Raw genomic sequence first — 223,256 nt, forward strand, 5'->3', positions numbered from 1 at the left:
CGCGACGGGGAACCGGCGAGCATCCGCGGCTGGCGCAGCTTCGTCGGCATCCCTGTCGGCTTCGCCTCCGTCGACGTGCATGTCGGCGACAGCACGCATCGGGTGGTCGCCGACCGCGGTGGCGTCATCGACACCGTCATCCGCGCCGATCTCGAGCCGGGCTGGCAGACCTTCACGATCACCGTCGAGGGGCAGGAGCCCATCGAGGCCCGGGCCTTCATCGTCGCGGAGACCACCCGGTTCGGCGTCGTCTCGGACGTCGACGACACCGTCATGGTCACCGCGCTCCCCCGCCCCTTCATCGCCTTCTGGAACTCGTTCGTCGTCGACGAGCACGCACGCATTCCTGTGCCGGGGATGGCGGTTCTGCTCGATCAGCTTCTCCGGCAGCACCCCGGTGCCCCCATGATCTATCTCTCCACCGGCGCCTGGAACGTCGCGCCCACCCTGTCACGGTTCCTCGGTCGGCACCTCTTCCCCGCAGGCTCGCTGCTGCTGACCGACTGGGGTCCTACGCATGATCGCTGGTTCCGCAGCGGCCGTGAGCACAAGCTCACGAACCTCCGTCGGCTGGCGACCGAGTTCCCGGACGTCAAATGGCTGCTGATCGGCGACGACGGCCAGCACGACGAGGCCATCTACACGCAGTTCCAGGAGGAGTACCCGGATTCCGTCGCGGGTGTCGCGATCCGACGGCTGCTGCCCGCGGAGGCGGTGCTCGCCGGCGGTCGCGCCGAGATGGAATCGCATGACGCTGACGAGGCTCCTTGGGTGAGTGCAGAGGACGGCGCCGGCCTCCGCGACCAGCTCGGCGATGCCGGCATCCTGCATTGACATGATCCTCACCCGTGACGAGTGGCTCCGGCGCGAGGACGCGCATCGGGAGCGGGCCGACGGGCTGACCGCCTCGCACCGAGACCGTGTGGCGCGCGGCGAGAAGCACCCGGTGTGGGACTTCCTCTTCACCTACTACGGCTATAAGCCCGCGCAGCTGCGCCGCTGGCACCCCGGAGCGGGTGTGGAGCTGGCGGACGCGTCCGAGCGAGTGACATGGCGCTGGTACTCCCCCGGGATGTCACCTGGCGGCGCGATCCCCGACGCCCAGCGCTTCGCCGCCGAGAAGCCGGAGCTCGCTCGCCTCGTCTCGCTGATGCTGCGCCGTACCGGCTCCCGTCCCGGGCAGTTCGGCTGCTTCGGCCTGCACGAGTGGGCGATGGTCTATCGCGCCGCAGAGCATCGGCATGCCGTCCCCCTGCGGCTCGGGCAGGAGGGCACGGACGCGGTGGTCGAGGATCACGATCTCCGCTGCACGCACTTCGACGCCTTCCGGTTCTTCACTCCGGAGGCGGTGCCTCGCAACCGGGCGGCGTTGACGAGAGAGGATCAGCCGCTCCTCGAACAGCCCGGCTGTCTGCACGCCGGCATGGACCTGTACAAGTGGGCGATGAAACTCGGCCCGCTGATCCCCGGCGAACTGCTGCTGGACACGTTCGAGCTGGCGCGCGACATCCGGCTGCTCGACATGCAGGCCGCCCCCTACGACCTGTCGGCGTGGGACGTCGAACCGGTACGCATCGAGACGCCGGAGGGCAAGGCCGAGTACGTCCGGCGCCAGCGCGGTTTCGCGGACCGCGGCGCCGCCCTCCGCGCCTCCCTCCTCACCGCCTGGCTCGGCCCGGACGAGCGCGCCGCAGCCTGAGCGTCAGCGGGCAGTGCAGTCCCCACAGACGGCCCACGACGACGACGCTGCGGCGAGCTCCAGACGCAGGGTGAGCACACGGGTCGCCGCGTCCTCCAGACGCTCGGCGGGGAGCGTCCCGGCGTCGACGGCCGCGGCGATCCCCGCGGCCATCTCGGTCGCGGTCTGCGCCGTGGACCCCGCGATCATGAGCACGAGGTCGTTGCCGGCCGCGACCGCGGCGACGCCGTTCGCGACGGGGTCGGCGTATGCCGGATCCCCCGAGGACAGCAGCATGCCGAGGTCGTCCGTCACGGCCACACCCTCGAAGCCGAGCTCCTCCCGCGCGATGCGATGCCACTCCGCGGAGAGCGACGCCGGACGGGAGTCCACGGCGGTGAACGCGAGATGGCCGTACATGAGCAACGAGGCGCCGGCTTCGATGCCGGCGGCGAACGGGACGCCGTCCCCTTCACGCCACGCCGCCTTCGTCATTCCGGTGCTCGGGATCGCCTGATGGGAGTCTCCCGGCGCCGCTCCATGCCCGGGGAAGTGCTTGAGCGTGGACGCGACGAAGTGCTCCTGGGCCGCGGTCGCCGCCGCGGTGCGGTCGGCGGCACTCTCCGGATCGGTGCCGAGGGCACGCCCGAAGATGAACGAGCCGCGGTCCGCCGGGACGTCGGCGACGGTGCCGAAGTCGACGGTGATCCCGGCGCGGGCGACGAGCGCGCCGCGGGCCGCGAAGGCCGCCGAGGTCTCGGCGACCGGACGGCTCTTCAGGGTCGTCGACGCTGGGAAGGCGTCCCAGGGCAGTCGCGAGACGATGCCGCCCTCCTGGTCCACGGCGATCAGCGGCGGGAGGGCCGGGTCGATCGTCAGCGCGGCCGTCAGTGCGCGGAGTTCTTCCTCCGTCGCCGGGATGTTCCCACCCATGAGGATGAAGCCTCCGAGCCCCGACTTCATGTAGTCGCGTAGCGCCGCCGGATCGGTCCCGCCGATGTGTCCCATCACGATGGATGACGCCTGATCCGCCGTGCTCATGTCCGCGACGAGGGCGGCGGCCTGCTCCCGGATCGCGTCAGGTTCTGCAGCCTGCACCGACACCGCCTCGGCAGCCGGCTCCGGGCTGGACTGTGCAGCCGCCGACACCCAGGCACCTCCCGTGAGGGCGAGCAGGACGAGTGCGGCGCCTACGCCTCGCCGCACCCGTGACCAGCCCCGGTTCATCGCTCTCAGCGCGCGAGCGCCTCGGCGATCGGCACCGAGGTCTCCTCGTCGCCGTTGCCGAAGCGGATGGTGCGCCCGATCGTGCCCGGATCCTCCAGGGTCGCGACGATGACCGCCGCGACGTCGGCGCGGGAGACCTCGCCGCGCCCTTCCGGGTCGATGCGGATGCGTCCGGTCGGGTCGTCGAAGGTCAGCGTGCCAGGGCCGAGGATGGTCCCGTCGAGGCCGGAAGCGCGGAGGTGCTCGTCTGCGGCCCACTTCGCATCGGCGTACGGGAAGAAGGAGTCGTCCTCCGGCACGCCGTGATCGGCCGTGGAGCCGATCCACGACACCATGACGTAGCGTCGCATACCCGCGCGCTCCGCCGCGTCCATGGTCCGCTCCGCCGCGTCCCGGTCGACGGCGTAGGTGCGCTCGGGGCTCCCGCCCCCGGCACCGGCCGACCACACCACCGCGTCGTGCCCGCGGATGATCTCGGTGAGGGCGTCGACGTCCATGGTCTCGATGTCGGCGACGAGAGCGATCGCGCCGCTCTCCTCCACCTCGGACACGTGATCGGGGTTCCGGATCACCCCCGTGACCTCGTGACCGCGGGCCACGAGGAGCGGGGCGAGCAGCAGGGCGATGCGGCCGTGGCCGCCGAAGACGAGGATGCGCGACATGTCTTCACCCTACGCGCCCTCGCCGACGTCAGTCCGGGATCTGCGAACTGTCGATGACGAAGGCCTGCGGATGCGAGGGCAGGTATCGGACGACCACCGGTGCCCCACTCGGGAGCCACGCGTCACGGTCCGGGTACACGGCCGGAGTGAAGAAGTCGCTCTCCAGCGTGTATTCGGTGCCGTCCGCGGCCGTGAACGTCACCCAGTCCCCGTCCACCGTGCCGGTGGTGGGACGACCGTTCTCGAAGATGTACGCGCGGGTCACCGGGACACCGGTCAGGCTCAGGATGCCGATGATGAGGGAGCCGAGCATCACGAAGGCCAGGACGCGGAAGAACACGCGGACCACGGAGCCGCCGATGCTGCCGCGGGATCGCGTGCCCGCCGGAACAAGCCCTTCCCGCTCGCGGACAGCCCGCAGCGAGCCGCCTCCGGTCGTTCCCCGCGCGGACACCGCGAACAGCCCGAGGATCGAGAACGCCGCGATGAAGACCATCGCGTAGCCGTGTGCGGCCGGGAAGTTCACGAGCCACATCAGCGTGTCGAGGGGGTTCATCGTGCCGGCTCCTTCTCGATGGTGACGGCGACCGTGTGCAGATCCTCACGCCGGTAGAACGCCCAGATCGGTGCTCCCACCTGCAGGCGCGATACGGCCTGCGGGTAGACGAACACGGTGGTGTCGGCCTCCCACGGCTCTGCTCCTTCGGGGGCCACGAGCACCTTCAGCGCGAGCTCGCTCTGCCCCTCGCGGCGCCGTCCGGTCGGACGCACCTCGACGACGGACGCTGGCACCTGGGTCCCCGTCGTACGAGCGCGGACCTGGGACGGGTCGATGAGGCCGCGGTCGATGCGCCACTGCAGCATCGCCTCTCGGACGCTCGGGTCGCTGAGGTCAGCGAGCTCGACGGTGTCGGGGTCGTCCACGTTGTAGCGGACGGGGACGGGCTGCCCCACCTGCAGCGCTCCGACGTCACCGGCGTCGAGCAGCATGCGCAGCTGTCCGATGAAGTCGTCGCCGACGCTGGGGCTGACCCGGATGAAGAGGTCGTACTGGGGCACGTCGTTCACGGTCACGCCGGTGCGCGACATCTCGACGACGGTGCCGACGCCGATCTGCGCCGGCCCGCGGACCTTCTTGCGCCGCGCCAGACCCGACATCGATCCGCCGAAGGTGAGCAGCAGGCCCCAGGCGACGCCGATCACGATCGGTCCGCCCAGGCCGTCATCGCTCGCGAAGGGGAGGATCGACTCGCGCTGGTTCACACCGAACAGGCCTTCCCCCACCCACACCACGAGCCACGCGGAGAGCAGCAGCCAGACGACGGTCAGGATGATGCGCAGCATGCCTCCCAGCGTATCCACAGGAGGCGCCGGACGACGAAACGGTCACGAGGAGACCGCGGCGCCCTCCTTCGCGAGCGCGCGGACGACGCCGGTCGCAGCCGCTCGCCCCGCTCTGTTCGCGCCGATGGTGCTCGCGGACGGGCCGTAGCCGACGAGCTGCACCCGGGGATCCGCGACGGCCGTCGTGCCGCGGCCGCCGCGGTCGAGCTGGATCCCGCCCGCGGCACTGCGCAGGTGGAGCGGGGCGAGGTGGCCGATGGCCGGCCGGAACCCCGTCGCCCACAGGATCACGTCGACGCGCTCGAACGCTCCGTCGGACCAGCGCACGCCGTCGGGCTCGATGCGCTGGAAGAGCGGTCGACGGTCGGCGTACGCACCGAGGCGCTCCGCTTCCCTCTCTTGCGGTCGGAGCATGAGCCCCGTGACGCTGACCACGCTCTCCGGGGGCAGGCCGGCCGCCACGCGCTTCTCGACGAGCGCGACCGCGGCGGCACCGGCCTCCGGCGTGAAGTCGTCGTCCCGCCAGACGGGCGGGCGTCGGGTGACCCACAGCGTCTCGGTGAGAGGAGCGAGGGCACCGAGGAACTGCACGGCGGATGCACCGCCGCCCACGACCAGCACCCGCTTGCCGAGGAAGTGCTCAGGGCCGGGGTAGTCGACGGTGTGGAACTGCTCCCCGAGGAACGTCTCCATCCCCGGATAATGCGGGATGAAGGGTTGCGTCCAGGTGCCCGTCGCGTTGACGAGAGTGCGGGTGCGCCACTCCCCCTCGTCGGCCTCGACGACCAGGACGCCCTCGTCGTCATCGACCCGGCGGACGTGCACCGGCCGCAGCACCGGAAGATCATGGGCCTTCTCGTACGCGGCGAAGTACTCCGGCACCGCGATGTTCGCCCGGCGCTCGTCCCGCGGCGGCGCGCTGTCTCCCGGGAGCTCGGCGACCCCGTGCACGTCGCGCATCGTGAGGGCGTCCCACCGGTGCTGCCAGGCTCCCCCGGCCCGCGCATCGGCGTCCAGCACGACGTGCTCGATCCCGCGGCGACGCAGGTGAAACGACGCGGACAGCCCGGCCTGGCCGGCGCCGATCACGATGCTGTCGAGAGTGCTCACGATGGATCGAACGCCGTCGCTCCTCCGGATGTTCCTCGCGCCCCGACGCGCCCGGGCAGCCCGCGCCGATTGGTGCGGATGCGGATTCGTGTAGTAGTGTTTTCACGTTGCCCGGAGCACTCCGGAGCAGCGTCTGGGCCTGTGGCGCAGCTGGTAGCGCACCTGCATGGCATGCAGGGGGTCAGGGGTTCGAGTCCCCTCAGGTCCACGAATAACCCTCGGTTCGCCGGGGGTTTTCGTGTTTCTGGAGCCAGTGGCATCTCGCGATGTCAGGCCCTCGCGCCGCATTCCGTCGCGCGACACCGTCGCCGCTTCGCCCCCGTGATCCTCGGGATTCTCGCCGTCGTCGCGCTCGGGATCGGCGGGGTGGTCGCGTGGCGTCTCTTCGCCCCCACCCCGTCGGACTACGAGGGCCTCGACGCCACCGACCGGGAGATGCTCACCCAGTTGTCGGAGGAGTACGACGTCACGGCGGCACATCCGGCGGAGATCTGGACGGACGTCTACCGGTATGAGGAGCAACCGCTGGTGCTGCTGCGCACGGTCGGGGAGAAGAGCTCCTTCTGGTCGCACGCGATCCTCGTCAACAATGAGCGGCGTCACGGACACCTCCGGCATGACGAAGATCGACGTTCCCGGGGCCACTCACCTCGATGACGTCCGCATCAGCCGGACGTTCGGTGTCGGGGATGGGATGCTGTACGCCCCCTCGAACTTCGGTGTGATCGAGGTGGATGGCGACGATGTCCTCGCGTTCAAGTACAACCAGGCGATGCTCGACACCGAGACCACGACGTCGCAGGGTTTCGCGCGCTTCTCCCTGCACGAGAACTTCCACGTCACGAAACAGGGGATCGATCCCGAGGCGCCCGGCGCCTGGCCGTGGGAGGCCGGCGGCACGATTCCGGACTACCCGCATACGGCGGCGCAGTACGAGTTGCTGCGCGTGGAGGCGCGGATCTTCGACCGGGTCGAGACCGAGACCGATCCGCAGGTGCTGGCCGCCCTCGCGTCCGACCTCGCCGCTGTGCGCATGGCCCGCTATACGACGTGGCCGACTCTGGAGTTGGAGATCGAGCTGGAGGCCATCGAGGGGACCGCGACCTACGTCGAGCGGGCTTTCGACAGAGCACGAGGCCTCACTCCCGTTCAGAACACCTTCACCGACGGTCTCGAAGCACTGATCGAGGATCCGGATCAGCAGGCTGTCCTGGAACGCGACTATTCGTACTTCACGGGTGCCCAGCTCGGGCTGCTTCTCGACCACATCGCCCCGGACTGGAAGACGCAGCTCGAGCCCGCTCCCACCGGGTCGGCGTCGACTCCTTTCGCGACGCTGCAGCGCGTGACCGGCGTCCGCACGGCACCCGACGAGGCACAGCTCCGCACGATTGTGGACCGCTACCTCCCCTAGCCCCCTCAGGCTTTCGCGCGACAACAGGCCTCGACGGGAGGGGACGCCTGTTGCTGCGCGAATGCCTGAGACAATGCGGGCCGGCCGGTTCACTCGAGGGCCCCCGACAGGCGACAGAGCCTGTACTCGATGACGACTCCTGACCATCGAGTCCCCCGATCACCGCCCCCGCTGCGTGGGAGACATCCGAGATGGCCCAGGGCTCATAGGAATCACATCGACGGCACAAAGGATCATCAACGGTCGCGTTCCTAGCCTGGGGCCATGAACACGACATCCTCTCCCGCACAGAAACGCCTCGCCTGGCTCTCCGGCCTCGTCCTCGCGGGCGGCCTCGTCTTGAGCGGCTGCGCGGCCGCCACGACCGCCGAACCGACGACCTCTGCTTCGTCGTCCGCCTCGGCTTCCGCCGCCGCGTCGACGGAAGCCGGAACGACCGCGGGGACGATCGCCGACACGTCCGCCGCTGCCGCGGCCTTCCTCGCGACGCTGACCGACGAACAGAAGGAGACCGTTCTCTACGACTTCGACGACGAGACGAAGACGACGTCGTGGTCGAACTTCCCGGTGACCTTCGTGCAGCGGGCCGGTCTGAACCTCACCGACCTGACCGAGGAGCAGCGGACCGCGGCGCTCGCCGTGCTGGAGGCTCTCCTCAGCGACGAGGCCTACGCCACCGTGACCGGGATCATGGGCGGCGACGAGTACCTCGCCGAGAACAGCAGCAGCACCGAGGAGTCCCTCGGGCAGTACTACATCGCCTTCTTCGGCGATCCGACAGCGACCGACGGCGCCTTCGAGGTGCAGTTCGGCGGGCACCACCTCGGGATCAACGCCACGCTCGACGGCAGCACCGACGCGATCACCTTCGCGCCCACGCACCTCGGCGTCCAGCCCGCCGTCTACACGAACGAGGACGGCGAGGAGGTGCAGCCGTTCGACGGCATCTACACGGACGCCTTCGCGTTCTTCGACAGCCTCACCGCCGACCAGCAGGCCACCCTGACCTCCGGCGATGTGAGCATGTGCGCACCGGGCGACACCTGCGATTTCGCCACCGGCGCGGGCCTGTCCGGAGCCGACCTCTCCGACGAGCAGCGGGACCTGCTTCTCCAGCTCATCGCGAACTGGGCCGGGATGAGCGACGAGGAGACCACGGCCTCCACGCTGGCCGAGATCGAGCAGACACTGGATGACACCGTGATCGCCTGGTCCGGGGCGACGACGTACGACATGAGCACCGGAGACGGCATCGACTTCTCCATCTCCGGGCCGAAGGTCTACGTCGCGTTCCAGGCGCAGCAGGGCTTCGCGGGCGCCGACGTCGAGGGCGTGACGACGTCGGGCTGGGGTCACGTGCACACTATCTACCGCGACCCGACGAACGACTACGCGAACAGCGTCACCCAGCAGGCCGCGTCCGGCATGAGCGGCGGCCCGGGTGGCGGGAGCACACCTCCCGCTTCCTGACCGCGGAGCAGGCCCGTAGTCCCCCGTGCTGCCATGCGTCAACCGCCTCGTCTGCGTCGGCGGCCCGGCGTAGAAAGGCATCCGACGAAAGGAGACGACATGTCCAACACGACTCCCCCGATCCCGCCTCTCCCGCCGATCGCCGATGGCGACGCGGAGGACGTCCCGACGCGCGAGGTCGACGGCGAAGAGGTTCTCGACGAGGACGCCGACGACGCTCAGATCGACAGCGCGGAGGCCGACCGCGCCGCTGTCGTCGGCGACGACGACTGACCGGTAAAGCACGAAAGGGCACCCCGCACGGCGGGGGGTGCCCTTTTCTTGCGTTCTCGCAGCTCAGGTGGCCAGCAGCGGCGGGCGAGAGGGGATCGCGATGGGTCGCGTGGCCCGGCTGGCACCCTGCATCCGCTCGACCTCCTCCAACACCTCGAACGCCGTGCCGTAGCGGATCGCCAGCGGAAGATCGCGCAGCCACGTGACCTCGACCTCGGTATCGGCGAGCTCATAGACGCAGGCGACGACATGCCGCGGGTCGTTCTGGGGATAGCGCAGGTCGTTGATCACCCACTCCGACGGCGTGATGCGGTGAAGCACGAAACGGGGATCAGGAACTTCTGACATCAGTCGGCCCTCCAGGACTCTCTGATGACGAGCCTCTGATACCCCGCGGGGGAAGGGAAGGGCCTTGACACCCTCTCGCTGAGGTGCAGGAGAATGGAAGGATCGACTCGTTCAGCCCTGCGGACGCACCGTGAGATCCGTGAGGTGCGCGTCCCGCGGGAGGTCCAGCGCCGCGAGGATCGTCGTCGCCACGGCTTCCGGTGTGATGAACCGGGCTGCGTCGTACTCCTGACCCTCCTGCTGGTGCACGCGTTCCTGCATGGGCGTCGCCGTGCGCCCTGGATAGACCGATGTCACCCGGAGGCCGTGCTCGGCTTCCTCCTGCCGGAGCGCATCCGCGAGGGCGCGCAGACCGTGCTTCGAGGCCGCGTACGCCGACCACCCAGGGCTCGCCCGGAGTCCGGCTCCGGAGTTCACGAACACCACATGACCCCGCGAGACGCGGAGGACGGGCAGCAGGAGCCGCGTGAGCTCCGCCGGGGCGACGAGATTGACGGCGAGCTGCTGGTCCCAGAGCGCCGGAGTGAGATCTCCCACCGTTCCGAGGTCGACGACCCCGGCCGCGTGCACCAGGGAATCGATGCGATCGGGCAGGCTCTGCTTCGAGAGCGCCCAGGAGAGGCGTCCCGGCTGCGCGAGGTCGCCGACCAGCGCCGAGACCCCTGGCAGCTGCTCGGCGATCTGCCGTGCTCGTCCCGCATCGCGCGCGAGCACCACGACGTCGTCGCCACGCTCCACGAGTCGTCGGGCGAGGACCTCGCCGATCCCCGAGCCCGCACCGGTCAGCAGGTGCGTGGCCATGTCAGGCGTTGTCAGCCGAGGTCTCGGCGACCTCGAGCGGGATCACCGGGCAGTCCTTCCACAGACGCTCCAGGCCGTAGTAGACCCGCTCCTCCTGGTGGAAGACGTGGACGATGAGGTCGCCGAAGTCCAGCAGCACCCACCGTGCCTCGGCTCGCCCCTCCCGGCGCACGCGCTTGTGCCCGGACTCGACGAGACGGTCCTCGATCTCGTCGGCGATGGCGGCGACGTTCCGCTCGCTGTTGCCGGTCACGAGCAGGAAGATGTCGACGAGCGGGAGCGGTTCGGAGACGTTCAGCGCGACGAGATCCTCACCCCCCTTGGCCACGGCGGCTTCAGCGGCGATGCGCAGCATCTCTTCGGCGGTTTCGGGTGATTGCATCAGAAGACGTTTCCTGTGAAGGCGATGACCAGGGCCGTGCCCAGACCCAGCGCGAGGGCGCCCGCGACGATGGCGGCGATCAGCATCAGCCGGTTGCCCTTCTCGGGTGCCGGCGGACGGATCACCTCGCCGGCGGGCTTGATGGTGCTGACGGCGGAACTCGCCGCGATCGGAGTGGGGGAAGACGCGGGCGGCAGCTCGCCGTCGATGAGGACGGCGTCGACCTCTTTGCCGTCCGTCGTTCCGTGGGCGTGGCCCTGCGAGCCGAGCCCCTTCGGCAGCTCGTACGACCCCGTGACGAGGATCTCGCCGGTGGAGGCGACCGGACCGGAGAGAGAGCCCTCGCCGGGGGACGGGGTGAAGATCAGCGCGTTCGGGGCCGAGTGCTGGGTGCCCCCGGAGTCGTTCGAGGTGAGCAGCTCATCGAAGGAGGGGCGGAAGGGTGCCTGCTCGGCGGGCGTCTCGTCCTGCAGCACGCCCTGGCCGAAGGTCGGACTGACCGTCGGACGCTCGCCCTGGTCGACATCCTCCTCGGCGTCCTCGTCGAGGAGGTCCTCCCCCTCGGCGGTGTCCTCCTGGCTGACACCGAGTGCGACCGCGGGATCCTCAGGCTCGGACTCCGGCGTCTGCGCGTGCTCGTCGGCGAGTGGCACCTCTCCGACCGTGTCGGCGGCCTGGGCCGCACTGACGGGCTCCGCGACGACCTCGTCGTTATCGATGTCGTCGTCGCCGGAGGCATCCGGCTGCACCGCCGGCTCTTCCAGCGCCTCCTGCTCCGGCGCGCCGGCGGCGGGAACCGGGACGGTCTTGATCTTCTCCTGCTCCCGCGCCTGACGCCGGGTGAGCGGCGCGGCCTCAGGATCGACAGGAGTGCCGGCGACCGGGGCGGGCGGGATGACCACGGGCTCGGCGGCACGCGGCAACGGCTGCGAGGGAGCCGCGGCTTCCGCGGCGGCGTTGGCCTGCTCCTCGCTGATGATCGGGGTGGATCCCGTCAACCGGATCTCCCGCAGCTGCTTCCGCGTCAGCGGACCTCGCTGATCCGATGTGCTCATGCCTTGCTCCGATACAGATGATGCTTCGCGATGTACTGGACGACCCCGTCGGGGACGAGGTACCAGACCGGTTGATCGTCGCGGACGCGGTCTCGACAGTCCGTCGACGATATGGACAGCGCCGGCACCTCGAGCTGGCTGACGTCGTCGCTCGGGAGGCCGTCGATGCTCAGAACGTGTCCTGGGCGGGAGACCGCGACGAAGTGGGCCAGTTCCCACAATTCATCATGGTCTCTCCAACTGAGAATTTGCGCCACGGCGTCCGCCCCGCTGATGAAGAACAGCTCGGCGTCCGGGCGCTGCTCCTTGAGGTCGCGGAGCGTGTCGATCGTGTACGTCGGACCCGCGCGGTCGATGTCCACGCGGCTCACCGTGAACTGCGGGTTGGAGGCCGTTGCGATGACCGTCATCAGATAGCGATGCTCACTCGGCGTGACGTCGGCCTTCTGCCAGGGACGACCCGTCGGGACGAACACCACCTCGTCGAGATCGAACGAGTGCGCGACCTCGCTGGCGGCGACCAGATGGCCGTGATGGATCGGATCGAAAGTCCCGCCCATCACGCCGATGCGCGGTGCGCGCGTGGTCGCGGTGCTCATGAGGGCCTAGTGGCCGTGTCCCGCCTCGTGGTCCTTGCCGTGCTTCGCCGCCCAGGCCTCCGCCTTCGCCGAGTGGCGGTTCGCGACGTTCTTGTACGACAGCGTCACGAGACCGAGAGCGGCGAACACGATCGCGGCGATGGCTCCGAAGATCACCGTGTCGAGAGCCACGTTGCCGTGGTGCTCGGTCTCTGCGGCGGCCATCGCGATCTGTGCGACGAGGTTCATCCTGACTCCGTTCGTGGCGTGCTGTCTCGGGGGTCCTGTGGGGATACAGCGTCCCCCAGTCTAGCCCTCACCCGCGGGTCTGACCTGTCCCACGCGCGAGCCATTTCGTACTGGTCAGCTCGGAGAGCCCCATCGGACCCCGCGCATGCAGCTTCTGCGTCGAGATCCCCACCTCGGCGCCGAAGCCGAACTCGGCCCCGTCCGTGAACCGCGTGGAGGCGTTCACCATCACCACGGCGGAGTCCACCTCGGCCAGGAACCGCTCCGCGCTGCGGGAGTCGGTGGTGACGATGGACTCCGTGTGCCCCGTGCTGTAGCGCCGGATGTGGTCGAGAGCGTCGTCGAGGCTGTCGACGACCTTCATCGCGACGTCCAGGCTCAGGTACTCGGTCGCCCAGTCCTCCTCGGTCGCCGGAATGATGTTGGCCACGAGTCCTGCGACCACGTCGTCGCCGTGGATCGCCACCCCCTCACTCATGAGCGCGCTCGCGACGAGCGGGATCAGCCGCGGGGCGGCCTGTCGGTGGACGAGAACGGTCTCGACCGCGTTGCACACGCTCGGGCGCTGCACCTTGGCGTTCACGACGATGTCGGACGCCCAGTCGTCCGGGGCGCTCTCGTCGAGCAGGATGTGCACGTTCCCGGCGCCCGTCTCGATGACAGGCACCGTCGACTCCGTCACGACGGTCTCGATGAGACCGGCGCTGCCGCGGGGCACGAGCACGTCGATGAAGCCGCGGCCGTGCATGAGTGCCTTCGCCCCGTCGCGGCCGAAGTCGTCGACGGTCTGGATCGCCTCCGGCGTCACGCCCGCGGTACCGAGGGCGGAGCGCATCACGTCGACGAGCACCGTGTTCGAATCGCGTGCGGCGCTGCCTCCGCGCAGGACGACCGCATTGCCCGAGCGCAGGGCGAGGGCGGCGATGTCGACGGTGACGTTGGGTCGCGCCTCATAGATGGCCCCGACCACGCCGAACGGCACGCGCACCTGTTCGAGAGCCACGCCGTTCGGCATCCGGTGCCCACCGACCACGCGACCCACCGGGTCGGGCAGAGCCGCCACATCGCGGACGGCGGCTGCGAGGGCGGAGACCCTCTTCTCGTCCAGACGGAGGCGGTCGACGAGGGATTCGCCGATGCCGTCCTCACGACCGCGCTCGACATCCCGCTGGTTCGCCTCGATGATCCGGGCGGCATCCGCCTCGAGGGCGACGGCGATGGCTTCGAGTGCCCGCGCCTTGTCGTCGCTCGTGAGGGCGGCGGTCGCTCGCGAGGCCTCCTTGGCCCGCTCCAGGCGCGTCTGAGGGGTGAGGTCGGTCATCCGCCCAGTCTAGGAGGTGGCGGGCTCGAACCAGGTCCCGATGTGGGCGCCCGCCAGGGCCTGGGAGACGAGGTCAGCACTGGTGACCAAGACCCCGATGCCCGAGGCCGCCGCGAGTCGGGCGGCGGAGACCTTCGTAGCCGCTCCCCCGGTGCCGACGCTGTTGACGACCGTGGCGCCGAACTCCAGCCCGGAGAGGTCCGCGTCCGGAGTGACGACGTCGATGGGCTCGGCGGCGGGGTCGCTCGGCGGCCGCGTGTACAGCGACTCGATGTCGCTGAGGAGGATGAGGGCGTCGGCCTCGATGAGCTGCGCGACGAGAGCGCCCAGCCTGTCATTGTCGCCGAACCGGATCTCCTGCGTCGCGACCGTGTCGTTCTCGTTCACGATCGGAAGGGTTCGCAGCCCCAGCAGGCGCTCCATGGCCCGCCGTGCGTTCGAGCGCGACGTCGGGTTCTCGAGGTCTCCGGTGGTGAGCAGCACCTGACCGGCGACGATGTCGAAGGGGCGCAGTGCCTCCTGGTACCGGTAGACGAGGATGTTCTGCCCGACCGCGGCCGCGGCCTGTTGCGTGGCGAGGTCGGTGGGCCGCGCGTCCAGGCGGAGGAAGGGGATGCCGGAGGCGATCGCTCCCGACGACACGAGCACGACCTCGGCTCCGCGGGCATGCGCCGCGGCCAGCGCCTCGACGAGCACCGGGATGCGCCAGGACGACTCGCCGCTGATGGAGGACGAGCCCACCTTCACGACGATCCGCGTCGCCGTCGCGAGGTCGGCGCGCGTGCGTGCGGTCACGCCTCGTCCTCGCGGTACGTGGCGAGCCGCTCCGCCTCCAGCTCGGCGCGCGCCTGCGCCTTCGCGTCCATGCGCTCGTAGTACTGCTCGCGCCGCTCGGACGTGGTGCGGCGGGCATTCGGCGCCAGACGCGGGTCGGTGCCGCGGGGTGCCGTCATGAGCTCGGCCGCGGAGCTCATCGTCGGCTCCCAGTCGAAGACGATGCTGTCGCCCTCGCCGATCACGACCGTCGAACCCTGCACGGCGCCGAGACGGAAGAGCTCGTCCTCGACGCCCAGCTTCTCCAGACGGTCGGCGAGGTAGCCCACGGCCTCCTCGTTCTGGAAGTCGGTTTGTTGCACCCAGCGCACCGGCTTCTCGCCCAGGATGCGATAGATGTTGCCATAGGTGCCGCCCTCGACCCGGATGGTGAACGGCTTCACCGAGCCCTTCGGGCGGATGACGACGCGCTCGCGCGGCGCCTCGACCGCGGTCTCCTTGCGGTGCTGCTCGACCAGCTCGCCGAGAGCCAGCGTGAGGGGGCGCAGCCCCTCGTGCGAGACCGTGGAGATCTCGAACACCCGGAAACCGCGAGCCTCCAGGTCGGGCCGCACGAGATCGGCGAGGTCACGCGCCTCCGGCACGTCGACCTTGTTCAACGCCACGAACTGCGGGCGCTCCAGCAGAGGAGTCTGGCCCTCCGGCACCTCGTACGCGGCCAGCTCGGCGAGGATGACGTCGAGGTCGGAGATGGGGTCGCGGTTCGGCTCCAGCGTCGCGCAGTCGAGCACGTGCAGCAGGGCGGAGCAGCGCTCCACGTGCCGCAGGAACTCGAGTCCGAGCCCGCGGCCCTCGCTGGCGCCCTCGATGAGGCCGGGCACATCCGCGACGGTGTAGCGGAAGTCCTCCACCTGGACCACGCCGAGGTTCGGGTGCAGCGTCGTGAAGGGGTAGTCGGCGATCTTGGGTCGTGCGGCCGAGATCGCGCCGATGAGGCTCGACTTGCCCGCGGACGGGTAGCCGACGAGCGCCACGTCGGCGACGGTCTTGAGCTCGAGGACGACGTCGCCCTCGAAGCCCGGGGTGCCGAGCAGAGCGAACCCCGGAGCCTTGCGCTTGGGGGTCGCCAGGGCCGCGTTGCCCAGTCCGCCCTGACCGCCCGCAGCCACGACGAAGCGCTCCCCCGGCTCGATCATGTCGATCAGGACGTCGCCGTTCGGGTTCTTGACCACGGTGCCGACCGGGACGGGGAGCTCCAGGGTCTCGCCGTCGAAGCCGGAGCGGTGGTCGCCCATGCCCGGTCCGCCGTTGCCCGACGAGCGGTGCGGCGAGTGGTGGTACGACAGCAGCGTGCCGGTCTGCGTGTCGGCGACGAGCACGATGTCGCCGCCGTCGCCGCCGTTGCCGCCGTCCGGACCGCCGAGGGGCTTGAACTTCTCCCGGTGCACGGAGACGCAGCCGTTGCCGCCTTTGCCTGCACGCAGGTGCAGTGTGACGGTGTCGACGAACGTGACCATGTGCGAGTCCTTCGGTTGCTCAGGGTGCCTGACGGCAGATACACGGACGGGGCGAGCCGAAGCCCGCCCCGAACCGGATGTTTAGCGTGGTGCTGTGATCACTCAGCAGCAGCGACGATGTTGACGACCTTGCGGCCGCCCTTCGCGCCGAACTCGACCGCACCGGCGGCCAGAGCGAACAGCGTGTCGTCGCCACCACGGCCGACGTTGGCGCCGGGGTGGAAGTGGGTGCCGCGCTGGCGGACGATGATCTCGCCGGCGAGGACCTGCTGACCGCCGAAGCGCTTCACGCCGAGGCGCTGTGCGTTGGAGTCACGACCGTTACGGGTGGAGCTTGCGCCCTTTTTGTGTGCCATGTCCTGGTCTCCTCGGTCTTACTTGATGCCGGTGATCTTGACGCGCGTGAGCTCCTGGCGGTGGCCCTGACGCTTCTTGTAGCCGGTCTTGTTCTTGTACTTCTGGATGACGATCTTCGGGCCGCGGAGGTTGCCGACGACCTCAGCCGTGACGGTGACCTTCGCCAGCGCGTCGGCGTCGGTGGTCACCGTGGAGCCGTCGACGAGCAGCACGGCGGGCAGCTGGATCTTGTCGCCCTGGGCAGCCTGAACACGGTCGAGCTGAACGATGGTGCCGACCTCGACCTTCTCCTGCCGGCCACCGGCGCGCACTACTGCGTAAACCACTTCATACCTGTTTCGTTGGGGAGCACGCGGCTCCGAGAATCTCACGGGAAGACTGTTGCTTGCATGCGTCGCTGGTACGACGGGCGCGAATGCAAGACTCTCCGCTTCGGCCGTCGAGGACGACGCGGCATGCGCACCAAGGGACTACTTTACCGGATGCCGGCTGACCTCGCAAAGTGAGCCGGGCGACGGGGCCGGCCGTAGGCTGACGGAGTGACCGTACTCGTCGACGACCCCCGCTGGCCCGCCCACGGACGCCTGTGGGCGCACCTGGTCAGCGACGACAACCTCGACGAGCTGCACGCGTTCGCCCGCGCGCACGGCATCCCCGCCCGGGCCTTCGACCTCGACCACTACGACGTCCCGGAGGACGCCGTCCCCCGGCTCATCGCCGGCGGTGCACAGCACGTCTCCGGCAAGGAGCTCGTCCGGCGCCTGATCGCCTCAGGCCTCCGGGTCCGCGGACGCGACCGGCGGCACTGAGGCCTCCGAGTTCACGGACACGGGCGTGCCGGAGAGCGCGGCGGTGGTGACCCGACGCCGTCCACGGCCCTGACCCGGCGCTTTGGGCTCCGGAAGCGCGTCCAGCACCGAGTCGAGCAGCTCCTCGGTCGGGGTCTTCGGCCCCTTGCGGTCGCCGCGCTTCTTCCGGGCCTTCTTCGGGCGCTCGGATGCGGGCGCCGGAGCGGACTCGACGACCGGCACCTCGGCGGCCGGTTCACCGGCCGGCGCAATGGTGGAGGCAGCGATCTGCGCGAGGGCGGACTTCGCCCCCTCGGTGATGGCGTGGGTCACAGGCGGTGCGGCGGGCGCGGGGTGATTGTTGCCACCGCCGTTGCCGTTGCCGTTCCCGCGCTGCCGGCGTCCGCCGTTGCCGTTACCGCCGTTGCTGTTGCCGTTGCCGTTCGCGCGGTGCTTCACGACCGGGTCGTGGTGCACGATCACGCCGCGGCCGGCGCAGACCTCGCACGCCTCGCTGAAGGTCTCCAGCAGGCCGAGCCCCAGCTTCTTGCGCGTCATCTGCACGAGCCCGAGCGAGGTGACCTCGGCGACCTGGTGCTTGGTCCGGTCGCGGCTCAGGCATTCGATCAGGCGCCGAAGCACGAGATCGCGGTTGGACTCCAAGACCATGTCGATGAAGTCGACGACGATGATGCCGCCGATGTCGCGCAAGCGGAGCTGGCGGACGATCTCCTCCGCGGCCTCGAGGTTGTTCTTGGTGACGGTCTCCTCGAGGTTTCCGCCCGAGCCGACGAACTTGCCGGTGTTGACGTCGACGACCGTCATGGCCTCGGTGCGGTCGATCACGAGCGAGCCGCCGGAGGGCAGCCACACCTTGCGGTCCAGCGCCTTCTCGATCTGCTCGGTGATGCGGAACGCGTCGAACGGGTCGACGTCGTCCTCATAGGCCTCGACGCGCTCGAGCAGGTCGGGCGCGACGCTCTCCAGGTACGCCCGGATCGTGCGCTGCGACTCCTCGCCCTGGATGAGCATCTTCGTGAAGTCCTCGTTGAAGACGTCACGGACGATCTTCACGAGCAGGTCGGGCTCGGCGTGCAGGAGCGCCGGCGCCTGCTGGCTCTCGACCTGCTTCTGGATGTGCTCCCACTGCGAGGTGAGGCGCTGCACGTCGCGGGTCAGCTGCTCCTCGGTGGCGCCCTCGGCCGCCGTGCGGACGATCACGCCGGACGACTCCGGCAGCACCTCCTTGAGGATGCGCTTGAGACGCGCGCGCTCGTTGTCGGGCAGCTTGCGGCTGATGCCGTTCATCGAGCCGCCGGGCACGTACACGAGGTAGCGGCCGGGCAGCGAGATCTGGCTCGTGAGGCGGGCACCCTTGTGGCCCACCGGGTCCTTGGTGACCTGCACGAGCACGCGATCGCCGGGCTTCAGCGCCAGTTCGATGCGACGGGGCTGGTTGCCGGTCTCGACGCCGTCCCAGTCCACCTCGCCCGAGTAGAGCACGGCGTTGCGGCCGCGACCGATGTCGACGAACGCGGCCTCCATGCTGGGAAGCACGTTCTGCACGCGACCGAGGTAGACGTTGCCGATCAGCGAGGCGTCCTGGTTGCGGGCGACGTAGTGCTCCACGAGCACGCCGTCCTCCAGGACTCCGATCTGCGTGCGGCCGTTCTTGGAGCGCACGACCATCTTGCGGTCGACCGACTCGCGACGCGCGAGGAACTCGGCCTCGGTCACGACCGGACGACGACGACCGGCGTCACGGCCGTCACGACGCCGCTGCTTCTTGGCTTCGAGCCTGGTCGAACCCTTGATCGCCTTCGGCTCGGTGATGTACTCGACGACGCGCTGGCGCTGGCGCGGCTCTTCACGCTGGTCATCGCCCTCGGATCCGCCACGGCGACGGCGCCCGCGGCGCCCTCCCCCGGACTCCTCCTGGTCGCGCTCCGGCGCACGGTCGTCACGACCGGGGCGGGCAGGGAGCGGGACGATCTCCGGTGCATAGAAGTGCAGCTGGGTCGACACCTGCGACACGAAGACCTCGGGCAGCAGTCCGAGCGACACGGCGGTGACGGCCGCGGGCTTCTCCGGCTCGGCCGGGGCCTCGGGCTCAGCCGGAGCCTCGAACTTTGCGGGAGCCTCAGGCTCAGCCGGAGCCTCAGTCTCGGCGGGGGCCTCGGGCTCGGCAGGAGCCTCGGGCTCGGCAGGAGCCTCGGGCTCTGCGGGAGCTTCGGACTCGGCAGGAGCCTCGGGCTCGGCAGGGGCCTCGGGCTCGGCGGCGGCGTCGGACTCCGCAGGGACGTCCTCGGACGGAGCCTGCGCCGCGGAGGTGTCGCTCTCCGCCTCGACGTCTGTGGCGTCGGTGGGCGCCGTCAGCGGCTCCGCGGCATCAGCCGGGGCGTCGAGGGCGGGGGCGTTGTTGTCATTGTTCTCATCGGCCATCTCTGGCGTGCTCCCTGGCACGGTCCACTGCGTGTCCCGTGAAATCTCATGCGGCACCCGCGGGTGCCGCGAACTCAATCGGCCTGCGACCGGCTCATGGCTCTGGTCGCGTGGGGCATGGGCCCCGAAGTCTGCTCGACGCGTGTCGCGGCAACGCCGTTCATCGCATCACAGGTCATTATCGCACCAAGTCGGTCCGATCGCGGCATCCCGTCGGTCCCCGCCCGTTTTCTCCGGGCGGTTCTCGCCCTTTCCATAGCCGTCACTGGGATAATCCTGAGCATGAGCGAGCAGCGCACCCGCCCCGTCGTCTATGCCGTGTGGTTGATCATCGCGAGCGTCATCGGCTGGTACGCCGCCTTCCAGCTCACGGTCGAGAAGTTCGCGCTGCTGGAGAACCCGCAGGAAGCGCTCGGGTGTGACCTCAGCCCGTTCATCCAGTGCAGCACCAACCTGCAGTCGTGGCAGGGCTCGGTCTTCGGCTTCCCGAACCCGATCATCGGCCTCACGGGCTGGATGGCGCCGCTCGTCGTCGGTGTCGCGATCCTCGCCGGCGCACGCTTCCCCCGATGGTTCTGGGCAGCGTTCGGGGTCGGCATCACCTTCGCGTTCGGCCTCGTGTGCTGGCTGATCGCGCAGAGCCTCTACGACCTCTTCGTGCTCTGCCCCTGGTGCATGGTCACCTGGGCGGTGACGATCCCCACCTTCTTCGCCACCATGGTCCACCTGGCCCGCAACGGCACGTTCACGAGCAATGCGAAGGTCCGCGCGGGCGCCGACAAGCTCATGCCGTGGGTGCCGCTGGCGACCGTCGTCGCCTATGCGCTGATCATCTTCCTCGCGCAGCTGCAGGGCCTCGACTTCCTCGGCGAGATGGCGAAGATCCTCTTCTGATCTCTCCATGAGAACGACGAAGCCCGTCCGCCATTCCGGCGGACGGGCTTCGTCGTGAGGATCGGGGTCAGTCGAACCAGATGCCCAGCTCGCGAGTGGCCGACTCGGGGCTGTCCGAGCCGTGCACGAGGTTCTGCTGCACCTTGAGGCCCCAGTCGCGACCGAAGTCACCACGGATGGTGCCCGGCGCGGCGGTCGTGGGGTCGGTCGTGCCGGCGAGGGAGCGGAAGCCCTCGATGACGCGGTTGCCCGCGAGGCGGATCGCCACGGAGGGACCGGACATCATGAACTCGAGAAGGGGCTCGTAGAACGGCTTGCCCTCGTGCTCGGCGTAGTGCGCGGCGAGGAGGTCGCGGTCGGGCTCGACGAGGCGGATGTCGACGAGGGCGTATCCCTTCGCCTCGATGCGGGCGAGGATCGTGCCGGTGAGGCCGCGGGCGACACCGTCCGGCTTGACGAGGACGAGGGTTTCTTCGGTGGCCATGTCATTCACTCTCTGTGTCTGCGTTCTGCGCGGTCGGAGCCCCGCTCGGGCGTCGTGCGTCCAGGCGGGCCCCCATGATGGTCGCATACGCCCACATGCCGCCGAAAATCAGGACGACGAGAAGCACCGCGGGGACGGCGATGGCCGACAGCGCGACCACGATCTGCACGATCCATCCGGCGGGGATCGCCCAGGGCTTCGTGATCATGCCCGCGATGACGACGCAGGCCACGGCCACGACGGCACCGCCCACGATCCCCCACCACTGCTCGATGCCGGCGGGCAGAGCCTTCAAGCCGAAGATGGTGAGACCGACGAGGAAGACGACGATCGCCTCGAAGCCGAGCACCACCGGGGCGAGCTTCTGCACGAGGGTGCGCGGGGCGCGCGGTCGACGCGGGGCGGCGGCGGCACTCATGCGCGCCACCCCGACTTCCAGTCCTCCTCCTCGGAGAGCGCGATCGCCTCACCCGCGAGCACGACGGAGCCGGCGATGACCACGGCCCGACGATCCGACGAGGCCGCCCATTCCCGGGCCGCGTCCGCGGCGTCGGCGAGCGACGGGTGCACGGTGGCGCGCTGTCCGGCCTGTTCGACGAGGTCCGCGATGAGGTCGGCATCGCTGGCGCGGTCCGACTCCGGCGCGGTCGCGAAGACGTGCGCAGCGGCCGGTGCGAGCCGCGCGACGATCCCCGCCGCGTCCTTGTCCGCGAGGACGCCGAGCACGAGGCCCCACTCGTCGAAGTCGAAGCTGTCGTCGAGCGCCTGGGCGAGCGCCGCGGCCCCGTGCGGGTTGTGCGCGGCGTCGACGATGACGGTGGGGGCGATGCCGAGGAGCTGCAGCCGGCCGGGAGACGTGCTGCCCTGGAGTCCGTCGGAGATCACGCCGCCGGCGATCGCCTGACCGGCGCCGCCGATGAGCGACTCGACGGCGGCGACGGCCAGGGCGGCGTTGTGACCCTGGTGCGCGCCGTACAGCGGCAGGTACTCCTCCTCGTACTGCCCCGCGAGGCCCCGGATGGTGAGGAGTTGGCCGCCGACCGCGAGCTTCTGCTCGGCGAGCCCGAAGTCCTCGCCTTCGAAGGCGATGGTGGCATGACGCTCCGCGGCCACACGGCGCAGCACCTCGGCGGCCTCGGCGGGCTGCTGGGCGGAGACGACGGCGGCGCCCTCCTTGATGATGCCGGCCTTGACCCGGGCGATCTCGGCGATCGTGCTCCCCAGGCGGTCCGCGTGGTCGATGTCGATCGGAGCGAACACCGCCACGTCGCCGTCGGCGGTGTTCGTGGAGTCCCACTCGCCACCCATGCCGACCTCGAGGACGAGCACGTCGACGGGCGCGTCGGCGACCGCGACGAAGGCGAGGACCGTGAGCAGCTCGAAGAACGTCAGCGGGGCCTCCCCCGCCGCCTCGAGCTCGGCGTCGACGATCCCCACGAACGGTTCGATCTCGTCCCAGGCATCGGCGACGGCCTCGTCGGCGATCGGCTCGCCGTCGATCATGATGCGCTCGGTGAAGCGCTCCAGGTGCGGACTCGTGAACAGGCCGGTGCGCAGATCATGGGCGCGCAGCAGGCTCTCGATCATCCGCGCGGTCGACGTCTTGCCGTTGGTGCCGGTGATGTGGATGACGCGGTAGGTGCGCTGCGGATCGTCGAGGTACTCGAGGATCCGCGCCGTCCGCTCCTTGCGCGGCTGCACCCAGCGTTCCCCGGCACGGCTCAGCAGCGTCTCGTAGACGGCGTCGGCCCGGTCTCTCGCACTCATGCGCCCACCTTCTCCAGGTTCGTGTCGATCGTGACGAGGAGCGGCGCCTTCCCGGCCCCGAGGGCCTTCGCCCCGCTCCGATGCACGCCGTCTCCGGGGCTGGTGACCTCGTCGACGAGCCGGTCGAGGTCGTCGGTCGGCTGCACGGCGAACGCCACGGCGAGCGTCTCGGCGGCGATGAGGTCGGCATGGGTCTCCAGCGCCGCCGCCTCCGCGGGGGCGGCGTTGAGGGCCAGCACGATCCGGTCGCTGACGTCGAGTCCCGCATTCTTGCGCGCCTCCTGCACGACGCGGATGGCGTCGCGGGCGATGCCCTCCGCCTCCAGCTCCGGCGTCGTGTCGGTGTCGAGAAGGACGAAGCCGCCGGACGGGACGATGGCCAGGGCCTCCCCCTCGGGGCGACCCGTGGTCTCGAGGACGAGGTCGTACTCAGCGGGCTCCAGAGCGATGCCGCCGGCGGTCACGACGCCGTCGGTCTCGGACCAGTCACCCGAGCGCGCGGCCTGGATGGCCTTCTGCACGTCCTTGCCGAGGCGCGGACCCGCAGCGCGGGCGTTCACGCTCAGCCGGTGGCTGATGCCGTACTCCCCCGCCGCCTCGTCGGTCAGCGGGACGAGCTCGACGGTCTTCACGTTGAGCTCCTCGCGGAGGATGTCCTCGAACTGGCCGAGGTCGGCCGCGAGCGGAGAGACCACCGTGAGCCGTGCGAGCGGCAGCCGCACGCGCAGCTTCTCCTTCTTGCGCAGCGCGTTACCGACGCTCGACAGCTCACGGACGGCATCCATGGCGTCGCGGATCTCGTCGGCGGCGGGGAACTGATCCGCATCGGGCCAGTCCTGCAGGTGCACGCTGCGCCCGCCGGTGAGGCCCTGCCACACGCGCTCGCTGATGAGCGGGACGAGCGGCGCGGCCACGCGGCACAGGGTCTCCAGCACCGTGTAGAGCGTGTCGAAGGCCTCGCGGCTCTTCGGGTCGTCCGTCACGCCCACCCAGAACCGGTCCCGCGAGCGGCGGATGTACCAGTTCGTCAGCACCTCGGCGAAGTCACGCAGTCGCGCGGACGCGGTGGTCGAGTCCAGACCTTCCAGATCGGCCCGGACCTCGCGAACGAGGTCGCCCAGCCGCGCGAGGATGTACCGGTCGAGGACGTCGGTCGAGTCGGTGCGCCACGACGCCTCGTACCCGCCTCCCTGGGTCGCGGAGCCTGCTCCTCCCTGGGCTGCTGAGCCTGCTCCTCCCTGGGTTGCCGAGCCTGCTCCTCCCTGGGCTGCTGAGCCTGTCGAAGCATTCGCATACGTCGCGAAGAAGTACCACGAGTTCCACAGCGGCAGCAGGAATTCGCGCACGCCGGACCGGATGCCCTCCTCGGTGACGATGAGGTTGCCTCCGCGGAGCACTGCGCTGGACATCAGGAACCAGCGCATCGCGTCGGACCCGTCGCGGTCCAGCACCTCCGACACGTCCGGATAGTTCCGCAGCGACTTCGACATCTTGTAGCCGTCGCTGCCGAGCACGATGCCGTGGCAGCTGACGCCCGTGAACGCCGGGCGGTTGAACAGCGCCGTCGAGAGCACGTGCATGACGTAGAACCAGCCGCGGGTCTGGCCGATGTACTCCACGATGAAGTCCGCCGGGGAGTGCGAGTCGAACCACTCCTGGTTCTCGAACGGATAGTGCACCTGGGCGTAGGGCATCGAGCCGGAGTCGAACCACACGTCGAAGACGTCGCCGATGCGCCGCATCGTGCTCTTGCCCGTGGGGTCGTCCGGGTTCGGCCTGGTCAGATCGTCGATGTAGGGGCGGTGCAGATCCACCTCGCCCTCGGGATTCCGCGGCAGCGTGCCGAAGTCGCGCTCCAGCTCCTCCAGCGAGCCGTAGGCGTCGACGCGTGGGTACTCCGGGTCGTCGCTCTTCCAGATCGGGATGGGCGAGCCCCAGTAGCGGTTGCGGCTGATCGACCAGTCGCGGGCGCCCTCGAGCCACTTGCCGAACTGCCCCTCCTTCACGTTCTCCGGCACCCAGGTGATCTGCTCGTTGTTCGCGAGGAGGTCGTCCTTGATGTCGGTGACCCGGATGAACCAGCTCGACACGGCCTTGTAGATGAGAGGGTTCCGGCAGCGCCAGCAGTGCGGGTAGGAGTGCTCGTAGCTCTGCAGCCGGACCAGGCGGCCGTTGTCCCGGATGATCCGCACGAGCGGGGTGTTCGCGTCCATCCACAGCTCGCCCGCGACATCCGTGACGTTCGGGAGGAAGCGCCCGCCGTCGTCGAGCGACAGGATCGTCGGGATGCCCGCGGCGCCGGCGACGCGCTGGTCGTCCTCACCGTAGGCCGGTGCCTGGTGGACGATGCCGGTGCCGTCGGTGGTGGTCACATAGTCGTCGACGAGGATGCGCCAGGCGTTCCCCGTGCCGTAGGTCTCCTCGTCCGCGTAGTAGTCGAACAGGCGGTCGTAGGTGACGTCGGCCAGCTCCGCACCGCGCAGCGTGGCGTCGACCGCGGCGAGCGCGTCCTCCGGGCTCTCGTAACCGAGATCCTTGGCGTATCCGCCGAGCAGGTCCTTCGCGAGCAGGTAGCGGTGTGCGGAGGCCTCGACCGCGAGCTGGTCGGCCGAGGGAGCGGCGCGGCCCTGGTGCACGTCGGAGGCGCCGGCGGGACCGGCGGGCAGCACCACGTACTCGATGTCCGGCCCCACGGCGAGCGCGAGGTTGGTCGGCAGGGTCCACGGGGTCGTCGTCCAGGCGAGGGCGCGCACGCCGGTGAGGCCCAGCGCCTCGGCCTTCGCGCCGGTGAGCGGGAAGGTGACGGTGACCGACGGGTCCTGTCGCATCTGGTAGACGTCGTCGTCCATGCGCAGCTCGTGGGCGGACAGCGGCGTCTCATCGCGCCAGCAGTACGGGAGGACGCGGTAGCCCTCGTAAGCGAGCCCCTTGTCGTACAGGGTCTTGAAGGCCCAGAGCACGCTCTCCATGTAGCCGAGGTCGAGCGTCTTGTAGCCGCGCTCGAAGTCCACCCACCGGGCCTGGCGGGTGACGTAGTCCTCCCACTCCCGCGTGTACTTCAGGACCGAGGAGCGCGCCTTCTCGTTGAAGACGTCGATCCCCATCTCCTCGATCTCGCTCTTCTCGGTGATCCCGAGCTGCTTCATCGCCTCGAGCTCGGCCGGGAGCCCGTGGGTGTCCCATCCGAAGACGCGGTCGACCTTGTGCCCGATCATCGTCTGGAAGCGCGGGAACACGTCCTTGGCGTAGCCCGTGAGCAGGTGGCCGTAGTGCGGCAGACCGTTCGCGAAGGGAGGGCCGTCGTAGAACACCCACTCGGGAGCGCCTTCGCGCTGCTCGATGGAGGCGCGGAAGGTGTCGTCGGTCTTCCAAAAGTCGAGCACCTCCTCCTCGATCTGCGGGAAGCGGGGGCTCGGCGCCACAGTGGTGGCCTGGTCGGCAGCGGGGCCGAAGGAGGAGCGCGGGTAGGTCATGGTCTCTCGCAGTGGTCGTCGTGGCGGATGCTGCTGCGAGGACGATCCTCGCGGACCGCGGTACCACCTCGCGTGCCCCTGCGTCCCCTCGACAAGCTCAGAGACCCACGGACCACTCTCACTGCGGCTGTGACGGGCCTGCCCCGCTCGGTTCTACTGAGTCCGTCGCCGGACCGTTCTTCCGAGAGCTCCCCGGTGATGGCCGGATCGATGCTCGTGTGCCCATTGTACGCGTGCTCCTCCTCCCGCGGATTCTCTTCCACGTCGCAGGTTCTGGAGACATCCCTGCGACCCGGAGTGGGATCTGCGACATCACGCCGTGCGAGCACGATGCAGTCCCTGGGCGACGGCCCGCATGAGGAGGTCCTGCACCGCGGGCCACTCGTCCATCACCTGGTGATAGCCCAGACGGATGACGTGGTAGCCGCGCAGCTTCAGCTCCGCATCGTGACGGTTGTCCTGGTCGCGCTGGGCTCCGACATGGGTGCCGCCGTCGATCTGCAGCACGAGCCGCTCGCCGATCAGGGCGTCCACCCGATGCCCGGCGATCCACGTCTGGAAGCGCAGCGGCAGCCGGAGCCAGCGCAGTCGCACGCGCAGGTAGGTCTCGAGCCCCGCATCCGCGAACGGCAGCGCCTCGGCCAGGAGCCGCCGCGCGCGCGGTCCCCAGCGGAGTCGGAGCAGCCTCTCTCGATCGACGAGCCCCTTGTTCAATGCCGACTCCCAGGTCGCGAGCGCCTGTTCGTACGGCTCGCACGTGGACACCAGGCTCAGCACATTCTCGATCGGGTCCTCCAGCGCATCGGGGTGTCGCGGGACCAGAGGCCGAGCCCAGTGCACGCGGGCCTCCGGCGGCTTCCCGCCCCGGCTGCCCGGGCTGGCGGCGAGGTGAAGGCGCGGTCTCTCGTCGTGCACCCAGATGCCCAGCCGCCGCGCCTGCGTCACGCACGTCAGCAGAACACCGTGCTGCGCCGCGGTCACCCGACGCGGATCGGCACCGGGCAGCGCCACCCACCCGACTCGCACCCGCTGGATCACCCGCTCCGCGACCGCCGTCTCGAGGTCGTACCGGCTGACCCCGCGATCCCGGAGCCTCTCGACCCGTGCGACTCCGTCGACCTCGCGCATCGCCTGCAGCAGCCGTGCCCGCCTCATCCCGTTCATGCTCTCGATGCTGCTCCCCACCCCCTCCCTCGTTCCCTGTCTCGGCCAACTCCTCCCACCCTCTGTGCACAACTCCCCCACTCCCTCTCCTGTGCAGCCCGAGTCCTTCTCCTCCGTACCCCACCCGATGTCGCAGATTCACGCGCACGTCGGAGGAACCTGCCGAGGGCCTGCGACGCGGCGCAGATCAGCGAGCTCCCGCAGGCAGAGTCCCGGAGCCACGGAGCCGAGGTGGGCCGGGGTGAGGTCGCAGATCGGGACTCCTGTCGCAGGGGCTGCGAGGGAGAGTGCGAGTCAGTGAGGATCTGCGAGCTGGGAGCCGGAGCAGGGAGGAGCGAGGGTGTCGGAGGGAGGACATAGCCTCGGAGGATGCCGAACTCCCCGACCGCGCCCCGTGTGTCCGCGCCCGACCTGCCGCCCGTGCTGGAGCCGCGTGAAGCCGCGCGCCGGGCTGACCTCCTCGCCGCCGCGCTGGAGCTCACCGGCACCGTCGACCTCGCGTACGCCACGCTCGAGCAGTGCGCGGTGCAGGCCGACGCCGACAGCATCGACCTCACCGGGGCCACGCTCCTCGACGTCGACCTGCCCGAGCCGCGCATCGCGTCGCTCCGGCTGCGGAACGCGAGCATCCGTCGACTCCGGATCACGGGCGGCCGCATCGGGACCCTCGACCTCGGCGACGCCCGCGTGGCCGAGCTCGAGCTTCGGGACGTGCGCATCGACTACCTGAACCTGGGCGCCGCCCGCGCCGAAGACGTCGACGTTGTGGGATGCGCCGTCCGCACGATCGACATCCCGCAGGCCGAACTGATGCGTGTCCGGTTCCAGGCCACGCGCAGCGACGAGGTCGACCCCCGGGGCCTGCGCGCGAAGGACGTGGACCTCCGCGGCCTCGACGCGCTCTCCTACCTCGACGTCCAGAGCCTGCGGGGCACCACCCTCTCGTCGGTGCAGGTGCAGCAACTCGCGCCCGTGATGGCGGCCGGGCTCGGGATCACCGTCACGGACTGACGGGGCCGCTCGCCGCGAGCAGCTCCCGGGTGAACGGATGCTGCGGCGCCGCGAACACCGCCGCCGTGGGCCCCTGCTCGACGATCCGGCCGTCCTGCATGACCAGGACGTCGTCCGCGACGGCGCCGACGACGTCGAGGTCGTGGGAGACGAACACCATTGTGAGCCGCCGCTCCTCCTGCACCCGCGCGAGGAGCCGGAGCACCCGCTCCCGTACCGACGGGTCGAGAGCGGAGACGGGCTCGTCCAGCACCAGCACGTCCGGGTCCGCCGCGAGAGCCCGCGCCAGGGCCGCCCGCTGCCGCTGCCCGCCTGACAGCGCCGCCGGTCGTCGTTCCACGACGCTCTCGTCGAGCCCGACCTCCGCGAGCAGCGCCGCGACCCGCATCCGACGCGCGCCGCGCGGCACCCCTCCCGCCTCCAGAGCCTCCTCCAGGGACCGCCCGACCGTCCACCGCGGGTCGAAGGCGCCGAGCGGGTTCTGGTGCACGAGCTGCACCCGTGGTGCCCCGGTCCACCGCAGCACTCCGGTGTCCGGCCTCTCGACGCCCACCAGCATCCGGGCGAGGGTCGTCTTGCCCGATCCGGATTCGCCGACGATGCCGAGCGTCCGCCCGGCGGGCACCGTGAACGACGCATCGACGACCGCGGGGACCCCGCCGAACGTCTTGGACACGTCGTCGGCGACCACCACGGCCTCCGAGGACGCCGCACGCTCCTCCCGCGGCTCGTGCATCGTCGCCGCGAGGAGCTGCCGGGTGTACGGGTGGCGAGGGGCGGCCAGTACCTCCGCGACCGGGCCGGACTCCACGATCCGGCCGTCCTTCATCACCAGCACCCGATCCGCCACTCGCCGCACCGCCGCGAAGTCGTGACTGATAAAGACCACGGCGGTGCCGTCGTCGGCGATCTCCCGCAGGAGCACGAGGATCCGGGCCTGCACAGTCGCGTCTAGAGCCGTGGTGGGCTCATCCGCGACGAGCACCGCGGGGCTCCCGGCCAGCGCCGAGGCGATGAGCGCGCGCTGCCGCAATCCTCCGGAGAGCTCCTGCGGACGCTGCCGTGCACGGCGGTCGGGGTCGGGCATCCACACCCGTCCGAGAAGCTCCCGCACCCGCGCAGCGAGGGCCGCGCGCCCGCGCACGAGGCGGTGCAGCCGCAGCGGCTCGGCGATCTCGTCCGCGATCCGTCGCAACGGGTCCAGGGATACGAGGGCGTCCTGCGACACGAGGCCGATCCCGGTTCCCCGGAGCCGCCGCCAGCCGCGCTCGGTCAGCGCGGCGGCATCCACCCCGTCGATGCGGAGCCGGTCGACGGCGACGTCGGCCGTCGACGGCGTGAGGCCGAGCAGAGCGCGAGCTGAGAGCGACTTCCCCGCCCCCGACTCCCCCACGATCGCCAGGCACTCGCCGGCATCCACCGCGAACGAGACGTCCTCCACGACGGGAGTCCCCGCGAAGGCGATCCGCAGCCCCTCGACCTCCAGCGCCGCACTCATGCGTCCCTCCCCTCCGCCCGAGCCCGGAGGATCCGACCGATCACCGTCGCGCACACCACCGTCAGCGTGATCGCGAGACCGGGGAAGACCGACACCCACCACGCCTGCCCGAGCACGTTGCGACCGCCGGCGAGCATGAGGCCCCACTCCGGAGTCGGCTCGGACGGCCCCAGGCCCAGGAAGCTCAGTCCGGCGGCGGCGAGGATGCTCGACCCGATGCCGATGGTCGCCAGCACGCTCAGCGATCCCAGCACTCCCGGGATCACGTGCCGGCGGAACGCCCGCAGCGGCGGCACGCCGAGGATGCGGGCGGCCTCGACGTGCTCCGCCACGCGGAGCGTCCGGGTCTGCACGCGGGCGAGCCGCACGTACACGGGTGCGGCCGCCAGCGTCACCGCGATGGCGATGTTCACCGGGCCCGGTCCCAGCACGGCCACCACGACGAGCGCCACCAGGAACTCCGGGAACGCCATGAGCACGTCGTTGACGCGCATGAGCGTGATGTCCACGCCCCGCGGCGACATGCCGGCGAGCGCCCCCACCAGCAGGCCGGCGGCGAGGGCGATGGCGGTGGCGAGAAGTCCGATCCCGACCGAGCGCCCCGCGCCGAACACCACGCGGGAGTACACGTCGCGGCCGCTCTGATCGGTGCCGAAGAGGTGCTCGGCACTCGGCGGCAGCAGAGCGGCCCGCACCTCGGTCTGCAGCGGATCGTGCGTGGCGAGCAGCCCCGGCCAGAGGGCGGCGACGGCGACCACGACCAGCACGACCGCGGCGGAGCCCAGCAGGAACCGCTGCCCCCGACTCATCGGACGACTCCCGGTCGGGAGGAGGCGGCGACGCGGGGGTCGATCAGCGGATGCACGAGCTCCACCACCACGTTGATGACGACGAAGACGAGAGCGCTCAGCAGGATGATCCCGGTGAGGACGGGGAGATCCCGGTCGTTGATGGCGGCGAGAGTGACCCGCCCCAGGCCGGGCCGGGCGAACACGGTCTCGACGAGAACCGCGCCCCCGAGGACCGAGCCGGTGAGATAGGCCGCGAGGGTGACCGCCGACGCGGCGCCGTGCCGCACCCCGTGCCGCAGCGTGAACCAGGTCGGCCCGGCGCCCCGCGCGCGGACCGTCTCCGCGAACGGCATCCGCTCCGCCTGCATCAACCCGTCGCGCAGCACCTGGCTGAGCAGCGCCGCGACCGGGAGGGCGAGCGTGATCGCCGGCAGGACGATGGTCGCCGGATTGCGGGTGCCCGAGACGGGGAACCACCCCAGTCCGAACGCGAAGACGCTGAGCAGCAGCAGCCCGATCCAGAACACCGGCGAGGAGAGCACCACGAGCTCGACGCCGGCGGCGACGGTACGCCCGACACGGCCCCGCACGAAGACCGCGACCGCGAGGGCGAGGACGACGGCGATCCCCAGCGCCAGGGCCGAGAGCTGCACGGTCGCGCCGAGCTGCCGTCCGATGACCTCGGTCACCGGCAGCCGCAGCTGGTACGACTCGCCGAGGTCGCCGCGGGCGAGCTGCCCGATGAAGCCGACGTACTGCTCCAGCGGCGGACGGTCGAGCCCGAGATCGGCGCGGATGCCGTCCTTGACGACCTCGCTCACCTGCGCCTGCGGCCCCAGCATCACCGAGACCGGGTCGCCGGGGATCACCCGGAAGGCCAGGAACGCGACCGTCGCGGCGCCCCACAGCACGATGACCACCGAGGCGACGAGCCCGAGGGCACGGCCGAGCACCGCCTTCACGGTTCGATCACTCCGCCCGCTCCCTCGAAACGACGGCCGCCGGATGTCAGCCGAGGCTCACATCGTAGAAGAGCGGCCGCCCGTAGAGGTCGTAGTCCAGACCCTGCACACGTTCGCCGACCGCCGTGATCGCCGAGGGGCTGTAGAGCGGGACGATGGCCGTGTACTCCGCGTTCCACTGCTGCAGCTGCGTGTAGAGCTCGTTGCGGGCGTCCTGATCACTCGACGCGACGGCCTCTTCCAGGAGCGCGTCGATCTCCGGATCGCTCACCTGCGAGGCGTTCTGGAAGCCGTCGGTGTGCAGGTGCGCACGGAGGAAGTCGGCGTCCACGCCCGAGAAGCCCCAGTCGGTGAGGTCGAACGTCTTCGGCTCGTACTGGGCGTTGTAGGCGCCGGGCTCCAGCTCCTCGCGCTGCACCTCGAAGCCGATGGCCTTGAGGTCCGACTGGATCGCGTTGGCCAGCGCCGCGCGGTCGTCCGGGACCGGGGTCCAGGCGATCCACCGCACGGACAGGCGCTCGCCGTCCTTCATGCGGATGCCGTCGGCGTCGCGCTCCGTCCACCCGGCCTCGTCGAGCAGGGCGTTCGCGGCGTCCTGATCGAACGGCCAGGAGTCCTCCAGCGACGCGTCGTAGCCCGGGGTCGTGCTGCCGAGGATGCTCCATGCCCTCGGGAACTGCCCGAAGTAGATCTCCTCGACCGCCGCGTCGACGTCGATGCCGCGGGCGAACGCCTGCCGCACCTTCTCGTCGGCGAAGACGCCGTACTTCTCGTTCAGGTAGAGCGAGTAGGGCAGTCCGGGGTACTCCACCGAGTCGACCGTGACGTCGGCGTCGTCCAGACCGGCGACCTGGTTCGGCGGGATGTTGCTGGCGAGGTCGGCCTCCCCGCTCTCGATCACTCCGGTACGCACCGACGCCTCCGGCTGGATCTGCACGCGCAGCGTCTCGAACGCCGGCGCCTTCGCCTCGTGCGGACCCCAGGCGTAGTCGTCGTTGCGCGTGTAGACGATCTCCTGGTCTGCGGTGTACTCGGTGAGCACGAAGGGTCCGGTGCCGACCGTGACGTCGGGGCCGCCCGCCTTGAGCTTGTCGGCCGACTCGGCCAGCACTGCCGGCGAGTAGAAGCCGAGCTGCGGGGTGCTGGCCGCCTGCAGGAACGGCGCATACGGCTGCGTGAACGAGACCTTCACCGTGTGGTCGTCGACGACCTCGGTGCCGTCGTAGAAGTCCGCACCGAGCATGCTCCCCGCCTGAGCCGAGGCGGTCTCCGGGTCGACGATCCGGTCGAAGTTCGCCTTGACGGCCTCCGCGTCGAACGGCTCGCCGTCGGTGAAGGTCACATCGTCGCGCAGCGTGAACGTGTACTCCGTGCTGTCCGGCGAGACGTCCCAGCTCTTCGCGAGCCACGGGCTGAACGTGCCGTCGTCCTCCTGGAAGACCAGGGAGTCGAGCACCGCCCGCTGCACCATGCCGGAGACGTCGAGCTGGCTCACCTGCGGGTCCATGTGCCCGGCGGACAGGTTCGCGCCCTCGATCGACCACACGAGCTCACCGCCGTCGCTCTCCGTGGACGGGCCGGCGCACGCGCTCAGCACCAGGGCGGTGGCGGCGGCGAGCGCAGCGAGGGGCAGGAGGCGACGCACAGGGGTGGCGGGCATGAGGATTCCTCAGAACGGACGGGTCGGGATGTCTCCATCCTAGGGCGGTTTTTTGGACCCGGTCGATCTGTGCCGTCCCGGGATCAGGGGGACGGCAGGATGATCCGGTGTCGCTCTGCGGCCCCGGCCCCTTCCCCCGCGACACGTGTCCGCCCTGGCGCGACGACCGCCGCGCTCACCCCCTGCACGCGAGGCTCCGGCAGCCCGACCAGCCGCACGTCGACGAGGAGGTCGCCGCGGTTCCCCGCGATCCGCCAGCGCAGCTCGGCCTCCGTCGCCGCGGCCACCACGCGATCCGGGAGCGGGGCCTGCTCTGCGCGGAATCCGCCGATCTCCTGGACCTGTGCCGCCAGCCGGGCATCGCGGACGTCGGCCGGGATGTCGTCGAGCACATGGTCGGCGAGGAACGGGTACGTGGCGGCAGGCCGTCCGGAGCGGATCGCGGCATCGAGAGCGTGCGCGGCGGCGACCGTCTCCGCCCACGGGTGCAGGACCGCGGAGGGGGCGTCCGTCTGTTCGAGCAGCTGCTGGAGCGCGGCGCCTGCGATCCGCCGGGCGCCGAACTCGTCGGAGTTCCCGAAGGCCACGACGCCGATGCCGGTGGCGGCATGCCAGCGCATGTGCGCCGAGAATCCGGGAAGGCCGCCGGAGTGCTGCACGACCCGCCCGAACCGCCGATCGTCTTCGACGAAGAGGCCGTAGCCGTAGCCAGCCCCCGCGAGATCGCGCCCGTCGAACATCGCCGACGGCACCGGGATGGGGGTGCGGGCCTGCTGCAGTTCCCGTCGCGACGCCGGAGCCAGCACGGCGGGCGCCAGCGGGTCGTCGGTGAAGGCCGAGCCGAGGAACCACATCCATCTCGCGATGTCGTCGACGGTGCTGAACATGCTGCCGATGCAGCCGAGTGCCCCGGACCCCACGAACGGCTCGGGGCGGAACGTGGCGCCGTCGTCGAACGTCCGGAACCCGCCGGCCAGCGTCTCGGGCGCGTAGCCGTCCGCCCCGTGCCCCGTCCGGCGCAGTCCGAGGGGCTCGAGCAGGGTCTCCCGGATGACGTCCTCCACGGCCCGCCCCGTCACCGCTTCCACGACGCGGCCGAGCAGCGACTGGCCGAGGTTGGAGTACTGGTAGACGGTTCCCGGCGCGGCCGCGAGCCGCACCCCACCCGCGAAGAGCGCCGCGATCTCCGCGCGGGAGGCGCCGAGATGGCGGTCCACCCAGGCGTTGTCCTCCCCCAGACCGGACCGGTTGGAGAGCAGCAAGTCGCCGGTGACCTCGACGTCGGCGCCCCGATACTGCAGCCGGACCTCCGGCAGGTAGGTGCGGATCGGCGCGTGGAGGTCGAGCAGGCCGCGGTCGCGCAACGAGAGCACGGTGGCGGCCAGGAAGCTCTTGGACATCGACGCGATGCGGAAGACGGTGTCCCGCGTCGTCGGGGCCTCATCGGCGCGGGGATGGCCGTGGGTGAGCACTGCGCGGACGCTTCCCCGTTCGGCCACCGCGGCGATGGCGGCCGGGGCGGCACGACGCGCGCGCTCGTCCAGGCCGTGGCGGAGTGCCTCCGCGGCGGTCTCCTCCGTGACGAGGAGATCCGCATCCTTCCCGGTCATGCGGGGACCCCGGCGCGCACCTCGTCGGCGAAGGCCTCGATGAGCGCGCGGCTGGCCGCGGTGTTGTGATCGTGCACGCGCTCGGCGGCGGCGATGAGGGCGGGAAGCGAGCGTCCCTCTCCCCGCAGTGCCGCGTCGTCCCAACGGGCGAGGTCGGCCGCGGACGCCTCGGGATGGAACTGCACGCCCCGCACCCGAGCCCCCAGCCGGAAGGCCTGGTTCTCGACGGCGGCGCTCGTCGCCAGCAGCACCGCCGCGGATGGCAGCCGCGTGATCATGTCCTGATGGTTCTCGATCATCGGAGCCTCATCGCCGAGGGCCGCGAACAGGGCGTCGGCACGTCCCGCCGCGGTGGGGCGGATGGAGGTCGCGCCGCGTTCGATGGGTCCGGTCTTCTCGGCGACCTCGCCGCCGGCCACGTGGGCGAGCAGCTGACCGCCCAGGCAGATACCGAGGGTGGGGAGGTCACGGTCGATGGCCTCCGCGGCGAGCGCGCGCTCGGCGGCGAGCCACGGCGCGCGGTCATCGTCGTCCGGCATGAGCCCGCCGCCCAGCATGACGAGTCCGGCGTAGCCGTCCAGGGAGGTGGGCAGCGGCTGCTCGGCTCCCACGATCTCGTCGACGTCGATCGCCTTCTCCCGCAGCCAGGTGCCGAGGCGGCGCGGGCCGGAGCTCGCGGAGTTGACGATCACGAGGACGCGCGGGGTCACAGCGCCCCCTCCCGGATCGTCGTGTCGACCGCCGGAGCGAGCGCGGCCGCGGCGGGCTCTCCTGCACTGCCCGCGAGAAAGGCCTCGTGGTCGGGGTCCGACGCCTCCAGCACCCGGAGGACGTTCTCGTGCGCCAGGGCCCGGGTGTCCTCCTCCGACCAGCCTCGACGCCGCAGCTCGGCGAACAGCGCCGGGTACCCCGAGACATCGCCGAGACCGTCCGGCATCGCATCGGAGCCGTCGTAGTCGGCGCCGATCCCGACCGCATGTGCGCCGGCCACGCGACGCACGTGGTCCAGGTGATCGGCGACGTCCGCGACGCCGACGCGCGGCGCCTCTCCTTCTCCCCCGGCTTCCCACCAGTCGCGGCGGCCCTGCGAGACGAACGTGGGGACGAACGGCACCATCACGACGCCGCCCTGCGCGCCGATCGCGGCGAGCACGTCGTCCGGCACGTTGCGGGGGTGGTCGCACAGGGCGAAAGCGCCGGAGTGGCTGACCATCACCGGGCGGGTCGTGATCTCCAGAGCATGCCGCATGGTCGTCGGAGCGACGTGCGAGAGGTCGACGAGCACACCGATGCGGTTCATCTCGCGCACGACCTCGCGTCCGAAGTCCGTCAGGCCGCCGTGGCGCGCCTCGTCGGTCGCGGAGTCCGCCCAGGCGATCGTCCGCGACCAGGTGAGCGTCAGGTACCGCGCGCCGAGACGCGCGAACTGCCGCAGCACGGCCAGCGATCCGCCGAGCTGGTCGCCGCCCTCGATGCCGATGAGCGAGGCGATCCGCCCCTCCGCCATTGCCGCACGCACGTCGGCCGCCGTCCGAGCGATCGCGAAGCGCTGCGGGTGGGCGTCGACGAGGCGGTGCACGAAGTCGATCTGCTCGAGCGTGGCCACCACCTGCTCCGCCCCCTCCAGCACGGGATCGACCCAGACCGACCAGAACTGGCCGGCGACCCCGCCCGCGGTCAGCCGCGGCAGATCGGTCTGCGTGGCCGTCACCGGGCCGGAGAGCTCCGCGACCCGGTAGCCGAGCAGCGTCCTGCTCGCCCAGGCGAGGTCGTTGTGGCCGTCGATCACCCGATCGATCGGCAGGTCCGCGTCGACCATCTCAGTCCTCTCGTCCATCCAGCACCGCGTTCATCCGCGCGGTAAGCACCGGGTCCACGGCGCGCGCGACACCGTCCAGCTCCCGCACGGGCACCGCACCGCGGGTGCTGGAGCAGAGCCAGAGGGCGTCCGCCCGCTCCAGATCGTCCCGCATCATCGGACCGACGCGGGAGGGCACCTCGGCGAGTCCCGCGAAGACGTCGGCCTGGGTCGTCCCGGGGAGCACCCCGTGCTCGGACGGTGGCGTGACCAGCGTCCCGTCGAGCCGCGCGATCAGCGTCGACCGCGGCCCTTCGAGGACGAACCCGTCGGCGCTGACGAAGACGACATCGTCCGCACCTCGGCTCCGTGCCTCCCGCAGGGCCGCCTGGTTCACGGCGTACGCGAGGGACTTCGCTCCCTGCAGCAGCCAAGGCGCGGTCTCCATGACGTCGTGCCGGTACCCGCGGTCGAGCACCACCGCGGAGACGCCCCGCGCGCGGACGGCCTCCGGGTCCTCTGCCGCGAAGCCGAGCACCCACCCCGTCGGTCCGGCCGGGTCGATCTCGTCCCCGCGGGTCATCGCGAACTTGATCGAGGCGATCTCCCCGTCGCGGAGCACTCCGGGGCGGGAGACCTCGGCGGCCGCGCGGCGCACCGCCCGCGCCCACAGCTCTCGGCCTGGCGCGGGCAGCCCCAGGAGCTGCGCCGAACGCTCCAGCCGCGCGAGATGCGCCTCCAGCGCCTGCGGCCTGTCCCCGCGCACCACGGCGGTCTCGAACACGCCGTCGCCGCGGGTGACGCCGAGGTCGGTCGCCCGGATGATCGGCTCCCGTGGATCGACGGGGTGGATCCCGTCCTCCGCGGCCTCGGCGGCGGGATCGAGCCGGTACAGCAGCAGTGCACGCATGGGATTCCGCTCTCGCAGGTTCGGGGTGGGTCAGCCCACGGTCAGGACGGCCTCGGGGGCCTCGGCCGCGGAGGAGTCGAAGACGCGGGACGCGTCGCGGGCGATGCGCTCGGCGAGTACCTCGTGTCCGATGCCCGGTCCGGTGGGGACCGTCACGCGACCGGCGACGGCGGTCACCGGAGGCGCGATGATGTCGGACTCGTAGTACTTGTCCGATCCCGACACGTCCGACGGCAGCAGGAAGCCGGGCAGGGACGACAGCGCGACGTTCGCAGCTCGCCCGACGCCGAACTCGTGCATCCCGCCGCACCACACGGGGATGCCCGCGTCCTGCGCAACGTCGTGCGCGGCGCGGGCGACGGTGAGCCCGCCCATCCGCGACACCTTGATGTTGAGGACCCGCCCTGCACCCAACCGGATCATGGTCCGCAGGTCGCCGAGGTCGACGACCGACTCGTCCAGGCACACGTCCGTGTCGAGCCGCGCCTGCAGATCGGCGTGGGCCACGAGATCCCGCGGCGCGAAGGGCTGCTCGATCATGGTCAGCGCCTCGCGATCCAGGCGCGCGAACACCGCGGCCGCCCGCTCGTCATCGGCGTAGGCGCCGTTCGCGTCCACGTGGAGATCGAGGTCGGGGTAGGCGCCGCGCACCGCACGCACCGGCTCGACATCCCATCCCGGAGCGATCTTGAGCTTGACGCGGGGGTAGCCGGCGGCGCGCTGCAGCTCCACCTGCGCGAGCAGCTCGTCGATCGACGGCTCGATGCCCAACGACACCCCCGCGACGACCTCGTCGCGCGTCCCGCCCAGGGCCGCGGCGAGCGCGACCCCCCGCCGCCGGGAGGCCAGGTCCCACACCGCACCGGAGAACCCGGCCTTCGCGAACTCGTGCCCGCGGACACGCGCCCACGACGCCTCCAGCTCCGCCGGCTCCTCCCCCTCGGCACGGAGCAGCGCGGGCACGAGGTACCGCGTGGCGATCTCCCACGCGGTGACCGTGGTCTCCGCACCGTAGAACGGATCGCTCGGGGACGCGATCTCCCCCCAGCCCGTCCGGCCGTCGGCATCGGTGACCTCGACGAGCACATGTTCGATGCCGGATTTGCGGTGCGAGCTCGTCTCGAAGCTGTGACGCAGCGGCTGGCGCAGGGCGAACAGCCGGACGCGGACGACCCTCACGCCTCCTCCTCGGGGCGGGACCGCGCGGTCTCGGGGCCGTAGAGACCCAGGCGGGCCACCAGCCGGTCGCGTTCGGCCAGCCGCCGACGCGCTCCCTTCGCGCTCGCCGTGGTGAGCGCGCTCAGCAGGTGGCACACCGCCGCAACCGGGGTCGGGGAGTCGGCGTATGACGCCGATCCGGTGCGCACCCGGATGAGCGAGGTCGCGATCGATGCGAGCGGGGCGTCCTCGCTGTCCGTGATGACGACGAGCTGACCCCCGGCTTCATGGAAGAGCCGCCCGAGCCGCACCGTCTCCTCGCGGTAGCGCCGCAGGGAGAACGCGATGAGCACGTCGCTGGCCCGCACGTCCGTGAGCACGGTGAGCGGCTGCAGCGCGTGCCCGTCGACGAGGAACACGTTCGACAGCGTCGCCGAGAGATCCGCGTTGAGCAGCTGCGCGTACGCCGCCGCCTTGCCCTCGCCGGCCACGTACCGTCGTCGGGCGCCGAGCAGCAACGCGGCGGCCTGCGGCACCTGGGCCGAGCGGCTGAGCTCCTCGAAGGTCTGGGCGAGGGTGCGCTGCTCGGTCTCGATGATCCGCGCCTGGATGCTCTCGGCGGAGAGGTTGGTGCGGATGCGCTCGCCGTAGCGGTCTCGCGGAGAGACGAGGTCGCGATCCTCCTGGTCGTGGTCGTGGTCGTTCATGCCGTGCCCTCCCGAGATGTCGCGCGGTAGACCGCCGTGTCGTCGTCGAGGCGCGTGGCCCCGACGAGGACGTCCCCGCGGCAGAATGCCGCGGTCATCGTCCGCTCCAGATCCCGCCGGAGCGCCGCGCGCTCCTCGGCGTCGAGGGCGCCGGGTCGCGTCGGGATCGCGATCCAGGTGCCGCCGTCCGCCGCCACGGCTCGCCCCCAGTCGTCCGGCCCGAGCACGGGCGGGACGGGAAGCGACCGACGGGCCGGGCGATCGGCGACGTCCAGGTCCCACGAGACCACCAGACGGTCGGTATCGGGACGGGCGTAGTAGTCGCGCTCGTAGGCGATGCCGACGGCCCCGAGAGAGCTCAGGTTGAAGTGCGCGTTGCGTGACAGCAGCGGATCGAACGTCCACCGCATCGTCCGCTGCCCCCAGCGCAGGGCCACGGCACGCTGCGCGAGCTTGAGCGCCTGGCCGACGCCGCGTCCCTGGTGCGCGGCATCGACGGCGGCCGCCTGCGAGTAGTGGAAAGACGCGCCGGTGGTGTCACAGCCGGCGAACCCGTAGGCGAACCCGATCAGCTCTCCGTCGTCGGCGAAGGCGCCGACCGCGGAACCGCCGTTGCGGGCGAGGGCGGTGAGCAGGTTGGCGTTGAGGGCGTACTCGTTCTCCGTGTATGCGAAGACGCGGGCGTACAGCGCGGCGGCCTCACGGAACTCGGTGTACCGGGTGAGTTCGCGGCAGCCGTGGGCGACACCGGCGGCCACCGAAGAATGAGGCACGATACGTTTCCTAAGATCGAGGATTCCTGCTGCTTTGAGCGATGCTATCGGCGGGTTGCGGGGCGATCAAGGGGCAAGATACGGTTCGTAACCGTGACGACTCTCTCGGCAGTGCGCGACGGGGACCATCCTTCCGACGACATCATCGCACTCGTGCGCGAACTCGTGCTGATCGAGACGCCGAGCCGCGACACGGAGGCGAGCGCCCGCATCGCCGACCTGCTGTCCGCCTGGTTCGCCGGCGTCGGCGGCAGCGTCCAGCGGATCCCGCACGAGCTCGGGACGGATCTCGTCATCGACGTCCCCGGTACCGGAGACCCGGTTCTCCTCATCGGCCACACCGATACCGTGTGGCCGGTCGGCACCCTGGCGGACGACCTGCCGTGGACCGAGGACGGGGATGTCGTGCGCGGCCCCGGCGCCTACGACATGAAGGCCGGCATCGTGGTGATGCTCGAGGCCCTGCGGCACCTGCAGTCCGTGCCGCTCGAACAGCGGCGCGCCGTGCGGATCGTGCTCGTCGCGGACGAGGAGATCGGCTCCCCCGTCTCGGGCCCCCTGCTCGCGGAACGGGCCAGGGGCGCGTCCTGCGCCATCGGATTCGAGTCCCCGCATCCCGACGGCGCCCTCAAGGTCGGCCGCCGCGGCAGTGCCCGGGTGCGCATCGCCGTCACCGGCCGCGCGGCCCACGCCGCACTCGATCCCGAGCACGGCGTCTCGGCGATCGACGAGCTCGTGGACCAGCTCCTCCTGGCCCGCGCGATCGTGGCCGACCCGGAGCTTCCGAGTCCGGTGCTGTGCAACGTCGGCGTCATCGACGGCGGCGCGAGGACCAACGTGGTGCCGGCGCACGCGGCGGCCGAGATCGGCCTCCGCTTCCGAGACCCGGACAGCGAGCAGCGCGTCCTCACCGCCCTCCAGGAACTGGCGCCGGTGCGCCCCGGCGCCCGCCTCGAGGTCGCCGTGCTGAGCGCCCGGCCCGCCTGGCAGGCCTCGGCGGAGGACACCGACCTCCTCGCCCGGATCGCCGCGGCCGGCGCCGCACTCGGCCAGCACGTCGACGGCCGCCCCGCGGCCGGCGCGGGCGACACGAACCTCCTCGGCGGAAAGGGTCTGCCGACCGTCGACGGCTTCGGCCCCCGGGGCGGCGGTGCGCATGCGCTGGACGAGCACTTCCTGCGCTCCTCCCTGCACGAACGCATCGCGCTCCTGCGTGCCGTGCTCACCGTCCCGGCGGAGTGACGATACGATTCCGGTTCGCGTGCCCGACCCGAACCGGCCCGAGATACGTTCCGGATGTCCGCGTCGAGAAGTCATCCTTCGCTCCCGTCATTCCGATGCGCGCATCCTGGCATCCGCGTGTTTCCGCTGTGTTACACCCGCTCGACGGCCGGCGATCTTTCGGATCCGCGCGATTTTTCTTGCGCGATACGCATCGAATGTCTTGACCACAGGGCCGTCTTCCGCTTGCATGGTCAGCACCGACCCGGCTTCACTGTGGATCCGGGCGGCGCCCGAAGGGACCTTCCATGCGTCTTGCCCCCCGCTCCAGAACCGTGCGAAGTCTGACCGCCGCCGCGATCGCCTCCGCGCTCCTCCTCGCCGCTCCGGTCGGTGCCGCTCAGGCGCAGTCCGTCAGCGCCGCCACCGAATCCCCGGCCTCCGACACGACGCTCCGGATCGCCACCTCCGGGTTCGTGGACACGTTCAACCCGTTCATCTCGATCTACCTGACGCCGACGAACATCATCCGGTACGTCTACGAGTCGCTCGTGCAGAACGACGCCGAGGACGGCTCGCCCACGAAGGGCCTCGCCGACAGCTGGGAGGCGACCGACGGTGGTCAGACGTGGACCTTCACCCTCCAGGACGACCTCGTCTGGTCGGACGGCGAGCCCATCACCTCCGCCGATGTGAAGTACACGTACGACCAGATGATGACGGTGCCCGCCCTCGGCACCGCCAACGGCAACCTCGTCTCCAACTTCGACACCGTCGAGACCCCCGACGACAAGACCGTCGTGATCACCCTGAAGACCCCGCAGGCCCCGAACCCCGGCTCGGAGATCCCGATCGTCCCGAAGCACATCTGGGAGGAGGTCGACGACCCGACGACCTTCACCAACGACGCCGACGTGGTCGGCTCCGGCCCGTTCGTCCTCGACAGCTACTCGGCCAACCAGTCCATCGTGCTGAAGGCGAACGAGAACTTCTGGCGGGGCGCCCCCAAGATCGACGCGATCCAGTACGTGTACTACACGAACTCGGACGCCCAGGTGCAGGCGCTCAAGGCGGGCGACGTCGACCTCGTCACGGGCCTCACCCCCACCCAGTTCTCGGCACTCGACGGCGTCGACGGCATCACCACGCACTCCGGTGAGGGCCGCCGCTACCATTCGATCAGCATCAACGTCGGTCAGCAGACCCGCGACAACGTGCCCTACGGCACCGGCAACGCCGCGCTGAAGGAGCTCGAGGTGCGCCAGGCCATCCGTCTCGGCACCGACACGGCCACCCTCCTCGACAAGGTCCTGGACGGCGAGGGCACGCTCGCGACGAGCTTCATCCCGGCGTCCTTCCCGAAGTGGCACCTGTCGGACGACGACGACGTGATCGTGGGCTTCGACCCCGAGGCCGCGCAGGCGAAGCTCGACGAGGCGGGCTGGGTCCCCGGCGCGGACGGCATCCGCGAGAAGGACGGCCAGCGCCTGAGCCTGCGCCTGCTGACGGACGCGGACGACGCGAACGAGCAGTCCATCTCCGACTTCTTCGTCCCGTGGATGAAGGACATCGGCATCGAGATCACGGTCGAGTCCACCGACTCCGACACGATCAGCGCGAAGGCCACCTCCGGCGACTACGACCTGTACTTCAGCGGCTGGTCGGTCAACCCCGACCCCGACTACCAGCTGGGCATCAATACCTGCATGAACCTGCCGACCGCGACCGACGGCACCGGCGGCACCACGCAGGACGGGTACTGCAACCCGGAGTTCGACGAGATGTACGCCGCGCAGCGCTCCGAGATCGACGCGGAGAAGCGCCAGGAGATCGTGCACGACATGCTCGCGCTGAACTACACCGACACCGCGCAGGTCGCCACCTGGTACGCCAACTCGCTGGAGGCCTACCGCTCCGACCGCTTCACGGGCTTCACGCTGCAGCCGAAGGACGGCGGCATCATCGCCAACCAGGCCGGTTACTGGGGCTACCTCACCGTCGAGCCCGTCGAGGGCGCGACCGCCGGCGGCACCGGCACGAACACCGGACTCCTCATCGGAGGCATCGTCGTGGGGGTGGTCATCATCGGAGGGCTCATCTTCTTCCTGATCCGTCGCCGCAACATCGCCGACGTCGAATGAGTCCGGCGAGACGCCGCGGGTGGCGGGCCTCCGCCCCCGCGGCGTCTCCCGGTCCGCTGTAAGGAGACCCCCATGTCCAACGCGGTACCCCCGTCCACCTCCGCCATCGCGACGAGCGCCGCGGCCGAGGAGCAGCCGAAGGGCGTCGGCGCCCTCCGCTACTTCCTGGTCAAGCTCGGCGGCGCGGCCATCAGCCTGGCGATGGTGATCCTCCTCGGATTCTTCGCCTTCAAGATCCTGCCGGGCGATCCGGTCGCCTCGATCGCCCGCGAGCGCGGGATGAGCGCCGAGCAGGCAGACCAGCTGCGCGAGCAGCTCGGTCTGAACAAGCCCCTGTGGCAGCAGTTCATCGACTACCTCGGCAACGTCTTCACCCTGAACTTCGGCACGAGCTACGTCTACCGCACGTCGGTGTCCGACCTCATCGGCCAGTACTTCTGGAACACGATCCTCCTCACCGGCACGGCGGCGATCATCGCGATCGCCCTCGGCCTCTGGCTCGGGCAGAAGGCGGCCTGGAAGCACGGCTCCACCTTCGACCGCATCGTCTCCGGCACGTCGCTCGTGTTCTGGTCGGTGCCGACCTTCTGGCTGGCCCTGCTGCTCCTGATGGTCTTCGGCGGCACGCTGCACTGGTTCCCGACCGGAGGCATGGTCTCCCCCAACCCGCCCACCGATCCGGTCGGCGCGGTCCTGGACGTGATCTCGCACATGGTGCTCCCGGTGATCACGATGGTCGCGGTCGTGTACGCGCAGTACCTCATGGTGATGCGCAGCTCGCTCCTCGAGGAGATGGGCGCCGACTACCTCACCACCGCTCGGGCCAAGGGCCTCCGAGAGGACCTCGTCCGCCGTCGGCACGCCGTTCCCAACGCCCTGCTGCCGACCGTCACCCTCGTCTTCATGCACATCGGCGGTCTCATCGCCGGGGCCGTCACGGTGGAGACGGTGTTCTCCTGGCCCGGGCTCGGGAAGCTCACCTTCGAGGCCATCTCCGGCCCCGACCTCCCGCTCCTGCAGGGCACCTTCGTGGTGTTCTCCACGATCATCATCGCGATGAACCTCATCGCGGACCTCATCTACCGGCAGCTCGACCCGAGGGTGAGGCGCGCATGACCACGGCAACCCCGACCATCCGTTCCCCCCGCGCCCTGGCGTGGCACCGCCGCGGCACCGCCTTCGTCGACTTCTGCCGGCAGTTCGCCCAGCACCGGGCGGGCATGGTGGGCCTCGTCTTCCTCGTGATCGTGGCCCTCATCGCGATCTTCGCCCCCGTGATCGCCCCCGCCAGCATGCTCGACGTCACGAAGCTTGTCGACGTGCAGCGCTTCGCCCCGCCGTCCTGGGAGCATCCCCTCGGCACCGACCATCAGGGTCGCGAGATCTGGGTCCGCATGGTGTGGGGCGCCCGGGTGTCCCTGCTCGTCGGCCTCGCCGCCACGGCGATGTCGATGATCATCGGCACCCTCGTCGGCCTCTCGGCGGGCCACTTCACCGGCTTCTTCGGGGGGCTGATGATGCGCATCATCGACTTCTTCCTCGTGCTGCCGTCGCTGATCCTCGCGATCGTGCTCTCGTCAGTGCTGAGCCGTGGCGTCTGGACGATCATCATCGCGATCGGCCTGACCTCCTGGGCCGGCACCGCCCGCGTCGTCCGCGCGCAGACCCTGTCCGTCGAATCGCGCGACTACATCGAACGCTCACGGGCCCTCGGTGCCGGGCACTGGCACATCATCATGAAGCACCTCCTCCCCGGGGTGCTGCCGCTCGTGCTCGCCAACACGACGCTCACCGTCGGCTCGGCGATCATCTCCGAATCCACCCTGGCGTTCCTCGGCCTCGGCGACACCACCCTGCAGTCGTGGGGCTCGATCCTGAAGAACGCGATGGACGTCTCCGCGGCGACCAGCGGCTACTGGTGGTACGTGCTCGTGCCGGGCATCGCCATCGTCCTCGTCGTGCTGTCGTTCACCTTGATGGGCCGCGCCGTCGAGAACATCACCAACCCGACGCTGAGGAGCCGCTGAGATGCCCGACCTGATCTTCGACGACGTCTCCATCACGTACCGCACCTCGGGGCGGTCGGGTCGGGACGAGGTGGCGGCCGTGCGCAACGTCTCGCTCACCCTCCCCGCCGGGCAGACGCTCGGCATCGCCGGCGAGTCCGGCTCCGGCAAGTCCACTCTCGCCATGAGCGTCCTGCGGCTCCTGCCGCGCAACGCCCGGCTCAGCGGCCGCGTGCTGCTCGGCGACCAGGACGTCGCCACGTTGTCCTTCGGGCAGCTGCGCGCCGTACGCTGGGCGCAGACGTCCATCGTGTTCCAGGGTGCGATGCACTCGCTCAACCCGGTCCGCACGGTGGGCTGGCAACTCCTGGAGGCGCTGGAGCTGCACGCCTCCGATCGATGGAAGGGCGAGAAGGCGCGCAAGGAGCGGGTGCGGGAGCTGCTCGACATCGTCGACCTGCCGCAGCAGAAGAGCGAGTCGTATCCGCACGAGCTCTCCGGCGGCCAGAAGCAGCGCGTCATGATCGCGATGGCCCTCGCCTGCGATCCCGAGGTCATCATCGCGGACGAGCCGACCACCGCGCTCGACGTGATCGTGCAGAAACAGATCCTCGACATGATCTCCCGTCTCGTGGCGGAGCGCGGCATCTCGATGCTCATGATCAGCCACGACCTCTCGGTGCTCGCCACGGCGTGCGACCGGATCGCCATCATGCGCGACGGGGAGCTCGTCGAGGTCGGCGAGAGCTACGCGGTCTGCACCACCCCGCAGGAGGCGTACACCCGCCAGCTCGCCGACGCCTTCCCCACGATCGGCGACCCGGCCTCCCGGATGGCCCCGGTGACCCGGCACGGCCGCGATGCGGACGACGTGCCGGAGATCATCCACGGCGACGAGGTGCTGCTGGAGGCCCGCGGAGTCAACGTCACCTACCGCTCCGGCGGGCGCCCCGTGCATGCGGTCCGCGACGTCGACCTCTCGGTGCGCAAAGGCGAGATCGTCGCGCTCGTCGGCCAGTCCGGCTCCGGCAAGTCGACCCTCGCCCGCGCACTCATGGGACTCCAGCCAGCCGACCCCGGGTCGCAGATCCTCTTCGACGGCGCACCGATCCCGTCGAAAGGACGCGACCTCGCGCGGTTCCGCTCGCAGGTGCAGCTCGTGCTGCAGGATCCGTGGGCGGCTTTGAACCCGAAGCACAGCGTGTACGAGTCCGTCGCCGAGGGGCTGCGTGTGCAGCGCTTCCCCGGCGACGAGCGCGAGCGGGTGGCGCAGAGCCTCGCCGATGCGGAGCTCACCCCGCCGGAGCGCTATTTCGGCGCCATCCCGCAGGAGCTCAGCGGCGGGCAGCGGCAGCGCGTCGTGATCGCCGGAGCGCTCGCCGTGCAGCCGCAGCTGCTCATCGCCGACGAACCCGTCGCCTCGCTCGACGCGTCAGTGCGCGGAGAGATCCTCGGCCTCCTGCTGGAGCTGCGTCGCCGCCTCGGGCTCTCGGCCCTCGTCATCACGCATGACCTCGGCCTGGCCTGGAACATCGCCCACACGGTCGCGGTGATGTACCACGGGCAGATCGTCGAGCACGGGCCCACCGAAGAGGTGCTGCTGAACCCGCAGCACGAGTACACCCGGCACCTGCTGTCCGCGGCGCCGCGCATCGAGGAGAAGACGGCATGAGCACCCTGACGGAGGCGGCGGTGTCGCCGTATCTCGACACGGCTCCCCTGCAGCCCGGAGACACGGTGGCGATCGTCTCGCCATCCGGTCCCGGCAACGAGGAGAACACGCAGCGCGCCGTCGGCTACTACGAGTCCTGGGGCCTGAAGGTCCGCGTGGGGTCGCACGTCCTCACGCCCCACCCGCGCGCGTCGTACCTCGCGGGGCCTGACGACCTCCGCCGCGCCGACCTCGTCGACGCCTGGCTCGATCCGGACGTGGACGCCGTCGTCACGGCACGCGGCGGCTACGGGGCCCTGCGCCTCCTCGACGGCATCGACTGGGCCGACATGCGCCGAGGGGCGCTGCGCAAGGACGGACGGCCGAAGCTGCTCACGGGCTCGTCCGACGTGACGGCGCTGCACGAGACGTGGCGTGCGCATCTCGACGTCGCGACGCTCTTCTGCCCGATGGCGGGCAACAACGTCTTCCGCGACTCGGAGCAGGTGCGCGACGACGTACAGCGCTGGCTCTTCGAACCCTGGCGCGGGCGGGAGCTCATCGGTCCGAAGACCGAGATCATGACGCCGGGTCGCGCCGAGGGACGCTTCACGGGCGGCAACCTCAGTCTGCTCGCCGCCGGACTCGGCGCCCCGGAGGCGGACGTCCCCGCCCCCGGCATCCTTTTCCTGGAGGACATCACGGAGGAGCCGTACCGCCTCGACAGCTTCGTCACGCAGCTCCGGCGCGCGGGCCGTCTCGCGCAGGCGACGGGCATCGTGCTCGGCTCCTGGCACGAGTGCGGCGACCTCGACCTCGTCCACGCGCTCATGCGGGACGAATTCCAGGACGCCGGCGTCCCCGTGCTGTGGGAGCAGGGCTTCGGCCACGACCCGCACGCCCTCACCATCCCGCTCGGTGTGGATGGGGTGCTGGACGCGACCGGCGACGAGCCCCGCCTCACGGTGGGACGGCCATGATCGCCCTTCCGCCCCTCGACCCCCGCGTCACCTGGTCGATCCGGCTCGTCGACGCCGGCAGCGGCGAGACCCTGGCCGAGCACGAGCCGCACACCCAGTGCGAGACCGCGAGCATCGGCAAGATCTTCCTGCTCCTCGAGGTCGCTCGGCGGCTGGAAACGGGCGCGCTCGCCGAGGACGACCGGATCGCGGTCCCGGACGAGCACCGCGTCGAGGACTCCGGGCTGCTGTACCGCATGCACGATCAGCGCATCACGGTCCACGACGCGGCGCTCCTCGTCGGGGCGGTGAGCGACAACCTCGCCACGAACGCCCTGATCCACCTCTGCGGTCTGGAGGAGGTGCGGGCCGTCGCCCCGGCGCTCGGGTACCGCGACACGGCGCTGCACGACTACATCCGCAACGAGCGCACCCCCGACCTGCCCTGGACCCCGTCGTTCGGCACGGCGGCCGAGCTATCCGACGTGATGCGCCGGCTCGGCGCCGGCGAGGCGTTCTCCCCCGCGGTGAGCGCCCGGGTGCTGGACTGGCTCGCCGCCGACACCGACACGTCGATGACCGCCGACGCCTTCCTGCTCGACCCCCTCGCCCACGTCGAGGCCGAGTATCAGGGCATGGTGCTGCGTCACAAGACCGGCAGCGTGAGCTTCGCCCGCGTCGACGTCGGACTGCTGCGGGGCCCGAGGGCCGCCGTCGCGTATGCGGTGGCGGCGAACTGGAAGGACTCCGCGGCCGACCTCCGCGCGCCCGTGCTCGACGACATGCGCGCCGTCGGCGAGCTCATCCGTGCGCACGTGACCGAGCGTGCACGGGACGAGGAGGACGTATGAGCGCGATCGACGTGGAGCTCCCCGACGAGAACGGCACCGTGTGGTCTGTCCTCGTCCAGGACATCGACTCGGGCGAGGTGCTGCTGCGCCATGACCCGGAGACGGTGTTGGACACGGCGAGCGTCGGCAAGATCTTCCTCCTGCACCGCCTCCTCGCCGAGGTGGACGCCGGTACGCGGACTCTCGACGAGCGCGTGACCCGACGGCCGGTCGAGGCGATCGAGGACTCCGGCCTCTGGTACCTGCTGCAGGCGTCCGAGCTGTCGTTGTACGACGTGGCCGCGCTCATCGGGGCCGTGAGCGACAACGCCGCGACCAACACGCTGGGCCGCGTCATCGGCATCCCGACCGTGCAGGAGCACACCCGCGCGCTCGGCTACACCGCCTCGGCCCTCGACGACATCGTGCGGTGGCCGATCCCGCCCGGGGCCCCGAAGACGCTGTCGCACGCCAACGCCGCGGAGCTCGTGCTCTTCATGTCGCGCCTGGCCGACGGGACCGATCTCTCCCCCGCCTCGGCCGACACGCTGCGCCGCTGGCTGGGCGCGGGCATGGACCTGTCGATGGTCGCGTCGGCGTTCGACCTCGATCCGCTCGCGCACTGGGGCTTCGATCGCGGCGTCTGGCTGCTGAACAAGACCGGCACGATCTCCCGCGTCCGCGCCGACACCGGGATCGTCATGTCCCCCACCCGCCGGATCGCCTACGCCGTCTTGGCGAACTGGGACCGGGGCGCCGACGGGCGCGGCCCCGTGCTGGCCGCCATGCGCCGCATCGGCGAGGGTATCCACGCCGCGCTCGCCGACTGACCTCAGTTCACAACTCAGGACATCCGGCGGCGGTCGGTACGACGCGCCGCTCCCGCGGCGCCGCCGACCCGGTTTCTCCTGAGTTGTGAACGCGGGTCAGACGACCCCGGCGCGAGCCAGGCATTCCTGCACCCGATCGATCGGTACCGCGTGCGCCGTCCGCCCCTCGGGGCCCACCGTCGTCTCCGCCGCGAGCACCGAGTTGACCAGGGCCTCCTCGACCGCGTCCATCGTCGCGGCGAAGAGCGGCGAGAGCTCGTCGTCCGCGGCCGGACCGCCGTCCGCCTGGTCGTGCACCGAGAAGGCGATCGCGTAGTCGCCGCTGCCCTGCGCATAGTCGGCGCCGACACCGCGCATCGCGAACACGGCCCGGTTGGCCACGCGGCCGAGCTGCCGCCCGTCGACGGGCGCGTCCGTCGCGACGACGATCATGCAGGAATTGCCGACGGGCTGTGCCGGAGCATCGGCGAGGAGTTCCTCCGCGGGCAGCGGGACGCCGGCGATCCGCAGCGTGCCGCTGAAGTTCGTCTGCACGAGCGCCCCCACGGTGCGCGGGCGCCCCGTGACCTCGACCAGCCGCGATGCCGTGCCGATGCCGCCCTTGTACCCGAGGGCGACGGTCCCGGCCCCGGCCCCCACGCCTCCCTCCGCGACCGCACCCGGAGCCGCCGTCGCCAGGGCCGCCGTCACCTGCTCCTCTCCGACGGCTCGGCGACGGATGTCGGAGAGGAATCCGTCGTTCGTCTCGCCCACCACCGGGTTCAACGTGGTCGTCCGTGCGTGCGCCGGCGTCGCCAGCAGGTGCCCGAGCAGCGCATCCGCGACGCGGAACACGGACAGCGTCGAGGTCAGCAGGATCGGCGTCTCCAGCGCGCCGAGCTCCCGGAGCTGCGTGGCGCCGACGAGTTTGCCGTAGCCGTTGCCCACGGAGAGGTTCGCGGGAAGGCTGCGGCGCTCGGCGGTGAGGGCGTCGGGGACGATCGCCGTCACGCCCGTGTGCAGACCGTCGCCGTGCAGCGTGGCGTGCCCCACCCGCACACCGCGGACGTCGGTGATCGCGTTCTCCGCGCCGCGCGGGAAGGCTCCGGACGGCACGCCGAGGTCGGCGAGACGGGGACGGGAGGACGAGGACGACGGCGGTGTCATGCTCCGATCCTTCCAGCGTCGAGGGGGCCGGCCGCAGCGCCGCGCCGGACGCTCCCCCGGGTCGAGCGCCCCGCCCGTGCGCTCGGTAGACTGGGCGGCACCACCCACACTCAGGCACGCTCACACAGTGCCGCATACATCGCTCGAGGAGACCTCCATGTCCGCCATTCCCGACAAGCCCGCACTCGAAGGTCTCGAAGCGAAGTGGGACGCCGCCTGGGCGGAGCAGGGCACATACCTGTTCGACCGTCTGCGCGCCGCCGAGCTCGGTCGTGAGGGCGTCTACTCGATCGACACCCCGCCGCCCACCGCCTCCGGGAGCCTCCACATCGGTCACGTGTTCTCCTACACGCACACCGACGTCAAGGCCCGGTACGAGCGCATGCGCGGCAAGACCGTGTTCTACCCGATGGGCTGGGACGACAACGGTCTGCCCACCGAGCGCCGCGTGCAGAACTACTACGGCGTGCGCTGCGACCCCTCGCTCCCCTACGACGCCGACTTCACCCCGCCGTTCGAGGGCGGCGACAACAAGTCGAGCCGGGCGGCCGACCAGCAGCCGATCAGCCGTCGCAACTTCATCGAGCTGTGCGAGCGCCTCACGATCGAGGACGAGAAGCAGTTCGAGGCGCTGTTCCGTCAGCTCGGACTGAGCGTGGACTGGACGCAGACGTACCGCACCATCTCCGACGACACGATCCGGCAGAGCCAGCTCGCCTTCCTCCGCAACATCGAGCGCGGCGAGGCGTACCAGGCTCTCGCGCCGACGCTGTGGGACATCGACTTCCGTTCCGCGATCGCGCAGGCCGAGCTCGAGGACCGCGACCAGCAGGCCGCGTACCACACGATCGAGTTCCCCTTCGCGGACGGCTCCGGCTCCATCGCGATCGACACCACCCGCCCGGAGCTCCTCCCCGCGTGCATCGCGATCGTGACTCACCCCGAGGGGCCGCACAAGCACCTCATCGGCACCAAGGTCCGCACGCCCTACTTCGGCGCCGAGATCGAGATCCACGGTCACCACCTCGCCCAGCCCGACAAGGGCACGGGCGCGGCGATGGTCTGCACCTTCGGCGACGTGACGGACATCATCTGGTGGCGCGAGCTGCGCACCGCCGCCGGCGAACCCCTGCCGAACATGACGACGATCGGCCTCGACGGCCGTTTCCTCGCCGAGGCCCCTTCGATCGTGGCCGACGCCGACGCCCGCGCCTGGTACGCGGAGAACGTGGCGGGCAAGACCGTCTTCAGCGCCCGCAAGGCGATCGTGGAGAAGCTGCAGGAGACCGGCGACATGACCGCCGTCGGCAAGCCCTTCCAGCACGCCGTGAAGTTCTTCGAGAAGGGTGACCGCCCGCTCGAGATCGTCTCGACCCGGCAGTGGTACATCCGCAACGGCGCCCGCGACGGCGAGCTGCGCGATCAGCTCCTCGCGCATGGTACCGAGCTGGCGTGGCACCCCGACTTCATGCGGGTCCGCTACGAGAACTGGGTCGGCGGCCTCACCGGCGACTGGCTCGTGTCCCGGCAGCGGTTCTTCGGCGTGCCGATCCCGCTCTGGTATGCGCTGGACGAGAACGGCGAGCGCGACTACGACCGCGTGCTCACCCCGGACGCGGCCGCGCTGCCCATCGACCCGACCACGGATGTGCCGGCCGGCTACACCGAGACCCAGCGCGGCGTGCCGGGCGGGTTCGACGCCGAGGCCGACATCCTCGACACGTGGGCGACCTCGTCGCTGACCCCGCAGCTCGCGGGCGGCTGGCAGCGGGACGAGGAGCTGTGGCAGCTCACCGCTCCGTTCGATCTGCGCCCGCAGGGACAGGACATCATCCGCACCTGGCTCTTCTCGACCATGCTGCGCTCCACGCTCGAAGACGGCCGCGCCCCGTGGAAGAACGCCGCCATCTCCGGCTTCATCGTCGACCCCGACCGCAAGAAGATGTCGAAGTCGAAGGGCAACGTGGTCACCCCGGCCGACGTGCTCGACGCCCACGGTTCGGACGCGGTGCGGTACTGGGCGGCGTCGAGCCGCCTCGGCATGGACGCGGCCTTCGACCCGCAGAACCCGACCCAGGTGAAGATCGGCCGGCGTCTCGCGATCAAGGTGCTCAACGCCGCCAAGTTCGTGCTGTCGTTCCCGGTGCCCGAGGGCGCGCAGGTGACCCACGCGCTCGACGCCTCGATGCTCACGGCACTCGACGGCGTGGTGGCCGAGGCGACCGCGGCCTTCGACCGGTATGACGCGGCGCGGGCGCTGGAGCTGACCGAGGCGTTCTTCTGGACGTTCTGCGACGACTACCTGGAGCTCGTGAAGGAGCGCGCCTACAACCAGAACGACGTGGGCCAGGCCTCGGCCGCCCTCGCGCTGCGTCTGGCGCTGTCCACGCTGCTCCGGCTGCTCGCACCGGTGCTCTCCTTCGCCACCGAGGAGGCCTGGTCGTGGTTCGAGGAAGGCTCCGTGCACACCGCCGCGTGGCCCGAGAAGCTCGGCATCGAGGGCGACCCGGCCGTGCTGGCCGCCGCGAGCGAGGCGCTCATCGGCATCCGACGCGCGAAGACCGAGGCGAAGGCATCGCAGAAGACCCCGGTCTCCCGTGCCGCCATCGCCGCTCCCGCCGCGAAGGTCGAGGCCCTGCGCGCCGCGGCGGACGACCTCCGCGCGGTCGGCCGCATCGCCGAGCTCGAGATCACCGAGGCGGAGGAGTTCGCGGTCATCGCGATCGAGCTCGCCCCGGTCGAGGCCTCCTGATGCAGCTCGGCACGCGATGGGCTACGGGTGCCCAGCCGCCGGCGTCCGTCCCCGAGGCGCTGCGTCCCGCCATCGCCGAGGTCGAGTCCCAGGGCCTCACCGGGCACTGGACCCTCACCTGGCTCGAGGGCCGCGCGATCGCGGAGCTCGACGCCGGCTGGGAGGTCCTCCAGACCCCCTCCGGCGACGTCGTCGCCCGCCCCTTCTGATCGCCGAGACCCCGCTTCATCGTCGAGACCCCCTCCGTCCCGCGCGGGAAGGAGGGGGTCTCGCCGCGTACCCGGGGTCTCGGGTCAGCGGCGCGGGGCTCCGAGCTGCGCGAGGAGATGATCCACGGCATGCGGGTCGTGGCGGCGGGCCTGCTGTTCGCGGAGGAGGTCGAGGGCGAGGGTCCGACGCTGGGCGCGCCGCTCGATCCGGTGCTCGACCCCGGCGGTGACCCGGTCGGCGAGGCGCAGCAGGCCGCGCTCCGTCCGTGTGGGACTGACGAGGCGCAGGGTCGCGGCGGTCATGATGCCTCCGTCGTCTCGCCCGCACCGGCGAGGGCCTCCCGCGGCGACGTCGGCAGGTCGAACAGCTCGGCCCGCACGGAGACCCGTCGGACGTCGGGCCCGGTCTGACCCCGATAGCGTTCGATGGCCTGCTCGATGAGATCCTCGATCTCCTGCCGCAGCGCCATGGCCTGCGCCGGCGTGACGTCGAGGTGCGTCGTGATGGTGATGCCGACGTCGCGCCACCCCTCGGGAACGTCCGACTCCGGGCGGTTGAGGTACTGCATCAAGGTCTCGTGCCGGAGCCGGAAGAACTCCGACGTGACGATCTGCGCCGCGGCACGGTTGGCCGGCGACATCTGCTCGTCCGGGCCCGGCACATCGATGCGTCCCTTCGGACGCTCCCACCATCGCTCCCGTGCCGTACCACGGCCTTCCACCTCGCGGATGAGGTCGTGGGCCGCGAGAGCGCGGAGGTGATAGCTGGTGGATCCCGAGGTCTCCCCCACGAGGGCTGCGAGAGAGCTGGCCGTCTGGGGACCACGAGAGGCGAGCAGATCGAAGATCTTGACCCGCAGCGGATGCGCGAGCGCTTTGAGCGCCCCTGCATCCAGCGTCCGTACCTGCGTCTCGTTCGTCATGATGCAAAGATACGCTTGCAAACAACTCTTTGCAAGCGTTTCTTTGCATCCAGTCAACCTACGGTATCCCGGGCCGCGACGAAGGCCGCCACGCAGCGCTCCACCTGGTCGGGCGTGTGCGCTGCGGAGAGCTGCACCCGGATGCGCGCCTTGCCCCGCGGCACGACCGGGAAGCTGAACGCCGTCACGTAGACACCCTGGTCCTGCATCGCCGCGGCGATCCGGGCGGTGAGGGCGGCGTCGCCGAACATGACCGGGACGATCGGATGCTCGCCCGGAAGCAGGTCGAAGCCCTCCTCCGCCATCCGAGCGCGGAACAGGGCCGCGTTGTCGCGGAGCCGCGCCCGGAGGTCGGCCGACCCCTCGACCAGGTCGAGCGCGGTCAGCGTTCCGGCCACGATGGCCGGAGCGAGGGTGTTCGAGAACAGGTACGGACGGGAGCGCTGACGCAACAACGCGACGATCTCCGCGTGGGAGGCGACGTACCCGCCGGAGGCGCCGCCCAGTGCCTTGCCGAACGTGCCGGTGTAGATGTCCACGCGATCCGCGACGCCGCACAGCTCGGGGGTTCCGCGCCCGTTGTCGCCGACGAAGCCGACCGCGTGCGAGTCGTCAACGAAGACGAGGGCGTCGTAGCGCTCCGCGAGGTCGCAGATCTCGGCCAGCGGCGCGATGTAGCCGTCCATCGAGAAGACACCGTCGGTCACGATCACGCGGAACCGGGCATCGGCGGCCGCCCGCAGCTGCTCCTCCAGATCCGCCATGTCGCGATTGCGGTAGCGGAGCCGGCGCGCCTTGGACAGCCGGATCCCGTCGATGATGGACGCGTGGTTCAACTCGTCCGAGATGATCGCGTCCTCGACGGAGAACAGCGTCTCGAAGACACCGCCGTTCGCGTCGAAGCAGGAGGAGTAGAGGATCGCGTCATCGGTGCCGAGGAAGTCCGCGAGCCGACGCTCCAGTTCGAGGTGCTGCTCCTGCGTGCCGCAGATGAAGCGGACGCTCGCGAGCCCGTACCCCCACTCGTCCAGGGCCGTCCGGGCCGCAGCGAGGATGCGCGGGTCGTCGGCCAGCCCCAGGTAGTTGTTGGCGCAGAAGTTGAGCACCTCGGCGCCGTCGGCCGTGATCTCCGCCCGCTGCGGTCCGTGGATGCCGCGCTCGTGCTTGGTGAGCCCCGCCTCCTCGATTCCCGCCAGCTCCTGCGCCACATGGTCCTTGAAGGTCGCGTACATCACAGCTCCGTCCAGTCGAGGATGATCTTGCCCGTGCCGGCGGACTCCGCCGCCGCGAATCCGCGCTCCCAGTCGCGCGCCGGTACGACCTCGGCGATCACCCGACCGATCGCTTCGCGCAACGTCGCACTGGTCTGCAGCATCGCCCCCATGGCGTTCCATGTCTCGAACATCTCCCGGCCGTAGATCCCGGTGATCGTGAGCATGTGCGTGACGAGCTTGCCCCAGTCGATGTCGAATCCGGTCGACGGCAGCCCGAGCATGGCGATGCGTCCTCCGTGGTTCATGTTGTCGATCATCGCCGGGAGCGCCGACGCCGCGCCGCTCATCTCGAAGCCGATGTCGAAACCCTCGCGCATGCCGAGCGCCCGCTGCGCGTCGCGGATCTCCTGGCGGGAGACGTCGACGACCTCGTCGGCTCCCATCCCGCGCGCCATCTCCAGGCGCGGCGCGCTCACATCGGTCCCGACGATGAAGCGGGCGCCCGCATGCCGGGCGACGGCGATCGCCATCAGGCCGATCGGACCGCACCCGGTGACGAGCACGTCCTCACCGACGAGCGGGAAGCGGAGGGCGGTGTGCACGGCGTTGCCGAGCGGGTCGAAGATCGCGCCGAGCTCCGGGGTGACCTCGGCGTGGTGGACCCACACGTTCGTCGCCGGCAGCGAGAGGTACTCGGCGAAGGCGCCGTCGCGCTGCAGCCCGAGTCCGATCGTGCGGATGCACATCTGCCGCCGTCCGGCACGGCAGTTCCGGCAGGTGCCGCAGACGATGTGTCCCTCGCCGGAGACCCGGTCGCCGACCGCGATGTCGTGGACAAGCGGCCCGACCTCGACGACTTCCCCGTAGAACTCGTGTCCCGGGATGAGGGGAGCGGCGATCGCGGAGGCCGCCCAATCGTCCCAGCGCCGGATGTGCAGATCGGTTCCGCAGATGCCGGTGCGGAGGACGCGGATGACGACCTCGCCGGGGCCTGCCATCGGGTCGGGGCGTTCCACGAGCGCGAGGCCGGCGCCGGGTTCCTCCTTGAACAGAGCTCTCATGCTCCGATCTCATCGCATCCGACGGTGTAGATCAATCGGCAGATTCTGCACTGTCTGTGTAGCCTGCACTAAACTTTTCGCGTGGAACTCCATCAGCTCCAGATCCTCCGCGAACTCGGGGCCCTGGGAAGTATGACCGCCGTCGCCGAGGCCCTCCGGGTCACCCCGTCCGCCGTCTCGCAGCAGCTCACCGCGCTGCAGCGCTCCTTCCCGGCACCGCTCACCCGCCGCCAGGGCCGCACGCTCGTGCTGACGTCCGCCGGCGAGATCCTCGCGGCGGCCGGGGCTGAGGCCATCGACGCGATGGCCGCGGCGCGCCACGCGCTGGATGACTTCGAGGGCGCGGCGACGGGAGAGGTGAGCATCAGCGGCTTCCACAGCGTCGGTCAGGCGCTCTTCGGCCCGCTCGTCCGGGAGTTGTCCGGGATGGAGCACGCCCCGACCGTGCGCCTCACGGATGAAGACGTCGCACAGAGCGAGTTCCCCGGACTCACCGCGCGGTACGACCTCGTCCTCGCCCATCGGATGGAGCATTCCGCGCCGTGGCCGACCGAGGGTGTCCGCGCCGTGGGTCTCGTCCGGGAACCCCTGGACGTCGCCGTCGCCGCCGACCACCCTCTCGCCGATCGCCGCAGCCTCTCGCCGGACGAGATCGCCGACGAGCAGTGGGTGACGAGCCGTGTGGGATACTCCCCTGACGACGTGCTCCGCGCCGTCGCCGCCGTCGCCCGCCGCCCGGTCGAGGTCCGGCACCGCATCAACGACTACGGTGCGGTGTCGGCGGTGGTCGCGGCCGGCGGCGTTCTGGGGATGCTCCCGCGATTCACCTCGCGCAGCGTCGACGATCACGACATCGCGCGCATCCCCCTCCGAGGCGTGAGCACGCACCGCATGATCGACGTCCTCGCACGGCCGGAGAACCTGCGCCGCCGCTCCGTGCGCGTCGTCCTCGATGCCCTGCGACAGGTGATGACCCGTCTGAGCGCGGAGCGCTCCGGCGACGGCGGTGGCTAGGCTCGGAGGATGAGCGACGCCATGAACCCGCTGCTGCAGCCGTCGACCTTCCCCTTCGGGCTCCCGGACTATCGGGCCATCCGTCCGGAGCACTACCTCCCCGCCTTCCGGGCCGGGTTCGCGGAGCAGCTCGCCGAGGTCGCGAACATCACCCGTGTGCGGTCGATGCCGACGTTCGAGAACACCCTCGAGGCGCTGGAGAGGTCCGGCGCGCTCCTCGACCGGGTGGCGCACGCGTTCTACACGGTGAGCTCCGCCGATGCCACGCCGGAGATCCAGGCGATCGACGAGGAGCTCGCGCCGCTCATGGCCGCCCACCAGGATGCGATCACGCTCGATGCGGCGCTCTACGCGCGCGTGGCCCACGTGTATGAGCAACGCGACACCCTCGACCTCGATCCTGAGCAGCGCTACCTCGTGGAGCGCTACCACCGCGAGATGACGCATGCCGGCGCCGCGCTCGACGACGAGGCGAAGGCGCAGCTCACGGCTCTGAACCAGAAGCTGTCCGTGCTCACGAACACCTTCGAGCGGAATCTGCTGAGCGATACGAACGACCTCGCCGTGGTCTTCGACGCCGCCGCCGAACTGGAGGGCCTCAGCGCCGGCGAGCTGTCCGCCGCCGCACGCGCCGCGGCCGACCGCGGGCTCGACGGCCGCTTCCTCCTCACCCTGCCGCTGTTCACCGGCCATCCGGCCCTCGCACGGCTGGCGGTGCGGGAATCCCGTCGCCGGATCATGGCGGCGTCGCGCGCGCGGGGTTCGCGCGACAACGGCAACGACAACCGCCCCGTACTGCGCGAGATCGTGCGCCTCCGCGCCGAGCGCGCGCGCCTCCTCGGCTACGTCTCGCATGCCGCGTACGTCACCGCCGACGAGACGGCGGGCTCCCCCGAGGCCGTCGAGCGGATGCTGCGCCGATTGTCCGCGCCGTCCGCGCGTAACGCCCGCACCGAACGGGACGCGCTCCAGGCGATCGTCGACGAGACCGAACCGGACCCCTTCCCCGTGGAAGCCCACGACTGGGCGTTCTACACCGAGCGCGTGCGCACCGCCCGCTACGCCATCGACACCGCCGCCCTGCGCCCCTGGTTCGAGGCGGAGCGCGTGCTGCAGGACGGCGTGTTCTTCGCGGCGAACCGCCTGTACGGGGTGACCTTCCACGAACGGCACGACCTCGCTGCCTACCACCCGCAGGCCCGCGTCTTCGAGGTGCGCAACGCCGACGACTCCCCACTCGGGCTCTACGTGCTCGACCTCTACACCCGCGACTCCAAGCGCGGCGGCGCCTGGATGAACGCGATCGTCAGCCAGTCCCGTCTGCGCGGCAGCGCCCCGGTCGTGGTCAACAACCTCAACGTCCCGCAGCCCGGGGACGGCGAGCCCACGTTGCTGACGCTCGACGAGGTGACGACGCTGTTCCACGAGTTCGGGCACGCTCTGCACGGCCTGTTCGCCACGGTGACCTACCCGCACTTCGCCGGGACCAACGTGTTCCGCGACTTCGTCGAGTTCCCGAGCCAGGTGAACGAGATGTGGATCCTCTGGCCCGAGGTCCTCGACCACTACGCCCGGCACCATGAGACCAGCGAGCCGCTGGATCCCGCCATCGTGGCGCGGCTGCGGGACACCGCGACCTTCGACCAGGGCCACGCGACCAGCGAGTACCTGGCCGCGGCGTGGCTGGATCAGGCGTGGCACCGGCTCTCCGTCGACGACGCAGTGGACGATGTCGCCGACTTCGAGGCGGCCGCACTGGCGGACATCGGCCTCGACGATCCCGCCGTCCCGACCCGGTACTCCTCCACCTACTTCGCCCACGTCTTCTCCGGCGGCTACAGCGCCGGGTACTACTCGTACATCTGGAGTGAGGTGCTCGACGCCGACACCGTGGAGTGGTTCCGGGAGAACGGCGGCCTCACCCGCACCAATGGAGACCGCTTCCGCGACCGGCTGCTCGGCGTCGGCGGCTCAAAGGACCCGCTGGCCGCCTACCGCGACTTCCGCGGTCGAGACGCCGAGATCGAGCCGCTCCTGAAACGCCGTGGACTCGATTCCTGAGTCGTGAGACCCTGAGCGCATGGACGCATTTCCCGACGCTCCCTTCGGCCCCGCAGACACCCTGGAGCTGGACGCCGTCCCCCTGGCCGTCATCCGCCACGAGGGCATCCGGATCGCCGACCTTCGCGATGCCTTCGACTCCGGATACGCGGCGATCGGTGCCGCCTTCGCTGCGGGCACCCTGATTCCGGCCGGCCCGGCGCTCGCGATCTACCACGGCGATCCGATGGGCGTGTTCGACCTGGAGCTCGGCTTCCCCGTGCAGGCCCCACCGTCCGACCCGATCGCCACGGGCGACGGAACTGCCATCATCGCCTCGACCCTGCCGACCGGGCGGGCCGTCGCGAGCAGCGTCTTCGGTTCGTATGACGGTCTCGGTGCCGGGTGGGCCGGGCTGGTCGCGCGCGCCGCGGAGGCGGGGCTGCACCCGCGCGGCGTCTGGATCGAGGTCTACGTCTCGGACCCCGGTGTCGATCCCGACGAGCTCCGCACGGACCTGCTCATGCCCGTGGCCTGAGCAGGCGTTCAGGTCCTATCGCCGGAGTCGGTCCATCGCCTTGTACCAGGTGAGCTGGTGGTAGCTCTGGGTGAGTTGCTCCCCCGCCAGGTCCAGCGGCAGGGACCGCACGACGACGGCCTCGTGCTCATCCAGGGACTGCTCAGTGACGCGTATGCAACCGAGAGCGAGGAAGTGATGGACCTTGTTCGTGTGCGTTCCGAAGTTCGCCCAGGTCGCGCCGAGGGCCACCAACTCGTCGGCGACGCACCCGGTCTCCTCCCGGAGTTCGCGCGTAGCCGCGTCTTCCGGACGCTCGCCGGGCTCCGCTCCCCCGCCGATCGTGCCCAACGCGAGGACTCCCGCTCCGTGGCGGTACTCCTCGACCACGATCGCTGCGCCATCGCGATCGACGGCGAGGACGGAGACCCAGTCGCCGTACTCGAGGACGTAGTACGGCGCTATCCGGCGGCCGTGCTCGTCGACACACTCATCCGCGTGCACCCTGATCCACCGATCAGCGACGAGCGTCGTCCGCGCGACGGTCGTCCACGGAACGGGGTCAGCGCCCATGGCTCAGGCGCTCTTGCGCTTGCGCTCCATCACGATGGTGGGCGGGGCGCCCTCGTCGACGGCGGCACGGGTGATGATCACCTTCGCGACGTCTTCGGCAGAGGGGATCTCGAACATCACCGGACCGAGCACGTCCTCCAGAATGGCTCGGAGTCCACGGGCCCCGGTCTTGCGCTCGACGGCGAGGTCGGCGATCGACCGCAGCGCGTCCTCCTCGAACTCCAGCTGGACGCCGTCGAGCTCGAACATGCGCTGATACTGCTTCACGAGGGCGTTGCGCGGACCGGTGAGGATGTCGATGAGGGCGGCCTGGTCGAGCGGTGAGACGTTCGTCACGACGGGCAGACGACCGATGAACTCCGGGATGAGACCGAACTTGTGGAGGTCTTCCGGGAGCACCTCGCTGAACAGGTCGAGGTCTTTGCCCTTGTCGTGCAGCGGAGCACCGAAGCCGACACCGTGCTTGCCGACGCGCGCCGAGACGATGTCCTCCAGCCCGGCGAAGGCCCCGGCCACGATGAAGAGCACGTTCGAGGTGTCGATCTGCAGGAACTCCTGGTGCGGATGCTTGCGACCACCCTGCGGCGGCACCGAGGCGACCGTGCCCTCGATGATCTTCAGCAGCGCCTGCTGCACGCCCTCGCCCGACACATCGCGGGTGATCGACGGGTTCTCGGCCTTGCGGGCGATCTTGTCGACCTCGTCGATGTAGATGATGCCCTGCTCGGCGCGCTTCACGTCGTAGTCGGCGGCCTGGATGAGCTTGAGGAGGATGTTCTCGACGTCTTCGCCGACGTAGCCCGCCTCGGTCAGTGCCGTCGCGTCGGCGACGGCGAACGGCACGTTGAGGCGCTTGGCGAGCGTCTGCGCCAGGTAGGTCTTGCCGCAGCCTGTGGGCCCGATCAGCAGGATGTTGCTCTTGGCGATCTCGACCTCTTCGGCCTTCTGCTCAGCAGGCTGCAGGGTGCCGTGAGCGCGCACGCGCTTGTAGTGGTTGTAGACGGCGACGGACAGCGCACGCTTCGCGGGCTCCTGTCCGACGACGTATTCCTCGAGGAACGTGAAGATCTCGCGGGGCTTCGGCAGCTCGAACTCGGCGACCCCCTCGGCGGACGACTCCGCCATGCGCTCTTCGATGATCTCGTTGCAGAGCTCGACGCACTCGTCGCAGATGTACACGCCGGGTCCGGCGATGAGCTGCTGCACCTGCTTCTGGCTCTTTCCGCAGAAAGAGCACTTGAACAGGTCAGCGCTTTCACCGATGCGGGCCATGCGCGTCCTCCTCGGGGGGATCAGGATCGTTCTTCGAGCCTAACCGCTGCATACGACACCGGGCCGCATTGGCGACGAGTCGTTCGGCGGGTCCGACGGACGACGGTGCCTCCACCGTCATTCCGCGGGGAGGCAGCCGCCGTCCATGATGTATCCCCCGACATCGATCCGGACGCCGTCCGGACGCACCTCTCCGAAGACGCAGCCGCCCTCGGGACCGTCGGCCCCGAACGCCACCGCGCGCGCATCCCCCCGGGCGACGTGATGGACGAGGCCGACCTCGCGCAAGGCGTCCTCGACGGCGGTCACCGAGATCGTGCCCTCCGTGCGCAGCGCTTCGAGACGCACACGGAGGTCCGCCACCGGCTGCTCGGCGGCCGCCTGCGCCTCGGCCGACGTCTCCATGCGCTCACGATGCCGGTCGTTCTGGTCCATCGCGTGTTCCGGGTCGTACGGCGCACACTCCGGCGGAAGCTCGGCGCCGTCCACCTGCGGGCAGGCGACGGTGGGAGTCACCGTCGGCGTCGGCTCTCCTGCGGCGACGTCGGCCGGCGCCGCAGCGCAGCCGCCGAGAAGCAGGATCGCCGCCAGCACGAGCGTCACTCGCCCGGGGCGGGCGCGGACGCCGGAGATCGCCATCATGCCGCCATGAAACCACAGCACCGGCGTCACGCGCACGCTGCTCGAACGACGAGGGCCCCGCCGCGCGATGCGCGACGGGGCCCTCGGTCATCGTGACGTGTCGTCAGACCATGCTCTTGGTGTGCCAGACCGTCTTGACCTCGGTGAACGCGGCGATCCGCTCCGGCGAGGCGACCACGTCGCCGGGGGCGAGCACGCGCTTCAGCGTCTCCGCCGCGGCGATCTGCATGTCGACCCACTCCAGCGCGCCCGCGCCGGCGAGGTCGAGGGCGTTCACATCCTGGTGCGAGGCGAGCCACGGCGCGATCTCCGCCGGCGAACCGGTGAGCACGTTCACCACGCCGCCGGGAACGTCGCTGGTCGCGAGCACCTCGGCGAGACTGATCGCGGAGAGCGGGTACTGCTCGCTCGCGACCACGACGACGGTGTTCCCGGCGACGAGGGCCGGGGCGACGACCGAGACCAGGCCGAGCAGCGCCGAGTCCTGCGGCGCCACGATGGCGACCACACCGGTGGGCTCGGGCACCGAGATGTTGAAGTACGGACCGGAGACGGGGTTCGCGTTGCCCGCCACCTGGGCGTACTTGTCGCACCAGCCGGCGTACCAGACCCAGAGATCGATCGCCTCGTCGACCTGCGCCGTGGCCGCCGAGGACGGGATGCCCTCCTGCGCCACGATCTCGTCGACGAACTGTGCCCGACGTCCCTCGAGCACCTCGGCCACGCGGTAGAGCACCTGGCCGCGGTTGTAGGCCGTCGCCCCCGACCAGCCCTTCACGGCGGCGCGCGCGGCGACGACCGCATCCCGGGCGTCCTTGCGGGAGGCCTTGGCGGCGTTGGCGAGGAAGGCGCCCTTGCGGGAGACGACCTCGTACGTGCGTCCGGACTCGCTGCGGGGGAAGGCCCCGCCGATGGCGAGCTTGTAGGTCTTCGGAACGGTCAGTCGCTTGCTCATGCTGCGGCTCCCTTGAGGTAGGCGGTGAGGCCCTGGCGACCGCCCTCGCGGCCGTACCCGGACTCCTTGTAGCCGCCGAACGGGCTCGACGGGTCGAAACGGTTGAACGTGTTCGCCCACACGACGCCCGCACGCAGCCGATCGGCGACGGCGAGGATGCGCGAGCCCTTGTCGGACCAGATGCCGGCGGAGAGACCGTACGGGGTGTTGTTGGCCTTGGCGATCGCCTCGGCGGGCGTCCGGAAGGTGAGGACCGACAGCACCGGGCCGAAGACCTCATCGCGGGCGATGCGGTGCGAGGCCTCGACGCCGGTGAAGATCGTCGGAGCGAACCAGAAGCCCTGCTCCGGGATCGCGCAGTCGGCGGTCCAGCGCTCAGCGCCCTCGGCCTCGCCGATGTCGCTGAGCTCGCGGATGCGGGCGAGCTGCGCGGCGGAGTTGATCGCGCCGATGTCGGTGTTCTTGTCGAGCGGGTCACCGAGACGCAGCGTCGACAGCCGGTTCTTCAGCCGGTCGACGACCTCGTCGTGGATCGACTCCTGCACCAGCAGGCGGCTGCCCGCGCAGCACACGTGGCCCTGGTTGAAGAAGATGCCGTTGACGATACCTTCGACGGCCTGATCGATCGGCGCGTCGTCGAACACGATGTTCGCAGCTTTGCCGCCCAGCTCCAGCGTCAGCTTCTTGTTCGTCCCTGCCACGGCGCGGGCGATGTCGCGACCCACACCCGTCGAGCCGGTGAAGGCGACCTTGTCGACGTCCGGATGGCGGACGAGGGCGGCACCGGTCGCCCCGGCTCCGGTGACGATGTTCACCACACCGGCGGGAAGATCTGCCTGCTGCAGGATCTCGGCGAAGATCAGCGCCGTCAGAGGCGTGGTCTCGGCCGGCTTGAGCACGACCGTGTTGCCGGCCGCCAGCGCGGGCGCGAGCTTCCACGCGAGCATCAGCAGCGGGAAGTTCCACGGGATGACCTGCCCGGCGACGCCCAGCGCACGCGGGTTCGCACCCAGACCGGCGTAGTCGAGCTTGTCTGCCCAGCCCGCGTAGTAGAAGAACCAGGACGCGACGAGGGGCACGTCCACGTCGCGGCTCTCCTTGATCGGCTTGCCGTTGTCGAGGCTCTCGGCGACGGCCAACTCGCGGGCGCGCTCCTGCACGAGGCGGGCGATGCGGAACAGGTACTTGCCCCGGTCGCGGCCGCTCATCCGCGACCAGACCTTGTCGTAGGCGCGACGGGCCGCGGCGACCGCGCGGTCGATGTCCGCGTCGTCGGCGGAGGCGATCTCGGCGATCTCCTTCTCCGTCGCCGGGGAGATGGTGCGGAAGGGGGTGCCGGAGCCGTCGACGAACTCGCCGTCGATGAACAGCCCGTAGCTGTCCTTGAGGTTCAGCACCGCCGTGGACTCCGGAGCCGGAGCGTATTCCAGGAAGTTCATTTCAATCCCTTGGGTTGCTGCCCTTCGACCGGCTCAGGGACCGGCCGAAGAAGTCAGTCGATCGTGACGTAGTCGGGGCCGGAGTAGTGGCCGGTGGTGAGCTTCTGGCGCTGCAGGAGCACATCGTTGAGCAGGCTCGAGGCGCCGAAGCGGAACAGGTGCGGCTGGAGCCACTCCTCCCCCACGGTCTCGGCGACGGTGACGAGGTACTTGACCGCGTCCTTGGACGAGCGGATGCCGCCGGCGGGCTTCACGCCGATGCGCTCCCCCGTCCCGCGATACCAGTCGCGCACCGTCTCCAGCATGAGCAGCGTGGTCGGCAGCGTCGCCGCCGGCTGCACCTTGCCCGTCGAGGTCTTGATGAAGTCGCCGCCGGCGAGGATGCCGAGCCAGGAGGCGCGCTTGATGTTGTCGTACGTGTTCAGCTCGCCGGTCTCGAGGATCACCTTGAGCGAGGCGTACGAGCCGTCCTCACGGCGGCACGCCTCCTTGACCTGAGCGATCTGGTCGAACACAAACCCATAGCGCCCGGACAGGAACGCGCCGCGGTCGATGACCATGTCGATCTCGTCCGCGCCCGCGGCCACCGCTTCCGCGGTGTCGGCGAGCTTGATCGCGAGGGAGGACCGGCCGCTCGGGAAGGCGGTGGCCACCGCGGCGACCGAGATGAGGCCGTCGTCGGGGTCGCCGTGCAGGCTGCCGAGAGCCTCGACCGCTCCGGCGACCATGTCGCCGTAGACGCAGACCGCGGCGACGCGGGGCGTCGAGGGGTCGGCGGCGTCGGGGTTCTTCGCCTTGGCGACGAGCGAACGGACCTTGCCGGGGGTGTCCGCCCCCTCCAGGGTGGTCAGGTCGATCAGCTTGATGATCGTGTCGAGGGCCCATGCCTTCGACGTCGTCTTGATGGAGCGGGTGCCGAGGCCGACAGCGCGCTGCTCCAGCCCGACGGCGTCCACACCGGGGAGGCCGTGCAGGAAGCGACGGAGGGTCGCGTCATCCGGCTCACCGCCGAGGACGTCCACCGCCGTCCTGCGGCTGAGTTCTGTCGTCGTCACTGTTCCTCCAACAATGCTCGTGCTGTGGTCTCATCGGTCACCAGGACCCCGCACAGGCCGCTGGTCACGACCGTGCGCGCGATGTCGTGCTTGGCGGGGCCCGCCGTCACGAAGATGGCCCGCGCGGCGCCACGCAGGCGGTCGAGCGAGACGCCGACCGTGCGGGCGTCCAGCTGCGGGTCGACGATGTTGCCCTCGGCGTCGACGTAGCGCCCGAGGACGTCGCCGACGGCACCGCGGCGCGCCAGCTCCTCCACATCGGCGGCCGTGAGATAGCCGTTCTCGACGTGGGCGGAGGTCGCATCGCACGGTCCGGCGGTGAACAGGAACGCCTGAGCGTCCGCAGCCTCCTCCAGCACGGCCGCGACGGTGCGGTCGCCTTCGATGGCCTGCTTCGTCTCGACGTGCTCCAGGATCGCGGGGCTCGGCAGCAGCGAGACCTGGCCGGACGCTCGCTGGGCGATGGTCACCGCGAGTCCCGCGGCCCCTCCTGAGCGCCGATTGAGGCTGACACCGCCGTTGAGCTGCACGACGGTGACGCCGTTCGCCCAGCCGTCGGGCAGGGCCTCGGCCACGGCGCGGAGGGTCTTGCCCCAGCTCACCCCGAGCGTGCGCGGAACCGGACGAAGGGCGGTCAGGAAGTCGGCGGCTGCTTGAGCGACGCGCTCCAGCGTGCCCTCGTCGCCCTCCGGCGAGGGGACGACCACGGCGTCGGTGAGCCCGAACCGCTCCACGAGCTCGCGCTCGAGGCCGAGCCGACGGGCGCGCGGGTGGACGATCTCGATGCGGACGATGCCGCGCTGCCGCGCCTGCGTGAGGAGGCGCCCGACCTTCCACCGGGAGATCTTCAGGAGGCCACCGATCTCGTCCTGCGTCTTGTCCTCGTCGTAGTACAGCTCGGCGACCCGGACCATGAGCAGATCTTCTTCCACGGTGTCCTCCTTCCTCCTCCAGGGTAAAGCGGATTCAGCGTTCGCGCACCCATCTGCTCATATGCGCAGGCGCGCCGTCTTCCCGCGCACATCCGCCGGAGACGCGAGAAGGACGCCCGTCGATCCGACGGGCGTCCTTCTCTGCGGATGCGGACTACGCGCGCTTGCGCGAGGTGAGCACCTGGTCGACGATGCCGTACTCCAGCGCCTCGTTGGCCGAGAGGATCTTGTCGCGATCGATGTCGCGGTTGACCTGCTCGACCGGCTTGCCGGTGTGACGGGCCATGGTCTCCTCGAGCCAGGTGCGCATGCGGAGAATCTCCGCCGCCTGGATCTCGATGTCGGAGGCCTGACCGTGCCCGGCCTCCCCCATCGCCGGCTGGTGCATCAGCACGCGGGCGTTCGGCAGCGCGAGACGCTTGCCGGGAGCGCCCGCCGCGAGCAGCACGGAGGCAGCCGAGGCCGCCTGGCCGAGCACGACGGTCTGGATCTGCGGCGCGACGTACTGCATCGTGTCGTAGATCGCCGTCATCGCGGTGAACGAGCCACCGGGCGAGTTGATGTACATGGTGATGTCGCGCTCGGAGTCCTGGCTCTCCAGGACGAGGAGCTGTGCCATGACGTCGTCGGCCGAGGCGTCGTCGACCTGCACGCCGAGGAAGATCACGCGGTCCTCGAACAGCTTGTTGTACGGGTCCTGGCGCTTGAAGCCGTAGGCGGTGCGCTCCTCGAACTGCGGCAGCACATACCGGCTGGAGGGCAGGTTTCCGGCGGACTGGAACGTGGGTGTGTACATGGTGTCCTCTCGAATCCTTACTCGACGCCCGTGCCGCCGCCGCCGGTGACGTCGCTGGCGTGCTCGCGGATGTGGTCGACGAAGCCGTACTCGAGGGCTTCCTCCGCCGTGAACCAGCGGTCGCGGTCGCCGTCGGCGTTGATCTGCTCGACGGGCTTGCCGGTCTGCGACGCGGTGATCTCGGCGAGGCGCTTCTTCATCGACAGGATGAGCTGCGCCTGGGTCTGGATGTCGCTCGCGGTGCCGCCGAAGCCGCCGTGCGGCTGGTGCAGCAGCACGCGGGCGTTCGGCGTGATGTAGCGCTTGCCCTTGGTGCCGCTCGTCAGCAGCAGCTGGCCCATGGACGCGGCCATGCCGATGCCGACGGTGACGATGTCGTTCGGCACGAACTGCATCGTGTCGTAGATCGCCATGCCCGCGGTGATCGAGCCGCCCGGCGAGTTGATGTAGAGGTAAATGTCCTTCTCGGAGTCTTCGGCGGCGAGAAGGAGGATCTTCGCGCAGATCTCGTTGGCGTTGTCGTCTCGCACCTCCGAGCCGAGCCAGATGATGCGGTCCTTCAGCAACCTGTCGAAGACGCTTGTCGCGACGAGGGGTTCAGCCATGTCAGCTCCTGCTTCCGTGTTTCAGTGATTCGAATCTACCGGCGCGCGCACAGCCCCTAGGTCGTGTTCGCCGTCGGCATATCAGGTGTCGCTGCCGGCGATCTCGTGCGCGTACGCCGTCATCGACCGGTGGTAGCGCGGCAGGTGCGGGACGAGTGCGAGGATGGCCACCGACAGGCCCTGCGCGGGCCGGCCGGCACTCGCGAGGATGAGGGCGTGCACCACCGCGACCGCGTCGCGATACGGCCCGTCCGCCGCGATCTCCTCCTCGGCGCGGATCACCCTCAGCGCCTCGTCGTAGTCACCGAGGTTGCGCAGCGAGCTCGCGAGCTGGATCACGCACTGCGGGCGGTGCTCCTCGTCGAGGCCGAGCGCCAGGGCGCGGCGGTACAGCTCCACGGCCTCCGCCGGGCGCCCGGCGGAATCGCGAGCACCGGCGCGCTCGAACTCGGCCCTCGCGTCGTCCGCACCCCGTTCGGCGGCGAGGGCGTCGATGCGCGCGATCGTCTCGTCGCCGACCTCTTCTCCGGAGGCCTCCGCCCACACCTGCTCGATGCGGTCGTCCCAGCTCGTCATCCCGTCGCCCTTCCCTCGATGAGAAAGAGGGCGGATGCCGCAGCACCCGCCCTCTTCACTCGACCGCGCCGATCACTCGGCGGTGTCGGCGTCCTTCTTGGCCGGAGCCTTCTTCGCCGCCGGCTTCTTGGCGGCGGGCTTCTTCTCCGCAGCGGGCTTCTCGTCCGCGTCGGCGTCCTTCTTGGCGGCCGCCTTCTTGGCGGGAGCCTTCTTCTTCGCGGCCGGCTTCTCCTCGGCCTCGGCGGGCTTCTCGTCCTCGGACTCGGCCTCGTCGTCGGTCACGACGAAGTCGGAGAGGTCGACGGCCTTGCCGTTGGTGTCCACGACCTTGACCTTGCCCAGCGCGATCGCGAGCGCCTTGTTCCGGGCGACCTCGCCGACCAGAGCGGGGAGCTGGTTCGAGGACTGCAGCGCCTCGACGAACTCCTGCGGCGCCATGCCGTACTGCGCGGCGGACTGGATGAGGTACTGCGAGAGCTCCTCCTGCGAGACCTGCACGTCGGCCTGCTCGGCGATCGTGTCGAGCAGCACCTGCGTGCGGAACTGCTTCTCGCTGGCCTCGGTCACCTCGGCGCGGTGCACGTCGTCCTCGAGACGACCCTCGCCCTCGAGGTGGTTGTGCACCTCGTCCTCGATGAGCTGCGGCGGGACCGGGATCTCGATCTGCGCGAGAAGCGTCTCGACGAGCTTGTCGCGGGCGGCGGAGCCCTGCGTGAAGACGCCCTGCTGCTCGACGCGCTCACGCAGGCTGTCGCGCAGCTCGGCGATGGTGTCGAACTCGCTCGCGATCTGCGCGAACTCGTCGTCGGCCTCGGGAAGCTCGCGCTCCTTGACGGCCTTGACGCTGACGGAGACCTCCGCCTCCTTGCCGGCGTGGTCGCCGCCGACGAGGGCGGAGCGGAAGGTGGTGTCCTCACCGGCGGTGAGCGACTCGATCGCGTCGTCGATGCCCTCGAGGAGCTCGCCGGAGCCGATCTCGTACGAGACGCCCTCGGCGCGGTCGATCTCGGCGCCGTCGATGGTGGCGACGAGGTCCAGCTCGACGAAGTCGCCCTTGGCCGCGGGGCGGTCGACGGGGATGAGCGTGCCGAAGCGGGCGCGCATGTTCTCCAGCTCGGCGTCGAGGGCGGCCTCGTCGGCCTCCACGGCGTCGACCTCGAGGGTGATGCCCGCGTAGTCGGGGAGCTCGATCTCCGGGCGCACGTCGACCTCGACGTCGACGAGGAGGTCGCCCGAGAAGTCCTTCTCGCTCGGCCACTGCGTGATCTCGGCCGACGGACGGCCGACGATGCGGAGCTTGTGCTCGGCGGTCGCCTCGCGGAAGAACTTGTCCAGGCCCTCGTTGACGGCGTGCTCGATGACGGCGCCGCGGCCGATGCGCTGGTCGATGATCGGAGCGGGCACCTTGCCCTTGCGGAAGCCGGGGATCTGGACGTCCTGCGCGATGTGCTCGTAGGCGTGCGCGATGCTGGGCTTGAGGTCGTCCGGGGTGACCGTGATGGTGAGCTTGACCCGGGTCGGGGTCAGCTTCTCGACGGTGCTGTTCGCCATGCTGGTGTGTTCTCCTTGTGGTTTCCGCGCAGAACGCGGCTGGAAGGTCGTGGGGTCGAGTCGGGGCGACAGGAGTTGAACCTGCGACCTCCCGCTCCCAAAGCGGGCGCTCTACCAAGCTGAGCTACGCCCCGGGGAATCCGCACGCAGATTCAGCCCCACCGAGTCTAACGGACAGGAGCATGCCCGACCGTCCGCTATGATCGATGGAGTCCGGACTCCGGTTCCGGGGGTGTAGCTCAATGGTAGAGTCTCAGTCTTCCAAACTGATTGCGCGGGTTCGATTCCCGTCACCCCCTCCACGTTGTCACCTCGGTCGAATACGCTGACAGGATCAGCTCCCGACCGGAAGGCCTGCCGAGATGAGCGCCTCGTGACCGCCCCTCCGCCGTCGGTTGCCGCGACAGCCATGGTGCCGGCTCCGGGTGGGCATCGCCTCCCGGCCGTCCTCTCCTCGCCGTCCAGCGTGCCCCGGCCGCCGCGCGACCGGCGATCGCTCAGGGGCGTCCTCGCCGGCACCGTCGGCACGGTCGCGGTGTTGACGGGTCTCGGCATCACGCAGCTCGTCGCGAACCAGGGATACGACGAGGCCGCCAGCGGGGTCGAGGACGCCACCCGATCGGTGACCGCCCAGCAGACGGAACTCCGGCAGCGGACCGCCGATCTGATCGCGGCGACGGATGCCGGCCATGTCATCATCGACACCGGCGCGCCTGCCCTCGCCGTTCCGGAGGACCTCTGGGCGGCCCTGGACTCCGCCGTGGCGGACGGCGAGACCACCGGCGGCGAGGCCGAGGACGTCCTCGCGACGCGGCTCCCGGCCGACGAGACGAAACCCGGCTGGTTCTGGGACCTCTTCGCCGCGACGAGCCGTCTCGCCGAGAACCAGAGCATCCTGCGCGACGTCGCCGAGTCGATGGACAGCGCCTCCGCGTCCGCCGCCGCGAGCGTGGACGCGGTGCGGACGACCGGCGTGTCCGTGCTCACCGCCGCGGCCGAGGCCGCGGACGCCTTCGAGACCGCGCATCCGTCCACTCGCAACGCCGCCGTGATCGCTCTGCGCGGAGCCGCATCCGACGCTCTCGCCGTCACCGAGGTCGACGACGCGGCCGCGGCCGCCTATGTCGCCCTGCAGCAGGCCGCCACCGAGGTCGTCTCCGCGGAGAACGCGGAGCTCGCGGAGAAGGCCGGTCCGCTGCAGAACGCCCGCCTCGAGGTGGAGGCGTTCGCGCGGTCTCTCGCGCCCGGCGTCCTGCTGGAATTCGACTGGGCCCCGCTCGTCAACGGCGCCGGGTACAACGGCAGCATGGGCGGGTACACCACCTGGTGGTGGGACGATCCGGGGCGCGCGGTCATCCAGCTATCGGACTCGGTGGCGGAGCAGTGGCCCGCCGAACGCAGCCGCGCGCTCGTCGCCCATGAGGTGGGCCATGCCATAAGCGTCAAGTGCGAGGGCATGTACGACTCGTCCACCCAGGACAGCATCGAGAAGTGGGCGACGGCCTGGGCCATCAGCATGGGCTTCACCGACGATGCGAACGGGGTCTGGGCCTACGGGTATCCCCCGCAGAACTACATCGACGCGGCGGCCGGCTGCCGCTGAGACGGAAGAAGCCGCCGTGGTCACCACGGCGGCTTCTCCTCTCGCTCAGTCGGCGGTCACTGACCCCGACGCTCGCGAAGCTGGGTGAGGGCGTCCTCCAGGAGCTGGACGGCCTCCTCGTCCGTGCGACGCTCCTTCACGTAGGCCAGGTGCGTCTTGTACGGCTCGGCCTTGGCGACGGCAGGAGGGTTCTCCTTGTCGCGCCCGGCCGGAAGACCGGACTGCGGGTGATCGATGATCTCCGGGATCTCCTCCTCGGGGAGACCGGCGGCGAAGTAGCGGACCGTCTCGTTGCCGAGACCGTCCCAGTACGACACCGCGATGCGGTCGGCGTGGTAGCCGTGGTCCTGCTCCCCCATGGGACCGGAACCGACACGGGTACCGCGGATCGCGTTTCCACCGGTAGCCATCAGATCACCTCGAACTTCGTGATGAGGCCGAGCGCCACGATGGCGATGAACCACGTGAGCGCCAGGACGACGGTGAAGCGGTTCAGGTTCCGCTCCGCGAGCCCGGAGGAGCCGACCGCAGTGGTCATGCCGCCGCCGAACATGTCGGACAGGCCGCCACCGCGACCCTTGTGCAAGAGGATGAGGAGAGTCAGCAGGACGCTGGTGATGCCCAGCACGACCTGCAGGACGAACTCGAGAATTGCCACGGAAAGAGCCTTTCGCTGGGGCCGGAGCGCCCCCGTAACGGTCAAGTATACGGTGCAGCGGGGCCGGAGCCCCGCCGCACTCACACGCCGACGTGCTTCTCGAAGCGGATGATCGCCGCGAACTCGTCGACGACGAGGCTCGCGCCGCCGACCAGAGCGCCGTCCACGTCAGGCTCGCGCATGAAGCTGGCGATGTTCGCCGCCTTGACCGATCCGCCGTAGAGGATGCGGGTGCGGGCCGCCGCCTCGTCGCCGAGGACCTTCGCGATCACGCCGCGGAGCGCCGCGCAGACGTCCTGCGCCTGCTGCGGGGTGGCCGCCTGGCCCGACCCGATGGCCCAGACGGGCTCGTACGCCACGACGATGTCAGCCGACGGGGAGACACCCTGGAGGGCGGCCTCGAGCTGTCCGGCCGGAACCGCGCTGGCACCGAACTTCTCCAGGTCCTCCGCCGTCTCGCCCACGCAGATCACCGGGGAGAGGCCGTGCTTGAGCGCAGCCTTCACCTTGCCGGCCACGATCTCGTCGGACTCGGCGTGGTACTCGCGACGCTCGGAGTGTCCGATGATGACGTACTTCGCGTCGAGCTTCGCCAGGAACGCCCCGGAGATCTCGCCGGTGTACGCACCGGAGTCGTGCGCCGAGACATCCTGTGCACCGAACGCGAACGGGATCTTGTCCGCATCGATCAGCGTCTGCACGCTGCGGATGTCGGTGAAGGGCGGGAAGACCGCCACCTCCACGGATCCGTCCTCGTGCTTGGCGTCCTTCAGTGTCCAGTGCAGCTTCTGCACGAACGCCACCGCCTGCAGGTGGTCCAGGTTCATCTTCCAGTTGCCCGCGATCAGCGGGGTACGGGAGCTCACGCCCATCCGAGGACCTCCAGCCCAGGTAGTTTCTTGCCCTCGAGGAATTCGAGGCTCGCGCCGCCGCCGGTCGAGATGTGCCCGAACTGGTCGTCGGTGAATCCGAGCTGGCGGACGGCTGCGGCGGAGTCGCCGCCGCCGACCACGCTGAGGCCGTCGACCTCGGTCAGTGCCTGCGCGACCGCCTTGGTTCCCGCAGCGAAGGCAGGGAACTCGAACACGCCCATCGGGCCGTTCCAGAACACGGTCTTCGATCCGCGGATGACCTCGGCGAAGCGCGCCGCGGTCTCCGGTCCGATGTCGAGGCCGATGCCCGACGAACCGAATGCCGTCTCCTCGATCGCGTCCGCGGCGGCCACCTCGTGGTCCGCGTCCGCACCGAAGGAGGCGGCGACGACCACGTCGGTCGGGAGCACGAGCTCCACGCCGCGCTCGGCCGCCTCGGCGATGTAGCCGCGCACGGTCTCGAGCTGGTCCTCCTCGAGGAGACTCGACGCGACGGCGTGCCCCTGTGCCTTCAGGAAGGTGAAGAGCATGCCACCGCCGACGAGGATACGGTCCACCCGCGGCAGCAGGTGGGAGATGACTCCGAGCTTGTCGCTCACCTTGGACCCACCGAGCACCACCGCGTACGGACGCTCCGGGTTCTCCGTCAGGCGGTCGAGCACGTCGAGCTCGGTCGCGATCAGGAGGCCGGCCGCCGAGGGCAGCAGCTTCGCGAGGTCGTAGACGCTCGCCTGCTTGCGGTGCACGACGCCGAAGCCGTCGGAGACGAGCACGTCGCCCAGCTCCGCGAGCTGCGCCGCGAAGGCACCACGCTCGGCGTCGTCCTTCGAGGTCTCCCCGGGGTTGAACCGGAGGTTCTCGATCACGACGACCTGGCCGTTCTCGAGGGACGCCACGGCATCCTTCGCGGCCTCGCCGACCGTGTCGCCCGCGAAGGCGACCGGCGCGCCGAGCAGCTCGGACAGTCGCTGGGCGACCGGCTCGAGGCTGTACTGCGGGTCGGGGGCGCCGTCGGGACGGCCGAGGTGCGAGCAGACGACGACGCGGGCGCCCGCGTCGATGAGGGTCTTCAGGGTCGGCAGCGAGGCGCGGACACGGCCATCGTCCGTGATGATCCCGTCCCGCAGGGGGACGTTCAGATCACAACGGACGATGACGCGCTTGCCCTCGAGCGAACCCAGTGAGTCCAGGGTGCGCAGAGTCATGTGTCGGAGCTCAGATGCGCTCGGCGACGTACTCGGTCAGGTCGACGAGACGGTTGGAGTAGCCCCACTCGTTGTCGTACCAGCTCGAGACCTTGATCAGGTTGCCGCTGACGTTGGTGAGCGTGGAATCGAAGATCGACGAGTGCGGGTTGTGCACGATGTCGCTCGACACGATCGGGTCCTCGTTGTACTGCAGGTACCCGGCCAGACGACCCTCGGCCGCAGCCTTCTTGTAGGCCTCGTTGACCTCGTCCACCGTGAGGTTCTCGCGGTCCGTGATGAGCGTCAGGTCGACGATCGAGCCCGTGGGAACCGGCACGCGGTAGGAGGAGCCGCTGAGCTTGCCGTTCAGCTCCGGGAGGACGAGGCCGATGGCCTTCGCGGCACCCGTCGAGGCCGGCGTGATGTTGATCGCGGCGGCGCGGGCGCGGCGGAGGTCCTTGTGCGGACCGTCCTGCAGGTTCTGGTCGGCGGTGTAGGCGTGGGCCGTCATCATGAAGCCACGGTCGATGCCGAAGGCGTCGTTGAACACCTTGGCCAGCGGCGCGAGGCAGTTCGTCGTGCAGGAGGCGTTGGAGATGATGTGGTCCGTCTCCGGGTTGTACGTCTCCTCGTTCACGCCCATGACGATGGTGCGGTCGTCACCCGTGGCCGGAGCCGAGATGAGGACCTTCTTCGCACCGGCGTCGATGTGCTTGCGCGCGGCGTCGGCGTTGGTGAAGAAGCCGGTGGACTCGATGACGATGTCCACGCCCAGCTCGCCCCACGGGAGGTTGGCGGGGTCACGCTCTGCGAAGGCCTTGATCTCCTTGCCGTCGACGGTGATGCTGTCGTCGTCGTACGTGATCTCGGCGTCGAGGACGCCGCTGACCGAGTCGTACTTCAGCAGGTGTGCCAGGGTCTTGTTGTCGGTGAGGTCGTTGACCGCGACGATCTCAAGGTCTGCTCCCTGCGCGAGAGCTGCGCGGAAGTAGTTGCGTCCGATGCGGCCGAAGCCGTTGATACCGATCTTGACAGACACTCAGGTCTCCCTGTTTCTCATGCGCCGAGCGCCGCCGTCGAGCGTGCGCCATGCGCGGGTTTTTTGGCTGAGATGGCGCCCCGACGAGCCGTGGGCCCGCCGGGACGCGACCCGATTACGACAGTACCAGCAGGCCGTTCGTCTGCTGACGGGCGACCTCGAGGCGCTGGGCGACGTTCTCCCAGTTGGCGATGTTCCACGCGGCCTTGACGTAGTCGGCCTTCACGTTGAGGTAGTCGAGGTAGAAGGCGTGCTCCCACATGTCCAGCTGGAACAGCGGGATGGTGCCCTGCGCGGTGTTCGACTGCTGGTCGAAGAGCTGCTGGATGATGAGACGCGAGCCGATCGAGTCCCAGCTCAGGACGGCCCAGCCGGAACCCTGGATCCCGGTGGCGGCGGCGGTGAAGTGCGCCTGGAACTTCTCGAAGGAGCCGAAGTACTCGTCGATGGCCGCCTTGAGCTCGCCCTCGGGCTGGCCGCCGCCGTTCGGCGAGAGGTTGGTCCAGAAGATCGAGTGGTTGACGTGCCCGCCGAGGTTGAACGCGAGGTCCTTCTCGAGCTTGTTCACGTTCGCGAGGTTGCCGCTCTCGCGGGCCTCGGCCAGCTGCTCCAGCGCGGTGTTGGCGCCCGCGACGTAGGTCGCGTGGTGCTTGTCGTGGTGCAGCTCCATGATCTTGCCGCTGATGTGCGGCTCGAGAGCGGCGAAGTCGTAGGGAAGGTCGGGGAGCGTGTAGGTTGCCATATCGCATTCATCCAATCCGCGCCGCGCCGCGGCGCTTGCCGATGCTCCGCGTCGCCGATGTGCGACGGAGAGCGGACGACTTTCATCCTACTGACGACAACGCCTCGGGTGTCCGGATCCTTCCGGGGGTTGACACGTCGTCCAGGGCGGCGTCACCCGGGTCAGACGTCGAGCCCGGCGGGGACGGCGGCCTCGGTCCCCGGGATGCCCTCCTGCTGGGCACGCTTATCCGCCATCGCCAGTAGGCGGCGGATGCGGCCGGCCACGGCGTCCTTGGTGAGCGGAGGGTCGGCGTGGTGTCCCAGCTCGTCGAGGCTGGCGTCGCGGTGCGCGAGGCGGAGCTCGCCGGCGACACGGAGGTGGTCGGGCACCTCGTCGGCCAGGATCTCGAGAGCGCGCTCGACACGGGCGCACGCCGCCACGGCGGCCTGCGCGGAACGGCGGAGGTTCGCGTCGTCGAAGTTGACGAGACGGTTGACGCCGGCGCGCACCTCGCGGCGCTGTCGCAGCTCCTCCCAGGCGAGAGCGGTGCGCTGGGCGCCCATCTCGCTGAGGATGGTGCGGATGGCCTCGCCCTCGCGGACGACGACGCGGGGAAGCCCGCGGACCTCGCGGGCCTTCGCGGCGACGCCGAGACGGTGAGCGGCACCCACGAGCGCCATGGCCGCCTCGGACGACGGGCAGGCGACCTCGAGCATGGCGGAGCGGCCCGGCTCGCTGAGCGTCCCCGCGGCGAGGAACGCCCCGCGCCAGAGACCGGCGACCTCCGCACGGGAACCCGTTGTGAGGCGGTTCGGGAGTCCGCGGACCGGGCGGCGACGCTGGTCGAGCAGTCCGGTCTGGCGGGCCAGGGTCTCCCCCTGCGCGATGACCCGAACGGCCCAGCGGGCACCGTCGTTGGCGGTGCTCGACTGCACCTGGGCGATCTCCGGACGGACGCCGTAGATCTCGGCGAGGTCACGGGCCACACGGCGGGCGAGGGTCTCGGCATCGACCTCCGCTTCCACCGCCACACGGCCGGCGATGGAGTGCAGTCCACCGGCGAACCGGAGGATGGCCGTCACCTCAGCGACGCGCACCGTGGGGGGTGCATTGCGGATGCTAACGAGCTCAGCCTTGACGTCGGTGGTTAGTGCCACGAGACTCCTTCACGTTCACGCGCCGGGTCGCGACGCAAACCTCCAGCTTACTCGCTCGGGGGCCTATTCCCTGCCGAGGTCGCGGTGGCGGACGTTGACCGCGACGCCCGGGATTCCCGCCAGTCGACGGGCGAGCTCCTCGGACATGGCGACAGAACGGTGCTTGCCGCCCGTGCACCCGATGGCGATCGTGGAGTGGCTCTTGTTCTCGCGCTGGTACCCCTCGAGGACGGGGACGAGAGCCTTCGCGTAGGCGTCGAGGAACTCCTCCGCACCGTCGCGGGAGAGCACGTACTCCCGTACCGTCTCGTCCTGCCCCGTGAGTCCGCGGAGGTCTTCGTTCCAGTACGGGTTCGGCAGGAACCGCATGTCGGCGACGACGTCGACGTCGGTGGGGAGCCCGTATTTGAATCCGAAGCTGAGCAGCGTGACGCGGTGCCGCGCCTCCCCCTCCTCGGAGAAGATGTCGGACACCTTCGTCGCCAGTTGATGGATGTTCAACGCCGTGGTGTCGATCACGAGGTCTGCGGCCTCGCGGATCGGCGCCAGCCGCGTGCGCTCGGTGCGGATGCCGTCGAGAAGCGTCCCATCGCCCTGGAGCGGGTGGGGGCGACGCACCGCCTCGAACCGACGGACGAGGACGTCGTCGGACGCATCGAGGAACAGCACGCGGATCGATCCCCGGGTGCGCAGCACACGCGCCACCTCGGGGAAGTCGTCGAAGAGGTTGCGACCGCGGACGTCGACCACCGCGGCGACCTTCGGCAGCGAATCCCCGCCCATGCCGGTGAGGTCGAGCAGCGGACGAAGAATCTGCGGCGGCAGGTTGTCCACGACGTACCAGCCGAGATCCTCGAGCGCATTGGCCACCGTGGTGCGCCCCGCGCCGGACATCCCGGTGACGATGAGGAACTCGCCCTTCTCCCCGTCAGACATCGCTACTCACTGCTCCTTCTCCCCCTCGGCCTCCCAGCCTAGCGAGTGGACAGGTGCGTATGGATGTTCTGGGCCAGCACCGGTCCGATCCCCTGGACCTCCTGGATCTGGTGGGGTTCGGCGGAGCGCAGCGCCGTGACCGAGCCGAAGTGCTTCAGCAGGACCTTGATCCGCGACGCACCCAGACCGGGCACCTCGGCGAGCACCGTCGTGATGTCCTTCTTGCGCTTCTTCCGCTGGTGCGTGATGGCGAATCGATGCGCCTCATCGCGGAGCCGCTGGAGCAGGTAGAGGGATTCGCTGGTCCGCGGGAGGATGACGGGGAAATCATCTCCCGGAAGCCAGATCTCCTCCAGGCGCTTGGCGATGCCGCAGACGGCGATCTCGGTGTGTCCGGAGTCGCGGAGGGCTCGGGCAGCGGCCTCGACCTGGGGCTGCCCTCCGTCCACGAGCAGCAGCTGCGGTGGGTAGGCGAACCGGGGCTTCCGGCGCACACCCGCCTCGCCGACGTCTTCCGCGACCACCTCGTCGGTGGTCGGGTCGACGGTCTCCTGCTCCTCCGGGCGGTCGAGGTAGGCCAGCCGACGCCGCAGCACCTGGTACATGGAGTCGGTGTCGTCCGTGGTCTCCGCGATGTTGAAGGTGCGGTACTGGTCCTTGCGCGGCAGCCCGTCCTCGAACACGACCATGGAAGCGACCACGTTCGTTCCCCCGAGGTGCGAGATGTCGAAGCACTCGATCCGGAGCGGCGCCTCCTCCATGCCCAGCGCTTCCTGCAGGTCGGTCAGCGCCTGCGTGCGCGCGACGTAGTCGCTCGTCCGACGGGTCTTGTGCCTGATCAGCGCCTGCTGGGCGTTCAGGGTAGCCGTGCGCATGAGGTCGGCCCGCTGGCCGCGGTGCGCCACCGCGATCTCGACCTTCCGGCCTCGACGTTCACGCAGCCACACCTCCAGCTCGGAGGCGTCGTCGGGAAGCACCGGGACGAGGATGCGGCGCGGCACGTCCTGCGCCTCCCCGTAAGCCTGCTGGAGGACCTGCTCCACGAGCTCCCCGCCGGAGATGTCGATCTCCTTCTCGATCGTCAGGGCCCGGACCCCTCGAACACGACCGCCGCGGATGACGAAGTGCTGCACCGCGGCCGCGAGCTCGTCCTCGGCGATGCCGAACAGGTCGGCGTCCTCGTCCGCCGGCAGCACGAGGGCGCTCTTGCCGAGCACGGCCTCGATCGCGGAGAGCTTGTCCCGGAACTTCGCGGCCGCCTCGTAGTCCATCGCCGCCGACGCGGCGAGCATGCGTTGCGTGAGCTCGCGCGTGAAGCGTTCGTCACCGCCCGCCATGAACGCGACGAAATCGTCGACCATGGCGCGATGCTCCTCGATCGACACCGTCATCGAGCACGGCCCGCCGCACTTGCCGATCTGCCCGGGGAAGCACGGGCGGCCCGTCTGCATCGCACGCTTGTAGCTCGCGTCGCTGCAGGTGCGGATGGGGAAGGCCTTGATCATCAGGTCGATGGTCTCGTGCACCGCCCAGACCTTCGGATAGGGACCGAAGTAGCGGGCCCCCGGGATCTTCCGGTTCCGAGTCACGAGCACGCGCGGCGCCTCGTCGCCCAGCGTCACGGCCATGAACGGGTACGACTTGTCGTCCCGGTACTTGACGTTGAACGGCGGATCGAACTCCTTGATCCACATGAACTCGAGCTGGAGGGAGTCGACGTCGGTGGGCACGACCGTCCACTCCACCGACGCCGCCGTCGTCACCATCCGACGCGTGCGCTCATGCAGCGTCCGCAGCGGAGCGAAGTAGTTCGACAGCCGCTGACGGAGGTTCTTCGCCTTCCCGACGTACAGCACCCGGCCGTTGGCGTCGCGGAACCGGTACACCCCCGGGTCGGTCGGGATCTCGCCCGCCCGGGGCTTGTACGGCAGCACGTCGGCCATCAGCTGGCCTTCCGCGCAGAGCGCCCCTCACCCAGGATCTCGGCGAGGAACTGGCCGGTGTGGCTCTCCTCGACCCGCGCGATCTGCTCCGGCGTGCCGGTGGCGAGGATCGTGCCGCCGCCGGAACCGCCCTCCGGACCCAGGTCGATCACCCAGTCGGCCGACTTGATCACATCGAGGTTGTGCTCGATCACGATCACCGTGTTGCCCTTGTCGACCAGACCGTTCAGCACCTCGAGGAGCTTGCGCACGTCTTCGAAGTGCAGACCCGTCGTCGGCTCGTCGAGCACGTAGATGCTCCGACCGTTGCTGCGGCGCTGGAGCTCGGTCGCGAGCTTCACGCGCTGCGCCTCACCACCGGAGAGCGTGGTCGCGGACTGCCCGAGGCGGACGTACCCCAGCCCCACGTCGACGAGGGTCTTCATGTAGCGGTGGATGGCCTGGATCGGCTCGAAGAACTCGGCCGCCTCCTCGATGGGCATCTCCAGCACCTCGGCGATGTTCTTGCCCTTGTAGTGCACGGCGAGGGTGTCGCGGTTGTACCGCTTGCCGTGGCACACCTCGCAGTCCACGTACACGTCCGGGAGGAAGTTCATCTCGATCTTGATCGTGCCGTCACCCGAGCAGGCCTCGCAGCGTCCGCCCTTGACGTTGAAGCTGAACCGGCCCGGCTGGTAGCCGCGGACCTTCGCCTCGGGCGTCTCGCTGAAGAGCGTGCGGATGCGGTCGAAGACGCCGGTGTAGGTCGCCGGGTTCGATCGCGGGGTGCGGCCGATCGGCGCCTGGTCGACGTGCACGACCTTGTCGAGGTTGTCGAGGCCGGTCACGCGGGTGTGCTTGCCCGGCACCGTTCGCGCGCCGTTGAGCCGCGACGCGAGCACCTGGTACAGGATGTCGTTCACGAGGGACGACTTCCCGGATCCGCTGACGCCGGTGACCGCGGTGAGGACGCCGAGCGGGAAGTCCGCCGTGACGTTGCGGAGGTTGTTGGCGCGCGCGCCCACGACGCTCAGCATGCGCTTCTTGTCGATCTTCCGGCGCTTCGCCGGCATCGGGATCTCTCGACGGCCCGAGAGGTAGTCGCCGGTCATGGAGTCGGTGTCGGCGAGAAGCGCGGAGTACGGCCCGGAGTGGACCACCGCCCCGCCGTTCACACCCGCGCCGGGACCGATGTCGACCACCCAGTCCGCGGCCTCGATCGTCTCTTCGTCGTGCTCGACGACGATCAGGGTGTTCCCGAGATCGCGCAGCGTGAGCAGCGTCTCGATGAGACGCCGGTTGTCGCGCTGGTGCAGTCCGATCGACGGCTCGTCGAGGACGTAGAGCACGCCGGTCAGCCCGGAGCCGATCTGCGTGGCGAGGCGGATGCGCTGGGCCTCGCCACCCGACAGCGAGCCGGCCGAACGGCTGAGGTTGAGGTAGGACAGACCGACCTGGAGGAGGAAGTCGAGGCGCAGCCGGATCTCACGGAGCACCTGGGCGGCGATCTTGGCCTCGCGGTCGGTGAGGTGCAGCTTCTCCATGAAGGCCCGGGCGTCGGCCAGGCTCAGGTGCGAGACCTCGGCGATGGAGTGACCGTGCACCTGCACGGCCAGCACCTCGGGCTTGAGACGGTCGCCGTTGCAGACCGGGCACGGGACCTCGCGGAGGTACTCGCCCCACCGGCTGCGCTGGGTGTCTGACTCGGCCTGCAGGTACTGCCGCTCGATGTACGGCACCACGCCCTCGAAACCGGAGGCATAGCGCATCTCACGGCCGTAGCGGTTCTTCCACTTGACGGTGACCTTGTAGTTCTCTCCGCGCAGGACTGCTTCCTTGACGTCGGAGTGCAGTTCGCGCCACGGGGTGTCGAGGGAGAAGTCGAGGTCGCGGGAGAGTCCTTCGAGCAGGCGCTCGTAGTACTGGAAGAGCCCCTTGCCCTGCGTGGTCCACGGGATGATGACGCCCTCGCGGATCGAGAGGTCTTCGTCGCCGAGCATCAGATCGACGTCCACCGACATGCGGGTGCCGAGGCCCGAGCAGGCGGGGCAGGCGCCGAACGGCGCGTTGAAGGAGAACGTGCGCGGCTCGATCTCGGTGAGGGTGAGCGCGTGGCCGTTGGGGCACGCGAGCTTCTCCGAGAAGGTCTGCCAGGCGTCGTCTCCCTCGCCGTCGACGTAGTTGATCTGCACCACACCGCCGGCGAGTCCGAGAGCGGTCTCCACCGAGTCGGTCACACGTCCGAGGATGTCCGGCGAGGCGACGAGGCGGTCGACGACCACGGCGATGTCGTGCTTGTAGCTCTTCTTGAGCGTCGGCGGCTCGGCCAGCTGGATGAGCTCGCCGTCGACGATCGCCCGCGAGTACCCCTTCGCCCCGAGCTCCCGGAACAGGTCGACGAACTCGCCCTTCTTCTGCGAGACGATCGGCGCGACGACCTGGTAGCGGGTGCGCTCCGGGAGCTCCATGAGCTGGTCGGCGATCTGCTGGACGGTCTGACGCTGGATCTTCTCCCCGCACACCGGACAGTGCGGAACGCCGATGCGCGCCCAGAGCAGACGCATGTAGTCGTAGATCTCGGTGATCGTGCCGACCGTCGACCGAGGGTTGCGGTTCGTCGACTTCTGATCGATCGAGACCGCCGGGCTCAGCCCCTCGATGAAATCGACGTCCGGCCGGTCGACCTGGCCGAGGAACTGTCGCGCGTAGGCGCTCAGCGACTCGACGTACCGACGCTGCCCCTCGGCGAAGATCGTGTCGAAGGCGAGGCTCGACTTCCCCGATCCGGAGAGGCCGGTGAAGACCACCAGCGAGTCACGGGGGATGTCGATGTCGACGTTCTTGAGATTGTGCACGCGGGCGCCGCGGACACTGAGTTTTCCTGGGGAAGCAACGGGGACGATGGGCACCGAACAAGTCTACGAGGGGCCACGGACATCGGCTCCGAGAACGCCCAACGCTTGGGCTCCCGGCGAGGTGGCTTCCTCGAGTCGTCACGGCGAGCGGCCCGCTCTACGCCGGACGCGGAACCGATCAGCTCTGGTCCGAGCGCCGCCCCGCGAAGGCCCCGAGCCCGTCCCGGAGAGCGGCGATCTCACCGATGCCCATCCCGACGGCGGCCATCACCTGCCGCGGCACGTCCACGGCCCTCGCGCGCAGAGCCGCGCCGGCGTTGGTGAGCGTGATCTCCAGCCGACGCTCGTCCTCACTGCTGCGCTGGCGCGTCACCAGGCCGTCGGCCTCGAGTCTCTTGACGAGGGGCGACGCAGTCGCGGGCTCCAGCGCGAGGTCGGCCGCGAGGTCGTTCAGGGTCCGCGGCGACCGCTCCCACAGGGCGAGCATCACCAGGTACTGCGGGTGCGTCAACCCGAGCGGCTCGAGGATCGGCCGATAGATCGCGACGACGTTCCGCGCCGCCGTGACCACGGCGAAGCAGAGCTGGTTCTCGAGCCGGAGCAGATCATCGGTGTCAGTCACGATCCCGACTATACATCTGCACGAATCATTAGTACACTAATGAACATGTCACGCGACTCCAGCCGCCCTCCTCTTCGCACCCGCATCCGCGAGGCGGGGGGCCTTTACACCTGGGTGAACACCAACCTCGTGCGTCTCGCCGGTCCGGCCTCGGTCGGACCCTACGAGAAGACGCCCCCGCCCAGCGCCGCAGAGCGCGCGGAACGGGCCTGTCCGCTGTGCGGGGCGCCGATGACCGAGCACGAGATCGATCGCTCGGGCCCGAAGACGCTGGTGCACTGCCCGTAAGCTCGCTCGGCGTCAGTCGTCGTCATCGGTGAGCGCGGCACCGACCGACTCCCGGGCCATGTCGATCCACGTCATGAGCGCGGCGTCGTCGGCGATCGCCGAGGCTGCGACATCGATCCAGCCGGACCCCATGGTGCGTGATCCCATCACGGCACGCGCGGCCCCTGGCAGCGTCACGGCGACAGCCCCGTTCTCCTCATCCACGCGGACGAGAAGCGTCCCGTCCTTCCGGGCGCCCACGAGGATGCGCCCCTCGTCGAGGAACGCCCTGGTCCCGAACATCCGGCGCTCCTCGATGGAAGGGTCGGCCCCGAGCAGCGCGCGGACGCGGTCGGCGAGTTCCTCTCCTGCGGCGTCCATATCGTCTCCGTCTACGCGTGCCCGGCCCGCTCCATCGACCGGAGCTCCTTCTTCAGATCCTGCACTTCGTCGCGCAGACGCCCGGCGAGCTCGAACTTCAGCTCGGCGGCCGCCGCGAGCATCTGATCGGTGAGGTCCTGGATCGTCGCCTCCAGCTGCTGTGCGCCCTCGGCTGCGATCCCGGTGCGCCGCAGGTTCGGTGTCGGCGACTTGCCCTTGCCCGACGCGCGGCCCCGGCCGGACATCAGCTCCGCCGTGTCCTGCCCCTCGCGCGCCAGCACCTCGGTGATGTCGGCGATGCGCTTGCGCAGCGGCTGCGGATCGATGCCGTGCTCCTTGTTGTACGCGATCTGCTTCTCACGCCGGCGGTCGGTCTCCTCGATGGCCTTCGCCATGGAGTCCGTCATGTTGTCCGCGTACATGTGCACTTCACCGGAGACGTTTCGCGCGGCGCGACCGATGGTCTGGATGAGCGACGTCCCGGAGCGGAGGAAGCCCTCCTTGTCCGCGTCGAGGATCGCGACGAGCGACACCTCCGGGAGGTCGAGTCCCTCTCGCAGCAGGTTGATACCCACCAGGACGTCGTACACACCGGCGCGCAGTTCGCTGAGAAGCTCGACGCGACGCAGGGTGTCGACGTCGGAGTGCAGGTAACGCACCCGGACGCCGTGCTCGCCGAGGAAGTCGGTCAGCTCCTCCGCCATCTTCTTCGTGAGGGTCGTGACGAGGACGCGCTCGTCCCGCTCCACGCGAAGCCTGATCTCCTCGAGCAGATCGTCGATCTGTCCCTTCGACGGTTTGACGATGATCTCCGGGTCGACCAGTCCCGTCGGGCGGATGATCTGCTCCACCACACCGTCGGCGATGCCCATCTCGTACTTGCCCGGGGTCGCCGACAGGTAGACGGTCTGCCCCACGCGGTTCTTGAACTCGTCCCAGCGCAGTGGTCGGTTGTCCATCGCGCTCGGCAGGCGGAAGCCGTGGTCGACGAGCGTGCGCTTGCGGGAGGCGTCGCCCTCGTACATGGCACCGATCTGCGGCACCGTCACGTGGGACTCGTCGATGACGAGCAGGAAGTCGTCAGGGAAGAAGTCGAGGAGCGTGTGCGGGGGCTCCCCCGGCATGCGCCCGTCCATGTGACGCGAGTAGTTCTCGATACCGGAGCAGAAACCGAGCTGCTGCAGCATCTCCAGGTCGAACGTCGTCCGCATCCGGAGGCGCTGCGCCTCGAGGAGCTTGCCCTGACGTTCGAACTCCTTCAGCCGCTCCTCCAGCTCGTGCTCGATCGTGCCGATGGAGCGCTGGATGACGTCGGTGCCCGCGACGTAGTGCGAGGCGGGGAAGATCGGCACGGCGTCGAGCTTCTCGATGACCTCGCCCGTGAGCGGGTGCAGCGAGTAGAGCGCCTCGATCTCGTCGCCGAAGAGCTCGATGCGGATGGCGTGCTCCTCGTACACCGGGATGATCTCAATCGTGTCGCCACGGACACGGAAGTTGCCCCGCGAGAAGTCGACGTCGTTGCGGTTGTACTGCATCGCGATGAACTGACGGATCAGGGCGTCGCGGTCGTACCGCTCCCCCACCTGGAGCGCGACCATGGCGCGCAGGTACTCCTCCGGAGCACCCAGGCCGTAGATGCAGGAGACGGTCGATACCACGACCACATCCCGACGGCTCAGCAGGGAGTTCGTCGTCGAGTGGCGGAGACGCTCGACCTCCGCGTTGATCGAGGAGTCCTTCTCGATGAAGGTGTCCGTCTGCGGGACGTAGGCCTCGGGCTGGTAGTAGTCGTAGTACGAGACGAAGTACTCGACGGCGTTGTTCGGCATGAGCTCGCGGAACTCGTTGGCGAGCTGTGCGGCGAGGGTCTTGTTGTGCGCGAGCACGAGCGTGGGACGCTGCACCTGTTCGACGAGCCACGCCGTGGTCGCCGATTTGCCTGTTCCGGTCGCACCGAGCAGCACGATGTCCGTCTCTCCCGCATTGATGCGGGAAGCCAGCTCGGCGATTGCCTGCGGCTGGTCACCGGCGGGGGCGTACTCGCTGATGACCTCGAAGGGGCGGACACTGCGGGTGGGCTGCATACATCAAGCGTATGCCGCCCCTCCGACATCGGGGCCGCGTCCGTGCGCTCGGAGCCGGCCCCAGAGCGCGTCCGTCTGGGCCAGCGTGTCCGCGATCGATCCTGCGGTGTCGATGACGACGTCGGCGATCGCGAGCCGCCGCTCGTCCGGGACCTGGGCGGCGATCCGGCGGCGCGCCTCCTCCGGCGTCATCCCGCGCAGCCCGACGAGCCTCTCGAGACGGACCTCCTCGGGCGCGTGCGCGACGACGATCGCATCCCACGGGTCATCGACACGCGCCTCCACGAGAAGCGGCACGTCGTAGACGACGACAGCATCCGGATCGGCACGGAACGCGGCGTCGAAACGGCGCTGGGACTCGGCGCGCACGGCAGGGTGCACGATGGCGTTCAGCTGCGCGAGACGGTCCGGATCGGCGAACACGGTCGCCCCGAGAGCGGCCCGGTCGAGCGAACCGTCTCCGGCGATGACCTCGTCGCCGAACGTCCGCGCGATCGCGCCGAGCACCTCGGATCCCGGCGCCTGGACCTCGCGCACGATCCGATCAGCGTCGACGATCACCGCGCCGAGCTCGGCGAGCCGGTTCGCGATGGTGGACTTCCCCGACGCGATGCCTCCGGTGAGAGCGATGAGCGGCATCCGACCATCCTGCCACGCCTGTCCGAGGGCGGCGCTCGACGCTGCCGCGGAACAATCGGGAAAGCTTCGGTCCCTCTTGAGGAAGACTTGACGGTCCCCTGAGGTGCGCTGCGTAACGTCGAAGCCATGACGAACACGGATGCCCCCGCACGCCCTGACCGCACCGAGCGACGCTCCCGGCGGCGCCCGATCATGGCGTTCGCGCTGGCCGTGCTCGCTACCGGAGGAATCGGTGCCGCGCTCACGAGCGCCGCGTGGACCGACAACACCTTCTTCAGCGCTCCGGCCGCAGGAGCCACCTTCAACCTCCAGGGTTCCACCGACGGAACCACCTGGAAGGAGTCAGCCGCGAAGAACAGCATCGAGCTCGTCGTGCCCGCGGAGAAGCTGGCCAACCTGCTCCCCGGCGAGACCCGCACCATCAAGCTCTGGGTCAAGAACGCCAGTTCCGTCAACGCCGCACTCACCTCGACCGTCGAGTACGCCCCCGGTAACACGGCGACGGACTTCACAGTCAAGCCGACGGCGACGATCACCGGGCTCGCGGCGTCGCTGACCTCCTCCGGCTCCACGGCGACCGATGAGTTCGACCTCGTCGTCACCACCCCGGCCGACTGGCCGACGAGCAACCAGGGCAAGACCGGCACGATCCTGGTCACGGTCTCTGCCACCGCCACCAACTGACCCCCCAACCCCGCAGCAGAGACGAAGGACGAACCGTGGTGCAGCTCCTCCGCCGGCTCGCCCTGCCCGTGCTCTGGGCGCTGGCTGCCATGGGCGTGGGCTGCGGCGTCGTCTGGGGCGCCACGGCGATCGGGCTCATCCAGCCGCTCGTCGTGATCTCGGGCTCCATGGAACCCGAGATCATGACGGGCGACCTCCTCATCGCCACGAAGGTCCCCGCCGAATCCTTGGAGGTCGGTGACGTCGTCAGCCTGCCGAGCGCGCTGACCGACTCCCTGGTGACCCACCGCATCACCGCCATCGCGGACTCCGACGGCGCGCGCACGGTCACCATGAAAGGCGACCACAACGAGTTCTCCGACGCGCTCGACTATCCGGTGACCGGCGACGTGTGGAAGCCGGCGGTACAGCTTCCCGGATGGGGAACCGCCATCATGCGGATGACGACGCCGGCGGTCGCCGTCCCGCTGTTCCTCGGTCTCCTGGGGCTGCTCGGCCTTAGCATGATGAGCCCGGCCGAGCGACCGGCACGAAAGCCCCTGACTACGTGACACCCGCACGAAGGTTCTCCCCGGTGGCCGGCCTCGTTGTCGCGATGGCTCTCGTCTTCCTGGCCGTCGCTCAGGGAATCGTCTCCACCACCAGCGCGGCGTGGACGGATCGGACCGTGGTCACGGCGACGATGACCTCCGCCTCGGCATGGTTGTCGCCGTTCGCGGGGAACACGTGCAAGGCCTACAGCAGCCCGTCGGCCGCCCCCACGACCTGCGCGATCACGGCGATCCGCTACGAGGAGATCAGCGACACCTCCGGCCACTTCTACATCAGCACCAACGCACCGGGCGGGTCGCACCACGTCGAGGTCGACGTGGATCTGAAGAGGGCGACGGGCCTTCCCCGGACATGGACTTCCTGGACCGAAGCGGGGGTGCTCCCGGGCAGCCACGTCACGCCCGACCGCGCATGGACGTGCTCCTCGTTGCCGCGGCTCACCGGCCGCAGCCTCGACTGGCACCTCACCGACCTCCAGGTTCCCGTGACGCTGCAACGCAGCACGGCGAACACGATCTGCGCGTGAGCACCCCGGGGACCCAGCGAGCGCCCCTCAGCGCGCGAGCAGCTGCCGCCGGGAGCTGATCACGCCGGTGTCGAAGCCGGCGAGATGCAGGCCGCCGTGGAACCGGGCGTGCTCGATCTTGATGCAGCGGTCCATGACCACCGAGAGCCCGGCCGCCTCCGCGATCGCGGCCGCCTCCTCGTTCCAGGAGCCGAGCTGGAGCCACAGCGTCTTGGCCCCGCTGTCGACCGCCTCCTGCGCGACCCCTGGCAGGTCGTCATGACGACGGAAGACGTCGACGATGTCGGGCTGCACCGGCAGGGCACTCAACGACGGATACACCGGCTGCCCGAGGATCTCGGTCTCCCTCGGGTTCACGAGATAGACGTCGTAGGGCGTGCTGGAGAGCAGGTACGTCGCGACGAAATAGGAGGCCCGCGCGGGGTTGCCCGACGCCCCGACGATGGCGATCGATCGCGCCCGCCGCAGCAGTCCGAACCGCTGCGGCTGCGTGGGGCCGGTCCACGTGCGGCCCGGTTCGACGGCCGCGGGGAGCGCGCAGCTGGCGGCATCCGTGGTCAGAGGAAGGGCGCAGGCGTCGCCGGCGGAGGTCGTGCTCATCGGTGGGCTCCCGTCGCGAGGGTGAGGGCCTGATCGAGGTCCCAGATGATGTCCTCCGCGTCCTCCAGGCCGACGGAGATGCGGATCAGGTCGGGGCGTACGCCGGCGGCGACGAGCTGCTCCTCGGTGAGCTGACGGTGCGTGGTGGAGGCCGGGTGGATCACCAGGGTGCGGGCGTCGCCGATGTTGGCGAGGTGGGACGCGAGCTGCAGGTTCTCGATGAACGCCTCCCCCGCGGCGCGGCCGTCCTCGGCGGCGACCCCGAACGCGAACACGGATCCCGGTCCCAGCGGCAGGTACCGGGCGGCACGCTCATGATGCGGATGACCTTCGAGCCCTGCCCAGGTGACGTAGGACACGCGCGTGTCTGCAGCCAGCCACTCGGCGACGACCCGGGCGTTGGCGATGTGAGCGTCGATGCGCTGGGGCAGCGTCTCCACGCCCTGCAGGAGCGTGAAGGCCGATTGCGGGCTCAGGGCGGGTCCGATGTCGCGCAGCTGTTCGGAGCGCAGCTTGGTGAGGAATCCGTACTCGCCGAAGTTGCCCCACCAGGAGATGCCGCCGTAGGAGGCCACGGGTTCGGTCATCTGCGGGAACTTGCCGTTGCCCCAGTCGAACGTGCCCTTCTCGATGACCACACCGCCGAGGGTCGTGCCGTGGCCGCCGAGGAACTTCGTGACCGAGTGGATGACGATGTCCGCCCCGTGCTCCAGCGGGCGCGCGAGGTAGGGGGTGGCCAGGGTGGCGTCGACGACGAGCGGCACCCCCGCCTCATGCGCGACGGCGGCGAGACCCGCGATGTCGGCGATCTCGCCCGACGGGTTCCCGATCATCTCGACGTAGACGACCTTGGTCTCCGGACGGATGGCCGCGGCGAAGTCAGCCGGGTCGGAGGAGCTGACGAACGTCGTCTCCACGCCGAACCGTCGCAGGGTGACGTCGAGCTGCGTCACCGTGCCGCCGTAGAGCTGCGCGGCGGCGACGACATGATCGCCCGCGCCCACGAGCGCGGCGAACGTGATGAACTCGGCGCTCATCCCGGAGGCGGTCGCCACCGCCCCGATACCGCCTTCCAGCGAGGCCAGCCGCTCCTCCAGGGCGGCGACAGTGGGGTTGCCGATGCGCGAGTAGATGTTGCCGTACTTCTGCAGCGCGAACAGGTTCCCGGCGTCGGCCGCATCGTCGAAGACGAACGACGTCGTCTGGTAGATCGGCACCGCCCTCGCTCCGGTGGCGGCGTCCGGTGTGCCGCCGGCGTGCAGAGCGCGGGTGCGGAACCCGAAGCGGTGGTCGTCTGTCATGATGTCCTCGATTCTGCGGCGAGAGCGCCGGCGATGTCGTCGACGGCCCAGGGGTTCTGCAGTGACGTCGTGTCTCCGAGGGGCTGCGGAGTGCGTCCCGCGCGCCGATCCTGTTCGACATCCCAGAGCTGCGCGAGCAGGCGACGCATGATCTTCCCCGAGCGTGTCTTGGGCAGGTCCGGCACCACGATGACGTGCTTCGGCTTCGCGACCGGACCGATCGCGCGGGCGACCTCAGCGCGAAGCGCGTGCGCGTCGATCTCCGCCCGGCCGGACGGGGTGACGAACGCCACGACCGCCTGCCCGGTGACGGGGTCCGCCACACCGGCGGACCCGGCTTCGCCGACCGTCTCGTGGGCCACGAGCGCCGACTCGATCTCGATCGTCGAGAGGCGATGTCCGGACACGTTCACGACATCGTCGAGCCGGCCCAGGATCCAGATGAATCCGTCGGCGTCCCGGGTCGCCCCGTCTCCGGCGACGTAATAGCCGCCGTGCGCGCCCACGCCTGCGTACGCGGACCAGTACGCGTCGCGGTAGCGCTCCGGATTGCCCCAGACGGTCCGCGCCATCCCCGGCCACGGACGCCGGACGACCAGCGTCCCGGAGCGGCCCGGCGCCACCTCGTCACCGTTCTCGTCGACCACCGCGACGTCGATGCCCGGAAGCGGGACCGACGCGGAGCCGGGCTTCAGGGGTGTGATGCCGGGCAAGGGGGCGATCATCGCGGCACCGGTCTCCGACTGCCACCACGTGTCGATGACGGGGAGCTCATTCCGCCCGAAGTTCCGGCGGAACCACACCCAGGCCTCCGGGTTGATCGCCTCGCCCACCGTGCCGAGCAGTCGCAGGGTCGACAGGTCGTGGCCGCTCGGCAACTCGTCACCGAACCAGGTCATGAACGTCCGGATGAGGGTCGGGGCCGTGTAATAGACCGTGACGCCGTAGCGCTCGATGATCTCCAGGTGCCGCTCGCGGCGCGGAGTGTCTGGCGTGCCCTCGTAGATGACCTGGGTGAGCCCGTTCGACAGCGGCCCGTAGATCTCGTAGGTGTGGGCGGTGACCCAGGCGAGATCGGCCGTGCACCAATGGACGTCGTCGGGTTTGGCGTCGAAGTGCGCCCAGTGCGCCCAGCTCGCGTGCGTCAGATAGCCGCCGGAGGTGTGCACGAGGCCCTTGGGCTTCCCCGTCGTGCCGGAGGTGTAGATGATGAAGAGCGGGTGCTCGGCGTCGAAGGCCTTCGCCTGATGCGCGGTGGGGGCCGTGTCGACGACGTCGTGCCACCACACGTCCCGCCCTTCGGTCCACGGGACGCTCTGTCCGGTGCGACGGAGCACGAGGACGTGTTCGAGCTCCGGCAGTCCGGCAGCGGCGGCATCGGCGGCGGATTCGACCTCGGTCGCCGTCCCCCGCCGGAACTGGCCGTCGCTGGTGACGAGCAGCTTCGCCCCGGTGTCCTCGAGCCGGAAACGCACGGCCTCTGCGGAGAACCCTCCGAAGACGAGGGAGTGGACGGCTCCGATCCGCGCGCAGGCGAGCGTGATGACCACCGTCTCCACGAGCACGGGGAGGTAGATCACCACACGGTCGCCGGGTCGGATCCCGAGGCCTTCCAGCGCGTGCGCCGCCTGGGCCACCCGGCGCTGGAGGTCGGCGTAGGTCACCGAGACCCGGTGACCGGGCTCCCCTTCGAAGTGCAGCGCCACCTTGTCTCCGCGCCCGGCGTCGACATGACGGTCCACGCAGTTCACCGCGACGTTCAGTCGGCCGCCGAGGAACCATCGCGCTGCCGGGACCGCACCGTCGACGGGCGGGTCCCACTCGTGCACGGCCGTCCACGGCTCCGCCCAGTTCAGCCGGCGCGCCGCGTCCTCCCAGAAGGCCAGAGGGTCAGCGGCCGCGCGGGCATAGGCTTCCGCGGTCACGTTGGCATCGAGGAACGCGGGCGACGGAGGATAGATCCGTTCCTCCCGCAGCCGAGCCTCGGTCGTCGTCACGTCCATCGCCGCAGCAGGTACTTCTCCAACAGCGCGAGCACGCCGTTGGTGATCGTGCCGAGCAGCGCGAGCAGCAAGATGGAGAGCAGGATGCGGTCGACGCGACCCGTGCTCTGCGAGTCCGTCAGCAGGAAGCCGAGCCCCATGGACGACGCGATCAGTTCGGCGGCCACGAGGAACAGCCACGCCTGGGCGAGCGCGAGGCGAAGGCCGGAGACGACGGACGGCACGACAGCCGGGAGCTGGACCGTGCGGAACAGCGACCATCCGTGCAGGCTGAACGAGCGTCCCGCCTCGACGAGCTGCGGATCCACATGCCGGAGCGCCGAGGCGACCGTCGTGTAGACCGGGAAGAACGCGCCGATCGCGATGAGGGTCACCTTGGACTCCTCGCCGATCTGCATCCACAGGATCAGCAGCGGCACCCAGGCGAGCGACGGCACCGCGCGAACCGCGGCGAGCGTCGGGCTGAGCAGCACGTCACCCCAGCGCGACAGCCCGACGATGCCGGCCGCGGCGAGGCCGACGACGGAGCCGATCGCGAACCCGAGCAGCACCCGCTGGACCGAGATGGCGATGTGGGTCCAGAGCTGACCGGACTCGGCGAGTTCCACCCCGGCCTGGAAGACCGACGCCGGCGCCGGGAGTCGGTATGGCTCGATGAGACCGGCCGTCGTGACCACCTGCCAGGCGATGAGGATCACGGCCGGGAGCAGGAAGCCCCCGAGGACCCGCACGACGGGCGGCAGACCACGCCGTGCTCCTCCCGTCCCCCGCCGGGGAGCACCCTTCGCGAACTCGAGTGTGTCCCGCGATTGCGCCGGGACGACCACCCGATCCTCGAAACCGGTCACTCGCCTGCGCCCGCCTTCGTCGCGAAGGTGTCGTTGATGATGCTGGACAGCGCCTTGTCGACGGATTCCTGCCCGCCCTGGACGTCGCCGGACTCGACGAGCACCGGGGCGATCTTCTCGAGCACGGCGAGCTGGTCGTCACCGGGGACGCCGTTCACGTCGAGGTTCGACCGCTCCTGGATGACCGTGGTCGCGACCTCGAGGTCGATGCCGGCGACCTCGGCCAGCAGGGCGGCCGTCTCTTCCGGGTTCTCGAGCGCCCACGCACGCGCCTCCTCGTAGGCGTCGACGACGGCCTGAGCGAGGTCGGGGTGGTTGTCGATGAAGTCCTCGGTCGCGTTGAGGAAGCCGTAGGTGTTGAAGTCGACGTTGCGGTAGATGAGCTTGTCGCCCGACTCCTGCTCCGCGGCGGCCATGATGGGGTCGAGTCCCGCCCACGCGTCGACGGAACCGCCGTCGAGCGCCGCGCGCCCGTCGGCGTGCTGGAGGTTCTGCACCTCGACGTCGGCCAGCGACAGCCCGCCCTCCTCCAGGGCCTGGAGGAGGAAGAAGTAGGGGTCGGTGCCCTTGGTGGCCGCGACGGAGGCGCCCTTGAGGTCCTCGACCGAGGTGATGTCGCTGTCGGGACCGACGACGATGGCCGACCACTCGGGCTGGGAGAAGATGTCGATCACCTGGATGGGCGAACCGTTCGCGCGGGCGAGCAGTGCAGCCGAGCCCGCCGTCGATCCCACGTCGACCGAACCCGAGCGGAGGAGCTCGTTGGCCTTGTTCGACCCGGCGGACTGCACCCATTCGACGGTGACGTCGTCACCGAGGATGTCCTCCAGGATGCCCTGGTCGCGGATCACGAGGCTGAGGGGGTTGTAGGTCGCGAAGTCGATGGACAGCGTGTCCGCCGACCACTTGCCGTTCCCGGCGGGGGTGGACTCGGCCTCGGCGGACGCGTTCTCGCCGGCGACGCAGCCGGTGGCGACGAGCATCATCGTCCCGGCGACGGCGATCGCAGGGATGATACGGCGGGTGATGGTGCTCATCGGGTCTCCTCGGGGGTGTGGTGGTGCGTGTCGACGCCGAGCCCTTCGAGGAGCTCGGCGCGCAGGTCGGCGAGGCCGCGGTCGGCGCGGTCTCGGGGGCGGATGCCGGGGACGCGGATCGTCCGCGCGACGGACGACGCCGTGTCATCCGCGTCGCCGACGGTGCGCAGCAGCAGCACGCGGTCGGCGAGATAGAGGGCCTCTTCCACGTCGTGGGTCACGAGCAGCACCGTGGTGGGCTCGGCCGCGTGGATCTTCAGGAGCAGGTCGTGCATGCGAAGGCGCGTGAGGGCGTCGAGCGCACCGAAAGGCTCGTCGAGCAGCAGGACTCCGGGGTTCCTGGCAAGAGCCCGGGCGAGGGACGCGCGCTGCGCCATGCCTCCGGACACTTCACGGGGGCGCTGGTCGGCGGCGTGCTCGAGACCGACGAGCTGCAGCAGCTCGCGGACCCGAGTGCGTCCGACGCCGCGGGAGACGCCGCGGGGAAGACCGAGCTCGACGTTCTGCGCGAGGGTACGCCACGGGAGCAGCCGCGGCTCCTGGAACGCGATCGCCGTGCGCTCGTCGACATCGGCGACACCGGAGCCGTCCAGGCGGATCGTCCCCCGGGTGGGGGTGTCCAGCCCGCCGATGAGGCGCAGCAGTGTCGACTTCCCACACCCGGACGGACCGACGACGGCGACGATCTCCCCGGCGGCGATGTCCAGGTCGAGATCGCGGAGCACCTCGCGTCGCCCCTGCGCGAGCGGGAACGACCGCGCGATGCCGTCGAGGCGCACAGGCTGTGCGGAGCCCGTTGTCTTCGGGGCCGCAGCGGTGCGCGACGCAGGGGGCAGGAGGGCGGTCATGTCCCCATGCTGTCGGAGGCTCCGCAATGTTACGAATGCGGCCGTAATGTTGCGTCACGCAGCTGTTCCGCTGGTTTCCGGGCATGCGAAAAGGGCCGCCACGCCCGCCGTGAGGCGGGGTGACGACCCTTTTCGGAGTGTTGCTTAGGAGTTGCCGCCCGAGAGCTTCTCGCGCAGAGCCGCGAGAGCCTCGTCATCGGCGAGCGTGCCGGCGCCGGCCGACTCGCTCGAGAAGGACTGGCCGCCGAAGTCGTCGCCGGCCGCAGCCTCGGCCTCCGCCGCCTTCGCGACCTGAGCCTTGTGCGCCTCCCAGCGAGCCTGAGCCGCAGCGTACTCCTGCTCCCATGCCTCGCGCTGGGCGTCGAAGCCTTCCTTCCACGCACCGGTCTCGGCGTCGAAGCCCTCCGGGTACTTGTACTCGCCGTTCTCGTCGTACTCGGCGAGCATGCCGTACAGGGCCGGGTCGAACTCGGTGCCGTTGGGGTCGACCGACTCGTTGGCCTGCTTCAGCGACAGCGAGATGCGACGACGCTCGAGGTCGATGTCGATGACCTTGACGAAGACCTCTTCGCCGACCGACACGACCTGCTCGGCCAGCTCGACATGCTTGCTGGAGAGCTCGGAGATGTGGACGAGGCCCTCGATGCCGTCGGCGACGCGGACGAACGCACCGAACGGGACGAGCTTGGTGACCTTACCCGGCGTGACCTGACCGATCGCGTGGGTGCGGGCGAAGACCTGCCACGGGTCCTCCTGCGTCGCCTTCAGCGACAGGGAGACGCGCTCGCGGTCGAGGTCGACCTCGAGGATCTCGACGGTGACCTCCTGGCCCACCTCGACGACCTCGGAGGCGTGCTCGATGTGCTTCCAGGACAGCTCGGAGACGTGCACGAGGCCGTCCACGCCACCCAGGTCCACGAATGCACCGAAGTTGACGATCGAGGAGACGACACCCTTGCGGACCTGACCCTTGTGCAGGTTGTTCAGGAACGTGGTGCGCGACTCCGACTGCGTCTGCTCGAGCAGCGCACGGCGGCTGAGGACGACGTTGTTGCGGTTCTTGTCGAGCTCGAGGATCTTCGCCTCGATCTCCTGGCCGAGGTACGGCGTGAGGTCGCGGACGCGGCGCAGCTCGATGAGCGAGGCCGGGAGGAAGCCACGGAGGCCGATGTCGACGATGAGTCCACCCTTGACGACCTCGATGACCGTACCGGTGACGACGCCGTCGTTCTCCTTGATCTTCTCGACGTCTCCCCAGGCGCGCTCGTACTGCGCACGCTTCTTGGAGAGGATCAGGCGGCCTTCCTTGTCCTCCTTCTGGAGAACCAGGGCCTCGACCTCGTCGCCGACCTTGACGACCTCGTTGGGGTCGACGTCGTGCTTGATCGAGAGCTCGCGCGAGGGGATGACACCCTCGGTCTTGTAGCCGACATCGAGCAGGACTTCATCGCGGTCGATCTTCACGATCGTGCCTTCGATGATGTCGCCGTCGTTGAAGAACTTCAGGGTCTTCTCGACCGCGGCCAGGAAGTCCTCAGCAGATCCGATGTCGTTGATGGCGACCTGCTTGGTGGCCGGGGCGGTCGTTGCGGTAGTCATGTAGTGGGTTGTCCTTGTGAATGGATACTCGGGCTGCGGAGCATGGCCGCGCACGGCCGGGATGTGCTTCGCAGCAGGTGGATTGTGGTGTGTTCGTCACCTGGGCATGCGTGTACACGCCACGAGTGACAGTTCAGGCTACCAGAAGTTGTCGCCCGATGAAGGGGCGGATCTCCCGCAGCCGCTCTGTGGATAACGCCCGCGGCGACCTGCGCATTCCGCATACGGTGGCTCGGTGATGTCGCCCACCCCTCTCCGTCTCCTGGCCGTGCTGGCATTCGGCGTCTCGCTGCTCTCCGGATGCACCCCCGCTCCGGAGTCCACGCCGACCCCCTCCCCCGCGTTCACCTCCGAAGAAGAAGCCTTCGCCGCCGCCGAGGCCACCTTCTCCGAATACATTGACGCGCTCAATCGCGTCGACTTCTCTGACCCGGCAACCTTCGAGGGCGTCTTCAGTCATCTATCGGGGCCAGCGGCTGAATCCACCAGGCGCGCATTCAGCCAATTTCATGCCGAAGGAGTCCGCACCTCAGGCAGGACGCGGTTTTCATGGGTGAGCGGGGTGTCCGCCGACGCCGACACGGGTGGGGTCCAGGCTCGGGTTTGTATAGACGTCAGTGAAGTGGATGTCGTCGACTCTGACGGCGCTTCGATCGTCGCTCCAGATAGACCAGCCCTGCAACCCACAGTGGTGACCTTTGCCGCTACCGCCAACGCCGCCTCGACGATCTCCGACCTTCAGAACTCTGAGGAGTTTGCGTGCGCCTCTTAACCGCGGTCATCGCGATCACACTTTCAACGCTCGGCTTCATTGCTCCATCAAGCAGTGGCTGCAACGCGGCGGTGTCCTTCGTAACTGGGTGCTCCACCACCGGAAACCGCCTGACGATCGCCGCTGCCGAGAAGCGCTCCACGTCAAACGCTCCAGGTCTCGAGCCTTCCAAATCCCCCTCTAACCCAGAACAAAAGCACGAACCGTGCCGGACAGATGACACGCCGCTGAGCCGCTCGTGCGGCATGTACGGGGTGCGGGTGACGAAGGAGGCGGGGCGAGCGCTCACGATCGAGGATCTCGCACAGTTCGCCCCCGCACCGGTGACGACCGCCGCCGAGCCGGGGAACGCGGGCGTCGCAGGTATGCCGACCAACTTCGTGGCGAAGGTCGCCACACACACGGCGACCGGTACCCTGCTCGATCGGCCGGTGACCGTACGCTTCACACCGGTCCGCGTCATCTTCGACCACGGGGACGGCACGACGGCCACGACGCCCGACGGCGGCCGTACCTGGGAAGAGCTCGGCCAGGCGCCGTTCACGGCGACACCGACCAGCCATACCTTCGCGCATCGGGGTACGTACTCCACGAGCACCGTGGTCGTCTACACCGCGGAGGTCGACATCGGCGGGGGGTGGTTCCCCGTGTCCGGTGAGCTGTCCGTCGACGGACCGTCCCGGAGCGTCCGCATCTACGAGGCGACCACCGCGCTCGTGGCACGGACGTGCGAAGAACGACCCGCGGCGCCGGGCTGCTGAGCACCTGATCTGGCACGCTCTACCCTGAACCCATGACCCGCGCCGAACGCCTCATGCTGCTCGACACCGCCAGCCTCTACTTCCGTGCGTTCTACGGCGTGCCAGACAAGGTGACGGCCCCCGATGGCTCCCCAATCAACGCTGCACGCGGATTGCTGGACATGATCGCCAAGCTGGTCACCACGTATCAGCCGACCCACGTCGTGGCCTGCTGGGATGACGACTGGCGTCCGCAGTGGAGGGTCGACCTCATCCCCAGCTACAAGACCCACCGGGTGGTGGAGGTCGTGACTGGCGCCCCGGACGTCGAAGAGGTCCCCGACCCGTTGGAGGCGCAGATCCCCCTGATCAGGGAGACGCTCGGGGCCATCGGCATTCCGATCGTCGGCGTCGCCGAGCACGAAGCGGACGACGTAATCGGCACGCTCGCAACGAACGCGACGATGCCCGTGGACATCGTCACCGGCGACCGCGACCTGTTCCAGCTCATCGACGACGAGCGCGACGTGCGCGTGATCTACACGGCCCGCGGCATGAGCAACCTCGAAGTCGTCACGGACGCGACGGTCGTCGCGAAGTACGGTGTCCTGCCGACGCAGTACGCGGACTTCGCGACGATGCGCGGGGACGCGTCGGATGGTCTTCCCGGCGTCGCCGGCATCGGCGAGAAGACGGCGGCCACTCTGCTGCAGAAGCACGGCGACCTGCTCGGCATCCGGGAGGCCGCGGAAGCCGGTGAAGGCATGAGTGCCGGCATCCGCGCGAAGATCCTCGATGCGCAGGCCTACCTCGACGTCGCTCCGACCGTCGTCGCCGTCGCCACGTCGCTTCCGATCGCTGCCCCGGAAGTCGCCCTGCACGCCCTCACGTCGGAGGAAGCCGAAGAAGCAACGGCCCTCGCCGAGCGCTGGAACCTCGGAAGCTCGATGACACGCGCCGTCACCGCGGTCACCGCGGCCGCGAACCAGATCACCGAGGGCTGATCCGGCCGGACGTCACTCCGCCCAGGCGAGCAGACGCGAAAGCCCCCACGTGGTGACGATGCGTGACGCTGGAACGCCGGCACGCTCCGCCCGTTCGGCACCGTGGTCCAGCAGGGAGAGCTGCCCGGGGGCGTGTGCGTCGGAGTCGATGGAGAAGAGGCATCCCGCCTCCAGCGCGATCGCGATGAGCTCGTCCGGCGGGTCCTGACGCTCAGGACGGGAGTTGATCTCGACCGCCACCCCGTTCTCCGCGCACGCCGCGAACACCGCGGCGGCATCGAAGGCCGAGGGCGGGCGCGTGCCCCGGTCACCCTGCACGAGCCGGCCGGTGCAGTGTCCGAGGACGTTCACCCGGGGATGCGAGACGGCCGCGATCATCCGCGCGGTCATCGCCCGTCCGTCCATGCGGAGCTTGGAGTGCACCGAGGCGACGACGATGTCCAGGTCCGTGAGGAGCGCCTCGTCCTGATCGAGGGCTCCGTCTTCCAGGATGTCCACCTCGATACCGGCGAGCAGTGTGAAGCCGTCCCCCGACTGCGCCCGCACCTGCGGGATCTGCTCGCGGAGCCGCTCCGCCGACAGTCCACGCGCGACACGGAGGCGCGGAGAGTGGTCGGTGATGGCCTGGTACTCGTGGCCCTGCGCGCGGGCGGCAGCAGCCATCACCTCGATGGAGGTCGTCCCGTCCGACCACTCGGTGTGGGCGTGCAGGTCCCCGCGCAGCTTCCCGCGGAGCACCGACGCCTTCTCCGGTTCGACGTCGCCGCGGAGCTCCACGAGGTACTCCGGCACCTCTCCGGCCTGAGCCTGCCGGATGACGGCGAACGTCGACTCGCCGATGCCCTTGGCCGCCCGGAGACGCGTCGGGTCGCCCTGCACGTCGGACGGAAGCTCCTGGAACGTGGCCGCGGCCTGGCGGAACGCCTTGGCCCGGTACCGCGACGCCCGCTCGCGCTCCAGCAGCGAAGCGATCTCGAGCAGCGCGTCGACCGGGTCCATGGTCACTCCTTCGGGGCAGCCAGCTCGCGGCTCACGCCGATCCACTGGTCGAGCTTCGCCAGCGCACTCCCGTCATACACCGCCGCGGACGCCCGGGCGAGCCCGTCGCGGAGGCGCTCGAGGATCGGCCGCTGCACCTGGGTCGCGTCCTGGGACAGCTCGAAGGCGACGATTCCGGCGGCGGCATTGAGGAGCACGATGTCCCGTACCGGCCCCTGCTCCCCCGCGAGGGTCCGGCGGAGAATCTCGGCGTTGTGGGCGGGAGAGCCGCCGATGAGATCGGAGAGGTCGGCGAGGGGGATCCCCAGGTCGCGCGGGTCGAGGTCGTGCTCGTGGATGTCCCCGCGGGTGACCTCCCAGATGCGGCTGTGGCCGGTGGTCGTGAGCTCGTCGAGGCCGTCGTCGCCGCGGAAGACCAGCGCCGTCGCTCCCCGCGTGCGGAAGACGCCGGTGATGAGCGGCACCCGCTCCATCTGCGCCACGCCGACCGCGTTCGCCTCGGCGCGCGCCGGATTGCAGAGAGGTCCGAGCATGTTGAACACCGTGGGCACGCCGAGCTGCGAACGGACCGCGCCGGCGTGCTTGAAACCGGGGTGGAAGGCCCCCGCCCAGGCGAAGGTGATACCCGTCCGGTCGAGGATCGAGGCGACGGCGTCAGGATCGAGCGAGAGTTCCAGGCCGAGGGCACCGAGGACATCGGAGGAGCCGGACGCGGAGCTCGCGGCCCGATTCCCATGCTTGACGACCGGGATCCCGGTGGCGCCGATGATGACGGCCGCTGTCGTCGAGACGTTCACCGTACCCACGCGGTCCCCGCCCGTGCCGACGATGTCCAGCACGTCCGGAGAGACCGGAAGCGGCACGGCGGCTTCGAGGATGGCATCCCGGAAACCGACGATCTCGTCGATCGTCTCGCCCTTTGCGCGCAGAGCGACGAGGAACCCGGCGAGCTGCGCTTCGGAGACCTCGCCCTGCATGATCCGCCGCATGGCCCAGGTGGACTCCCAGACGCTGAGGTCGCGACGCTCCAGGAGAGAGGTGAGCACGTCGGACCAGGTCAGGGAATCAGCCATGTGTGCGATCCTATCGGCGCAGAGAAAACGTGCAGTGCGATCCGGGCGGGCGCCCACGCGACGAAGGAACGGCGTTTCCCGCGTATTCACCGGGTATTCGCAGTGTTTTCTTAGGGTCCCCTAAGTCCTCGAAGGGTGAATCGAGGGTCGGGGGTGCAAGAATCACGCTCGCGGATCGGCCATAATGGAGGGGTGACGACCTCAGCGACGTATGCCCCGGCGGCGAGAACCATCAAGCGGCCCAACCCGGTAGCTGTCGGCACCATTGTGTGGCTCGGCAGCGAGGTGATGTTCTTCGCGGGACTCTTCGCGATCTACTTCACCCTCCGCAGCACCTCACCCGAGCTGTGGGCCGACCGTACCGAGCTCCTGAACGTTCCGTTCGCGGCAGTGAACACGGCGATCCTCGTGCTCTCCTCCTTCACGTGCCAGATGGGCGTGTTCGCGGCGGAGGACCTGCAGCCGTACAAGATCGGCAAGGGACAGAAGAACGGTGCCGGCCGCCGTCGTCTGTTCGGCTGGGGCATGGTCGAGTGGTTCTTCCTCACCTTCGCCCTCGGCGCGATCTTCGTCTCGGGTCAGGTCTGGGAGTACGCCCAGCTGGTCGCCGAGGGAATGCCGATCCAGGCTGACGCCTACGCCTCGGCCTTCTACATCACCACCGGCTTCCACGCCCTCCACGTCACCGGCGGACTCGTCGCGTTCCTCCTGGTGATCGGCCGCGCGTACGCCGTCAAGAACTTCCGGCACAAGGAGGCGACCTCCTCGATCGTGGTGTCCTACTACTGGCACTTCGTCGACGTCGTCTGGATCGTGCTGTTCTTCGTTATCTACTTCCTGAAATAAGAGCGGAGCTGATCCCCGAGATGGCACGAGAGAAGAAGCGCCGTTCGAGCGGTCGTCGCAGCCCACTGGCGGCGGCCGCACTCATCGGAGCAGGCCTCATGATCACCGGTGCGGTGTACGCGGGCGCGACGGCGGCCTTCGCCGCCAACGACGCCCCCACGGCGTCGACGCAGCTGACGGTCGAAGACGGCGAGAAGCTGTTCACGGCCAACTGCGCCACCTGCCACGGCCTCGACCTGGAGGGCACCCCCAACGGCCCGAGCCTCTACGGCGTCGGCGAGCTGGCGGTGGAGTTCCAGGTGTCGACCGGTCGTATGCCGCTGCAGATGCAGGGACCGCAGGCTCCGCAGAAGGAGCCGCAGTTCACCGAGGAGCAGATCCTCGCGATGGCGGCCTACGTGCAGTCCGAGGCCCCCGGCCCGACGTACCCCGCTGACGAGATCATCGACGGCGAGGGCGACGTGGCGCACGGCGCCGAACTCTTCCGCGTCAACTGCGCGATGTGCCACAACGTGGCCGCCGCCGGTGGCGCTCTCACCGAGGGCAAGTACGCTCCGGCCATCACGGAGACCAGCGCGCTGCACATCTACGCGGCCATGGTCACCGGCCCGCAGAACATGCCGGTCTTCGGCGACATGAACCTGTCCGACGAGGACAAGCGCGACATCATCTCGGCTCTGCTCTTCCAGCAGCAGTCCGTCCAGATCGGCGGCTTCTCCCTCGGCTCGCTCGGACCGGTCTCCGAGGGCCTGTTCGTGTGGATCTTCGGTATCGGCGCTCTGGTCGCCATCACCGTGTGGATCACGGCGAAGTCCAACTGACGCTTATTCATCGAAGAGGAACGTACGAGGAGCACCATGGCACACGACGACGACTCGCAGGCTCTTGACAGGGCCTACCAGCCCTCTCCGGGGCTGGGTGTCGCAGTCAGCGATCCCGTGCAGAACCCCGGTCTTCCGCCGCACCGCGAGCGGATGACCGACAAGGACCCGCGCGCTGAGAAGGCCGCCGTCCGCACCGTCTACACGCTGTTCTACCTGTCGCTCGCCGGCAGCATCTGGGCGGTCGCCGCCTACATGTTGTTCCCGATCGAGAGCGGCGCTCTCATCGACATCCGTCAGAACAACCTCTTCATCGGTCTCGGCATCGCGCTCGCGCTGCTGGCTCTGGGCATCGGCGCGATCCACTGGTCGAAGGCCCTCATGTCCGACAAGGAGCACGTCGAGCTCCGCCACCCCACCCGGGGCAAGGACTCGACGCGTGAGGCGGCCATCAAGGCCTTCGCAGACGCCAACGAGGAGTCCGGCTTCGGTCGCCGCACGATGATCCGCAACTCGCTGTTCGCGGCGATCGTCGCGTCGATCATCCCCGGTGTGACGCTGTTCCGTGGCCTCGCCCCGCACTCCACGCCGGACGACCCCACCGCGGGCGACCCGGTCGCGCTGCTGAAGCACACGATGTGGGATGAGGGCATGCGCCTCGTCCGCGACCCCGACGGCACCCCCATCCGTGCCGCCGACGTCACGCTCGGCTCCGCTTTCCACGTGATCCCGGAGGATCTCGCGGAGCTCGGTCACGATGAGGGCTACCTCGAGGAGAAGGCCAAGGCCATCGTGCTGATGATGCGCCTCCGCCCGGAGCAGCTCATCGAGGCCGAGGACCGCAAGGACTGGTCCTACGACGGCATCGTCGCGTACTCCAAGGTCTGCACGCACGTCGGCTGCCCCGTCGCGCTGTACGAGCAGCAGACCCACCACCTGCTGTGCCCGTGCCACCAGTCGCAGTTCGACGTCACGGACCACGCGAAGGTCATCTTCGGCCCGGCCGCTCGGCCGCTGCCTCAGCTGCCCATCACCGTGGACGACGAGGGCTACCTCATCGCACGCAGCGACTTCACCGAACCCGTCGGCCCGAGCTTCTGGGAGCGCCATTGAGCACCGCAACGCTGTCCAAGGACGAGAAGGACACCAAGGCGCCTCTCGGCGGCCGCTTCGTCGGCGCCGCGTCGAACTACATCGATGAGCGCACGAGCCTCTCCGGCTTCGTCAAGGAGCTGGGTCGCAAGATCTTCCCTGACCACTGGTCGTTCATGCTCGGTGAGATCGCGCTCTGGAGCTTCGTCGTCGTGTTCCTCTCCGGAACCTTCCTGACGTTCTTCTTCCAGGCGTCGATGGTGGAGACCCACTACACCGGCGCCTACGCCCCCATGCGCGGAATCGCGATGTCGTCGGCCCTCGAGTCGACCCTGCACATCTCGTTCGACCTCCGCGGTGGCCTCCTGGTCCGCCAGATCCACCACTGGGCCGCGCTCGTCTTCATCGCCGGCATCGGCGTGCACATGCTGCGCGTGTTCTTCACGGGCGCGTTCCGCAAGCCGCGCGAGCTGAACTGGGTGATCGGCTTCGTGCTGTTCATCCTCGCGATGGCCGAGGGCTTCACCGGTTACTCGCTCCCCGACGACCTGCTGTCGGGTAACGGTCTGCGCATCATCGACGGCATGATCAAGGGTCTCCCGCTGATCGGCACCTGGACCTCGTTCCTCCTCTTCGGCGGCGAGTTCCCCGGCACCGACATCGTGGGTCGCCTGTACACGCTGCACATCCTGCTGCTCCCGATGCTGGTCATCGCCTTCATCGCGGTGCACCTGATGCTCATGATCATCAACAAGCACACGCAGTTCGCCGGCCCCGGCCGCACGAACGACAACGTCGTGGGCTACCCGATGATGCCGGTCTACATGTCCAAGATGGGTGGCTACCTGTTCATCGTCTTCGGCACCATCGTGCTGATCGCGACGTTCTTCCAGATCAACCCGATCTGGAACTACGGCCCCTACGACCCCTCCCCCGTCTCGGCCGGTACGCAGCCGGACTGGTACATCGGGTTCGCGGACGGCGCGCTGCGCCTGGCACCGTCGAACTGGGACATCGTGTTCCTCGACCACACCTGGTCGTTCGGAATCCTGGCCCCGGTCGCCGTGCTCGGCCTGTTCATCGTCATCGTCGCGATCTACCCGTTCATCGAGGCGTGGGTCACCGGCGACAAGCGTGAGCACCACATCGCCCAGCGTCCGCGCAATGCGGCCACCCGCACCGCGATCGGCGTCGCCGGCGTCATCTTCTACGCGGTCCTGTGGGCGGCGGCCTCGTCCGACCTCATCGCCACGCACTTCATGCTCACCATGGAGGGCGTGATCCACACGCTGCAGGCGCTGCTGTTCCTCGGCCCGATCATCGGCTACTTCGTCACGAAGCGCATCTGCATCGCGCTCCAGAAGAAGGACCGCGAGATCGTCCTGCACGGCTTCGAGTCGGGCCGCATCGTGCGTCTCCCCGGCGGCGAGTTCATCGAGGTGCACCAGCCGGTCGACGTCTACGACCGCTGGAAGCTCATCGACGTCGACGGCTACGAGCCGCTGGTCGTCCGCCCGAACGCCAAGGGCCGCATCCCGTGGACGGAGAACCTCCGTTCGGCGATGTCGCGCTGGTTCTTCGAGGACCGTCTCGCCCCGCTCACGCAGGCCGAGATCGACGCGGCTGACGCGCACCAGCATCACGTCACTGCGGGGAACGAGGAGGCGGAGGCCGCCGAGATCCAGGGCGCTCACGAGCGTGCCGGATTCCCGGACGCGCCGCTCACGGTCGACGAGACGCACGTCGACGAGACGCCGAACACGCCCAGCACGGTGATCTCGACCGAGCCCGTCAAGAAGCCTCGGAAGAAGAAGTCGGAGGACGACGAGTAAGTCGTCACTCCCCTTCGATGAAGGCCTCGTCCGATCGGACGGGGCCTTCATCGTTCTCCCCCGATGAGAGGATCGTCTCATGTCTTCGGCCGTCCGCCTGCTCCGTGCTCCCCTCCTCGCCGACGCGCTCAAGGCATCCGGCGCCGCTCCGACGGATGTCATCGGCACGCGGGTCCTGGTGGCCTCCTCCGCGCAGCGGGACCTCGTCACGGCCTGGGACATCATCCACGCCGCGTTCGGCGCTCACGACGTCCCCAGCACCCTCCTCGGCGTGACCGTCCTCGGCTACGACGACCAGCTCGTCGAGATCGAGGCAATCGCCGCTCTGCCCGCGGACCGTGCATGACCGCCCTCATCCGAAACGCGACGGATCAGGACCATACCGTCCTGGAGGAGATCGAGCGCGCCGCTGACAGCCTTCTGACCGATCGCTTCGGTGCCGAGGACTGGCCCCCGCCGTCGACAGCCGACGACCGCCGGCGCGCCGAGGGGTTCGTCCTGGTGGCCACCTGCTCCCCTACGGCGGAGCCTGCCGGCGGACTCCAGGTGCCGGTCGGGTTCGTGCAGGTGCTGGAGGGACCCGGGTACGCCCATCTGGAGCAGCTGTCCGTCCACCCCGCCTCCGCTCGCCGCGGTATCGGTCGCGCCCTCGTCATGGCGGCCCAGAAAGAGTCCCGCCGGCGGGGTCGCACGCAGCTCACGCTGCGCACCTACGCGGATGTACCCTGGAACGCCCCGTTCTACTCCCGCTGCGGCTTCACGGAGTCCACGCCGGACACCGACTTCCTCCGCGAACTCGTGGCCGTCGAAGAGCGTCTCGGCCTGACCCGGTACGGGCGGCGGATCCAGATGACTGCGGCGCTCTGACCGACTACGACGGCAGGATTCGCGCGACGCGCGACGGTATCCCTCGGTCGTCGGCGCCCGCACATCCCTAGTCTGGGCTCATGATCGATCGCCTCGACTACTTCGCCGCCCGACTCGCCTTCGAGACCGACCCCAGCGACGTGCACGCCGACCGCACAGCCGGCCGCCCACTGGTCGTGGTCGACGTCCGCTCGACCGAGGCATTCGCCCAGGGGCGCGTGTCCGGCGCGCTCCACATGCCTCACAGCGAGATCGCCCACCGTGCCCCGGAGGAGATCCCGGCGGACGCCGAGGTCGTCGTCTACTGCTGGAGCCCCGGATGCAACGGCGGTGTCCGCGGCGCGCTCGAGTTCGCTCGTCTCGGCTATCGCGTGCGCGAGATGATCGGCGGCTTCGAGTACTGGGCCCGCGAGGGATATCCCATCGAAGACGCCGAGGGTGTGCACCACCGTCCCGTCGACCCGCTGACTGGAATCCCCCGCGTCCGCACCCACGTGTGAACTGTTCGCAGGAACGACGAAGGCCCCCGGTGTGATCCGGGGGCCTTCGTGGTGCGAGGAGACTCAGCGGGCGAAGTTGCCGCGGTAGTACTCGTAGACCCAGCCGACGATCGCGACCACGAAGATCGCGAGGCCGATCGGGAGCAGGAAGTGACCGACCGCAAGACCCACGACGAAGACACCCGCCGAAGCCGCGAGGACGAGCGGCCACCAGGACCACGGGCTGAACTCGCCGAGCTCGGGGTCACCGTCGTCGATGTCCGACGTGAGGATGTCCTCGGGCAGCTCACCGTTCTGCGCCTTGTGCGTCCGGTCGAGGTAGAAAGCGACCATCGCGCCCATGAAGGCCGAGAAGAACAGGGCGACCGTGCCGACCCACTCGATCTGGTTCACCAGCGGAAGGCCCGGGTGAGCCAGGATGTTCCAGCCCGTGTAGACGACGCCGACGAGGGCGAAGAACGCGGTGAGGACCCACCAGATGATGACGTTGTCGCGCATGGCTCAGTGGCCCTCTCGCTCGCCGGGTGCGGTGGTCGCGAACTCCGCGGCCTCCGGGTGGTTCAGGTCGAAGGCCGGACGCTCGCTGCGGATGCGCGGGATCGACGTGAAGTTGTGCCGCGGCGGCGGGCACGACGTGGCCCACTCGAGCGAGGCACCGTAGCCCCAGGGGTCGTTCACCGTGACCTTCGGCGCCTTGCGCGCCGTGATCCAGACGTTCAGGAAGAACGGCAGCATCGAGGCGCCGAGGATGATCGCGCCGATCGTCGAGACCTGGTTCTGCCACGTCCAGCCGTCCGCTGCGGAGTAGTCCGCGTAGCGACGCACCATGCCGTCGACACCGAGCCAGTGCTGGATGAGGAAGGTCATGTGGAAGCCGACGAACAGCATCCAGAAGTGCACGTAGCCGAGGCGCTCGTTCAGCATGCGACCCGTCCACTTCGGCCACCAGAAGTAGAAGCCGGCGAACATCGCGAACACGACCGTACCGAACACCACGTAATGGAAGTGCGCCACGACGAAGTAGCTGTCGCTGAGGTGGAAGTCCAGCGGCGGGGCCGCGAGGATCACACCGGTGAGGCCACCGAAGACGAACGACACGAGGAAGCCGAGCGAGAACACCATCGGGGTCTCGAACGTCACCGAACCGCGCCAGAGCGTTCCGATCCAGTTGAAGATCTTCACACCTGTGGGCACCGCGATGAGCATCGTCATCAGGGCGAAGAACGGCAGCAGCACGGAGCCGGTCACGTACATGTGGTGCGCCCACACGGCGACGGACAGGGCCGCGATCGCGATCGTCGCGTAGACCAGGGTCTTGTACCCGAAGATCGGCTTCCGGCTGAACACCGGGAAGATCTCCGAGACGATGCCGAAGAACGGCAGCGCGATGATGTAGACCTCGGGGTGGCCGAAGAACCAGAAGAGGTGCTGCCAGAGCAGGACACCGCCGTTGGCCGGGTCGTAGATGTGCGCACCGAGCACGCGGTCGGCGGCGGCGGCGAAGATCGCCGCGGCCAGGACCGGGAAGGCCATCAGGATCAGCAGGCTGGTGATAAGCGTGTTCCAGCTGAAGATCGGCATGCGCCACATCGTCATGCCGGGAGCACGCATCGTGATGATCGTCGTGATGAAGTTCACCGCACCGAGGATGGTACCGAAGCCCGAGATGCCGAGACCGAGCATCCAGAGGTTTCCGCCCGCTCCTGGCGAGAACGACGCGTTGGCCAAGGGCTGATACGCGAACCAGCCGAACGAGGCCGCACCCTGCGGGGTGAGGAAGCCGGCGACCGCGATGGTCGAGCCGAACAGGAACAGCCAGAAGGCGAAGGCGTTCAGACGCGGGAACGCGACGTCCGGAGCGCCGATCTGCAGCGGCAGGATCGCGTTGGCGAATCCCGCGAACAGCGGCGTCGCGAACATCAGCAGCATGATCGTGCCGTGCATCGTGAACAGCTGGTTGTACTGCTCCTTGGTCGGGACGATCTGCATCCCCGGAGCGAACAGCTCGGCGCGGATCACCAGCGCCATCACGCCACCCAGGAGGAAGAACATCACCGAGGCGATGAGGTACATGTACCCGATCGTCTTGTGGTCCGTGGAGGTGATCCACTTGACGACGATGTTGCCCTTCTGCTCGACGCGCGAGGAGCTCATCAGAGCAGCCTGGCGCGCGGGCAGGGTGGTGGGACGGGAGCGAGGTGCCTCGTCGGTGCGAGGAGCTTCAGTGGTCGACATGGCTTACTCCTCTCCTTCCTCGGTGTCGGTCTTCCCGGAGGTGCCGGGGAGGTTCGAGAGACGGTCGTACGCGTCGGTGATGTCCCCGGTGTTGCCCTCTTCCTCGAGGGTCTCGAGGTAGGCGTTGTACTCGTCCTGCGAGACGACCTTCACGTTGAAGAGCATCATCGAGTGGTACTCGCCGCAGAGCTCGGCGCACTTGCCGGCGTACTCGCCCTCACGGGTGGGGATGAAGGACCAGGAGTTGTCCTTCCCGATGAACATGTCCTTCTTGTAGAGGAAGTCGATGATCCAGAAGGAGTGGATGACGTCGCGCGACTGCAGGTTGATGGTGACCTTCTGGTCGACCGGCAGCACCAGGGTCGGCAGCTCCGCCTGGTCGATGTTGCCTTCCGCGTCGGGCTGGGCCTGGATGCCCATGGTCCACACGGTGTCTTCCTCGGTCTCACCGTTGTACTGGAAGTCCCACGCCCACTGCTTGGCGATCGCGGTGATCTCGACGTCGGGGTCGTCCCACTTCGTCTCGATCTCGGTCTGGTCGCGAGCCGTGAAGAAGAACATGCCCAGCACGAGGATGAGCGGCACGATCGTGTAGAAGATCTCGATCGGCATGTTGTAGCGCATCTGCACCGGGAGGCCGGTCTGGCCCTTGCGGCGGCGGTACGCGATCGCAGCCCAGGCCATGAGGCTCCAGGTGACGACACCGACCGCGAGGAGCACGATCCAGGAGTTCACCCAGAGGGACGACACGCGCTCCGTCTGGTTGGTTGCTGCCGGACCACCATCCACGAAGCCCGGAAGAAAGCCGTTCAGCTCGGTGGGAGTACATCCCGCCAGAGCCACAGCTGCCACAACTCCCACAGGGAGTGCGGCCCAACGAAGGCGGCGTTTCGAGGGCACGATGCACCTTTCAGATCGCGGACAAGGCATGTCCAAGTCTAGAGCAACCTCACACCTGATTCATGCCAACCATGCAGGTTGAGAAGCGGAACGGCCGCCGTCACGCGAGGTGACGACGGCCGTTCGCGGGAAGAACGTGTCAGTGGAAGCTGTCGCCGCAGGCGCAGCTGCCCGCCGCGTTCGGGTTGTCGATGGTGAAGCCCTGCTCCGAGATGGTGTCCTTGAAGTCGATCGAGGCACCGTCGAGGTAGGGAACGCTCATGTTGTCGACGATGACCTCGACACCGTCGAAGTCGACGGTCTCGTCGCCTTCGAGGTACCGCTCGTCGAAGTAGAGCTGGTAGATCAGGCCCGAGCAGCCGCCGGGCTGCACGGCTACGCGCAGACGGAGGTCATCGCGGCCCTCCTGCTCCAGGAGGTTCTTCACCTTCGTGGCGGCGGCGTCCGTCAGCTTGACGCCGTGTGCGCTTGTGGTCTCTGCGGACAGGGTGGTGTCGCTCATGTCGCTCCTCATAACGGGCCGGGTACGGGCTCTCCGACGATTCTACCGCCGGTGGGGACGGAAGGCTCAGATCTCCCGCGCGTTCATACGGGCGAGCAGCAGGGCCTCGGTCGCCACGGCGTGCCGGAACGTGTCCAGGTGCAGCGACTCGTTGGGGCTGTGTGCGCGGGAGTGCGGATCCTCCACGCCGGTGACGAGGATCTGGGCCTCCGGGAACTCCCGCACGAGATCCGCGATGAACGGGATGGACCCGCCCACGCCCAGGTCCACCGGAGCGACGCCGTACCCGTCGCGCATCGCGTCGCGGGTGAGGGAGACCGCCCACCCGCTCGTGTCCACGAGGAAGGGGTTGCCGAGGTCCACATCGGAGAAGGTCAGCTCGGCACCGAAGGGCGCGTGTGCACGGAGGTGGCGCTCCAGAGCCTCGTAGGCATCCTGACCGGACTGCCCGGGGGCGACACGGGCGCTGATCACCACGGTCACCTCCGGGAGCAGGGTGTTCGAGGCTGAGGCGACGCTCGTCGCATCGATGCCGATGACCGTGACGGAGGGCTTGTTCCAGATACGGCTGAGGATCGTGCCGTCGCCGATGGGCGTCGTCCCCGGGAGGAGCCCGGCCTCGTCGCGCAGTGTCTCCTCGGTGTACTCGGGCGTCTCGGCATCCCGAGCGGTCATCCCCTCGACCGCGACGGAGCCGTCCTCGTTCCACAGCGTGGCGAGGAGTCGCACGGTCGCCATCATCGCGTCGGGAACCGCGCCACCGAACATCCCGGAATGGGACGCGTGGTCGAGCGTGCGCACCTTCAGGGTGAAGCGTGCGTTGCCGCGGAGGGACACGGTCAGGCCCGGCGTGACGGAATCCCAGTTGCCCGAGTCAGCGACGACGATCGCATCGGCGCGGAGGGCCTCCTTGTTGTCGGAGAGGAACTGTGCGAACGAACGCGAGCCGTACTCCTCCTCCCCCTCGACGAACATCGCGATCCCGAGGTCGAGGTCGTCTCCGAGCACCTCGGCGACCGCGCGGATCGCGCCGATGTGGGCCATGATGCCGGCCTTGTCGTCCGCGGCACCGCGTCCGTACAGGCGGCCGTCACGCACCGTCGGTTCGAACGGCGGCGTCTCCCAAAGGGCGTCATCCCCCGGAGGCTGCACGTCGTGGTGGGCGTAGAGGAGGATCGTCGGCTTCCCGTTCCGCGCCGCGCGCGTCGCGAGGACGGCGGGCTGGCCCTGCTCGTCGGTACCGGGGATGTCGGCACGGAGTACCTTCACCTCGTCGAACACCCCGGTGCCGCGCGCGAGCGTGGCGACGGCGTCGGCGCTGCGCTCGAGCTGCGTCTGGTCGAAGGCGGGCCAGGCCATGCCGGGAATGCGCACGAGGCTCCCGAGGTCCGACAGCGCGGAGGGGATGCCGGTGGCGACCGCTTCGAGGACGGCGGCGTCGGACTCGCTGGGAAGTGCAGGTGAGGTCATGCGAGTAATCTTAAGGCGACCCACCCCAGCGAACCGAGGAACCTCGTGGCCACTACCCCCGCCTCCCCTTCGACGAACGACGACGCCCCCCAGACGCCTGCCGTCGGCAAGGGACGCGCGACGCCGACCCGCGCCGAGCAGGAGGCTGCGCGCCGGCGCCCCCTCGTGGCGAACACCAAGGAGGCGAAGGCCGCGGCTCGCGCCGAGCTCAACGAGCGCCGCGCGAAGGCGCAGGCCGGCATGGCCGCCGGCGAGGAGAAGTACCTCCCCGCGCGTGACAAGGGCCCGCAGCGCCGGTGGGTGCGCGACTACGTCGACGCCGGCTGGCACCCCGCCGAGTTCGTGATGGGCGTCATGGTGCTCGTCATCCTGGCCTCGCTGCTGCCGACGAACATGATGATCTCGTTCTACGCGTACCTGTTCATGATGGCCTACCTCGTGATCGCGATCGGCGGCATGATCCTCCTCGGCATGCGGGTCAAGCGCAAGGCGGCCGCGAAGTTCGGCAAGGACCGCGTCGAGAAGGGCCTCGGCTGGTATGCGGGCATGCGAGCCCTGCAGATGCGCTTCATGCGCCTGCCCAAGCCGCAGGTCAAGCGCGGGCAGTACCCCGACTGACCAGTCCTCGGTTGATCTCGCGGCCCCAGAACGGGCCGCGATAGAGGAACGCCGTGTAGCCCTGGACCAGGGTGGCCCCGGCATCCAGACGCTCCTGCACATCGGCGGCCGTCTCGACACCGCCCACCGCGATCACGCAGAAGTCCTCGGGGACCGCGGCACGGACGACCCGGAGCACCTCCAGCGATCGTTTCTTGAGCGGAGCACCGGAGAGACCGCCCGCACCGGCCGCCTCGACGACGGCCGCATCGGTGCGCAGTCCGTCACGGCTGATCGTCGTGTTGTGGGCGATGATGCCCGCGAGCCCTTCCTCGACGGCGAGCCGCGCGATCGCGGTGATCTCGTCATCCGGCAGATCGGGGGCGATCTTCACGAGCAGCGGAGTGGACCCGGCCGCGTCACGGACGGCGCGCAGCAGCGGCGCCAGGGTCTCCACCGCCTGCAGACCCCGCAGCCCGGGAGTGTTCGGCGATGAGACGTTGACCGCGAGATAGTCGGCCAGCGGAGCCAGGCGGGTGGCGGAGGCGACGTAGTCGGCGACGGCGTCCTCGACGTCCACCACGCGGCTCTTGCCGATGTTCACGCCGATCACCGTGTCGGGGGCGCCCCGGCGGAGGCGGGCGAGACGACGGGCTGCGGCATCCGCGCCCCGGTTGTTGAAGCCCATGCGGTTGATGACCGCCCGGTCCTCGACCAGCCGGAACAGGCGCGGCTTCGGGTTGCCCTCCTGCGGGACAGCCGTGATCGTGCCGACTTCAACGTGGCCGAAGCCGAGCGCCGCGAGTCCGCGAACCCCGACGGCGTTCTTGTCGAACCCGGCCGCGATGCCGAACGGCGACGGGAACGTCAGCCCCAGGGCCTCGACGCGAAGCGAAGGGTCAGGGCGGGTCATCGCGCGGGTGGCCCACGACAGCGGCGGCACACCGAGTACGCGGATCACCGCCATGCCGGCGTGGTGGGCGAACTCGGGGTCGAAGCGCGACAGGACGGCGCGGAAGAGCAGCGGATACATCCCTGCCAGATTACCGGTCCGCCGCCTCCGCCTTCGCGTGGTCCGCCCGGAGGTCGCTGATCGCGGATTCGAAGTCCTCGAGCGAGTCGAACGCCTGGTAGACGCTCGCGAAGCGGAGGAAGGCGACCTCGTCGAGCTCACGAAGCGGCCCCAGGATGGCGAGGCCGATCTCGTTCGTGTCGAGCTGGGAGACGCCGGTCTGTCGGACCGCCTCCTCCACCCGCTGCGCGAGGATCGCGAGGTCCGCCTCCGTCACGGGACGCCCCTGGCAGGCCTTGCGCACGCCGGAGATGACCTTCTCCCGGCTGAAGGGCTCCATGACGCCCGAGCGCTTGATGACGTTGAGGCTCGCCGTCTCCGTCGTGGAGAACCGTCCCCCGCATTCCGGACACTGACGGCGCCGACGGATCGAGAGTCCGTCGTCGCTGGTGCGGGAATCGATGACCCGGGAGTCGGGGTGACGGCAGAAGGGGCAGTGCATCTGACAGATCCTACGCGGTGAAGCGGGCCTCGATCGCCTCGCCGTGGGCCGGGAGCACCTCGGTTTCGGCGAGCGCGACCACGCCCTCCCGAACAGCGGCCAGGGCCGAGCGGTCGTAGGAGACGACCTGCTGTGGGCGGAGGAACGTGTAGGCGCCCAGGCCCGGTGCGTAGCGGGCCTGACCGCCGGTGGGCAGCACGTGGTTGCTTCCGGCCATGTAGTCACCGAGGCTGACGGGGGTCTGGTCGCCGACGAACACGGCACCGGCGCTCGTGAAGGCGGCTGCCGCCTCCTCCGCATCCGCGAGGTGCAGCTCCAGGTGCTCCGGGGCGTAGGCGTTGCTGAACGCGGCCGCCGTCGCTCGATCGTCCACCAGCACGATCGCCGACTGCGGGCCGGACAGCGCAGCCCTGACGCGTTCGCTGTGCCGGGTGCGCGCAGCCTGCTGCTCGACCTCTGCGCGGACCTGCTCCGCGATCTCCAGGGCATCCGTCACGAGGACGGCCGAGGCCTGCTCATCGTGCTCGGCCTGGCTGACGAGGTCGGCGGCGATGAGACGAGGGTCGGCGTCGGCGTCGGCGACGACGAGGATCTCGGTCGCGCCGGCCTCGGAGTCGGTGCCGACCACCCCGGCGACGGCCCGCTTCGCCGACGCGACGTAGTTGTTTCCGGGTCCCGACACGACGTCGACGGGATCGAGCCCCAGGCTCGCGACACCGTGGGCGAGCGCACCGATGGCCCCGGCTCCGCCCATCGCGTAGACCTCGGAGACACCGAGCAGCGCCGCGGCGGCAAGGATGGTCGGGTGGACGCGACCGTCCTGGTCCGCCTGCGGCGGCGAGGCGAGGGCGATCTGCTGCACCCCCGCGACCTGCGCGGGGACGACGTTCATGACGACGCTCGACGGGTAGACGGCCTTGCCCCCGGGGATGTAGACCCCGACACGGGCCACCGGCTGCCAGCGCTGCGTGATGGTCGCTCCCTCGCCGATCCTCGTCACCTGCGGTGCGGGGACCTGCGCGGCCGAGGCCAGGCGCACACGTCGGATGGCCTCTTCGAGGGAAGCGCGGACCGTCGGAGCCAGGTTCGACAGCGCATCCGCGAGGTGTGCTTCCGGCACCCGCACAGCGTGCCCGGTGACCCGGTCGAACCGCTCCGCCTGCTCCCGCAACGCGTCCTCGCCGCGATCCCGCACGTCGTCGACGAGACGCGCGGCGGTGTCGAGCGCCTCGGCTCGTGCCTGGGTCGCGCGCGGAACGGCCGCGAGCATGTCAGCGGGCGAGAGCTCGCGCCCCCGCAGATCGATCGTGCGCATGTCAGCCCTTCGTGATGCCGGCGATGTCGTGGAGATAGCCGATGCGGCCGTCATCGTGGCGGACGACGAACGCCCCGCCCCGATCCTCGATGACGAGCGCCCAGGCGGTCGGACCGATGCGGAAGATCGGCTCTCCGCGTTCGTCGTGCACGTCGCGCTCGGTCGGGGCGAGGATCCAGAAGGGCTGCGCCTCGGGCGTGTTCCGACGCGGAGCGGCGGCCTGGTGATCGTCGATGACGGAATGCACCGCCGTCACGTCTTCCGATGCCGGTTCCTGCGCGGCCGCGAGTTCCTCCTCGGAGAGCGCCTTGGCGCCCAACAGTGACTCGATGCTGCCGGTGTCGGAAACGATCTCCGGCTGCTCCCCGCGGGACCGCCGCGAGTAGACCGGGGTGTACTCGTCTTCCGCGGAGACCGGCACGGTTCCGGTTCCCCCGCCCGAGGCATGCGCGGTGAGAGGGACGCGATCCGCGCCGTTCGCCGACACGTCACGCGTGTCGGTGTCGGTGTCGCGGAGATCGGCGGCGGCGTCCGCGTCACCGGTGCTCTGCTCGGCATCGGCGTCGGAGATCACGGCTGTCTCGCCCTCGGCCGCCGCGGCGGGAGACTCGGCGGCGGCAGGGGCCTCAGCGGCGGATCCGCTCGACGTCCCGTCGGGACGCGGCCGTGCGATCACCGGGCGCACCGGATTGGCGTTGCGGTGCGCGAGAGTGACGAGCCGCCCCTGGAAGTCCTCCTTGAGGCCCGGGATGAGCGGGGCGAAGACGGTGAGCACGACGAGCGCGGTCGAGGTGATGACCTGCACGACGGCGTTCCAGGGCAGACCCCAGTTGCCGGTGGAGATGACGGCCGACAGGGCGAGCCACAGGTTGCCGGCCCACACGCACGCCGAGACCGAGAAGGCCACGGAGGCGAACTGATCGATGCCGAGCGACCCCACCCGGCGGATGCCGTCGGGTGAGAACCGCCGGAGGACGAGGAGGAACACGGCGACCGTCGGCACGCCGATCGGCAGGATCCACTGGATGCCGATGCCCCAGAGCGAGATCCCCCCGCTGAGCGGGAAGAAGGACACGAGGAAGGAGACCAGCCAGACTCCGACGATCAGGAGCTCGCGCAGCGTGAATCCGAGGATGCCGTACTCCGGCGTGACCTCATCGTCGTAGAGGACGCCGTCCTCATCGCTGAACACCGCTTCGGCGTCCGGCTCGGGAAGATCCGTGCTCATAGTCGTCCTTTCCTCATCGGCGCACCACGTCTTTCCGGTGCTCTCGACGGCTCCCGATCCTACCCGCTCACCCCAGACAGGTTGGTCCGAGCAGTGACTTGAGGTCACCGAAGAGGTCGGCGGAGACCTTCACCGGCATGGGCACCTCGAACACCTTCGCCGTGCCAGCGCGATGCACGCGCAGCAGCACCTCGGTGTCCCCGCTGTGCCGCCGGAGCACCTCGGCCAGCTCCGTCATGACCCGTTCCGTCGCGCGCTGCTCGGCGAGGACGAGAGACAAGGGCCCTGCTGCATCGAAGGAGCCGACGTCGGGGGCGAAGGCAGACTGGGCATGCAGGTTCAGGCCGTCATCACGGCGGGAGACGCGCCCGCGCACGGCGAGGATCGCATCCTGCTGCAGAGTGTGCTGGAACTCGAGGTACGTCTTGCCCATGAACATCACGGTGACCTCGCCGTTGAAGTCCTCCACGGTGATCATGCCGTACGGGTTTCCGCTCGCCTTCGCCACACGATGCTGGACACTCGTGACGAGGCCGGCCACGGTGACCTGATCGCCGTCCTGCAGGTCCTCGGAGTTGTTGAGGTCGTGGATGGAGATCGAGGCATGCTTCGCGAGCGGGACCTCGAGACCAGCCAACGGGTGGTCAGAGACGTAGAGGCCGAGCATCTCCCGCTCGAAGGCGAGCTTGTCCTTCTTGATCCACTCGGGACGAGGGGGCACTTTCGCGGGTGCCGCCTCCTCCATGCCGTCGTAGAGACTGTCGAAGTCGAAGCCGATGGCGCCCTGAGCCTCGTTACGCTTCCGGTCCACCGCCGCCTCCACGGCGTCTTCATGGATCTCGAGGAGGGCCCGACGGGTGTCACCCATCGAGTCGAAGGCCCCGGCTTTGATTAGCGACTCGACCGTGCGTTTGTTGGCGACGTGCAGCGGCACCTTGTCGAGGAAGTGATGGAACGAGGTGAACCGCTCGTCCTTGCGCGACTGCACGATGCCGTCGACGACGTTCGTGCCGACGTTGCGGACGGCGCCGAGGCCGAAGCGGATGTCATCGCCGACGGCCGCGAAGAAGTTGATCGACTCGGAGACGTCCGGCGGCAGCACCTTGATGCCCATTCGGCGGCACTCGTTGAGGTAGAGCGCCATCTTGTCTTTCGAGTCGCCGACGCTCGTGAGGAGTGCGGCCATGTACTCGGCCGGGTAGTGCGCCTTGAGGTAGGCGGTCCAATAGGACACGAGACCGTACGCGGCGGAGTGCGCTTTGTTGAAGGCGTAGTCCGAGAACGGCAGGAGGATGTCCCACAGCGCCTTGACCGCTCCTTCCCCGAAGCCGCGCTCGGTCATTCCCGCCGCGAACCCCGCATACTGCTTGTCCAGCTCGGACTTCTTCTTCTTTCCCATCGCGCGGCGCAGGATGTCGGCCTGACCGAGGCTGAACCCGGCCACCTTCTGCGCGATGGCCATGACCTGCTCCTGGTAGATGATGAGTCCATAGGACTCCTCCAGGATCTCGGCGAGCGGTTCCGCGAGTTCGGGATGGATCGGGGTGATCTCCTGCTGCCCGTTCTTGCGCAGCGCGTAGTTGGTGTGGGAGTTCGCACCCATCGGCCCCGGACGGTACAGCGCGATGAGGGCCGAGATGTCGCCGAAGTTGTCCGGCTTCATGAGCCGCATGAGTGAACGCAGCGGCGGACTGTCGAGCTGGAAGACGCCGAGCGTGTCGCCGCGGGCCAGCAGCTCGTAGACCGCGGGGTCATCGAGACCAAGGTGCTCGAGATCGAGCTCCTCACCGCGGTTCATCCGGATGTTGTCGAGCGCGTCCGAGATGATCGTGAGGTTCCGGAGGCCGAGGAAGTCCATCTTGATGAGGCCGAGGGACTCGCACGACGGATAGTCGAACTGCGTGACGATCTGGCCGTCCTGCTCGCGGCGCATGATCGGGATGATGTCGAGCAGGGGCTCCGACGACATGATGACGCCGGCGGCATGCACGCCCCACTGTCGCTTCAGCCCCTCCAGGCCGAGGGCCCGATCGAAGACCGTCTTCGCTTCGGGGTCCGTCTCGATGAGGGCGCGGAACTCGCTCGCCTCCTTGTAGCGCGGGTGCGCGGAGTCGAACATGCCGTCGAGGGGCATGTCCTTGCCCATCACGGCCGGGGGCATGGCCTTGGTGAGTCGCTCGCCCATGCTGAACGGGAAGCCGAGGACGCGACCGGCGTCCTTGAGCGCCTGCTTCGACTTGATCGTGCCGTACGTGACGATCTGCGCGACGCGCTCGGACCCGTACTTCCGGGTCACGTACTCGATGACCTCGCCGCGACGACGGTCGTCGAAGTCGACGTCGAAGTCGGGCATCGAGACGCGGTCCGGGTTGAGGAACCGCTCGAAGATCAGACCGTGCTCGAGAGGGTCGAGGTCGGTGATCTTCATCGCATAGGCGACCATCGAACCCGCACCGGAGCCACGTCCCGGACCGACCCGGATGCCGTTGTCCTTGGCCCAGTTGATGAAGTCGGCGACGACGAGGAAGTACCCGGGGAAGCCCATCTGGAGGATGATGCCGGTCTCGTACTCGGCCTGCTTGCGCACCTTGTCCGGGATGCCGTTCGGGTACCGGTAGTGGAGGCCCTTCTCGACCTCCTTGATGAGCCAGCTGTCCTCGGTCTCGCCGTCGGGGACCGGGAACCGCGGCATGTAGTTCGCCGAGGTGTTGAACTCCACCTCGCAGCGCTCGGCGATCAGGAGCGTGTTGTCACAGGCCTCCGGGTGGTCCCGGAAGAGCTGCCGCATCTCGGCCGCGGTCTTGATGTAGTACCCGTCGCCGTCGAACTTGAAGCGGTTCGGGTCGTCGAGCGTGGAGCCGGACTGCACGCACAGCAGGGCTGCGTGGGCGTCGGCCTCGTGCTGGTGGGTGTAGTGCGAGTCGTTGGTGGCCACGAGCGGGATGCCGAGGTCTTTCGCGAGCCGCAGCAGATCGGTCATGACCCGGCGCTCGATCGACAGGCCGTGGTCCATGATCTCGGCGAAGTAGTTCTCCTTGCCGAAGATGTCCTGGAACTCCGCCGCGGCCGCGCGGGCGGCGTCGTACTGCCCGAGCCGCAGCCGCGTCTGCACCTCTCCCGACGGGCACCCCGTCGTGGCGATGAGCCCCTTGCCGTATGTCTGGAGCAGCTCGCGGTCCATACGCGGCTTGAAGTAGTAACCCTCCATGCTCGACAGCGAGCTCAGCCGGAAGAGGTTGTGCATGCCCTCCGTGCTCTGACTCCACATGGTCATGTGGGTGTAAGCGCCCGAACCCGACACGTCGTCGCTGCGCTGGTCCGCCGAGCCCCACTGCACGCGGGTCTTGTCGCTGCGGTGCGTGCCCGGAGTGACGTAGGCCTCGAGACCCACGATGGGCTTGATGCCGGCGTTGCGGGCCGCGTTGTAGAACTCGAACGCCGCGAAGGTGTTCCCGTGGTCCGTCACCGCGATCGCCGGCATGCCGTAATCGGCGGCCGCCTGCGTCATCGCGTTGATCTTCGCAGCCCCGTCGAGCATCGAGTACTCGCTGTGCACGTGCAGGTGGACGAAGGAGTCGGATGCCATGCTTCGAGTCTACGTTCGGCCCCGGACACGAGGAGGCGCCGGCTCCCGGTTCACGCTTTCTCGCGGAGGTCCAGCCGCATGAGCACGCGGGGGAAGCCGTCGAGGACGGAGCCCGTGTCCGCCGCCTTCGCGAACCCCGCGCTCTCGAAGAGACGCCGCGTCCCGACGTACGCCATCGTGAGGTTCACCTTCGCACCGGCGTTGTCGACCGGATACCCCTCGATCGCGGGTGCGCCCCGATCGCGCGCGTAGGCGACCGCGCCCTCGATGAGGGCGTGGGAGACACCCTGTTTGCGATGCCCTGGGCGGACCCGGAAGCACCACAGTGACCACACGTCGAGGTCGTCGACATGCGGGATGAGGCGATTGCGCGCGAAGCTCGTGTCGCGTCGAGGGTGCAACGCCGCCCAGCCGACCGGCTCGTCGTCGAGGTAGGCGAGGACGCCGGGGGGAGGATCCTGGTGGCAGAGCTCACGCACCCGCTCGGCCCGTGCGGGACCGCGAAGGGAGACGTTCTCCTTGTTGCCGATCCGATAGCTCAGGCAGAAGCAGACGTTCGACGTCGGCTTCTTCGGCCCCACGACCGCGGCGACGTCATCGAAGACCGTCGCCGGGCGCACCACGATGCTCATGTGGTCAGTGTGGCGGATACCCCGGACACCGGCGCGCTGACGCCCCGGCGGATGAGCTATTCCCCGCGCAGCACGTCCAACGCGTGCTGGAAGTCCTCCGGATAGGGCGAGGCGAACTGCACCCACTCCCCCGTCGTCGGATGGGCGAATGCCAGCTGATGCGCGTGCAGCCACTGCCGCGTGAGTCCGAGGCGGGCGGAGAGCGTCGGATCGGCGCCGTAGAGCGGGTCCCCGACGCACGGGTGCCGGTGCGCCGCCATGTGCACGCGGATCTGGTGCGTACGACCCGTCTCCAGATGGATCTCGAGCAGAGAGGCACCGGGAAACGCCTCGAGCGTCTCGTAGTGCGTCACGGAGGGCTTCCCGTCCGGGACGACGGCGAACTTCCAGGAGTGGTTCGGGTGCCGACCGATCGGCGCATCGATCGTGCCCACGAGCGGGTCCGGATGCCCCTGCACCACCGCGCGATAGATCTTCTCGACCGTGCGCTCCTTGAACGCGCGCTTGAGGGCCGTGTACGCGGACTCGCTCTTGGCCACGACCATGAGCCCGCTCGTCCCGACGTCCAGCCGGTGCACGACGCCTTGACGCTCCGGCGCGCCGCTGGTGGCGACGCGGAACCCGGCGGCGGCGAGAGCGCCGACGACCGTGGGTCCCTCCCACCCGAGCGAGGGGTGGGCAGCGACCCCGGTCGGCTTGTCCACCACGACGATGTCATCGTCGTCGTAGACGATCCCGAGTTCGGGCACCGCGATGGGCACGATCTTCGGCCCCTCCTTCGGCTCCCACTCGACGTCCAGCCACGCACCGCCGCGCAGGCGGTCCGACTTGTCGAGGGTGACGCCGTCCAGGCGGACGCCGCCGGATGCGGCCACCTCCGCCGCGAAGGTCCGCGAGAACCCGAGGAGCTTGGCGAGGGCGGCATCGACCCGCGTACCGTCGAGCCCGTCCGGGACGGGCAGCGAACGCGACTCCACGGTCAGCGCTCCTCGGACGCCGCAGCCGCCTCGGCGTCCTCGTCCGTCTCGATCGGGGCGTGGTCCCGCTCTCGCGTGCCGTCGAACCGGAGGCCGAAGACGACGAGCAGAGCCACCGAGATCATCCCGGTGACGATGAAGATGTCGGCGACGTTGAAGATCGCCGGCATCATCCACGGCATGGAGATCATGTCCACCACTTCCCCGACCGGGAAGCCGGGGGCCCGGAAGAGACGGTCCGACAGGTTGCCGAGCACGCCTCCGAGCAGGCACCCGAGGACGACAGCCCAGAGACGCGACCGCAGTCCGAACGCCTTCCAGACGATGACGCCTGCGACGACCGCGAGGGCGATGGTGAAGATCCAGGTCACGCCCGAGCCGAGGGAGAACGCCGCACCGGGGTTGCGCACGTAGTAGAGCTGCAGGAACTCTCCGAGGACCGGGACCGCCTCGTGGAGCGGCAGATTCTCGATGGTGAGGTACTTCACAAACTGATCGGCGGCCAGCACGACCGCTGCGAGAATCGCAACGATCGCACCGGCCGCCGACCGACGAAGGGGACGACGTCCTGACAAGAGGGCGCCTTACAGGCCGATCGCGGAGACCGGCGTGGAGTCCGTGGAGGCCGACTTCTCGTCGAGCTCGCGGAGCTGACCCTCGATGTAGCCGCGGAGCTGCGAGCGGTAGTCGCGCTCGAAGTTGCGCAGCTCCGTGATGCGCGCCTCCAGCGTGTTGCGCTCGCGCTCCAGGCGTGCGGTCTCCTCGCGCTGCTTCGCCTCGGCCTCCGTGCGGATACGAGCGACCTCGGCCTCGGCCTCGGAGATGAGCTGGTTGCGCTTGGCCTCACCCTCGGCCACGTGCTCGTCGTGCAGACGCTGCGCGAGCTCGATGATGCCGGCGGTCGCGGTCGCGGAGCCGGTCGGTGCGGCGTCGGCGGCGGGAGCCTCGGCGGCGGCCGGGGCGGGAGCAGCGGCTTCCGGCTCGGCGGCAGCGGCGGTAGCAGGCGTGGAGCCCGACTCATAAGCGGCGAGCTTCGCCTTCAGCTCGGCGTTCTCCTCGAGGGCCTTGCGCCACTCGATGACGATCTCGTCGAGGAAGTCGTCGACCTCGTCCGGGTCGAAGCCGTCCTTGAAGCGGACGTGCTGGAACTGCTTGGTGACGACGTCATCCGGGGTAAGTGCCATGGGTGGCTCCTCTTTCGATGAGTTCGATTGCCAGTACCGATGTATGGCGTGTTCGTGATGTGGCGCGAACCCGGGGCGCGCACCTGGGTGCCAGCATAGCCCCCGAGCCTTGGGGTCGCGATGCCACGACACCCAGGCTCGGTGAACTCGCCGCCGTCACCGGGCGCGACACGCGGGGTGGTCAGCGGATGAACAACCGGACGATGTTCATCAGGATCAGGACGACCAGAAGGGTCAGCGCGAAGCCGAAGTCCAGCGAGAGCTGACCGATACGCAGCGGCGGGATGATCCGCCGGAAGAACCGGATGGGCGGATCGGTGACGGTGTACACCGCCTCGGCGGCCACGAGACCGAAGCCCTTGGGACGCCATTCCCGATTGAACATCGGGATGTAGTCCAGGATGAGCCTCGCGAAGAGCACGAGGATGTAGACCAGCAGCACCAGATGGACGATGCTGGCGAGGACCGAGACCAGCTGCACGGTCTACGAGTGGTCGAAGCCCGCAGACTCGGCGTCTGCGTGCGCGATACCCCCGTGGCCGGACACCGCGATGTTCTCCGGCGAGAGCAGGAATACCTTGGAGGTCACCCGCTCGATCCGGCCGTAGAGGCCGAGGGAGAGACCGCTCGCGAAGTCGATGAGGCGGCGCGCGTCGGCGTCGCTCATCTGGGAGAGGTTGATGATGACCGGGACGCCCTCGCGGAAGCTCTCCGCGATCAGCTGGGCGTCGCGGTACTGCTTGGGGTGGACGGTGAGGATCTCGTTCACGGCTCCTGCTGCGGGCTGGCGGACGGCGACGGGACGACGGAGGGGCGTGACGGGAGCCGGAGCCGGCTCTTCGCGCTCACGCTCACGCTCACGCTGGGCGCGGGCGGGCGCCGGCGTCTCCTCTTCGTAGACCTCTTCCTCGTCGGCGAGGCCGAGATACACCATGGTCTTCTTCAGCGGGTTACCCATCGTGTCCTCCGGTTCGAACGTTTCGGGCTGGTCTTGTCACAGGCTAACCCCGGGCGGGGCGCGGTCCCGTGATTGCGGAACCGATCCGCAGGTGTGTCGCGCCGGCGGCGATGGCCTCGGCGAAGTCGCCGGTCATCCCGGCGGAGATCCACGTCGCGTCGGGAGCGACGGTCCGCACGTCGGCGGCGATGTGGTGCAGACGGGCGAAGGCGCGCGCGGGATCCTCGTCGAGGGGCGCGACGGCCATCACACCACGGAGCCGCAGCGAGGACAGGCCGAGCACGTGCTCGGCCAGCGCCACGGCTGACGCCGGCGCCACGCCTCCCCTGCCCTCATCCTCGGTGAGATTCACCTGGACGAGTACGTCGAGCACCTCGTCGGTCTCGGCCGCACGGTGCAGGGCGTCCGCGAACCGGTCACGGTCCACGGAATGCACGACGTCGGCGCTCCGCCTGATCGCCGCGGCCTTGTTCGTCTGCCCCTGCCCGATGAAATGCCACTCGAGGTCGAGGCCGGAGAGCTCGCCCGCCTTGGCGGTGAGCTCCTGCTGCCGGTTCTCCCCCACCGCGTGCACTCCGAGAGCGTGCAGATCGCGCACCAGGGAGGCGGGGTGGAACTTGGTGACGACGATCCGGGTGATCTCCTCGGGGGACCGCCCGGCGGCACGCGCGGCGTCGGCGATCTTCTCGTCGATCGCCGACAGCCGCGCGGCCAGGTCCGATGGCGCCGAAGCGCCGACCGGTGTCGTCACTTCAGGAATTCGGGGATGTCGATGTCGTCGTCGGCGAAGGCCGGCTCGATGCTCGTCGTCGGCGTGCGCGGTGCCGTCGGCGCCGGGGCGGGCTCGGGCGTGCTCTTCTCGGCCGCAGGCTCGGAGGTCTCCGACAGCGCCACCTCGGGAAGGGACGCGGTGGAGGGACGCGAGACGACCATCGGGTCCAGCCGCAGCGAGGGCTCGCCGCCGTCGAAGCCGGCGGCGATCACGGTCACCCGCACCTCGTCGCCGAGCGTGTCGTCGATGACCGTGCCGAAGATGATGTTGGCCTCCGGGTGCGCGGCCTCCTTGACGAGGTCCGCGGCGTCGTGGATCTCGAAGATGCCGAGGTTCGAGCCACCCTGGATCGAGAGCAGCACACCGTGCGCGCCTTCGATCGAGGCCTCGAGCAGCGGCGACTCGACGGCGAGCTCCGCCGCCTTGATCGCGCGGTCGGCGCCGCGGGCCGAGCCGATGCCCATCAGGGCGGATCCCGCTCCCTGCATGACCGACTTCACGTCGGCGAAGTCCAGGTTGATGAGACCGGGGGTCGTGATGAGGTCGGTGATGCCCTGCACACCGGCGAGGAGGACCTGGTCGGCAGTCGCGAACGCCTCGATCATCGAGATGCCGCGGTCGCTGATCTCGAGCAGACGGTCGTTCGGGACGACGATGAGGGTGTCGACCTCTTCCTTCAGCTTCGCGACGCCCGCCTCGGCCTGGCTCTGGCGACGACGCCCCTCGAAGGAGAACGGCTTCGTCACGACACCGATGGTCAGCGCACCGATCGACTTGGCGATGCGGGCGACGACGGGAGCACCACCGGTTCCGGTGCCACCACCCTCTCCGGCGGTGACGAAGACCATGTCGGCACCGGTCAGGGCCTGCTCGATCTCCTCCGCGTGGTCCTCTGCGGCGCGACGACCCACCTCGGGGTCGGCACCGGCGCCGAGACCGCGGGTGAGCTCGCGGCCCACGTCCAGCTTGACGTCGGCGTCGCTCATGAGCAGCGCCTGGGCGTCGGTGTTGACGGCGATGAACTCGACTCCGCGGAGACCGAGCTCGATCATGCGGTTGACGGCGTTGACGCCGCCACCGCCGACGCCGACGACCTTGATCACGGCGAGGTAGTTCTGGTTCTGGCTCATGGCCGGCCTCCGATTAGTAGAGCCTGGAAGGGGTGAACCTTAAACCTCAACTAGAGGTGTAAAGTATTTCCCGGTATTGCGTTCTCTCAGATCGAAGGTATGCGCCGCCTGGCCGCGCACGCGCAGCGACATGGGCGTGTCGCGCCATTCCCGCCGAAAGAGATCAGCCGACGACCGCCACGTCGGGAGACGTGACGTCGATCGACGAGGCATCGGGGTTCTTCACGAGCGCGGCGGAGAGTGCGAGCGCCTTCAACCCCGAGTCCTCCTGACTCCCCCACACGACCGTGAGGCCGGAGTCGAGGGTCAAGGTCACGTCGTCCGCCGTCGAGGCCCGCACGCCGGTGAGTGTCTTGCGGATGTCCGCCGGGAGCGCTCGGACGACGAGCCCGGCGCTGCGGAAGGCGGCCGAGTCGACCCCGCCCTCCACCTCCACCAACGGCTGCCCCGCCGGGCGCTGGGCTGTCGTCGAGAGAGCGACGCCCGCTGCGTCCACGAGGGTGAAGCCGGCACCCGACTCGACCACCCCGATCGGCGTACGCTCGACGATGCGCACGGTCAGGTCGTGCGGTGGACGTGCTTCCAGGGCATACGTCTCGATGAGCGGGAACGTCAGCAACGCCGCCTTGACCTCGCTCGTATCGACCAGGGCGAGCGGCGTCCCGAGCTGGTCCGCGAGGGCGCCTTCGATCACCGCGGGATCGATCGTCGTGGTGCCGGTGACCGTGATGCGCTGCACAGCGAAGAGCGGGCTGTAGGCGGCGGCGACACTCCCCCCGATCAGCAGCGCCACGGCCCCGAGGGCGCTCAGCCAGACGATACGACGCCGGCGGGATCGCTGGGTGAACCGACGGATCTCCGCCCGGAGCGCCCTGCGACGGGCGCGCGCGGCGCGCCAGACATCCATGGACGAACGCGGGACCGGCCGTTCCTCGGGCATCACTGCGGCGGACCCGACCGGCGAGGCGTCTCCCCCCTCGTCCGGCGACGGCAGCGGGGCGGGACGCCGGCGGAGGGTCCGTTCGGACGCGTCGTCCGTCTCCCCCGGAGTATCCGGAGCGCTCGGGAGTGGGGGCGGCCGGCGCATGGGCTACGCCCCGTCGGTCCGGCGAAGTGACTCCAGCACCTGCGGGATGATCTGGTAGACGTTGCCGCAACCGAGGGTCACGACGAAGTCGCCCTCCTCCGCGACCGATGCCGTGTAGTCGGCCGCCTCCTGCCAGTCGGCGACGAAGTGCACGCGGGAAGCGTCCTGGAACGCGCCGCTCACCAGCTCACCGGTGACGCCGGGCACCGGGTCTTCCCTGGCGCCGTAGACGTCCAGCATCACGGTGTGGTCGGCGAGCTCCTCCAGGACGTCCGCGAACTCCTGGTACATGTGCTGCGTCCGGGAGTAGGTGTGCGGCTGCTGGATCGCGATCAGCCGGCCGGAACCCGCCAGGCTGCGCATGGCCTCCAACGCGGCGCGCACCTCGGTGGGGTGATGGGAGTAGTCGTCGTAGACCGTGACCCCGCGCTCCTCACCGTGGCGCTCGAGACGACGGACGGTTCCCGCGAAGCCCTCGATGGCGCGCACGGCGTCGCGGAGCGGGTGGCCGAGCGCGAGGAGGACGGCGACCGTTCCCGTCGCATTGATCGCGTTGTGCACGCCGGGGACCGCGAGCTGCATGCGCTCGGTCTCCCCTCCGTGCGAGACGACCGCCGCGACGGGGCCCGCGGTGACGATCTCGCTGACGCGGACATCCGCGTGCTCGGCCTGACCGAACGTCAGGACCCGCGGGTGGGACAGCCCTGCCAGGACCCTGAGCGCGCCGGGGTCGTCGCTGGAGATGACGACCGCCTCCGACGCGGCATCCGCGAACCGCACGAAGGCGTCGTGGAAGGCCTCGTCGGAGCCGTAGTGGTCGAGGTGATCGGGGTCGACGTTCGTGATGAGCGCCACAGCCGTGTCGTAGAGGAGGAAGGTGCCGTCGGACTCGTCCGCCTCGATGACGAAGAGGTCGCCGCTCCCGGTCGCGCTGGACGTGCCGAGCTGCTCGATGACGCCGCCGTTGACGAAGTGCGGATCGGCGCCGAGGTCACGCAACGCGGTGACGATCATCCCCGTCGAGGTCGTCTTGCCGTGCGCACCCGCCACCGAGACGAGGCGCCGCGTGCCGATCAGCCAGTGCAGCGCCTGAGACCGGTGGATGACGTGCAGGCCCCGCTCCTTGGCGGTGACGAACTCGGGGTTCTCCGGCCAGATGGCGCCGGTGTGTACGACCGTGTCGGCGTCGCCGAGGTGGGCGGCATCATGACCGACGTGGACCGTCGCACCCGCCGCGGCCAGCGCCCGCAGGTTGTCGCTGTCGGCGCGGTCGCTGCCGGAGACGCGGATGCCCGCGTCGAGGAACATCTTGGCGAGTCCGCTCATCCCGGATCCACCGATGCCGATGAAGTGCGCGGAGGTGATCGTCTCGGGGATGGGGAGGGAGAGGTCGGGTCTGATCATGTCCGCTTCAGTCTACTTTTCGTTCTCGTCCGGGCGGCGGCGTCACGCCGCACCGAGGGCACGATCGATCATCGCCACGACGTTCTCGGTGCCGGTGCGGGTGCCCGCGGTCTCCGCCGCCTCCGCCATCCGACGGATGCGGTCGGGATCGCCGAGCAGCGGCACGACGATCCGCCGGACGGCGTCGCCGTCGAAGGTCGCGTCGTCGAGGAGCTGCGCGGCACCGGCGGCCACGGCCGATCCGGCGTTCAGACGCTGCTCTCCGTTGCCCACCGAGTACGGCACGTACAGCGCGGGGATGCCGAGCGCGCTGATCTCGCTCACCGTGGCCGATCCCGAACGCGACACGATGAGGTCGGCCAGTGCGAACGCGAGATCCATGCGGTCGACATACCGGCGGAGGGCGTAGCCGGGCACTCCCGGGTCGGCGAGGTCGCTGCGCTCCCCGGTGACGTGCAGCAGCTGCCAACCGGCAGCGAGGATGTCGCGCCAGGAGTCCGCGAGGGCGTCGTTCAACCGCTGCGCTCCGAGCGAGCCGCCGAAGACGAGAAGGACAGGACGATCGGCATCGAGTCCGAAGTACTCGGCCGCCTCGGCCCGCTGTGCCGCCCGGTCGAGCGTGATGACCTCGCGCCGCAGCGGCATGCCGACCACCTCGCTCCCGCGGAGCGGCGTTCCGGCGAACGCGACGCCCACGCCCGCGGCCGCACGGGCACCGAGCACGTTCGCCAGCCCGGGCTTCGCGTTGGCCTCGTGGACGACGAAGGGCACGCGCTCGCGACGCGCGGCCACGTAGGCGGGTGCGGAGGCGTAGCCGCCGAAGCCCACCACGACGTCGATGCCGTGCTGCCGGATGTGCGCACGCACCTGGGCGATCGCCCGGCGGAACCGCGCGGGGAACGCCGCGGCCTGCGCGTTCGGGCGCCGCGGGAACGGCACCTTGTCGACGATGAGAAGTTCATAGCCGCGCTCGGGGACGAGGCGGGACTCCAGGCCTTCGGCCGTGCCGAGCACGAGGATCGTCGCGGCGGGGTCGCGCTCGCGGAGCGCGTCGGCGACAGCGAGCAGCGGATTGACATGGCCGGCGGTGCCACCGCCGGCGAGGAGGTACGAAGTCACCTCGCGACCCTACCCCGCTCGGCTGACTGCTTCTCGGCGACCGGGATGGTCCGCGCGAAAGCCAGCAGGACGCCGCAGGCGACGAGCACGGCGAAGAGTGCCGTTCCGCCCTGGGACATGAACGGCAGGGGCACACCCATCACCGGGAATACGCCGATGACGACGCCGACGTTCAGGACGGCCTGGCCGACGATCCAGACCGTGATCCCACCCGCGGCGACGCGGATGAAGGGGTCCGACGTCTTGCGGATCACATGGAATGCACCGACCGTGAAGAACGTGAACAGGGCGAGGACGACGATGCAGCCGATCAGCCCGAGCTCCTCGCCGACGATCGCGAAGATGAAGTCATTGCCCGCGGCGGGGAGCCAGCCGTACTTCTCCTGGGAGTTGCCGAGGCCGAGTCCGAAGATCCCGCCGGAGGCCATGCCCCAGATGCCATGGATCGACTGGTAGCAGTCGGTGTAGTACAGCGCCATGTCATCGCACGTCGCGGTGATGCGACGCATGCGGTCCTCGCTGGAGAGCGCGTAGGCGAGCACCGCGACCACGCCCAGGATCATCGGGATGATGAAAAGGCGCAGCTTCACGCCCGAGAAGAAGAGACAGCCGAGCAGGATGAGGACCATCACCATCGCGGTCCCGAGGTCCTTGCCGGCGAGGACGGTGCCGATGGCCAGCGCCCCGACCGGGATCACAGGGATGAAGACGTGGTGCCAGGTGCCGAGCATGGTCTGTTTGCGCAGCAGGACCGCGGCGATCCACAGGGCGAGGGCCAGCTTGAGGAACTCGGACGGCTGCATCTGGAAGCCCGCCACCTGGATCCAGTTCCGGTTTCCGCCGTCGGCGACGCCGAGTGGAGTGAACACCAGGAGCTGCAGGGCCACGGCGCCGAACAGCGCCGGCCACGCCATGCGTTTGAGGAACGCCACGGGGAAGCGGCTGATGAGGAACATCATCGGGATGCCGAGCAGGGCGAACACACCTTGCCGGAGAGCACCGTCCAACGGGTTCTGGGCTTTCGCCACCGCTGTCGCGCTCGTCGCCGACAGCACCATCACGAGACCGAAGATCGTCAGGAGCAGGGCGGTCGACGCGATCAGCAGGAACTCGGTCGACACCGGGGTGAACCGGCGTCCGAGCGAGACCCGCGCCGCGAGGCCTCCCGACTCAGACCGCGGAGGGCGAGCCACCTGCGTCATCGGCGCTCCCCCGATCGATCCATTCCCGCACCGCCTCGGCGAAGCGGTGGCCCCGATCCGCGTAGCTGGAGAACTGGTCGAAGGATGCAGCGGCGGGAGCGAGGAGCACGGTGCCCTCCCCGTCGACGATCCCCGCCGCGATCTCCACGACGCGGTTCATGACCTGTCCAGTGTCACCAGCTTCGACCTCGAAGACCGGCACCGTCGGCGCGTGTCGCTCGAATGCCGCAACGACCGCCGCGCGGTCCACGCCGATGACGACCGCCGCGCGCGCGGTCGCGCCCGCGTCGGCGACGAGATCGCCGATGTCGACGCCTTTGAGATCGCCGCCCACGACCCACACCGCTCCGGGGTACGCGCGCAGCGACGACGCCGCCGCGTGCGGGTTCGTCGCCTTGGAGTCGTCGACCCAGGTGATGCCGGCGTGGCGCGCGACGACCTCGATGCGGTGCGCGTCCAGCCGGAAGCCCTGCAGCGCCCCGTGGATGGCCTCGGGCGCGACTCCGAGGGAGCGGGCGAGAGCACTGGCGGCGAGGATGTTCTGCACGATGTGCGGGGCCGACAGGCCTGCGGCCTCCAGGTCGGCGACCGTCGTCAGCTCCAGGGCGCTGCGCGCGCGGTCGTCGAGGAAGGCCCGATCGACGAGCAGCCCCTCCACGACGCCGAGGTCGCTCGGCCCGGGGATGCCGAGGTCGAAGCCGATGGCACGAGCACCCTCGACGACCTCGGCCTCCTCCACCATCCGACGCGTGGCCTCGTCGGCCTTGTTGTAGACGCAGGCGACGCGGGTGTTCCGATAGACCAGGGCCTTCGCGTCGCGGTAGGCCTGGGCGCTGCCATGCCAGACCAGATGATCGTCGGCGAGGTTCAGGCAGACCGCGGCGTGCGGGAAGAGCTCGCCCTCCGGGCGCGACAGGCCGAGATACCAGAGCTGGTGACTGGAGAGTTCGACGACGAGCACGTCGAAGCCGGCGGGGTCCCGCACCGCGTCGAGCACGGGGACGCCGATGTTGCCGCATGGTGCGGCCCGGAGCCCGCCGGCGACGAGCAGCGTCGCCGTGAGCTGGGTCGTGGTCGTCTTGCCGTTGGTGCCGGTGATGAGCACCCAGTCCGCCGGCGTGCCGTCCGCGCGGAGGACCTTGTCGCGCACCCGCCAGGCGAGCTCGACGTCACCCCACAGGGCGATGTCCTCGTCCTGGGCCCAGCGGATGACCGGGTGCGCCGGAGCGAACCCCGGGGACGCGATGACAACCTCGGGTGCGAACGCCGTCAGCGCCTCGGGCACGGCGTCGAGCGGTCCGAGCTCCAGTCGTGCGCCTATGACGGGCAGGAGGCGGGCGTACTCCTCCTCCGCGGACTCGCTGAGCACGAGGACGTCGGCACCGAGCTCCGCGAGGGTGTCAGCGACGGAGAAGCCGGTCATGGAGAGGCCGAGGACGGCGACGCGCAGGCCGCTCCAGTCGGCGTGCCAGCTCGTCAGCCCGGCCAGACGCTCAGCCGACACGGGTCAGCCATTCGACGTAGAAGAGCCCGACGGCCGACACAGCGAGAAGACCCGCGATGATCCACATGCGCACCACGATGGTGACCTCCGACCAGCCCCGCATCTCGAGGTGGTGGTGGAACGGGCTCATGAGGAACAGCCGCTTGCCGCGGGTGATCTTGAAGTAGGCGCGCTGCAGGATCACGGATCCGGAGGCGAGCACGAAGACGCCGGCGATGATGAGGAGCAGCAGTTCGGTGCGGGTCATGACCGCCATCGCGGTGATGACGCCGCCGATGGCCATCGAGCCCACGTCGCCCATGAAGACCTTCGCCTTCGGGGCGTTCCACCACAGGAACCCGATGAGGCTGGCGGCGAACGAGGCCGAGATGATCGCGAGGTTGAACGGGTCGCGCACCTCGTAGCAACCGCCGAGGGAACCGGGGTCTCCCCCGATGCAGGGCTGCTTGAACTGCCAGAACGCGATGAGGCTGTAGGCGCCGACGACGATCACGCCCGCGCCGGCGGCGAGGCCGTCGAGGCCGTCGGTGAGGTTGACGCTGTTGGAGGTCGCGACCCCGATGATCGAGATCCAGGCGAGGTAGAGGATCCAGCCCAGGATGACGCCGAACGCGAAGAGGTTCAGCCAGGTGATGTCCCGGAAGAGGGAGATCGACGCGCTGGCCGGCGTCTGCCCCCACTTGTTCGGGAAGTTCAGCGCCACGATGCCGAAGGGGATCACGACGATGAGCTGACCGATCACCTTGCGCCACCCCGACAGCCCGAGGCTGCGCTGGCTGCGCACCTTCATGTAGTCGTCGATGAACCCGACCACGCCGAAGCCCACCATGAGCCAGATGACGAGGATCGCGGACAGCGCCGGCGTCTCCCCGCTGACGAGGACGCCGGTGAAGTAGCCCACGATCGAGCCGAGGATGAAGATGACCCCGCCCATCGTGGGCGTGCCGCGCTTGGCCTCGTGGCTCGGGTTGCCGGCGGCTTCCGGGGTGCGGATGACCTGCCCCCAGCCCCACTTCCGGAAGAGCCGGAGGAAGACGGGAGTCAGGAAGAGAGTGAAGGCGAGCGAGATGGCCGCCGCCATGATGAGGGACCTCACGAGAACAATTCTCCCAGACGATCGCCGAGATGCCGGAGGCCCACGGAGTTGGACGACTTCACGAGGACCCGGTCACCGTCGCGCAGCTCGGTGCGGAGGTACTCGAACGCGGCGTCCTGGTCCGGCAGATGCACGGCCTCGCTGTCCCACGACCCCTCGCCGACGGCGGCGAGGTAGAGCCGACGGGCCTCAGGCCCGACGACGACGATGCGCCGGATGTTGAGGCGCACGGCGAGCAGACCGATGCGGTCGTGCTCTTCCCCGGCGCTCTCGCCGAGCTCGCTCATGGCACCGAGCACGGCGACGGTGCGCTCGTCCGGTCCGGTGATCTGCGCGAGCGTCCGCAGCGCGGCCGCCATCGAATCGGGGCTGGCGTTGTACGCGTCGTTGATGATGCGGACGCGGTCGTTGCCCAGCGGCTGCATGCGCCAGCGCTCGGCGATCTCGACGGTCTCCAACCGGGACACGGCCTCCGATGGAGCCACGCCGAGCTCCACGGCGGCGGTGATCGCGGCGAGGGCGTTCGTGACGTGGTGGGCCCCGAGGACGCGCAGCCGCAGCGGCAGCTCCTCTCCCGCGGCCTCGATCACGCACTGCGTTCCGGAGGCCGACACCTCGATGTCCCGCGCGTGCACGGCGGCCGCGGCGGACTGGCCGAAGCCGACGACCCGGAGGCCGCGGCTCTCCGCGAGCTCCCGCATCGCCCAGACGCGGGGGTCGTCGGCGTTGAGCACGGCGGTGCCGGGCACGCGGGCCGCGGCGACGAGCTCGGACTTGGCCTTCGCGGTGGCCTCGATGCCGCCGAAGCCCCCGGCGTGCGCCATCCCGACCATGAGCACGACGACGAGGTCGGGCTCGACGAGGCCGGCGAGCCGCGCGATGCTGCCCGGGGCGGCGGCGCCGAACTCGCTCACGAGGAAGCGGGTGTCGTGCGTGACGCGGAGCATCGTCACCGGGGCGCCGACCTCATTGTTGAAGGACTTCACCGGAGCGACGGTCTGGCCCTCGTCCTCGAGGATGCGGGCGAGGAAGTTCTTGGTCGTCGTCTTGCCGTTGGAGCCGGTGATGCCGACGATGCGGAGGTTCCCGCCGGCGCGCACGCGCGCCACGACCTCGCGGGCGAGGTCGCCGAGCGCGGCGACGGCATCCGGCACGACGATCTGCGAGACATCGATGTCGACCGGGTGCTCGACGATCGCCAGCACGGCACCGGCTTCGACGGCGGCGCCGACGAAGCGGTGCCCGTCCGTCTCGGCTCCGGGCTTGGCGACGAAGATCGACCCCGCCTCCATGGTGCGGGAATCCGTGTCGACGATGCCGTCGACCACCGTCTCCGGCGTGTGCTCTCCGGCCACGCGCAGTTCACCACCGATGGCGGCGGCGATCTCAGCGAGCGTCAGGGCGATCATGTCATCTCCATGCGCGGCTCTCGCCGGCTATCCGAACTTGGGGAGGAGCGCGTCCATCGGGACAGAGGACGGCATCACGCGATAGGTCTTCATCACCTGCGTCATCGCCTTCTGGAAGGCGGAAGCGGTGGCCGCGGACGATACAACCTTAGTCGGCTCGTCGAGGGTCACCACGACGACGTACTGGGGGTCGTCGACGGGAGCGAAGCCCACCATGCTGGTGTAGTACACGCCGGCCTTGTAGCCGCCCTTGCCGTCCGACACCTGCGCGGTACCGGTCTTGCTGGTCACCCGGTAGCCGGGGACCTGGATGCGATCGGCGTTGCCGCCCTGCACTGCGACGTTCTCCAGCATCCGGGTCAGGTCGGCCGCGGTCTGCTCCTTCACGATCTGCTCGTGCTTCGGCTTCGGGGTCTCCGTGACGGTCCCGTCGGGGGCCGTGCAGGACTCGACCATCGACAGGTCGATCTTCTCCCCGCCGTTGGCGATGGCCTGGTACGCGCCGGCGAGCTGGGGAGCCGTCACCGTGAAGTACTGGCCGAACGTCGTCGTGTAGAGCGACTGACTGTCCCAGTCGCTCACCGGGTGGAGGATGCCGCCCACCTCGGAGGGGAAGTCCAGCGTCTTCTGCCCGACGCCGAAGCGCTGCAGGTAGTCGTAGCGGACCTCGGGGGCGACCATCGTGCCGAACTTCGACAGCGCGGTGTTGGACGAGTCGATCAGTCCGCCGGCCAGCGTGTAGTTGTAGGCGGGGTGGCTGAATGCGTCGTTGACCACGGCACCGTTGGGGAAGGTCTCGCGGGACGACGCCGTGACCGTGCTGAGCGGAGTGAGGCCGGCACCCTCCATCGCCGCGGCCGCGGTGATCGCCTTGAAGGTGGAGCCCGGCTCGAAGTCGCGGTGGAAGATCTGGCTGTAACGCGTCTCCGGCGTGGAGGAGTCCAGGTCGTTCGGGTCCATGGCCGGCCACTCGGCGGCGGCGCGGATCTTCCCGGTGCCCACCTCGACGACCGTCACGGTCCCGCCCTTGGCGCCCTGCTTCTGGGCCTCTTCGCCGATCATCTGCTGGAGGTACCACTGCAGGTCGCTGTTGATGGTGAGCTGCACCGTGCCGCCGTCGACGGCGTCGGTGACGGATTCGCTGCCCGGGATCACGACCCCGTCCTTGCCCTTGCGGTACGTCTTCTCACCGTCCACGGGCGCCAGGCATGCCTGCTCGAGCTGCTCGACACCGGCTTTGGCCTCGCCCGTGTTGTCGAGGAAGCCCAGCACGTTGCCGGCGACGGCCCCGTTGGGGTAGACCCGGGTCTCGCGCGGCTTCAGCGCCAGGTAAGACCCGAGGCCGAGGTCGCGGAGCGCGATGTACTGCTCGGTGTTCAACCCGGTTTTCAAGGGCGCGTACTGGCTGTTCGGGTTCTCGGCGAGGGCGTCGGAGACACGCTTGCGGATCTCGTCTCCCGGCACCCCCGTGATCGCGGCGATCTTCTCGGAGGCCTCGGCCCACGGCAGAGCCGGATCCTTCTCCTCCGTGAGCCTGATGACCTGCGGGCTGAGCTGCGCGTCGTAGACCATGACGCTCGACGCGAGGACCGTGCCCTCGGAGTCGACGATGGATCCCCGCTGGCCGGGGATCTTCGAGCCGTCGCCGATGTGCTCGAGGGATTGGCTGACGTGCTCGTCGGCGCTCACCACCTGGATGTCGATGAGGCGGACGACGAACGCCACCAGGATGGAAAGGATGACCGCCAGGGCGACGACGGTGCGTCGCCGCGGTCCGCGCGTGGCTCGTGTCGTCATGGGATCTCTCCGTCGCTCGGGATGGTCAGTGCGTCGTGGGGCTGGGCAGGCCGTCGGTGATGGCCGGTGGCAGGTCTTGCGCCGGCGATGTGCCGCCCGTCTCCTCGTCCGCCGTGTCCGTCGCCGGCGGCGTCTCCTCCGTGACGAGGACGTTGCCGACGGCCGCCTTCCCGTTGGGATCGATCGTGGACACCCCCTCCGCCCCGGTACCCGCGCCGAAGACGGCACCGTCGCTGAGGCGGAGATAGGACGGGGCGCCCGCCACGACCATGCCGAGGTCGGCGGCGCTGCTGGCGAGCACCTGCGGGGAGCTCAGTCCCGTGAGCTCTTCCTGCAGCGCATCGGTCCGGAGGTCGAGTTCACGCTGCTGGGACGTGAGCCCCGCGAGGGTGAACGAGTCCTGGGTGATGGCGAGCGAGAGCCCGACCTGACCCGCGCCGATGGCCAGGGCGCCGCCCAGCGCGACGAGCGCGTAGGCGAGCTTCGGCTTGCGGCGTCGTGCCGGGGCCGTCACCGGCCGCAGGCGCCGCTCCGGCGTCGTCTCCGGGGCGGCCGGCTGCAGTGGCAGGGCTGGCTTGCGGACTGCGTTCATGCTCATGCGCTCTCCCGCACCTTCTCGGCGGCGCGCAGGCGCACCGGTATCGCACGCGGATTGCGTGCGCGCTCTTCGTCGTCGGCGAGTTCCGCCCCCTTGGTCAGGATGCGGAATCGGGGGGCGTGCTCGGGCAGTTCGACAGGCAACCCGGCGGGCGCCGTCGAGGAGGAGGCGGCGGCGAAGGCCTGCTTGACCAGCCGGTCCTCGAGGGACTGGTACGACATCACCACGATGCGTCCTCCGACCGCGAGGGCGTCCATCGCGGCGGGGATCGCGTCAGCGAGGACGTTCAGCTCGGCGTTGACCTCGATCCGGAGGGCCTGGAACACGCGCTTCGCCGGGTGCCCTGATCGCTGCGCTGCCGCGGGGGTTGCGGCCACGAGGATGTCGACGAGCTCACCCGATCGCGTGATCGGCTGCTTCTGACGGGCGTCGATGATGAAGCGCGCATACCGGCCGGCGAGCTTCTCCTCCCCGTACCGCTCGAAGATGCGCCGCAGGTTCCCCTCGCTGTAGCTGGCGATGACCTCGGCGGCGGTGATGCCCTTCGTCTGATCCATCCGCATGTCGAGCGGAGCGTCCTTGGAATACGCGAAGCCGCGTTCGGCCTCGTCCAGCTGCAGCGACGAGACACCCAGGTCGAACAGGATCCCGGCGGCGCCCTGAGCGTGCAGCCCGATCTCGTCGTAGACGGTGTGGACGAGCGTGACCCGATCCCGGAACCGGGCGAGCCGCTCCCCCGCGATCTTCAGCGCGTCGGTGTCCCGGTCCAGCCCGATGAGACGGATGCCGGGGAATCGCTCGAGCAGCGCCTCGGAATGGCCGCCCATGCCGAGGGTGGCATCGACGAGCACGGCGCCGTCCTCCTGGAGGGCGGGCGCGAGGAGCTCGACGCAGCGGTCGAGCAGGACAGGAGTGTGGATGTCGCGGAGGTTCATGATCTCTCTCGGGTCCGACCTTCGGCTCTGATCCCCCTCCGCATCTCGACCCGGCACCGGGGAAGTGTGTCGGGGCGGGAGCGGCGGGGCATCACAGCCGTGGTCAGAACAGTCCGGGAATCACCTCCTGCTCCAGCTCGGCGTAGGACTCCTCGCCGGCGGCGAGGTAGGCGTTCCAGCTCTCCGCGTCCCAGATCTCGGCGTGGGCGCCGACTCCGGTCACGATGAGCTCCTTCTGAAGACCTGCGTACTGACGCAGGTGGGCGGGGATGGTGATGCGGTTCTGGCTGTCGGGCATCTCCGCGCTGGCGCCGGAGAGGAACATGCGCATGAAGTCACGCGCCTGCTTGTTGGCGAGCGGCGCCTGACGGATCCGCTCGTGCATCGCCTCGAACTCGGCCGTGCTGAAGACGTAGAGGCAGCGCTCCTGGCCCCGGGTGACGACGATGCCGCCGCCCAGGTCCTCGCGGAACTTCGCGGGAAGGATGACCCGTCCCTTGTCGTCCAGCTTCGGTGAGTGCGTGCCCAGCAGCATCGGCCATCACCCCCTCTCCGTCCGGCCAACTCGAGGTGCGCCCCACTTTACTCCACTTTCCTCCACATTCCTACGACGAATCCAGGCTATCGCCGCCCATTCCCGGGAGGATGTTCGCTCATGCCCTGGAATTCCGCGGCACAGGGAGGTGGAGGGCCGGTGGAGGACAGTGGAGGGCTGGTGGAGGGTGGACGGCGCAGCACGCACGAAAAAGCCCGGATGCTCAGCATCCGGGCTTCGTGGTGGAGAGAAAGGGAGGGGTCAGTGGCCGTCCTGCCGCCGATCCCATCGGTCGTTCATGCGATCCATGAAGGAAGAGGAGTCCTGCCGCTTCGGGGCGGTGCGCGTGCGGGCCTCGGCCGGACCGCTGCGCCGGACCGGGGTGACGGCCAGCATCACTCCGCCGAGCATGGCCGCGAATCCGATCACCCCGACGACGATGCCCCAGACGTCCCCGAGGATGACGCCGACGACGAGTCCGCCGATGCCGGCGAGCAGGAGGAGGGCCCCGTAGACGAGGTTGCGATAGCTGAGCGTGCGATCACCCGACGGCGCGCTCACGACGTCGGCGTCATTGTGCAGGAGATGGCGTTCCATCTCGTCGAGCAGACGTTGCTCCTGTTCGGAGAGTGGCATCTCATCCCCCTCGGGTATCGTGCCCTCCAGTCTACGCGCGAGCGGCGTCCGGGGCTAGCAGTTCAGGCGTCTCATCCTTTACGTATGCTGGGAGTCGTGCCGTCCCCCTCCCCCTCAGTCCCCGACGCCGTGGCCGCGCGACTGGACCTCTTCCTCGACCGCATGCGAACGGAGTCGGCGGACTACGGCGACGACGCCGCCGCCTTCCTCGACGCGGCGTCCGACACCCTCTCCGGAGGCAAGAGGCTGCGCGCCCGCTTCTGCCACGCAGGATGGCGCGCCGTCTCCCGCTTCCGCGACCGTCTCGCCACCGAGGACGACGCCCTGTGGGACCTCTGCGCGGCGCTGGAGATCTTCCAGTCCGCCGCACTCGTGCACGACGACCTGATCGACAACTCCGATACACGCCGAGGCCGCCCCGCCGCTCACCGAGCTCTCGAGGCGTCCCACCGCTCCGCCGGCTGGTGGGGAGACGCCGCCGCCTTCGGCCGCGCCGGCTCCGTGCTGCTCGGCGATCTCCTCGTCGCGTGGAGCGATGACCTCCTCGAGTCTGCGCTCGATGGGCACGGAGAAGCACGGACCGTGCGCGCCGAGTACGCGCGCATGCGGCGCGACGTCACGATCGGACAGTTCCTCGACATCGCCGAGGAGTCGGCGTGGAGCGTCAGCGACGACCGCGAGCATGCAGAACGGGCGCTCCGTGTGGCCTCGCTGAAGTCCGCGCGGTACAGCATCGAGCAGCCCCTCATCCTGGGTGCGAGCCTCGCCGGCGCGGACGCGGAGCAGACCTCGGCGCTGCGGCGCTTCGGGCACCCGCTCGGCCTCGCCTTCCAGTTGCGTGACGACGTGCTCGGCGTCTTCGGCGATGCCGCCGTCACCGGCAAGCCCGCGGGCGATGACCTGCGCGAGGGCAAGCGCACCGTGCTCATCGCCCTCACCAGGGAGAAGCTGGACACCCCTGCGCGGCGGCTGCTCGACGAGATGCTCGGCGATCCCGATCTGACAGCAGCGCAGGTGTCGTTCCTGCAGGAGACGATCGCCGGAACCGGGGCCCTCGAACGGGTCGAGACGATGATCGCGGACTACGCCAGAGAGGCCGATCGCGCGCTTTCCGGAGCCCGGCTCGACGACGCCGCTGTCGGAGAGCTCCGCGACCTCGGCAGAGCGGCGACCGTGCGCTCCTCCTGAGCGGATCGCTCAGGCGAGCGTGCGCGCGAGCCGACGGACCTCGCTCTTGTGTCCGGCGAGCAGGGAGGCGATCGGGGAACGCCCGAGGGTCTCCTCCTCGGCGAGCAGCCAGTCGATCAGCTCGTCGTCCGAGAAGCCGGCATCCTGCAGGACGATGATCGTCCCGCGCAGGGAGCTCAGCGGCTGCCCGTCCACGATGAACACCGACGGCACCGCGAAGACGCCGCTGCGCCGCGAGCCGACGAGGTAGTGCTCGTCGATCAGACGACGCACGCGCCCGAGCGGCTCGCCGAGAACCTCGACGAGGTCGGGCATGGTCAGCCATTCGAAGGCGGAATCACGGGTTGCAGCGACGTTCTCAGACACGTTGCCACTATCTCACCTCGGCAGCCGGAGCGCATGTTCAGCACTTCCGTCACATTCGTCACACCCGTCACTTCTGTTGACATCTCTATACATCCGTGTCAGCGTGAAGTGCTCGAAAAAGGGGGCTGACGTGATCTTCCAGACAGCCGTGGCCGGCGCTCTCGCCGCCACTCTGACGGCGGCGCCCGCCGCCGCGCCTGCACCGCCGGTCGCGCCGCACGAACGGCATCGCATCGCTCCGGTGCGCGTCGCACCGACGCAGAACATCCCGCCCTCGCATGTCGTGCAACCGGGCGACACGGTCGCCGGCATCGCCGGTCGCTACGGAATCCGAACGACCGACGTCCTCGGCTGGAACGGTCTGTCCTGGAGATCGGTGATCTATCCGGGGCAGAGTCTGCAGTTGCACGCCCCCGCCGGGGCTCCCGCGCCGGCCCCCGCGGCGACGAAGACCCACACGGTCGTGGCGGGCGACACCGTCTTCGGCATCGCCCGGAGATACGCCACCTCGGTGAGCGCGATCCTCGCCGCCAACGGCCTTCCCGCCGGCGCCATCATCTACCCCGGGCAGAAGCTCGTCGTGTCCGGGGCTGCTGCGCCCGCAGCCGCGCCCGCCGCCGCGCCCGCGGCGGCACCGGCACCGCACGCGCAGCCGAGCGGCGCGACACACACCGTGGCGGCAGGCGAGACGCTGTTCTCGATCGCCCAGCGGTACGGGACCACCACGCAGTCCCTCTTCGCCTGGAACGGCCTCGGCGCGTCGTCGATCATCTACCCGGGTCAGCGCCTCGCCGTGCAGGCACCTGCTCCGAAGCCCGCAGCCGCACCCACCGGACAGCGCAGTGCCACCCTGACAGCCGAGCAGGCGGCCAACGCCGCGCTCATCATCCGCGTGGGCCGCGAGCTCGGAGTCTCCGACCGCGGGATCGCCATCGCCCTCGCCACCGGGATGGTGGAGTCGGATCTCCGCAACCTGGACTGGGGGGACCGCGACTCGCTCGGGATCTTCCAGCAGCGCCCGAGCACCGGCTGGGGCACCCCGGCGCAGATCATGGATGCGGAGCGGAGCACGCGCGTCTTCTACGGGGGCGCCGGCGACCCGAACGGGCATCTCACCCGCGGCCTGCTCGACATTCCCGGCTGGGAGTCGCTGGCCTTCACCGATGCGGCGCAGGCCGTGCAGATCTCCGCCTACCCGGATCGCTACGGGCAGTGGGAGGCCCAGGCATACGCATGGCTCGCCCAGCACGGGTGACGCCTGCGGAAATCCGGATGCCTCGAGGGGTGAGGCGTTCCCGGGGCTTTCAGCCAATCGTCCATAGACTTCTGTCGTGACGACCAATCATCAAGCCGACCCCCTCATCGGGCGGCTTGTCGACGGTCGGTACCGGGTGCGTGCGCGGATCGCCCGCGGCGGAATGGCCACGGTCTATGTCGCCACCGACCTCCGACTGGAGCGTCGCATCGCCCTGAAGGTCATGCACGCCCACCTCAGCGACGACTCCGCGTTCCAGAGCCGGTTCATCCAGGAGGCGCGCGCCGCGGCGCGGCTCGCCGACCCGCACGTCGTCAACGTCTTCGATCAGGGCCAGGACGGGGAGCTCGCCTACCTCGTCATGGAGTATCTGCCAGGCATCACCCTGCGGGAGCTGCTCCGCGAGCAGAAGCGCCTCACCGTCGCTCAGACGATCACCATCATGGACGCCGTTCTCGCCGGGCTCTCCGCCGCGCATCGGGCGGGCATCGTCCATCGCGACGTGAAGCCGGAGAACGTCCTGCTCGCGGAGGACGGCCGCATCAAGATCGGCGACTTCGGACTCGCCAGAGCGACGACCGCGAACACCGCGACCGGGCAGCAGCTCCTCGGGACGATCGCGTACCTCGCGCCCGAGCTCGTCACCCGCGGCACCGCCGACGCCCGCAGCGACATCTACGCGCTCGGCATCATGCTCTACGAGATGCTCGTCGGCGAGCAGCCCTACAAGGGCGAGCAGCCGATGCAGATCGCGTTCCAGCACGCCACGGAGTCGGTTCCCCGGCCCAGCGTCCGCAATCCCGCAGTGCCGGAGCAGCTCGACGAGCTCGTGCTGTGGGCGACCGAGAAGTCTCCGGACGAGCGTCCGGACGATGCCCAGCAGATGCTCGAGCGCCTGCGCGAGATCGAGCGCGAGATCGGCGTCGCCCCCGCCGTGACCCGGACCACCGGCGCTTCCCGCGACCAGGCGGATTCCGGAGACCTCACCAAGGTCATGCCGGGCACCATGGTCCTTCCCGAACCGGCGACGGCCACGTCCCCGGGGATCGACAACGCCACGATCCTCCGCCGGCGAGCCGCCAAGCGCCGCGCCCGCGGTACCTTCCTCCTCTCCCTCGTGCTGCTGCTCGCCGTCCTCGCCGGCGGCGTCGGATGGTGGTTCGGCTCCGGTCCCGGTTCGCTGATCGCGGTGCCCGATGTGGCGGGCCAGACCTACGACGAGGCCGCCGCCGACCTCACCGAAGCCGGCTTCGAACCCGCCCAGCGCGACGAGTTCTCCGTCGATGTCGAGAAGGGGATCGTCATCGAGACGGACCCCGGCTCGGGCACCAGGATCGACAAGGGCACCACCGTCGCCGTGGTCGTATCCGCCGGCCCGGCCTCGCACGACCTCGCCCCGGTCGCGGGGCAGTCGGCCGACGATGTGCGGGCCGCGCTGCAGGCGGCGAATCTGGAGATCACCGACGACGAGGAGTACTTCACCGACACCACGGACGGATCGGTCATCAATGTCCGCATCACCCCTCGGGACGGCGGAGATGCCTTCGCCTGCGACCAGGGATGCACGGCCCACGAGAAGGACACGGCGACCATCCAGGTGTCACGCGGCCCGGTGCCGGACGTCACGGACATGACGGTCAAGCAGGCCACCGAGACGCTCACCGGAAAGGGCCTGAAGGTGGCGGAGGAGAACATCTACCGCCCGAGCGACTCCATCGGCAAGGACCGCGTCATCGGCTACGCGGACCGCGCCGAGAGAGGATCGTGGCGCCCGGGCGAGACGATCCAGCTGATCGTCTCCCAGGGGCCGCCGCTGTTCGACGTGCCCGATGTCTCCGGGATGACGCGGGATGAGGCAACCGGCGCGCTGCGCGACGCCGGTTTCACCTGGAGCTACACGAGCAGCACCGGTCTGCCCGACTCGGTGTGGGATCTCCTCGCGAACGAGAACACGCGCGTGGAGTCGTACAGCCCGTCCGACCCGCAGCGGAAGGGCACGAGCATCACGCTCACCATGAGCTTCGCCGGCTGACGGCGATACGACGAAGGGGCCGGAACATCGTTCCGGCCCCTTCGTGCATTCCGCCCGCGGATCAGCGCTTCTCGAGCTCCTCGGCCACGAGGAAGGCCAGCTCCAGGGACTGCATGTGGTTCAAACGCGGGTCGCACAGGCTCTCGTAGCGAGTCGCGAGGGCCGCCTCGTCGATCTGTTCCGATCCGCCCAGGCACTCGGTGACGTCGTCGCCGGTCAGCTCGACGTGGATGCCGCCGGGGAACGTACCCACGGCGCGGTGGGCCTCGAAGAAGCCGCGGACCTCGTCGACGACGTCGTCGAAACGGCGCGTCTTGTATCCGGTGGGCGTGGTGATGCCGTTGCCGTGCATCGGGTCGGTGACCCACAGCGGCTGCGCACCCGACTCGCGGACCGCCTCCAGCAGAGGGGGCAGCGCGTCGCGGATGCGGCCGGCACCCATGCGCGTGATGAACGTCAGGCGGCCGGGCTCGCGCTCCGGGTCGAGCTTGTCGATGAGCGCCAGCGCCGTCTCCGGCGTCGTGGTGGGGCCCAGCTTCACGCCGATCGGGTTCCGGATCTTCGAGAAGTAGTCGACGTGCGCGCCGTCGAGCTCGCGCGTGCGCTCCCCGATCCACAGGAAGTGGGCCGAGGTGTTGTACGGCGTGTCCGTCCGGGAGTCGATCCGCGTCATCGGGCGCTCGTAGTCCATGAGCAGACCCTCGTGGCCGGTGAAGAACTCGACCCGCTTCAGCTCGTCGAAGTCCGCGCCGGCGGCCTCCATGAACTTGATCGCACGATCGATCTCGGCGGCCATGCGCTCGTAGCGCTGGTTGGCGGGGTTCTGGGCGAAGCCCTTGTTCCAGGAGTGCACCTCCCGGAGGTCGGCGAATCCACCCTGGGTGAAGGCCCGGATGAGGTTCAGCGTCGATGCCGCGGTGTGGTAGCCCTGCAGCAGACGACCGGGGTCGGCCTGACGCGAGCCCTCGGTGAAGTCGTAGCCGTTGACGATGTCGCCACGGTACGCGGGCAGCGTCACCTCGCCGCGGGTCTCGGTGTCACTGGAGCGCGGCTTGGCGAACTGCCCGGCCATGCGCCCCATCTTGACGACCGGCATGGAGGCGCCGTACGTGAGCACCACGGCCATCTGCAGCACCGTCTTGATGCGGTTGCGGATCTGCTCGGCCGTCGCCCCGGCGAAGGTCTCGGCGCAGTCGCCGCCCTGGAGGAGGAAGGCCTGCCCGGAGGCCGCCCTGGCGAGACGGTCGCGAAGGTTGTCGACCTCACCCGCGAAGACCAGCGGCGGAAGGCTCGAGATCTGCCGGGAGACGTCGGCGACGCGGTCGGCGTCTGGCCACTGCGGCTGCTGCTTGATGGGAAGCGAGCGCCAGGCATCAAGGGCTTCGATGTGGTGCGGGAGCATGCGTCCAGCCTAGTGGGCGGCGACACCGCCGAGACGCGCTCCGGAGGCTATGTGACGCGCGCCGGGAGGCGGTCCTTGACGGTCGATGCGTAGACGTCCTCGTACTCCTGCTGACCGAGCCGCTGGAGCGCCACCATGATCTCATCCGTGACGGAGCGGAGGATGTAGCGGTCGTTCTCCATGCCGGCGTAGCGAGAGAAGTCGAGCGGCTCGCCGATGACGATCCCGACCCGCATGACGCGCGGGATCCGGCGGCCGATGGGCATCGCCGTGTCGGTGTCGACCATGATGACCGGGATGACGGGGACCTTCGCTTCGAGCGCCATCCGGGCGATGCCGGTGCGGCCGCGGTAGAGCTTGCCGTCGGGGCTGCGGGTGCCCTCCGGATAGATGCCGAGCAGGTCGCCCCCGCCGAGGACCTGGAGGCCGGTGTTCAGGGAGGCCTCCGAGGCCTTGCCACCGGAGCGGTCGATGGGGATCTGGCCCGTCGCCTTCATGAAGAAGCGGGTGGACCACCCCTTGAGGCCGCGTCCGGTGAAGTAGTCGCTCTTCGCGAGGAACGACATCGACCGATCGATCACGAGGGGCAGGAAGATCGAGTCCGCGAAGGAAAGATGGTTGCTGGCGAGGATCGCCGCCCCGGTCGCGGGCACGTTCTTCCGCCCCACGATCCAGGGGCGGAACACGGCCTTGACCACGGGGCCGATCACGACGTACTTCATCAGCCAGTAGAACATCGAGGTGAAGTCTAGCGCCGCGATGCACATCGCCTCACGTTTCTCGTCTCTCGACCCGGGAAGCGACTGAGTTTCACCCTGACCGCGACCCGGTGCCATGCCCTAGACTCGGACCAACGCCCGTGCCCGACCGGTACCGAAGGAGCTGCCGTGGTCCAGTTTGAAGTCCCCGCGATCGTCCCCGCCGATCCCGACGCGAACGTCGCCGACCTGCTTGCGAAGCGCGTCGAGGCGACTCCCGACCGGGCGTTGTTCTCCGTCCCGCAGGGCGACGGGTGGCGCGACATCTCCGCCGCCGACTTTGAGACCGCCGTGATCGCGCTCGCGAAGGGCTTCGCCGCCGCGGGCATCCAGCCGGGCGAGAAGGTGGGCTTCCTCGCCCGCACCACCTACGAGTGGAGCCTCGTCGACTTCGCCCTCTTCTACGCCGGTGCGGTGATGGTGCCGATCTACGAGACGAGCTCGCCGTCGCAGATCCAGTGGATCCTCGAGGACTCCGGCGCGATCGCGCTCCTCGTCGAGTCGCCGGAGCACTTCGCCCGCGTCGACGAGGTGCGCGGCGACCTGCCGCTGCTCCGGGAGGTCTGGCAGCTGCATCTGGGCGCCATCGACACGCTCACCGCGCAGGGAGCCTCGGTCTCCGATGACGAGATCCAGCGTCGCCGGAACCTCGCCGTCGGCTCGGACATCGCGACCCTCATCTACACCTCGGGCTCCACCGGACGACCCAAGGGATGCGTGCTCACGCACAGCAACTTCGTCGAGCTGTCCCGCAACTCCGCGAAGGCCCTCGACGAGGTCGTGCAGACCCCCGGCTCCTCCACCCTGCTCTTCATCACGACGGCGCACGTCTTCGCGCGCTTCATCTCCATCCTCAACGTTCACGCCGGGGTGCGCACCGGCCACCAGCCCGACACGCGTCAGCTGCTGCCGGCCCTCGGCTCGTTCAAGCCCACCTTCCTCCTCGCGGTCCCCCGCGTGTTCGAGAAGGTCTACAACTCCGCCGAGCAGAAGGCCGAGGCGGGTGGCAAGGGCAAGATCTTCCGCGCTGCGGCCGACGTCGCGATCGAGCACTCCCGGCTGCTGGAGGAGGGCAAGAAGATCCCGTTCGGCACGAAGCTGAAGTTCGCGCTCTTCAACAAGCTCGTCTACTCCAAGCTCCGTGAGGCCATGGGCGGCAACGTCGTCTACGCGGTGTCGGGCTCCGCTCCCCTGGGCGCGCGCCTCGGCCACTTCTTCCACAGCCTCGGCGTGGTGATCCTCGAGGGTTACGGTCTGACCGAGACGACGGCGCCCGCGACGGTGAACCTCGCCTCGAAGTCGAAGATCGGCACGGTCGGCCCCGCCCTCCCCGGCGTCGGGGTGCGTCTCGCCGACGACGGCGAGATCGAGGTGCGGGGCATCAACGTGTTCAAGGAGTACTGGAACAACCCGGAGGCCACCGCCGAGGCGTTCAGCGACGGCGGCTGGTTCCACACCGGCGACATCGGCAGCTTCGACGCCGACGGATTCCTCACGATCACCGGGCGCAAGAAGGAGATCATCGTCACGGCGGGCGGCAAGAACGTCGCCCCGGCCGCCCTCGAGGACCCGATCCGCGCGAACCCGATCGTGGGGCAGGTCGTCGTCGTCGGCGACCAGCGTCCGTTCATCTCGGCACTCGTCACCCTCGACCCGGAGATGCTGCCGACCTGGCTCGCGAACAACGGTCTCGACGAGAAGATGACGTTGGCGGAGGCCTCGACAAACCCGCAGGTCCGCGCCGAGGTGCAGCGCGCGGTCGACGCGGCGAACGAGCGGGTGTCGCGCGCGGAGTCCATCCGCAAGTTCACGATCCTGGACTCGGAGTGGACGGAGGCCTCGGGCCACCTCACCCCGAAGCTGTCGATCAAGCGGAACATCATCATGAACGACTTCGCCGACGAGATCTCCGCGATCTACGACGAGCCGGTCGCCACGACCAACGTCGCGATCGGCGGCTGACCCACAGGTCGACCCACCCCCTTCTGACCGAACCGGCCCCTTGCACTCGCGCGTAAGGGGCCGGTTCGTACGAGAAGGGGTGGGTCGGGGCTAGAACCAGGAGCTCTCTCGAACTTCGCGCATCGCGATCTTCCGGGTCTCGGGGTCGAGCCGGGAGAGGAAGAGCTTGCCGTCGAGGTGGTCGGTCTCGTGCTGGAGGGCCTGCGCGAGCAAGCCGTCCCCCTCCAGCACCACCGGCTGCCCGTCGAGGTCGATCCCCTCGACCCGGGCCCAGGGGTGGCGCTGCGCGTCGTGCCAGAGTCCCGGCACCGAGAGGCAGCCCTCCCCCGTCGGCTCGGGCTCGCCGCGCACCTCCGTGAGCACGGGGTTGAGGACGTACCCGATCTCGCCGTCGACGTTGTAGCTGAAGGCACGGAGCGCGACGCCGATCTGCGGGGCCGCAACGCCGGCGCGACCGGGGAGCTCGACGGTCTCCAGGAGATCGGTGACCAGGGCGCGCACGCCGTCGTCGATCTCCTCGATGGGCGCGCAGACGGTCCGCAGGACCGGGTCGCCGAAGATGCGGATCTCTCGGACCGTCATCAGGCGGCCTTCGCCCGGAGACCCTCGACGAGGAGCGCCGCGAGTTCGCGTGCCGCCTTCCGCGTCTCGGGGAGGAGGTTCGCGAAGACGATCGTCCCGCCCGCGGCGATCTGCGGGTCGTACGGCACACGCACGACGCTGCGGGCCCGCGACGCGAAGTGCGCCTGGAGCTCTCCGAGACGCACGAGCGGCGTGCCGGGCGTGGACTGGTTGAGCACCACGATCGCATCCCGCGCCTGCTGCGCGTACCCGTTGGTCTCCAGCCACGTGAGCGTCTCGGAGGCCAGTCGCGCCTCGTCGACGCTGAGGCCGGAGACGATGACGATCTGGTCGGCGAGGTCGAGGGTGGCCGACATCACGGAGTGGACGATGCCGGTGCCGGTGTCGGTGAGCACGAGCGAGTAGTAGTGCGCGGCCACGTCCGCGACGTCGCGGTAGTCGTCGTCGCTGAAGGCCTCGGCGACGCGGGGATCCGCGTCCGACGCGAGCACATCGAGGCGCGTCGCATCCCGAGCGACGATGGCGGAGACGTCGTGGTAGCCCCGCACGTCGTCGCGGATGCGCACCAGGTCTCGCACGGACTTGCCGTGCGCGGCGCGCTGCACCCGGTCGGCGAGAGTTCCCCGATCGGGGTTCGCGTCCACGGCGATGACACGGTCCTCCCGCGCGTCCGCGAGTGCCATGCCCAGGAGCGCCGTGACGGTGGTCTTGCCCACGCCGCCCTTGCGGGAGAGCACCGGCACGAAGCGGGCGCCGCCAGCGAGCGGGGCCGCGATGCGCGCGGTCAGCTCCTTGCGCTCGCGCGCACGGCGCCCGTCGCCGATGTTCAGCCGCCGACCGGACAGCGTGTAGAGCAGATGGCTCCACCCGCCCTCGGGTTCCGGCTTGGCCACACGATGCGGGTCGAGGAGGCGATCGGTGGTGAGGAGGTCCGCGGATTCGCGGGCGGACTCCCCCAACTCGTCGAGGCGCTTCGCGGTGAGCGTCACGTCGGTGCGCGGGCCCGGACGCGTGGGCGCGGAGGCGACGGGCTTGTCGTCGGATGCGGGCATCGTGGTCTCCTTCTGCACGGGTGGCTGCGGGGCGCGCGCCGTCTTCGCCGCCGGGCTCTCCGCACGGTCGGCACCGGCCTTCGCAAGGAAGAGAGCCGCAGCCTCCTCCTCGGCGACCCGATCCGGGGCGGCATCTGCCATCGGCACGGGCTCCTCCACCACGACCGCATCGATCACGTCGTCGGTGCGCGGCGGATCCAGGACGGGCTTCGGCGCGGCGGGCAGCGTGAGGTCGTCGACGACGAGGTCGATGCCGACCTCTCCCTCCACCACGCCGTCGTCGGCGAGGTCGTCGTCCTCCTCCGCCGGCAGGGTCACCCGCACCTGCGCGGTCCCGCCGAGGATGCCGATGCCGGCGGTGTCGACGGACGCAGCGTCGTCGAGCACCCCCAGCGGACTGTCTTCGGGATCGGCGTTGTTCTTCGCGGTCACGTGTCACTCCAACCTGTGCGGGCCTCGGGATGCGCCCAGGGTGCGCGGCCTCGCCCGGACAAGATTAGTGCGCCGGTCGGATCACGACCAAAAGATCACCCGCGTCCACCTGCTGCGTCTCGGCGATGGCGTGCCGCTCGACGACCCCGTCCACGGGGGCGGTGATGGCAGCCTCCATCTTCATCGCCTCGATCGACGCGACCGGCTCACCGGCCCGCACCGTCGCCCCGAGCTCGGCCTTGAGGGTGACCACTCCGGAGAACGGCGCCGCCACCTGGCCGGGAACGGACGTGTCCGCCTTCTCCACCTCGTGTGCATCCACGGAGATGGAACGATCCCGCACGAACACGGGCCGGAGTTGACCGTTCAGGGTCGTCATGACGGTCCGCATGCCCTTGTCGTCCGCCTCGCCGATGGCTTCGAGACCCACGTAGAGCTGCACCCCACGGTCGATCTCGATGAGGTGCTCCTGGCCGGGGACCAGCCCGTAGAGGTAGTCGCTCGTGTCGAGCACGGACAGATCGCCGTACTGCTCGCGCCGCTCCGTGAACTCGGCCGTGGGCGCGGGGAACAGCAGCGTGTTCAGGCGGGAGCGCCGCTGCGCGCTCGTCCCCGCCAGCTCCGCCTCGTCCTGGTCCGTCAGCGCCGTGAGGCCGGTTCGCACGGAACGGCCGGCGAGCACCTTGGAGCGGAAGGGCTCGGGCCAGCCACCGGGGAGGTCGCCGAGCTCTCCGGCCATGAACCCGACTACGGAGTCCGGCACGTCGTACTTCTCGGGGTTCGCCTCGAAGTCTGCGGGATCGGCCTTCACCGCGGCGAGGTGCAGGGCGAGGTCCCCCACGACCTTCGACGACGGGGTGACCTTCGGGACGCGTCCGAGGATGCGGTCGGCTGCGGCGTACATGTCCTCGATGAGTTCGAAGTCGTCCGCGAGGCCGAGAGCCTTCGCCTGCTGCCGGAGGTTCGACAGCTGTCCGCCGGGGATCTCGTGGTGGTACACACGTCCGGTGGGTCCCGGCAGCCCGGACTCGAACGGCGCGTACTGGCGACGCACCGCCTCCCAGTACGGTTCCAGGTCGGAGACCGCGGCGAGGGAGATCCCGCTGTCCCGCTCCGTGTGGGCGAGCGCGGCCACGAGCGAAGACAGCGACGGCTGACTGGTCGTGCCGGACAGCGGGGCCGACGCGGCATCCACCGCATCGACGCCGGCGGCGCTGGCCGCGAGCAGGGTCGCGAGCTGTCCGCCCGGGGTGTCGTGGGTGTGCAGGTGCACGGGCAGGTCGAAGCGCTCACGGAGCGCCGAGACGAGCTTCGCGGCGGCGGCGGGACGGAGCAGGCCCGCCATGTCCTTGATCGCGAGGATGTGCGCGCCCGCGGCGACGATCTGATCCGCGAGTCCGAGGTAGTAGTCGAGGGTGTAGAGCCCCTCCGCCGGATCCAGCAGGTCGCCGGTGTAGCAGAGCGCGACCTCCGCGACCGCGGTCCCCGTGGCGCGGACCGCCTCGATCGCCGGGCGCATCTGCTCCACGTCGTTGAGCGCGTCGAAGATGCGGAAGATGTCGACGCCGCTCGCTGCCGCCTCCGCGACGAAGGCCTCGGTCACCGCCGTCGGGTACGGCGTGTAGCCGACCGTGTTCCGGCCACGCAGCAGCATCTGGATCGCGACGTTCGGCAGGGCCGCCCGCAGCTTGTCCAGTCGCTCCCACGGGTCCTCGCCCAGGAAGCGGAGCGCGACGTCGTAGGTGGCGCCGCCCCAGGCCTCGACCGACAGCAGCTCCGGTGTCAGCCGGGCGAGGTACGGAGCGGCGGCGACGAGGTCCTTCGTGCGGACCCGGGTCGCGAGCAGCGACTGGTGCGCGTCGCGGAAGGTCGTGTCGGTGATCGCGAGGGCGCTCTGCGCACGCAGGCCGCGAGCGAACTCCTCGGGACCGACCTCGAGCAGCCGCTGCCGGGATCCGGGCACCGGTTCGACCGCCAGGTCGATCGGCGGCAGCTTGGTCGCGGGGTCGATGACGCCGGGGTGCGCGCCGTGCGGCTTGTTCACCGTCACGTCGACGAGCCAGTTGAGGATCTTCGTCCCGCGGTCCTTCGAGGCGCGTCCTCGGAGCAGCTCCGGGCGCTCGTCGATGAAGGACGTGCTGACGTCGCCCCGGATGAACGCCTCGTCGTCGAGCAGAGCCTGGAGGAAGGGGATGTTCGTGGAGACACCGCGGATGCGGAACTCGGCGAGGGCACGGCGCGCGCGGGCGACGGCGGCCGGGAAGTCGCGTCCTCGGCACGTGAGCTTCGCCAGCATCGAGTCGAAGTGCGGGCTGATCTGGGCGCCCTGGTGCACGGTGCCGCCATCGAGACGGATGCCCGCGCCGCCGGGCGAGCGGTAGGTCGTGATCTTCCCGGTGTCGGGACGGAAGCCCTGCGTCGGGTCCTCCGTGGTGATGCGGCACTGCAGTGCGGCACCGCGCAGGTGCAGATTCTCCTGCTGCAGTCCCAGCTCGGCGAGGGTCTGCCCCGCGGCGATGCGCATCTGGCTCTGCACGAGGTCGACGTCGGTCACCTCCTCGGTGACCGTGTGCTCGACCTGGATGCGCGGGTTCATCTCGATGAACACGACTTCGCCGGCACGCTCCCCCGCCGTCTCCAGCAGGAACTCGACGGTCCCCGCGTTCTCGTAGCCGATGGAGCGGGCGAAGGCCACGGCGTAGCCGTGCAGAGCCTGGCGCACGTCGTCGTCGAGGTTGGGGGCGGGAGCGATCTCGACGACCTTCTGATGCCGCCGCTGCACGGAGCAGTCCCGCTCGAACAGGTGCACCGTCTCGCCGGTCTTGTCCGCGAGGATCTGCACCTCGATGTGCCGCGGCCGGACGACGGCCTGCTCGAGGAACATCCGGGGGTCGCCGAAGGCGCTGCCGGCTTCCCGCATGGCCTCGGCGAGGGCCGGTCCGAGATCGCCGAGCGTCTCGACGCGCCGCATGCCACGGCCGCCTCCCCCGGCCACCGCCTTCGCGAAGAGGGGGAACCCGATCTCCTCCGCCTGGGCGACCAGGGCGTCGACGTCGTCCGAGGCCTCGGTGGACCGGAGCACGGGGACGCCCGCTTCGACGGCGTGGCGCTTCGCCTCCACCTTGTTGCCTGCCATCTCGAGGACCTTCGCCGGCGGCCCGATGAACACGATGCCGTTCGCCGCGGCCTTCTCCGCCAGCTCGGGGTTCTCCGAGAGGAAGCCGTAGCCGGGGTAGATGGCGTCGGCACCGGCCTCGGTGGCCACGCGGATGATCTCGTCGACATCCAGGTAGGCGCGGACCGGGTGCCCGCGCTCGCCGATCTCGTACGCCTCGTCGGCCTTGAGCCGATGGACCGAGCCGCGGTCCTCGTGCGGGAAGACGGCGACGGTGCGCGCCCCCACCTCGACCGCTGCCCGGAATGCCCGGATCGCGATCTCGCCACGATTCGCCACAAGGATCTTCTGGAACATGCACACCTCTGAGAGCTCGATGCACGGCCGAGGCACGCACATGGGGCGGGGCTGAGTGTTCCCCCAGCCTAGGGGAAGGTAACGTGGTCTCCGTGCACGTACTCAGCGTCAGCTCTCTCAAGGGGGGCGTCGGCAAGACGACCGTGACACTCGGGCTGGCCTCCGCGGCTTTCGCCCGGGGTGTCCGGACGCTCGTCGTCGACCTCGACCCGCAGTCCGACGTCTCCACCGGGATGGACATCCAGGTCGCGGGACGACTCAACATCGCCGATGTGCTGGCGAACCCGAAGGAGAAGACCGTCCGTCAGGCGATCACCTCCAGCGGCTGGGCCAAGGTCCACCCCGGCACGATCGACGTGCTGATCGGCAGTCCGTCCGCCATCAACTTCGACGGCCCGCACCCGAGCGTCCGCGATGTATGGAAGCTCGAGGAGGCGCTCGCAGCGGTCGAGGCGGACTACGACCTCGTGCTCATCGACTGCGCGCCCTCGCTGAACGCCCTCACCCGTACCGCGTGGGCGGCGAGCGACCGCGTCATGGTCGTCACCGAGCCCGGCCTCTTCTCCGTAGCGGCAGCAGACCGTGCCCTCCGTGCGATCGAGGAGATCCGCCGCGGCCTCTCCCCGCGCCTCCAGCCGCTGGGCATCGTGGTCAACCGCGTGCGCCCGCAGTCGATCGAGCACCAGTTCCGTATCAAGGAGCTGCGGGACATGTTCGGCCCTCTCGTCCTCTCGCCGCAACTGCCGGAGCGCACCTCTCTCCAGCAGGCGCAGGGCGCCGCGAAGCCGCTGCACATCTGGCCCGGCGACTCGGCGCAGGAACTCGCCGCAGACTTCGACCAGCTCCTCGACCGCATCATCCGCACGGGTCGGATCCCCGTCCCGGAGACCGGACCGCAGAGCTGAGACCCCGGAACGACGAAACGGCCATCCTCTTCGAGGGTGGCCGTTCTTCGTGGAGCGGGGGCCGTCAGGCGGAGCGCTTGGCGCGACGGGCGGAGAGCTCGTCGACGGGGTCGGGAGCGGAGGCGTCGAAGGCGACGAGCGTCGACTCCACCTCGCGCAGGACCTTGCCGACCGCGATACCGAAGACACCCTGACCGCGACTGACCAGGTCGATGACCTCGTCGTTCGACGTGCAGAGGTAGACCGAAGCCCCGTCGCTCATAAGGGTCGTCCCCGCGAGGTCGCGGATACCGGCGCGGCGGAGCTCGTCCACCGCGGTGCGGATCTGCTGCAGGGAGATCCCGGTGTCGAGCAGGCTCTTCACGAGCTTCAGGACGAGGATGTCGCGGAACCCGTAGAGGCGCTGCGAACCGGAGCCGTTCGCGCCGCGCACCGTGGGCTCGACGAGCTCGGTGCGTGCCCAGTAGTCGAGCTGACGGTACGTGATGCCGGCCGCACGTGCCGCCACGGCGCCGCGGTAGCCGACCTCGTCGTCCATCGCGGGCAGACCGTCGGTGAAGAGGAGTTCGGTCACGAACCGCGGGTCGCCTGCGAGCTCATCCGCATTCATCTGAAATCCTCCCTGGAACGGTTATCTCCACGGTAGAGCAGGGTCCCGGCACCGGCAACGACATCCGCGCGGCGCCGAAGGTGTGTCGCAATCAGTTCGTTACGAAAGGATCCGCGTGAGTGCGTCCTTCACGAACAAGGTCCGGACGTCGTCGATCCGTGTGGCCAGTTCCGGCGCGAGCTCGTTGGCGCGCGCCCGCGAGGCGGCATCGGTTCGGCGCAGCAGCGTGGAGAGCGCCGACTCGATGAGCGAGACCTCACGCTCCGCACCCTGTCGCAGGGAGCGGAGATGACGCGGCTCGATGCCGTGCCGGTCGAGGGCGACGAGCCCACGGAGCAGCGCGACGGTGGAATCCGAGTAGGTCTCCTGCGCGGTGATGACGCCGGTGCTGATGGCGTCGTTGAGCAGCTGCGGGCCCGCGCCTGCTGCAGCCAGCAGCTCGTCACGGCGATAACGACGCGGCGCCGGGGCGATCGAGGGCGGCGGCGCGAGCGCCGCCGTCTCCCCCGAGGCCTCCGCCTCGTCGAGCTGCTCGCGGATGACGCTGAGCGGAAGGTAGTGATCCCGCTGCAGCGTCAGTCCCAGACGGAGCCGTTCGATATCGGCGGAGGAGAACTTCCGGTAGCCGGACTCGGTGCGGGAGGGCCGGACGATGCCCTGCACCTCGAGGAACCGCAGCTTGCTGGAGGTCAGGTCGGGGAACTCCGGAGTGAGGCGTGCGAGCACCTGACCGATACTCAGCAGGCCCGCGGACGCCGAGCGTTCGCGGGCGGGAGTTGCCGCCATCAGGCGTTCGCCGCGCGGTCGAGCGGGGACGCGAAGAAGTTCAGACGGAACTTGCCGACGCGCAGCTCGGAGCCGTCCGCCAGGGGGCTGCGGTCCACGCGCTCCCCGTTCACATAGGTGCCGTTGAGGGAGCGCTGGTCGATGATCTCGAACGTCGTCCCGGTCCGGGTGATCTCCGCGTGACGACGGGACACCGTGACGTCATCGAAGAAGATGTCGGCCTCCGGGTGGCGGCCGACGGTGGTCACGTCGGTGTCGAGGAGATACCGCGCACCGGCGAGCGCTCCGGAACGGACGAGCAGCAGAGCCGAGCCCGAGGGCAGCGCCGCGATGGCCGACTGCTCGACATCGGTCAACTCCACGCCGAACGGGACGAACGACAGATCGGAATCGTGTCCGAACGTCTGCGTCACATCGTGTCTCGGCTCGCCGGAGCGATGGATGGCGGCTTCACCGGCCGGTCGGCTGTCGCTGTCTGTCACTGTGCCCTCCTGGCTGTCCAGACTATCCGATCCAGAGGGGTGCGCGGGAGGCCGCTTTCGCACTCAGCGGTCCCATACCGGGGATTCATAGGCTGGACTCGTGAAGACCACAGCTCTGCGCCGCCCGGCGGCCCCGATCGCCCTCGCGGCCACCCTCCTCGCCGCGTTCCTCGTCCTCCTCTCCCCGCTGTCGGCTTCGGCCCACGACGCCCTCGTGTCGTCGTCGCCCGCGGCGGACAGCAGCGTGGAGACGCTGCCCGCGGAGCTGACCCTCACCTTCAGCGCCAAGCTCATCGACGGCGAAGGAGCGACGGAGCTCACCGTCACCGATCCGGCCGGCGAATCCGTGATCGACGGCGCCCCGACGGTCGACGGGGCGATCGTGACCCAGCCCCTGACCGGCTCGGGGCCCGCCGGCGAGTATCGCGTCGTCTGGAAGGTCGTCTCGAGCGACGGCCACCCCACGTCCGGCGAGTTCTCCTTCACCGTCACCGTCGATGACGAGGGTGCCGCGACGGGCGAGCCCACCACCGCTCCCCCGACCGCGGCGCCGACGACGGAGCAGACCACCACGCCCGAGGCGACCGCGACGACGGCACCGGACACGGGAGACGACGCCGGAGCCGCTTCGACATGGATCTGGGTCCTGGTGATCCTCGGCGTGCTCGCCGCGCTGAGTGTGGTCGTCTGGCTCATCGTGCGCCGTCCTCGGGGACCGGCTCCCACCGATTCCGACGCCCCCTCGGAGCGATAGGCTTAAGGCATGCCACATTACGACGTCGTCATCCTTGGTGCAGGTCCTGGCGGATACGTCGCTGCGGTTCGCAGCGCACAGCTCGGCCTGTCCACCGCGATCATCGAGGAGAAGTACTGGGGTGGTGTCTGCCTCAACGTCGGCTGCATCCCTTCCAAGGCGCTCCTGAAGAACGCGGAGATCGCGCACACCCTGAACCACAAGGCCGACTTCTTCGGGATCTCCGGAGAGTTCACGATCGACTACGGCAAGGCGTTCGACCGCAGCCGCGTCGTCGCGGACGGCCGGGTCAAGGGCATCCACTTCCTCATGAAGAAGAACAAGGTGACCGAGTACGACGGCCGCGGCACCTTCACCGGCCCGAAGGCCATCTCGGTCGCGAAGGCGGACGGCTCCACCGAGGAGGTCACGTTCGACAACGCGATCATCGCGACGGGATCGAAGGTCCGCCTGCTCCCCGGTGTGCAGCTCAGCGACAACGTCGTGACCTATGAGGAGCAGATCCTCTCCCGTGAGCTGCCGAAGTCCATCGTGATCGTCGGCGCCGGCGCCATCGGCATGGAGTTCGCCTACGTGATGACGAACTACGGCGTGAAGGTCACGATCATCGAGTTCCTCGACCGGGCCCTTCCCAACGAGGACGCCGACGTGTCGAAGGAGATCACGAAGCAGTACAAGAACTACGGCGTCGACATCCTCACCTCCACCAAGGTCGAGTCGGTCGTCGACAACGGTTCCTCCGTCACCGTCTCGTACACGGGCAAGGACGGCCAGCAGGCGTCGATCGAGGCCGACAAGGTGCTCATGTCGGTCGGGTTCGCCCCGAACGTCGAGGGTTTCGGACTCGACAAGACGGGTGTGAAGCTGACGGAGCGCGGTGCGATCGACATCGACGACCACATGCGCACGAACGTCGAGGGCATCTACGCCATCGGCGACGTCACCGCCAAGCTGCAGCTCGCGCACGTCGCCGAGGCGCAGGGTGTCGTCGCGGCCGAGACCATCGGCGGCGCCGAGACCATGACGCTGGGCGACTACCGCATGATGCCGCGCGCGACGTTCTGCTCGCCGCAGGTCGCCTCGTTCGGGCTCACCGAGCAGCAGGCCAAGGACGAGGGGCGTGAGATCAAGGTCGCGACCTTCCCGTTCATGGCCAACGGCAAGGCGCACGGCCTCGGCGAGCCGGTCGGCTTCGTCAAGCTCATCGCCGACGCCGAGCACCTCGAGCTCATCGGCGCGCACATGATCGGCCCCGACGTGTCGGAGCTGCTGCCCGAGCTGACCCTCGCGCAGAAGTGGGACCTCACGGCTCTCGAGCTGGCCCGCAACGTGCACACGCACCCGACGCTGTCTGAGGCGCTGCAGGAGGGCTTCCATGGCCTGGCCGGCCACATGATCAACTTCTGATCCGACGCCTCGACGAAGGCCCGGTCCGCGCAACGCGGACCGGGCCTTCTCGCGTCACAGGCCGCGCATCGTGATGAGGCCGGTCGTCCACCCGCGCAGTGCCGAGGAGCCGAGCACGCCGACCAGCCCCTCCCGGACGACGACGACCGGGAGGATAGCCGGAGCCCCCATCGCCATGAAGAACGCGGAACGACGATGCGCCTTCCGCGTGGTCCGCCATACCTCCCGGGCGAAGCCGTCCAGGACGGGGACGGCGCCCCGGTCGGTCCGGCGCAACGCGTCCCGCAGCCGGAGCGCATCCGCCCAGCCCAGGTTCATGCCCTGACCGCCGATGGGGCTCACCTCGTGCGCGGCGTCCCCGAGCAGGACGATCCGTCCGCGATGCAGCCGTCGCGCGGCGTGCTGGGCCGCGCGGAACGACGACACGGGCGCGGCCGGGTCCACGTCGAGAGCGTGCCCCGTCCGCTGCTCGACGAGGCCTGCCAGCTCAGCAGCCGATGCCACCGTCCTGCCACGGTCTTCGCGCACCACCCAGCGGTGCCGCCCGCCCGGCATGGGGAAGGACTCGACGAGGCCGTCCGGCTCGAAGTACAGCACGGCGCGATCGTCGGCCTGCGGGGCATCGACGTCGAGCATCGCGTAGCCCGCGCTCCCCGACCGCGGGTCCCAGCCGGCACCGAACGCCGTCCGGAAAGGACTCCGCACGCCGTCGGCGACGACCACGATCGACGCCGTCTCTTGGCGGCACCCGTGCTCGTCGTCGATCCCGGCCCGCACGAACGGACCCTCGTCACGGAGAGACCTGACGGTGCGACCGGACTGCAGTGCATCCGGTTGCAGCGCCCGGAGACGGCCTCGCAGCAGTTCCTCGGTGCGCGGCTGCGCGAGCGTGAGGATCGGACGTTCGGACGGGAAGGTCAGGGCGGCGAGCCGCCGCCCGCGACTGCGGACCTCCCCGCCGGACAGCCGGAGCGCCTCGGAGCGCACCTCGGTGCCCACCCCGGCAGCATCGAGGGCATCGAGCCCCGGACGGTGGATCCCGATCGCGCGCGTCTGCGTACCCTGGTCCGTGCGACGCTCGTACACCCGCACCCGGCGGCCGTCCTGCGCCACGAGGCAGGCGAGGAGCAGCCCGACCGGACCGCCCCCGACCACGAGGACGTCATGGTCGACCATCTGCGCCCTCCCAGCGCAGCTCGAGTCGTGCGGGCAGGTGCGACCGCACCTCCCACTCCGACGGGGCGACGGCCGCGAGTTCCTGCGGAGTGTACGAACGGCGGATGCTCAGGAGACCGTCGACCCGGATGAAGGACCCGGCGAGGAGGTTCCGCGCGAACGGCCAGGTCCCGGCCGCGAACGCCCCATAGGCCAGACGGCTGCGGGCGATGTCGTGGTGGGAGACGAGTCCGCGGTCGCCCACCAGCGCACGCGAGTCGGCGAGCACCGCGTGCAGCGCTGCGGCGTCGAGGTGATGGAGGACGTGGTTGGAGAGGACGATGTCATAGGTCTCGCCCGCCGCCACGAGGTCGCTGGAGAATGCGTGACGATAGCGGATCCCCGCGCCGTCGTCGTGTGCCGAGGCCCAGCGGATCGCGCGCTCGTCGGCGTCCAGAGCGGTGATGTCGGCCCGGAGGCCATCGCGTCGCAGTCTCCGGACGAGGTCGCGACACAGGTCTCCCCCGCCGGCGCCGATGTCGAGGATGCGCAGCGGACGCCCTGCCGCCGCCCGGGGGCGGATGTCGCGTCGGTACAGCCGCCCGGGGCGTGAGACGACCGCATTGACGGCGCTGAAGCGCCGGTACGTGCGGCCGAGCGCCTCCTCGTCCGCGTCGGGGTCGTCCATGAGCTCGACGAGGTCGGCGGCGCGCGCCGACAGATCCACGCTCACGGTGCGGGAGCGACGACGGTCAGCAGTGCGCTCTCGGCGGTGAGGCCAGGTCCGAAGGCCATCGCCGCCACGCGGTCGCCGGCCTCCGCGCCCTCCCGTTCGAGGATGCGCTTCAGCACGAACAGCACGGTCGCGCTCGACATGTTCCCGAACTCGCGGAGCGTCTCGCGCGCGGGTCGCAGCTGCCCGTCGCTCAGGGCCATCCGCTCCTGCACGCGGTCGAGGATGCTCCGCCCTCCCGGGTGGATCGCCCAGTGGCGCACCCGGTCGCCCACCCGCCCGGCGGCGAAGGCCTCCGCCAGCCCCTCCTCCCGCCCGTAGAGCGGCGCGAGTGCCCCGATGATCGACTCGCCGATGATCTGCGGGACGGCGGTCGACAGGATCATCTCGAAACCGGAGTCGCCGATCGTCCAGGCCATGTCGTCGACACCCTCCGGCACGATCGCGGTGTGGAAGCCGTCGAGCCGGAGCGCGGGGACGGCCGTGGGCAGGTCCCGTGCCGTCACGATCCCTGCGGCAGCCCCGTCGGCGAACAGGGAGGAGGCCACGATGGTGTCCGGATCCTCGGAGGAGCGCAGGTGCAGCGTGCACAGTTCGACACTGACGACGAGGACGACCGCGTTCTCATCGGCCGCGCAGAACTGTGCGGCCGCGCGGAGAGCCGGCATCGAGGCGTAGCAGCCCATGAAGCCCAGGTGGTACCGCTGGACGGCGTCGGACAGGCCGAGCCCGCGCACGATCTCGTATTCGGGTCCCGGGGCGTGGAAGCCCGTACAGGAGACCGTGATGACGTGCGTCACGTCCGCCGGGTCCAGGTCGGGGTCCGCCTCGAGGGCGCGGCGCGCTGCCTCGACGAAGAGACGGGACGCCTCACGCGTGTAGACGTCATTGCGCGCCTTCGTGCCCGGCGCCAACAGCCGTCCCGAGCCGCGGTCATAGAACAGCGGTTCGTCCGGGGCGGCGTCTTCGGCCAGCTCCGCGATCACGGTGTGCCGTGTGTCGATGCCGGAGACGTTGAACGACGTCGCCACGATGCGCTGCGCCAGCCGTCCCAGCCCGGGCTGCGCGGCGAAGACGTCGCGCACCTGCTCCTGCACGAGGACGGTCTCGGGGACGATCGTCTGCAGCGATCGGAGCACGGGCGGTCGACTCATGTGGTCACTCAACCACCCCGCAACCGGACGCGGAAAGGGGTTGCATCCGAGGAGTCGGCGGCCTAGAAGCCGAGAGCCCGGGCGAGCTTCGAATCGGAGCCGGCCTCGCGACCGCCCGCCGCCCGCACGGCGCGCTCGATCGCCGCGAAGAACGCCGCGCGACCGGCATCGTCGGACGGAGCCGCCGGTCCGAGTTCGACCTCCCATTCCCGCCACGCCCGACGTGTTCCGCCGCGCAGATCGGTCGCGCGCACACGGTCGTCGACGAACTCCGCCACGACGCCGTCCGGTCCGGTGAGGAGGTAGGCCGTCCGGTCGTTCTCGATGCGTGCGAGCGGCTCTAGCGGCGCGGTCGTCCAGGCGGCGATCGCTGCGCGCACCGCCGTCGGCACCTCCTCGCCACCGAGGGGCCAGCCCTGTTCGACCCGGCCGTCGCCCTGCCGCGGGCCCTTGATGTGCCAGCCCTCGTCCGGTCCGCCGGAGCGACGGCGCACCGCGACGCCGGCACGGGCCAGCGTTCCATCCGCGGTGTCCAGATAGCGGGCGTCGAGAGCGCGGTGCTCACCGGGCGAGACCGCATCGACTCCGGGGATCGCCGTCCAGTCGGGCAGGGGCGTCCCCTCGTCGACGTCGTACTTGCGCTCGACCTCGACGGTGCGAGAGGGCTCAGTCATCCTCGAGCGTGAGGTCCTCGAGGGCTTCCTCGAACCAGTAGTCGATCTCGGTGGGGCCGTCGCCCTCGCCCGTGTTCTGCGGCTCGCCGCGGCGGTTGTAGACCACCTGCGTCTCGCTGTAGGGGACGATCAGCTTGTCGTCCGCGTCGTCGTCGAGGGGGATGATCTGCCCGTCCAGCGGGCCGCCGTGAAGTCGTGCGAGTGCCATGTGCCCAGGGTAGCGCCGCCCTCCCTCATTCGGGGCGACCCGCCCGGTCAGCCGCCGAGGACGCCGAGGACCGCCCCCGCGATCATCCACGGGCCGAAGGCGATGCGGGTCCTCCGATCGGCCCGTCCCGCGGCGAGGAGCACGAGCGCGTAGACGGCTCCGAGCGCGAAGGCGGACGTGGCGCCGAGGAGGAACGCGCCCCAGCCGTGCCAGGCGAGGACGAGTCCGATCACGAGGGCGAGCTTCACATCGCCTCCGCCCATGCCCGCCCGGCTGAGCAGCCGCAGGGCCGCATAGAAGCCGCCGAGCACGAGGGCCCCGAGCAGGCCCCGCCCCAGCGCGGCCGCGTCGGCGGTGGCGACGGCGTCGGCGGCCGCCGCCAGGAGCAGCAGGAACAGGGTCGGCAGCACGATGCGGTTCGGGAGCCGGTGGGTGCGCGCATCGATCACGGCCAGCAGGATGCCGACCGCGAGGAGGCCGCCGTGCACGAGACCGACGAGGGCGAGACGGATGTCCATCCCGGCAGGGTAGGGAGATCCGGGAGGGCGCGGAGGGCCTTGTGGACAACCCGCCAGGCGATGTCGGATGTACGAACTAGCGTCAGTCGTGTCACTTGCTTTATTCGTACATATCTTCGAGGATGGACACATGGGGATCGGGCTCGATGCGATGACCGCGCTCTCTCCGACCAGCGACACCCGCGCCGGAGAGGTCCTGCGGCTGCGCCGCGAGATCAGCCGGATGCAGCGACGGCGCAGCGAGCACACGCTCCTCCCCCTCGATCCCGCCTTCGCCGCACTGCTGCCGGAGGAGGGGCTGCAGACGGGCACCTCGTACACCGTCTCCCCCTCGCCCGCCCTCGTGCTCGCGCTGCTCAGCGCCTCCTCCGACCGCGGGCACTGGTGCGCGGTGATCGGCATGCCCACCCTGGGGGTCGAGGCCGCTGCCGCCTACGGCATCGACCTGAGCCGACTGATCCTCGTCCCCGACCCGGGGGACCGCTGGCTCGCCGTCGCATCCGCGCTGGCCGAGGTGGTGCCCCTGATCGTCGTGCAGCCCACGACGAGGGCACAGGACGCCGATGTGTCCCGACTCAGCGCCCGTCTGCGCGACCGCGGGTCCACGCTGCTCGTGGCGGAGGAACCGGGCGCGGGGCGCTGGGCGCAGAGCGAGGGGACCATCCGGCTGCACGACCCGGACTGGCATGGGCTCGGCGAGGGGTGGGGGCTGCTCTCGGACTGCACGGTGACGGTCACGGCGCGGACCAGGCACAGCCCTCGCGCCTCGAGCGTGCGTGTCCGACTGCCCGGCGGGCACGGAGCCGTGGAAACCGTGGTCGCAGAGCTGACCGCCCTGCCGCCGCTCGCTCCCTCTGCGACGGACGGCGCTGAGGCCGGGTCGTCCGACCTCCTCTTCTGGGCGGAGGCGGGATGAGCACCCCTCTCCGTGTCCTCGTCCTCTGGTTCCCCGACTGGCCGCTGCGAGCGGTGCTGGGCGGAGGGCCGCATCCGCCCACGGCCCTGGTGCAGGCCAACACGGTCGTCGCCTGCACCGCATCCGCTCGCGCGCACGGCGTCCGCATCGGGCAGCGTCGCCGCGTCGCCCAGGGACTCCTCTCCTCGCTGCAGGTCCTCCCCCACGACGCCGAGAAGGACGAGCGTGCCTTCGTCCCGGTGCTGCAGCTCATCGAGAAGCACGCCTCTGGCGTGACGCTGCTGCGCCCCGGCCTCGCGATCCTGCGCGCTCGCGGGATCGCCCGCTATCACGGCGGAGAGGCCGAGGCGGCGACAGCCCTGTCCGCGATCCTCGCCGCTGCCGGCTTCCCCGAAGTGCGTGTCGGCGTCGCCGACGGACCCTTCACCGCCGAGATCGCGGCCCGAGGAACGGCGTCCTGCACGGTCGTGCCCCCGGGCGGCTCCCGCGAGTTCCTGGCCCCCTACCCCGTGCAGGTGCTCCGCGACGAGCAGATCAGCGATCTCCTCCTCCGCCTCGGCGTGCGCACTCTCGGCGAGTTCACCGCGCTCGCCCCTCTCGACGTCCGCGACCGCTTCGGCGAGCACGGTGCCCGCCTGCAGGCCCTCGCCGCCGGCGCCGACTCCCGGCCACTGGCTCCCCGACCGCCCGACCCCGAACTGGCCAGGACCATCGAGTTCGAGTCCCCTCTCGGAGGCACCGACCAGGTGGCCTTCGCCGTGCGGCAGACCGCCGATGCCGTGATGCTCGCTCTGGCGGACGCGTCGCTCGTGTGCACCGAGGTGCGGATCGACCTGACCGACGACGACGGCGCCGTCCACTCCCGCACCTGGCTGCACCCGACGAGCTTCGACGCCGCCGACCTCGTGGACCGTGTGCGCTGGCAGCTGGAGGCGGTCGCCGCCCTGACCGCGAGCGCGCCCGTCGACGAGGCGAGGGCATTCGGGGGCATCGTGGCCGCCCGCCTCCTCCCCGTCGCAGTGGATGATGCGGCCCACCATCAACCTGGACTCTTCGGCTCGGGCACCGATGAGCGACTGCATCACGCGGTCTCACGGGTGCAGACCATGCTGGGGCATCAGGGCGTGGTCACCGCCGCCCTCTCCGGAGGGCGCTGGCTCGCCGATCGTCAGGTGCTCACGCCGTGGGGCGAGCGCCCGGTCCCGCCTCGTGATCCGCGGTCCCCCTGGCCGGGGAGCCTTCCCGACCCTCTCCCCTCCGAGGTGTTCCGCCCACCGCGCCCCATCGGCGTCGTCGCCGCGGACGGGAGCACGATCGACGTCGACGATCGTGGCGCCCTCACGCACGACCCCGCCCGCATCGACGGGGCGGCCGTGCAGGCCTGGGCCGGCCCGTGGCCCGTGCATGAACGGCGGTGGAGCACGGGCGGCGGCAAACGAGGACACCGGCTCCAGATCATCGACGACCGCGATCGCGCCTGGCTGGTCTTCCTGGCCGGCGAGCGCTGGTGGGCTGAGGGGAGGTACCGCTGATGGGCTGGCACAATCCGCCGTTGACCTGGGATCAGCTCGAACGCACCCTCAGCGGAGAGCCCACTCCCGAAGCGACCTCCGCACCGCGGGGGCTCCGCCCGGATCCCGGACCGGTGAGTCGTCCGCGGAAGCGCGTCCCCCCGGCCCTCCCGGAGCGTCCGGAGGAGGCGGTGCCCTATGCCGAGCTGCACGCGCACTCGTCCTACTCCTTCCTCGACGGGGCGTCCTCCCCCGAAGACCTCCTCGCGGAGGCCGAGCGTCTCGGCCTGAGCGCGCTCGCCCTCACCGACCACGACGGGTTCTACGGCGCCGCGCGCTTCGCCGAGCTGGCGGAGCTCATGGAGCTGCGGCTGCAGACCGTCTACGGCGCCGAGCTCTCCCTCGACCTGCCCTCCGCTCCGCAGGGGGCCGCCGATCCGCCGGGCACGCATCTGCTCGTGCTCGCCCGGGGCCTCGAGGGGTACCACCGCCTGTCGGGGGCGATCACCGCGGCCCAGCTCCGCGGCGGGGAGAAGGGGCGCCCGGTCTACGACCTCGACGAGCTCGCGGCGACCGCCGACGGGCACTGGACGATCCTCACCGGCTGCCGCAAGGGGGCGGTACGACAGGGGCTGGAGGCCGGAGACGCGGCCGCGCCGCTGCACCATCTCGTCGGACTTTTCGGACACGACAATGTCTCCGTCGAGCTCTTCGACCACGGCGATCCGCTGGACACCCGGCGCAACGACGCCCTCGCCGACCTCGCCCGCCGGATGCGGCTGCCCGTCGTGGCGACCAACAACGTGCACTACGCCCGCCCGGACCAGGCCCCTCTCGCCGAGGCGGTGGCCGCGGTCCGCGCGGTCCGGAGCATGGACGAGCTCGACGGCTGGCTGCCGGCCCATGGCGGCGCGCACCTGCGCAGCGGGGCGGAGATGACGGCGCGCTTCCGGCGGTACCCTGGTGCGATCTCGCACGGCCTGGAGCTGGCCGCGGCCTCGGCCTTCCCACTTCGGATGGCCCGCCCCGCCCTCCCCCGTCAGGACGTCCCGCCGGGGCACACGCCGATGAGCTGGCTGCGGCACCTGGTCTGGGAGGCGGTCCCGTCGAAGTACCCGCGGCTGGACGCGGACGGCCGCCGACGCATCGCCCGCGAGCTCGACGTGATCGAGGAGAAGGACTTCCCCGGGTACTTCCTCATCGTGCACGGCATCGTGACGGAGGCCCGGCGACGCGGCATCCTCTGCCAGGGCCGGGGTTCGGCGGCGGCGAGCGCGGTCTGCTATCTGCTGGGCATCACCGCGGTCGACCCGATCCTCTACCGTCTCCCCTTCGAGCGCTTCCTCGCCACCACCCGCACGGAGGAGCCGGACATCGACGTGGACTTCGACTCACGGCGACGGGAGGAGATCATCCAGTGGGTCTACCGGGAGTACGGCAGGGAGCGGGCGGCCCAGGTGGCGAACGTCATCCAGTACCGGCCGAAGAACGCCGTCCGCGACATGGCCAGAGCCCTGGGGCACTCTCCAGGACAGCAGGACTCCTGGTCACGGCAGGTGGACGGCTGGGGATCAGGGCTCGAACCCGTGGAGGGCCACGACATCCCCGACACCGTGCTCGACTACGCGGCCGAGCTGCTGAAGGCTCCACGGCATCTGGGGATCCACTCAGGCGGCATGGTGCTCACAGCCCGGCCGGTCGGAGAGGTGGTGCCGGTCGAGCACGCCCGCATGGAGGACCGCACCGTCATCCAGTGGGACAAGGACGACGCCGCCTTCATGGGACTGGTGAAGTTCGATCTGCTCGGTCTGGGCATGCTCGCGGCGCTGCAGCACTGCTTCGACCTGGTCCGGGAGGCGACGGGCGAGGAGTGGACGCTGGAGACCCTGCCGAAGGAGGAGGCCGGCGTCTACGACATGCTCTGCCGGGCCGACTCGATCGGCGTCTTCCAGGTGGAGTCCCGCGCGCAGATCGGGCTGCTCCCCCGGCTGCAGCCGCGACGCTTCTACGACCTCGCCATCCAGATCGCCCTCATCCGCCCCGGCCCCATCCAGGGCGGCGCCGTGCACCCGTTCGTCCGTCGGAAGATGGCGAAGGACAAGGTGGACGAGGCGAACCGGGAACGGGAGGCCAGGGGCGAGCCCTCGGAGGAGTTCCCCATCCCCTACCCGCACAGCGACCTCGAGGACATCCTCGCGCGGACACTCGGCATCCCCATCTTCCAGGAGCAACTCATCCAGATGGCCACGGCCGTCGGCGACTGCACGGCCGACGAGGCCGATCTGCTGCGCCGGGCGATGGGATCGAAGCGGGGTCTGGAGAAGATCGAGAAGGTCAGGGACAAGCTGTACGCCGGGATGGCCCGCCGCGGGCTCGTCGACGAGGCCGCCGACCGGATCTACGCGCAGATCCAGGCGTTCTCGAACTTCGGCTTCGCCGAGTCCCATTCCCTGTCCTTCGCCCTGCTCGTCTACGCGAGCTCGTGGTTGAAGCTGCACTATCCGGCCGCCTTCCTCGCGGGCCTGCTGCGGTCGCAGCCGATGGGCTTCTACTCCCCTGCGACCCTCACGGCGGATGCCCGTCGGCACGGCGTGGAGGTCCGTCGCCCGGATCTCCATCTCTCCTCCGCCACCGAGACCCTCGAACGCCTCACGCCGGACGCCGCAGGGACGACCGGGAGAGACGACTGCCTGGCCGACCCGCAGCCGCCCGTGCACCGCTTCGACCGGAGCGCACCGGACGAGTCCGCGGCGCACCGGCGGGACGGACGGTTCGCGGTGCGCCTGGGACTCAGCGGCATCCGCGGGATCGGCGTGCCGATGGCGGAGCGCATCGTCGCCGAGCGGGAGGCACACGGCCCCTACCGCGATCTGCACGACCTCGTGCGCCGGACCGACGCGACGGCCGCTCAGTTGGAGGCCCTCGCCACCGCCGGAGCCTTCGCGTGCCTCGGGTTGGAGCGCCGGGAGGCCATCTGGATCGCCGGGGCCGCCGCGGAAGACCGCGCCCGTTTCCTCCCGGGGACCACGGTGGCGGTGCAGCCGCCGCTGTTCGCCGACCAGACCAGCTACGAGCGCCTCTCGGCCGACCTCTGGGCGACCGGCATCTCGACCGACGACCACCCGATGACGCACTTCCGCGACGACCTCCGGGCTCGCGGCGTCCTGACGGCCGCGGACCTGCAGCGGCATGAGACCGGACGACGCGTCGAGGTGGCCGGTCTCGTCACCCATCGACAACGACCCGCCACGGCCGCCGGCGTCACCTTCGTCAACCTCGAGGATGAGAGCGGGTTGGTGAACGTGATCTGCTCGACGGGGGTCTGGGGTCGGTTCGGTCGTATCGCCCGAGAGTCCCCCGCGCTCATCATCCGCGGCATCCTCGAGCGCTCACCGGAGGGGGTCGTCAATGTGCTCGCCGACGCCTTCGAAGACCTCCGCACGGGGGTCATGCACCGCTCGCGGGACTTCCGATGAGTCCGGTGCCCGGTGAGTCCGGTGCGCGAGGGCCCGGCTTCCGGCGGTCACCAGAAGCGTTCGGGCTCTTCCGGCGGGGGCCGGTCCGATCCACCCCAGCGATCCGCCTCCGCCTTGGCCGCGTTGACCGCCGCATCCGCGCCGCGCAGAGCGATGCCCGCGCCGCTGGCCGACGGCCCGATGGGGTCGATGAGCAGCGACGTCCGCGGTGCGACGCCCACGGCCACCGTGCAGTCGAGGACACGACCGATCCAGTGCGTCACCTCGGCTCGCGGCTCCTCGGCGCGGCGGTAGCGGATGCCGGTGTCCAGATCGAGCAGCGAGAGGACGACGGGTTCATCCGTCTGCGGGTCGACGAGTTCGGAGACCTCGACCCGGTGCCCGACCGGAAGGGCCACCTGACCGGCGAAGACAAGCATCCTGTCCATGTCCCCACCCTACGGAACGGCCCGTATCGGCGACAGAGCCGAGAGCCGCGCAGAATTTTTCGAAGAAACTTTTGTCCCCCAAATGGCGGACAAGAGGATTAAGGGATATTCTGCTCTTCGTAGCGGGGGCTACCGGCTGAATCTCTGGGGGATCGGCCGTAGAGACAGCGAGACTTCGCCGCCTCCCCAACCGTCCGGGTAGGACGGTGAGCCCTCTCGGCAGCACCGGGTTGGGGCGGTCCCGTCGAGAGGGCATACCCCGCGGCTAGCCATCGTCCTGCTGGGCGTCAACCCCGGCGAGGGCACGCACCGCTCGGACTACGGTCGTTCGTCATGACGTCTCTCCCCTGTCTCGAACGCCGCGCCGGCTCACCTGCCGCCGGAGGACGTCAGTCGTCGGCGGGTTCGTCGACGCCGTCCTCATCCAGCGGCACTTCGATGCGCTGCTCCGCAGCGTCCGCCGGGTCCGCCTCGATGGGGTGCGGCTCCGGTGCCGAGGGGGTCGGCGCTTCCGGATCCTCGGGAACCTCCTCCGCAAGGCGCTCCTGCTCCTGCAGGTCGGCCTCGGGCTTCACATCGTCGATCGGATGGTCATTGAGAGACATGGCTTCTCCTCCTTCGGCGTGGGTATCTCCAGCCTGCCGAGGCCGCACGACAGCGGCAAGGGGCTTGACCCGACGGAGCCGGCCGTGACGAGGAAGAGCGGGCAGGGCCGGGTACGCATCGGCGTCTCCGGGTGGCGGTACGCCCGGTGGCGCGGCGACTTCTACCCGCGCGGCCTGCCGCAGCGTCGAGAACTCGAGCACATCGGATCGCACTTCCCCACCGTCGAGCTCAACGGCTCGTTCTACTCGCTGCAGCGGCCCGAGAGCTACCGCCGGTGGGCGGCGAGCGTTCCCGACGACTTCGTGTTCGCGGTCAAGGGCTCCCGCTACGTCAGCCACATGCTGCGGCTGCGCAACGTCGAACAGGCGCTGGCCAACTTCTTCGCCTCGGGCGTCCTCGCCCTCGGTCCCCGGCTCGGCCCCATCCTCTGGCAGCTCCCCGCGCGGCAGCACTTCGACGCCGAGATCGTGGAGGCGTTCCTCGACACCCTCCCGCAGACGGCGGCGGAGGCTCTCTCCCTCGCCCGGCGGCATGACGAGCGCCTACAGGACCGGACGTGGCTGGAGATCGATGCCGACCGCCCGCTCCGCTACGCCCTCGAACCGCGTTCCGATTCCTTCGCCGACCCGTCGAGCCTTGGCCTCCTGCAGGAGCACGGAACCTCCCTCGTCATCGCCGACACCGCCGGGAAGTGGCCGCGGTTCGACGCCCTCACCGCGGACTTCGTCTACATCCGTCTCCACGGCGCGCAGATGCTCTACCACAGCGCCTACACCGAGGAGGAGCTGCGGGAGTGGGCGAGGCTCATCCGCGGGTGGGCCGACGGGACCGGAGCCGACGACGGGAAGCCGCGCGACGTCTTCGTGTACTTCGACAACGACGCCCGCGGGCACGCACCCCACGACGCCCTGGCGTTGAGCGCCCTCGTGACGGACCTCGTGACGGACACGCCCTCCTGACGCGGCGAGCGCGGCGGTTACCGGTCGCCGACGTGACCCGGAGCGGTGAGCGACAGCACCCGCTCGACGAACGCCGCGTACTCCTCCATGTAGTGCGCGAGGAACTTCTCGGTGTCGGCGTCGTGCACCTGCCCGTCGGCGCCGAACACCTCGGGCCGGAACGTGATGTACGCCTCCGGGGCGTTCAGCTGCGGCGCGTTGAGGAAGCTCAGCACGCTCCGCATCGACGACTGCATGACCGCGGTGCCGATGGCTCCCGTCGAGGCGCCGATGATGCCCGTGGGCTTTCGTGCGAACGAGTTGTGCCCCCAGGGTCGCGAGCCCCAGTCGATGGCGTTCTTCAACGCCCCGGGGATGGAGCGGTTGTACTCCGGCGACACGAGCAGCAGCCCGTCCGCCCCCTCGACCGCACTCTTGAACGCGGTGACCGCAGCGACCGGTTCGAGTTCGTCGTCGCGGTTGTAGAGGGGGAGGTCGCGGATCGGGATCTCCACGAGTTCCAGGTCCGGCGGGGCGAGCCGCACGAGCGCCGTCGCCAGGACGCGGTTGATGGAGTCCGATGCGAGGCTGCCGATGAGGTAGCCGATCCGATGGGTCATGGTGAGGTCCCCTCGTCTCCCTGCATCTCCAGGATATCGCCGGAGTGGGGGCTTGCCACAAGGCCCCCCTCGAGAGGCAGAATCGACGGCTCGCGTGCCCCCGCATGCCCTCGCGAAGGAGACCTCCGGTGCTCGACCCCTTTGACCTGTCCGCCGACCATGCGGCGAAGTCCGCAGACGACCTCATCGCCGCCGACCGCGTCCACCTCCGACGGCTCGGCGTCGCCCTCTCCCGGGAACGCGACGCCCTGACCGCTCGTCTCGCCCTCGTGCGCCAGCAGGCCGCGGACGCGGGCGTCACGGCGGTCCATCGCGACCTGGAGATCCGCCGCCTCAGCGCGACGCTGCGCCTGCGGGAGCGCTACGGCATCGACATGTGCCTGGGCCGGATGACCCCCGCGGCCGGACCGCCGGTGTACATCGGTCGCGCCGGGGTGTCCGATGCGGACGGCACCCGCCTGCTGGTCGACTGGCGGGCTCCGGCAGCGGAACCGTACTTCGCCGCGACCTGGGAAGACCCCCGGGGCCTCCTCTCCCGGCGACGGTACCGCTGGAACGGAGGCAGGATCACGGACTACTGGGACGAGGCGCTGTCGCCGGAGGGCCTCGACGGCGCCGCCTCCCTCGACGACCAGTCCGCGTTCCTCGCGAGCCTGGACGCGCATCGCACCGGACGGATGCGGGATGTGCTGGCGACGATCCAGGCGGATCAGGACGCCATCGTTCGAGCCCCCTCCCCCGGCACTCTCGTGGTGGACGGCGGCCCAGGCACCGGGAAGACGGTGGTCGCCCTGCACCGGGCGGCACACCTCCTGTACGCCGAACCGCGACTGACGAACGGCGGCGGCAGCATGCTCCTCGTGGGTCCGAACCCGCAGTACCTCGGCTATGTGGAGGACGTGCTGCCGAGTCTCGGCGAGGACACGGTGAGGTTGTGCACCCTGCGCGACCTCACTCCCGAGGGCGCGGGCGCGGTCACGGAGCCGGACCACCGCGTGGCCGAGCTGAAGCAGAGTCTCGACCCGGACCAGGTGATCGGGGCGGCCGTCGCCGTCCTGACCCGGCCACCGCGGCATGCGCTCCGCATCGAGACGCCGTGGGCCGATCTCTGGATCGGCCGAGAGGACTGGGCCGAGCTGTTCGCCTCGGCGGATCCGGCTTCCCCGCACAACGAGGCCCGCGACGAGGTCTGGGAGGAGCTGCTGGAACTGCTCGTCGACCAGATGCGCGACGAGGATGTCCCGGAGTCCTCGATCCGCCGGTGGCTGCGGCACGACGACGAACTCACCGGGACCTTTGTACGGGCGTGGCCGCTGCTGACGCCGGACGCCGTGGTCGCCGCGCTCTGGGCGTCCCCGACGCTGCTCGCGCGGTGTGCGCCCGACCTCGCGCCCGAGGAGCACGCCCTGCTGCACCGTGCCGAGGGGGCGCCCTGGACGGACCCGGACCTGCCCCTCCTCGATGCCGCGCACCGCCGGATCGGCGACCCCGAGGCCGTCCGCGAGCAGCACCGCCGGCAGGGCGCGGCGGCCGCGGCGCAGGAGCAGATGTCGGCAGTGGTCGACCACCTCGTCGCGAGCGACGACAGCGAGATGAAAGTGATGTCGATCCTGCGAGGTCAGGATGCGCAGAACGTTCTCGCCGGAGCGGACGCGCCTCCCCCGCTTCCGCCCGACGAGCTCGCCGGCCCCTTCGGTCACATCGTCGTCGACGAGGCGCAGGAGCTCACCGATGCGCAGTGGCGCATGCTGATCGCGCGGTGCCCCTCCCGCAGCTTCACGGTCGTGGGCGACAGGGCCCAAGCGCGGCGGAAGTTCACGGAGTCGTGGCCCGCCCGCCTCGAACGCCTCGGCCTGCGGAACGTGCGCGTCTCCTCGCTCCGGGTGAACTACCGCACTCCGGCCGAGGTCATGGCGTTGGCCGCACCGACGATCCGCGAGGCATTCCCCGACGCCAACGTCCCGACGTCCGTGCGGGAGAGCGGCATCCCGATCCGGCACGGCGCGGTGCCCGAGCGAGACGCGGAGCTGGAGGCGTGGCTCGCGACGAACCCGGAGGGAGTCGCCGCCGTCATCGGCGACCCCACCTTCGTGCCGCGGCCCCGGGTCCGGGCACTGACGCCGGAGGAGGCCAAAGGACTGGAGTTCGACCTCGTGGTCCTCGTGCGCCCGGAGGCATTCGGCTCCGGGCGCACGGGGGCGGTCGACCGCTATGTGGCGATGACCCGCACGACGCGCGAACTCGTCATCTTGCGCTGAGCAGCCGCCGGGCTTCAGACGTCGTGCGGGTCGCCGCCGTCGGTGATCGTGCCGGTCGGCTCGCTCTCCTCGACCTCATGGCGGGCGCCGTGCTCGGAGGCGAGCGCTTCCCCCTCCTCGATCGCCTCATCGCGGCTGGTGTAGCTGCGGGAGAGCTCCGGCGCGCCCTCCACCTCGTTGACCCACTGGCCGTTCTTCGAGCGGGTGACGATCGCCGTGATGGCCATCAGACGTCCCCCGGCCCCAGGTCACCCTGGCCTTCTTCGCCGAGATCGGCGAGGACCGGGTCCTCCCCTTGGCTCTCCGGCTGCGGCGCGGAACCCGGCAGGTCCGCCGCCGGCACCTCATCGTCGGGATCGGGGATCTCGTCGGGATCGCGGCCGGTGGCGGTCGACTCCTCCAGATCCTCCGGTGCCGCACCGTCGTCGAGGGTTTCCGTGCGCTCCCATTCCGCCTGCGCGGGATCGTTGCTCGGGTCAGCCTCGGTGGTGGCGTCGCCGTCGCGCAACGGCTGGCCGCCGACGTCGTCGGGTGTCGATTCCATGTCTCCTCCTTCGATCGGGCTGGCCCCAGTCTCCCGGCTGGAACCGGAGTCGCCGAGGGGCTTGAGGAGACCTCGCCGAGCAGCTAGGTTCCGGAACTCCGCGAGGAGGCGGCGTCAGTTGCGCCCGGCCATGACGCCGCCGTCGGCGTCCCAGACCGCACCGGTCACCCAGCTCGCGCGGTCGGAGAGCAGGAACGCGGCGACCTCGGCGATGTCCTCGGGGGTTCCCACACGGCCGAGCGGGTGGAAGGCGTCGAAGCTCGACACGACTCCGTCGACCTCGTCCTTCGGGATGAAGCCCTCGTAGATGGGCGTCCGTACGACGGCGGGGGCGATCGCGTTCACGCGGATGCCGTGCGACGCGAGCTCCATCCCCAGGTGCTGGGTGAGCGAGTGCAGGCCGGCCTTGGCCATCGAGTACGCCGAGGACGGCGTCGCAGCCACAGCCTGGTGCGCCCACATCGAGCCGAGGTTGACGACGGCTCCGCCCTGGCCCTTCGCGACCATGCCGGAGGCCACCGTCTGGGTGACGAAGAAGGTCGCCCGGTTGAGGTCGAGATACGCGTCGTAGTCCGCTTCGGTGTGCTCGAGGAACGGCTTCGGCGCGAACACGCCCGCGGCGTTCACGAGGAGGTCGGCATCGGCGTGCTCGGCGGCGAGCCGGGCACGGAGTGCTTCCACGCTCGCGGGGTCCGTCAGATCGGCCTGTAGGACGGTCACATCGATGCCCTGGCCGACGAGAGACGTCCGCGCAGCCCCCAGCTTCTCCTCGCGCCGTCCGACCACGACGACCGCGGCCCCCTCGCGTCCGATCCGCTCGGCGATGGCGAGGCCCATCCCGCTCGTGCCCCCGATCACGATCGCGGTGCGTCCGGTGAATTCCCTGTCGAGCTCGGCCATGGTGCGGCTCCTCTCCGTCCTGGACGGCGGGTGCCGTCTCGTCTCCACGCTACGAAGCGGCAGCCGTCGGGAGTATACGAGCGCACGTGATCGAGTGATAACCCCTGTTTATGAGTCGGCAGTCGCCGCGTCCAGCGAGAGCGCGGCGGTGAGGTCGGCCAAGTCGTCGGCGAGCGGGGAGGAAGGGTCCCAGACCGCCTCGTAGAAGATCTCCACGTCCATGCCGCGTTCACGCAGCGGGCGATGCGGCGCGTCCGGGGAGGCGAGCTTCGAGCGTGGGATGACCGCCGTGCCGAGGCCCAGCTTCGCCCATTCCTCGAGCACCCGATAGGTCGCGGCCTCGCCGTCGTAGGCGCTCAACGGCACGTCGTTCGCGTCGAAGAGATCGGTGGTGAAGGTCGTCAGCCCGCACGTGTCCGGCATCAGGATGAGGGGCGTGTCGGTGAGGTCGCTGAGCTCGACCGCGCCGCCCTGCGACGGCTCGTGGTCCACGACGACCACCGGCTCCGCATCGACGATGCGGTGCCGGAAGCGGGGCATCGGTGCGACGGAGGGGACGAGGATGAGATCCAGCTCCCCGGCGGAGAGCTCACGCCGCAGGTCGGCGACGTTCGCCTCGCGGAGGACGAGCTGCCGCGGCGCCGGCGAGGCGGGAAGCGCGCACACGGCCGTGTAGGCGCGCGCGACGATGGCCGGATTCATGAGCGGCGAGACCCCGACCCGCACCCGCGCATCGGCCGACCGGTTCCAGCGCGCGGCCTCGGCAGCGACCTGGTCCACGGCGAGGAGCGCGCGGTCGATGACCGGGAGGAGATGCGCGCCGAAGGCTGTCGGGACGACCCCGCGGGGCGAGCGCTCGAACAGGCGCTCCCCCAGGCGGTCCTCCAGCTTGGAGATTCCGGTCGAGAGGGCCGGCTGCGTCACGCCGTAGGCACGCGCGGCGGCGCCGAAGGAGTGGGTCTCCGAGACGGCCTGGGCATAGCGGAGGGCTTCGAGGCTCACGCGGTCGCTCATAGCCCGACGTTATCACCGGACGACGGCTGGCCGGGCCGCTCGGGGCAGTCCGCGCTCCGTCAGGCGTAGCCGAGGTCGGGAGCGCCGACCCAAAAGAGGCCCTCCCTCGCGCCGGTCGGGAGCAGGCCCTCTATCCATTCGGCGACGACCACGAGGACGGCTTCCTCCAGGCGATCCCGCGTCCATCCGCGCGGGCGCGAGGGCACCGCGGGCTCCCAGCCGTCCGCGGTCCACTCCACACCGAACAGGTGGCGCTGGTCGTCGAACCGCCGGTCCAGGTCGAAGGCGTCGGCCCCGTCGAACCGCGCCCAGACGTCGAAGGGGCCCTCGCCGTCCTGGTCGACGAAGACGTCGATGAGGATCGCTTCCACACCGCTCTCCGCTTCGACGGCGGCCCGATGCAGGTCCCCCAGCGCGGCGGCGACGCGCTCGCACTCCCCGTCGAGCACGGCTCGCAGGGCGCGGGCGTAGGGCTCGGCGTCGTCCACGCGCGCTCCGGGCTCCGGAGCGCTCATCGCTCCGGCTCGGCGTCGGTGTCCACGGCGCCGCCCGCGACGAGCTCTCGGATCGCCGACGCGAGCGCATCTCGGGACCGCCCGTGCGGGAAGGCGCCGGATGCGAAGTCCAGCAAGCTGCGACCGTCGGGGAGAGCGGGCGTCGCGGGATCGACGTCACCGTGCACGAGGAGGGTCCGCACCAGCGGCGCCAGCGCGGTCTCCTCGATGTCGCGATGCAGCAGCTGCACGAACGGATGCCCCTCCGGGAGCGTCGCGACGGGTGTCGGGCCCGGGATCGCGCCCCGCTCGAGCAGGCGTCGCAGCACCGGCTCATCCTCCGCGCCCAGCGTGGGGTTGGCGAAGAGGACGTTGACCGGGCTCAGGAACGACAGGGAGGACGACGCGTCGAGGCGCTGGTCCAAGAGCCAGAGCGCGAGCTCGCGGCGGCGCTGGGGGTGCGGGTTGCTGAGCGCGGCATCGAGGAGGAACCGGTACCCCGGAGCATCGACGACGACGTCGAGGAGGTCGTTGAGCGTGCCGGTGAGTGCGAGATCGGGGAACACCCCGAGGCCCGCGTAGACGTGCTCGATCTCCTCCCGCTCGGGCACCCGATCGAAGACGAAGCTCGCGTACGACGCATCGAGGAGAGTCGGCGGCCCCATGCGCTCCCCCATCCGCAGAGCCCACTGGAGCTGCGGCACCCCGAGGGCCTCGGAGTAGATGGTCTCCAGGGGGTTCGTCGTGTCCACATCGTCCGGGTCGATGGCGTCACGGACCCGCTGCAGCATCCCCTCCGAGGCGCGCCAGTCGACGTCGTCCCGCCAGAACACCGCGTGCACGGCGGGCAGGGTCGCCGCGCCGGCGAGGAGGTTCTCGGTCCCAGCGGAGCCAGGGGCCGAGGCCCCGCGATGCTCGACCGGGAAGAACCCTCCCGGGTCTCGGTCGACCACGAGCGACAGCAGGTCGTCGGGCACGCCGCAGAACAGGGCGACCTGTTCCTCGAAGGAGGGCTCGGGTCGGGCGGCGGCGTCGGGACCCGTCGGATGGGACAGGAGGAGGCCGCGCCCGTCGTGGGTGAAGTACCAGGTCCAGAAGTGGTCTCCGGTGCGGAAGCCGCCGCGCATCGCATCGGGGACAAGGGAGGAGCCGGCGAGCGGCGGGCCGTTCCACGGCAAGGGTCCGGACGCGGGGGCGCCGCCCACGAGGGCGGAGACGTCGGAGATGATCCGGGCGCGGATGCGGAGCTCCCACGGGTTGCTCCCGCGCGCGAGGTCGAGCACGGCGTCCGGTCGCGCGATGACGATGGTGACCTCGGGGTCGTTGCCGTACGAGGGATCGGGCGTTCCGGCGACCACAGCGACCGCATGGCCGTTCACCCACCAGAGCGGCGCGGTGAGGAGTCCCGTGGCGCGCATGACGCGGGTGAGCGGACTGCGGCGATCGATCCCGGTCTTCTCGTTGCGAGCATGGATCTCCCCGGCCGTTCCCCACCTTTCGCTCATGACGCCGATGAGGTCGTCCGCCCAGGCCTGCAGCGCATCGACCGTCCACACCTCCCCTGACGCGAGCACGACGCGGAGCGCCCGACCGTGGTCGTCGCGGAGCCCGCGTCCGCCGATCTCGAACGTCCGATCCGCCCAGTCGGCGTCCTCCGGCGAGCGCTCCCACCACGCTCTGGTGACGCGCTCGATGTCCGCCACGAGGTCGTGATAGTCGCCGCTCGTCGGCACCGCGTAGCCGAGGCGGTCCGTGTCGGACGGGCGGTCCTGCTCCGGGTACGGGCACGCGGCGAAGACCCGCTCGAACCAGGTGCGTCGTTCGTCCCCTTCCCGCGACATCTCGTCGACGGTGAGGGCGCCGCCGAGGCGATACGGCTGCCGCACCGCGGCGCCGAAGCCGAAGTCGTCCATGCCGAAGTCGTTGCGGCGGCCGATCTCCATGAGCGAGGGCGAGACGCACCAGTGCTCCCCGTCGAACCACACCGCGCCGGTGATGACCGGCACGGGTTCGTCGCCGAGCATGCGGAACTCCAGGTCGTGCTCCGCGACCTCGCCGCGGGCGTCCTCGCCTCGGGCGGCGATGAGGGCGCGGAGGTCGTCCGGAACCCTGTCGAGCATGCGCGCGGCCAGGATCAGCCAGGCCTCCGCCAGGTCCGCCTCCCGTTCGGACGGATCCGCGGCATCCGCCGCATCGCCACCGTGCTGCTGCGCCACCTCCGCGAGGAACTGCGCCGGCGCTTCGTCCGCGAACGTCGACGTCGGGTCCTGGATGAGGACGAGGATGCGGCCGTCGTCCGTGAACGTCCAGACCGTCGTCACCCCGCTGCGCGACTGCAGACTGAAGCGGGACGCCGGGGTGTCGACGTCGCGCAGCCGCACCTCCCCGGCGCCGAACAGCGTGCTCAGCAGCCAGGCGCGGCGTCGGAGCTCGAGCGGATTCTCGCCGTTCATGAGGAGGTCGTTGTGCATGTCCTCCTCGGGAAGGAGCGCGCTGAGGCTGCCGACGGCGTACTCCCGCGGCAGCACGACCATCGCCTGGCGCAGCATGCTCTCCCGCGGTTCGGCGTCCCAGTTCGTGACCAGCACGCAGTACAGATCGCCGCGGTCCCACATCTCCGCCTCCGGGATGCCGACCGAGACGAGGACCACGTCGAGGATGCCCTCCGGATCCTGGTTCTCCCCCACGAGCGACGGCTTCCGGACCATCGGCGCACCCCACGCTTCGTGCAGCGTCCGGCGCACGCCCTCCGTCCACTCCTCCGCGTAGGCGGCGAATCCGCCCTCGGGGACCACGAGGTCGGCGGGCGGGTTCGGCTGCAGCGACTCGTCGGCGTCGGGGTCGTAGCCGCCGAGCGGGAGCAGCCAGACGCCCTGCGACTCCTCGACCTCCACCCCCTCGAACGTGAAGGCCTCGCGCGTCTCTCCCGCGAGCAGGTGGGCGACGAGTCGGTCGAGGAACCCGGGGACCTCTTCCCTGCCGAACGGCGGTGTGTAGTACGGGAGGTCGTCCTCCGTCTCGCCGCTCGCGTCCGTGTCGTCCCTGCCGGTGTCATCGACCATGCCTCACCCCGTCGTCATCGAAACAGCCTTGGGACGAGCATACGGACGCGCGGCGTCATTCCTCGGAGTCGATGAGCTCGAGGAGCTTCCGCAACTCGTCGCGGATCTCCTCGTGGTCATACTGTCCGGCGCGGCTCTCCCCTGAGATCACTCCGGAGCGGCGCACCTTCCGGAAGTCGCCGAACGGAAAGCTGTACGCCTTCTTCGTCTCGGGGTTCTCGCTCTTGTCGATGCCGAGGTGCCAGTGGGCGAACTCCGTCCATCCGTGCTCGTCGATGAAGCGGTTCTCGTCCTCCGCGCTGGGCGCCGCCTCGGACCAGTCGTCGCGTTCGTCCCGCACGACCTTGCCGTCGCGGACGAGGGAGCGCGCGAGCTTCAGCGCCGGTCGGTTCAGTTCGATAGCCATGGGGGAACGGTACGACGCGAGGTGACGGTGCCGTACCCCCTTGACGCCCGAGCCCGAAGAGAGCAATCGCGGAGGCCGCCGGGCTCAGCCGCCGATCTGCGCGCGCACCGTCCGTCCTGCGAGCACGGCGTACAGGCCCACCGAGACCAGGAGTCCGACCGGCACCGAGAGGTCGAGCCCGCCCAGCGCTGCGCCGAGCGGGCCGGTCCATACCGTCGTCGACAGGAACATCGCGGTGGCGAAGCCACCGGTGACCACGGAGACGAGACCCGGGAGGCCGAAGCCGCCGGTGTACCAGAACCTGCCGCCGGGCCGCTCGTCGAACAGGTCGGTCCCGGAGTACCGGTTGCGGCGCAGGACGATGTCGGCGACGTAGACACCCATCGTGGGCACGGAGATGATCAGCAGGAACTGCAGCATCAGGTTGACGGCGCTGATCAGGTCGGATGCCACGACGAGCACGATCGTGAACGCGCAGCCGAGCGCACCGATGAGGATCGCGGAGGGGATGCGGCGGATCGGCACGCCGATCGACTGCAGCGCCATGCTCGCCGTGTAGGTCGTCATGCCGTTGAGCGAGATGCAGTTCACCAGGACGCCGAGCACGAACAGCGGGGCGAGCCACACCGGCAGCTTCTCGAGCAGGGAGTACTCGATGCCGTTCGCGAGACTGTCAGGCCCGATGGAGCCGCCCAGCACGACGCCGAAGGCGGTGATGAGCACCGCGGGGAAGAGCTGTCCCAGCGCGGTCGCGCCGATGATGCCGGACGCTTTGGTGTCGCGTGGCAGATAACGGGCCATGTCGGCGCTGTTGCTGAACGACAGCGGCGACGATGCCATCAGCGCGAACGCGATCGTGACGCTCACCCACAGCGGCAGCCCGCTGAGCGGCGCGGGCTGCGCGAATCCCCAATCCAGCGCGGGGGCGATGAAGCCGATGACGAGTGCGAAGATCACGAACAGCCCGATCGAGATCGCCAGGTAGGCCTTCAGGATGAGGGCGTGACCGTACACGGCGACGATCACGGTGATCGTCGAGACCACGACCGCCACCAGGATCGATGCCGCGATCGGATCGGGGAAGCCCCACCGCACGAGCAGTTCGCCGCCGATGAACGACGCCGCCACCCAGTTCAGCGCGAGGAAGACGCCCGAGATGAACCAGCCGTAGAACGCGATGACGATCTTGTTGCCGTGGATACCGTAGATCGCTCGCTGGACCACGGAGCCGGAGGTGCCGGCTGCCGGTCCGGAGATGGCGACGATACCCGGCAGCAGAGCGAGCGCGCTCGATGCCAGGATCACGAGCAGCGCCTGCCAGATCTCCAGGCCGAGCACGAGCGTCATCGAGGCGCCGACCGTGATGTTCAGCACGCTGACGCCCGGAGCGCTCCAGACGAAGAACAGATCGCGCGCTCTCCCGTGCCGTTGGGCGTCGTCGATGAGTTCGATGCCCCGGGTCTCGGGGGTGCTGGCGGAGTCGACGAGATCGGACTCGGATCCGGGCGCGACGGCACCAGGAGCGGGGGTGGCGGATGTGTCGGACATGACGGTCCTTCCAGGACGGGCACCCTCCTGCGTCAGTGCAGGGGGCGTTCGGGATTCAGGAGCGGGAGCTCATGGTCGCCGGTAGGCGACCTCGCCGTGCACGAGGGTGAGCAGCACGGCTCCGGTGAGCAGGTCGTCGGTCGGCGCGGACAGCGGGTCGATGTCCAGCACGGCGACGTTCGCGAAGAAGCCGGGCGCGATCCGGCCGTAGGCGTCGTCGATCGCGCCGACGTGGGCCGCGCCGGACGTCGCCGCAGCGAGTGCCTGCGCGGCGGTGAACGCACGCTCGGGGTGGTACGGCGGCAGCGCGCGGTCGATCGAGGATCGCCCGGTCATCGCGATGAACAGGTTGTGCAGAGCCTCGTGGGGTGCGGTGGGGGCGTCGGTACCCAGCGCGACGGGAACGTCGACGTCGCGGAACCAGTTCCACGGGAAGCCGTCCTCAGCGCGCTGATCGCCGAGCATCGCCATCCAGTTGTCCAGGATGGCGGGGTCGCAGTGCACCGGCTGCATGGATGCCGCGATGCCGTGCGCGCGCATCCGTGCGACCGTCTCGGGCGCGACCGACTCCAGATGCTCGATGCGCGGGCGGCGGGCGATGTCGGTGCCGTTCGCCCGCTCACAGGCCTCGACGAGGTCGACGGCCAGTGCGCTCGCCGCGTCTCCGATCGCGTGCATCGCGAGCTGCAGGCCGGCGCGGTCGGCGGCGATCGCGACCGGCGTCGCGGCCTCGCGGCTCCAGATCGGGTCGGCGTTCGAGCCGTCGGCATACGGGCGCACCATCGCGGCGGTGCACGCGTCGATCACGCCGTCGAGGATGAACTTCACCCCGACGATCTTCAGCCACGGCGTGCCCGTGGCATCGAGTTCGTCACGCAGCTGCACCGCACGCTCGACCTGGGCGAGATCGGCTGCCGGATCGCCGGTGGAGCTCAGCCACCAGTGCGCGGTGACCGGGAACGGCAGCCGACCGTCGCGGTCGAGCCGACGCCGCAGCGCCGCCATCGACTGCTCTGTCATGCCCATGTCGGCGGCACCGGTGACGCCGGCCGCCAGATACGCGCCGAAGGCGAGCTCGAGGTGGCCGTCGACCTCCTCCTCGGTCCGGATGCCGTCGAGATAGTCCGCGAGCAGATCCATCGCCGCGGTCTCGAGCAGGAACCCGGTCGCCTCTCCGTCGTCGTCCCGCACGACCTCGCCGCCGATCGGGTCGATCGTGTCGCGGTCGATTCCGGCAGCGCGCAGCGCGGCTGTGTTCACCCAGGTGCTGTGCAGGTCGTTCGCATCGAGGAAGACCGGGATGTCGTCGATCACCTCGTCGATCATCGCCGCGGTCGGCTGGGTGACGCCGGCAGGCAGAGCGTCGAACAGCCAGCTGACGCCCTCGATGATCGTCGCGTCCGGGTTCATCGCCCGTGCCTCGAGCAGCCGCTGCTGAATCTGTGCCACCGAGGTGCAGTCGCGGAGTTGCACCTTGCCCTGCGCGTGGCCGAACATCGCCAGGTGCGCGTGCGCCTCGATGACACCGGGCATCACGAAGGCCCCGCCGAGGTCCACGACCGCGGCACCCTCACCTGCCGCGGAGCGGACCTCCGTCTCCGTGCCGACGGCGAGGATGCGATCGCCGCGCACGGCGAACGCGGACTGCACCGGAGCATCCGCGAGCCCGTCGAAGACGGTGGCGTTGCGATAGACGGTGGCGGTGTCGGTCATGGTGGTCCCTTCGATCGGGTCAGAGCGCGAGCGCCAGATGCGGGCGGGTGGCGGTTTCAGCCGGAGTGCCGTCGAGCACGTCGGCCCGACGACCGACGGGGTCGAGCACGACGGTGGCCAGGCTGGCCCACCGCTCTCCCATCGGAAGCGCGAGGTCGGGTACGCAGGTCACCGGAGGCTCGCCGTCGCCGGTCACGAGCATCGCGCGCAGCTGCTCGGCATCCGTCGGCGCGCCGACGGACAGCAGTCGGTCTCGCAGGAACTGCCATCGCAGACCGGAGTCGGGCTGGTACAGCCAGGTCTTCTCGTGCGCCGCCGGTGCTTCGGTGAGGAAGTGATTCGTGCGCAGCCAGGTGTCCTCGGCGATGGCAGGCGCGGAGAACACGCCTTCGGGGCTGATGTCGAGCAGCACGGCGTCGCCTGCGGCGTCGAAGAGCGCGAACGAGCCGGAGCTCGTGACCGGCGCCTCGCGCACCAGTTCGACGGCGTGCGCGACGCTGGACGCCTCCTCGAGCACGAGAGCGGCGAGCACATGCATCGGGATGCCCTCGGGCCGGTCGGACCGGTGCCCCAGGATGTTGAAGTGCAGCGCGACGCCGGCGCTGTTCACGCCGATCTTGCCGAGGATGCCGCATTCGGTGAGTCCGGCGTAGTCGTGGATGCCGCCGCGCGAGATGATCGTGTGCCAGTACGGCGCGATCTCCATGTGCCAGTCCCACGTCTGCACGCCGAGGGTGCGCGTGCGGCCGTCCGCATCGCGGATCGAGCGCACGATGGTCGAGCACTCTCCCGGCGGTACGGCGACGCTGCGGGACAGGATCTCCGTTCGCCCGTTCAAGGCTGCGACGCGCCAGATCTCGGCATCCGCACCGGCGGCGATGCCCTCGATCTGCGCGCGCAGCGCCGGACGATGGGCGTCGATCGCGTCGAGCAGCCGCTCGGCGTCGTCACGCACGGTCTTCTCGTCGACGGCGCCGAGGCGGAAGAGCCGGCCATATGCGTCGATCGTGCCGGGCAGAGCCTCGCGCAGCTGCATGCCGCGCGCGACGCCGCGCCGGAACGGATCCGAGGCATCGGCCATGATCTGCAGGCGCCGCTCCGGACGCGGGAAGGGGGACGTCACGAGAGTTCCTCTGCGGGAAGAGCGGGAGTGCGCGGCGGCGCAGTACGGCGCTCGCCGGTCGCCTCGAACGCGGCGGCGAGGCGCAGCAGGGCGGTGTCGTCCCAGCCGCGGCCCGCGATGGTCAGACCCACCGGCATCCCGATGTCTGCCGTCGTGCCCATCGGCACCGTGACGGTCGGGATGCCGAGATGTCGGATCGCGAGATTCCCGTTCGCGACCCACACGCCGTTGCGCCAACCCGCGTCGGCGGATGCCGGGTTCACGTCCATGTCGGCGGGGCCGACGTCGGCGACGGCGGGGAAGATCACGGCGTCGAGGCCGAGCGCGTCCATCCACTCCTCGAGGTCGACGCGGCGGGTCTCCTCGAGCCCGCGCACACCCTCCTCGAGATGCGGGATGTCGGTGAATGACGCGTACGGGCGCTCGCGGACGAGAGCCGGATACCCGGCGATCTCGTCATCGAAGCCGGTGTAGCGATCCGGGAGGGCACCTTCCGGATGCGGGAAGATGTGCGCGCCGTCGACGAGTTCGAGCCGATCGAGCGCGGGGTCGCCGTTCGCGCGCAGGAAGTCGTCCCACGCCCAGGCGGAGAGATCCTCGATCTCGGAGCGCAGGAACCGCTCGGACACCAGTCCCCTGGTGCGCACGGTCGGCGCCCCGGCGCGGTCGCCCTCGTAGTTGGTGACGACCGGGAAGTCGACGTCGACCACGTCGGCGCCGGCCTCTTCGAGGTCTCGGCGCGCCTGCTCCCAGAGGTCGATGACGGACGCCCGGGTGACGATGCGCTGTCCGGTCGCGCCTCCGATGGTGGTGCCGGTGCCGGCATCCGGATCGGCATTGACGTACATGCGCGGCACCCCGAAGCGGCGGCCGGCGAGAGCGGACAGAGGGTCGGTCGCGGCGAGGTCTCGGTACGACGACGGACGCACCTCGGATGCGGCAGGAACACGCACCCACGGCTGGGCGCGCCAGAAGTCGGTGCGGACGTCGGTGTCATCGGCGACGATCACGTCGAGCACCTCGAAGAGATCGGCCATCGTGCGGGTATGCGGCACCACGACGTCCATCGTGGGCACCAGCGGCCAGTTGCCGCGCACCGAGATGACGCCGCGGCTGGGCGTGTATGCGCAGAGGGCGTTGTTCGACGCCGGTGCCCGACCGCTCGACCAGGTCTCCTCGCCGAGTCCGAAGGCAGCGAAGCTCGCGGCGGTCGCGGTACCCGATCCGTTGGAGGAGCCGGATCCGAATGCACTGGTCAGCCAGTCGGCGCTGTACGGGCTCTCCGCCCGTCCGTACACACCGCGCTGCATCCCGCCGTTCGCCATCGGCGGCATGTTGGTCAGGCCGAGACAGATCGCCCCGCCGGCCCTGAGCCGTTCGATCGTGAACGCGTCCCGCTGCGCGACCAGATCCGCGAACGCCGGGGATCCGCATGCCGCGGTGAGCCCGGCGACGAGGTAGCTGTCCTTCGCCGTGTACGGGATGCCGTCCAGCGGGCCGAGCGACTGCCCGTCCGCCCTGCGCGCATCGGACGCCGCGGCTTCCGCGAGCGCGTCGGGGTTGCGGACGACGACCGCGTTGAGCGCGGTCTCGGTCCCCGGGGCGTCGTACGCGTCGATGCGGGCGAGATAGGCCCGCACCAGCGCGACGCTCGTAGCCGCACCGGTCTCGAGTGCTCGCCGCAGGTCCGCGATGGATGCTTCGACGACGTCGATCATGCGGGTGCCTCGATTGGTGCCGGCTGCTGCTGGTTGATGCAGTGGATGCCGCCGCCGCGCGCGAAGATCGGGCGCGCGTCGACGGTAACGATCTGTCGCCCGGGGTACGCGGATCCGAGGATGTCCCGCGCGCGGGCATCGGCGGCGTCCTCACCGAACCCGCACGCGATCACCGCGTCGTTCACCACGAGGTGGTTGATGTAGCTCCAGTCCACGTACCCCTCGTCGTCGCGGAGGGTCTCGGGGGCGGGGACGTCGATGATCTCGAGCGGGCGGCCCGCGGCATCCGTCTGGTCCTGCAGGAACGCCTTCAGCTCCCGCGTGACGACGTGGTCGGGGTGTCCGGCGTCGTCCTGGCGGTGCAGCAGCACCCGACCCGGTGCGGCGAACGCGGCGACGATGTCGACGTGTCCGTTGGTGCCGAACTCGTCGTAGTCGCGCGTGAGGCCTCGGGGCAGCCAGATGGCTGTGGTCGCGCCGATCGTGCGTGCGAGTTCGGCCTCGACGCGGCCTCTGTCGGCATAGGGGTTGCGGTTCGGGTCGAGCTGCACGGTCTCGGTGAGCAGCACCGTGCCCTCGCCGTCGACGTGGATACCGCCGCCCTCGTTCACGAGCACCGAACTGATGTGCTCGGCTCCGACGTGTGCGGCGACGATGCGTGCGACGCCGGCCGACACCTGCCACTCGGCCCATGCGGGCGCACCCCAGCCGTTGAAGATCCAGTCGACCGCGCCGAGGACGCCCGGCCGATCGTCGTCGAGGACGAAGGTAGGGCCGAAGTCGCGCATCCAGAACTCGTCCAGCGGCGACTCGACGATCTCGACGGCCGAGCCGAGCATGTCCCGCGCCCGCGCCATCTCGGTCGGGTCCACGACCATCGTCACCGGTTCGAACTCGGCGATCGCCAGGGCGACGTCGGTCCACGCGCGGTACGCCGTGTCGCGCCAGGCAGCACCGTCGCCCAGGGTGACACCCACGCGCGGGAACGCCATCCAGGTGCGTTCGTGCCGTTCGCCCTCGTGCGGCATCCGCCAGCCCATGTCATCTCCTTCGCCGACAACGGCTTGTTGGTCACGTGACCAATACAGGAATGTTCCTACACTGGAGGCACCATGTCAACATCCGATACGCGTCCACGAACCAGGAAGACGCCGGAGCAGCGCGCCGGCGAGATCAACGACGCCGCGATCGCGATCGCCAGGGAGAAGGGACTGTCCGCGCTGACGCTGCGGGCAGTCGCCAGCAGCGCAGGGGTGGCGCCGGGGCTCGTCTCGCACTACGCATCGAGCATGGACGAGTTGGTGGCGCGCACCTTCCGCGAGCTGACGGCATCCGAACTGGACGACGTCCGCACCCAGGCCGAGACCGAGAGCGAGCCGGCGGCACGCATGGCGCGGATGATCTCCACGGTCCTCAGCAGCGGCCACGACGACATCACGCTCGTGTGGGTGGACGCCTGGTCCCTCGGCCGCGGCAGTGCAGCGCTGTCGGTGGCCATCGACGAACAGATGAGCGCCTGGCAGTCGTTCATCGCGCAGCTCATCCAGGAGGGCCGGCGCTCCGGGGTGTTCCGCACCGACGACACGGATGCCGTGGCCTGGCAGATCCTCGCCATGATCGACGGCATCGCCGCACATGCGCTGACCCGCCGCACCGACGCGGCACTGTTCGCCGCTCGGTTGGCACAGGCCTGCGAGACGCTGGTCGGCGCGCCCCAGGGGACAATCGCGGAGCGCCTTCCCACGCGCTGACGGTCGCGGAGGGCGTGGCCTCCTCATGCCCTCGGCGATCCCGGGAAGGCAGAAGGGCCGGAACCTCGTGCGAGATTCCGGCCCCGGAATGGTGGGCTGTTGGCACAACCCGCTGTGGCAAGGCTACGTACGTCGAACGTGAGGCCACTTTCCCATGAACCCCTCACCATTTTCCTGTGGTGCCGCCAGCCTCCGCAGCATCGTCCGGGCACGGGGACCAGTCCCGCTCCTGGGCAGTCAGACTACGGCCTGGTCACAGCTCCCGCGCCGGTTGACCATAGGTCTGCCTACGCGGTCACGCAGACGACGGATGCCGCTGGCTAGGAATGCTTCGAGATCTCGTCCACACTGATGGGAGCCTCATAGCTTCGACGCTCCCAGCGCAGTCCTACGGAGTCAGTGAACCGGACAACACCTTTACTCTCGGCGGGAGCGAAGAAGTCGACGAAGGGAACCGTCGCCGCTAGCGAGAAAGTCTGGGACACGCTTCCGAGGTCCTGCATGCTCTTCACCTCTGTGACACGCTCACCGTTCTTGACAGCCCACACCTCGAGCTGGGAGATGAGCAGCCCGCTGGTGTTCTGAACTTCCACCGTCGCTCCGTGGGTCAAGCCACCGCTGAACTCACCCCGCCACGACACGACTACCGCGAGAGCCTGCCTCATGACATCTCGCTGGTGGGCTAGTTCGAAGGTCGCTCGCTCATACTCCGCGGTCTTCTGTGCTGCGTCGGCAGCGTTGGCCGCATGCTCGGCCGATTTCTCGCCGACCCGCGCTGCGTCTCGAGCGGCGGTAGCGGCACGCCACGCGGCGACAGCGGCGAAGAGGCCGACGACGGCGGCAATTACAGACACTGCCAGCCCCAGTATTGCGAGGAACTCGTCGCCCACCACCTCCACTTGAACGGGCGGCGCCGCCATCGCGAACGGAGCGCTAGTAGGAGAAGGAAAAGGGCCGAAGATCACGGTCACAGTCTGCCAACACCATTCTTCGCGAACGTCCGTTCGACGCCTGAGCGAATGCATGTTCTCCTCGGTGCTGCGAGTCCATCGGTAGCGCGGGTGACCTCATCATCCCTGCCTCCGTCATTGGAACGAAGACGGTCCACCACAAAGTCGAGCATTCCTCGAATCCGAGCACTCAGTCTCTTGTGCCTTGGCAGTCGTCTAGCTAGCGAGGGGCTAAGCGCGTAGTACGTTGCGATGAAAGTTCGGCCAAGCGCCGTGCGCCGAAGGCGTTCGTCTCGGAACTCACGAAGCACCATCACCTCAGGCGCGTCGTAGCTTCCGTAGACGGCCGTAGCGATGTAGCACCCGCCTGTCGACTTCGGGGTCGCTGCAGACGTATCAACTGTTTCTCGCACGTTGGTTGCGCGAAGGTCGGCAACGATTTGCCGATATGGCCTAGGAAGCACGTAGTTGGGGTTCCCTGAAAAGTCGCGAAGCCGCGATGCGCACGACTCCTCTGTCTGCAAAGCGCCGAGAACGTCTGCCAGATCGTCTTGCGGCGGGTATGGCAACTGCTCGTACAGCCTCGCTGCGTCGTAACGCTCGTAGACAGAAACGGCGGCCCTAATGAGGGCGACCGCCCCTCGGGCATCACCGCCGCAGAGAGTTGTTTTCCACAAGTTCCTGAGGTTGCCGAGGTCAAAGTGGCCTTCTAGCCGAAAGGACTCGATGAGCTTCTCTGCGGACGCGAGGTACTCACCTCTGCGCTTCATAGCTGTGGCTTCGAGCCGGAGAGCCGCAGGATCGGAGTAAGTGAAGAGCATGCTCGGCTCAGCGCCAGACGAAGCCGCAAGTCCCCACCCGAGCTTTCCCGATGCTCTGTCAGCATCGGACATCTGTGTGAGCGTGACCGTCTCAGTCAAGCCTTCGTTGATGTAGGGCATTGCGGCTGTATCCAGCTCAGTTGCGAATGCACTCACGAGGGCCTTGAGCTTCTCGACCTGTGTGCTGTCGTACACCATCGCCTATTCCTTTCCTACTCGCGCGAGAACTTTGCCTCGAGCTGCTGCCATCATCATCGAAGTCCGTAGGCCGATGGCCGACTGCGTCACTTAGCTGGTGGTGCCGACAAGGTATCGCCGGATTCGGCGAGAACCCCGCGGGCAACGGCGCGGTCGACAGCTGCATTCACGCGCTGGTCTACGATGGCGCCCGTCCGCGTCCAGCCGAACTGGCGCGCGATGGCGTTCACCACCTCTGAACGTGACGCTCCACCGACGTCTCGTACGAGCATCTCGGCGGCGAGCGCGAACTCGTCGAGGTGGACCTGGTCTGGCTTGCGGTTGTGGTCGCGTGACCGCACCTTGGTTACCGCGCGGTCTTTCACATCGACGAAATCGCCTTCTCGGGCGAGGCCCGCTTTGGTGATGGCTAGGTCGATGTTTTCCTTGAGTCGAGCGGTGACTCGCCCGACGGACCACCATTCTCGGATCCGCTCGCTGACGGTGTCGAGGTGCACAGGGCCTTCAACCAGGACGAGCGCCCTGAGGGGTTCAACCAGGTGGAGATGGTTGCCGGGCTCTGCTGGCTGAACCCAGTAGGGCAACGCGACCGGTTCCGCCTCGATGTAGTCGACAGCCCAGGTGAAGGGCACTTCGACTTCCGCCGCGGTCGTCTCAACCGTCGCGCGCGGAATTGTGAAGTTCCGCTTACGGGTCGCAGTTCCCGTGACCGCGGCTTCGATGGCCGCCCGGAGGCGTTCTTCTTCCTGATGACGGTCTCGGTACCATCCGGTGCCCCAGATCCGGTGGAGGGTCCACCCGAGGCCTGAGAGCACTTGGTCCCTGAGCCGATCCCGGTCACGTGCGGCGGGTGCCGAGTGGTACTGGTAGCCGTCGCACTCGACGCCGAGGGCGAAGGAGCCGGGCTTGGCGGGGTGTCGCACACCGATGTCGATGCGGAAGCCTGCGGCCCCCACTTGGGGCTCCACGACATAGCCCCAGGACTGTATCGCCCGGATTACGGATTCTTCGAACGGGGAGTCCGGCATGAGCCCCGTCACTGAGGCTTGCGTGCCGAGTACAGAGATGCCTCTGCGTGCGAAGTCTAGATACGAGCGCAGGGCTTCAACGTTCTCATTCGTGGATTGTGGGATATCGCCTGCGTCTATGGATGCGACGACCTCGATGCGTTGCCTTGCGCGTGTGACTCCCACGTTGAGGCGACGCCATCCCCTGTCTTTATTGAGGACACCGAAGTTGGTGGAGATCTTGCCCGCTTCGTCTGGGCCGTACCCGATGGAGAAGACGATGACGTCGCGTTCGTCACCTTGAACCGACTCGAGCGACCTGACGAAGAATCCATTGAGTCGGTCGCTCTTGTCGAAATGAGGATCGAGATCTCTGTGCTGCCCACGAAGCTCGTCGACCGCGGCCACGACGGCGTCGGCCTGCGCGACGGAGAAGGTGACGACGCCGAGGGAGAGCCCGGGTCTTGTCCGGTAGTGCTGAATGACTCTTTCGGCGACGGCTTTGGCTTCCTTCGGGTTGTCTGCTCCCCCGCCTCGGCGATACATCCCGTCTACGTGGAAGAACTCGACTCCGACGTCTGGTCCTTCGTCCTGCGCGGACGGGTAGGTGACGAGGTGCCCCTCGTAGAACCGGTAGTTCGAGAAGGCGATGAGGGCTTCGTGACGTGACCTGTAGTGCCATCTGAGGCCCAGGTTTCGGAAGGCACCGGAGGACTTGGCGAGTTCGAGGATCGAGGTGAAGTCTTTGACGTCCGAGTCCTCTTCGTCGGAGTCGTCGGATTCCACCGCCCGTTCGAAGAATTGCGACGGTGGAAGCTGCTTGTCGTCGCCGGCGAGGATGAAGGATCTGCCGCGGTAGATGCAGTTGATGGAGTCGCCCGGGGTGACCTGGGATGCCTCGTCGAAGATGACGACGTCGAACTTCAGGTCGTGCGGAAGGTACTGCGAGACCGCCAGTGGAGACATCATGAAAACGGGCTTGATGGCTTGAATCGCGGTGCGCGCCTGGGTGATGAGGTTGCGAACCGCCATGTGGCGTTTCTGCTTCATGCCCTCCCGCCGGATGAGGGCGGGCTCTCCCAGCGAGGTGTTCGCGGGCCGCCGCGTGTTCGCGGACTGGATGATGTCGCTGGTGGCTGCTGCGACGATCTCTCGGTCGAGCTTCTGGAACTCGGCGACGAGGGCTTCTCGGTCTGCGGCGAGTAGTGGATGCAAGCGGGTGTCAGTTCGAATGTGCTCGTCCGCCCACGCGCGCAGCAATGCACGCTCGATGACTTTCGGAACGTCCGCAGCCTGCAAGCGCTGCTCGATACAGAAGTTGACGGTCTCATCGAGGTCGAGTTCGCGAAGCTCGGCGCGGATTGCCTGATAGTCGAACCACTCCTGTTGACCGATGGTGTCGGACTGGAAGTCGCTCAGAAGCTCGAAGGCAGTCACGAAGTCGCCGAAGTCCTCCCTCAGCTCGTCCGTCCGCGACGAGTCGAACGCGTTGAGGATCTCGTCGCGCGCGCTCTCCCACTTGCGGAGGACAGACTCAAGGCTGCCTACGGGAGAGGACTGGACCAGAGCAGAAACTTGGTGGGGCGATAGCGCAGCGCCCGCAAGCTCGCGAACTCTCCCCGCCCATCCCAGGGCCACGTCCACGACGGTGAGGTCGGTGCGGGCGCCTTGGTAAAGGTCTCCGAACTGGGCGCTCAGGTCGGTCGTCGCCAAGTCCAGCTCTCGCGTACAAGCGCGCACATCCTGGACTGCAGCGATGACCGCGTCAGCATCTTCAAGAGTGTGCTCTCTGCCGGTGTGGGCTGACACCGACTCGATCCGCTCAGCGGCGCTCCTCATGGGGGCGACGTGCGTGGACAGCCACGCGACCGAAGTCGCCGGTTGCTCGACGAGCAGTTCCGGTCGCCCGGCCAGAGCAGGAGGCGATGCAACAGTTGCTCGCCAGTTGACGAGCTCGAGACGCACGGACTCCGCAACTGCCGCCTCAGCGGGGTCAACCGTCGCGGAAGCCAGGTAGGCGACCGTCGAGCGAGAGACCATGTCACCGCTGAGAGTTATGGCTTCCTCGGCCGCTCCGAGGTATCGGTCGACCGCTTCCCAGTCGGTGGACCGTCCCTGCCACCATCGCCCGAGCAGATGCCCGGAGGCGACGCCGGCGGCCTCGAACTTTCCGACGGCATCGGACCAGGCGATGGCATCCGAAAGGTGGGCGATGCCTGACTTCACCTCCTTCGCGTCGGCGAGGAGCGCTCCGAGCGCCTTCTTGTCGGTACGGTACGCGCCGGACAGTTTTCGGAGTCCGGTGTGGAGGTTGGCGAAGCGCTCCTGGAGATCCCGCAGCGGTGCCGTGAGAGCGCTCGGGGTGAAAAGTCCGCTCGCTTGTGATTCGCTTCGCTCGAGCGCGAGAGCTTCGAGACGAAGAGTGTTTGCGGCTTCGCGGGCTGCGTGGAGACCGGAGGCTGTGAGCCAAGCGGCTTCGATGCCGGGGAACTCGCGATGTATTTCAGTGATGCGCACGACACGGTCTGCGTCAGCGAAGGAAAGAGGGGTGCCCACCCCGACGAGGTGCGCGAGGTTGCCGACGGCGTTGATCGCGGCTGTGAGCGATACCGCCCTGGCTGCGAAGGAGTCTGCGGTGCCTCTCAGCGTCTGCGCGGTGAGCCCGGCGAGGTCAACTGCCCCGCGAACGGCGATGGCCTCCGAGTGCGCGGGGAAGTCGATGGGCAGCTGCTCGTGGCCGACACCCGCCAGTTCGAGAACGAGGTCAGCAGCGCGCTGGTACGTGGTGACCAGATCGCCTAGGCGTTGACGATCTGCGTGGATGGAAGTCTGGTCGACTGCGGTCAGCCATGCATCGTTGACGAAGCCGGGACGGTGAACGTGTTGGAGATCCAGCAACTCCATCAACGTCGTCGTTTGGCGAGGCGTGCGCAGTCCGAACGAATCGACGACATCGTCATTGAGGCGAATCGTGCCTTGGAGCTCTTCCAGGGCGCTGACTGCGGAATAGAGGCGAGATTCGAGCGAGGAGGGATCCGTGACAGCGCGCCAAAGGAAAGTCGAGCCTTGCGCAGCGGGGCGCCATGTTCGTTCAAGGCGACTGAGAGTGTCGCCGAGTGCTGCGCGCCCCTCTTCTGACAGTTGGAGAGGTGGGCGACCCGGAGCGGGAGCAACGGGCACGTGGACGAGCTCGGCGAGTTCACCAAGGACATCGTGAAGCGATGCCTGCAGTGGTGAGCGAAGCTCGTTCATCGCCAGCGCGTAGGAGTTGAGTCGGCGGCGACGGTCTTCAAGGGCTGAGCGAGATGGGGCGCTCATCGCGTGGGGCGGTTGGGCGACGTTGTCGAGGGTGCGAAGGAGTTCGGATGCGACGTCTTTGCGGTTTGTCTTGTGAGAGTGCAGCTCGAGCAGGTAACTCTCGAGACCGCTGTCTTTGAGGCGGTTCTTCACCACATCGAGTGCGGCGATTTTCTCCGAGACGAAGAGCACCGACTTGCCGGCGTGCATGAGCGCGCCGATCATGTTGGCGATGGTTTGAGACTTCCCCGTTCCTGGCGGTCCGTCCATCACGAAGCTGCGTCCGGCCAAGGCGGCTGCGACAGCGGCACGTTGAGAGGAGTCCGCGTCGAGCACGAGCGGTGTGCGCTCCGGCGGGGCGACCTCGTCGATGTCGGCGGGATCAACAGGGTCGAACTGGAACTCATCGCTCTGACTCGTGGGACCGCCGTTCGCCAGTGCACGGACCACCGGGTGTTCGAGGATGGTCGCTTCGTTGTCGAGGAGGTCCTTATACATGGCCTCCTTGGCGAAGGAGAATGTGGCGAGATGAACTTCCGGCTCCAAGCTCCAGTCCTTGAAATCCTTCGCCTTGCCGAGTTCTGCGGTGAAGCGGGACAGGATCTCCGAGACGGTCAGCCCCTCGACCTCTTCGTACGTCGGAAGAGTGATCCCGAACTCGTTGAGGCGCAGCGGAAGGGCAGGGTTGAGGACGGCGTCGTCCTCACCGCCCTTGATCCTCGGGGTAGCTCGAGGCCCTTCCGGGACCAACTCAACGGGGAGCAGGTAGAGCGGACTGGTCATGTCCGTCTTGTCTACGTCTTGCCACTTCAGCATGCCGAAAGCGACGTAGAGCACGGAGAGGCCGCGGTCGAGGAACTCTTCGTTCGCGCGGCGCATCAGAGTGCGGACCACAGGACCGATCTCCGCGTCTGCGCGAGGAACGTGAAGAAGCGGCCCGGAGCGTGCCGGGCGCGCTTCGCCGCTGTTCGCGTCGATGATGTCGCCGACGAAGCTCTGCAGCTTTCCGGAACGGAGCAGTTCGAGGATGGCGTCCGCGGAGGGAGCATCGAAGCTCAGCGAGGATGTCCTGGGAGCCTTGAACCGAAGGAGACGGCTTCGTCGATCCAGTCCGATGAGCCCCTCGCGCCATGTCTTCAACGCAGCACGAGTCTCGGTGGTAGTGCCCATGTCGCCCCTCCAGTGTGCCGTCGGCCGACGGTGAACCCTCACCCGACGCGATGCTTCCCCACATCGTATCGACGCGGCCGCCTCACCCGGAGAAGAAGCTTCTCCGCTCACCCCGTCGCCCGGCAGACGCACACTGTGTGATGCCAGATTCCACCTCCAGGCGCTGAGCTCACCCACGCACAACGCGCAACAAGCGTCGAAGCAGCGACCCCACGAAGGTTTCACACCGTATGGTGCACTGTATGTTGGTGGAGTACAGCACTTGAAGTAGGATCTGCAACATGAGCAACCTCATCACCATCGACGTACCGTCGGAAATCGCCGACGAAGTGCGAAGGTTCGCGGCTTTTCTCATCACCGACCAGCCGAACCGCCTCCCACGAACAGCCGTTCCGGACGACGGGATTCCCGACTATCCGCTATGGCCTGACGAACAAGTCGAGCGGTTCGCATCAGCCCCCACGACGACAGCGCGTGTTTACGTCAAGATCATGGATGCCGTCGTAGAGCACGGCGCGGCGGGCCAGTGGCTCAGCATCGCTGAACTGGCGGAGTGGACCGGACAGACGCCATCGGTGATCTCGACTTTCCGCACACACCTCTACCGCTACATCAACGCGCACCTGCCAGAGGGAACACTCGCGCCGTTCACGAGGGCAACCGGCCAAGACCTCCGCCCGGCCCGAGGACGCGAGGTCTACTACCGCATCAGCCCCGCATGCGCCGAGCAGTGGACGCGATTGCGCGGCGAAATCGAGAGAACGAGCCTCTTCGCTGGTAAGGAGTCCTAATGGTCCTCTTCAAAGACATGCTCATCGACACGCCCTACCCGATCCTCGACATCGAAGACCGCGGCGATGACAAGGATCCACTGACAAGCGAATGCACCTACTGTCGCCGCGAAGAGTGGGGACGGAACCACAGCACGCAGGACATCGTCGTGGTCCGTCGCTGGCGTGAACGCAGCGTCTGGGCCCCCGACCTCGACGGGCTCGCCAATGGCGGCTGGTTCGAATGGCGTTGCTCAAAGCACCCGTACAGATGGGAGAGTTCGCCGTACGCCGCGAATGCCCCCGACCGTCTCCGTCCAGCACCAAGTGCGCGGTGTGAGCACGTCAGCCTCGGGGACCGGTGTCGGACGCGGACGGGCGAGAACTTCGATGGCCAGTGGCTTTGCAGCGAGCACTCCACATCGGTCGTCGCGCGACTCCGGATCGAGGAGCGCATGCGCGAGATCGGCGAAGCAATCGCCGAGTCGGACCAGCACATGTGAAGCAGATGGTGGTGCCGCGTACGGCCCCACAGCACGCATGCATGCCCCCGGCAAATAGCGCAGCGCCGCGCTCGTCGTCGTCGTCGAACGTGGCCGTCACCTCACTGACGAGGGCGCTCCGACCCCAGTCCCGATGGAGCTCTACGACGGATAGGCTCACGGCATGACGATGGTCGAGCCGCCTCCTCTGGATCCGCTGACCGGAGACGAGAAGTTACTCGGACTTGACGCGTCGGTGTCTGACTTCTGGCGGTTCGCGTTGCCCGACGTGACGACGAACAATGTCCGTGGGTGGCTGGCCGAGTACCTTGTGTGGCGTGCCACCGGGGTCGAGCGGCCGGTGCGCGTCGAGTGGGACGCGTTCGACGTCCTGTGGGGCGACATCCGCATCGAGGTGAAGTCCAGCGCATTCGTGCAGCGGTGGGCGCAGCGCCAACCGTCCACGCTCGCATTCTCAGGTCTTCGTGGAAAGCTCCTCGACCCTGTGACGAACACATACGCCGCCGAGTCGACCTACAACGCCGACGTGTACGTTCTCGCCGCGAATCTCGCCGGGCGAGAGCAGTTCGATCAACTCGACATCGGGAATTGGCGATTCGCCGTGGTCTCGCGCGTTGCGCTAGAGGCAACTGGGCAGTCAACTCTCACCTGGGTGCGAGCGCAACAGCTCGCTACCGCGGTCGTCGGTTACGACGGCCTCGCGGCGGCGATCCAAGAGGCCGCCACGGGTTAGTGTTCGGGCCGGAGGCGTCGACGGGCGAGCTCCAACTCGTCACACCCGCTGATACCTCCAGGTTCGGGAGATCATCAAGGTTGTTCCGGGTGGCGGGCTTTCAGTCTGTTCGCCTGCCTGACGCGCGCCCTGAGCAACGCGTACTTACGTGCGCTTCTCCCGCCACTGCGCGAAGTCGAAGCGAACCCGAGATGCGATGTCACCGTTTTTCGCCGACCGGCAGAGATCATCCCTTCCGAAAGCCCACTGCACTGCGGACGGGCGATGCTAGACGCTGGCTTCGGCGGACGCAGAGAGAGGCGCCTCCAGAGCCTCAACGGCTGAGATCATGTCGGCGATGGAGCCTAACCGCGCGGACTCGTCGAGACTGGTCGCGCGGTTCACAATGTCACCGACCGGGCCGCTGGCGACACCCAGTCGGGTCTTGCCAGTGAAGATGAACGAGATGATTACCCCTGCGGCGTAGATGTCGTTTGTGGGCTTGAAGTCTCTGAAGGATTCCAGGAGCGGGTCGATGATCGATCCCTTCATCTCCGTCTCCGTCCGCGTGAACTCAGAGTCCCGATGCTTGTGCAGTCCGAAGTCTGACAGCTTCACGAGCACGGCGCCCATGTCGTACTTCTTGATGAGGATGTTGTTGCGGCTGATGTCCCGATGGAGCGTGCCGCGGAGGTGGAGGTAGTTGAGCCCGTACAGGAACTGGAGGGTCACACGCTTGCGTGTTGGCCAGGTGATAGTGGAATTCCCCTTACGTATGTACTCGCCCAAGGTCTCATCGCAGTACTCCATGGTGAATGAGTTGCGGTTCGGATCGTAGTCATAGGCCTCGACGATGTAGGGGAAACGGATTGACCGCAGCAGTTCGAATTCTGCTCGGAAGCGAGCGAGGTCTCGCTCGGAGATGTTGGCCTTGGCTCGCTTCACCGCGAACGTTTCGTTGTACAGTGCGTCGTCGTACTTGTGTACCAGCGCGAAGGAACCTTCCCCGACGAGTGTGAGGACCGGCGGGGCATCGCTCCTGCGTTGTGGAGCTGGCGCTGAGGTGAACATCACGGCCTCGTAGCGCTCGATCTCTATTCGTTCGACTGAGTCCGGGATCGGACTTCCTCCCGAGTAGACCAGGAACGATTTGCACTCTTCGATGAGCTTTCTGTAGTCCTCGCGCACCTCGAAGGTCACACCGGCACGCTTGAGCGATTTCCTCATGTCGCTGATCTGCTGGATCAGGTCCATGAGGTCACGACTGTCGCCCGCGTTGAAGTGACGCCCAATGGTCATCTTCGTGTTCATGAACCGGAAGTGGCCGTTGAGCCTCTCGTGTAGGACCGCGAAGATGCCATCGAGCGGTGGGGCCTCCGCTGAATACAACGCCAGGTATTCCGGCTCGGCATCATCGGGGTCGATATCTGTCGCCAGCCCGCGCGCGACATCGTCCAGCGTGACCATATGCTCATCCTGGCAGAACGGGAGCGGGCGCCTCGGTACCGCAGCGTTCGCTGAAGCAGCGTCAGCGCTGCCGCCGGTACGAGAGACTGGGCGGATGACCACCCTGCCTGACATCACTCTCCTGCCGGTTCGGCACCTGCTACAGCTAGAGGCGAGGGTCGTGCATGAACTTCGGCGGCGCGACCTGGTACGGACGAACAACAAGCCGTTGGGCGATATCGCAGAGCACGTTGTCTGGCTGGCCCGTGGCGGAGTACTGGAACCCAACTCGACCAAGTCGCACGACATCACCACCGCCGCTGGCTGGCGCATCCAGGTGAAGGCGATGGCCAACCGCGCAGCCGGGCCCGGCGCGCGCTTTAGCCCGTTCCGGAGCGCGGACTACGACACCGCAGTGTTCCTCGTTTTCGGTGCCGAGTTCGACATCGTTGAGGCCATTGAAGTCGAAGCGGCCCTGATCGAGGAGCGCGTGCGGTTCGTCGCGCACGTCGCGGGCCGCCAGCCCAGCCTCACCCAGGTGCGCGCGCTCGGCAACGACGTGACCGCAGAGATGCAGTCGGCGTATGAGCAAATCGATGATCAGCCGCTTGCGGGGCGCGACAGCGTCCGCTCTGGCCAGGCGGGCGACGGCGCCGGCCCTGGCGAAGTTCGTCGGCAGAGGCCTTAGGCGTCCGAGAGACAACGGATTCCCGCGCCGTTGCGGCACTGTCGGCCGGTTGTCATAGACGTGCTCTACGTTGGGACCCATGCAAGAGAAGAAATCTGCGCTTGAACAGCACATCGCCGTGTTCGGGGAAAGCGGAAGCGGCAAGACCGTGCTGGTGTCGTCCTTCTATGGCGCGGCGCAGGAAGCATCGTTCTTGAAGCAAAGCCTCTATCGCGTCGTGGCCGAGGACATCGCAAGGCGCCCGACTGAACCGCAACTATCTCGGTATGCGAGACGAAGCCAGAGCCCCCGACCTCACCCGCTTTGCGGCGACGTCATACGCCTTCTCGATCAAGTTGAAGGATCCGCCAAACCAGAAGGCGTCCAAGGCGCAACCGTTCCACGCGTTGCGACTTGTCTGGCACGACTACCCCGGTGATTGGTTCGAGCAGGGTGCGAGTGGCGAAGAGGCACGGCGCCGCGTCGACACGTTTCGCTCACTCCTCGGGTCAGACGTTGCGTTGCTGCTCGTCGATGGTCAGCGCCTACTGGATCATGCAGGCGACGAAGAACGCTACTTGAAGTCACTCTTCAGCAACTACGCCAACGGACTCCTCGCGCTCAAGGACGATCTGCTCGAGGAGGGGACGCCACTTGCGCAGTTCCCGCGCATCTGGATCGTGGCGCTGTCGAAGGCGGACCTGCTTCCTCACATGGACGTTTTCAAGTTCCGAGACCTGCTCGACCTGAACGCCGCCGACGACCTCGACGAGCTGCGTAAGGTGCTCGCTGGCTTCGTTCAGAATCCAAGCGCGATGTCAGTCGCCGAAGACTTCCTCTTGTTGTCATCAGCGAAGTTCGAGCCGAACAAGATCGAAGTCGACAAGCGCGTCGGGATCGACCTCGTTCTGCCCGTGGCCGCATTGCTTCCGCTTGAGCGCCATGCGAAGTGGGCGAGGCTCGGGCAGCTTCCGACCAAGGTCGCTCAGAGCATCATCAGCGGCGGGTCAAAGCTTCTAGCCGCCGCGCTCCTCGGCAAGCAGAATAAGGGCAAGCTCGGTGCCGTCCTCGCGATGCTAAGCCCAGACGTCATTGATGAAGCAGCTCAGATGGCCGGCGACAAGCTCCGTGAGCTGAACGCGCAGGCGCTTGCCAAGCACAATTTCGTCACTGCGACGCTGACGCAGTTCCAGATGGACTTGGATAAGGGGGAGGAAGATGATGTTCTCCTTCGGAGCCTGACGTGATGCTTCAGCCGGGTTCATACATCTGGGCGACGCGAGGTCGAGAGTGGGGCTTCCGTTTCCTCCGCGATGGCGGGTACGACGATCCCCTCCCGGTCTACGAAGACGCGTTCGATGGGGTGGCTGAGCAACGCACGGTCATGAGACGAGTTGGTGATGTGCTGGCGATTCGCTTCTTGGATCCGGAAGGAAGGGAAGACCACGCGCGTCGGCCCATTTCTCACGACTTCGTTGTCCGCGCGACAGGCTCCTCCCGTCTGCCGGACATGACCATTGCAGCGCGAGTCGCCTGGGAGTCCGTGGCCGAGGAGTACGCCGGTATGTGGAATGCGGAGGCGCCGTAGCACTGGGCACCGCTCAGGGCATAGGTGCGACGTGACCCGTCCAGCCCGTTCCGTCCCACCACCGGATGGAACCGACCCTGTCGTCGTACCACCCTGCAGGAATCGTAGGCGCCGACTGACGGTGCTCCGTCCATGCGGCGCCGTTCCACCAACGTAGCCCGACACTTGCGCCGTCGGTGTACCAGCCTGCTGAGGGCATCATCGGCGTTGCGTCAACGACTGTCCCAGGGCTGTCTGCGTCGGCATTTTGGGAAGATTGATCCGCGGCTTCACCTTTGCCTTCGCGCCGCTTCTGGAATAGTCGTACAGTGCCGTACGCGAGGCCTCCAATGGCGGCGATAGCTGCCAGGTCTCTCAGCCTGAGGTCCGCTTCGCCCGCTCCGGACGAGTCATCGACGGCGCCTTCGACGCTCTCGCAGTCGCACTCATACTGTAGGCATTCCCACTCGTGCGAGTGCCAGCACCAATGCTCACATTCACCTTCGCACTCCCACGACCACTCGTGCGTGCAGAAGTCCGCCACCGCCATCGACACAGCGGTCTACTAGGACGAGCGCGTTCCTGAGGCACGGCCTGATCTTATCGGTCTGAGGATGTGCCGTTGGTATGTGAGCTCCTAACCCGCGAGCCTCAGCTAGCAGGGCCGACTCAGGCCTGCAGGACGTGCTCAGCGTCTTGCAGACCGGGGCGAACGACCCTTGGACCTGGGCGCAGTGGTAGAACGTGGCGCTGCCCGAAGCGGCTTCATCCCGCAACATCACGCAGCTCTGCGAAGGGCGTCTCGAGGAGTCGCTACTGGCTGCCCGACACGACGCCTGGTCGTGGAGCAGCTGAGCCCGTGGCGGACGTCACGCCTCCGCTGTCCCGAACGGTCAGCATGCATGCGCACTAACGTTGGAGCGGCAGAGAGGGCCCTCGCTGTCAGCGGAGCGTGCGGTTGCGGAACTCGTCGCCCACTTCGGTCAGCAGCAACAGACCTTCCTTGAACGGGAGGTTGAGGTTACGGATGACGCTCTCGATCTTCTTCTTCTCGACCGAAAGCTCACTCTTGTAGGTGGCGCGGTGCGCGGCGTTCAGAGCCTCTCGGATCTTCCGAGCCTTCCGGTCTTCCCCCGTAGGTGGAGCCTTCACGTACTCGAGTTCGGCGACGCCTTCGAACCAGAGTCGGGTAGCGATGCCGTCGGTGCGCTTCGGCAAGTCGCGACGCGCGACCTTCTCCTCCGGCGACATCCCGACACCTCGCCTTACTGCTTCTACGTCCTCGGCTCGGCGGTCACCCTCAAGGTCCACCGGAGCGCGAGCTGGTGCGGGAGCCGTCACGGCCTCGGGCTCCACCTCGGTCGTGGCGAGCCCGAGCTCAGATCGGAGCTTGGCTACTTCGGCGCGGAGCTTGACGACTTCAGTATCCACTCCGGCCGGGGCGGGAGTGGGAACTGGCGAAGCTAGCGTCGTGGGGGCCGCGGTGTGCCCCTTGAACGACGCGTTCAGCGCGCTCCTGTACTCGCGTGGAGACCCTGAGAAGTGCGCGATGTTCCCGTCGCGGAAGTTGATGCGGAACTGTACCGTGTCGTCTTTGAAGGCCTTGGGCACCAGTCCGCCAACCAGGGCTCCGACGGGCCCGGCGATGATGCTGCCAGCGACGATCCCGGCGCCTCCTGCGGCGTAGTTGTATTCCTTGCCGGTTCCGACGATGTCAACGGAGGAGACGGTGTTGGCGTTCAAGTCCCAGCTCCCCGAGGGGAGGCGGGTGAGCGAGCCGAACCCGATGGCGTAGACACCGATCTTCGGCAGCGTGCCACCAATGTACTTGAGGGTCATGGCATGAGCTTACTGACGATGACCCCGTCAATCAGGGCAGGGCGCATACACGTTCTCCACTGCCTTTCCCCACACCCAGCACCAGAACACCTGCTCCTCGGCCCCGAACTCGACGCCCGCGGCGAGCGGCGTGGACCTGGGTACCAACGAGGACGGCTACGCAATGGTGTTCGATGTCTTCAAGGCCGAGGATGGCTCCGAGCGAGCCTGTCTAGGCTCCGGCCTGGTGCACGAAGCGGTCTGCAGTGCCGGGGCGCGCGGCCGATAACGTCGCAAGATTCGACCTCGACTCGCTCTGACTCGCCTGCCGGGGGTCCTGACCCCTGATGAGTGGTGCCGACGCTGCGGCGCCGAGGGCGCTGCTCGGGACACGGTCATCCGTCGACTCGCGCACGAGCCGCTGGGGTGGCGACCCACCGTCCTTGAGGTCGCGGTGCGTCGTCGCGGACAAAGGTGTCGGTGCTTCCGCGGGCTACCTCACCGCCGCACTGCACGCAGCCACCAACGTGACCCCATCGCGACGAGTCCAGAGTTGCGGGCCACCCCCGCGATTGGGAGACATGCCCTAGCTCTGGGCCTCGCCGAGGCGCGCTTCGTGCGTGAGCTCGGCGCGGAGACCGCCGCCGGTCGCAGCCCGGGCAAGAGCGCGACCCAGCGCAGGTGCCTGCTTGAACAAATTGTGACCGGCCACAAAAAGGACAGAGCCTGCCTCCCACACGGCCACGCCGTCCTCACTCCACGGGAGATCGGTCACCCAGCAGTGAAGGAAGTCGCGCGGCTCCGGGTGGAGACCGGGCAGCGCCCGTGTCACGTACTCGCGTGCGCGTTCGTCCAGCGATCGAATCGCCGCCGGGTCGATGAAAGTTCCGTCGTCGCGGACGCGGACGGTGTCGCTGAGTCCGACCGAATAGCTGCTGTTGCCCGGTAGCGGCGTCGCGTAGACGCCGACTTCGCCGAAGACGCCGCTGCTGTCCTGCAGGCACGCGACTCGTTCCGGGGCGGCGGCTTTCACGTCGAAGGTCAGCCTGACGTGAGCGGCAAGGCGAACCGGCAGCGACAGGCCGACGCTGCGTGCCAGGCGGGCGGTTTCGCGGCCGGCGCACACGATCACCTTGGAGTAAACAGCCCGGTCGGTGACGCTGCGCACCTCGACCGTCCCGTCGGCGCGGGGATCGATGGAGATGACCTCACCGGTGGTGACCGCATCTGCGAGGGCACCCGTTAGTGCCGTGATCGCGGCGCGGGTGCGGATCGCGCCGCCCGACTCGTCGAGCACCGCTGGCCCCGAGTACCCAGCAAGCAGCGGCATCCGCTGGGCGACCTCGGCCGCATCGATCTCGTGCGCTACCACGCCGCCGACCTGGTCGAGCACCCGCAGCCGCGCCAGGGCGCTGTCTCCGATCGCCAGGACACCGTCTGATGAGACCAGCTCGACGTCGAAGTGTTCGGACCACTCATCCCATACGCCGCGGCTTTCGCGCGCGAAAGCGACGAGTCGCGGGTCGTCGTGGGCATGCCGGAAGATCCGCGACTCGCCTGCGGACTGACCCGTCCCGGGCACACCAGCCTCGTACAAGCGCACCGGCACGCCCTGCTCCCGCAGCGCGTACGCCGTCGAGAGACCGACGATCCCGCCCCCGATCACTGCTACCTCGGGTGAACGCGTCGTGGCAACGCCGTCGTCAGTTCCTGTCATCGCGGTTTCCCGATCTGTTGGTGATCAGCGGTAGGCCGAAAGGGAAGGGGCCGCTGCCACGATGTCAGCGGGCTGTGTAAGCCCGAAGTCACCGCGCGCCGCGACCCCCCCCCTTTCTGGGTCAGTACTCCCGGTCTGTGGTTTCAGGCGGGGAGTTTGGAGCCCAGGACGTCGAGCTTCTCGATCGTCGGCTCGCTGAACAGTTTGCCCGTCTGCTCGCCGAGAGCGGTCGCAACTGCGCCGGACAGGTGCGCGTCGCGGCCGGCGTCATCGGGGAACACGTCGAAGATCCCGAATGAGGACGGGCCGAGACGGATCGCGAACCACGCGGTGGTGGCCGGTTCCTCCTCGACGAGCCCTCGCCCGATGCCGAGAAACTCCTGGACCTCGTCTTCCTTGCCGGGCAGGGCCTCCAGCCTGACAAGCAGTCCCTTCGTGACGCTCATGACGTCACCTCTTCCTGGGTCGAACTGCTCGCAAATTTCGCCACGATCGTATCGCAGAACGCAGGCAGGTCGTCGGGTGAGCGGCTGGTGATCAGGTTCCCGTCGACCACGACATCCTGGTCAACGACCTCCGCTCCGGCGTTGCGCAGATCCGTGCGGATGCTCGGGAAGGACGTCAAGGTGCGACCTCCGACCACGCCAGCCTCGATCAACGTCCAAGGCCCGTGACAGATCGCGGCAATGGGCTTGCCAGTTTCGACGAAGTCGCGGACGAAGGAGACGGCGTCCTTGTCGACCCGGAGCTGGTCGGGGTTCACCGTGCCGCCGGGAAGCAGCAGGGCGTCGTAGTCGCCCACCGAGGCGTCGGCGACCAACCCGTCGACGGTGAACGTGCCCGCTTCATCCAGGTCGTTCTTACGGGCCTTGATCTCGCCGTCGTGGATCGAAAGGACCTCGGTCTGAGCGCCAGCCCGTTCCAGTGCTTCGCGGGGTTGCTCGAGCTCAACGCGTTCGACTCCGTCGGCGGCGAGGATCGCGACCCTCTTGCCCTGAAGTTCTGCTGCCATCTCAGTTTTCCTTCGTTCCGTTTGACATGCCGGGCTTGATGAGGACCTTAGTCCAACCCTTGGACCTGGCGTCGAAGTTCTTGTAGGCATCGGCAGCCTGGTCCAGCGAGATCTCGTGGGAGACGATCCACGAAGGGGTCGCCTTGCCGGCCGCGATCAAGTCCCGCAGCTGGCGGTTGTACCGCTTGACCGGGGCCTGACCGCTTCCCATGGTCTGCCCCTTGAACCAATGTGTGCCGAAGTCGATGGCCGCCTTGCCCTGCTTGGCCAATTCGCCCTCGGCCCCCGGGTCCTGGGGGACGAACACGCCGACGGTGCCGATCCCTCCGGTGAAGCGGACCGCGTTGATGAGCATGTTCAAGGTGGCGGCGGTGTCCTCGTTGCCCTGCGGATCGTGGGCCTGGTAGCCCACGCATTCGCAACCACGGTCAGCTCCGAGCCCCATAGTCTCGTCCAGCACAGCCTGCACGGGGTCGACCTTGGAGTCGTCGATGGCAATCGCACCGATCTGCTCGGCCAGCGCGAGCCGGTCAGGGTGGCGATCGACCACCATCACCTTTGCTGCGCCCTTGATCATCGCGGACAGGGCGGCCATCAATCCGACCGGACCCGCCCCAGCGATCACAACGCTGTCGCCGGGGATCACGCCGGCCATCTCGGTGGCGTGGTAGCCGGTGGGGAAGATGTCAGAGAGCATGACGTAGTCGTTCTCCCTATCCTCCGCATCCTCGCCCAGGCGCAGCGCGTTGTGGTCACCGAAAGGCACGCGGAGAAGCTCCGCTTGGCCACCGCCATAGGGACCCATGTCGGCGAACCCATAAGCCGCACCGGCGAGTGATGGGTCGGGCTGAGTGGTGAGGCAGTAGTTGGTCAGGCCGCGTTCGCAGTTCTTACAGAACCCGCACGAGATGTTGAACGGGAGCACAACCCGGTCTCCGACCCTGACCTTCTCCACGCCACTACCGACCTCGATGACCTCCCCCATGTTCTCGTGCCCGAACGTCCGGCCCACCTCGAAGGAGGTCCTCCCCTCGTACATGTGGAGGTCCGAGCCGCAGATGTTCGTCGTCGTCACCCTGACCAGGACATCGGTGGGCCGCTCGATCTTCGCGTCCGGGACCTCCTTCGTGCTGACCTGACGGGGTCCCTCGTACACCACTGCTTTCATGTCTACTCCGATCTGATGGTGTTGCTCGGTAGCCTTCTGGCCTTGATAGCCTCCTGGCAGAGCCTTGACAATGCAGCCCTTCGCGAGGTAGCGGACACCCTCGGGAACCACGTGTCAAGGGGCTCGCCTTGCGTTGATGTGTGTAGCGATCGAGCCGGGGTGGTGCCCGGGTCCCGCTGCGCGGAACCCTCTCCCCCAGTCTCAGGGCATGGGGTTCTCGGATCAAAAGAGCCACAGTCGACACCCGACCAGCGTCGTCGATGCCTGGGATACCGCACTCGCGGATCACAGCAAGGAGATATTGATCCGACTGCGGGCCGAGGTTGAGCAGATTCAAGCCGAGGCTGACGCCTCGGACGACCTGGCGGACGAGCACACGAAATAGAACATCTGTTCTAAAATCGATAACCTGGCGGTCCGCAAGGAGGATCGGCAGTGGGTACATCGAAGCGATACGCGTCGGCGGCCGATCGCAGGATGGATACGCGCATCCTCGAGCGGATCGCCGCGGAGGCCGGCCCCCTGCAGTCGCTCTCGAGCGCCGACCTGCGCTTAGACGTAGAACCGGTGACGATCGACCCGCGGCCGAAGCCTGCGAAAGCGTGGGTGCGCTTCGGCGCCACGCCGGCGCTCGTCGACGCGGAGGTCTGCCGGTCGACAGCGGATGCCTGCGCGATCAGGTTCCGCGTGGGCGAGACGGAGATGAAGGCATGGGTATGGGCCTCGGCTGTCACCCCGGCCTCTCCTGCAAGGCGCTGAACGTCCCCTGTGGACGGTTTCTGCAGCGCCGCCAGCATCCTGGTTGCCTGGCATCGTGGATGACGACGAATGGCCGGGCTTCTCCCCTACCTGTGAGCGCTGCCTGGTGCAGCTGCAACCGTCGTGGAACCCGCCGACTTCCCCGGTCTGGCGGTGCCCGAATTGCGGCCTGGTGCGCATGTTCTAGCCGATCTGGCGGACGGCGAGCAAAGCAAGCCCGAAAACGTCGGACGACGGTAGGTCGCTATTCACTCGCAAGGAGCGTGCAGCTCCGAGGTACTATCCGCTCCTTCAGTCAACGAGCCATCTGATCGTGTCCCGGTTCAATACCGGGTCTGAACACGGGCTTTGCGGGGGAAATGACGTAGCTCAACGTTACAATCCCCGCCGCGATCAATCCAACACGCCAATTCCAGAACGCCAAGCCGAATGCCGCCCAATAGGCAGCGGCGGTAAGACCATACTTGATGGTAAGGCGGCGAAGATAAGCCTCGGTTAGCCTTCGATCGGGAAAACCTCTGGCGGTGGCGTACACCCACCGAAGAAACCACCAGGTCGCCGGTGCCGCTGCTATGCCCAGGTACCAAAGGGCGGCGGTCGTGCTGTCCGCATCTCCACCGAAATGTTCGACCAACTGGCGCGCGGGAAATGGAGTGATACTGACCGCAGCCAAAAAGCCGATGGTCAGCAGGTTGTAGCCGTGGTCGGTCTTCTCCAGCAGCTTGCCGCTGAAATGACTGTGGGACCAATAGAGGCCGATGAGGATCACGCTGAGGACGTAGGCGGCGTAGTCCGGTGCCAGCTTCAGGTAGGCCGCGGCGAGGTCGCCATCCTCAGGCCTCGGTGCGCGCAGTTCCACCACAGGGACGGTGATCGCGATCGCAAACACCGCGTCGCTGAACACCTCGAGCCGATCCGTCTCATGTTCGGTTCCCTTGAGAGAGAAGACCGCCATTCGAGCTAGAGCATCTCGAGCGGGCGACGGTCGCGTGGCCGAGGAAATGCCGCGTCGAGTGTCGCAAGATCGGCGTCGGAAAGGACGATATCTGCGGCTGCCCGGTTCTCCCGCACATGTGCGATCGAACTCGCCTTCGGAATCGCAATGAGGCCATCGTGCCGCAACGTCCAGGAAAGTGCGACCTGCGCAGGGGTAGCACCAACCTTAGCTGCGATCTTCACAAGGGAGGGATGGCTCGAGAGTCGTCCCTGCTCGACGGGACTATAGGCCATGACAGGCATTTCATGAGCGACGAGCCACGGCAACAATTCCAACTCAGGGCCTCGACGGACGAGATTGTAGAGAACCTGATCGGTCACGCAGCCATCCCCGCCGGCAGCAACAAGCTCGTCCATGTCGTCAGTATCGAGGTTGCTGACACCCCAATACCGAATCTTCCCGGCCGATTTCAGCGCCTCCATCGCTTCTATCGTCTCAACGAGCGGCACCGATCCCCGCCAGTGGAGCAGGTAGAGGTCGAGCCGGTCGGTGCCGAGACGTCTCAAGCTCGCCTCGCATGCGCGTGAAAGGCGTGCGCGCGAGGCGTTCTGCGGATACGCCTTGCTGACGAGGAACAACCGGCCGCACCGGTCGCCTAGCGCTTCGCAGATCAGCGCTTCCGCCGCGCCGTCGCCGTACATCTCGGCAGTATCAACGAGTGTCATGCCCAGCTCGACACCGGCGATCAACGCGGCGATCGGCAAGGAGAGACGGCGCAAGGACCGAGCGCGCAACCGTCGGAACCTGGACCCAGGAACGACGATCCTCCTTGAGCAGGGCAGCCCTTGGAGCGACGCTCCGACTGCGAAGATCGAGCAACTCGTCATCGCCATCGCGCCGACGGTAATGGGAGCAGGACGCCTCGCTGCCTACCTCCGCAGCGCGCCCCCGCTCGCTTCGTCAAGGGATCAGGCCATGCCACGCGCGGCACAGCGGCTCCTCCGGAAAGCTCGCACCGCAGACCTGAAAGTCGCCCTGCCCGCCTGTGGACAGTGCGGCGAAGAGCGCTTCCTGGAACAGACAAGTCCGACCGGAGAACGGCTCGGCGGGCGCTGCACGAAACGCCGCTACGCTGCGCCCTGCTCTATATGCGACAGGCTTCTACCAATCACGCGCCGCATTGGTGAGTCACAATTCTGCGCCAACTGCTGGCGGCGCGACCCGAGGTCGCGAAGGGAATGCGCGGAGTGTGGGCGGCTACGCACGACCCACTCCATCGTCGGCGACAAGCCGTACTGCAACGACTGCGTGCCGAAACCGCGGATCGTATGTTTCATCTGTCACGAGGTCCGGCGGCTTTACTCCGCACGCATCGGTACTGGAGTCTGTGAGAGCTGCTACATCTCGACCGCCGGGTTTATGAAGCCGTGCCCTGAGTGCGGTGACAAACGTGTGATCGCCCACGACAAGGACGACAGACTGGTGTGTGCAGACTGTGCCGGGAACGCACCACTTTTCACCTGCAATGAATGCGGAGGCGAACGGGGGGCACGGCGGACGCTGTGCTCGGGCTGCGATCTGGTGAAACAAGTCGAGGAGCTATTCTCCGAAGCGTCGGATAGCGACGCGCGTGCTGCCCTCGAACCTCTACGCCACTATCTCCTTTCCTACAAGCACGACGCGGACCGGCTTCTGCGCTGGATGAGCCGCAGCACTAGCATCGCGATCCTGCGGCGGATTCTCGATGGCGAGATCCCCATCAGTCAACGCGCGTTGGAGATGCCCGAGCATCCGCATGCAGCATTGCGCGTTCGGGCTCTGCTTGAAGTCACGGGATGTCTGACAGAAGAACGCGACCCCTGGGCGTCATATGAACAATGGGCGGATCAACTCATCGCGATTTGCCCAAAGGCGAACCGAGAGCAATTTACGATCTTCACCCGTTGGATCGTTCCTGCCACCGCGCGCGTGCAGATTCGACGACGAGGCATCACCGATAGCACCCTCAGCCGGGCCAGAGAGATGAGCCGCGCGGCGCTCGAATTCCTCCAGATGCTCGAAGCGCGGAACCTGTCGTTGCAATCCGCCCCGCAGTCGATCTTCGACGAGTTCGCTGCCTCGCGCCGCAGCAGAGCAATCGCGATCCGTCCTTTCATCCGATGGGCGAAACAGACCGGCGCGATGCGCCGAATCTCCGCCCCGGTACGACCCAAGTCCGCCCCGTCGCTCGCCTACAGCGAGGCCACCCATCATTCTTGGGTGTCTCGCTTCCTCGAAGACGATCAGCTGAACGAGGGAACGAGGCTCGTCGGATTGATGGTCGGTCTCTACGCAGCGCCGATCACACGGCTCGTCAAACTCCAAGACAAGAACATCGTCTATCGAGGCGAAACGGCGACGCTTTCCCTCGGGAACGCTCCGCTCCACCTAGCGCCACGCGTCACCGAACTGCTCGGCATGCAACTGGCGCAGCGCGCTATATCCCCGGAAGGATGGTTATTCCCATCACCCGCCCTTCCTGGCCGACACATCGACCCCTCGACGCTTACCAAACGCCTGAGAGACCTCGGCTGCGAGACCATCCTGCTGCGCGGCGCTGCGATGATCAACCTGACCGCTACCGTCCCGCTCGGACCCTTGGCGGATCTCACAGGGCGATCACTATCGGCGACAGGCAGATGGATCAAGTCATCGGGTAGCACCTATCTGGTGTACCCGGCGATCCGGGATCCCTCCCGTCCTGGTGTGTCCAGCCAGTAGAACACTGCCGGGAACTCGCGGCCTTCGTGTCCTCAGATGCTGTTGAGTAGGCTGAGATCGAGTCCGTGCCACTCGCGCACACGCGAGAACGGACTCGTTCTTGTCCTGCCAGAAGGAGCCCGCCCATGTCGCGCTTGTCGGACCTGCTGCGCACCGTCAATCAACTCGATCCGCAGCTCGCTAAGGACCTCGACAGCGAGATCCAGCCACTCCAGAAGCGTCTACCGTTCGGGCTCAACTTCGAGCGTCATGCGCCGGAGGCGGTGGAGCTTCCCGCGCACAAGATTCGCAAGATGAGCAAGGTTCGAGTGCTCCCTCCGAGAGGGGTGACGGGGCACGGCGACCAGCGCATCTGGACTGTCGATGGAATCAACGGAGAGACCGCCGACATCTCGACGCCGAACGGCGCGAAGATCGAGGCCGCCTCGGTGGCATTGGATGACCTGGTTCTCGTGGCCGAATTCCGTGACCGCATCTACCCCGGCCTGCGCCCCGACGGGACCATCGAGCGCGGCGGCAATAAGCCGTTCCATACGGTCATCAATGGCGAGAACTTCCACGTCCTGGAGCAGCTCACGTTCACGCACGAGAAGTCCGTGGATGCGATCTACATCGACCCGCCCTACAACACAGGATCGCGCGACTGGAAGTACAACAACGATTACGTCGAGGGCGACGACCTGTACCGGCATTCGAAGTGGCTGGCGTTCATGGAGCGGAGGCTGAAGCTCGCCAAGCGGCTCCTGAAGCCCGCGAGCTCCGTGTTGATAGTCACGATCGACGAGAAGGAGTACTTGCGCCTTGGCCTGCTACTGGAGCAGACGTTTCCCGAAGCGCGTATCCAGATGGTGACGAGCGTCATCAGTAGTCAAGGCTCAGTGCGTGACGGAATGTTCAGTCGGTCTGACGAATACATCTTCTTCGTGTTCATGGGGCAGATGGCAGCCGCCCGCACGACTGACGACATGCTGAACGAAGGCCAATCCGAGAGCAAGTCTCAGGTGTGGTTTCAATACGTTCGGACTGGCAAGGGGAACTTGAGGGCAGACTCGCCCAACTTGTTCTTCCCGATTTTTGTAGAGGAAGCAACCGGACGCATTGTTCGGGTAGGGGCGCCGATTCCGCTTGGGACGAGTGTCGAGACGGTGCCAGTCCCAGCGGGTGAGGTCGCGGTATGGCCGAAGACCGCCACGGGCGCGGAAGCTCGCTGGCGCACAGGGGTCGAGGTCGCGCGACGGCGGGTCGAGAAAGGGCTGATCAGAGCCACCAAGTCCCAGCGACGGGGACGAGGCTACTCGATCATGACGGTGAACCAGGGCACCGAGGATCAGATCGAAAAGGGCGAACTCAGTGTGACCGGCCGCAACCCTTTGACTGGCGCAGCCATCATAGACACGTCGATGGTGTCTCGTGATCGTGCAGCAAAGACAACTTGGAACAGGGTCTCTCATAATGCGGGATGGCATGGCTCGAAGCTCGTTGCGGGCCTTCTGCCGGGTCGTTCATTCCCATACCCGAAGAGCCTCTACGCAGTGGAGGATGCCCTGAGGTTCTTTCTATCCGACAAACCAAACGCGGTCATTCTCGACTTCTTCGCTGGTTCCGGGACGACAGCTCACGCTGTCATGCGCTTGAACAAGCAGGACGGCGGCCGCCGTCAGTGCATCTCGGTGACGAACAACGAAGTCTCGGCCGACGAACAGGCCGCTCTGCGCAGGAAGGGCGTGCGGCCTGGCGATCCCGAGTGGGAGAAGCTGGGCATCTGCGACTACATCACGAAGCCGCGCATCCGCGCCGCGATCACGGGCGAGACGCCCGACGGCGCCCCGATCAAGGGCGACTACAAGTTCGTCGACGAGTTCCCGATGGCTGAGGGGTTCGAGGAGAACGCCGCCTTCTTCACTCTGACGTACGAGTCGAAGTGGCTCGTCGGCGTGGACCGCGCGTTCGCGGCGATTGCTCCGATGCTGTGGCTACGCGCCGGTGCGGTCGGCTCTCGCATCGACTGGATCGAAGGCGGATGGGCGATCGCTGACAGCTACGGCATCCTTCGCGACCTTGACCAGGCCGCCGAGTTTGTCGAGGCACTGCGCGGGAAAGGCGGCATTCGGATCGTGTACGTCGTCACGGACGACGAGGGGCGGTACCAGCAGGTCGCCGACGAGATCCGCGGCGTCGAAACCGTCCGCCTATATGAAGACTACCTCCGCAACTGCGAGATGACGGGGGACTTCTGATGCGCTTCACGCTGAAGGACTACCAAGCAGACGCGGTCGGTGACACGCTGCGCGAACTGACCTCTGCGCGGGACTTCTACCGCAGCGCGAGCAGGCGAGTCTCGTCGGTGGCGCTGACGGCTACGACGGGCGCCGGTAAGACGGTCATGGCTGCGGCCGTGATCGAGTCGCTGTTCTGGGGCAGCGACGACTTCAGCATCGCGCCGGACCCCGGCGCCGTCGTGCTGTGGTTCAGCGACGACCCGGCGCTGAACCAGCAGACCAAGCATCGGCTGGAACAAGCGTCGGACCGCCTGCGCAACCGTCTCGTCACGGTCGAGCACCCGTTCAGATACCAGAAACTCCAGTCGGGCAACGTCTACTTTCTGAACACCTCGAAGCTGTCGAAGAACAGCCTGCTCGTGCGGGGCCGCGACGACTCCAACACCCTGCCTGGCTTCGACTCGCATGCAGACACAGTGCCGTTCACGTTCTGGGACACCCTGCGGAACACGATCGAGGACAACGACCTCACGCTCTACATGGTGCTTGACGAAGCACATCGGGGCATGGGCAAACGCCCGTCGGAGACGCCGACCATCGTGAAGCGCCTCATCAACGGCCACAATGACGTGCCGCCGGTGCCGATCGTCTGGGGCATCTCGGCGACTGTGCAGCGGTTCGAGGCTGCAATGAGCGAAGCCGAGGTGCAATCGAATCGTGTGCACCTCGCGACGGTGCAGGTGGACCCTGTGCGTATCCAGGAGTCGGGTCTACTGAAGGACGACATCGTGCTCGACTTTCCCGCGGAGACGGGTGATTTCAATACAGTGCTGCTGCGCCGGGGCGTCCGGAAGGTGAAAGGAATTTCTGCGGCCTGGACGGCGTACGCGAACGATCAGAACGAGGAGCCCGTCAGGCCCCTCATGGTGCTTCAGGTGCCGAACAAGCCGTCGCCGACGGAGGTCGCCTCGGCTATCGACGTGATCCGTGACGAGTGGCCTGAACTGGAGGCGGACGCGATCGCCCACGTCTTTGGCGAGCACACTGCGCAGACGTTCGGCTCGCACAGCGTGCCTTACATCTCCCCGGAGCGCGTGCAGGACGCCTCCTACGTCCGTGTGCTGCTTGCCAAGGACGCCATCAGCACGGGCTGGGACTGCCCGCGCGCTGAGGTCATGGTCTCGTTCCGCCCAGCGAGGGACGAGACGCACATCACGCAGCTTCTCGGCCGGATGATCCGTACACCGCTCGCCAGGCGTATCGAGGGCGACGACCTGCTCAACAGCGTCGAGTGCATCCTGCCGAAATTCAACAAGGCGACGGCCAGCCTCGTGCTGGAGCGGATCATGGGCAACGACCTGACCACGGGCGGCGGGACGGGACAGCGTGTCCTCGTCGACCCACAGGTCATGACGCCGAACCAGGCCGTCCCGGACGAGGTCTGGGAATTGTTCCAAGCCTTGCCTGCCGAGACACTGCCTCGCAAGCATGCGAACCCGATCAAGCGACTCACTTCGCTGGCACACGCGCTCGCGGCTGACCGGCTGCTAGCTGACGCGGGGAAGCTCGCCCACGAGCGCCTCCACGGTGTTCTGAACGGACTCTCGGCTCAGTATGCAAACGACCTGACGAAGGCGCTCAAAGACGTTCAGACGGTTGCTGGCGGCACCGTTCGCGGACAAGCACGCCACGGGCTCCGCCAGGACGAGTCGTGGACGGAGTACGCGGACGACCGCGCCATCCAGGACGCATATCGCACAGGCGCGCGGTCGATCACGCCAGACATCGCCCGTACCTACGTCGAACATCTCGCCGCGGACGCTGAGGACGAGGACGCCTACCGCGACGCGAACGTCCGAGTCGCAGCCCTCGCTATGCTGCCGCAGACCCGTCCCGCGCTCGATACCGAGGCCGACCGCATCGCACACGAGTGGCTCGGCAAGTACCGTGTCGCGATCAAAGACCTCTCCGAGTCAAGGCAGAGCCTCTACGCAGAGATCACCGCCATGAGCACGGACCCTCAGCTCATCTCAATGGCGTTGCCGAAGAACCGCCAGGAGGAGACGAAACGCGTCACCGGCGACTCCGAACAGCTCCTTGAACGACGGGCACTGCACTTGTTGGCCGACGACGAGGGCATGTTCCCGGTCGGGAAGCTGAACCCCGACGAGATCGAGGTGCTGGACGCCGAGATGTCGAGGGGCGGGGCTCTGGCCTGGTATCGGAACCCAACAGGCGGCCGCGATTCGATGAGCATCGCCTACCAGGACCGTCACGGCGAATGGCGCACACTGCGCCCCGACTTCCTCTTCTTCGCCAACGGCGAAGACGGAGTGCGAGCGAGCATCGTGGATCCCCACGGCCACTGGCTCCCGGACGCGGCGTGGAAGCTACACGGCATGGCGAGGTTCGCCGAGGCCTACGGGGACCAGTTCCACAGGATTGAGGCAATCAGCCGGATAGACGGGAAGCTCAGAGTGCTCGACTTGAAGCTCGCCGACGTGCGCGCGAAGGTGCTGAACGAATCCGACGCGCGGTTCGCCTACGACCGCGCCGCCGTGGACTATTGAGCGCAGGATCGTCTGCCACTCGTAGTCGTTACTCACCGGCTGAGATCGCGAATCAATGTCGTTGGTAACCGAGAATCTCAACCACAGGGACGGGGCGTGAGCGATGACAGATCCTGAGGCAACGCAGATGCCGATCTACAGTCAGGCGGAGGCATTCGCGAAGCGGCCTGGAATGTACATTGGACGGCCAATCCGAATCGACCGAGTGATGATCTTTCTGCACGGCTACGAGGTCGCGATCTTCCACGTCCGCTTGGCGCGCTTCCCCGAGATCGCCAAGGTGCACCAGTCGGGCGGTCCACTGTCACAGTTCCGCGCTCAGATGCGGGATGAAGGACGGTTGCGATGGGACAGCGTGGAGCTCACTGCGGTGGCCGAAGCAATCGGCTGGACAGGTGAAGAACCGCCCGTGCTAGATGATCTGACCGAAGAACAGCACCACGCCGCGATCTGGCGTCTTGTACCCCTGCTGGAGCGAATGTTTACATTGCCTGCTGCCGTCGTTGAATCTTGATGCGATGAGCGAACCAAAAATTGAGAACGATCTCGCCCTAATCGAGAAGGCCCAGCAGCTCGCCGGACACTTCCCTGACGCCGACGCACTCGACCGCGCCCGCCGCATCCTCAACGGCAGCACCACCCCGGCCGAGGCATACGCCGAGCTGGACGAGAAGTACGGGTCGAACGTCGAGGACGGGCGAAAGAAGTACGTCCGATGACACGCCCTGCTCAGCGTCAGCGCCCTAACGCCTCCCGAGGTCGCGCGAGCACATTCTGACTGGCCCGAGCTGTTCGAGGGACTCAGCGCTGAGCAAGTAAACGCCGTGCGCACAGTGCTAAGCATCCGGCTGCGCAGCGGGCAGAACCTGGACTACGGCACAGTGCGAGAGCTTGCGGTCCACGCACAGACCTGCCCGTTAGTTCACGCGTAGCACGCCTGCCTCATCCCTTCGAAGGTGCGTCAGCCTCTTCCGGTGGAACGGAGAACTATGGGGTAACAGTTCTCGCCTGGGTATGTCACTTCCACCAGTAGACCACAATCCCCTGCTCGTTCGTCTCTTCATCCCCTTCCCTGATCAACCGTTTTTCTTCGCCTTCCGGCAGACAGAGATAAAACGGAGGCGGAGCGCGCAGCGCGCGCAATGTCGAGCGATATAAGCCCGTAGGGCGCGTTCGAGATTGTAGGAACGGAGTCGCGGGAGCCGACGTATTCTCGACAGCCGGAAAGGTCAAAGAAACAGAGCTTCTGCTGCGCCGTGTCAGCGGCTCCTTCGCGCGTTCGCGCGCTCGTCGTTTGGTTTTCCACGGGATCACCGGATGGGGAGTTCCGTGCCGTCGATCGGGGGGCGGTTGCAGGCGCCCGCGCCGCCGCACAACTCCATGCCGTAGAGGGCGTAGAACGCCTCCGGGTTGACGAAGTTCGCGTAGACGCCCGGGGCCCCTTCCGGCCTGCGAGAGAACCAGCGTGTCGAGCTGGGCGTTGGTGTTGTGCCTCCCGTCCGTCACCGGTCGCGCCGCGACCCGCGTGTCAGCCGTTCTTCGCGGCCAGTCGGTCCGTCTCGCTGTCGTTCCGCCACCCGGCGGTCGCGCCGCCGTCGACGCTGTAGTTCTGTCCGGTCACCCAAGAGGACTCGTCGGAGGCCAGGTAGAGCGCCATGTACGCGATGTCCTCGCCCGTGCCGGGGCGTTGAATGAGCGCGTTGCCGACCTGCCAGGCCTTGCCCTCCGCGTCCACCGCCTTGTCCGTCGCCGGGGTGCTGACGATCGGCGCTTCCGACCCGCCGTAGTGCAGTGTGCCCATGGTGGACGACATCCATTCTCGGAATGACAACTCGGTCACATCGGCGAGAGGCTCGCTATGCCTACGGTTGCCCTTCCAGGTTAGTGGGCGGGTACCAGACCCGCTGCCCGTCCACCGACGCGAACGACGTGAGTGTGTGGGGTTTGGTGGAGGTGGCGCTCATGATGTCCTTCACAGAAATGTGGCGAACGAGCAGCGCATCCGCGATGAGAGACCGGTGGCAGCGCCACGGGACCGCTTCCGCGCACATGATCGCCACAATCTTCTCTTTTGCTCGATCGATCAGACGGTCTATTCCACGCGCGAAGGGCTCGGTTTGCATGTAGTCGGCGTAGCTTCGGAAGCTTTTGTTGCGCCAGGCGCCGTTGATGCTCTCCACATTCACTGGGGTGTGGCGGAGACCGCCGAGTTCTTCCATCCGCGCATAGTGCAGGCCTGCGTGCGTCAGGCTTTCCTCAAGCGCCTGCGCGCCGAATTGCGGGTTATGTCGGGAGCCGGGAACCGTCCGCACATCGATGAGTTGTTGCACGCCGTTGTTTTCGAGCAGCGCTATGAACTCCTCGATCGGGTGTGTGGAGTGACCGATGGTGAACACTGTCGAGGGTTGCATCCTGCTCCTGAACGGTTGCGAGCGGTCGGTGGAGCCTGACCCGGTTTCCCGGACGGTTTCTCTGTGTTGATCATGCCGCGGTTGCGGCGGGGTTGTGAAGTCGTTCGAACTCCACGGGGCTGAGGTTGCCGAGCGCGGTGTGCGGGCGGGTGGGGTTGTAGAAGCCCTCGATCCACTCGAATATCGCCGACGACAGCTCGGTCCGGGATGTCCAGGTTGAGCGGTCGAGGAGCTCGCGTTGCATCGTGGACCAGAAGGACTCGATGAGCGCGTTATCGACCGATGAGGCGACTCGCCCCATCGAGCCGAGCAGTCCGGCTTGCCTGAGTCGGTGGCCGAAGAGCCACGACGTGTGTTGCGCTCCTCGGTCGGCGTGGACCACGGTGCCAGGCTCGGGTCGGCGGCGCCAGCGAGCCATTTCGAGCGCGTCAACGACGATCTCCGCGGTGATTCTGTCTGAGATCGACCAGCCGACGACGCGGCGGGAGAACGCGTCGATCACTGCGGCGCAGTAAACCCACCCGTCTTTCGCGCGATGCTGCGTGATGTCACAGAACCAGAGCCGGTTCGGCTCGTGCGCGCGGAACTGTCGCTTCACGAGGTCCTCGTGCGTCGCCGTGTCCGGCTTCCAGCCTCGTCGTTTGCGTCGATGAGACACCCCGGTCAGGCCATCCAGGCGCATCACCCGGGCGACGCGCTTCTTGCCCACGTGGACACCGAGCCCGAGCCGCAGCTCGGCCAGCACCCGCGGGGCACCATAGGTGCCGCGCGAATCGCGGTGAACCCGCCGGATCGTCGCCGGGGGCGCCCTATCAGCGATCGTCCGCGGCGATGGCGGACGCGACGCCCACTCGTAGTATCCCGAGGTCGACACCCTGAGGAACCGGCAGGCCACCGCGACGGGAACCCCATCCGCGGCAAGCTCCTGGACCAACCGGAACCCTATTTTGGGAGTACGTTCTCCCGAGCGAGATAGGCGCTGGCGCGCTTGAGGATCTCATTCTCCATCTCCAGCACGCGGTTGCGGCGACGCAGCTCGACCAGCTCCATATGCTCGTCGGTCGTGATCCCGGCCTTGCGGCCGGAGTCGATCGCGTCGCGGTTTATCCAGTTCCGAAGGCACGACTCGCTGATCCCCAGATCACGAGCGGTCTGACCGACAGGGTTTCCCTGGGCGACCAGATCCAGGGCTCGACGCCGGAACTCCGGCGAGTGGGCAGCAGGCATCTCACGGGCTCCTTCCGAGACGATCATCGCCTCAACTCAGGTGTCCGGGAAACCGTGTCAGGCTCCCCCCACGCTCGGCGTTTGCGCAGGTCAGCGGCTCGTTCGCCCAGTGGGCACATCAAGCGATAGACGCAAAGCCGACGTGATGAGGTCGTCGGTTCGATTCCCACAGGGGGCTCCGGCGAACAGCCCCTGACCTGCGGAAACGCAGGGCAGGGGCTGTTCGGGTCTGGTGGTCGCGCGATGCGCTGGCCTCACGGCTCTGCCCGACACCGACGTCGCTCTCCTCTGCGACGGACCCCTCGCGGCCGGCATCCTGTCCGTGTGTCGATAGGCCTCGCACCGCTCGGCAACGCAGCGTGACGTTGCGTCGCGACCTGGCTACGGCTCGGAGGGGCGCGGTTGTCTCGTGCGTTGGCGGACTACGGGAGCTTGGACGCGAGGAGGTCGGCCGCCATGATCTCGGGTGCTGCGCCGAGGAGGTGCTGGTTGGCCGTCAGGTCCGAGCCGTGACCGGCTACGTCGACGACGCACGCATCCAGCCCCGTGCCGGCCGGAGGCCGGGTTCGGTGCGGGTCGGTCTCAGAAGGCGCTGGCGGCGGCTTCGGCGACGGCCTGGTCTTGGACGCCGGTTCCTCCGCTGACGCCGACGGCGCCGACGACCTGGCCGTCGCGCTCGAGCGGGATGCCACCGGCGAAGATCATCACCCGACCGTCGTTGGAGGCGTTGATGCCGTAGAACTGCTCACCGGGTTGGGCGAGGTCGCCGAGGTCTTTGGTGGCTGTGTCGAACGCTCGGGCCGTGAAAGCTTTGTTGATCGAGATGTCGATGCTGCCCAGCCACGCTCCGTCCATCCGTACGTGAGCGACGAGATTGCCGCCGGCATCGACGACGGCGATGTTACTGGGCTGACCCTGCGTGCTGGATTCAGCTTCTGCTGCCGCGATGACACGTTTGGCGTCGTCCAACGACAATGTAGGAATAGATGGCATCAATTGCTCCTTCGAATGGGGCGTGCGCTTTGTGGCTCGAGCCGCTCCAGAGCCGCCCGTTGGTTTGCCTGTTGAGTTTGTGACCGACAGCGCTCGTGTTGTGTTCGCGTTGCGGACGTGCGTTGGCGGACTACGGGAGCTTGGACGCGAGGACGTCGGCCGCCAGGATCTCGGGTGCTGCGCCGAGGAGGTGCTGGTTGGCCGTCAGGGCTGCGACGATGGCGCCGTTGGCGTGGGCGTCGCGAGCGGCCTCGTCGGGGAATGCATCGAAGATCCAGAAGGTGTCGGCGTGGGTCCTGACCGCGAACCAGACAATCGTTCCTACTTCTTCGTTGGCGAGTGCGACAGCGCCGGCGAGCAGATCGGCGAGCGCGTCGTGCTGTCCATCGGCCGCGACGATCTTGGCGACGAAGGCATACGGAAGTGATGCGGGTGTGGACATGAGGGACTCTCCTAGGTGTCGAGGCTTCTT

212 protein-coding genes, 3 tRNA genes and 2 pseudogenes (1 of these 217 running past the window's edge) are annotated in these 223,256 nt (G+C 68.9%); 65 read left to right on the forward strand and 152 right to left on the reverse strand.

Going from position 1 to position 223,256, the window contains the following annotated elements:
- Together KVS71_RS08255 and KVS71_RS08260 are read left to right on the forward strand one after the other, a co-directional pair.
- Positions 1-834: the 3' portion of an App1 family protein gene (locus KVS71_RS08255; protein ID WP_060921451.1), read on the forward strand. 192 nt of this gene lie to the left of the window's left edge; 834 of the gene's 1,026 nt are visible here — the last part of the coding sequence; the start codon falls outside the window, past its left edge; it ends in the stop codon at positions 832-834.
- Position 835: 1 nt separating this feature from the next.
- On the forward strand, positions 836-1,699 hold the full coding sequence (locus tag KVS71_RS08260; protein WP_254635584.1) for a 3-methyladenine DNA glycosylase: 864 nt from the start codon (positions 836-838) through the stop codon (positions 1,697-1,699).
- Between the two features lie 3 nt (positions 1,700-1,702).
- Here the strand turns inward: KVS71_RS08260 and KVS71_RS08265 are convergent, their stop codons facing one another.
- From KVS71_RS08265 to KVS71_RS08285, 5 genes are read right to left on the reverse strand one after another with little or no spacing between them, the layout of a single operon-like run.
- Positions 1,703-2,884 carry a glycoside hydrolase family 3 N-terminal domain-containing protein gene (locus KVS71_RS08265; protein WP_368874611.1) on the reverse strand — a complete coding sequence of 394 codons (1,182 nt, stop codon included), beginning with the start codon at positions 2,882-2,884 and terminating at the stop codon, positions 1,703-1,705.
- Positions 2,885-2,910: 26 nt separating this feature from the next.
- Positions 2,911-3,567 carry an SDR family oxidoreductase gene (locus KVS71_RS08270; RefSeq protein WP_217584315.1) on the reverse strand — a complete coding sequence of 219 codons (657 nt, stop codon included), beginning with the start codon at positions 3,565-3,567 and terminating at the stop codon, positions 2,911-2,913.
- A 28-nt stretch (positions 3,568-3,595) separates the two neighbouring features.
- Positions 3,596-4,123 (reverse strand): DUF3592 domain-containing protein, encoded by a 528-nt coding sequence (locus tag KVS71_RS08275; protein WP_105949974.1) that lies wholly within the window; start codon positions 4,121-4,123, stop codon positions 3,596-3,598.
- Positions 4,120-4,911, reverse strand: a complete 792-nt coding sequence (locus KVS71_RS08280; protein WP_217584316.1) for a hypothetical protein — start codon at positions 4,909-4,911, stop codon at positions 4,120-4,122. Before KVS71_RS08280 ends, KVS71_RS08275 begins: the two co-directional genes overlap by 4 nt.
- 42 nt (positions 4,912-4,953) lie before the next feature.
- Entirely contained in the window at positions 4,954-6,021 is a 1,068-nt protein-coding gene (locus KVS71_RS08285; protein WP_217584317.1) for an NAD(P)/FAD-dependent oxidoreductase, read from the reverse strand.
- Positions 6,022-6,156: 135 nt separating this feature from the next.
- Here KVS71_RS08285 and KVS71_RS08290 point away from each other — a divergent pair.
- The 5 genes from KVS71_RS08290 to KVS71_RS08310 all read left to right on the forward strand — a co-directional run bounded on the left by KVS71_RS08290 (position 6,157) and on the right by KVS71_RS08310 (position 9,178).
- Positions 6,157-6,229 (forward strand) — tRNA-Ala (locus KVS71_RS08290).
- 113 nt (positions 6,230-6,342) lie between these two features.
- On the forward strand, positions 6,343-6,678 hold the full coding sequence (locus KVS71_RS08295; protein WP_217584318.1) for a hypothetical protein: 336 nt from the start codon (positions 6,343-6,345) through the stop codon (positions 6,676-6,678).
- Positions 6,638-7,435 (forward strand): hypothetical protein, encoded by a 798-nt coding sequence (locus KVS71_RS08300; protein ID WP_217584319.1) that lies wholly within the window; start codon positions 6,638-6,640, stop codon positions 7,433-7,435. The genes KVS71_RS08295 and KVS71_RS08300 overlap by 41 nt, the downstream gene beginning before the upstream one ends.
- A gap of 264 nt (positions 7,436-7,699) precedes the next feature.
- Positions 7,700-8,905: a DUF3500 domain-containing protein gene (locus tag KVS71_RS08305; RefSeq protein WP_217584320.1), complete on the forward strand. Its 1,206-nt coding sequence runs from the start codon at positions 7,700-7,702 to the stop codon at positions 8,903-8,905.
- Between the two features lie 99 nt (positions 8,906-9,004).
- Positions 9,005-9,178 (forward strand): hypothetical protein, encoded by a 174-nt coding sequence (locus KVS71_RS08310; protein ID WP_158698540.1) that lies wholly within the window; start codon positions 9,005-9,007, stop codon positions 9,176-9,178.
- A 63-nt stretch (positions 9,179-9,241) separates the two neighbouring features.
- On the opposite strand, the gene KVS71_RS08315 is transcribed toward KVS71_RS08310, so the two are convergent.
- The 11 genes from KVS71_RS08315 to rplU all read right to left on the reverse strand — a co-directional run bounded on the left by KVS71_RS08315 (position 9,242) and on the right by rplU (position 16,886).
- The gene (locus tag KVS71_RS08315; protein ID WP_231919629.1) at positions 9,242-9,499 is read right to left on the reverse strand and encodes a hypothetical protein; all 258 of its coding nucleotides are present in this window, start codon (positions 9,497-9,499) and stop codon (positions 9,242-9,244) included.
- Positions 9,500-9,637: 138 nt separating this feature from the next.
- Entirely contained in the window at positions 9,638-10,327 is a 690-nt protein-coding gene (locus KVS71_RS08320) for an SDR family oxidoreductase (protein WP_217584321.1), read from the reverse strand.
- 1 nt (position 10,328) lies between these two features.
- The gene (rsfS, locus tag KVS71_RS08325; protein WP_060921685.1) at positions 10,329-10,709 is read right to left on the reverse strand and encodes a ribosome silencing factor; all 381 of its coding nucleotides are present in this window, start codon (positions 10,707-10,709) and stop codon (positions 10,329-10,331) included.
- On the reverse strand, positions 10,709-11,764 hold the full coding sequence (locus tag KVS71_RS08330; protein ID WP_105949980.1) for a hypothetical protein: 1,056 nt from the start codon (positions 11,762-11,764) through the stop codon (positions 10,709-10,711). The genes rsfS and KVS71_RS08330 overlap by 1 nt, the downstream gene beginning before the upstream one ends.
- Positions 11,761-12,363 (reverse strand): nicotinate-nucleotide adenylyltransferase, encoded by a 603-nt coding sequence (gene nadD, locus KVS71_RS08335; protein WP_082749995.1) that lies wholly within the window; start codon positions 12,361-12,363, stop codon positions 11,761-11,763. Before nadD ends, KVS71_RS08330 begins: the two co-directional genes overlap by 4 nt.
- A gap of 6 nt (positions 12,364-12,369) precedes the next feature.
- The gene (locus tag KVS71_RS08340) at positions 12,370-12,591 is read right to left on the reverse strand and encodes a hypothetical protein (RefSeq protein ID WP_060921683.1); all 222 of its coding nucleotides are present in this window, start codon (positions 12,589-12,591) and stop codon (positions 12,370-12,372) included.
- A 67-nt stretch (positions 12,592-12,658) separates the two neighbouring features.
- Positions 12,659-13,912: a glutamate-5-semialdehyde dehydrogenase gene (locus tag KVS71_RS08345; protein WP_105949981.1), complete on the reverse strand. Its 1,254-nt coding sequence runs from the start codon at positions 13,910-13,912 to the stop codon at positions 12,659-12,661.
- 9 nt (positions 13,913-13,921) lie between these two features.
- Positions 13,922-14,707 (reverse strand): glutamate 5-kinase, encoded by a 786-nt coding sequence (proB, locus tag KVS71_RS08350; RefSeq protein WP_217584322.1) that lies wholly within the window; start codon positions 14,705-14,707, stop codon positions 13,922-13,924.
- Positions 14,704-16,203, reverse strand: a complete 1,500-nt coding sequence (gene obgE, locus KVS71_RS08355) for a GTPase ObgE (RefSeq protein WP_025104971.1) — start codon at positions 16,201-16,203, stop codon at positions 14,704-14,706. Before obgE ends, proB begins: the two co-directional genes overlap by 4 nt.
- A 98-nt stretch (positions 16,204-16,301) precedes the next feature.
- Positions 16,302-16,559 carry a 50S ribosomal protein L27 gene (rpmA, locus tag KVS71_RS08360; RefSeq protein WP_025104972.1) on the reverse strand — a complete coding sequence of 86 codons (258 nt, stop codon included), beginning with the start codon at positions 16,557-16,559 and terminating at the stop codon, positions 16,302-16,304.
- 18 nt (positions 16,560-16,577) lie between these two features.
- Positions 16,578-16,886 carry a 50S ribosomal protein L21 gene (gene rplU, locus KVS71_RS08365; RefSeq protein ID WP_025104973.1) on the reverse strand — a complete coding sequence of 103 codons (309 nt, stop codon included), beginning with the start codon at positions 16,884-16,886 and terminating at the stop codon, positions 16,578-16,580.
- Between the two features lie 213 nt (positions 16,887-17,099).
- Between rplU and KVS71_RS08370 the strand changes: the two genes are divergently transcribed.
- A complete protein-coding gene (locus KVS71_RS08370) occupies positions 17,100-17,369 on the forward strand; it encodes a DUF4031 domain-containing protein (RefSeq protein WP_060921679.1) in 270 nt (89 codons plus the stop codon).
- Here the strand turns inward: KVS71_RS08370 and KVS71_RS08375 are convergent.
- A complete protein-coding gene (locus tag KVS71_RS08375; protein ID WP_217584323.1) occupies positions 17,331-19,790 on the reverse strand; it encodes an Rne/Rng family ribonuclease in 2,460 nt (819 codons plus the stop codon). The two genes, KVS71_RS08370 and KVS71_RS08375, sit on opposite strands and share 39 nt — an antisense overlap.
- A 282-nt stretch (positions 19,791-20,072) precedes the next feature.
- Between KVS71_RS08375 and KVS71_RS08380 the strand changes: the two genes are divergently transcribed.
- Positions 20,073-20,684, forward strand: a complete 612-nt coding sequence (locus KVS71_RS08380) for a vitamin K epoxide reductase family protein (RefSeq protein ID WP_105949984.1) — start codon at positions 20,073-20,075, stop codon at positions 20,682-20,684.
- A gap of 67 nt (positions 20,685-20,751) precedes the next feature.
- On the opposite strand, the gene ndk is transcribed toward KVS71_RS08380, so the two are convergent.
- From ndk to KVS71_RS08405, 5 genes are all read right to left on the reverse strand, one after another.
- Positions 20,752-21,168 (reverse strand): nucleoside-diphosphate kinase, encoded by a 417-nt coding sequence (gene ndk / locus KVS71_RS08385; RefSeq protein ID WP_105949985.1) that lies wholly within the window; start codon positions 21,166-21,168, stop codon positions 20,752-20,754.
- Position 21,169: 1 nt separating this feature from the next.
- Entirely contained in the window at positions 21,170-21,586 is a 417-nt protein-coding gene (locus KVS71_RS08390; RefSeq protein ID WP_231919630.1) for a DUF4233 domain-containing protein, read from the reverse strand.
- Entirely contained in the window at positions 21,583-22,935 is a 1,353-nt protein-coding gene (locus tag KVS71_RS08395) for a folylpolyglutamate synthase/dihydrofolate synthase family protein (RefSeq protein WP_217584324.1), read from the reverse strand. Before KVS71_RS08395 ends, KVS71_RS08390 begins: the two co-directional genes overlap by 4 nt.
- On the reverse strand, positions 22,932-26,408 hold the full coding sequence (ileS, locus tag KVS71_RS08400; protein ID WP_217584325.1) for an isoleucine--tRNA ligase: 3,477 nt from the start codon (positions 26,406-26,408) through the stop codon (positions 22,932-22,934). Before ileS ends, KVS71_RS08395 begins: the two co-directional genes overlap by 4 nt.
- 312 nt (positions 26,409-26,720) lie before the next feature.
- Positions 26,721-27,572, reverse strand: a complete 852-nt coding sequence (locus KVS71_RS08405; RefSeq protein ID WP_254635585.1) for a DUF559 domain-containing protein — start codon at positions 27,570-27,572, stop codon at positions 26,721-26,723.
- Positions 27,573-27,941: 369 nt separating this feature from the next.
- Here KVS71_RS08405 and KVS71_RS08410 point away from each other — a divergent pair, with 369 nt between their 5' ends.
- Positions 27,942-28,583 carry a pentapeptide repeat-containing protein gene (locus tag KVS71_RS08410; protein ID WP_060921673.1) on the forward strand — a complete coding sequence of 214 codons (642 nt, stop codon included), beginning with the start codon at positions 27,942-27,944 and terminating at the stop codon, positions 28,581-28,583.
- On the opposite strand, the gene KVS71_RS08415 is transcribed toward KVS71_RS08410, so the two are convergent.
- From KVS71_RS08415 to KVS71_RS08465, 11 genes are all read right to left on the reverse strand, one after another.
- Positions 28,573-30,081 (reverse strand): ABC transporter ATP-binding protein, encoded by a 1,509-nt coding sequence (locus tag KVS71_RS08415; protein ID WP_217584326.1) that lies wholly within the window; start codon positions 30,079-30,081, stop codon positions 28,573-28,575. The genes KVS71_RS08410 and KVS71_RS08415 overlap by 11 nt on opposite strands.
- Complete coding sequence (locus tag KVS71_RS08420) at positions 30,078-30,890, reverse strand: ABC transporter permease (protein ID WP_060921671.1); 813 nt, start codon at positions 30,888-30,890, stop codon at positions 30,078-30,080. Before KVS71_RS08420 ends, KVS71_RS08415 begins: the two co-directional genes overlap by 4 nt.
- A complete protein-coding gene (locus tag KVS71_RS08425) occupies positions 30,887-31,834 on the reverse strand; it encodes an ABC transporter permease (protein WP_105949990.1) in 948 nt (315 codons plus the stop codon). Before KVS71_RS08425 ends, KVS71_RS08420 begins: the two co-directional genes overlap by 4 nt.
- Positions 31,835-31,880: 46 nt before the next feature.
- Positions 31,881-33,494: an ABC transporter substrate-binding protein gene (locus tag KVS71_RS08430; protein WP_217584327.1), complete on the reverse strand. Its 1,614-nt coding sequence runs from the start codon at positions 33,492-33,494 to the stop codon at positions 31,881-31,883.
- Between the two features lie 83 nt (positions 33,495-33,577).
- The gene (locus KVS71_RS08435; RefSeq protein ID WP_217584328.1) at positions 33,578-35,104 is read right to left on the reverse strand and encodes a serine hydrolase domain-containing protein; all 1,527 of its coding nucleotides are present in this window, start codon (positions 35,102-35,104) and stop codon (positions 33,578-33,580) included.
- Positions 35,101-35,814, reverse strand: a complete 714-nt coding sequence (locus KVS71_RS08440; RefSeq protein ID WP_217584329.1) for a type 1 glutamine amidotransferase — start codon at positions 35,812-35,814, stop codon at positions 35,101-35,103. The genes KVS71_RS08435 and KVS71_RS08440 overlap by 4 nt, the downstream gene beginning before the upstream one ends.
- A complete protein-coding gene (locus tag KVS71_RS08445; RefSeq protein WP_254635586.1) occupies positions 35,811-36,941 on the reverse strand; it encodes a dipeptidase in 1,131 nt (376 codons plus the stop codon). The genes KVS71_RS08440 and KVS71_RS08445 overlap by 4 nt, the downstream gene beginning before the upstream one ends.
- Entirely contained in the window at positions 36,925-37,812 is an 888-nt protein-coding gene (locus tag KVS71_RS08450) for an aminotransferase class IV (RefSeq protein ID WP_217584330.1), read from the reverse strand. Before KVS71_RS08450 ends, KVS71_RS08445 begins: the two co-directional genes overlap by 17 nt.
- A 30-nt stretch (positions 37,813-37,842) precedes the next feature.
- Entirely contained in the window at positions 37,843-38,991 is a 1,149-nt protein-coding gene (gene menC, locus KVS71_RS08455; RefSeq protein WP_217584331.1) for an o-succinylbenzoate synthase, read from the reverse strand.
- Positions 38,988-39,677: an SIS domain-containing protein gene (locus tag KVS71_RS08460; protein ID WP_217584332.1), complete on the reverse strand. Its 690-nt coding sequence runs from the start codon at positions 39,675-39,677 to the stop codon at positions 38,988-38,990. Before KVS71_RS08460 ends, menC begins: the two co-directional genes overlap by 4 nt.
- Positions 39,674-40,450 (reverse strand): GNAT family N-acetyltransferase, encoded by a 777-nt coding sequence (locus KVS71_RS08465; RefSeq protein WP_217584333.1) that lies wholly within the window; start codon positions 40,448-40,450, stop codon positions 39,674-39,676. Before KVS71_RS08465 ends, KVS71_RS08460 begins: the two co-directional genes overlap by 4 nt.
- Before the next feature lie 93 nt (positions 40,451-40,543).
- On the opposite strand from KVS71_RS08465, the gene KVS71_RS08470 reads away from it, so the two are divergent.
- From KVS71_RS08470 to KVS71_RS08505, 8 genes are all read left to right on the forward strand, one after another.
- Positions 40,544-41,692 carry a M20/M25/M40 family metallo-hydrolase gene (locus KVS71_RS08470; protein WP_101845197.1) on the forward strand — a complete coding sequence of 383 codons (1,149 nt, stop codon included), beginning with the start codon at positions 40,544-40,546 and terminating at the stop codon, positions 41,690-41,692.
- A gap of 314 nt (positions 41,693-42,006) precedes the next feature.
- Entirely contained in the window at positions 42,007-43,812 is a 1,806-nt protein-coding gene (locus KVS71_RS08475; protein WP_368874614.1) for an ABC transporter substrate-binding protein, read from the forward strand.
- A gap of 72 nt (positions 43,813-43,884) precedes the next feature.
- Entirely contained in the window at positions 43,885-44,928 is a 1,044-nt protein-coding gene (locus KVS71_RS08480; RefSeq protein WP_060921166.1) for an ABC transporter permease, read from the forward strand.
- The gene (locus tag KVS71_RS08485; protein WP_082749928.1) at positions 44,925-45,839 is read left to right on the forward strand and encodes an ABC transporter permease; all 915 of its coding nucleotides are present in this window, start codon (positions 44,925-44,927) and stop codon (positions 45,837-45,839) included. Before KVS71_RS08480 ends, KVS71_RS08485 begins: the two co-directional genes overlap by 4 nt.
- A gap of 1 nt (position 45,840) precedes the next feature.
- Positions 45,841-47,490: an ABC transporter ATP-binding protein gene (locus KVS71_RS08490; RefSeq protein ID WP_217584335.1), complete on the forward strand. Its 1,650-nt coding sequence runs from the start codon at positions 45,841-45,843 to the stop codon at positions 47,488-47,490.
- Complete coding sequence (locus KVS71_RS08495) at positions 47,487-48,449, forward strand: LD-carboxypeptidase (RefSeq protein ID WP_217584336.1); 963 nt, start codon at positions 47,487-47,489, stop codon at positions 48,447-48,449. The genes KVS71_RS08490 and KVS71_RS08495 overlap by 4 nt, the downstream gene beginning before the upstream one ends.
- Complete coding sequence (locus KVS71_RS08500; RefSeq protein ID WP_217584337.1) at positions 48,446-49,279, forward strand: serine hydrolase; 834 nt, start codon at positions 48,446-48,448, stop codon at positions 49,277-49,279. The genes KVS71_RS08495 and KVS71_RS08500 overlap by 4 nt, the downstream gene beginning before the upstream one ends.
- Positions 49,276-50,088, forward strand: a complete 813-nt coding sequence (locus KVS71_RS08505) for a serine hydrolase (protein WP_217584338.1) — start codon at positions 49,276-49,278, stop codon at positions 50,086-50,088. Before KVS71_RS08500 ends, KVS71_RS08505 begins: the two co-directional genes overlap by 4 nt.
- 96 nt (positions 50,089-50,184) lie before the next feature.
- Here KVS71_RS08505 and KVS71_RS08510 read toward each other — a convergent pair whose 3' ends face one another.
- Entirely contained in the window at positions 50,185-51,234 is a 1,050-nt protein-coding gene (locus KVS71_RS08510) for a P1 family peptidase (protein ID WP_217584339.1), read from the reverse strand.
- A 157-nt stretch (positions 51,235-51,391) separates the two neighbouring features.
- Between KVS71_RS08510 and valS the strand changes: the two genes are divergently transcribed.
- Positions 51,392-53,986 carry a valine--tRNA ligase gene (gene valS, locus KVS71_RS08515; protein WP_217584340.1) on the forward strand — a complete coding sequence of 865 codons (2,595 nt, stop codon included), beginning with the start codon at positions 51,392-51,394 and terminating at the stop codon, positions 53,984-53,986.
- Positions 53,986-54,195 carry a hypothetical protein gene (locus tag KVS71_RS08520; protein WP_060921173.1) on the forward strand — a complete coding sequence of 70 codons (210 nt, stop codon included), beginning with the start codon at positions 53,986-53,988 and terminating at the stop codon, positions 54,193-54,195. Before valS ends, KVS71_RS08520 begins: the two co-directional genes overlap by 1 nt.
- Positions 54,196-54,279: 84 nt before the next feature.
- Here the strand turns inward: KVS71_RS08520 and KVS71_RS08525 are convergent, their stop codons facing one another.
- The 4 genes from KVS71_RS08525 to tdh are packed head-to-tail and all read right to left on the reverse strand — an operon-like array spanning position 54,280 to position 57,393.
- Positions 54,280-54,498: a hypothetical protein gene (locus KVS71_RS08525; RefSeq protein ID WP_060921174.1), complete on the reverse strand. Its 219-nt coding sequence runs from the start codon at positions 54,496-54,498 to the stop codon at positions 54,280-54,282.
- The gene (locus KVS71_RS08530) at positions 54,495-55,118 is read right to left on the reverse strand and encodes a transcriptional regulator (protein ID WP_060921175.1); all 624 of its coding nucleotides are present in this window, start codon (positions 55,116-55,118) and stop codon (positions 54,495-54,497) included. Before KVS71_RS08530 ends, KVS71_RS08525 begins: the two co-directional genes overlap by 4 nt.
- A gap of 53 nt (positions 55,119-55,171) precedes the next feature.
- A complete protein-coding gene (locus tag KVS71_RS08535) occupies positions 55,172-56,350 on the reverse strand; it encodes a glycine C-acetyltransferase (protein ID WP_060921176.1) in 1,179 nt (392 codons plus the stop codon).
- On the reverse strand, positions 56,350-57,393 hold the full coding sequence (gene tdh, locus KVS71_RS08540) for an L-threonine 3-dehydrogenase (RefSeq protein WP_217584341.1): 1,044 nt from the start codon (positions 57,391-57,393) through the stop codon (positions 56,350-56,352). The genes KVS71_RS08535 and tdh overlap by 1 nt, the downstream gene beginning before the upstream one ends.
- 81 nt (positions 57,394-57,474) lie before the next feature.
- Here tdh and KVS71_RS08545 point away from each other — a divergent pair, with 81 nt between their 5' ends.
- From KVS71_RS08545 to KVS71_RS08555, 3 genes are read left to right on the forward strand one after another with little or no spacing between them, the layout of a single operon-like run.
- On the forward strand, positions 57,475-58,407 hold the full coding sequence (locus KVS71_RS08545; protein WP_217584342.1) for a LysR family transcriptional regulator: 933 nt from the start codon (positions 57,475-57,477) through the stop codon (positions 58,405-58,407).
- A 9-nt stretch (positions 58,408-58,416) separates the two neighbouring features.
- Positions 58,417-60,468: a M3 family metallopeptidase gene (locus KVS71_RS08550; protein ID WP_217584343.1), complete on the forward strand. Its 2,052-nt coding sequence runs from the start codon at positions 58,417-58,419 to the stop codon at positions 60,466-60,468.
- A gap of 19 nt (positions 60,469-60,487) precedes the next feature.
- The gene (locus KVS71_RS08555; protein WP_217584344.1) at positions 60,488-60,985 is read left to right on the forward strand and encodes a GyrI-like domain-containing protein; all 498 of its coding nucleotides are present in this window, start codon (positions 60,488-60,490) and stop codon (positions 60,983-60,985) included.
- A 15-nt stretch (positions 60,986-61,000) separates the two neighbouring features.
- On the opposite strand, the gene KVS71_RS08560 is transcribed toward KVS71_RS08555, so the two are convergent.
- The 12 genes from KVS71_RS08560 to KVS71_RS08615 all read right to left on the reverse strand — a co-directional run bounded on the left by KVS71_RS08560 (position 61,001) and on the right by KVS71_RS08615 (position 71,494).
- A complete protein-coding gene (locus KVS71_RS08560) occupies positions 61,001-61,537 on the reverse strand; it encodes an NUDIX hydrolase (RefSeq protein WP_217584345.1) in 537 nt (178 codons plus the stop codon).
- Positions 61,538-61,540: 3 nt separating this feature from the next.
- Positions 61,541-62,809 (reverse strand): ATP-dependent Clp protease ATP-binding subunit ClpX, encoded by a 1,269-nt coding sequence (gene clpX / locus KVS71_RS08565; protein ID WP_025105011.1) that lies wholly within the window; start codon positions 62,807-62,809, stop codon positions 61,541-61,543.
- A gap of 117 nt (positions 62,810-62,926) precedes the next feature.
- Positions 62,927-63,481: a hypothetical protein gene (locus KVS71_RS08570; protein ID WP_217584346.1), complete on the reverse strand. Its 555-nt coding sequence runs from the start codon at positions 63,479-63,481 to the stop codon at positions 62,927-62,929.
- Positions 63,482-63,554: 73 nt separating this feature from the next.
- Positions 63,555-64,406 (reverse strand): aldehyde dehydrogenase family protein, encoded by an 852-nt coding sequence (locus tag KVS71_RS08575; protein ID WP_217584347.1) that lies wholly within the window; start codon positions 64,404-64,406, stop codon positions 63,555-63,557.
- Positions 64,403-65,845, reverse strand: coding sequence for an aldehyde dehydrogenase family protein (locus KVS71_RS08580; protein WP_144881258.1), 1,443 nt, complete (start codon positions 65,843-65,845; stop codon positions 64,403-64,405). Before KVS71_RS08580 ends, KVS71_RS08575 begins: the two co-directional genes overlap by 4 nt.
- Positions 65,846-65,898: 53 nt before the next feature.
- Positions 65,899-66,900 carry a deoxyribose-phosphate aldolase gene (deoC, locus tag KVS71_RS08585; protein ID WP_217584348.1) on the reverse strand — a complete coding sequence of 334 codons (1,002 nt, stop codon included), beginning with the start codon at positions 66,898-66,900 and terminating at the stop codon, positions 65,899-65,901.
- Positions 66,897-67,832 (reverse strand): sugar-binding transcriptional regulator, encoded by a 936-nt coding sequence (locus KVS71_RS08590; protein WP_060921184.1) that lies wholly within the window; start codon positions 67,830-67,832, stop codon positions 66,897-66,899. Before KVS71_RS08590 ends, deoC begins: the two co-directional genes overlap by 4 nt.
- A 154-nt stretch (positions 67,833-67,986) precedes the next feature.
- A complete protein-coding gene (locus tag KVS71_RS08595) occupies positions 67,987-68,628 on the reverse strand; it encodes an ATP-dependent Clp protease proteolytic subunit (RefSeq protein WP_025105017.1) in 642 nt (213 codons plus the stop codon).
- Between the two features lie 17 nt (positions 68,629-68,645).
- Complete coding sequence (locus tag KVS71_RS08600) at positions 68,646-69,233, reverse strand: ATP-dependent Clp protease proteolytic subunit (RefSeq protein ID WP_025105018.1); 588 nt, start codon at positions 69,231-69,233, stop codon at positions 68,646-68,648.
- 81 nt (positions 69,234-69,314) lie between these two features.
- Positions 69,315-69,809: a tetratricopeptide repeat protein gene (locus tag KVS71_RS08605; RefSeq protein WP_025105019.1), complete on the reverse strand. Its 495-nt coding sequence runs from the start codon at positions 69,807-69,809 to the stop codon at positions 69,315-69,317.
- A 72-nt stretch (positions 69,810-69,881) separates the two neighbouring features.
- Complete coding sequence (gene tig / locus KVS71_RS08610; RefSeq protein WP_060921185.1) at positions 69,882-71,360, reverse strand: trigger factor; 1,479 nt, start codon at positions 71,358-71,360, stop codon at positions 69,882-69,884.
- A 60-nt stretch (positions 71,361-71,420) separates the two neighbouring features.
- Positions 71,421-71,494: transfer RNA gene (locus tag KVS71_RS08615), tRNA-Pro, on the reverse strand.
- 94 nt (positions 71,495-71,588) lie between these two features.
- On the opposite strand from KVS71_RS08615, the gene KVS71_RS08620 reads away from it, so the two are divergent.
- A tRNA-Gly gene (locus KVS71_RS08620) sits at positions 71,589-71,662 on the forward strand.
- Between the two features lie 71 nt (positions 71,663-71,733).
- Complete coding sequence (locus KVS71_RS08625; RefSeq protein ID WP_217584349.1) at positions 71,734-72,963, forward strand: hypothetical protein; 1,230 nt, start codon at positions 71,734-71,736, stop codon at positions 72,961-72,963.
- Between the two features lie 56 nt (positions 72,964-73,019).
- On the opposite strand, the gene KVS71_RS08630 is transcribed toward KVS71_RS08625, so the two are convergent.
- The 11 genes from KVS71_RS08630 to KVS71_RS08680 form a co-directional block, all read right to left on the reverse strand.
- Complete coding sequence (locus tag KVS71_RS08630) at positions 73,020-73,373, reverse strand: RNA polymerase-binding protein RbpA (RefSeq protein ID WP_025105022.1); 354 nt, start codon at positions 73,371-73,373, stop codon at positions 73,020-73,022.
- On the reverse strand, positions 73,373-73,621 hold the full coding sequence (gene secG, locus KVS71_RS08635) for a preprotein translocase subunit SecG (RefSeq protein ID WP_025105023.1): 249 nt from the start codon (positions 73,619-73,621) through the stop codon (positions 73,373-73,375). The genes KVS71_RS08630 and secG overlap by 1 nt, the downstream gene beginning before the upstream one ends.
- Before the next feature lie 80 nt (positions 73,622-73,701).
- Entirely contained in the window at positions 73,702-74,493 is a 792-nt protein-coding gene (gene tpiA, locus KVS71_RS08640; RefSeq protein ID WP_025105024.1) for a triose-phosphate isomerase, read from the reverse strand.
- The gene (pgk, locus tag KVS71_RS08645; RefSeq protein WP_217584350.1) at positions 74,484-75,698 is read right to left on the reverse strand and encodes a phosphoglycerate kinase; all 1,215 of its coding nucleotides are present in this window, start codon (positions 75,696-75,698) and stop codon (positions 74,484-74,486) included. The genes tpiA and pgk overlap by 10 nt, the downstream gene beginning before the upstream one ends.
- A gap of 10 nt (positions 75,699-75,708) precedes the next feature.
- Complete coding sequence (gene gap, locus KVS71_RS08650) at positions 75,709-76,719, reverse strand: type I glyceraldehyde-3-phosphate dehydrogenase (RefSeq protein WP_025105026.1); 1,011 nt, start codon at positions 76,717-76,719, stop codon at positions 75,709-75,711.
- Positions 76,720-76,834: 115 nt separating this feature from the next.
- On the reverse strand, positions 76,835-77,461 hold the full coding sequence (locus tag KVS71_RS08655) for a superoxide dismutase (RefSeq protein ID WP_025105027.1): 627 nt from the start codon (positions 77,459-77,461) through the stop codon (positions 76,835-76,837).
- Positions 77,462-77,622: 161 nt separating this feature from the next.
- Complete coding sequence (gene whiA / locus KVS71_RS08660) at positions 77,623-78,600, reverse strand: DNA-binding protein WhiA (RefSeq protein WP_060921191.1); 978 nt, start codon at positions 78,598-78,600, stop codon at positions 77,623-77,625.
- A 63-nt stretch (positions 78,601-78,663) separates the two neighbouring features.
- Positions 78,664-79,536, reverse strand: coding sequence for an RNase adapter RapZ (gene rapZ / locus KVS71_RS08665; RefSeq protein ID WP_060921192.1), 873 nt, complete (start codon positions 79,534-79,536; stop codon positions 78,664-78,666).
- A gap of 38 nt (positions 79,537-79,574) precedes the next feature.
- A complete protein-coding gene (gene uvrC / locus KVS71_RS08670) occupies positions 79,575-81,479 on the reverse strand; it encodes an excinuclease ABC subunit UvrC (RefSeq protein ID WP_217584351.1) in 1,905 nt (634 codons plus the stop codon).
- On the reverse strand, positions 81,479-84,367 hold the full coding sequence (gene uvrA, locus KVS71_RS08675; protein WP_060921194.1) for an excinuclease ABC subunit UvrA: 2,889 nt from the start codon (positions 84,365-84,367) through the stop codon (positions 81,479-81,481). Before uvrA ends, uvrC begins: the two co-directional genes overlap by 1 nt.
- Positions 84,368-84,491: 124 nt before the next feature.
- A complete protein-coding gene (locus tag KVS71_RS08680) occupies positions 84,492-84,935 on the reverse strand; it encodes a MarR family winged helix-turn-helix transcriptional regulator (RefSeq protein WP_060921195.1) in 444 nt (147 codons plus the stop codon).
- Between the two features lie 39 nt (positions 84,936-84,974).
- Here KVS71_RS08680 and KVS71_RS08685 point away from each other — a divergent pair, with 39 nt between their 5' ends.
- On the forward strand, positions 84,975-85,223 hold the full coding sequence (locus KVS71_RS08685; RefSeq protein WP_060921196.1) for a hypothetical protein: 249 nt from the start codon (positions 84,975-84,977) through the stop codon (positions 85,221-85,223).
- A 12-nt stretch (positions 85,224-85,235) separates the two neighbouring features.
- On the opposite strand, the gene KVS71_RS08690 is transcribed toward KVS71_RS08685, so the two are convergent.
- From KVS71_RS08690 to coaE, 3 genes are read right to left on the reverse strand one after another with little or no spacing between them, the layout of a single operon-like run.
- Positions 85,236-85,583: a TfoX/Sxy family protein gene (locus KVS71_RS08690; protein WP_105950019.1), complete on the reverse strand. Its 348-nt coding sequence runs from the start codon at positions 85,581-85,583 to the stop codon at positions 85,236-85,238.
- An 11-nt stretch (positions 85,584-85,594) separates the two neighbouring features.
- Entirely contained in the window at positions 85,595-87,667 is a 2,073-nt protein-coding gene (gene uvrB / locus KVS71_RS08695; protein WP_025105040.1) for an excinuclease ABC subunit UvrB, read from the reverse strand.
- A gap of 3 nt (positions 87,668-87,670) precedes the next feature.
- Positions 87,671-88,306: a dephospho-CoA kinase gene (gene coaE / locus KVS71_RS08700; RefSeq protein ID WP_105950020.1), complete on the reverse strand. Its 636-nt coding sequence runs from the start codon at positions 88,304-88,306 to the stop codon at positions 87,671-87,673.
- A gap of 126 nt (positions 88,307-88,432) precedes the next feature.
- Between coaE and KVS71_RS08705 the strand changes: the two genes are divergently transcribed.
- Genes KVS71_RS08705 through KVS71_RS08715 form a run of 3 tightly spaced genes read left to right on the forward strand, consistent with a single transcriptional unit; the run spans position 88,433 to position 90,068 of the window.
- On the forward strand, positions 88,433-88,990 hold the full coding sequence (locus KVS71_RS08705; protein WP_062634042.1) for a hypothetical protein: 558 nt from the start codon (positions 88,433-88,435) through the stop codon (positions 88,988-88,990).
- Positions 88,991-89,025: 35 nt separating this feature from the next.
- A complete protein-coding gene (locus KVS71_RS08710; RefSeq protein ID WP_217584352.1) occupies positions 89,026-89,541 on the forward strand; it encodes a signal peptidase I in 516 nt (171 codons plus the stop codon).
- 23 nt (positions 89,542-89,564) lie between these two features.
- Positions 89,565-90,068 carry a hypothetical protein gene (locus KVS71_RS08715; protein ID WP_217584353.1) on the forward strand — a complete coding sequence of 168 codons (504 nt, stop codon included), beginning with the start codon at positions 89,565-89,567 and terminating at the stop codon, positions 90,066-90,068.
- A 27-nt stretch (positions 90,069-90,095) separates the two neighbouring features.
- Here the strand turns inward: KVS71_RS08715 and KVS71_RS08720 are convergent, their stop codons facing one another.
- The 7 genes from KVS71_RS08720 to rpsA form a co-directional block, all read right to left on the reverse strand.
- Positions 90,096-90,668, reverse strand: a complete 573-nt coding sequence (locus KVS71_RS08720; RefSeq protein ID WP_217584354.1) for a CoA-binding protein — start codon at positions 90,666-90,668, stop codon at positions 90,096-90,098.
- On the reverse strand, positions 90,665-91,969 hold the full coding sequence (locus KVS71_RS08725) for an O-acetylhomoserine aminocarboxypropyltransferase/cysteine synthase family protein (protein WP_217584355.1): 1,305 nt from the start codon (positions 91,967-91,969) through the stop codon (positions 90,665-90,667). Before KVS71_RS08725 ends, KVS71_RS08720 begins: the two co-directional genes overlap by 4 nt.
- Positions 91,966-93,972 carry an acetate--CoA ligase gene (acs, locus tag KVS71_RS08730; protein WP_217584356.1) on the reverse strand — a complete coding sequence of 669 codons (2,007 nt, stop codon included), beginning with the start codon at positions 93,970-93,972 and terminating at the stop codon, positions 91,966-91,968. Before acs ends, KVS71_RS08725 begins: the two co-directional genes overlap by 4 nt.
- Complete coding sequence (locus tag KVS71_RS08735; RefSeq protein WP_217584357.1) at positions 93,963-94,820, reverse strand: ABC transporter permease; 858 nt, start codon at positions 94,818-94,820, stop codon at positions 93,963-93,965. The genes acs and KVS71_RS08735 overlap by 10 nt, the downstream gene beginning before the upstream one ends.
- Positions 94,817-95,857 carry an aliphatic sulfonate ABC transporter substrate-binding protein gene (locus tag KVS71_RS08740; RefSeq protein WP_144881271.1) on the reverse strand — a complete coding sequence of 347 codons (1,041 nt, stop codon included), beginning with the start codon at positions 95,855-95,857 and terminating at the stop codon, positions 94,817-94,819. The genes KVS71_RS08735 and KVS71_RS08740 overlap by 4 nt, the downstream gene beginning before the upstream one ends.
- A complete protein-coding gene (locus KVS71_RS08745; protein ID WP_144881273.1) occupies positions 95,854-96,705 on the reverse strand; it encodes an ABC transporter ATP-binding protein in 852 nt (283 codons plus the stop codon). The genes KVS71_RS08740 and KVS71_RS08745 overlap by 4 nt, the downstream gene beginning before the upstream one ends.
- A gap of 144 nt (positions 96,706-96,849) precedes the next feature.
- Complete coding sequence (gene rpsA / locus KVS71_RS08750) at positions 96,850-98,304, reverse strand: 30S ribosomal protein S1 (protein WP_060921208.1); 1,455 nt, start codon at positions 98,302-98,304, stop codon at positions 96,850-96,852.
- Positions 98,305-98,542: 238 nt separating this feature from the next.
- On the opposite strand from rpsA, the gene KVS71_RS08755 reads away from it, so the two are divergent.
- The 3 genes from KVS71_RS08755 (at position 98,543) to KVS71_RS08765 (ending at position 100,820) form a co-directional block, all read left to right on the forward strand.
- Entirely contained in the window at positions 98,543-99,076 is a 534-nt protein-coding gene (locus KVS71_RS08755) for a hypothetical protein (protein WP_254635619.1), read from the forward strand.
- A 260-nt stretch (positions 99,077-99,336) separates the two neighbouring features.
- On the forward strand, positions 99,337-99,837 hold the full coding sequence (locus tag KVS71_RS08760) for a hypothetical protein (RefSeq protein ID WP_254635587.1): 501 nt from the start codon (positions 99,337-99,339) through the stop codon (positions 99,835-99,837).
- A 32-nt stretch (positions 99,838-99,869) separates the two neighbouring features.
- Positions 99,870-100,820: a 5'-3' exonuclease gene (locus KVS71_RS08765; RefSeq protein ID WP_144881276.1), complete on the forward strand. Its 951-nt coding sequence runs from the start codon at positions 99,870-99,872 to the stop codon at positions 100,818-100,820.
- Positions 100,821-100,832: 12 nt separating this feature from the next.
- Here KVS71_RS08765 and KVS71_RS08770 read toward each other — a convergent pair whose 3' ends face one another.
- Together KVS71_RS08770 and trpD are read right to left on the reverse strand one after the other, a co-directional pair.
- Entirely contained in the window at positions 100,833-101,819 is a 987-nt protein-coding gene (locus tag KVS71_RS08770; protein ID WP_217584358.1) for a PHP domain-containing protein, read from the reverse strand.
- Positions 101,820-101,821: 2 nt separating this feature from the next.
- Entirely contained in the window at positions 101,822-102,892 is a 1,071-nt protein-coding gene (gene trpD, locus KVS71_RS08775; protein ID WP_217584359.1) for an anthranilate phosphoribosyltransferase, read from the reverse strand.
- A gap of 288 nt (positions 102,893-103,180) precedes the next feature.
- Here trpD and KVS71_RS08780 point away from each other — a divergent pair, with 288 nt between their 5' ends.
- The 7 genes and pseudogenes from KVS71_RS08780 to KVS71_RS08810 all read left to right on the forward strand — a co-directional run bounded on the left by KVS71_RS08780 (position 103,181) and on the right by KVS71_RS08810 (position 108,850).
- Positions 103,181-103,738 (forward strand): heme-copper oxidase subunit III, encoded by a 558-nt coding sequence (locus KVS71_RS08780; RefSeq protein ID WP_231919669.1) that lies wholly within the window; start codon positions 103,181-103,183, stop codon positions 103,736-103,738.
- A 20-nt stretch (positions 103,739-103,758) separates the two neighbouring features.
- On the forward strand, positions 103,759-104,559 hold the full coding sequence (locus KVS71_RS08785) for a c-type cytochrome (protein ID WP_025105058.1): 801 nt from the start codon (positions 103,759-103,761) through the stop codon (positions 104,557-104,559).
- Positions 104,560-104,595: 36 nt separating this feature from the next.
- On the forward strand, positions 104,596-105,672 hold the full coding sequence (locus KVS71_RS08790; protein ID WP_025105059.1) for a ubiquinol-cytochrome c reductase iron-sulfur subunit: 1,077 nt from the start codon (positions 104,596-104,598) through the stop codon (positions 105,670-105,672).
- Positions 105,669-107,483, forward strand: coding sequence for a cytochrome bc complex cytochrome b subunit (locus KVS71_RS08795; RefSeq protein WP_025105060.1), 1,815 nt, complete (start codon positions 105,669-105,671; stop codon positions 107,481-107,483). Before KVS71_RS08790 ends, KVS71_RS08795 begins: the two co-directional genes overlap by 4 nt.
- 124 nt (positions 107,484-107,607) lie before the next feature.
- A pseudogene (locus tag KVS71_RS08800) lies at positions 107,608-107,829 on the forward strand (RidA family protein); the annotation flags it as partial.
- Positions 107,826-108,350, forward strand: a complete 525-nt coding sequence (locus KVS71_RS08805) for a GNAT family N-acetyltransferase (RefSeq protein ID WP_217584361.1) — start codon at positions 107,826-107,828, stop codon at positions 108,348-108,350. The pseudogene KVS71_RS08800 and the gene KVS71_RS08805, both read left to right, overlap by 4 nt.
- Before the next feature lie 80 nt (positions 108,351-108,430).
- Positions 108,431-108,850: a rhodanese-like domain-containing protein gene (locus KVS71_RS08810; protein WP_217584362.1), complete on the forward strand. Its 420-nt coding sequence runs from the start codon at positions 108,431-108,433 to the stop codon at positions 108,848-108,850.
- A 63-nt stretch (positions 108,851-108,913) separates the two neighbouring features.
- Here KVS71_RS08810 and KVS71_RS08815 read toward each other — a convergent pair whose 3' ends face one another.
- From KVS71_RS08815 to KVS71_RS08835, 5 genes are all read right to left on the reverse strand, one after another.
- Positions 108,914-109,348, reverse strand: coding sequence for a cytochrome c oxidase subunit 4 (locus KVS71_RS08815; protein ID WP_025105064.1), 435 nt, complete (start codon positions 109,346-109,348; stop codon positions 108,914-108,916).
- 3 nt (positions 109,349-109,351) lie between these two features.
- Positions 109,352-111,085: a cytochrome c oxidase subunit I gene (gene ctaD, locus KVS71_RS08820; protein ID WP_025105065.1), complete on the reverse strand. Its 1,734-nt coding sequence runs from the start codon at positions 111,083-111,085 to the stop codon at positions 109,352-109,354.
- 3 nt (positions 111,086-111,088) lie between these two features.
- Complete coding sequence (gene coxB, locus KVS71_RS08825) at positions 111,089-111,985, reverse strand: cytochrome c oxidase subunit II (protein ID WP_105950036.1); 897 nt, start codon at positions 111,983-111,985, stop codon at positions 111,089-111,091.
- A 139-nt stretch (positions 111,986-112,124) separates the two neighbouring features.
- Positions 112,125-112,487, reverse strand: a complete 363-nt coding sequence (gene erpA, locus KVS71_RS08830; RefSeq protein WP_060921216.1) for an iron-sulfur cluster insertion protein ErpA — start codon at positions 112,485-112,487, stop codon at positions 112,125-112,127.
- Between the two features lie 66 nt (positions 112,488-112,553).
- Complete coding sequence (locus tag KVS71_RS08835; RefSeq protein WP_105950037.1) at positions 112,554-113,957, reverse strand: dipeptidase; 1,404 nt, start codon at positions 113,955-113,957, stop codon at positions 112,554-112,556.
- Positions 113,958-114,002: 45 nt separating this feature from the next.
- Between KVS71_RS08835 and KVS71_RS08840 the strand changes: the two genes are divergently transcribed.
- Positions 114,003-114,575 (forward strand): DUF3043 domain-containing protein, encoded by a 573-nt coding sequence (locus KVS71_RS08840; protein ID WP_060921218.1) that lies wholly within the window; start codon positions 114,003-114,005, stop codon positions 114,573-114,575.
- Here KVS71_RS08840 and KVS71_RS08845 read toward each other — a convergent pair.
- From KVS71_RS08845 to KVS71_RS08965, 25 genes are all read right to left on the reverse strand, one after another.
- Positions 114,550-115,587 carry a quinone-dependent dihydroorotate dehydrogenase gene (locus tag KVS71_RS08845; protein WP_105950038.1) on the reverse strand — a complete coding sequence of 346 codons (1,038 nt, stop codon included), beginning with the start codon at positions 115,585-115,587 and terminating at the stop codon, positions 114,550-114,552. The two genes, KVS71_RS08840 and KVS71_RS08845, sit on opposite strands and share 26 nt — an antisense overlap.
- Before the next feature lie 10 nt (positions 115,588-115,597).
- Positions 115,598-116,068, reverse strand: a complete 471-nt coding sequence (nrdR, locus tag KVS71_RS08850; RefSeq protein WP_025105071.1) for a transcriptional regulator NrdR — start codon at positions 116,066-116,068, stop codon at positions 115,598-115,600.
- 10 nt (positions 116,069-116,078) lie between these two features.
- Complete coding sequence (gene hisD / locus KVS71_RS08855) at positions 116,079-117,383, reverse strand: histidinol dehydrogenase (protein ID WP_144881287.1); 1,305 nt, start codon at positions 117,381-117,383, stop codon at positions 116,079-116,081.
- A 1-nt stretch (position 117,384) separates the two neighbouring features.
- Positions 117,385-118,611 carry a hypothetical protein gene (locus tag KVS71_RS08860; RefSeq protein ID WP_217584363.1) on the reverse strand — a complete coding sequence of 409 codons (1,227 nt, stop codon included), beginning with the start codon at positions 118,609-118,611 and terminating at the stop codon, positions 117,385-117,387.
- 67 nt (positions 118,612-118,678) lie between these two features.
- Positions 118,679-122,197 (reverse strand): DNA polymerase III subunit alpha, encoded by a 3,519-nt coding sequence (gene dnaE, locus KVS71_RS08865; protein ID WP_060921222.1) that lies wholly within the window; start codon positions 122,195-122,197, stop codon positions 118,679-118,681.
- Positions 122,198-122,247: 50 nt separating this feature from the next.
- Positions 122,248-122,829, reverse strand: a complete 582-nt coding sequence (locus KVS71_RS08870) for a GNAT family N-acetyltransferase (RefSeq protein WP_105950041.1) — start codon at positions 122,827-122,829, stop codon at positions 122,248-122,250.
- A 56-nt stretch (positions 122,830-122,885) separates the two neighbouring features.
- Positions 122,886-123,806, reverse strand: coding sequence for an RluA family pseudouridine synthase (locus KVS71_RS08875; RefSeq protein ID WP_217584364.1), 921 nt, complete (start codon positions 123,804-123,806; stop codon positions 122,886-122,888).
- Between the two features lie 2 nt (positions 123,807-123,808).
- Positions 123,809-124,339: a signal peptidase II gene (lspA, locus tag KVS71_RS08880; protein WP_082749932.1), complete on the reverse strand. Its 531-nt coding sequence runs from the start codon at positions 124,337-124,339 to the stop codon at positions 123,809-123,811.
- Positions 124,340-124,390: 51 nt separating this feature from the next.
- A complete protein-coding gene (locus KVS71_RS08885) occupies positions 124,391-124,990 on the reverse strand; it encodes a DivIVA domain-containing protein (RefSeq protein ID WP_144881292.1) in 600 nt (199 codons plus the stop codon).
- Between the two features lie 181 nt (positions 124,991-125,171).
- Complete coding sequence (locus KVS71_RS08890) at positions 125,172-125,471, reverse strand: YggT family protein (protein ID WP_025105081.1); 300 nt, start codon at positions 125,469-125,471, stop codon at positions 125,172-125,174.
- 3 nt (positions 125,472-125,474) lie between these two features.
- Positions 125,475-125,948, reverse strand: coding sequence for a cell division protein SepF (locus KVS71_RS08895; protein ID WP_025105082.1), 474 nt, complete (start codon positions 125,946-125,948; stop codon positions 125,475-125,477).
- Positions 125,949-125,991: 43 nt separating this feature from the next.
- Entirely contained in the window at positions 125,992-126,699 is a 708-nt protein-coding gene (locus tag KVS71_RS08900; RefSeq protein WP_060922669.1) for a YggS family pyridoxal phosphate-dependent enzyme, read from the reverse strand.
- The gene (gene ftsZ, locus KVS71_RS08905; RefSeq protein ID WP_060922670.1) at positions 126,696-127,850 is read right to left on the reverse strand and encodes a cell division protein FtsZ; all 1,155 of its coding nucleotides are present in this window, start codon (positions 127,848-127,850) and stop codon (positions 126,696-126,698) included. The genes KVS71_RS08900 and ftsZ overlap by 4 nt, the downstream gene beginning before the upstream one ends.
- Before the next feature lie 163 nt (positions 127,851-128,013).
- A complete protein-coding gene (locus tag KVS71_RS08910; protein WP_247641085.1) occupies positions 128,014-128,757 on the reverse strand; it encodes an FtsQ-type POTRA domain-containing protein in 744 nt (247 codons plus the stop codon).
- Between the two features lie 183 nt (positions 128,758-128,940).
- A complete protein-coding gene (gene murC, locus KVS71_RS08915) occupies positions 128,941-130,341 on the reverse strand; it encodes a UDP-N-acetylmuramate--L-alanine ligase (protein ID WP_217584365.1) in 1,401 nt (466 codons plus the stop codon).
- A gap of 42 nt (positions 130,342-130,383) precedes the next feature.
- Positions 130,384-131,460: a glycosyltransferase gene (locus tag KVS71_RS08920; RefSeq protein WP_060922672.1), complete on the reverse strand. Its 1,077-nt coding sequence runs from the start codon at positions 131,458-131,460 to the stop codon at positions 130,384-130,386.
- The gene (ftsW, locus tag KVS71_RS08925) at positions 131,457-132,662 is read right to left on the reverse strand and encodes a putative lipid II flippase FtsW (protein WP_217584366.1); all 1,206 of its coding nucleotides are present in this window, start codon (positions 132,660-132,662) and stop codon (positions 131,457-131,459) included. The genes KVS71_RS08920 and ftsW overlap by 4 nt, the downstream gene beginning before the upstream one ends.
- The gene (murD, locus tag KVS71_RS08930) at positions 132,631-134,166 is read right to left on the reverse strand and encodes a UDP-N-acetylmuramoyl-L-alanine--D-glutamate ligase (RefSeq protein ID WP_217584367.1); all 1,536 of its coding nucleotides are present in this window, start codon (positions 134,164-134,166) and stop codon (positions 132,631-132,633) included. Before murD ends, ftsW begins: the two co-directional genes overlap by 32 nt.
- Positions 134,156-135,262 (reverse strand): phospho-N-acetylmuramoyl-pentapeptide-transferase, encoded by a 1,107-nt coding sequence (gene mraY, locus KVS71_RS08935; protein WP_025105090.1) that lies wholly within the window; start codon positions 135,260-135,262, stop codon positions 134,156-134,158. Before mraY ends, murD begins: the two co-directional genes overlap by 11 nt.
- Positions 135,259-136,671 (reverse strand): UDP-N-acetylmuramoyl-tripeptide--D-alanyl-D-alanine ligase, encoded by a 1,413-nt coding sequence (gene murF / locus KVS71_RS08940; RefSeq protein ID WP_217584368.1) that lies wholly within the window; start codon positions 136,669-136,671, stop codon positions 135,259-135,261. The genes mraY and murF overlap by 4 nt, the downstream gene beginning before the upstream one ends.
- 27 nt (positions 136,672-136,698) lie before the next feature.
- Positions 136,699-138,468, reverse strand: coding sequence for a penicillin-binding protein 2 (locus KVS71_RS08945; protein ID WP_144881299.1), 1,770 nt, complete (start codon positions 138,466-138,468; stop codon positions 136,699-136,701).
- Positions 138,469-138,493: 25 nt separating this feature from the next.
- Positions 138,494-139,066: a hypothetical protein gene (locus tag KVS71_RS08950; protein WP_217584369.1), complete on the reverse strand. Its 573-nt coding sequence runs from the start codon at positions 139,064-139,066 to the stop codon at positions 138,494-138,496.
- On the reverse strand, positions 139,063-140,001 hold the full coding sequence (gene rsmH / locus KVS71_RS08955) for a 16S rRNA (cytosine(1402)-N(4))-methyltransferase RsmH (protein WP_105950049.1): 939 nt from the start codon (positions 139,999-140,001) through the stop codon (positions 139,063-139,065). Before rsmH ends, KVS71_RS08950 begins: the two co-directional genes overlap by 4 nt.
- Positions 140,002-140,104: 103 nt before the next feature.
- Entirely contained in the window at positions 140,105-140,536 is a 432-nt protein-coding gene (gene mraZ, locus KVS71_RS08960) for a division/cell wall cluster transcriptional repressor MraZ (protein ID WP_025105095.1), read from the reverse strand.
- Positions 140,537-140,797: 261 nt separating this feature from the next.
- The gene (locus KVS71_RS08965) at positions 140,798-141,172 is read right to left on the reverse strand and encodes a DUF3040 domain-containing protein (protein ID WP_060922679.1); all 375 of its coding nucleotides are present in this window, start codon (positions 141,170-141,172) and stop codon (positions 140,798-140,800) included.
- 84 nt (positions 141,173-141,256) lie between these two features.
- Here KVS71_RS08965 and KVS71_RS08970 point away from each other — a divergent pair, with 84 nt between their 5' ends.
- Positions 141,257-142,360, forward strand: a complete 1,104-nt coding sequence (locus KVS71_RS08970) for a polyprenyl synthetase family protein (RefSeq protein WP_060922680.1) — start codon at positions 141,257-141,259, stop codon at positions 142,358-142,360.
- Between the two features lie 9 nt (positions 142,361-142,369).
- On the opposite strand, the gene KVS71_RS08975 is transcribed toward KVS71_RS08970, so the two are convergent.
- Complete coding sequence (locus KVS71_RS08975; protein WP_060922681.1) at positions 142,370-142,726, reverse strand: Rv2175c family DNA-binding protein; 357 nt, start codon at positions 142,724-142,726, stop codon at positions 142,370-142,372.
- 130 nt (positions 142,727-142,856) lie between these two features.
- Here KVS71_RS08975 and KVS71_RS08980 point away from each other — a divergent pair, with 130 nt between their 5' ends.
- Entirely contained in the window at positions 142,857-143,981 is a 1,125-nt protein-coding gene (locus tag KVS71_RS08980) for a LysM peptidoglycan-binding domain-containing protein (protein WP_368874629.1), read from the forward strand.
- Between the two features lie 76 nt (positions 143,982-144,057).
- Entirely contained in the window at positions 144,058-146,013 is a 1,956-nt protein-coding gene (gene pknB, locus KVS71_RS08985) for a Stk1 family PASTA domain-containing Ser/Thr kinase (protein WP_217584371.1), read from the forward strand.
- Between the two features lie 61 nt (positions 146,014-146,074).
- Here pknB and KVS71_RS08990 read toward each other — a convergent pair whose 3' ends face one another.
- The gene (locus tag KVS71_RS08990) at positions 146,075-147,415 is read right to left on the reverse strand and encodes a class II 3-deoxy-7-phosphoheptulonate synthase (protein ID WP_029989865.1); all 1,341 of its coding nucleotides are present in this window, start codon (positions 147,413-147,415) and stop codon (positions 146,075-146,077) included.
- Positions 147,416-147,462: 47 nt separating this feature from the next.
- Complete coding sequence (locus KVS71_RS08995) at positions 147,463-148,152, reverse strand: 1-acyl-sn-glycerol-3-phosphate acyltransferase (protein ID WP_060921165.1); 690 nt, start codon at positions 148,150-148,152, stop codon at positions 147,463-147,465.
- 150 nt (positions 148,153-148,302) lie between these two features.
- Here KVS71_RS08995 and KVS71_RS09000 point away from each other — a divergent pair, with 150 nt between their 5' ends.
- Complete coding sequence (locus tag KVS71_RS09000; protein ID WP_144881305.1) at positions 148,303-150,135, forward strand: long-chain fatty acid--CoA ligase; 1,833 nt, start codon at positions 148,303-148,305, stop codon at positions 150,133-150,135.
- A gap of 90 nt (positions 150,136-150,225) precedes the next feature.
- Here KVS71_RS09000 and def read toward each other — a convergent pair whose 3' ends face one another.
- The 3 genes from def to KVS71_RS09015 all read right to left on the reverse strand — a co-directional run bounded on the left by def (position 150,226) and on the right by KVS71_RS09015 (position 155,673).
- Positions 150,226-150,717, reverse strand: a complete 492-nt coding sequence (gene def, locus KVS71_RS09005; RefSeq protein ID WP_144881307.1) for a peptide deformylase — start codon at positions 150,715-150,717, stop codon at positions 150,226-150,228.
- Positions 150,717-152,201, reverse strand: coding sequence for a MinD/ParA family protein (locus KVS71_RS09010; protein WP_217584372.1), 1,485 nt, complete (start codon positions 152,199-152,201; stop codon positions 150,717-150,719). The genes def and KVS71_RS09010 overlap by 1 nt, the downstream gene beginning before the upstream one ends.
- 64 nt (positions 152,202-152,265) lie before the next feature.
- A complete protein-coding gene (locus KVS71_RS09015) occupies positions 152,266-155,673 on the reverse strand; it encodes a pyruvate carboxylase (protein WP_217584373.1) in 3,408 nt (1,135 codons plus the stop codon).
- Between the two features lie 92 nt (positions 155,674-155,765).
- On the opposite strand from KVS71_RS09015, the gene KVS71_RS09020 reads away from it, so the two are divergent.
- The gene (locus KVS71_RS09020) at positions 155,766-156,578 is read left to right on the forward strand and encodes a ParA family protein (RefSeq protein ID WP_060921164.1); all 813 of its coding nucleotides are present in this window, start codon (positions 155,766-155,768) and stop codon (positions 156,576-156,578) included.
- Positions 156,579-156,642: 64 nt separating this feature from the next.
- Here the strand turns inward: KVS71_RS09020 and KVS71_RS09025 are convergent, their stop codons facing one another.
- The 3 genes from KVS71_RS09025 to KVS71_RS09035 all read right to left on the reverse strand — a co-directional run bounded on the left by KVS71_RS09025 (position 156,643) and on the right by KVS71_RS09035 (position 158,456).
- A complete protein-coding gene (locus KVS71_RS09025; RefSeq protein WP_060921155.1) occupies positions 156,643-157,188 on the reverse strand; it encodes a MerR family transcriptional regulator in 546 nt (181 codons plus the stop codon).
- Positions 157,189-157,287: 99 nt separating this feature from the next.
- A complete protein-coding gene (locus tag KVS71_RS09030; RefSeq protein WP_060921154.1) occupies positions 157,288-157,974 on the reverse strand; it encodes a MerR family transcriptional regulator in 687 nt (228 codons plus the stop codon).
- The gene (locus KVS71_RS09035) at positions 157,974-158,456 is read right to left on the reverse strand and encodes an FHA domain-containing protein (RefSeq protein WP_060921153.1); all 483 of its coding nucleotides are present in this window, start codon (positions 158,454-158,456) and stop codon (positions 157,974-157,976) included. The genes KVS71_RS09030 and KVS71_RS09035 overlap by 1 nt, the downstream gene beginning before the upstream one ends.
- 100 nt (positions 158,457-158,556) lie before the next feature.
- On the opposite strand from KVS71_RS09035, the gene KVS71_RS09040 reads away from it, so the two are divergent.
- Together KVS71_RS09040 and lpdA are read left to right on the forward strand one after the other, a co-directional pair.
- Positions 158,557-159,210, forward strand: coding sequence for a copper resistance CopC family protein (locus tag KVS71_RS09040; protein ID WP_217584374.1), 654 nt, complete (start codon positions 158,557-158,559; stop codon positions 159,208-159,210).
- Between the two features lie 9 nt (positions 159,211-159,219).
- The gene (gene lpdA / locus KVS71_RS09045) at positions 159,220-160,617 is read left to right on the forward strand and encodes a dihydrolipoyl dehydrogenase (RefSeq protein ID WP_060921151.1); all 1,398 of its coding nucleotides are present in this window, start codon (positions 159,220-159,222) and stop codon (positions 160,615-160,617) included.
- Between the two features lie 54 nt (positions 160,618-160,671).
- Here lpdA and KVS71_RS09050 read toward each other — a convergent pair whose 3' ends face one another.
- The 6 genes from KVS71_RS09050 to KVS71_RS09075 form a co-directional block, all read right to left on the reverse strand.
- On the reverse strand, positions 160,672-161,793 hold the full coding sequence (locus tag KVS71_RS09050) for an NAD(P)/FAD-dependent oxidoreductase (protein ID WP_217584375.1): 1,122 nt from the start codon (positions 161,791-161,793) through the stop codon (positions 160,672-160,674).
- Positions 161,780-162,505 (reverse strand): methyltransferase domain-containing protein, encoded by a 726-nt coding sequence (locus KVS71_RS09055; protein ID WP_217584376.1) that lies wholly within the window; start codon positions 162,503-162,505, stop codon positions 161,780-161,782. Before KVS71_RS09055 ends, KVS71_RS09050 begins: the two co-directional genes overlap by 14 nt.
- A complete protein-coding gene (locus tag KVS71_RS09060) occupies positions 162,502-163,659 on the reverse strand; it encodes a type III polyketide synthase (RefSeq protein ID WP_254635589.1) in 1,158 nt (385 codons plus the stop codon). Before KVS71_RS09060 ends, KVS71_RS09055 begins: the two co-directional genes overlap by 4 nt.
- 62 nt (positions 163,660-163,721) lie before the next feature.
- Entirely contained in the window at positions 163,722-164,333 is a 612-nt protein-coding gene (locus KVS71_RS09065; RefSeq protein ID WP_060921147.1) for a CYTH domain-containing protein, read from the reverse strand.
- Positions 164,326-164,541: a hypothetical protein gene (locus KVS71_RS09070; RefSeq protein WP_025105115.1), complete on the reverse strand. Its 216-nt coding sequence runs from the start codon at positions 164,539-164,541 to the stop codon at positions 164,326-164,328. The genes KVS71_RS09065 and KVS71_RS09070 overlap by 8 nt, the downstream gene beginning before the upstream one ends.
- Positions 164,542-164,588: 47 nt before the next feature.
- Positions 164,589-165,059, reverse strand: coding sequence for an A24 family peptidase (locus KVS71_RS09075; protein ID WP_217584377.1), 471 nt, complete (start codon positions 165,057-165,059; stop codon positions 164,589-164,591).
- Positions 165,060-165,189: 130 nt separating this feature from the next.
- Between KVS71_RS09075 and KVS71_RS09080 the strand changes: the two genes are divergently transcribed.
- The 3 genes from KVS71_RS09080 to KVS71_RS09090 are packed head-to-tail and all read left to right on the forward strand — an operon-like array spanning position 165,190 to position 170,962.
- Positions 165,190-165,975 carry a hypothetical protein gene (locus tag KVS71_RS09080; protein WP_144881325.1) on the forward strand — a complete coding sequence of 262 codons (786 nt, stop codon included), beginning with the start codon at positions 165,190-165,192 and terminating at the stop codon, positions 165,973-165,975.
- Entirely contained in the window at positions 165,972-167,507 is a 1,536-nt protein-coding gene (locus KVS71_RS09085) for a DNA polymerase Y family protein (protein ID WP_217584378.1), read from the forward strand. The genes KVS71_RS09080 and KVS71_RS09085 overlap by 4 nt, the downstream gene beginning before the upstream one ends.
- Positions 167,507-170,962 carry an error-prone DNA polymerase gene (locus KVS71_RS09090; RefSeq protein ID WP_217584379.1) on the forward strand — a complete coding sequence of 1,152 codons (3,456 nt, stop codon included), beginning with the start codon at positions 167,507-167,509 and terminating at the stop codon, positions 170,960-170,962. The genes KVS71_RS09085 and KVS71_RS09090 overlap by 1 nt, the downstream gene beginning before the upstream one ends.
- A 47-nt stretch (positions 170,963-171,009) precedes the next feature.
- Here the strand turns inward: KVS71_RS09090 and KVS71_RS09095 are convergent, their stop codons facing one another.
- Positions 171,010-171,390 (reverse strand): hypothetical protein, encoded by a 381-nt coding sequence (locus KVS71_RS09095; protein WP_060921142.1) that lies wholly within the window; start codon positions 171,388-171,390, stop codon positions 171,010-171,012.
- Between the two features lie 389 nt (positions 171,391-171,779).
- Positions 171,780-171,995: a hypothetical protein gene (locus tag KVS71_RS09100; protein ID WP_060921141.1), complete on the reverse strand. Its 216-nt coding sequence runs from the start codon at positions 171,993-171,995 to the stop codon at positions 171,780-171,782.
- An 84-nt stretch (positions 171,996-172,079) separates the two neighbouring features.
- Here KVS71_RS09100 and KVS71_RS09105 point away from each other — a divergent pair, with 84 nt between their 5' ends.
- A complete protein-coding gene (locus KVS71_RS09105) occupies positions 172,080-172,955 on the forward strand; it encodes a DUF72 domain-containing protein (protein WP_060921140.1) in 876 nt (291 codons plus the stop codon).
- A 17-nt stretch (positions 172,956-172,972) separates the two neighbouring features.
- Here KVS71_RS09105 and KVS71_RS09110 read toward each other — a convergent pair whose 3' ends face one another.
- Positions 172,973-173,554 carry an NADPH-dependent FMN reductase gene (locus tag KVS71_RS09110; protein WP_085607922.1) on the reverse strand — a complete coding sequence of 194 codons (582 nt, stop codon included), beginning with the start codon at positions 173,552-173,554 and terminating at the stop codon, positions 172,973-172,975.
- 128 nt (positions 173,555-173,682) lie between these two features.
- Between KVS71_RS09110 and helR the strand changes: the two genes are divergently transcribed.
- Positions 173,683-175,812, forward strand: a complete 2,130-nt coding sequence (helR, locus tag KVS71_RS09115; RefSeq protein ID WP_368874637.1) for an RNA polymerase recycling motor ATPase HelR — start codon at positions 173,683-173,685, stop codon at positions 175,810-175,812.
- Between the two features lie 14 nt (positions 175,813-175,826).
- Here the strand turns inward: helR and KVS71_RS09120 are convergent, their stop codons facing one another.
- The 12 genes from KVS71_RS09120 to KVS71_RS09175 all read right to left on the reverse strand — a co-directional run bounded on the left by KVS71_RS09120 (position 175,827) and on the right by KVS71_RS09175 (position 189,374).
- Complete coding sequence (locus KVS71_RS09120) at positions 175,827-176,039, reverse strand: DUF2188 domain-containing protein (protein ID WP_217584382.1); 213 nt, start codon at positions 176,037-176,039, stop codon at positions 175,827-175,829.
- Positions 176,039-176,356, reverse strand: a complete 318-nt coding sequence (locus KVS71_RS09125) for a sugar ABC transporter ATPase (RefSeq protein WP_217584383.1) — start codon at positions 176,354-176,356, stop codon at positions 176,039-176,041. The genes KVS71_RS09120 and KVS71_RS09125 overlap by 1 nt, the downstream gene beginning before the upstream one ends.
- 114 nt (positions 176,357-176,470) lie before the next feature.
- Positions 176,471-177,256 carry an SDR family NAD(P)-dependent oxidoreductase gene (locus KVS71_RS09130; protein WP_060921135.1) on the reverse strand — a complete coding sequence of 262 codons (786 nt, stop codon included), beginning with the start codon at positions 177,254-177,256 and terminating at the stop codon, positions 176,471-176,473.
- Positions 177,257-177,364: 108 nt separating this feature from the next.
- Positions 177,365-178,270 carry a LysR family transcriptional regulator gene (locus KVS71_RS09135; RefSeq protein ID WP_217584384.1) on the reverse strand — a complete coding sequence of 302 codons (906 nt, stop codon included), beginning with the start codon at positions 178,268-178,270 and terminating at the stop codon, positions 177,365-177,367.
- A gap of 59 nt (positions 178,271-178,329) precedes the next feature.
- A complete protein-coding gene (locus tag KVS71_RS09140; protein ID WP_199787648.1) occupies positions 178,330-178,785 on the reverse strand; it encodes a DUF6389 family protein in 456 nt (151 codons plus the stop codon).
- Positions 178,782-181,826 carry a hypothetical protein gene (locus tag KVS71_RS09145; RefSeq protein ID WP_217584385.1) on the reverse strand — a complete coding sequence of 1,015 codons (3,045 nt, stop codon included), beginning with the start codon at positions 181,824-181,826 and terminating at the stop codon, positions 178,782-178,784. Before KVS71_RS09145 ends, KVS71_RS09140 begins: the two co-directional genes overlap by 4 nt.
- Before the next feature lie 55 nt (positions 181,827-181,881).
- Positions 181,882-182,232, reverse strand: a complete 351-nt coding sequence (locus KVS71_RS09150) for a hypothetical protein (protein WP_060921131.1) — start codon at positions 182,230-182,232, stop codon at positions 181,882-181,884.
- An 84-nt stretch (positions 182,233-182,316) separates the two neighbouring features.
- Complete coding sequence (locus tag KVS71_RS09155; RefSeq protein ID WP_217584386.1) at positions 182,317-183,780, reverse strand: cytosine permease; 1,464 nt, start codon at positions 183,778-183,780, stop codon at positions 182,317-182,319.
- Positions 183,781-183,849: 69 nt separating this feature from the next.
- Entirely contained in the window at positions 183,850-185,493 is a 1,644-nt protein-coding gene (locus KVS71_RS09160) for an amidohydrolase (RefSeq protein ID WP_217584387.1), read from the reverse strand.
- A 19-nt stretch (positions 185,494-185,512) separates the two neighbouring features.
- Positions 185,513-186,616, reverse strand: a complete 1,104-nt coding sequence (locus KVS71_RS09165) for a C45 family peptidase (RefSeq protein ID WP_217584388.1) — start codon at positions 186,614-186,616, stop codon at positions 185,513-185,515.
- The gene (locus KVS71_RS09170; RefSeq protein ID WP_217584389.1) at positions 186,613-188,334 is read right to left on the reverse strand and encodes an amidase; all 1,722 of its coding nucleotides are present in this window, start codon (positions 188,332-188,334) and stop codon (positions 186,613-186,615) included. The genes KVS71_RS09165 and KVS71_RS09170 overlap by 4 nt, the downstream gene beginning before the upstream one ends.
- Complete coding sequence (locus tag KVS71_RS09175) at positions 188,331-189,374, reverse strand: agmatine deiminase family protein (RefSeq protein WP_217584390.1); 1,044 nt, start codon at positions 189,372-189,374, stop codon at positions 188,331-188,333. Before KVS71_RS09175 ends, KVS71_RS09170 begins: the two co-directional genes overlap by 4 nt.
- Positions 189,375-189,446: 72 nt before the next feature.
- Between KVS71_RS09175 and KVS71_RS09180 the strand changes: the two genes are divergently transcribed.
- Entirely contained in the window at positions 189,447-190,085 is a 639-nt protein-coding gene (locus KVS71_RS09180) for a TetR family transcriptional regulator C-terminal domain-containing protein (protein ID WP_217584391.1), read from the forward strand.
- A gap of 320 nt (positions 190,086-190,405) precedes the next feature.
- On the opposite strand, the gene KVS71_RS09185 is transcribed toward KVS71_RS09180, so the two are convergent.
- The 3 genes from KVS71_RS09185 to KVS71_RS09195 all read right to left on the reverse strand — a co-directional run bounded on the left by KVS71_RS09185 (position 190,406) and on the right by KVS71_RS09195 (position 197,528).
- Entirely contained in the window at positions 190,406-191,056 is a 651-nt protein-coding gene (locus KVS71_RS09185) for a hypothetical protein (protein ID WP_217584392.1), read from the reverse strand.
- Positions 191,053-192,054, reverse strand: a complete 1,002-nt coding sequence (locus tag KVS71_RS09190) for a CFI-box-CTERM domain-containing protein (RefSeq protein ID WP_126892908.1) — start codon at positions 192,052-192,054, stop codon at positions 191,053-191,055. The genes KVS71_RS09185 and KVS71_RS09190 overlap by 4 nt, the downstream gene beginning before the upstream one ends.
- 86 nt (positions 192,055-192,140) lie before the next feature.
- Complete coding sequence (locus tag KVS71_RS09195; protein WP_126892907.1) at positions 192,141-197,528, reverse strand: DUF3320 domain-containing protein; 5,388 nt, start codon at positions 197,526-197,528, stop codon at positions 192,141-192,143.
- A 281-nt stretch (positions 197,529-197,809) separates the two neighbouring features.
- Here KVS71_RS09195 and KVS71_RS09200 point away from each other — a divergent pair, with 281 nt between their 5' ends.
- From KVS71_RS09200 to KVS71_RS09210, 3 genes are all read left to right on the forward strand, one after another.
- Positions 197,810-198,319 (forward strand): hypothetical protein, encoded by a 510-nt coding sequence (locus KVS71_RS09200; RefSeq protein ID WP_105950077.1) that lies wholly within the window; start codon positions 197,810-197,812, stop codon positions 198,317-198,319.
- Entirely contained in the window at positions 198,319-198,801 is a 483-nt protein-coding gene (locus tag KVS71_RS09205; RefSeq protein ID WP_105950078.1) for a hypothetical protein, read from the forward strand. Before KVS71_RS09200 ends, KVS71_RS09205 begins: the two co-directional genes overlap by 1 nt.
- Before the next feature lie 163 nt (positions 198,802-198,964).
- Positions 198,965-199,534, forward strand: a complete 570-nt coding sequence (locus KVS71_RS09210; RefSeq protein WP_105950079.1) for a hypothetical protein — start codon at positions 198,965-198,967, stop codon at positions 199,532-199,534.
- A gap of 267 nt (positions 199,535-199,801) precedes the next feature.
- Here the strand turns inward: KVS71_RS09210 and KVS71_RS09215 are convergent, their stop codons facing one another.
- The gene (locus KVS71_RS09215) at positions 199,802-200,980 is read right to left on the reverse strand and encodes a protein kinase family protein (protein WP_217584393.1); all 1,179 of its coding nucleotides are present in this window, start codon (positions 200,978-200,980) and stop codon (positions 199,802-199,804) included.
- Between the two features lie 94 nt (positions 200,981-201,074).
- On the opposite strand from KVS71_RS09215, the gene KVS71_RS09220 reads away from it, so the two are divergent.
- Together KVS71_RS09220 and KVS71_RS09225 are read left to right on the forward strand one after the other, a co-directional pair.
- The gene (locus tag KVS71_RS09220; RefSeq protein WP_199787649.1) at positions 201,075-201,647 is read left to right on the forward strand and encodes a hypothetical protein; all 573 of its coding nucleotides are present in this window, start codon (positions 201,075-201,077) and stop codon (positions 201,645-201,647) included.
- A 266-nt stretch (positions 201,648-201,913) separates the two neighbouring features.
- Positions 201,914-202,873: an ATP/GTP-binding protein gene (locus KVS71_RS09225; protein ID WP_254635590.1), complete on the forward strand. Its 960-nt coding sequence runs from the start codon at positions 201,914-201,916 to the stop codon at positions 202,871-202,873.
- Positions 202,874-203,227: 354 nt separating this feature from the next.
- Here the strand turns inward: KVS71_RS09225 and KVS71_RS20340 are convergent, their stop codons facing one another.
- The 6 genes from KVS71_RS20340 to KVS71_RS09260 form a co-directional block, all read right to left on the reverse strand.
- Complete coding sequence (locus KVS71_RS20340; protein WP_306663914.1) at positions 203,228-203,743, reverse strand: DUF2510 domain-containing protein; 516 nt, start codon at positions 203,741-203,743, stop codon at positions 203,228-203,230.
- 392 nt (positions 203,744-204,135) lie between these two features.
- Entirely contained in the window at positions 204,136-205,032 is an 897-nt protein-coding gene (locus KVS71_RS09235) for a hypothetical protein (protein ID WP_105950083.1), read from the reverse strand.
- A 565-nt stretch (positions 205,033-205,597) separates the two neighbouring features.
- Positions 205,598-206,677 (reverse strand): FAD-binding oxidoreductase, encoded by a 1,080-nt coding sequence (locus KVS71_RS09245; RefSeq protein ID WP_105950084.1) that lies wholly within the window; start codon positions 206,675-206,677, stop codon positions 205,598-205,600.
- 194 nt (positions 206,678-206,871) lie between these two features.
- The gene (locus KVS71_RS09250) at positions 206,872-207,174 is read right to left on the reverse strand and encodes a putative quinol monooxygenase (protein WP_105950085.1); all 303 of its coding nucleotides are present in this window, start codon (positions 207,172-207,174) and stop codon (positions 206,872-206,874) included.
- The gene (locus tag KVS71_RS09255; protein ID WP_126892905.1) at positions 207,171-207,740 is read right to left on the reverse strand and encodes a type 1 glutamine amidotransferase domain-containing protein; all 570 of its coding nucleotides are present in this window, start codon (positions 207,738-207,740) and stop codon (positions 207,171-207,173) included. The genes KVS71_RS09250 and KVS71_RS09255 overlap by 4 nt, the downstream gene beginning before the upstream one ends.
- Position 207,741: 1 nt before the next feature.
- Positions 207,742-208,908 (reverse strand): glutathione-independent formaldehyde dehydrogenase, encoded by a 1,167-nt coding sequence (locus KVS71_RS09260; RefSeq protein ID WP_105950087.1) that lies wholly within the window; start codon positions 208,906-208,908, stop codon positions 207,742-207,744.
- Positions 208,909-209,116: 208 nt separating this feature from the next.
- On the opposite strand from KVS71_RS09260, the gene KVS71_RS09265 reads away from it, so the two are divergent.
- A complete protein-coding gene (locus KVS71_RS09265) occupies positions 209,117-209,293 on the forward strand; it encodes a hypothetical protein (protein WP_153244971.1) in 177 nt (58 codons plus the stop codon).
- A 92-nt stretch (positions 209,294-209,385) separates the two neighbouring features.
- On the forward strand, positions 209,386-209,667 hold the full coding sequence (locus KVS71_RS09270) for a hypothetical protein (protein ID WP_199787650.1): 282 nt from the start codon (positions 209,386-209,388) through the stop codon (positions 209,665-209,667).
- A 295-nt stretch (positions 209,668-209,962) separates the two neighbouring features.
- On the opposite strand, the gene KVS71_RS09275 is transcribed toward KVS71_RS09270, so the two are convergent.
- A complete protein-coding gene (locus KVS71_RS09275; RefSeq protein ID WP_105950089.1) occupies positions 209,963-210,622 on the reverse strand; it encodes a TMEM175 family protein in 660 nt (219 codons plus the stop codon).
- Positions 210,623-210,627: 5 nt separating this feature from the next.
- Positions 210,628-211,368 carry an aldo/keto reductase gene (locus KVS71_RS09280; protein ID WP_238695569.1) on the reverse strand — a complete coding sequence of 247 codons (741 nt, stop codon included), beginning with the start codon at positions 211,366-211,368 and terminating at the stop codon, positions 210,628-210,630.
- Here KVS71_RS09280 and KVS71_RS19990 point away from each other — a divergent pair.
- From KVS71_RS19990 to KVS71_RS09305, 5 genes are all read left to right on the forward strand, one after another.
- Positions 211,328-213,364, forward strand: coding sequence for a hypothetical protein (locus KVS71_RS19990; protein ID WP_162604560.1), 2,037 nt, complete (start codon positions 211,328-211,330; stop codon positions 213,362-213,364). The two genes, KVS71_RS09280 and KVS71_RS19990, sit on opposite strands and share 41 nt — an antisense overlap.
- 125 nt (positions 213,365-213,489) lie before the next feature.
- Positions 213,490-215,601, forward strand: a complete 2,112-nt coding sequence (locus KVS71_RS09290) for a site-specific DNA-methyltransferase (RefSeq protein WP_105950092.1) — start codon at positions 213,490-213,492, stop codon at positions 215,599-215,601.
- Positions 215,601-218,153: a DEAD/DEAH box helicase gene (locus tag KVS71_RS09295; RefSeq protein WP_105950093.1), complete on the forward strand. Its 2,553-nt coding sequence runs from the start codon at positions 215,601-215,603 to the stop codon at positions 218,151-218,153. Before KVS71_RS09290 ends, KVS71_RS09295 begins: the two co-directional genes overlap by 1 nt.
- A gap of 103 nt (positions 218,154-218,256) precedes the next feature.
- Positions 218,257-218,667 (forward strand): hypothetical protein, encoded by a 411-nt coding sequence (locus KVS71_RS09300; protein WP_126892903.1) that lies wholly within the window; start codon positions 218,257-218,259, stop codon positions 218,665-218,667.
- Positions 218,668-218,671: 4 nt separating this feature from the next.
- On the forward strand, positions 218,672-218,872 hold the full coding sequence (locus tag KVS71_RS09305) for a hypothetical protein (RefSeq protein ID WP_105950095.1): 201 nt from the start codon (positions 218,672-218,674) through the stop codon (positions 218,870-218,872).
- A gap of 809 nt (positions 218,873-219,681) precedes the next feature.
- Here KVS71_RS09305 and KVS71_RS09310 read toward each other — a convergent pair.
- From KVS71_RS09310 to KVS71_RS09340, 7 genes and pseudogenes are all read right to left on the reverse strand, one after another.
- Complete coding sequence (locus KVS71_RS09310; RefSeq protein ID WP_199787651.1) at positions 219,682-219,966, reverse strand: SDR family oxidoreductase; 285 nt, start codon at positions 219,964-219,966, stop codon at positions 219,682-219,684.
- Between the two features lie 49 nt (positions 219,967-220,015).
- Positions 220,016-220,549, reverse strand: a complete 534-nt coding sequence (locus KVS71_RS09315) for a DUF488 family protein (protein ID WP_200838805.1) — start codon at positions 220,547-220,549, stop codon at positions 220,016-220,018.
- A gap of 85 nt (positions 220,550-220,634) precedes the next feature.
- On the reverse strand, positions 220,635-221,459 hold the full coding sequence (locus KVS71_RS09320) for an IS3 family transposase (protein WP_234024242.1): 825 nt from the start codon (positions 221,457-221,459) through the stop codon (positions 220,635-220,637).
- Positions 221,460-221,506: 47 nt separating this feature from the next.
- Positions 221,507-221,791, reverse strand: coding sequence for a transposase (locus tag KVS71_RS09325; protein WP_158698552.1), 285 nt, complete (start codon positions 221,789-221,791; stop codon positions 221,507-221,509).
- A gap of 422 nt (positions 221,792-222,213) precedes the next feature.
- Positions 222,214-222,297: pseudogene (locus KVS71_RS09330) on the reverse strand (antibiotic biosynthesis monooxygenase); the annotation flags it as partial.
- A 76-nt stretch (positions 222,298-222,373) separates the two neighbouring features.
- Positions 222,374-222,760: a heme-binding protein gene (locus KVS71_RS09335; protein WP_229117445.1), complete on the reverse strand. Its 387-nt coding sequence runs from the start codon at positions 222,758-222,760 to the stop codon at positions 222,374-222,376.
- Positions 222,761-222,914: 154 nt separating this feature from the next.
- The gene (locus KVS71_RS09340) at positions 222,915-223,226 is read right to left on the reverse strand and encodes a putative quinol monooxygenase (RefSeq protein ID WP_114332294.1); all 312 of its coding nucleotides are present in this window, start codon (positions 223,224-223,226) and stop codon (positions 222,915-222,917) included.
- Positions 223,227-223,256: the final 30 nt, after the last annotated feature.

The organism is Microbacterium sp. GbtcB4, assembly GCF_019091465.1.
GTDB lineage: Bacteria > Actinomycetota > Actinomycetes > Actinomycetales > Microbacteriaceae > Microbacterium > Microbacterium paraoxydans.

Coding starts and splice junctions, on each gene's coding strand:
- KVS71_RS09265 (WP_153244971.1), top strand. CDS start 209,117: ATGGGGTTCTCGGATCAAAAGAGCCACAGTCGACACCCGACCAGCGTC.
- lpdA (WP_060921151.1), top strand. CDS start 159,220: ATGCCACATTACGACGTCGTCATCCTTGGTGCAGGTCCTGGCGGATAC.
- KVS71_RS08705 (WP_062634042.1), top strand. CDS start 88,433: ATGACGAACACGGATGCCCCCGCACGCCCTGACCGCACCGAGCGACGC.
- KVS71_RS09100 (WP_060921141.1), bottom strand. CDS start 171,995: ATGTCTCTCAATGACCATCCGATCGACGATGTGAAGCCCGAGGCCGAC.
- tdh (WP_217584341.1), bottom strand. CDS start 57,393: ATGAGAGCTCTGTTCAAGGAGGAACCCGGCGCCGGCCTCGCGCTCGTG.
- KVS71_RS08740 (WP_144881271.1), bottom strand. CDS start 95,857: ATGAGCACCATCACCCGCCGTATCATCCCTGCGATCGCCGTCGCCGGG.
- KVS71_RS09015 (WP_217584373.1), bottom strand. CDS start 155,673: ATGTTCCAGAAGATCCTTGTGGCGAATCGTGGCGAGATCGCGATCCGG.
- erpA (WP_060921216.1), bottom strand. CDS start 112,487: ATGAGCGACACCACCCTGTCCGCAGAGACCACAAGCGCACACGGCGTC.
- KVS71_RS09080 (WP_144881325.1), top strand. CDS start 165,190: ATGGGGATCGGGCTCGATGCGATGACCGCGCTCTCTCCGACCAGCGAC.
- KVS71_RS08595 (WP_025105017.1), bottom strand. CDS start 68,628: ATGTACACACCCACGTTCCAGTCCGCCGGAAACCTGCCCTCCAGCCGG.
- KVS71_RS09065 (WP_060921147.1), bottom strand. CDS start 164,333: ATGACTGAGCCCTCTCGCACCGTCGAGGTCGAGCGCAAGTACGACGTC.
- valS (WP_217584340.1), top strand. CDS start 51,392: ATGTCCGCCATTCCCGACAAGCCCGCACTCGAAGGTCTCGAAGCGAAG.
- KVS71_RS08405 (WP_254635585.1), bottom strand. CDS start 27,572: ATGAACGGGATGAGGCGGGCACGGCTGCTGCAGGCGATGCGCGAGGTC.
- KVS71_RS09090 (WP_217584379.1), top strand. CDS start 167,507: ATGGGCTGGCACAATCCGCCGTTGACCTGGGATCAGCTCGAACGCACC.
- KVS71_RS08420 (WP_060921671.1), bottom strand. CDS start 30,890: ATGAGTCGGGGGCAGCGGTTCCTGCTGGGCTCCGCCGCGGTCGTGCTG.
- KVS71_RS09075 (WP_217584377.1), bottom strand. CDS start 165,059: ATGGACATCCGTCTCGCCCTCGTCGGTCTCGTGCACGGCGGCCTCCTC.
- uvrB (WP_025105040.1), bottom strand. CDS start 87,667: ATGCAGCCCACCCGCAGTGTCCGCCCCTTCGAGGTCATCAGCGAGTAC.
- KVS71_RS08275 (WP_105949974.1), bottom strand. CDS start 4,123: ATGAACCCCCTCGACACGCTGATGTGGCTCGTGAACTTCCCGGCCGCA.
- obgE (WP_025104971.1), bottom strand. CDS start 16,203: ATGGTCACGTTCGTCGACACCGTCACACTGCACCTGCGTGCAGGCAAA.
- KVS71_RS08805 (WP_217584361.1), top strand. CDS start 107,826: ATGACCGCCCTCATCCGAAACGCGACGGATCAGGACCATACCGTCCTG.
- murC (WP_217584365.1), bottom strand. CDS start 130,341: ATGATCAGACCCGACCTCTCCCTCCCCATCCCCGAGACGATCACCTCC.
- KVS71_RS08555 (WP_217584344.1), top strand. CDS start 60,488: ATGGACGCATTTCCCGACGCTCCCTTCGGCCCCGCAGACACCCTGGAG.
- KVS71_RS08380 (WP_105949984.1), top strand. CDS start 20,073: ATGAGCGAGCAGCGCACCCGCCCCGTCGTCTATGCCGTGTGGTTGATC.
- pgk (WP_217584350.1), bottom strand. CDS start 75,698: ATGACTCTGCGCACCCTGGACTCACTGGGTTCGCTCGAGGGCAAGCGC.
- hisD (WP_144881287.1), bottom strand. CDS start 117,383: ATGCGCACGATCGATCTGCGGGGGCGCGAGCTCTCGCCCGCTGACATG.
- KVS71_RS08490 (WP_217584335.1), top strand. CDS start 45,841: ATGCCCGACCTGATCTTCGACGACGTCTCCATCACGTACCGCACCTCG.
- KVS71_RS09030 (WP_060921154.1), bottom strand. CDS start 157,974: ATGGCGGCAACTCCCGCCCGCGAACGCTCGGCGTCCGCGGGCCTGCTG.
- KVS71_RS08770 (WP_217584358.1), bottom strand. CDS start 101,819: ATGGACCCGGTCGACGCGCTGCTCGAGATCGCTTCGCTGCTGGAGCGC.
- KVS71_RS08535 (WP_060921176.1), bottom strand. CDS start 56,350: ATGTACGCGACCTTCAAGGACCATGTGGCGCAGGAGCTGGCGGGAATC.
- KVS71_RS09205 (WP_105950078.1), top strand. CDS start 198,319: ATGGTCCTCTTCAAAGACATGCTCATCGACACGCCCTACCCGATCCTC.
- KVS71_RS08785 (WP_025105058.1), top strand. CDS start 103,759: ATGGCACGAGAGAAGAAGCGCCGTTCGAGCGGTCGTCGCAGCCCACTG.
- KVS71_RS08305 (WP_217584320.1), top strand. CDS start 7,700: ATGAACACGACATCCTCTCCCGCACAGAAACGCCTCGCCTGGCTCTCC.
- KVS71_RS08990 (WP_029989865.1), bottom strand. CDS start 147,415: ATGCTCCCGCACCACATCGAAGCCCTTGATGCCTGGCGCTCGCTTCCC.
- KVS71_RS08945 (WP_144881299.1), bottom strand. CDS start 138,468: ATGACGACACGAGCCACGCGCGGACCGCGGCGACGCACCGTCGTCGCC.
- ctaD (WP_025105065.1), bottom strand. CDS start 111,085: ATGTCGACCACTGAAGCTCCTCGCACCGACGAGGCACCTCGCTCCCGT.
- KVS71_RS08580 (WP_144881258.1), bottom strand. CDS start 65,845: ATGAACTTCCTGGAATACGCTCCGGCTCCGGAGTCCACGGCGGTGCTG.
- KVS71_RS09215 (WP_217584393.1), bottom strand. CDS start 200,980: ATGGTCACGCTGGACGATGTCGCGCGCGGGCTGGCGACAGATATCGAC.
- KVS71_RS09085 (WP_217584378.1), top strand. CDS start 165,972: ATGAGCACCCCTCTCCGTGTCCTCGTCCTCTGGTTCCCCGACTGGCCG.
- murF (WP_217584368.1), bottom strand. CDS start 136,671: ATGATCGCCCTGACGCTCGCTGAGATCGCCGCCGCCATCGGTGGTGAA.
- def (WP_144881307.1), bottom strand. CDS start 150,717: ATGACGGTCCGAGAGATCCGCATCTTCGGCGACCCGGTCCTGCGGACC.
- ftsZ (WP_060922670.1), bottom strand. CDS start 127,850: ATGAGCCAGAACCAGAACTACCTCGCCGTGATCAAGGTCGTCGGCGTC.
- KVS71_RS08320 (WP_217584321.1), bottom strand. CDS start 10,327: ATGGCCACGCACCTGCTGACCGGTGCGGGCTCGGGGATCGGCGAGGTC.
- KVS71_RS08870 (WP_105950041.1), bottom strand. CDS start 122,829: ATGAGCATCGTGGTGCGCCCGGCGACGGTCTTCGATGACGTCGCCGCG.
- KVS71_RS09255 (WP_126892905.1), bottom strand. CDS start 207,740: ATGGCAGCAGAACTTCAGGGCAAGAGGGTCGCGATCCTCGCCGCCGAC.
- KVS71_RS08885 (WP_144881292.1), bottom strand. CDS start 124,990: ATGGCACTTACCCCGGATGACGTCGTCACCAAGCAGTTCCAGCACGTC.
- KVS71_RS08520 (WP_060921173.1), top strand. CDS start 53,986: ATGCAGCTCGGCACGCGATGGGCTACGGGTGCCCAGCCGCCGGCGTCC.
- KVS71_RS08655 (WP_025105027.1), bottom strand. CDS start 77,461: ATGGCAACCTACACGCTCCCCGACCTTCCCTACGACTTCGCCGCTCTC.
- rpmA (WP_025104972.1), bottom strand. CDS start 16,559: ATGGCACACAAAAAGGGCGCAAGCTCCACCCGTAACGGTCGTGACTCC.
- uvrC (WP_217584351.1), bottom strand. CDS start 81,479: ATGGCCGACGTGCTGCCGTACAAGCCCCGGGCGGGCGAGATCCCGACC.
- KVS71_RS08300 (WP_217584319.1), top strand. CDS start 6,638: ATGACGAAGATCGACGTTCCCGGGGCCACTCACCTCGATGACGTCCGC.
- tig (WP_060921185.1), bottom strand. CDS start 71,360: ATGGCGAACAGCACCGTCGAGAAGCTGACCCCGACCCGGGTCAAGCTC.
- KVS71_RS08505 (WP_217584338.1), top strand. CDS start 49,276: ATGAGCGCGATCGACGTGGAGCTCCCCGACGAGAACGGCACCGTGTGG.
- KVS71_RS08310 (WP_158698540.1), top strand. CDS start 9,005: ATGTCCAACACGACTCCCCCGATCCCGCCTCTCCCGCCGATCGCCGAT.
- KVS71_RS08435 (WP_217584328.1), bottom strand. CDS start 35,104: ATGACCGGGAAGGATGCGGATCTCCTCGTCACGGAGGAGACCGCCGCG.
- KVS71_RS09095 (WP_060921142.1), bottom strand. CDS start 171,390: ATGGACAGGATGCTTGTCTTCGCCGGTCAGGTGGCCCTTCCGGTCGGG.
- KVS71_RS09250 (WP_105950085.1), bottom strand. CDS start 207,174: ATGAGCGTCACGAAGGGACTGCTTGTCAGGCTGGAGGCCCTGCCCGGC.
- KVS71_RS09225 (WP_254635590.1), top strand. CDS start 201,914: ATGCGAGACGAAGCCAGAGCCCCCGACCTCACCCGCTTTGCGGCGACG.
- KVS71_RS08780 (WP_231919669.1), top strand. CDS start 103,181: ATGTTCTTCGCGGGACTCTTCGCGATCTACTTCACCCTCCGCAGCACC.
- KVS71_RS09060 (WP_254635589.1), bottom strand. CDS start 163,659: ATGAGTCGACCGCCCGTGCTCCGATCGCTGCAGACGATCGTCCCCGAG.
- KVS71_RS09310 (WP_199787651.1), bottom strand. CDS start 219,966: ATGTCGTCCACCATGGGCACACTGCACTACGGCGGGTCGGAAGCGCCG.
- KVS71_RS08270 (WP_217584315.1), bottom strand. CDS start 3,567: ATGTCGCGCATCCTCGTCTTCGGCGGCCACGGCCGCATCGCCCTGCTG.
- KVS71_RS09190 (WP_126892908.1), bottom strand. CDS start 192,054: ATGGTGTACGACAGCACACAGGTCGAGAAGCTCAAGGCCCTCGTGAGT.
- KVS71_RS09300 (WP_126892903.1), top strand. CDS start 218,257: ATGACAGATCCTGAGGCAACGCAGATGCCGATCTACAGTCAGGCGGAG.
- KVS71_RS08525 (WP_060921174.1), bottom strand. CDS start 54,498: ATGACCGCCGCGACCCTGCGCCTCGTCAGTCCCACACGGACGGAGCGC.
- ileS (WP_217584325.1), bottom strand. CDS start 26,408: ATGACCTACCCGCGCTCCTCCTTCGGCCCCGCTGCCGACCAGGCCACC.
- KVS71_RS09145 (WP_217584385.1), bottom strand. CDS start 181,826: ATGGTCGATGACACCGGCAGGGACGACACGGACGCGAGCGGCGAGACG.
- KVS71_RS09140 (WP_199787648.1), bottom strand. CDS start 178,785: ATGAGCGCTCCGGAGCCCGGAGCGCGCGTGGACGACGCCGAGCCCTAC.
- KVS71_RS08765 (WP_144881276.1), top strand. CDS start 99,870: ATGACCCGCGCCGAACGCCTCATGCTGCTCGACACCGCCAGCCTCTAC.
- rsfS (WP_060921685.1), bottom strand. CDS start 10,709: ATGCAATCACCCGAAACCGCCGAAGAGATGCTGCGCATCGCCGCTGAA.
- KVS71_RS08485 (WP_082749928.1), top strand. CDS start 44,925: ATGACCACGGCAACCCCGACCATCCGTTCCCCCCGCGCCCTGGCGTGG.
- KVS71_RS09125 (WP_217584383.1), bottom strand. CDS start 176,356: ATGGAATCGACACCCGACGACGTCGGCGGCCAGCCGTTGCGCGACGGC.
- KVS71_RS08500 (WP_217584337.1), top strand. CDS start 48,446: ATGATCGCCCTTCCGCCCCTCGACCCCCGCGTCACCTGGTCGATCCGG.
- KVS71_RS08720 (WP_217584354.1), bottom strand. CDS start 90,668: ATGAGCACGACCTCCGCCGGCGACGCCTGCGCCCTTCCTCTGACCACG.
- KVS71_RS08950 (WP_217584369.1), bottom strand. CDS start 139,066: ATGAGCATGAACGCAGTCCGCAAGCCAGCCCTGCCACTGCAGCCGGCC.
- KVS71_RS09295 (WP_105950093.1), top strand. CDS start 215,601: ATGCGCTTCACGCTGAAGGACTACCAAGCAGACGCGGTCGGTGACACG.
- KVS71_RS08280 (WP_217584316.1), bottom strand. CDS start 4,911: ATGCTGCGCATCATCCTGACCGTCGTCTGGCTGCTGCTCTCCGCGTGG.
- KVS71_RS08345 (WP_105949981.1), bottom strand. CDS start 13,912: ATGACCGACCTCACCCCTCAGACGCGCCTGGAGCGGGCCAAGGAGGCC.
- KVS71_RS08460 (WP_217584332.1), bottom strand. CDS start 39,677: ATGAACGACCACGACCACGACCAGGAGGATCGCGACCTCGTCTCTCCG.
- KVS71_RS09340 (WP_114332294.1), bottom strand. CDS start 223,226: ATGTCCACACCCGCATCACTTCCGTATGCCTTCGTCGCCAAGATCGTC.
- KVS71_RS09200 (WP_105950077.1), top strand. CDS start 197,810: ATGAGCAACCTCATCACCATCGACGTACCGTCGGAAATCGCCGACGAA.
- KVS71_RS09210 (WP_105950079.1), top strand. CDS start 198,965: ATGACGATGGTCGAGCCGCCTCCTCTGGATCCGCTGACCGGAGACGAG.
- KVS71_RS09175 (WP_217584390.1), bottom strand. CDS start 189,374: ATGGGCTGGCGGATGCCGCACGAGGGCGAACGGCACGAACGCACCTGG.
- KVS71_RS08495 (WP_217584336.1), top strand. CDS start 47,487: ATGAGCACCCTGACGGAGGCGGCGGTGTCGCCGTATCTCGACACGGCT.
- KVS71_RS09270 (WP_199787650.1), top strand. CDS start 209,386: ATGGATACGCGCATCCTCGAGCGGATCGCCGCGGAGGCCGGCCCCCTG.
- dnaE (WP_060921222.1), bottom strand. CDS start 122,197: ATGGCATCCGACTCCTTCGTCCACCTGCACGTGCACAGCGAGTACTCG.
- KVS71_RS09170 (WP_217584389.1), bottom strand. CDS start 188,334: ATGATCGACGTCGTCGAAGCATCCATCGCGGACCTGCGGCGAGCACTC.
- KVS71_RS08815 (WP_025105064.1), bottom strand. CDS start 109,348: ATGCGCGACAACGTCATCATCTGGTGGGTCCTCACCGCGTTCTTCGCC.
- KVS71_RS08835 (WP_105950037.1), bottom strand. CDS start 113,957: ATGACCTCACCTGCACTTCCCAGCGAGTCCGACGCCGCCGTCCTCGAA.
- KVS71_RS09155 (WP_217584386.1), bottom strand. CDS start 183,780: ATGTCCGACACATCCGCCACCCCCGCTCCTGGTGCCGTCGCGCCCGGA.
- KVS71_RS08685 (WP_060921196.1), top strand. CDS start 84,975: ATGAACATGTCACGCGACTCCAGCCGCCCTCCTCTTCGCACCCGCATC.
- KVS71_RS08725 (WP_217584355.1), bottom strand. CDS start 91,969: ATGACAGACGACCACCGCTTCGGGTTCCGCACCCGCGCTCTGCACGCC.
- KVS71_RS08330 (WP_105949980.1), bottom strand. CDS start 11,764: ATGAGCACATCGGATCAGCGAGGTCCGCTGACGCGGAAGCAGCTGCGG.
- KVS71_RS08445 (WP_254635586.1), bottom strand. CDS start 36,941: ATGGACGAGAGGACTGAGATGGTCGACGCGGACCTGCCGATCGATCGG.
- KVS71_RS09260 (WP_105950087.1), bottom strand. CDS start 208,908: ATGAAAGCAGTGGTGTACGAGGGACCCCGTCAGGTCAGCACGAAGGAG.
- KVS71_RS08550 (WP_217584343.1), top strand. CDS start 58,417: ATGAGCGACGCCATGAACCCGCTGCTGCAGCCGTCGACCTTCCCCTTC.
- KVS71_RS08755 (WP_254635619.1), top strand. CDS start 98,543: ATGTCGCCCACCCCTCTCCGTCTCCTGGCCGTGCTGGCATTCGGCGTC.
- KVS71_RS09050 (WP_217584375.1), bottom strand. CDS start 161,793: ATGGTCGACCATGACGTCCTCGTGGTCGGGGGCGGTCCGGTCGGGCTG.
- KVS71_RS09275 (WP_105950089.1), bottom strand. CDS start 210,622: ATGGCGGTCTTCTCTCTCAAGGGAACCGAACATGAGACGGATCGGCTC.
- ndk (WP_105949985.1), bottom strand. CDS start 21,168: ATGGCCACCGAAGAAACCCTCGTCCTCGTCAAGCCGGACGGTGTCGCC.
- KVS71_RS08860 (WP_217584363.1), bottom strand. CDS start 118,611: ATGAGCACGGATCTTCCCGAGCCGGACGCCGAAGCGGTGTTCAGCGAT.
- KVS71_RS08560 (WP_217584345.1), bottom strand. CDS start 61,537: ATGGGCGCTGACCCCGTTCCGTGGACGACCGTCGCGCGGACGACGCTC.
- KVS71_RS08430 (WP_217584327.1), bottom strand. CDS start 33,494: ATGCCCGCCACCCCTGTGCGTCGCCTCCTGCCCCTCGCTGCGCTCGCC.
- KVS71_RS09120 (WP_217584382.1), bottom strand. CDS start 176,039: ATGGCCATCACGGCGATCGTCACCCGCTCGAAGAACGGCCAGTGGGTC.
- KVS71_RS09070 (WP_025105115.1), bottom strand. CDS start 164,541: ATGGCACTCGCACGACTTCACGGCGGCCCGCTGGACGGGCAGATCATC.
- KVS71_RS08415 (WP_217584326.1), bottom strand. CDS start 30,081: ATGAGTGCGGCGCTGGAGGTCGAGGGGCTGCGGATCGCCTTCGCGGGG.
- KVS71_RS08605 (WP_025105019.1), bottom strand. CDS start 69,809: ATGACGAGCTGGGACGACCGCATCGAGCAGGTGTGGGCGGAGGCCTCC.
- KVS71_RS08845 (WP_105950038.1), bottom strand. CDS start 115,587: ATGTATCCGCTGCTCTTCCGCGCCGTCCTGTCGCGCTTCGACCCCGAG.
- KVS71_RS20340 (WP_306663914.1), bottom strand. CDS start 203,743: ATGGCGGTGGCGGACTTCTGCACGCACGAGTGGTCGTGGGAGTGCGAA.
- KVS71_RS08395 (WP_217584324.1), bottom strand. CDS start 22,935: ATGAGTGCGAGAGACCGGGCCGACGCCGTCTACGAGACGCTGCTGAGC.
- KVS71_RS08530 (WP_060921175.1), bottom strand. CDS start 55,118: ATGACGAACGAGACGCAGGTACGGACGCTGGATGCAGGGGCGCTCAAA.
- KVS71_RS08390 (WP_231919630.1), bottom strand. CDS start 21,586: ATGAGTGCCGCCGCCGCCCCGCGTCGACCGCGCGCCCCGCGCACCCTC.
- KVS71_RS08480 (WP_060921166.1), top strand. CDS start 43,885: ATGTCCAACGCGGTACCCCCGTCCACCTCCGCCATCGCGACGAGCGCC.
- KVS71_RS08970 (WP_060922680.1), top strand. CDS start 141,257: ATGCTGGGAGTCGTGCCGTCCCCCTCCCCCTCAGTCCCCGACGCCGTG.
- coaE (WP_105950020.1), bottom strand. CDS start 88,306: ATGCCGCTCATCGCTCTCACCGGAGGCATCGCGTCGGGGAAGTCCACC.
- acs (WP_217584356.1), bottom strand. CDS start 93,972: ATGGACGTGACGACGACCGAGGCTCGGCTGCGGGAGGAACGGATCTAT.
- KVS71_RS19990 (WP_162604560.1), top strand. CDS start 211,328: ATGCCCAGCTCGACACCGGCGATCAACGCGGCGATCGGCAAGGAGAGA.
- KVS71_RS09325 (WP_158698552.1), bottom strand. CDS start 221,791: ATGCCTGCTGCCCACTCGCCGGAGTTCCGGCGTCGAGCCCTGGATCTG.
- KVS71_RS08410 (WP_060921673.1), top strand. CDS start 27,942: ATGCCGAACTCCCCGACCGCGCCCCGTGTGTCCGCGCCCGACCTGCCG.
- KVS71_RS09305 (WP_105950095.1), top strand. CDS start 218,672: ATGAGCGAACCAAAAATTGAGAACGATCTCGCCCTAATCGAGAAGGCC.
- KVS71_RS09160 (WP_217584387.1), bottom strand. CDS start 185,493: ATGACCGACACCGCCACCGTCTATCGCAACGCCACCGTCTTCGACGGG.
- rpsA (WP_060921208.1), bottom strand. CDS start 98,304: ATGACTACCGCAACGACCGCCCCGGCCACCAAGCAGGTCGCCATCAAC.
- KVS71_RS08965 (WP_060922679.1), bottom strand. CDS start 141,172: ATGCCACTCTCCGAACAGGAGCAACGTCTGCTCGACGAGATGGAACGC.
- KVS71_RS09025 (WP_060921155.1), bottom strand. CDS start 157,188: ATGAATGCGGATGAGCTCGCAGGCGACCCGCGGTTCGTGACCGAACTC.
- KVS71_RS09235 (WP_105950083.1), bottom strand. CDS start 205,032: ATGACCCTCAAGTACATTGGTGGCACGCTGCCGAAGATCGGTGTCTAC.
- KVS71_RS08260 (WP_254635584.1), top strand. CDS start 836: ATGATCCTCACCCGTGACGAGTGGCTCCGGCGCGAGGACGCGCATCGG.
- KVS71_RS08375 (WP_217584323.1), bottom strand. CDS start 19,790: ATGGCCGATGAGAACAATGACAACAACGCCCCCGCCCTCGACGCCCCG.
- KVS71_RS08895 (WP_025105082.1), bottom strand. CDS start 125,948: ATGGGTAACCCGCTGAAGAAGACCATGGTGTATCTCGGCCTCGCCGAC.
- clpX (WP_025105011.1), bottom strand. CDS start 62,809: ATGGCCCGCATCGGTGAAAGCGCTGACCTGTTCAAGTGCTCTTTCTGC.
- KVS71_RS09135 (WP_217584384.1), bottom strand. CDS start 178,270: ATGAGCGACCGCGTGAGCCTCGAAGCCCTCCGCTATGCCCAGGCCGTC.
- nrdR (WP_025105071.1), bottom strand. CDS start 116,068: ATGCACTGCCCCTTCTGCCGTCACCCCGACTCCCGGGTCATCGATTCC.
- KVS71_RS09195 (WP_126892907.1), bottom strand. CDS start 197,528: ATGGGCACTACCACCGAGACTCGTGCTGCGTTGAAGACATGGCGCGAG.
- KVS71_RS08630 (WP_025105022.1), bottom strand. CDS start 73,373: ATGGCTACCGGTGGAAACGCGATCCGCGGTACCCGTGTCGGTTCCGGT.
- tpiA (WP_025105024.1), bottom strand. CDS start 74,493: ATGGGCGTGAGCTCCCGTACCCCGCTGATCGCGGGCAACTGGAAGATG.
- KVS71_RS08745 (WP_144881273.1), bottom strand. CDS start 96,705: ATGACCGCCCTCCTGCCCCCTGCGTCGCGCACCGCTGCGGCCCCGAAG.
- KVS71_RS09180 (WP_217584391.1), top strand. CDS start 189,447: ATGTCAACATCCGATACGCGTCCACGAACCAGGAAGACGCCGGAGCAG.
- KVS71_RS08690 (WP_105950019.1), bottom strand. CDS start 85,583: ATGGACGCCGCAGGAGAGGAACTCGCCGACCGCGTCCGCGCGCTGCTC.
- KVS71_RS08910 (WP_247641085.1), bottom strand. CDS start 128,757: ATGGATGTCTGGCGCGCCGCGCGCGCCCGTCGCAGGGCGCTCCGGGCG.
- mraZ (WP_025105095.1), bottom strand. CDS start 140,536: ATGCTGCTGGGCACGCACTCACCGAAGCTGGACGACAAGGGACGGGTC.
- KVS71_RS08790 (WP_025105059.1), top strand. CDS start 104,596: ATGGCACACGACGACGACTCGCAGGCTCTTGACAGGGCCTACCAGCCC.
- nadD (WP_082749995.1), bottom strand. CDS start 12,363: ATGAGCACCGCGACCACGCGCGCACCGCGCATCGGCGTGATGGGCGGG.
- KVS71_RS08995 (WP_060921165.1), bottom strand. CDS start 148,152: ATGTTCTACTGGCTGATGAAGTACGTCGTGATCGGCCCCGTGGTCAAG.
- KVS71_RS09150 (WP_060921131.1), bottom strand. CDS start 182,232: ATGGCTATCGAACTGAACCGACCGGCGCTGAAGCTCGCGCGCTCCCTC.
- KVS71_RS08510 (WP_217584339.1), bottom strand. CDS start 51,234: ATGACACCGCCGTCGTCCTCGTCCTCCCGTCCCCGTCTCGCCGACCTC.
- KVS71_RS09220 (WP_199787649.1), top strand. CDS start 201,075: ATGACCACCCTGCCTGACATCACTCTCCTGCCGGTTCGGCACCTGCTA.
- KVS71_RS08600 (WP_025105018.1), bottom strand. CDS start 69,233: ATGGCTGAACCCCTCGTCGCGACAAGCGTCTTCGACAGGTTGCTGAAG.
- KVS71_RS09110 (WP_085607922.1), bottom strand. CDS start 173,554: ATGACCCATCGGATCGGCTACCTCATCGGCAGCCTCGCATCGGACTCC.
- KVS71_RS08810 (WP_217584362.1), top strand. CDS start 108,431: ATGATCGATCGCCTCGACTACTTCGCCGCCCGACTCGCCTTCGAGACC.
- rapZ (WP_060921192.1), bottom strand. CDS start 79,536: ATGTCTGACGGGGAGAAGGGCGAGTTCCTCATCGTCACCGGGATGTCC.
- KVS71_RS09130 (WP_060921135.1), bottom strand. CDS start 177,256: ATGGCCGAGCTCGACAGGGAATTCACCGGACGCACCGCGATCGTGATC.
- KVS71_RS08575 (WP_217584347.1), bottom strand. CDS start 64,406: ATGAGCAAGCGACTGACCGTTCCGAAGACCTACAAGCTCGCCATCGGC.
- KVS71_RS08340 (WP_060921683.1), bottom strand. CDS start 12,591: ATGAACCTCGTCGCACAGATCGCGATGGCCGCCGCAGAGACCGAGCAC.
- ftsW (WP_217584366.1), bottom strand. CDS start 132,662: ATGACGCAGGTGGCTCGCCCTCCGCGGTCTGAGTCGGGAGGCCTCGCG.
- rsmH (WP_105950049.1), bottom strand. CDS start 140,001: ATGAACCTCCGCGACATCCACACTCCTGTCCTGCTCGACCGCTGCGTC.
- trpD (WP_217584359.1), bottom strand. CDS start 102,892: ATGGCTGATTCCCTGACCTGGTCCGACGTGCTCACCTCTCTCCTGGAG.
- KVS71_RS08450 (WP_217584330.1), bottom strand. CDS start 37,812: ATGCGTGCACTGCTGCTGTACCGGCTCGATCCCGCCGCCGAGGCCGCG.
- KVS71_RS09290 (WP_105950092.1), top strand. CDS start 213,490: ATGTCGCGCTTGTCGGACCTGCTGCGCACCGTCAATCAACTCGATCCG.